This window comes from Paenibacillus wynnii, assembly GCF_030812855.1.
Lineage (GTDB): Bacteria > Bacillota > Bacilli > Paenibacillales > Paenibacillaceae > Paenibacillus_AQ > Paenibacillus_AQ wynnii_A.
This window is the reverse complement of sequence record NZ_JAUSTK010000001.1, coordinates 1-230,686: the sequence shown is the minus strand read 5'-3', so window position 1 is coordinate 230,686 and position 230,686 is coordinate 1. Positions and strand designations below refer to the sequence as shown.

Below are 230,686 nucleotides of genomic sequence, written 5' to 3'. Positions count from 1 at the left end.
GGGAGGAAGTCCCTTCTGAAATTAAAGAGACTTTTGATAAGCTCGGTATTCCGGAAGCGGAGCAGAAGTTCCTCGCCGGTGTCTCGGCTCAATACGAGTCCGAGGTTGTATACCACAGCATGCAAAAGAACCTTGAAGACCAAGGAGTTATCTTCACGGATACCGATACCGCACTACGGGAGCATCCTGAACTTTTTAGAAAGTTTTTCGGAACGATTATCCCCCCAACAGACAATAAATTTGCCGCATTGAACAGCGCTGTATGGTCAGGCGGAAGCTTCATTTATGTTCCAAAAGGTGTGAAATGCGAAGTGCCTTTGCAGGCTTACTTCCGTATTAACTCCGAGAACATGGGTCAATTCGAGCGTACCCTGATTTTGGCCGATGAGGACAGCTTCGTGCATTACGTAGAGGGTTGTACAGCACCAATCTACAGCACGAATTCCCTGCACAGCGCAGTAGTAGAAATCCTGTGTATGAAAAATGCACGTGTCCGTTATACTACCATTCAGAACTGGGCGCCAAACATCTACAACCTCGTTACCAAACGTGCGGTTGCAGAAGAAAACGCCACAATGGAATGGGTTGACGGCAACATTGGATCCAAGCTGACCATGAAATACCCTGCGGTAGTGCTCAAAGGCCGCGGAGCCAAAGGCTCTGTGCTTTCCATTGCCGTAGCCGGCAAAGGCCAGCATCAGGATGCAGGCGCCAAGATGATACACTTGGCTCCGGACACGACTTCTACAATTGTCTCGAAGTCGATCAGCAAACATGGCGGTAAGGTAACTTACCGGGGTCTTGCTTCCTTCGGCCGTCAAGCAGATGGAGCAAAGTCAAACATTAAATGCGATACACTCATTATGGATAACCAGTCCACTTCGGATACGATTCCTTATAATGAGATTATGAACGATAATATTACACTGGAACATGAAGCAACGGTCTCCAAGGTTTCCGAGGAGCAGCTGTTCTATCTCATGAGCCGAGGTCTTACAGAAGCAGAAGCAACGCAAATGATCGTAATGGGCTTCATTGAACCCTTCACCAAAGAGCTGCCGATGGAATACGCGGTAGAGATGAACCGTCTCATCAAGTTCGAGATGGAAGGTTCGATCGGTTAAATTGTTATTTATCAGGGATTCTAGATCGAAGTCTTACGGATGCTTAAGCGTCTATCCGTAAACATCAGAAATACCCCGTCGACCGCAGTTGGTCGACGGGGTATTTTATAATAAAATTTACTGATTTTTTATTATTGGGATTTGTTGATTGTAGAAAGGGTTAATAGAATGGCGTTTGTAGTTCCTCCGCTAACATTTGCAAAGGAATAAGAAGCAGTAGGTACACCTCTAAGAACAACATAGTCTCCATCCAGTATGTCTCCAGTAGACCCGTTGTATATACCAATAATTGAATCGCCATTGTCATTCAAAATATGTACGGTTGCTAGGGTGCCGAAGTCTGTTTCTTCTTCTGAAATTTGAACTACATCTCCGGATATTTCAATCATTTTTGTAAGATAAGGTGTAATATTTTTAAATAAATGACGGGAAGTTATATTAGGATCAACTTCAGCTATAGCAGCGTTTTTAGACTCTACTGTTGTAGCTGGGAAAAGCTCATTATGTTCAATGAGATATTTTTTAGTACTGTCATCTAGTTCAGCCATATCTTCTGTTATAAAAGGTACAACCGTTTCCATGACCTTAGAGGCATGTGATTTCTTTTCGAGTTCCTTTGCTTCTGCAGCCGCCTTCGCATCTGCTTCAGCCTGGGCTTTTGCTTCCGCATCTTCTTTAGCCTTTTTATCAGCTGCAGCTTTATCCTCAGCCTCTTGTTTAGCCTTTTTATCAGCCTCTTTTTTTGCCTTGGCGTCAGCGTCATCCTGAGTATCAGCATTGACTGTAGATACTTCACCAACAGCTGTAACAGCCTCATCTGAGTTATTCGCTGTTCCTGTTTCAGTGGTAGGACTAGCAGCTATAGCTATTATAAAAATAACAAAGCAGGCCACCGATGATAAAAAAAGCTTCTTCTTATTAGGCTTTTTTTTAATTAGAGATATTAAACCTAGTACTACCAAAACAATACAAGCCAAAAAACTTAATAATCCTATAGCCATCCACATATTCTAAAATCCCCCTAATTTTGATAAAATCCTACAATAGTTTATCAGATATAGGTAAATATTACTATGGTCTATCTGAGAACTTCCTACATTTGTATTTAATTAAATAACTCAATAAGTAAGAGAGGCCTCCCGAAAGCCATCTTCATGGCTTTGGAGGACCTCCCTTTTGCTTTGTGTGCTTAAATATAGAACTCTATCCATCCAGGCGGCAGCGAATTGGACTTTATTTCCTCTAACGAATCAAGCTCAATGATGACTTTCATCGGTTCTTTTCTATCTGCAACCGAAATTTGGACCTTCCTTTGGTCTTCCTGCATGCCAATAGCTGATACCACCGTACCCCGTCTTCCACCCAATCCGCTCTTATGCCCTTTGGCGATCTGGATCCTTTGTCCCGGCTTTAACTTATCATTCTTCATTAGCTCAACACTCTCCTATGAACGAATAGCTACCTTTGATTGATCACCTAATTATCAAATATTCTTTTGAAGTTCTATGTATTTATTTATGCACCGGGCGATGGGTTGGTGAACTGTTTGGAGAATTAAAGTAGGCTTCGCGGGGGAAACGGAATTCGGATACGAATTAATTCAAATATTATGAAAATAACCCTTATTCAGGGCAAAGGTGAATAAAGCAGTATATAATAGGATTAATCCCATTGTAAATTCAACAGCATTTGCGAGGAATTAGAAGCATTTTAAGATATGGGCGTCCGTTTACCTTACTAAGAACGCCGATTATTCGGTAATAAAGGGAAAAATGATCAATTCTCCCCTTTGCCGCATTAAATTATGGATGATAAACTGCTTAAAGTCACTAAAATGGAAGCGCTAATAAAAGCAATGCTTACGAAGCTAAAACTTTAATTCGTAAAGCTTTAAGGAGGAGAGAGATGGAAGTTCTCAGGCAACTGCGGGGCTTTTACCGGGAGAAGCTACATTTTTTGATTCTTTCGATATTATGCTTGGCTGCCGCAACAGCAGTGGGGTTAATCATCCCTAATTTATTAAGAAAGCTAATCGATGATGTCATTATTCCCCGTAACTTCACAGAGGTTCCGATCTTGGCTCTCAGTGTACTTGGAGTAATCTTCATTAAAGCCTGTTTACAGTTCACACATGGATTCTTTGGAGGCAGACTGGGGAATTTCCTTGCGTACCGGTTGCGCAATGCCTGTTATGAGAAGCTGCAGTTTCTGTCTTTCCGTTATTATGATACGGCTAAAACGGGGGATTTAATGTCCCGGCTAACCGGGGATCTGGAAGCCATTCGCCTGTTTATCGGGTTTGGTTTTGCTCAACTTCTTAACGTCTTTTTTATGGTGGCTTTTGGATCTATCATGATGTTCACACTCAACTGGCAGCTCACATTGGTCACTTTAATTACAATGCCTTTTCTAGCGGGGGTAGCTTTACGGTTTGAATCCAAAATCCATCCGGCTTTTCAGGAGATGCGCATGGCACTGAGTGCCCTCACCACGGCAGTTCAGGAGAACGTAACGGGTGTACGGACGGTGAAATCATTTGCCCGCGAAGATTATGAGGTAGAGAAATTCTCGCATCGAAATGAACGTTACAAGAATAATCAGATTTTTGCTGCGGAGCTGTGGAGTAAGTTTTTTCCGGTGATGGAGCTTTTGGCTTCGGTTAGCGTAGCTATTCTACTAGGTGTCGGGGGTACACTCGTCATTAATGATAAAATGTCGCTCGGGGAATTAGTGGCCTTTTTCAGTTTGATCTGGTATATTATTGGACCGGTATGGGGCTTAGGCTTCCATATTAATAACTATACACAGTCCAAGGCTTCCGGTGAACGGGTACTTGAGGTGCTTAACCAGAGGATTGATGTGGAGGATAAGGAAAGCGCACGCGAGCTAGAATCCTCTACGGTGCAAGGACATGTTGTTTTCGGTCATGTTACCTTTGCTTACGGCAATAAATTGCCTGCAGTAACGGACATACATTTTGAAGCAGCACCGGGTTCCGTTGTTGGATTCCTCGGAGGTACCGGTTCAGGTAAGTCGACGATAACGCAGCTTATGATGCGCGCCTACGACGTTAACTCAGGAAGCATAAAGCTGGATGGTGTTGATATCAGAGAATACAGTGTTCACAGTCTGCGCTCGCAAATTGCTACTGTATTTCAGGAGACCTTCCTATTCTCTTCCTCCATCCGTAACAATATATCCTATGGTCTCAAAAATGTGACGATGGAGGAAATTATCCGGGCCGCCCAGCTGGCAAAAGCACATGAGTTCATCATGGAAATGCCTCATGGCTATGATACGGTTGTAGGGGAGCGGGGAATGGGCTTGTCGGGCGGACAAAAGCAGCGTATAGCTATCGCTAGAGCACTTTTGAAGAATCCGCGGATTCTTATCCTCGATGATGCCACAAGCGCAGTAGATATGGAAACAGAGCATGAGATTCAGGCAGGTTTCCAAGAGGTCATGCGCGGCCGTACAACCCTGATTATCGCACACCGGATTTCTTCACTCCGTCATGCGGATCAAATCATTGTGCTGGATGAAGGTCGAGTGATACAACAAGGAACACATAAAGAACTTATCCGGATACCGGGCCCTTATCAGGATGTCTATCGGATCCAGTACGCTGATTATCTGGCCAGAGACACTGGATCAGAAGGGGAGTGATAGATATGAAACTTGAAGCCCAACAGGCCGGCTTAACAAGCTCTAACAAGGCTAAGGAGAAGAAGTCTCTAGAAGAGCGGTTTGTGTATAAGGATGATGACCAAATTGATAAAGCCTTTGACTGGAAGCAGTTCACAAGACTGTTTGGTTATATGAGGCCTTATGCGAAGCAAATGCTGCCACTAGTAATGATTATGATGATACTGGGGACAATCACCAAGCTTACCGTTCCTTTTTTAACGAGTCTTGCGATTGATCGTGCCATTGCTCCAAAGGTTGGGAATCCAAGTCTGGCGCTCTTATATTCACTCACTGGCGGCGTAATTGTGCTGTACATAGTCCAGTGGATTGCGGGTGTCTACCGGATTAAGTATACGAATGTAATTGGACAAAGGGTTATATATGATTTGCGCGGGGATTTATTCAAGCATATTCAGAAGCTCTCATTCAATTTTTTTGATAAAAGACCTGCTGGATCGGTACTTGTACGCGTTACTAATGATATAAACTCTCTGCAGGATTTGTTCACTAACGGTGTCGTGAATCTGATGATCGACTGTGTTCAGCTGCTTGGTATTATGATTATCCTACTGCTAATTAACTGGAAGCTGGGACTTGCAGTGATGGTTACCGTACCTATAATGTTCCTGATATCGACTAAACTGCGGCAGAAAATCCGTATTGCCTGGCAGGATGTCCGGTTAAAGAATTCACGTATTAATTCCCATTTGAATGAATCTATTCAGGGTATCCGGGTGACTCAAGCCTATACGCAAGAGCAAGAAAATATGAATTATTTTGACGTTATGAATACGGACAGCCGAAAGGCCTGGAATAAAGCCTCTGCGATGAATCAGGGATTTGGACCGATTATTGAAATAACAGGTGGGTTGGGTACCATGATCCTCTTCTGGCTGGGAGCCTATTTGATTCAGTCGGGGGAGCTCACCATCGGTGCACTTGTTGCTTTTAGTACCTATGTAAGTAATTTCTGGGATCCCATTAACCGTCTCGGACAAATGTATAATCAGCTGTTGGTGGCTATGGCCTCGTCAGAACGTATCTTTGAATATCTGGATGAGGAGCCCATGGTTCAAGATAAGCCGGATGCGAAGCCGCTGCCTAAGATTAACGGAGATATACAATTTAACAAGGTTATCTTTGAATATGAGAAAGGTAGAGCGGCCCTGAAGGGAATCGATCTGGATGTAAAAGCGGGGCAATCGATCGCCCTTGTTGGGCATACAGGCTCAGGTAAAAGCACAATCATAAATCTGATCGGCCGATTCTATGATATTACCCACGGCCAAGTAACCATTGACGGGAAAGATATCCGCGATGTTACTCTGCAAAGCCTGCGTGAGCAGATCGGAATCGTACTTCAGGATACGTTCATTTTCTCAGGAACGATCAGAGATAATATTCGCTTTGGACGGCTTAATGCCAACGACTCAGAAGTGGAAGATGCAGCCAAGGCGGTAGATGCACACGAATTTATCATGAAGCTGCCACGGGGATATGAGACCGAGGTTGAAGAACGGGGTAGCGCCTTATCCATGGGCCAGCGCCAGTTGTTATCCTTCGCTAGAGCGCTTTTGGCAGATCCGCGAATCCTTATCTTGGACGAAGCAACAGCCAGTATTGACACGGAGACTGAGCTTAAGATTCAGGATGCACTTAAAATTCTGCTCCGGGGTCGGACTTCATTCATTGTGGCTCACCGTCTCTCAACCATTAGACATGCTGATAAAATCGTTGTGCTGGATCACGGGGAAATCAAGGAAGAAGGAACCCATCGTGAACTGACTGCGCGTGACGGAGTGTATAACGGCCTAATTGAAGCTCAGTTCCGGTTTTTGTAGGGTGAATAATGAAAACCTGAAAGATAGCCACTGTTTTATGGTGATTATCTTCAGGTTTTTTTATATTTAATTTGAATTCTTATTTACGTTTAGCAGTCCTGCCTGTAAATCGAAGCTCAGTCATCAAGGCAGTGGTATCTTGCAGCCATGCGGTGTCATTTACTGCTGCAGCGAGCAAAGCCGCATTATTCAAGCAGGCCATTTCCCAGCAGTATTTGGCGTTAGCTTGCAGGCATTGCTGCAGTTCGGCATCTTCGGCTTGTGTAAGCGGGCGCTTACGACTGAGTGTATACAGCTCAGCAAGGCGTTCATGAACAGGAAGCATTATTCACTGCTCCTTTTGCTAGAATTAGAGAAATCTTGAGAATTCCCTTCTTAATGAGTGTAGCCGGAACCTGAAAAATCAAAACAGGTCACATTAAGATGTTGTAATCGTCAGTGTCGTGTACTATAATTTAATCAAAAGTTAAAGCGCTTATACTTTTGGGGGGAGGAGTTGATTTATTTGAAAGTAAATATTTTTGATGTGGCAAAGAGATCCGGCCTTTCCGTTGTAACGGTTTCAAGAGTACTCAATCATTCTACAACCGTCCGTGCCAATAACAGAGATAAAGTGCTGCAAGCCATGAAAGATTTGAATTATCAGCCCAATGCCGCCGCACGCAGTTTGGCTCTCGGACGGACAGGGATCATAGGGTTAACCGTAACCACGCTTGACGACTCCTTTCTGGATCTTGTAGTCAAGGAAGTGAATGACCGGTTGACCGAGCAGGGCTATTTCCTGGCCATTTCTGTTCATTCACCGGATGAAGAGGCTATACATAATCCCTTATTTCAGGAGGACCGGGTGGACGGACTTATTTTGCTTTCCCCGCTTCATGAAGAAGTGTACGTTCGGGAATTGGAAAATAAGAAAATCCCGTTTGTTATGCTGGATAATCAGTTGGAAAATCCCTCAGTTCCATCTGTAATCGTAGATAACAGAAAAGGCGGATACGATGCCGCCCGACATTTGATCGATCTGGGACATCAGAGAATTGCCCATATTAGCGGACCAGATGCTTTTCTTAGTAGTAGGGAAAGGGAACTTGGCTTTCGGTCGGCGCTTGAAGAATCCGGATTAGAGCCCTTTTGTATTGAACGCGGTGAGTTTACTGTTTCCTCGGGCTATGATATTGCATCGAAATGGTTACAGTCTGACAATCTTCCAACAGCAATTTTTGCAGCGGATGATCATATAGCCCTTGGAGTAATAAATGCTTTGCAAAACGCGGGCGTTCGGGTACCCCAGGATATTTCGGTGGTTGGCTATGACGATCAGCTTATAGCTTCACAGTTACACCCAAAGCTTACGACAATCCGCCAGCCGGCGGAGAAGATTGGACGGCATGGAGTGGAACTTCTGCTGAACTGGATTCTTGAATCATCGAGACCGGAAGCAACGCTCGCATCACAGTTTGAACCGGAGTTGATCATCCGCCAATCAACGGCGAGAGTAAACGGATAAGACAATTTGTTTGGAGCGGAGTGGTACCTATGAAATATTATTTAGGCGTAGATGCAGGGGGCAGTAAAACCTACGCGTTGGTCACGGATCAAAGCGGAAGGGCGCTTGGCGTGGGGATAGGCGGGAATGGAAATCATCAGACCGGTTACGACATCGCCAAACATAATATCACTACTGCAGTGGCTGAAGCATTGGTTCAGGCCGGTCTTGAGCGTTATGAAATTGAATATGCTGTTTTTGGATTGGCTGGAGCGGACAGAGAAACAGATTATAAGATTTTACGCCCTTTGATTAGTGAGATTGGGTTTCCCCGTCACGTAGTTGTATGCGATACAATGATTGCCCTGAGAGCAGGAACTTCAAGACCTTATGGTGTAGTGTTGATCTGCGGTAGCGGAACAAACAGTGCGGGAAAGAATCCACAGGGTGAATTTTATCAATGTGGCGGTTTTTCTTATCTTTTCGGCGATTTCGGCGGCGGCGGTTCCTTATCGGTAGAGGTCTTTCGTTCTGTGATACGTGCTTGGGATGGAAGAGAACAGCCTACGCTTCTCACCGAGCTTTTGCTCTCTTATCTGAACTACGATAACGTGAGCGCCATGTTCAATGATTATCTGGATCACAATAAAATCCCGCCGATAGATTCAGCTCGATTGGTATTTCAGGCAGCTAATTTGGGTGACCCTGTTGCTCGGGAGATCTTGAGGCATCAAGGACAAGAACTCGGTAAGTCTGCATGCGCCGTTATCAATCGACTCGGGATGGATAAGGAAACCTTTGATGTGGTGCTGGCAGGCAGTATAGTTACGCGTGGCGAAAGTGATATCATTCCTTCACATATTGAAAATGCCGTGCGAACAATAGCTCCAAAAGCTCGTATAGTGAAGCTGGGCATTGAGCCTGTGATCGGTGCTGTGTGGATGGCAATGGAGACAGCCGAAGGAATCATTTCACAGGATGCCTACGATAGGCTCAAGATCATTAAGGAGTTTCAGACCATTAATCTGGAGAAAAGAGGGTGAGGCATATGAAGGATGGGCTAAAGGTAGCGGTTATTGGCGGCGGTTCCTCTTATACACCGGAAATTGTGGAAGGCTTCCTGTTGAGATATGATAAGCTTCCAATTAAGGAATTATGGCTTGTGGACATTGAGGAAGGGCGGCAAAAGCTTGAAATCGTAGGTAACTTAGCTAAACGAATGATTGAGAAATCGGGTCTGCCGATACAAGTTCATTTGACACTTGACCGTAAGAAGGCGATAGAAGGTGCTCACTTTATTTCTACACAGATGCGAGTCGGGCTGCTCGAAGCCAGAAAATGGGATGAACATATTCCGAATCAGCACGGGGTCATAGGGCAGGAAACAACCGGCCCTGGCGGAATGATGAAGGCGCTAAGGACCATTCCTGCGTTACTGGATATATGTAGAGATATTGAAGCGCTTAGTCCGGATGCCTGGCTGCTCAATTTCACCAATCCAGCGGGCATGGTCACGGAAGCAATTCATAACTATTCCAGGGTAAAAAGTATAGGGTTATGTAATGCGCCAATCGGCTTGCAGAAATGGCTTACTCAGAAATATGAGACCCCTGCAAATAACATCTATACTGAGTTCGTCGGATTAAACCATCTGCACTGGGTTACTCAGGTGCTTGTAAACGGCCAAGATAAATTACCGGAGCTGTTGGATCAGCGTGAGGAGTATGCAGCCAAGAATGTTCCGCCCAGTGAATGGGATCCGGAGTTTCTTCAATCCCTGGGTGCCTTGCCATCCTACTATTTGAAGTATTTCTACATGACGGATGTGATGCTTCAGGAACAACTGGAAGCCGTCAAGAGCGGGGGTACCCGTGCTGAGGTTGTGAAACGGGTAGAGGAGGAGTTGTTTGAGCTTTACAAAGATCCCAAGCTGCTTGAAAAACCAAAACAGCTCGAGCAGCGCGGCGGGGCTTACTATTCCGAAGCAGCCGTCAACGTGATGGATTCGTTATACAACGACAAACGTGATATTCAAACGTTGAATGTTAGGAACGGTAATATTCTAGATTTTCTGCCTTCGAACGCCTGTATTGAAGTAAACTGTCTTGTAACAGGTAATGGACCTATTCCTCTGCCGGTCAGCAGGATACCTGAACATGTAAAAGGGCTAATTCATGCGGTTAAAACCTATGAACGTTTGACGATTGACGCAGCTATTCAAGGGGACAGGCGCCTGGTATTGCAAGCGTTAGTACATCATCCGCTTGTACCGTCGGTATCCGTAGCTAAGACGTTGATGAATGAGTTGCTCGAGAAAAACAAAGCGTATCTACCGGCCTTTGATAAATAACCAGTCTCTATATCGAATGATACAAACACAACCCCCCGGAGCCAAGGCGCCGAGGGGTTGTAATCGCTGATATTACTATTCCATGTATATCTCAACAATCGATATTTGACGCTCCCGGGATAAATCACAAAAGCGACTATCAATTTGAATTAAAGGACGGAATACATCCGTAGGATTATTCATGATAATGACTCCCATGTCTCCGGTACTTATTAATACTCGTTTCCCAATAAAATTGGGCATAAGATGCTGAATAAAGGCATGTACTGATTTAGCATTCAGCTTACCAAAGCTGAGTGTATGTATTTCGCGCAGCACACTTATTAGTTCTTGCTTTGACTGGTACACCCGTGGGGTGGTCATAGCACTGTATACGTCTGCTATAGCTGCAATCTGAGCGTACGGGTTAATCTCCAATTTCTTCAATTTGTCGGGATAACCTGAGCCGTCCTCTCGTTCGTGATGCTGAAGGGCAACAAGAGCTGTATTGTGGTCGTCCATAGAATTTCGAATGATCTCATAACCGTATGTAGTGTGACGTTTAACTTCATCAAATTCAGCTTCTGTAAGCTTTCCCGGTTTATTCAGCAGGTCTGAGGAAACCTGACACTTGCCAATATCAATCAAATATCCGGCGCGGCTGATCTCATAGCTCTCTTTCTTGGTATAACCCAGCCAAGAAGAAATATAATAAGAAAGCATGCCCACCTGGAGTGAGTGATTATAAGTGTAGTTATCGTCACGGTCCAGCAAAAGCAGTAGAGTAACTACGTCCTTATGTTTGTCTAGAGAGCCCAGCATAGGCTGAAGAACATCATCGACCATAGTTTTGTTAAAGCTGCCTTTGGCCAATGCCTCTAAATAAAGAGATTCAAAACCGTCAATCATTTGGTCGAAGTTTTCAGTCATTTTCTGAATGGTCTGAGGTTTACTTGAGGTAATAACAACTTCATCGCGGGCTTCGATATCGATATAATCTACACCATGCTGCATAAGCTTGGATATTTCCTCAATCCGAAGCTGTGTTCCTTTGGATAATACGTGAATTCCTCTGGAGCTAAAAGTATCTTCTCTCAGAAAATCACCATTTTTAAGATCAGTGACATGCACTCTCAAGGCCTAGGCCACCTTCTAAATCAATTTTTTTTAGCATAGCAACAAATGGTTATATTTTCAATGATTAAGAAGTCACATTTACATATTGGAAGAGCTTTCAGTATGTACTTCAGACCCCTTCCATATTTGTCCGTTTTCATTGATATCTTGTTTCCAAATAGGAACCATTTGCTTCAGCTTTTCGATCGCATATCGACTGGCTTCGTAACATGTATCCCGATGTGGAGACGAAACCGCAATAATCACACTGGCCTCTTTGAGGCCAACGAGACCCAGTCGGTGCGCAATTGCGCAACGGGCGTTCCAGCGCTCTTGAACCTCCTTGCCGATTTCCTGGAGTTTGGAGATTGCCATGGGTATGTATGCTTCATAAAAAAGAGCTGTTGTGTGTTGGTCTCCGGTCATTTCACGGGTTGTCCCCACAAAAAGCAGCGAAGCCCCATGGTTGGTATCCAGTACTTTGTTAAGTATATCTTCGGCTACAAGTGCCTGATCCGTTACCACATAAAGTCCGTCAGACGAACTTTCGTATATAGAGGAAGCTTCTCCTCCTGAAACGGGGGGAATAAGGGCGATTTCAGCTCTTTCCGGAATATCAGAATCTTCAGGAGCATACTCGTGGTCAATAGCAACTAGAGATACAGAAATTTGGGATGCCGCATCCGGATAGGAGGCAGAGAGAAGTTCTTTCAGTCTTCCGGCAGTTATAGACGTTTCTTCGACATCGAAGGAGAGGGAAGACGTACCCATAACCTCAGCCAGACCAGCAAATAAACGGATCGTAATTCGCATACTTATTCACCTCAGGGCTATTTTATAATGACTCTAATATACCATAATGAGCTTGAAAATGTTATGCTTGGCTATGAAGATATTAGTAATTGCTGCCGCGTTATGGTGTGGTTTAACAGGTGGGAGGGATAATGACGGATGAGAACCGCGCCGCAAAGGCTGACGATAATGCATACCAACGATATACATAGCCATTTTGAAATGATGAGCCCATTGGCTGCTGTGATAGCTGAGCACAGGGATTTCAGTGAGGATCCGGTCCTGCTGGTAGATATAGGGGATCATATGGATAGGGCAGCTGTTGAGACAGAAGGTACTATGGGCCAAGCTAATATCGATGTCATAAACCTGAGCGGGTATGATGCCGTAACCATCGGTAATAACGAAGGTCTTACCTTTTCTCAGGAGATGTTGGAGGCTATCTTTTCGGGCCTGCAGTGTCCAGTGGTATGCTGTAATTTTGTTGACAGTTCTACAGGACTACCACCGCTCTGGATGAAACGTCATACTATCGTGGAGAAGGACGGCATAAGAATTGGAATCACGGGAGCAACTGTAGCCTTTACCTCCTTTTATTCATTGCTTGGCTGGGAAGTTACAGAGCCTGAGCAAGCTCTTCGTGAACAGTGTCTTATTTTGGCCCCGCAAGTGGATGTGTTAATTGTACTTTCCCACCTTGGGCTTCCCGCTGATAAACATCTCGCTGAGAATTTGGAGGGTGTTCATGCAATACTTGGCGGACATACTCACCACATGCTTGAGCAGCCGCTGATAATCAACGGTACAGCTGTTTGTGGGGCAGGGAAGTTTGGGCGTTATGTAGGTAAGCTAATATTTGAACGAGGTCAAGAAGCAGAAGGCTTTAAACTGGTGAGCGGGGAATGTATTCCCGTCGACCCTTTGGTCACAGATGATCTAATCCAACCAGCGGTAGCGATTCATTTGGCGCGCGGGCAGGAAGCCTTGCGGGAGACGGTTGCGATTACAGACCGTGAGCTGCCTCTTAACCAGAATGGAGAATCTCCCTTTGGTAATTTGCTGGCTCAGGCGGTACGGCAATTTACAGGAAGTCAGCTCTCCTTGGTGAACACAGGTCAGCTTCTCGGTTCACTACCAAAGGGCGAGATTACTACAGGGCTTCTGCATGCCCTTTGCCCTTCGCCAATTAACTCTTGTGTGATGATGCTGTCGGGGAGGGATATTCGAATGGCTTTGGAGCAGAGCCTAACAGAAGTCTTCCAGAGTAAAGTTATATACGGCTACGGTTTTCGGGGAGAACAGCTTGGAACTCTAGCGGTAGATGGATTAAAAATCTTGTATAATCCCCAGAGCATGCCTTATGATAACGGTATTGCAATTTTTGTCGAAGAAGAGCCTTTGGAGGATGAACGGGAGTATAGAGTCGGAACACTGGACATGTTTACTTTCCAAATGGGCTATGAAAGTATCGCGAATGGCAGGGAAACAGTGTTCATGCTTCCTCATTTCCTAAGAGATTTGCTACGATTAGAGCTGGGACGACCAGAAAGTCTGGACGAATGTGCTGTGCTTCGCTGGGATCCTAGAGTTTTCAAATAATATTTAGCTATTGTATAGCAAATATAATGTAATATTATAGAAATTAACATTTATAGATATATACGGATCAGGAGGATTTTATGGATACAATTACAGCCATAATTTTAGCTATTGTCGAAGGTATTACCGAATTCATTCCCGTCTCTTCAACTGGACATATGATTCTTACAGCTAAATTATTAGGCTTCGCTGAACAAGAACCCATTATGAAAACTTTTGAAATCGTGATTCAATTAGGAGCTATTCTCGCTATTGCTTTGGTCTATCGCCACCGTGTCTTAAGTTTATTCGGATTAGGCCGGATTCCTTCGGATAGAGGTGGGGTAATGCCCCGGGCCCGTCTGAATCTGCTCCACATCTTTCTGGGAATTGCTCCGGCACTTGGAGTTGCATTCTTTGCCCGTGACTTTATCAAAAGCCTCTTCGGGGCTACCACCGTGCTATGGGCACTTGTAGCGGGGGGAGTTCTGATGATTATTGCCGAATGGGTTAATAAACGCAAAATCCGGATCACAGCCCATGAACTAGACGATTTGTCTTACGGACAGGCGTTGGCGATTGGACTCTATCAGATTATTTCAGTATTATGGCCTGGTTTCTCCCGTTCAGGTTCTACCATCTCAGGTGGTATGTTAAGCGGAGTCAGCTATAGAGCCTCTGCGGATTTTTCCTTCCTGATTGCAATCCCTATTATGTGCGCGGCTTCAGGTTATGAATTGCTTGATTCGTACACCTATTTTACTAGTGAGACTATCGGATATTTTGTAATTGGTTTCTTAATCTCTTTTGTTGTAGCTTATATTGTGGTAATAGTATTTATGAGATGGATTCAAAAAATTAGATTGACCCATTTCGCCATTTATCGATTTATTTTAGCAGCCGTTTTCTGGTTGTTTATTATGCGCTAAATCTATCCTGATAACACAGCACGGGTAAGGCATTTTTTTCGACACAATTGCGTGTTTTTTAGGTAACGGTATAAGTACAGTGCAGACAAAAGGTTTCAATTCAGAATAGATAATTTACCGTTAAAGGCAGGAGTGAGCTAAGGTGCGTTTAGTATCCGTGAATCAGCTTCAGGCTGGTATGAGGCTAGGTAAAAAAATTTTTAATGATGAAGGACTTACTTTGCTGGCGGAGGGAGCCGAACTTACGACTCCAATCATCAATCGGCTTGCCAAGATGGACATCGGCTATATATATATTGAGGATGCTCTAACAGATGATGTGATTATTTCCGGGATGCTGCAGGATGAAACCCGCAATCAAGCTCTTAAGGTGATCAGGAACCAATTTCAAGATATGTCAGGCGCATCAACGATTACGAAGGGCTTTTACCACCTGGACAAAAAATTTTCTAAAATTATGGATTATATTCTAGATGATATGTCTTCACAGGTAGATCCAATGATCATGCTTCTCGATATGCATACTGCTGACAATTACTTATATGTTCACTCCCTAAACGTGTGTCTATATACTTTGGTGCTTGGTATTGCTCATGGTTACAGTAAGAGCGATCTGAAAGTAATTGGTCTGGGTTCTCTGCTGCATGATATCGGGAAGACCCAAATCCCGGTTAAAATTGTGCAGAAGCCCGGTATGCTAAACGATGAAGAATTCCGCCATATGCAGGCTCATACTGAGATCGGCTATCGGATTTTAAAGGAAGAGCCCAACATTCCTTTATTGGCTGCACATTGCGCACTACAGCATCATGAACGGATTGATGGGTCCGGGTATCCTCGCGGTCTGACAGGACCGCAAATTCATGAATACGCTAAATGGCTGGGTGTTGCCGACTCCTATGATGCTATGACCTCTAACCGGATCTACAAAAAAGCGATGCTGCCTCACCAAGCAGTGGAGGCACTTTATGTAGGTTCTGGTACGCTATACGAGCAGAAGCAGCTTGAGCTATTCCGCGATCGTGTGGCGATCTACCCGCTCGGACTTACGGTTAAGCTTAGCACCGGAGAGAGCGGAGTTGTGGTCAAAATTGATCCAAGCATGCCTCATAGACCCGTTGTTCGTGTGCTGACAGGTGCCGAGGGAGAAACTGTAACTCCTTTTGAGTATGATCTCAGCAAAGCGCTCTCTGTAGTTATTTCAGATGTTGCAGATCAAAGTGAACCCGTACAAAAATAGGATGATCTTCTTAACGGATCTCCATTCTTAATGCAGCGAGGAGACGAATGAGGGGAAGCGGTCTAGTGCCGGAATCCCTGACCGTTCTCGCTGCTTTCTGTTTTTTATATTGAATAAAAGGCTGTTGGGACAGGGGTTTAAGAGCCTTTATGCAGTTTTTTTGATCTTCGTGGTATGATATAGGGTAAGAGAATGTTGATCTGGATTTATTTTAGGTTAATAAAGGAAATAAGCGTATAAGCTTTTGAAGGAGTTTTGTAAATGAATGTAAATAGACCCTCATCATTATCATTGAAGGAACTGTCGCCAAGCTATGATCCGTGGGATCCTATTACCTCTCTGCGAAGTCATGGACGGCATGTACTAACCAGTGTGGAGATGACGGTTACGAATTTATGCAATATGCGGTGTGAGCATTGTGCTGTAGGGGATAGTCTAACTCTTAAAGAAGGAGAAATGCTGCCGTTGAAGCAAATGCTGTCCCGATTGGATGAAGTAGAACATCTGCAGACCATTAGTATTACTGGCGGAGAGCCGATGTTTCGGGCTGATACGGTAGATAATGTGATTGTACCTTTGCTGAAATATGCCAAGGAGCGTGGAGTACGTTCACAGATTAATTCGAATCTCACCATGCCCTTAGCCCGTTACGAGAAGTTGCTGCCTTATCTGGACGTTATGCATATATCCTTTAACTATGTAAATGGCGATGATTTTCACGAGGTAGGCTTTGCAAACAGCGGTCATTCCGTTTCCAAACAAGCCGCTTACAAACTGTATGAAACGATGATTGAGAATTCCCGCCGGCTAAGTGAAGATGGAATGCTTATCTCCGCCGAATCAATGATCAACTATCGGACACATACTAAGCTGCCGGAGATTCATAAGCTGATCCGAGAAATGGGGGCCAAGAGGCATGAGGTGCATCCAATGTATGCTACCAGTTTTGCTTCCTCACTTCCGGTTCTTTCACTGAAAGAAATGGCGGATGCTATTCGCTCACTTCTGGATACTCGTGATGCAGAGCTCTGGATGTTATTTGGGACTTTGCCCTTCTTTGCTTGCAGTGACCTGGAGGAAGATCAAGATCTTCTGCGCAGATTACGCTCGGAGAAAAATGTTACACTTCGGAACGATCCGGATGGACGGAACCGGGTTAACGTAAATATGTTCACCGGGGATGTCTTTGTTACAGACTTCGCTGATATTGCAGCTTTTGGCAACATCGCAAACCGCAAGCTGGACGATATATTTGCAGAGTGGCAGACACAGCACCCGTTAAATCAGAAGGTTAATTGTCACTGTGATGCAGCTGGCTGCTGCGGACCTAATCTTCTGGTAGCGGATATGTATTATCCGAATGTTGATTTCAAAACAAGAAAAGCGATCACTCTGTAGAAATGGGGCGTTGTTATAGTGCATACGGAATTTGAAGTAGGGAGATTGATGCTTAATCTTTTGCTGGTTCTGGTGCTCGTTTTATTAAACGGTGTATTCGTGGCTGCGGAATTTTCACTCGTTAAAGTCAGGCAGTCACGTTTGACACAGTTGGTTAGTGAAGGCAATAGAATGGCAGGGTACGCGCTCAAGGTTAATAAAAGGCTGGATTCTTACTTGTCCGCCACTCAGTTCGGGATTACCTTAGCTTCACTTGGACTCGGTTGGGTAGGTGAACCGGCAATTTCGGAGCTGCTCGTAGAGCCGCTAATGTTCAAAATGGGTGTTACGGATCATACGTTAATTGCTACGGTGTCCGTTATTATCGGATTCTCGATTATTACTTTTTTACATATTGTGTTAGGTGAGCTGGCACCAAAGTCCTTGGCTATTCAAAGAACAGAAGGTTCTGCTTTGCTGCTGTCGGCACCTTTAATGTTCTTTTATAATCTGTTCTTGCCCGTGATCTGGGTGCTCAACGCATCTGCAAATGCTCTGCTGCGGCTAGTAGGTGTCGAGCCTGTCAGTGAAGCTGAGGCTGCTCACTCCGAAGAGGAGATCCGTATATTGATGAACCAATCCGCGAAAAGTGGAGTCCTTGATAAGGACGAGATGAAGCTGATGGATAATATTTTTGAATTCTCCGATCTGCTGGCTCGTGAAGTCATGCTCCCGCGAACAGATATGGATGTGCTGTACAGTAATTTATCGCTGGAAGACAACATGCGTATCATTACTGAAACTAAGCATTCCCGATACCCGGTTGCTTTTGAAGACAAGGATCGGATAATTGGTTTTATCCATATTACCGACCTTTTATTTGCCCCGCCAGAGCAGCAAAACGATCTCAATTCTCTGGTTCGCCCGATTTTAAATGTGCCGGAATCCATGGAAATTAGTCATGTATTAAAGCTGATGCAAAAAAATAAGTCCCAGCTTACACTCGTTGTGGATGAATATGGCGGAACAGCAGGATTACTGACAGCCGAAGAGATCCTTGAAGAAATAGTCGGTGATTTGCATGACGAATTCGAGGATGAACGGCCTAGCGTGGAGCGGAATGGGGAGCATATCTCTGTTGAAGGTCGAATGCTCATTGAAGATGTCAATGAACTTACGGGTGTAATCATCGAAGATGAAGAAGTCGATTCCATCGGCGGCTGGCTGTTCAAGGAGCTGGAGGGCAATCCTTCAAAAGGCAAACGTGTAATGATTGACGGTGTCATTTTTGAAGTGGAGGAATCTACCCGGCTGCGGATAACCAGAATAAATATTCACCGGGAGCGTCCAGCTAAGGAAGAGGATGACACTACGGATATGGATACGGCTAACGAGTAGACTCTAATGTAAATGGAAATTTAATGTGTAAATAATTGCCTTACCCTACAGAGTGTTTTTGCTCGTAGAGTAAGGTTTTTTTGTTATCTAATCCTCTACAAACTTGGGAATTAGCAGCCCAGTTGAGTATTAATCGGTGTATCCTCCGACTGGAAAGGTGTGTTGGGAGTTGAAATGTTGTAGAAAGTGCAGGAATTAGTGGGAGTCGGGTGTGTTGGGAGCTGAAATGTTGTAGAAAGTGCAGGAATTAGTGGGAATCGGGTGTGTTGGGAGCTGAAATGTTGTAGAAAGTGCAGGAATTAGTGGGAGTCGGGTGTGTTGGGAGCTGAAATGTTGTAGAAAGTGCAGGAATCGGTGGGAATCGGGTGTGTTAGGAGCTGAAATGTTGTAGAAAGTGCAGGAATTAGTGGGAAACGGGTGTGTTGGGAGCTGAAATGTTGTAGAAAGTGCAGGAATTACTGGGGGTCGGGTGTGTTAGGAGCTGAAATGTTGTAGAAAGTGCAGGAATTAGTATGAGTAGGATGTTTGGCGAGCAGGTCGTGCGGAAACGGTTGGTTATGTGCCAGCTGGAGTTTTTTTTTAGTTTCCGTCTTATTCCTTAGAATCCCGTCATAAATTAGTTACGAAGGTAAGCGCTCAAAATAGCTGTCATCTATGCAGTGAAATGAGTAAAGGAGGATGTTAACATTGGATTCTCAGGAACGAGTGTACACGCCGTATAGGGGGCCGTTTGATCCCTGTCCGCCAAAACCTTTTAAGACCTATGTCGTGCCGCCCAATCAGTACATTGGTTATCAGCCGCCGGATCTGCCGCAGTACAGTTTACCTGAGGCTTTAAAAGCGGGTACACTTTGGCCGGCACTTTTCAGTCCGTATGAATCCAAGTGCAGAGGAGGGAACTAGGTTATGGAGGCAAATCCTTGCGAGCCCCGCTATTATGAAATGCTGGAGCAATTACAAATTGTTGATTTTGCATTGGTAGAGCTGAACCTATACCTTAATACTCATCCCGGGGATTTAAGGAGTATTCAGCAGTTTAATCAACTAACCCAGGAACGTACACGTATGGCTAAGCAATTTCAGGAGCTATACGGACCGCTTCAGAATTTTGGCCGTGCTTATTCAAAATGTCCATGGGAATGGAGCCAAAGTCCTTGGCCTTGGCAGGTCTAAGAGGTAATCATATTGATGAGTTACAAGCAAGTTACTAAGGAGGGGAAGCTTCCGCATGTGGATATATGAGAAGAAGCTGCAATACCCGGTTAGGGTTAGTAAATGCGATGTCCGTATGGCCCGTTATTTGACGGAGCAATATGGAGGCGCAGACGGTGAGCTGGCAGCAGCGCTGCGCTATATGAACCAAAGGTATACTATTCCTGACAAGGTGATTGGTGTGTTAAATGATATTTCCACCGAAGAATTTGCCCACCTCGAGATGATTGCTACTATGATTTACAAGCTGACGAAGGACGCCACCATAGAGCAGCTTGAGGCCGCCGGTCTCGGTCCGAACTATGCTCAGCGCGATCATGCCCTGTTCTACCAGAATTCAGCGGGGGTTCCATGGACGGCAGCCTATATTCAGGCCAAGGGAGACCCATTGGCTGATCTTTACGAGGATATTGCTGCTGAGGAAAAAGCCCGGGCTACATACCAGTGGCTGATCGACATGACGGATGATGTGGATTTACAGGACAGTCTTAAGTTCCTGCGGGAGCGGGAGATTGTGCATGCCCTGCGGTTTAAGGAAGCGGTAGAGATTATAAAAGAGGATATGGAGTATAAGCGGGTGTACTGAAGCAGCAATGCTACAGAAGAGCGGCTCCATTCGGGGCTGCTCTTTTGCCGTTCAGGAAATAGGATGCTTAACTTTTCGAGTCTTGGTTGGATCACAAAAAAGCACACAGTGGGGTCCCAACCTCGGACTGTGTGCTTTTTTACGAGTTTATAAGGCAACGATTTTAAGCTGATTGCTAGTATTTCAAAGCAAGCCCTACGTCCACTTCGCCGCCCACAGCTTCATTTCCTTCAAAATCTGGTGTAAATCCACACCCTTAGGGGTTAAAGTATATTCTACCGTTACGGGAACCGTTGGAAAGGCATGGCGTTCAAGTACACCCTGATCTTCCAAATGACGAAGTGTATTCGTTAATGCGCGAGGACTGATGCATTTGATATTGCGTTGCAGCTCGCCAAATCGTTTGGTACCGTCGAACAGCTCTCTTAGGACCAGAAAAGCCCATTTTCCACCGAGAACATCAAGAGTTTTTTCTACATTACAGTCAATAACAACAGGGTTTTTCGGGACATAATTTCTTGACGTATTAGCTGCTTCCACAAGATCTCCTCCTGCTCTATTCCACTATACTCTTGTATAGTAAGTATATTTTATATAATATAATGAACATTTTTTCACTTCTTTAAATTATATACAAACTACTCTAGAATGAAAAGGGATCACGGTAAGAGGATAGAGTAGCTATCTAATGAGGAGGAAAAAAGAATGAAGTTTAGAAGATTAGGCCAAAGTGGAGTTAAAGTTAGTGAGATTAGTCTGGGCAGCTGGTTGACATACGGTGGTTATGTAGAAAATGAAAATGCAGTTAAGGCGATTGAAACCGCTTACGACCTAGGTATCAATTTCTTTGACACAGCAAATGTGTATGAAAAGGGTGCAGCGGAGAAGGTTTTGGGTGAGACGTTAAAAGCATACTCCCGTGAATCTTATGTACTTGCGACGAAAGTGTTCGGGGTTATGGGTGAAGGGCCTAATGACCGCGGTCTCTCCCGCAAGCATATTACGGAGCAGTGTCATGCAAGCTTGAAGCGGCTGGGTACAGAATATGTGGATATATTATACTGCCACCGTTTCGATCCAGAGACTCCTCTAGAAGAAACATTACGTGCGCTTGATGATTTGGTTCGTCAGGGCAAGGTGTTCTATATCGGTGTCAGTGAATGGACAGCTGCGCAGATGACAGAGGCATTGTCTATTGCAGACCGTTATCTGCTCGACAAGATTGTCGTGAATCAACCTATTTATAATATGTTCGAAAGATATATAGAGAAGGAAGTTATTCCTCTAGGTGAGCGCAAAGGGATAGGTCAGGTTGTATTTTCCCCACTGGCTCAGGGCTTGCTGACCGGTAAATATGCCTCAGTCACCGATGTTCCGGCGGAGAGTCGCGCGGCTAAGCTGGATTGGGTACGTAATGGAATTACGGAAGAAAAGATAGCGAAAGTACAACAGCTTGGGAAGGTTGCTTCTGAGCTTGACCTGACAGTGGGTCAGCTTGCTTTAGCCTGGATTCTTAGACAACCAAACGTCTCCAGTGCTCTGGTCGGAGCGAGTCGTCCGTCACAGGTTGAGGAGAATGTTAAAGCCTCAGGAATCGAGCTTACGGAAGAGGTTCTGAAGCAGGTTGAAGATATTTTAGTCTAATTTCATAGTAAATCGAATTTATGTACTTATAAATGGAGGAATTAGAATGGCAAAGGTTGTAATTACCGGGGGCAGCGGCATGCTCGGTAAATGGGTGGTTCGTCATTTTATAGAGCAAGGTTATGAGGTTGTTAATGTAGATACGCATAAGCCTGCCGATTCCTTAGGCCATACTCTGATCGCAGATTTAAATAACTTAGGCGAAGTATACAGTGTACTGGCAGGGGCAGATGCGGTAGTGCATTTGGCGGCCATTCCTGCTGCTCATATTAAGACGAATGAAGTCACTTTTCAGAACAATGTGATGTCGACCTATAATATTCTGGAAGCCGCGGCTGGACTTGGAATCCGTAAAGCGGTTATCGCCTCCAGTGAATCTTCCTACGGTATTGTTTTTGCGGTTAACCGTTTTGGCCCGCAGTATGTTCCTATGGACGAGGACCATCCCCAACTGCCCCAGGACAGTTATGGGTTGTCCAAAGTTGTCAATGAACTGACAGCAGATATGTTCCATCGCAGAACAGGGATGCAGATTGTCTCTCTTCGGATCGGAAATGTGATTGACCCATCGGCATATGAGCAATTTCCATCGTTCATTCATGATCCTGAACAGCGCGACCGGATACTTTGGAGTTATATTGATACACGCGATGTCGCGGAGGCCTGTCAGAAGGCGGTTGAGGCTGAAGGACTGGGTGCAGTACAGTTGAATATTGCCGCTGACGATACAAGCATGGCCGTATCAAGCCGCGCGTTGCTGGAGGCCCGTTTTCCGGAAGTGACTGAATTCCGCCAACCGCTAACCGGTTATGAAACGCTCCTCAGCAATGAGAAAGCCAAAAGCCTGCTGAATTGGCAGCCGAAGCATGCTTGGCGGGATCATGTTAAAAGTGAATAACTAATCATAAAGGGGTAGTCCAAGATGAAAGTATTATTCATTGGTGGAACAGGACTGATCAGCCAAGCTGTATCCAAGCTGGCCGTTGAACGTGGTGTGGAATTGTACTTGTTTAATAGAGGACAGCGGGATGAATTCGTACCGGAAGGGGCGAAGGTGATTCTGGGCGATATTCGTAACCAGACAGAGGCTGCCGCTGCGCTTAAGGATTATGAATTTGATGTGGTTGTGGATTGGATTGCGTTTACTCCAGACCATGTGCAGACAGATCTTGAGCTATTTGCCGAGAAAACAAAGCAGTACATCTTTATAAGCTCTGCATCTGCGTATCAGAAGCCGCTGCAGCATTACGTAGTAACGGAAGAAACACCGCTGGAGAATCCCTTCTGGCAGTATTCACGCGACAAGATCGCCTGCGAACAGCTATTGCTTACGGCTCACCGCACCACTGGGTTTCCGGTGACCATCGTCCGGCCTTCACATACCTACGGGGATACCGCAATTCCGGCTGCTCTAACCAGTTGGCAGCATCCGTGGTCGATGATAGACCGAATCCGTAAGGGACTTCCTATTGTTATCCATGGAGACGGAACTTCGCTTTGGACGTTAACACATAACTCGGATTTTGCTAAAGCCTTTGTAGGATTGCTAGGACACCCGGAATCGATTGGCGAAGCGATTCATATCACCTCTGATGAGGTATTAAGCTGGAACCAAATTTATAGTAAAATTGGAGAGGCCGCAGGTGTCGATCCTATGGTTGTGCATATTTCGACAGATTTCATCGCAGCTATTTCACCTCTGGGCACGGCAGATGGACTGATTGGTGACCAAGCTGTAAGTATCGTTTTCGACAACCGTAAAATCAAAGGTCTAGTACCGGACTATCAGGCAACGGTGCCTTTTTCCGAAGGGATTAAGCAGACCTTGGTTTGGTTTGAATCACACCCGGAACAGTGCACGACAGACCCGGAGTGGTCGGCATTATTGGATCTCCTAATTACGACTCATGGTACAGAGGCGAAGCCGCTTTCGACATTTGTCTAAATAATTAACTTATAAATATAGGCTGGGCAGGCGAATGAGCACATTCGGCCTGCCTTTTTCCTGTGCTCCATGTGAGGAATGAAACAAAGAATTTTGAATATACTCTCACTACCGAATTCCCCAAAAAAGGAGCCCTGGCCATGCCGACACATCCTTATGTTTCCCGTTTTTTTGTGAATACCGATGCAAGGCGAGAAAAGTTGATTTATCATTTGCCGGAATCCTGGTGGAGCAGACCCTATGAATACGAGTGGTGTATGAATTTCATTTCTCCCCATGATACGGTTCTCGATGCAGCCTGTGGTATTTCACATCCCTTGAAGTACTATCTTGCAGAGATCTGTGAGGAAACCTACGCCTGTGATGTGGATGAACGGATACTATCAGAAAAGGCAATCATGGATGAGATTGTTCAGGATTTTGGGGTAGAGGCAGCGAAGGAAGTCTTACATATCAGGACGGATAGGCTTCACCTGGCACACGCTAGTCTGACGGACCTCCCATATGAGGACGAAAGCTTTGATACGATATTTTGCATCTCCGTGCTTGAGCACTTATCCTCACAAGATACGATTTACGCCTTGCGTGAATTTCATAGAACATTGAATGGAGAGGGTTTGCTGGTTCTGACCTTTGAATACCCTTCAGTAAACCTTCCCTTGATGAATGAGCTTTTTCTGCAATCTGGATTTGTTTATTGGGGGGAGACAGATTTTGATCTTCCGACAGATGCGGTAAGCACCGACTTGTGGGATGGGCTCCATTGCTTCAGGGCAGTCCTAAAAAAGGTAACTCAATAAGACGATTTGAAGGAAATCAGATGTAATTATACACTTGATTTGGCTCATGAGGTCGATTTGGAGGAAATCAGTTGTATTTATACACTTGGTTTAGCTCGTGAGGTCGAATTGGAGGGAATTAGTTGCATTTATACACTTGGTTTATCTCATGAGGTCGATTTGGAGGAAATTAGTTGCATTTATACACTTGATTTATCTCATGAGGTCGATTTGGAGGAAATTAGTTGCATTTATACACTTGGTTTCGCTCATGAGGTCAATATGGAGGAAATTAGATGTATTTTAAATCTATCAAAATTTGGAGTCTTGATTTCAATAGAGTAGAATGGGAGGAATACGATTTACAAAAGGGGTAAAAGAGATTGCGAAGATTAATAGTATGTGCACTTATTCTTATTTGGATCTTTCCAGCTTCCACTTCCGTAAGTGCGGAGGAGTCACTCTCAAATCCTATTCATCTTATATTTGCCGGAGACATTCTGTTAGATGGGTTTGTCGGAGATCAGATCGATCAATTCGGGGTCAATTATCCCTTTGTGAAAGTAGCTCCCATGCTGAAAAAGGCAGATATGTCCTTTGCAAATTTGGAGACTCCTGTGTCCACTCGTGGGAATCCGTCCAGCAAATCATTTGTTTTTCGCTCAGAGCCAAAGACATTAAAAGGGTTGGTATATGCAGGAATAGATGGTGTAAGCTTGGCGAATAATCATGTCCTTGATTATGGCAGCGTGGCGATGCTGGATACCCTGATTCACCTGGATAGAAACAAAATAGGTCATACTGGAGCGGGTAAAAACAGCATGGAGGCTTTTTCCCCCTATGTTAAAACCATTCAAGGGAAAAAAATCGCTGTCCTTGGGGTAAGTCGTGTACTTTCGGATCCCTCATGGTATGCCGGCAGTAATCATGCGGGTGCAGCTTCAGCCTATACTATGGAACCGATGCTAAGCGAAATCAAGAAATCCTCCAAGGTGAATGACTTTACAGTTGTATATATCCACTGGAATGAGGAATTTAAGGACTATCCTGAGAACTATGCACGCACACTGGCTAAAAAAATCATTGATAGCGGTGCAGATATGATTGTAGGTGCCCATAGCCACTGTCTCATGGGGGTTGAATTTTACAAGCATAAGCCGATCTACTATTCATTAGGAAACTTTGTATTTAATCGGTCGACTCGCGGTGGAGATAAAACATTACAATCCATGCTGGTGAATATTGAAATTAAGGGCTCTTCAGTCACAGGCCAAATCACTCCGGTAAAAATAATAAGAGGGCAGCCTAATTTTATGGATGATCACTATAATAAAGAAACCATTAAGACCCTGAATAAGTTATCATATAATGCGAAAATAGATGCCCAGGGCGTAGTAAGTGAGGAATAATTTAGGTTTCTGATAATAGGTAAAAAAAAACTTTTTTCACTGCGGAAATCAAGCGGTCTTCCTTAGAATAAGAGGATAACAAAGTCAGGGAGGCTGATCATATGACTCAAGTGTTGTTTTCTCCGTCCAGATACATCCAGGGCGCAGGTGAAATACGAAAGCTGGGGGATTATTGTGTACAGCTAGGTGCGAAGGGAGCTTTGGCTATCGTCGATCCTTTCATTCTCACTCGATACCAGGAGGATATTGCGCATAGTTTTGCAGTTAGCTCTATTCCTCTGGTGTTGACAGAGTTTCAAGGGGAATGCAGCCGAAATCAGGTGGAGCGTATCATCCAAAGCTTCGATCCGCAAACGGTAGATGTTATTCTTGGAATAGGGGGCGGCAAAACTTTGGATACGGCTAAAGCGGTCAGTCACTTTGCTGCGCTTCCTGTAATCATCGTGCCGACTGTGGCTTCTACGGATGCCCCTTGTAGCGCTCTAGCGGTGCTGTATACAGATGATGGTGATTTCGACAGCTATCTCCCGTTATTAAGAAATCCCGATGTAGTCATTGCCGACGTTGAGTTAATTGCTAAGGCTCCCGCCAGACTGCTCGCTGCAGGGATGGGAGACGCGTTATCAACCTACTACGAAGCACGGGCCTGCCGTTCCTCAGGTGCACGGACTTACGCTGGAGGAACGGGCTCCATCGCCGCATACTCATTGGCCAAAGCTTGTCTCGAGACTATTTTGGCTGAGGGTGAGGAGGCCATGTTCGATGTTAAGCTGGGGGAAAGCTCTCCGGCGGTTGAGCATATTATTGAGGCGAATATCTACTTAAGCGGTATTGGTTTTGAAAGCGGAGGACTAGCCGCGGCCCATGCTATTCATAATGGTTTATCGCAGCTTGAGGAATGTCGGGGTATGCTTCACGGCGAGAAGGTAGCTTTCGCAACGATAGCACAGCTTATGCTGGAGCAGGTGCCTGAAAAGGAGATTGACCGAGTGATCGGCTTCTGCAGAAAGGTAGGCCTCCCAGTAACAATGAAGGAGTTGGGGCTGTCCGGGATCGAAAGAAATCGGCTGATGCTTGCGGCTGAGGCCAGCTGCAGTGAAGACAGTCCGATGCACAATATGCCATTCCCGGTAAATGCCGCTAAGGTTCTTGAGGCTATCCTAGCAGCCGATAGACGTGGTTCTTTGTATCCCACTCATTAGGTGGCTGTCTTTCTTCATATGTAAAGAGGGTATCCCGCGAGCCATTTGGCCCGAAGGATACCCTCTTTTTATTTGTTATTCTCGTCCCATAACACTCTCTATTACACCTGCACCGCATCAGCCCTTAACTGCACCAGCTACTACACCTTTAACGATGTATTTTTGCAGGAAGATAAACACTACGATGGATGGAAGTACAGCCATAACCATAGCCGTCATGGCATATTGCCAATCCGATGTATATTGCCCAACGAAGGTATAGGCAGCCAAGGTGAGGGTCTTCGTATCCGGTGAGCCGTTTACCATAAGCAGTGGAAGCAGGAAGTCATTCCAGATCCACATCACATCGATGATGACGATGGTTGTTGTTACTGATTTCAACAACGGGAAGATAACGCTGAAGAACAAGCGGAAGCCTGATGCGCCGTCTATAGTTGCGCTCTCATCAATTTCCATCGGAATGCCCTTTACGAAGCCGTGGTAGATAAATACGGCTAGAGGAGCTCCGAAGCCCCAATACAAGACTCCAAGTCCCCAGGTGCTTTCGGATAAACCAATATTCTTAGAGATTTGCAGCACGGTTAACATGATCGATTGGAAAGGAATCAGCATCGGCATGATACACAGGAAATATAGAATACCACTCCATTTTGATTTCGTCCGCGCCAGTTTGTAAGCAGCTATGGAAGAAACGAAGACGATCCCGAGCAAACCGATAGTGGTGATAACCATATTGTTCATGAACAACTTCGGATAATTGATAAACTGCCATACATAAGTATAGTTGCTGAACACCAATTGCTTTGGTAGAGCGATTACATCTGTCATGACCTCGCCAAAGCTTTTGAAGGAGTTAATAATCGTCAGGAACAGCGGATATAGAAATAGTAGGGAGAGGATAACCATAACTACTTCAATGATGATACGACTTGATTTACTTTGGGTTTTCATTATGCCTCAACCTCTCTTCTCTTAAAGATGGATAATTGAATTATGGTGACCACCAGAACCGCTAGGAACAGAATAAGTGCTTTAGCTGTACCGTAACCGTAGAGGTTGTTCTGGAAGGTATCCCGGTAAATATCATAGGCAACACTGTATGTCGTACCTCCGGGTCCACCGCCAGTCAGCGACAGAATTACATCAAATACCTTAATGGAGTTAGTCAGCGCCATGAACACGGAGATGGTGATCGATGGGGCGAGCAATGGCAATGTGATACTGAAAAATTTTCTGAAGGGGCCTGCGCCATCAACGGTTGCTGCTTCCTTAAGATCTTCCGGTACCGATTGCAGACCTGCGATATATATAACCAAGTAGAACCCGATGGATTGCCAAATCGAAACGGCAAGGATGGAGATGAATGCCAGTCCAGGTGTCCCGAGCCAGCTAAGATCGAACATCCCCCAGCCTGTACTTGCACTTAGTGAGCTAAAACCTTGCATAAAGATGAATTTCCAGATAAAACCGACAATCACAAGACTAAGAATATAGGGAACAAAGAAAGCAGCTCTTAGCCACGAAGTTGTTCTCAGCTTCATATCCAGTACGATCGCCAGCAAAATGGCTAACATGTTAACGAGAATAATGTACAGCACTGCATACTTTATGGTAAACCAAGCCGAATCTGCAAAATTGGTATCGCCCATAAATATTTGCTTAAAATTATCGAAGCCAACAAACACAGGATTCTTAGATATTCCGTTCCACTTGGTCATGGAGTAACGAATCGTCATGGCAAAAGGAATGTAGAATGCTACGGCGATACAGATGAGTACCGGCAGAGTGAAAATACCGAACTCCATCTTTTCACGCCATTTTCTGCCCAGAGTTTTTAACATGGTTGCACCTCTTCTTGTATTGGGGTAGGAGTCTTGTAATGCTTGCCACTCATAGTCATTCAGGTTAGTCTATATTGAGTATTATAGAGCAGTCCACTAGACTCAAAAATGGATTTAAGAGTACAGATAGGGGTAAAAAGGTGAACTGAATCTGATGCAGGGAGGATGACTGGCATGTTTAGAAAAATGATATTTAGACCGTTACAAAACCTGTTTGAGTCCGTGTCACGAAGGCTTGTGAACAAGCTTATTTTGTTATTCACCCTGATTATTATCCTAGTCGTGACTTCCCTGACATTTATTTCATATGGGATGCTGCAGAAGGAGTCTGTGAACAATAGTATAGCTAGTACCAGTAACAATTTATTATTAGTCGGGCGTAATCTGGAGAGCTACCTGGACGGTATTGAACAATTATCTCTGCCGCAAATTTCATATGACGAAATCATCTATGCTATTTTGCACGAATCCACAGACTATGCTTCGAAAATGTATGTACAGGATTATTTGAAGAATCTTTACTTTTCGCGTAACGATCTGGAGGCTATTTATCTGTATGTCATTAAGGAAAATAAGTACTACTCTGTAACGAAGGAGAATTACAATATTGCAGTCCGGGTTGTAGAGCATCCGCCGATTGAGAATCTAACGTGGTATCAGAAAGCACTGGAAAGTCCTAATAACCGCTCTTATCAGTCATTTGTGAAAGAAGAATCGGAACAGATGACGGGTATTGATTATCCTGTGAACAAGGAAAATAGCTTTATGGGCTATCACAGATTGTTTCGCTCTATTATTTCAAGAGAGCCGCAGGCCGTATTATCCCTTTATTTCAACTCCTCCGTGAAGGACGAGATTATGAAGGATATTCCTTTTAGCAGCGGGCAGCATCTGATGTACGTCAGTCCGGACCAGCAGCCTTTTTATGTAGATGATCCAAAGTTTTTTGCGAAAAGTGAACAAGCTGGGTTGTTAAAAAAGCTAACGGAAGTCAGCGGTCGGTTCACATGGTCGGACGACGAGCAGAAGTATTTAGTGATCTATAATAGCAGTCAAAAAGAGGGTTGGAAGCTCATCAAGCCGATTCCCTACAAAGAGATCTATGAAGCAGCTAACACCACACGGAATTTGAATTATATGATCGGTTTGATCTTCCTGATTGTCTCGGTTATTCTTGTCAGCTTCACCTCCAACAAAATTACAAAACCGCTCAAAAATCTGTCGCTGCAAATGAAACGTTTCAGTACAGGGAGCTTCGATGTGACGGCCCAGGTTGAGGGAAAAGATGAAATCGCCTATTTATCACGTCATTTTAACAAAATGGTAGAGAACACTAACGAATTGATTAATGAGCGCTACAAAATGAAAATTGTAGAAAAAAACGCTGTGTTAAAGGCGCTGGAAGCGGAGATCAATCCTCATTTTCTATACAATGCGCTTCAGGCCATTTCTACCAAAGCCTTGAAGAATAACAATGATGACATTGTAGATATGGTCGATAATCTAGCGTTGACACTGAGATATTGTATAAGCGGCAAGGACGTTGTCCATGCCAGAGAAGAGTTAAAGCATATTGAACGTTATTTAGCTCTGCAAAAAGCCCGTTTTGGAGGAAGAATGCAGGTGGTTTACGAATGGGATGATCAACTGATGGAGCTGAAAATTCCAAAGCTCTCCATACAAACGTTGGTAGAGAATTGTATAAAGCATGCGCTAGAAAAGGTGTCTTCTACGATTACAATTACAATCAAAGCACGCATGACACCAAGTTTCTTTGTGATTTCTGTGGCTGATAATGGACCCGGCTTTAGCGAAGGCAAGCTGGAGCAAGTTCTGAATACGTTGCTGATGCAGTGGGAGGACCGTGAAGAATTGGATGAGGGTGAGAATGAAAGCATCGGGCTGAAAAACTTAAATGCCCGACTTAAGCTTTTATATGGGGATGAAGCAGGGTTAGTAATACAGAGTGATGAGAACGGGACAGAGATGGACATGCTGTTGCCGAGAGGAGGTATTAAGCATGTATAAAGTTTTGATCATTGATGATGAAGAACCTTTACGTGAAGCCATTACGATCCTGGGAGATTGGCAAGGACTGGGTGTGGAACAACTGTTGGAAGCTACGAACGGTAACATGGGTCTGGAGATGCTTAGGCAGCACAAAATTGATATCGCCATTGTCGACATGAAGATGCCTGAGCTGGGCGGTTCTGAACTCTTGCAGATTGTGGAACAGGATTATCCAGATCTCTTAACAATAGTAATCAGCGGGTACAATGATTTCGAATATACCCGACAGGCGATTCGTTCTAAGGTTGTAGATTATTTGTTGAAGCCGGTTAATCGTATAGACCTAAATGCTGCTCTGCAGAAAGCTGTAGATATATTGGAGGCTAAACGTAAGAAGGAAAGCGAATTTATTAACAAAAATATTACCCTTAATATGTCACTGCCGAAGCTGAAGGAAAAAATGTACTTTTCTATCATTGAGCGAAGTTTCAAGAACCAATCCAATGAGGCTTTTCTTCCACTAATCGGTGCGGATACTGCAGGTAATTATTTTGTGGCAGGTCATTTGAGAGTCCTTAATCTGGAGCAGGTTAGAAAAGAACGTTTCTACGAAGACAGCGATTTGCTTCATTTTGCAGTAACCAATGTCATTAATGAGATCAGCGACGATCAGTTGCAGGCGTTTAGTTTCCTGAGTCCTAAAGGAGAACGTGAATATATCGCCATTTTTACGATGAAGGGCGGTTATAGAGAAGATGCGGCTTACCGAACCCTCTATCATATGAAGAAAGTAGCCTCTTCCTTGAAGGAGCTATTCGGAATTACAGTAGCTGCGGGTCTGGGCCAGCCCTACGGAGATATTATGGATATAGCTAAGTCCTATGATACCGCGAAGACAGTGTTAAATAGTGTTGATCTTCTGAAGCTTAAGGGATCTATAGTAGCGAATCTTTCGGATAAAATCATATCCAAAGACAATCCCTCCCTCACTAGCCGGATGCCTGTAATTCGTATTGCATTAGAGAGCGGAAATATGAATCACGCCAAAAGTACACTAAACGAGTTCACTAAAAAGTGGAGGGATTCAGATGGCTTCAGTATCGGTGAGGCAGACCGGACTCTACAAGAATTCATTATTTTATTGAATGATGTTGCCTCAGAATTGAATGTACCTTTGGAACGTTTACAGAATGAGGGAGAAAAGGGCCTTCGAGGCTTAGGTATCCTAGGTGATTTTGCCTCCTTTGGTCAATTTGAAGAGCTGCTGAATGAGATACTGGACCGATACAGTGCTGAGATCAGCAAGGTCCTGGCTGGGGATCGCTCCAGTGTACTAGGGAATATAAAAGATTACATTGATAATCACTATTTTGAGAATATTAAAATATCGCTGTTTACGGATAAGTATTTCCTGAGCAGAGAGTACTTAATGAAGCTGTTCAAGGGGCAATATGGTTATGGCATTCACGAGTATGTTCAAAAGGTAAGAATGGACAAAGCGAAGGATTTGCTTGGGGATCCAAACCTCAAGATTCAGGATATATCCGAGATGCTGGGATATAAGGACAAGAACTATTTCAGTAAAGCCTTTCGGAATTACTACGAGTGCTCACCTACTGAATATAGAATCGCCTTGGTGGAGGGAGAAAAGTGAAACGGTTTCATGAGAATACTTTTTTACCCTTATAAGTTCACTTATGTACATTCTTATCCTTTTTCTTTTTCTTTAGAATGACATCAAGACCACAAGATGCATAGGAAAAGGGGGCAACATCATGTTTAAAAAATTATGGACAGTATCTGCAAGTCTGCTGCTCGTAGGCGGATTACTTGCTGGCTGCGGCGGTAACAATAATGCCGTAAACAATACAGCAGGCAATACTGGTGCAGGTAACGGAAATGCAAACGCTGGCTCTGCTAAAGAGGTTAAGATTAACATGTTTACGGCTTCTCCTGAATACACAGATGCTTTTAACGCTTATATTGCTGAGTACAAGAAGGTAAAACCAAATGTAACGATCAACCTTGAAATTATGCAAGCCGATTACAATACCGTTTTGAAATCCAAAATTGCCGCTGGAAGCACACCTGATGTTTTCCAAACTACGGCTGGCGGAGATATTGATACTTTTGCTGAATATAGTGCCGATCTTACAAATGAGCCACTTGCTGCTGCAATGACGGATGCTGTTCGCTCCAACATGAGCTCAAAAGACGGCAAAGTGCTTGGTCTTCCGGTAAAAGGAAATCTATTTGTACTAATGTATAATAAAAAGCTTCTTGCTGATGCAGGGATTACTGAAGTTCCAAAGACAACTGCACAATTGGATGATGCGATTACAAAGCTCGAAGCTAAAGGAATTACGCCATTCGCCAATGCTTATAAAGAGTGGTGGGTGTGGAAACACATCTTCCAACACTTTGTTGATGCAGCTGCTATAGACGCAGGCACTGACGCCAAAACACTCGTAGCTGATTTCATTGCCGGAAAAACAACATTCAAGGATCATCCGGTACTAAATGATAACTTCTTCAAGTTCGTGGATACCACAGTTAAATACGGAACTGATAAGCCGCTTGAACGCGACAGCAATGCTGAAGTGAGCGACTTTGCACTCGGCAAGGCAGCATTCATGACAGGCAAGGGCGCTTGGGACGAAGAAGCCATTAAGAAGATTACACCGGACTTCCAGCTTGGAATTATGGGCTACCCTGTCAGCGAAAAAGCGGAACAATCCATGATCATTACAGGTGCCGATCAGGCGCTGCGCATTAACAAGGATTCCGCTGTTGCTGCAGAGACTATTGAGTTCTTCAACTGGTTGTATACTTCCGAGTACGGCAAGAACTGGTTCTCTACTGTTGCTAAGGTTATTCCGCCGATCAAAGATGCTCCACTTCCTGCTCTGGACATGCCTAAGCAAATGGAAGAGATTCTTAAAACAGAAAAATCCGGTGACCTGTCCGTTAACTATTCACTGGATACCTTCCACCAGAAGTTTGGTGAATTGATGCAAGCTTATATTGGCGGCAGCAAAACTAAAGATCAAGCGATCACCGAAATTCAAAAAGCATGGATTCAATTTGGATCTGCTGCACAGTAAGCGATAGTAAAGGTCGGGGGTATCTCCACAGTAAGCTTCATTTACTGGAGGGATGCCCCTTTCTTATTTATAATAAGTAAGCAAATACATGTATTCAAGAACGGACAGGAGGCTGGATTTGTTCATGAGTAAAATCATTGAGATAGCAGAAAATGAACTTTATCTTGTACTAGAAATTACGGATGAGAAAGACGTACGTCTGCTTCATTTCGGTGCGGAACCGCTAAGTGTAGATATCTCCGAAAAAAATAAGCCAGGCTTCCGGTTAATGGAACTGCAGCTGTCGGGTGAAGATCGCGCTGAATATCACGGCCGTACACACCGGGCCTCTTATCCCGGACTTCGCATGACCTTTGATCATTATACGGATTCTACAAATGAGCTGGGGCGTAAGCTTGAAATACATCTGGTTGACGGAATAACCGGACTTCGTGCAGTCCAGTATTTTCAGTTCTATAAAGAGATTGGAATCATGCGCTGCTGGACAGTACTTAAGAATGCAGGCGATGAAGCGGTATCTGTTGAATACGTTTCTTCATTTACCCTCACAGGGGTTGATAAAGAAGGATCAAGCGACCGAAGCGATAAGATAGAGGTGTCGTTGGCACATAGCGGTTGGCAGAGTGAGATCCAATGGTGGACCTACAGTTTGCCGGAGCTGGGTATGTCGCATCTATCAGATCGCGGTTCGAAGCGGATAGCTTGCAGTAACACGGGTTCATGGTCGGCAGCTGAGCTTATCCCTATGGCGGTTCTGCACAATAAGGAAAGCGCGACAAGTCTCTTTTGGCAGATTGAACATAATGGATCATGGCACTGGGAAATGACGGATCAATACGACCAATTGAGTCTATTGATAAGCGGACCTACCGAAAGTGATAATCATTGGTGGAAGAAACTGGAGCCGGGTGAGGAATTTACTTCTGTACCGGTGGCTGTCGGCTCAGTTCAGGGCGGATTTGAAGCAGCTATCGAGCAGCTTACTGTTTATCGCAGAACCATTCGCCGTCCCAATGAGGATAACGAGCTGCTGCGGATTATTTTCAATGATTATATGAATTGTCTGTGGGGAAGTCCCACAACGGAGAAGCTGCTGCCATTAATTGATGCCGCGGCTGATGTGGGCTGCGAATATTTCTGTATTGATGCAGGCTGGTACGCACCGGGCGAATGGTGGGATGGAGTTGGGCAGTGGCTCCCTTCAGAGGAGCGGTTTCCAGAGGGTATAAAGTACGTACTGGACTATATCCGGGAAAAAGGGTTGATTCCGGGTCTCTGGCTGGAGTTGGAGGTTATGGGTATCAATAGTCCGAAGCTTACGGAAACAGATGACAGCTGGTTCTTTATGCGGCATGGAAAAAGGATTAAGGATCGAAGCCGGTATCACCTGGATTACCGAAATCCAAAGGTCATAGAACATGCCGACGGCGTAATTAAGAGATTGGTTAAAGATTACGGCGTGGGCTATATCAAAATGGATTATAACATTAATGCGGGTATCGGTACGGAGACGGATGCGGATAGCTTTGGGGATGGATTGCTTAAGCATAACCGTGCTTATCTGGCTTGGCTCGATAGTATATTTGTACGATATCCTAACCTCGTGATTGAGAACTGTTCCAGTGGCGGAATGCGTATGGACTATGCGATGCTCAGCCGCCACAGCATTCAGTCCACGAGTGATCAGGAAGATTACGTGCAGTATGCGGCAATTGCTGCAGCCTCGCCGGCTGCCCTTACACCCGAGCAGTCGGCGGTATGGTCTTACCCGCTACGTGAAGGGGATGACGAGGAGGTTATTTTCAATATGATCAATGCGCTTTTGCTACGCGTACATCAGAGCGGGCATTTGGCGGAGCTTAGTCCACGGCGCAGGGAGTTGGTAAAGGAGGCTTTGGATTATTACAAAGTGATCCGCAGCGACATTCCGCATTCGACCCCGTTCTGGCCGCTCGGTCTTCCGAATTCACAAGCGGATTGGGTAAGCTTCGGTCTCAAGCGCGGCAACCGCCGTTATCTGGCAGTGTGGCGGATTGCGGGAGATGCCAAGTCTATCACTTTGCCCCTTGAGAGTCTGAAGGGACAGGAACCGGACATTAGCTGCGCTTATCCTCAGAAGCCGGATACGGACTGGCAATGGAGCAAGGATGAAGGGGCACTGACGGTATCCCTTCCTAGCGGTAAGATTGCCCGTCTGTTTGAGATTCGTTCATAGAACGGATACTGTAAAAAAAACATATCAAAGATAAAAATACACTAGAATTGACCTCGGAAGCTGGATTGGACGGATTCAAGTGTAGAAATACATTTGAGTAGACCACGGAAGCTGAATTGGCCGGATTCAGATGTAAAAATACATTTGAATTGACCCCGGAAGCTGAATTGGGCGGATTCAAGTGTAAAAATACATTTGAATGGACCTCGGAAGCTGAATTGGCCGGATTCAGATGTAAAAATACATTTGAATTGACCCCGGAAGCTGAATTGGGCGGATTCAGGTGTAAAAATACAATTGAATTGATCTCGGAAGCTGAATTGGCCGGATTCAAGTGTAAAAATACACTTGAATAGACCCCGGAAGCTGAATTGGCCGGATTCAAGTGTAAAAATACACTTGAATAGACCCCGGAAGCTGAATTGGGCGGATTCAGGTGTAAAAATACAATTGAATTGATCTCGGAAGCTGGATAGGACGGATTCAAGTGTAAAAATACATTTGAGTAGACCCCGGAAGCTGAATTTGGCGGATTCAAGTGTAAAAATACACTTGAATAGACCCCGGAAGCTGAATTGGGCGGATTCAAGTGTAAAAATACAATTGAATTGATCTCGGAAGCTGAATTGGCCGGATTCAAGTGTAAAAATACACTTGAATAGACCCCGGAAGCTGAATTGGGCGGATTCAAGTGTAAAAATACACTTGAATAGACCCCGGAAGCTGAATTGGCCGGATTCAGATGTAAAAATACATTTGAATAGACCGCGGAAGCTGGATAGGACGGATTCAAAGGTAAAAATACATTTGAATAGACCCCGGAAGCTGAATTGGGCGGATTCAGGTGTAGAAATACATTTGAATTGCTCCCGAAAGCTGGATTGGACGGATTCAAAGGTAAAAATACATTTGAATTGACCTAGAGCGCTCAGTATGGCCACGTAAAAAAGGGAAAAGACCTTCGCAAAATACGCGAAGGTTTTTTTACATATTTTAAACTATATAAATTGAACTTTAAAATTAGAGAAAAGGGAACGGAGTGACGAAGGGGGATTTTGGAACTGGAGGAGCGAGAGCGTTCGCCTTTGTCTGCGGATTTCTACCGCGAAGAGCGGTTTGATTCAAAGAAATCTGTATACAACAGCGGCCGGAAGTCCAAACATTCACCGCAGTGCGACCAATCCTTTATTCTAGAAATCTTAAGTTCTATCTATATAAATTAAAATTTCATGACAATCGTTGTTGTTTGTCGAAATACGCCTAAATTTTGTCGAATAATTTGTCGATATATATCAAAAGTTGTAGAAAAAAATTGACAGGAAAGAAATAGCACTTTAAAATGCAAGTAAGGCGTAATCATTACTACTACATAGAGGCTTTGTAAGCTTTTGACATGAATGATTATATAAGTGTTATTTCAGGGGAGGATGTATAATGATGAAAGCAACAGGTATTGTAAGAAAAGTTGATGAATTGGGACGTATCGTTATTCCGATCGAATTACGCAGAACGATGGGGATTGACATAAAGGATCCACTCGAAATTTTTGTGGACGGGGAAAAAATTATTCTCAGAAAATACGAACCTACTTGTGTCTTTTCCGGCAGTGCAGAAAACTTGATTAATTTCAAGGGTAAAATGATCAGCAAAGATATTCTTGAAGAACTGACTGCAAGCTTTGACAGACTGTAATAATACAAATAAAGGACTGTTCCTCCGGCAGAGAGATTTGCTGAAAGGAATAGTCTTTTTTTTTTTTTTTGAAGAGATAGAGCATATCAAAAGGGGTTGGAGTTAAATCTAACTTGTGCTGTGATGCCAATCTAGACAATGAACTATGCTTTCTATATCATAGGGCATGTAAGAACGTTATTGCCTATAGAGGGAATCCCAGCATACGATTTAGGAAGGGAAGGGTATCAGATGAGTAATGAACCACAGTTAAATAAACCGGAAGCCGTAATATTTGACATGGATGGTACATTGTTTCAAACGGAGAGCTTGCTTCTGCCTGCATATCACAAAATGTTCGACATTCTCCGTGAGGAAGGATTGTATTCAGGGCCTACCCCGCCAGAGGAAAGAATTCTGGGTAGTCTAGGTATGCTCCTAGAGCAGATTTGGAAGAACGTGATGCCTGAGGCAGATGAGGCTGTACACCGCCGTGCGGATGAACTGCTTTTGCAACTCGAAATAGAGGGACTTGAAGCAGGCGGTACAATGCTGTATCCAAAGGTTGTTGAGACATTGACAGCGCTGAAGGAGCGGGGCGTGCGTCTATTCGTAGCCAGCAACGGCTTAAAGGATTATATTCACAGCATCGTTGTAGTACATAAAATGAAAGATTTGTTCGATGGGTTGTACAGTGCAGGCGGGCAAAATACAGCAACAAAGGTTGAACTGCTGGGCTTATTGCTGAATGATCATGGAATCAGCGAAGCCTGGATGGTAGGGGACCGTTCGTCTGATGTAGAGGCCGGAAAAGGCAACGGGCAGACTGTGATAGGCTGCGCATATGCAGGTTTTGGCCGACAGGATGAATTAAAGGGCTCGGATGTTATTATTTCTTCCTTCGAAGAGTTGCTGGATTTATACGACAACGCGAAGTAAGCAGCTGGATAATAAATTTATTATATAAAAGAGCCTCATTCCTTCATACGGAGTGAGGCTTTTTGACTTAATCTTCGATTTTAACGGAAGCAGGAGGGCTGATGCCCTTATTCTTATTGATCCAAAGAGCATATTCGAGGGGTCTGAGTAATGCTTTGCGATAGGTTTCACTATCCCCGGAACGGGCAAATACCTCGCGTGCCGGTTTCGGATTCACCTCAAGTACGTATATTCGTCCTTCATGATCAATCGCGAGATCTAAAGCCAACTCACAGAGTGCACCGAAGCTATCTTCAAGAAAGGCTGCCGCCTCAAGTCCAAGCTTTTCCGATGCCTTCATAGCCTTATCAGCTTTTTCCGCACTGCCTAACCAATCGCGCAGCAGTTTCTCTGCGCGAACTGCATGACCGCCCCCATGCAGATTGGAGGTTACACTACGGGCAGCCCCGATGCGGCCTGCCATTCCGGTCATTTCCCATTTACCTTGACCGTTTTTTTGTACGAGCATGCGGTAATCATGGAAACGTCCTCCAGGCAAGCGGAGGGGAATTCCTTGTTGAACGAGAAAACGTCCGCCAATACACCATTGCCGTACAATCGAGCTCAGCCGGGAAAGCGAAACCTTACGGGGAGTGATGATACGGCGGTCCTGGCGGCGACCTTGAATATCGAACATTCCCCGGGGATCCTTAAGCTTTTCAATACGCAATATACCGCGTCCACCTGTTCCGCTCGCTGGTTTAATATAGATGACAGGACTACGTTTCAGCATCCGCAGCAGATCGTCTGAGGAGTGATAGAGCAGGGTTTCCGGCAGGTGCTGCCGAAACCGGCCTTTTTGCGAAAAGGTCTGATGAATGGTCCATTTATTGCGAAGTGGACGATTTAGAAAGGTCAAATGATTATATTTTGAACGGAAGCGGAGCAACTGCTGGAACCGGGCGCTGCGCTGAATTCGGCATCGGTCGTAGATCATTTGGGGGAAATTCCGCCATTTTCGTGACCATTTCCCTGTCTGTGGATCATAGACAAGCGCATGAATAAGCTCTTTGCTGCTGTGAACATCCATGGGTGTAAACACAAAGACATCTAGTCCTATTCGCTTACCTTGGGTGATCATCCTTTGGTACACACTTTTTTCTTCCAACTGCTTGGCTTCGTTCAAATACAATGTAAGAATACCTAAGACGGGTTCCGGCATAAGAGTTCACCTTCTTGTGAAGTAATGGGTTTATCACTCTGTGCTTCGTCATTTACTGGCAGTAGGTTGTTGCAGCCAGTACTTTGCGGTGAACGGAGCAGCAGAGTAGGCTTACCGGTGGGTCCGTTTCTTAGTGACACGGCGACAAGACCCGCGTTGAAACACATTTTAAGACTGGCTGAGTTGTCGCTTGCAACGTAACATTCCAGACTTCCCAGACGCTGTAGTTGGGCAATCAGCAAGGCAGTTCCAGTATGTTTACTTCGATGGTAAGGATGAACGGCAACAAGGCATGACTCCTTGCCATATCCCGACACAAAGCTGATGCCTGACAATTGGCGGCCATGCTGCCCTCGTACGGTCGCAACGAGCAGAGATACACCGGGAACGCGCAATTGCTCTGGTGTTAGACGGGCTAGTCTTCTGCAGCTGTCGCTTGTGATTCGCCGTTCACCGTGATGCCTTACGAATTGCACCAGACTCGCCAGTTGTCTGTTCCACGGCCCGGACTCCGCATCGTAGAGGGAGGAGATTTGCATGCAACTCACTTCCTTAATTCAGTATTTCTGACGTGTTGGTGTTTCAAATATTGACTGTACTGAAAGATTCGTTCCAGTGAAAGCTTACGTATGGCAGGCTCATCGAATTTCATAGGACGGGAGTTGGCTTCGAAAAACCATAAACCCCCGTGCTCATCTACCCCGAGATCCATGGACATTTCTCCCAAGGTGTATTCGCAAGCCCTCTCAATCTGACGAGCGATTAATAGTGCAGTAGTTGGGACACTTTTCAGAATAGCAGCTGCCCGTTCATTGCCGAATGTTCCTTCCAGCATGCTGAGAGGCTCCTCAATACTGCCGCCCCGCGGTACATGGGTGGTAATACTTTGCGCTCCGGCCAGACGCGCTCCAATCCCTGTTACTGCCCAGCTCCCCCGGCCGTTCTTTTGCAGCAGTACACGTAGATCAAATGGGCGCCCCCGGTGAGTCGTCAGCTCAATCGCCTGCTGTGCGATATACAATTCCTGAGCCTTTTCCCTGCCGATCCTTGCCCACAGCCGTTCCAATGAGGCCGCTTTATAGGTCAGATTCCTTTTGCCGCCTTGGATTTGCAGACGGTAGGGGAGAAGGGCATCGCCCAGATATTTGAGCCTCATTATGCCTTTTCCAGCCTTGCCATTCTCGGGTTTCAGATAAAGGCTGTTATGATTCTTCAGCATGGCGGCGAGAGTTCGGGAACTTTTCAGTCGTTTCGTTTGCGGCACATGCCTAGAGGTTGCGCGCGAGCCCTTGAGCCATTCGAATAAGTTCCATTTGTTAAAAAAGTACGGATTGTACAGCACAATGTCCGGATGCTCCAGACATTGTGCAATTTTTCGTGCGACCGCGGGCTTTTCTTCCAGTGAGCGGGTAGGAATCCGGTTATAAATAATTTGCGGTAAGGGGACGGGTATACTGGACCACTGCTTACCGCCAGGGGTTGGAACGTAGCCTATCACCACCCGCGATTCCAGTTTCAGATTGCGGACGGTAACTACGTAGACTAGAAACCCCAGATCCCTGCCGGTCTTGATAATATCCCGGAAGTTATTGCGGTTTCCACAAAACTTCTGTTCTTTGTCACTTGTCGTTAGAATGGCTATGACTGGTTTGTTCACGTCAGGGGTACGGATGTTCACGTCTCATCCCTCCTCCGGAATTTGCTGAGATAGAGGCAATGTTCGAGAATGTGCTCGACAGAAGCCTTGCCCTCTGCACGTAGCGAAGGGTGACGGAAGATGGATCTTCCCGGTTTCGCATTGGCTTCGAACATCCAAATATCTTCATCCTGATCGATACCGAGATCGAAGCCGATCTCACCGAGTAAATGTCTGTGCTGAATCTCCAGAGATTCTGCTAGTTTGACGGCTGTTCCTTTGGCGCGAAGCAGGACTTCGTCGGCTTTGGTACCGAATACACGTCCCAACGCTTGTTGTGGTGTCAGCAGCGAACCGCCGTTTTTAAGGTGAGTCGTCACGCTGCCGCGCCCGGCTTGCTTGGCACCTATTCCAACTACAACCCATTGATTGTTGCCGTTCTTATGCATATGGAAGCGGAAATCGATGGGGCAGCTGTCTATTTCAATCAAACGAATACCTTGCTGCACGATATAATTGTTCAAGGTCCGACCATGACGGGACCGCAGCATTCGCATTAGGCTGTCAAAACTGGCAAAGCGAAGCAGAACATTTTTACCGCTCCGGCGATAACGGGCAAAATAGCCCCTTTTCGGCAAATAGGTAAGCCGATAAATACCGTGTCCCAGACTTCCTGCTGAAGGTTTGTAATATACGAAATGATGCCGATCCAGCATATCTCTCATTTGATCCGGTGTAGGATTATTGTGCGTTTCAGGTACATATCGGTTCGCACTGCTATCGTTCTCCAGCAGCCGATAGATATCCGATTTATTAAAGAAGCTCCAGTTGAAAAAAGGGATCTTCTTGCGTGCTAACCGCTCACGCAGCTGACTTATATAAGGTGAAGTCTCCGCACGACGGCTGGGCAGTCGGTTATAGACAACATCTGGCAAAGGGATCATTTTGCGTTCGAATTTCCCGCCTTCAGTCAGAAAGTATCCGTATACCTGCTCTTGCTGCCAGTTAATGTCGCGCGGCATAAACGCGAAAATATAGCATTTATTGCTGCCTTCACGCAGGAGCTGCTTAATAAAGCCAGTGCGGGAACCGAAGGGCTGGGTGGAGGAACCAGGTCCATCTGACAGTACACCTACCAGCGGCCCGAGTTGTACTTCATCATTTTGCAGATTTCGTAAATAGATCCCCCCTGTTTTGGGTACTTTTATAGCTGTTTTCACACCTGAGGCAAGGAACATATGCTTTCCTGCACGTTTGATCGGCTTAATCAGCGCTGGAATGGTATCCCTCCCAAGCCGCAGCCTAATATTTTTCTTCCCGGTCAGCTTCAAGCTTTTCATTAGCGCACCCGAAACATACACCACTCTTTGGGGCTGCTTAGTGAAATGCAAATTGCAAAAAGTGAGACTCATTTATGAATCCTCCTTAGGAACCATTGATATCATTCTCCCGGGTGCACTGGAGTTGCCTCCAGACAATGTTGGAACACGCCGGTTGGTTAGTAGTAGATGGCGTGCATATCGTAACGGATTCTCAAGCGCGAGTCGTTCTGCCTTGTGATCGCCAGTGCGTTGGAAGACTGTGCGTCCAGGCTTGGAATTAGCCTCCAGCAGAGTAATTCTGCCGCCGCTGTCAATACCGAAATCAAGACCTAACTCCCCTAGCCTGCCGCAAGCGGCTTCTAAAAGGGGAGGCAAAATAGCGGCTTCTTCAGTAAGCTGTTCCTTAATATATTGGCCTACCGGACCGTATTCCTCCTGTAGAAAGGGTAGTACAGGTATTGCTGTTCCACCGCCATGTAGGTTAGAGGTAAGTGAACCGCGGTTACCCAGGCGAATGGCCATTCCGGTGAGTTCCCACAGGCCCCGGCCGTTTTTCTGAATCAGGACGCGAACATCAAACGGCTGTCCGATGCGATTTGTCAGTTGAAGGTAAGGTTGCATGATATAGCGGCGAGAGCCGATGAACCTGTGAATCCATTCGAAGCCGTCCTCTTGATTCAGGAAGTTGTGGTAAAACACAGCATTTTCTCCGTCCCGCCCGCGTACGCTTAATCCACCTTTTTTTTGTTTCAGGGCATGTAAGGTGCGCTTGCCATGTGTTCCCGCCGAAGGCTTCAAGAATACGCCGTATTCTCTCTCTGCTAGCATGTTGCTGAGTCGGAAGCTACTAGTATAGAGCAGGGTTTCAGGCAGTAACACCGCAGCTCTGTGGCTTCGTTTCAGTATTTCATATACCCCCCATTTATCGGGAAGTCCACGTGACCAGGATAGAGCTTGGGGGAGAGCGGCTAATGCAGCTGCGGCTTCTTTTCTTTCTTTTTGACTTCTGTAAAAGCATCGATTATAAACAATATCCGGGAGGGCGGTTTCTAACGATATCCACTCCCCGTTTCTCCAGTTCATTCCGGTTACCGTTTTACTGTCTGTATTTATTTCATCCGGGGAAAAAACAATAACCTTTAAATCATAAAGTAGGGCCACACGGCATAAATGGCTGTAAAAGCTTGACTCTGCAAAGGGGGGAGACCCACTTCTTCGGCACGTCATGATGCCAAGCAATCCCAGTGCGGCTTCAGTCATGATGTCCTCCTTATAGACCGGCCAGATAACGGCAATACAGGACCATTTGCTTGACGGACGGCCTTATTTTTTGATCATTCAGCGGAGTATTATCGTTCTTGGATGGCTTGGAGTTCACTTCGAGCAGCCAAATTCGCCCAGATTGGTCGAGCGCGAGATCAATGCCCAGTTCACCGAAATGGGCGGGAATATAGGTTTCGATACCGCGAGCGATGGCGAGAGCCGCCCGTGGAAGTCCCAGATGTACGCTTTGTTTCGCGGCAGGCGGAAGATTACTCTTACTGACTGCTTCACGGACTGTACTAAGACTGCCGCCCCGAGCCAGATTCGAGACGAAATGGTTATTTCCGGCAGTGCGGGCGACTATGGAGGTTACGCCCCATTTGCCGGTGTTATTTTTTTGTACAAGTGCCCGAAAGTCCACCGGTCGTTTCCCCAGTTCCATTAGGGGCAGGCCCTGTTGAATCTGATAGCGTGTGCTTTTCATCTTCGTAGCAAGGGACTGGAACAGCTTCGTCAGGTTAGGGTAGCTCTGCTTCCTCGTGCCGAGAGGTGTGGTGGAGAGCAGTCGAAAGCCGCCTCCTTCCTCACGGGAGATTCGCAAGATCCCCTTGCCAAGACTGCCCCGAATCGGCTTCAGGAACACCACTGGATGTTGACTGCACATCCTTTTTAATACAGCATATCCACTAAGTTGATGAGATTCGGGTAAATACCGTTGAAGTGTGGCATCTTGCCTCAGGGCATCGAATACCTCCGTTTTATCCAGAAATTTCTCATTGAAGAAATGAGTACCAAACCGCGATTTTACATCAGCCAAAAAATGCTGTACGCTAGGTTTATTCTCAACTTTTCGCGAAGTTAGCCGATTATTGATCACATCGGCAATCGGAAGGTTGAGCTTCCGCCAGCCTTCATCGTATACCCAGCCCTGGATAGAAGAGCTGCGGGATTCCATCGCTTCTGGGGTGAAGAAATATACATATGCGCCCTGTGTGCGGCAGGCATGGGTCAGTTCCCGGCAGAACATAGTAATTGGCCCAAATACCCTGTCGGGTGTATCCGAATGGTCACGGCTGACGAGAACTCCAATCAGCGGACCTAGCCGTAATGTACGGCTTCCGGAGCTGTAAGAGACGTTCAGCGTATGACGTGCTCTCCATCCCATGCGCCGTGCCAACCCTTCGCTGACACGAAGGCTGTCAGATTTGGGGGCCGAGATGACAGTAACCTCCTGCCGGAAAGAACCGAAGGCTAGCTGGATCGGTACGTGTGCCGGAATTTTGAGTCTTTTCATGGTCCGGTCTCCAAGCATTACTACATTTTCCTGCAGGATGCCCGATTGAACCGCTTGAACCGGGATCTTAAGCTTAGACATCGTGGATCTCCTTCCGGTAGGCAGCATGATGCCGGCAATTTGATAACCTTAAGGGTTACATATCATTTATCATATGGAGACATCTGACCCTTGGTGATTGACCCAGTTTCTAAAAGGGCGCTGTTATGCCTGAAATTTACTCAATGAAAAAGCTATGTTCACCAAACGTTAAGACTTGATTGATTACTTTATCTATCTACTTTTAGGAGGAATAAGCATGAATGTTTATGACAAAGCACATGAATTAGCCAAGGCCATCAAAGGCAGCAGTGAAGTTGCAGATATAACCAGTGCGATGAAGCTGGTAGAATCCGATCCGGAGAGCAAGCGTATGCTGGAAAACTTCCGTAATAGTCAAATGGAGATGCAGCAGCGGATGATGAGTGGAGAAATGCCTCCGCAAGAGGAAATGGAAAAGATGGAGAAGCTGTTCGAGGTGCTGAATCTGAATCTTGGCATTCGCCGTCTGTTCGAAGCCGAACGCCGTCTCAGTGTTGTTATTGAGGATGTGAACAAAATTATTTCCGAAAGTCTACAGCACTTGTATGGTGCTGAGGGTTAATAGTTAAGTGACCTGCTGCTGGAACAGGCAGCCACGGATCACAAACCAAAACAAGCCAGTCTCCAAATAACCGGGAAACTGGCTTGTTTTATCCTATTTTACAGCTTCGAAGTGCAAAGCTGTCACAAAAATGGGTCCCGCTGCAAGCAGCGGAGAGGACGGAACGATTGTGGAAAAGCGGAGCGTTCGCCTTTGTGTCCGGATTTTCACCGCTAAGGGGAATGAAAAAAATCTGGACACAACAGCGATTGTAACAACGTTCCGTTCGCGGAGCGTCCACTCAGAAAGCACCCTCTGTTTCAGAGTATTTTCAAAGAGTCGCCATGTACAAACCCTCTTATGAATCCTGCTTCCCCTCAACCGCGCACAGCAGTATGCCTGCGGCAAGTCCCAAACGGCGGTCAAAATGCAGCTTCGGATCATTGGAGAAATCAACGTTGATTTTGGTTACAAACGGATTGAAATTTTGCTTAAAAGTAGTTATTGTTTGTCCATCCAACTCAACATTGTAGCTTTGCGGAATCAGGTTGATAACACGCCGAAGTAGTGCCTTAAAGGTGCTATCTTCCTTGATAGTTCCAATCTCAGAATCATGTCTATCTAGAATAACCCATTCATCCTTAAGTATGGATTTGAGACCTTTACGGCGAAGGGCACCCACATGCTCACCTGTGATTGAATCATCAACATCATATGTAGCGGAAAAGTCGATTGCACTGCGGGCCTTAATTCGCACAAGCTCCTTATCCATATTCTCATCGGTGTATAAAGAAATATCCTCTTTTAATTTGAATGCTTTCATTTGAGAGTAAAGGACTAGATTTTCAGAACTATCATAAATATGAAGCTTTGCACCCAGGATGGAAAACACCTTTTTTCGGATAATATAGTGGGTATGATTAAATGCTTGAGTCACCTTGAAATCGCCTCCCTAGAATGATGTCATCATCTCACAAAAAAATTCTATTTACCATATAAAGCTTATACCATGAAGACATTGTATATTCCGAATTCCTAGCGCACTTTACGAAGACTTGTCTCATAATTTCAAAGGTGCAGTCATAGAGTAGATATATAGATTCTGCTTTATAAAGGAGCTGTCCATTTAATGAAAAAAAGAAACAAGTTCAAGCATTTCGTCTATCTTCTACTGGCGCTCGCGATGCTGCTCTACGCGCTGCCTAAGCTGTCCCTCGGAGTGGAGTCAGGTTTTGTATTCGGCTTCGGCATCGCTTGGTGTTCTTTTGCTTTTCTGGTCATAGCGGCACATTTGCATTTTATACTCGGTGTGGATGAGGAGAAAACCAAGCGATTGGAAGCCGTACGTAAGGCCAAGTTGGATCGCTGGCAAGGTAAGTGGAAGGAAGAGGGAAGCGTGACACAGCGGTCCTAAATTCTCTACCTCTCTGTTCATCGAACGATTGCGAATACCCTCAAAAGCAGTTAAGATAAGTACAGTATAGTACAGATGGGGGTATGGGGGTGTTACAGATGGAAGGGCAAGTGGATGCAATTACAAAACACGAGCAATTGCTGCAGCATATAGAAAGTTTAAAGGTAGGGACGAAGATTTCAGTCCGTAAGCTGGCCAAGGAAATGTCTGTAAGTGAAGGGACCGCCTACAGAGCAGTTAAGGAAGCAGAAAATCTGGGAATTGTCATTACAAAAGAGCGGATCGGTACCGTTCGAGTGGAGAAGAAGCCGCGGAACATTTCCGAACAGCTTACCTTTGGGGATGTCGTGGACATCGTTGAAGGGCATGTGCTGGGAGGCGTAAACGGTCTGAGCAAGCATCTCCATAAATATGTAATTGGAGCCATGAAGGTCGATGCGATGATCCGTTATATTGATGCAGACAGCCTGCTGATCGTAGGTAACCGTGATGATGTGCACTCGCTTGCGCTGGAGCAGGGAGCGGGTGTGCTTGTTACAGGCGGATTTGGGACAAGCCGTGAGGTAAAGGCGCTGGCAGATCAGTTGGATCTACCTGTGATCTCATCGCGCCATGATACTTTTACAGTGGCTTCGATGATTAATCGTGCCATTTTTGATCGGCTGATTAAGAAGAAAATAATGCTTGTTGAGGATATCGTGGAGAACAAACCGCGCTTGAATACGTTGAAAATCTCAAGTACCGTGCAAGAGCTTCGCCAGCTATCCCTGGATAGCGGGGATATGAGATTTCCCGTAACCGATGAATGGAATCGTGTAATCGGCATCGTGGGCCGTCGTGATGTAGAGTCCATGCTAGAGGAGCAGAGCATAGAAAAAGCCATGATCCGTAATCCTATTACTGCTGGGCTGCAGACCTCATTAGCTTCGGCAGCTCAGATTATGATGTGGGAAAGTATAGACTTTTTACCTATCGTTGACCGCAATCGTAAACTGGTTGGCTCTTTAACCCGTAAGGAAGTACTTCAAAGCCTGCGTGATGTACGCAACCAGCCTCAACTGGGCGAGACCTTTGACCACCTCATGTGGAACGGTTTTGCGGAGGAGCGGGACGATGAAGGAAGGCTGTTTTTTCATGGGTTCATTACACCGCAAATGGCTACCGATCTTGGAACGATCTCGGAGGGTGTGCTGTCCACGTTAATGACGCTCTCGGCGTTCAAAGCGGCAAAGGATCTTACAGGCAACGATTATGTACTGGATAATATGTCTACGTATTTCGTGCGTCCTGTGCAAATCGAGGAACCGGTTATTGTAATGCCAAGGCTCCTGGAGAGCAGCCGCCGTACTTGCAAGCTGGAGATTGAGATCACCTATATGGATACCTTGGTGGCCAAGTCCGTTATGATGCTGCAATCGATAGATCATCAATAATCGAATTTAATAAAATAGACTATTCTCGTTTTATGTTGAGGATAGTCTATTTTTAGCTTTATTTGACGGAAGAACCAGATTTCATTCGACTGTAGTAGCCATTGCTGCGCAGTCCCGAGAAAATATTGAATAGGCCTATAAGGATAAAAAGCGCTTCCACCACAATGGCAAGGGTAGAGCCGTGAAAAAGAAACATAGCCATAAGCGCAAGGTCGACCAGCATAGCACCCATCAGTACATTCATAATCGAACGCTTCTGCCCTTTAACAAGGGGATCAGTGGCTCGGCGGGAGGCAATGCTGAAGATGGCAGCATTGATGGCAAATATCGCCAGCAGGATAAACAAAAGATACTTAATAATCATGATCATGGAGGGGCCGCTCCTTATAAGATATGATGTCTATGAATAAAACCAACCTATTCATATTGTAACACGATTGCTCTCAACTGCGGCGGTAGGGATTAATTTCTACCCATATTTGCAGAACGCCCTCCATAACGAGCATGGTGCGAATCGTTACGGCATATTCCTTATCCCTCACAATGTATAGTTTACCATCCAGCAAAAGGCGGGCCATTTTACTATCGGTATCGATATCGAATACGCTGCGTCCGCGCATCGGTTCTAGGTCGGAACTCATTTCTCTGATAATTTCATTAATTGTTACGGGATCAAGGGTGGCAGTTCCTTCTTTCACTTTACCTGTTTCAGAACGGATCTTGATCTGCCGAATCACAGTGGAGGTATTATTGTATTTTTTGAGTGTCAAAATATCCTTCTCGTACTCCTCTATCTGTACGCGCAAATCCTGATTGTTCAGCCATAGCACGTTATATCCCATGTGGTAAATGGCATTGTAGACTATGGTTCCCACGACCATTCCGAGCACGAATACCGCCGAAATTTGAGAGAAGCGGCGAAAGCGTTGAAAGGGTGGCATCCTCATGATCTTACCCCCTGCCGCATACCCATTTGACGAGCTCACTACCCATGTGTGCTCCTAAAAAGGCGAATACGAGATACATAATTTGCTTGATTGCGGGGGAAAGATTTCCGCCCAGCATATTGCTCTCGATGACTCGCATAGGATCAATGGTCCCGCCGACGGCGGCGGCCAATGCCCAAATTTTGATTCGGTCAGCCACGTCGAGCATGGTTTGGGTAGGCGGCTGTAAAGAGACTACAGCACCGACTCCGCCGAGCATGGCTCCACCGAGAACGATACCGAAGGCGATGAAGAAATCGAGAACGGCTTTGCTCAAAAATAGATTCATAAAGTCATTGCTCCTTTCCGGACGCGGCTGAAGCTAGTAAGTCTGCCTGTCCCTGTGCTCTCTCTCCATTCTATGGGCGCTTCCCCCCCTAATATGATAAAATAGTTTCATCTATGCTTGAAGTTTTGAAGGAAAGGAAGTGGGATGATGAGCCCTTTCGTGCATCTGCATGTGCACAGCGAATACAGTTTACTGGATGGGGCGGCACGTATCACGGATTTAGTACGCCAGGCAGACGAATATGGCATGAAGTCGCTGGCATTAACGGATCATGGAGTGATGTACGGGGCAATCCCTTTTTATAAAGCGTGTATAGAGAAAGGCATTAAGCCGATCATCGGCTGTGAGGCCTATCTAACTGCAGGTTCAAGGCGTGAACGGGGAAGCCGCAAGGATCAACCGATCTATCATTTAATTCTTCTTGTTAAGAATGAGACAGGCTACAAGAACCTGATGAAGCTGATCTCCATCGGACATTTGGAAGGACAGCACTATAAGCCGCGGATTGATATGGAGGTTCTTGCCTCATATTCTGAGGGGATCATTTGCCTTAGTGCCTGCCTGGGCGGGGAAGTGCCACAGCATTTACTGCACGGGCGTGATGAGGAGGCGCGGAAGGCTGCGCTTCGTTACAAGGAAATCTTCGGAGATGACTTTTATCTGGAGCTGCAGGACCATGGAATACCGGAGCAAAAAAGAGTAAATCCGAAGCTGATTGCCTTGTCTGCGGAATGTGGCATCCCGCTGGTAGCAACCAATGACGTCCATTATTTGGCCAGAGAAGATGCGGAAGTACAGGATGTGCTGATCTGTATCGGAACCGGCAAGACGGTGGATGATGAGGAACGTTTCAAGATTGGGACCGACCAGTTGTTTATGAAAAGCGGACAGGAGATGGCAGCCTTATTCCCGCATGTCCCACAAGCACTTGAGAATAGTCTGATTATTGCGGAAAAGTGCAATTTGGAGCTGGAGTTTGGTAAGCATATTCTGCCAGCTTATGCTCCGCTACCGGAAGGTATGGATTCGTCCGCTTATCTGAGGGAGCTTTGCACACTTGGGCTGGAGGAACGCTACAGTGATACCCCGCGATGGGCATCGGCAGAACAAAGGGAGGACGCCAAGAAACGTCTGGCTTATGAGCTGGACGTTATAGAAAATATGGGCTTCAGCGATTATTTTCTAATTGTGTGGGACTTTATTGCCTACTGTCACCGCCAGGGTATTGCTACAGGACCCGGACGGGGCTCCTCGGCAGGAAGTCTTACCGCGTATTCACTTCGGATCACCGATGTAGATCCGCTTAAATATAATCTTTTATTCGAGCGCTTTCTCAACCCGCAGCGGATTACCATGCCCGATATCGATATCGATTTCAGTGACGAACGGCGTGAGGAAGTTATCGCGTATGTTGTTAATAAGTACGGCGATGAGCATGTGGCGCAGATTATCACGTTTGGGACCTTGGCGGCGCGGGCTGCCGTACGTGATGTTGGGCGGGCAATGAATCTGCCTTACGGGGAGGTCGATAAAGCAGCCAAGCTTATCCCGGGTCAATTGGGCATCAGTATTGCCCGTGCGCTGGAGAGCACTCCAGAACTAAAGGCCTTGTATGATGGATATCCCAAGACGAGAGCACTTCTCGACATGGCGATGAAAGTAGAAGGGATGCCTCGACACGCTTCGACACATGCTGCCGGAGTGGTGATTTCAAAAGGCCCTCTAACCGATGCAGTGCCACTGCAGGAGGGGAACGAAAGCACGGCTTTAACGCAGTATTCAATGGAGCATTTGGAAAGTGTTGGACTGCTTAAGATGGATTTTCTGGGCTTGCGTACATTATCTATTATTGAGCGGTGTATGAGCTGGATTCGTGAAATGACAGGTGAAACACCTGATTTCCGCAGGATTCCCGACAATGACACAGAAACGTATGACATGCTTGGAGCCGGGGAAACAACAGGTGTGTTCCAGTTGGAGTCCGCAGGGGTAAGACGGGTTCTAAAGGATATGAAACCCAATGTTTTTGAAGATATTATTTCTGTACTCGCATTGTACCGCCCGGGTCCGATGGAGTTTATTCCAAAATATATTCAAGGTAAACACGGTCAGGTAGAAGTGGAATATCCACATCGGGATTTGAAGCCGATCCTGTCAGATACCTATGGGATTATCGTTTATCAAGAGCAAATTATGCAAATTGCCTCCTTGATGGCGGGTTTCTCGCTCGGAGAAGCGGATTTGCTGCGCCGAGCTGTATCTAAGAAAAAACGGGAGACTCTGGATAAGGAACGAGGCCATTTTGTCGAGGGCAGCTTGAAGCAAGGATATGGAGAAAGGGATGCAAATGCCGTATATGATATGATTGTACGATTTGCTGATTATGGCTTTCCACGCGCCCATGCGGCGGCCTACGGGATTCTGTCCTTCCAAACGGCTTATCTCAAAGCCCATTATCCAGTGCAGTTTATGTCGTCTATGCTTACTGCTGTGATGGGAACTCACCGGAAGGTGGCTGAATATGTACTGGAGTGTCGACGGATGGGGATTCTTGTTCTTCCACCCGATGTTAACGAAAGCCGTGTGCTATTCACTCCGGTTACCGGTGAAGATGCGGGACATATCCGTTTCGGACTGGCTGCGGTTAAGAACGTGGGGACATTGGCCGTTGAAAATATTATGAAGGTACGGCAAGAACGGCCCTTCGACAGTCTGTTGGATTTCTGCCGCAGGGTTGATCTTCGGGTATGTAATAAGCGTGTCGTTGAATCGCTGCTCCAGTCGGGCGCCTTCGATCGTCTCCCAGGGCACCGGGCACAACTGCTGGCGATGCTAGACGAGACGGTTGATGCCGCAGTGAAATGGCGCAAGGAACGGGATGAACTGCAGATCCAGCTGTTCGACGATCTGGTAGAGACACCGAACTGGGAAATTCGCTATCCGGATATCCCGAGGTTTACGGGAGCACAGCAGCTTGAAATGGAGCGTGAGCTCTTGGGGTTGTATCTATCAGGACATCCATTGGATGATACTGCAGACCTTCTGGAAGAAATCGGGCTCCAGCGGTTGATGGATCTTGGTGAAGTCCCTGATGAGAGCCAAACGGTAACGGCGGGCATGGTGGTATCCATAAAGGAAATTACGACGAAACAAGGCAAATCTATGGCTTTTGTTGAATGGGAGGACCAGATTGAGCGCTGTGAGGTCGTACTTTTCCCCGAGGTGTGGAAACGCAGTCGAGGTCTGATCGAGAAGGGGGCGCTTTTGGCTCTGCGAGCCAAAGTACAGCAAGGGGACGAAGGTTTCAAGCTGCTGGCTGAGGAAGTGGCGCCGATCGCAGTGGATGCGCTGCACGGCCTGCTTCAGCGGCGCAGTGCAGCAGCCTCTCGGCCTTCCGCCGGGGCGCGTAATGCAGCCGGGGCCGCAGTTGGCAGTGCTGCCCGTACGGGAACACGAGACTCTGCCGTGGAGCGAACCCCGGCGTCCCGGAGTGCAGCTCCAGAAGCTTCACGTCAAGCCGGAGCGGCGCAGACGGCCCCATTGCCAATAGAGTCAACATCCCGGATCGTGAAGCCACAGGGCAGTAGTGAGCCTGCCCAACGGGCTTTCATCAAGATCACGCCGCAATCGGAGAATGCAGCTCTTTTATCCAGGCTGAAGCAGCTGCTGCAAACTCATCCTGGGTCTGTATCAACCCTGCTATTTTATGAGCGTGAGCAAAAGCTGCTAGCGCTCAGTGACAGCTACCGGATCGAGCCTTCTCAGGCCTTGTTTGCCGAAATTGAGGAGATGCTCGGTGCAGGCTCAGTGAGAATAAAATAAGAACATTTCATCTTCTTTCCGCATACATTAGGAAACCATCGGCAGCAAGTAGCGGAAAGGAGAATTATATGTCATATCAAATGGCGATAGAATTACTGGAGCGCAGAGGAGTATCAATTTCAGCCATCGCTGAGGTTGTATATATCTTGCAGTCACCCTATTACCCAAATTTAAGAGAAGAAGAATGTGTGAACAGTGTCAAAGCAGTTCTGTGCAAGAGAGAGGTACAGTACACACTAATGACGGGTATTGCACTAGATGAGCTGGCAGAGAAGGGGCTGCTGCCGCAGCCGCTGCAGGCGGTTATGGAAGCAGATGAATCCCTTTATGGAGCGGATGAGACCTTGGCGCTTGGCATAACCAATGTTTATGGGATGATTGGTCTGACAGGTTTCGGATATTTGGATAAGCTTAAGCTTGGCATTATTGGCCAATTAAATGACGATAAAAACAGCATTCATGTTTTTTTGGATGATCTCGTTGCCGGGGTGGCCGCTGCGGCTTCCGCCCGGATTGCGCACCGTCATGAAGGAGCCAAGGTATATCCTCTTCTTTAAGAAAAAGAGAAAATGTTGAAGCGAAGCTTCTCTGAGTTAAGGCTTGCCCTGGTCTTTAATCTAGCGATCTCTCCTGTTGCGGGAAAAAAGAAAACTGTGTTATCATGATTCCATTATACGGGATACGGCTGGGTATTAAGATTGGGGAGGCCTTGCAGGGCATGTGGACGGTAATCTATATCGCACCAACCGCCAGAGTGGCGGATATGATTAAGAGCAAGTTAACAGAAGAAGGATTCATGGTGAAGTGCCGTCCGATTAATATGTCCAAGCAGCAATTTGAAATACTGGTGCCTTCTGGAGAGCTTGAGGAAGTGCAGGAAGTCCTTAATCTGATTCTGCATCCCTGATTTATACAAACACGTAAGAGCAGTCATGACAGTAGCAAGCTGCATAACGCAAATAAACGGCTGAAGAGGTGCGCCCCGTGTTCAAAGATTTATTTCAGAAAAAACGAAAGTACGCGACTATTCCTTCAGAGCGTGTGGAGCGGAACGGTGGACCGTCTGATGGAGAACGCCCTAAACGGGAGATTCCTGAAGGGCTAATGAGTAAATGCAGCAAGTGCAGTACGATCCAGTACAGCAAAGAGCTGGAAAAAAACTTAAAGGTATGTCCGTCCTGTGGCCATCATATGCGTCTGAACGCTTCAGAGCGTATTGCAATAACACTAGATGGAGAGGGTTTTATCGAGTTCGACAGTGAAATGTCCTCGGTTGATCCGCTTCAATTTCCCGGCTACGCTTCCAAGCTGGAGCAGCAGTCAATTAAATCAGGTCAGACCGACGCCGTGATTACTGGTCAGGGTAGTATTGGGGGCCATTCGGTTATTGTAGCGGTTATGAATTTTGAGTTTTTCTCGGGCAGCATGGGATCGGTGGTTGGGGAGAAAATTACCCGCGCCGTTGAGGAAGCGACCGAGAAACAATTGCCGCTGCTTATTTTCTCAACCTCTGGCGGAGCCAGAATGCAGGAGAGTATCTTAAGTCTTATGCAGATGGCGAAGACAAGTGCAGCACTTGCCCGGTTTCATGAAGCGGGTGGATTGTTTATATCAATCATTACAGATCCTACTACAGGCGGCGTTTCTGCAAGCTTTGCTAGTCTGGGAGATATTATTATTGCAGAACCAGGAGCGGTATTTGGCTTTGCCGGTCGAATCGTAATCGAACAGACTATTCGTCAAAAGCTGCCGGATGACTTCCAAACAGCTGAGTTTAATCTGCAGCATGGCCTGCTTGATCTGGTTGTACACCGTAAGGAAATGCGTGCTACACTAACTAAAATTTTGGAAATGCATGACGTGAAAGGGGGATTTTAGCTTGGCAGGAGAGTTGCCTTTTGAAATGCCTCTGGTTGAATTGCGTAAAAAGATAGCCGAACTGAAGCAGTTTGGGGTAGAAAAGGAAATTGATTTCAGTGATGAGGTTGCCCGGCTGGAAGAGCGGTACAGTGTGTTGGAGGAGGAGGTCTATTCCAATATTTCTCCTTCACAGAAAATGCATCTTGCTCGTCATCAGGGTCGACCTACTTCTCTGGATCTGATAAATTTAATCTTTACTGATTTTATCGAGCTGCACGGGGACCGCATGTTTGGTGACGATCTTGCTATTGTAGGCGGTATCGGTAAGCTGAACGGTTTACCTGTTACGATTATCGGCCAGCAGCGGGGTAAGGATACGAAAGAGAATATTCTGCGTTTCTTCGGCAGTGCTCACCCTGAGGGCTTCCGTAAGGCGCTTCGTTTGATGCAGCAGGCGGACAAGTTCAAACGGCCTATAATTACACTTATTGATACAAAAGGCGCTTATCCCGGCAATACAGCCGAGGAGAGAGGCCAATCTGAGGCAATCGCCCACAATTTACGGGAAATGTCCCAGTTTGGTGTTCCAGTTATTTGTGTAGTCATCGGTGAAGGCGGCAGCGGTGGAGCTTTGGCATTGGCTGTAGGTAACCGTGTACTCATGCTGGAACATGCAATTTATTCAGTGATTTCCCCTAACGGTGCAGCATCTATTCTTTGGAAGGATGCAAGCAAGGCGGATCAGGCGGCAGAAGCGATGAAGATTACGGCGGCTGATTTGTTGGGTATGGAGGTCATCGAGGAGATTGTTCCGGAGCCTAAGGGCGGGGCACATCGTGATTATGAAGCGACGGCTGCAGCAACTAAGGATGCAATTTGGCGACATCTACAGGAACTATCTGGTCTGGATAGCGTTGCTCTAAAAGAGGACAGGTACCTTAAATTCCGTAAGATCGGATCCTTTTCGGAAGGTCAGCAGGAGATCATCTCCTCAGAATTAGCCATGGTGATCGAGGAGTAAGGAAGCTGTTATCATTTGCACTTTAAGACATAAATCTATACTAGTCCAACCTGTTTATAGGGTATTGGCCTTGTTGTCATTTTTTTTCGACAAATAACCCCGGATGTACTTCGGGGTTATTTTTATTTTTTCTGGGTTTACACAAAATTCGACTATTATTCACACGAAAAGGTCGCGAAAACATTGATTTTGTGTCCCACTTGCAGTAATATTCATTAGGGTGCAGTCAAGGAAGTATGTGACAAACTTCCTATGAGAATGCTTAATGTTATAGTAGATTTTGTAGTTGGAAAAAGTGAGACAGAGAGAACGAAAAAACGGAGGAAAACTTAATGCGCAAAAGTAAAATTGTATGTACGATTGGTCCTGCAAGTGAATCGTTGGAAAACACAAAGAAATTGATTTTGGCTGGTATGAATGTGGCTCGTCTGAACTTCTCTCATGGTGATTTCGAGGAACATGGTGCCCGGATCACAACGATCCGTCAAGCTTGCAAAGAGTTGAACAAAACAGTTGCTATCCTGCTCGATACCAAAGGACCTGAGATTCGCACAGGCAAGCTTGCTGTAGAACCTATTGAATTGGTTCAGGATGAGTACCTGACATTGACTACGGAAGAAATCCTTGGAGATCAAAACCGTATCTCGATTACTTACAGTGACCTTCCTAAAGACGTTCAAGTAGGATCCACGATCCTGATCGATGACGGCCTGATTGGTTTGACAGTTGTTGACGTTCAAGGCACAGAAATCAAAACCCGTATTGTTAACGGCGGTACGATTAAGAGCAAAAAAGGTGTTAACGTACCAGGAGTACACATCTCCTTGCCAGGTATTACGGAAAAAGACACCAACGACATTCTTTTCGGGATCGAACAGGACATCGATTTTATCGCCGCTTCCTTCGTTCGTAAAGCTAGCGACGTTCTCGAAATTCGTGCGTTGCTGGAGAAACACAATGCTGCCCACATCCAAATTATTTCCAAAATCGAAAACCAACAAGGTGTTGACAACCTTGACGAGATATTAGCGGTTTCCGATGGCCTGATGGTTGCACGTGGTGACCTCGGTGTGGAAATTCCAGCTGAAGATGTACCTTTGGCTCAAAAATTGATGATTCAAAAATGTAACATTGCCGGTAAACCAGTTATCACTGCAACTCAAATGCTGGATTCCATGCAACGTAACCCGCGTCCTACCCGCGCTGAAGCGAGTGACGTAGCTAACGCTATTTTTGACGGAACAGATGCAATCATGCTTTCCGGCGAGACAGCTGCTGGTAAGTACCCAGTGGAATCCGTTCTTACAATGTCCCGTATTGCTGAAAAAGCTGAGTCTGCTCTTAACCACCGCGAAATCTTCATGAAGCAACAAATCGCACAAGAAACAACAGTTACAGAAGCAATCAGTCAATCCGTTGCCATTTCTGCTCTGGATCTGAACGCTAAGGCTATCATTTCTTCGACTGTAACAGGCCACACCGCTCGTGTAGTTTCTAAATACCGTCCTAAATCGGCGATCATCGCGGTAACGACTCAAGAAAGAACTATGCGTCAATTGGCTTTGGTATGGGGCGTAACTCCGGTTCATGGTTTGGAAGCTTCTTCTACGGACGAGCTTCTTGAAACTGCTGTAAAAGGCGGAATTGATTCCGGCCTGGTTACAGGTGGAGATCTAGTTGTTATTACAGCGGGTATCCCGTTGGGACGTTCCGGTTCCACGAACTTGGTTAAAGTAACTCAAATTCCTAACGCTTAAATTTTTCGGGAGTATATCCCTATTTATGTTCTATCCAAAAAGCAATGGTGTGTAACTCACCCATTGCTTTTTTTTTGATGATTGATCGTTTAAGAGGATCGGGTTATGCTATTCTAGTTATTGTGTTTCTTTTGTTTTAATCGTAGAAAGAGTGGGCTTCTAGAATAAATGGGCGGGTGAACTTTAGTATTTGGCTGTTTGACAATAAAGGATGGAGGACTTAAAGCTTACATGAGAAAATTATTGAAACTGCGCGGATTTTATCTATTTCTAGGATTAGCCGGCGGTTCGTTCGGTCCTTACCTGACATCACTTCTCGTTCATAATGGATTAGACAGCAGCCAAATCGGAATGCTAATGGCAACCGGAACATTCATCGCAATCATTATTCAGCCGATGTGGGGTATTATTTCAGACCGGTATAATCAGACCCGGCTGGTGCTCATCTTAAGTGTTGCTGTTCCAGCGCTGTTAGCTGTATTTTATCGGTCTGAGTATTTCTTTGTTCTCATGCTGGTTTTCACACTATCGACAATTTTCTCATCCACACAGGCCCCTATTGCTGATTCTTACGCGATTGCAGCGGCCAAGCGGGCGGGTTCTACATATGGGAGTATCCGGCTTATGCTAAGTATTGGAGCGGCTGTGGGGAGTCTTATTGGGGCTAAATATGTATCAACATTCTCTGTATCAACAATATGGATGCCTTTTTTGCTCTTTAATACTCTAGCCGTCCTTATTGCACTGAGCTTGCCGAAACAGGCGGAAGAAAATCATATGATGAGGCAATCTTTTTCTCAAGGAGTTCGTCAGCTCATTAGGAACCGTGTGTTTTTGGCGTTCCTTGGCGGTAGCTTGCTTGTGAATCAGACCATGACGGCGTTTGGCACGTACTTTGTAGTGGCCTTTCAGTCTGTTGGTGGATCCATGCAGTATGCAGGGATTGCCTTGTTCATTGCATCCGTTACAAACGTTCCGTCCATGTTATTGGCTTCGAAGATCATTAAGAAACTGGGAAGAGAACGTACTTTACTGATTGGAGCCTTAATCTATGTTCTTCGGTGGGGGATTCAGGTTGCCTTCCCCTATCCATCTGTAATGATAGGTGTGCAGGTGCTGCATGGTTTATCTTTTGGACTTTTCTATATTTCAGCGGTGGAGTATGTTTCCCAGATAACCTCAGCGGACATGCAGGCTACAGGCCAAAGTATTTTTAATATGGTGTTTTCAGGATTTGCGGGAATTCTCGGAAATGTGCTAAATGGTTTTTTACTCAATCAGGGCGGAGTAAACGCCATGAATCTTTCCTGCGTGCTTAGTTCTGCTGTGGGTGCTGTTCTGTTAGTATATGTAGCCCGAAATACCAGCCGTAAACTACCGGTTATATCCAATGAAGTCGGCTTCTAGATATCCCTAGCCGGCTTTGATTAATCATAAAGGGGGTATATGCTCTATGGGCTCACGTAATATAAATCACACCAGCCGCTGGTATCCCACATCTTTCCGGGTTCGATATCAGGAAACGGACCAAATGGGTGTTGTGTATCATGCCAATTATTTAAACTGGTTTGAAATCGGACGCACAGAAATGCTGAGAGAGTTGGGGTTCACGTATCGTGAGATGGAGGACAGTGGAGTTTTTCTTCCCGTTACCTCGGCAGATTTGCAATTTAAAAGTCCGGCGCGATATGATGATCTTGTCGTTGTCTTTGCACGCCTAACCACCTTCGCAGCACTAAGAGTCGTTTTTGAATATGAGATTCGGCGCCTTCCGCAGGAAGGGAGCAAGATTCCAGGAGAACTATCGGGAAACGCGGAGCAGGCTCAATCACGCTATCCCAACAGTCCCTCCGGCGAATTGCTTGTGACCGGATCTACAAGCCATGTCTGGCTGAATAAGGATTGGAAGCCTACCCGACTGGACAGAGCTCTTCCTGAACTGTTTCAGGATATAACAGGAGCGCTGCGGGAAGAAGGAGGAGCAGTATGATAAGAAACAAATGGCTGTGGCCGGCTTTATTTCTGGTCCCGGCTGTGGAATTATTCGGTTTTATCCTTGTTTCCAGTTACCTCGGAGCACCCAAAACATTACTGCTCCTAGTGTTCACTTCAATCATCGGACTGCTGATGATGCGTTTCGAAGGCAAAAAGGTATTACAGGACAGTAGGCAGCAAATGCAAGAGGGCAGGGTGCCTGGACGGACTATGCTGGATGGGTTATGTGTTTTTTTCGGAGGTTTTCTATTAATCCTGCCAGGATTCGTTACCGACATTATTGGTTTTACTTTAGTTTTTCCGTTGACTCGTCCACTTTACCGAGGATTTTTACTGAAATGGATTGAAAAAAAGATGAAAAATGGTACATTTACCTTTTATCGCAGATAGAATGTACTCATCCTAGAAATGCCAAAGGGCGGGAACTGTCATTGAAGACAGCCCCGCTCTTTTTTTGTGTTGCTTATGCACCTGATTCAGATTTAATTGTATTTCATACAACTAAAGTCGCTTATGCAGCACAGAACAATTGTTTAAGTGCACTTTATACAACTATATTCCCGATAAATGGCTGGAGAGTAGGTTCACCTGCGGTTTAAGTGTATTGAGTGCAACTAAAGTCTGTTACAGCCTTCTTTTAAGTCAAATAGCTGTATATTGTGCAATTAACCTTGAAGTGTTGCATAAATCTCGCCCTCAATGCAATCTCCCGCTGACAATGTAGTTGCGCAGCCCCCGGAAGACACCTGCCCGGTTAAAGGCATCGAGTATAACCAAAATTACAGGCCCTAAAATAAGCCCTAACACCCCAAATACTTGGAGTCCGGCGAACATGCCTATCAGCATAGCCAACGGATCCAGTCCGATGCTGCTGGCTAGAACCTTAGGCTCAAGGACTTGGCGTACGATCAGGATAATCGCAAACAGAATAGACAGTCCCACGCCCAACGCCAAATTCCCCGTCACATAAGAATAAATCGCCCAAGGAAGCATTACGATGCCTACTCCTAGGTAAGGAAGCAGGTCTACAAATCCGATCATCAAGCCTATCGCTAAGGCAGACTTCACACCCAATAGCAGCAGTCCGATAATGACGATCATAGCTGTAATCGAGATGAGAATCAGTTGGGCACGCAGGTAACCCACAAGTGCTTTTCGCAGATCCTGCCAAATGTCGGAAAGAGGTCTTTTAACAGGTCCCGGAAGCCAGCTGGATAATTTATCATTATGTTTCTCCCAACTCATACTGATGAAAAAAGCTGCCAGTACAACCACTATCATAATCGTACCCAAACTAGGGAGGGAGGAGATTAAGTTAAGAAGTGTGTTAAAAAAACCAGTGACCAGCTGTGTTACCGCATAACCAACGGTCTCTGTGGTACGGCTGATATTGCTGTCGATGGTGGCATGATAATCCGGATTGTCATGGTAGAATTGGTTGATTTGATTCAGCATATTTTGGATACTCGCATTTCGGCTCCAGGATAGAAGCAACTCTCTCCATTCGTCAGTATGAAGATGAAGAGTTTGAGTTAACACAACCAGCTCCTTCACCAGCCGGGTAATCAGAGCGGTCAGTATGAGCGCTGTTCCTCCGATATAAAGGAGCAGTGATAGGAGCACAGCCAGCCAACCTGGAAGCTTAAGCTGTCGCAGAATCAGGATGAGAGGGTGCATAACATACGCAAGCAACCAGGCGAGGAGTAAGGGATATAGCAATGGCATCAATACATAGAGTGCCAGTAGAAGGCTGAGGGTAGCCACAACAACCCAAAGGCCGCGCAGCAGTCTTTTCAGCATCAAAGAATCCATGCCGAGTGCTCCTTTCGTATAAGATCAGGAAGTATGAAATTCTTGGACTTTTAGACTAGATATGCTCGTCTTATGTATATTCACTCAAAGGATATTAAGACTAGCGATTGCGAGCAGAGGGGCAATAGTGGGTGTTACTTATACACTGAAAGCGTAAACATGAAACAGGTTTTCAGAAGTTTTTTTCTATCTGACCGATAAAATCATTTGATGCGCGGTAAAGCTTCCACGTTGTTCACATAACCGTCAAAATCCGTTATGATGATTAAAGGCTCAAATCGCAAGTTAGTTGTACCCCGTGAGAAAATGTGATAGTCACTCTTTTTTATAATTGCAATATTTCAAATTGTAAATGTTTTCATTGAGTACCGAAGTTTTTTTTAAATATCCCTCTAAGCAAAGGAGAGAGTAAACTATGACAGTTACTAAAGGTCTGGAAGGTATTGTAGCAACAACTTCCTCCATCAGCTCTATTGTTGATGGTGTATTGACTTACCGCGGTTTTGATATTGATGATCTTGCGGAGAATGCCAGCTTTGAGGAAACTGCTTATTTGCTGTGGTTTGGCAGCCTGCCAACTTCAGCTGAGCTTGAAACACTAAATCGCGATCTTAGCGCGTTCGCTCCAATTCCGGAGCAGGTGATCGAACAAATGAAGTTGTACCCTAAAGATACCAATACGATGGCTGCGCTGCGGACTGCTATATCCAGCTTGGCTTTGTATGATGATGATGCTGATGATATGAGCCGTGAGGCCAATGAAATCAAAGCCGTGAAACTACAGGCTCAACTTCCTACTGTGGTTGCTGCACTGGCACGTATACGAAAGGGTCTAGAACCGGTGGCTCCAAAAGAAGGCGCTTCCATCGCCGAAAACTTCTTGTATATGTTATGGGGAAAGCAACCTGACATTGTATCGGTTAAGGCATTGGATGCTGCACTTGTGCTGCATGCTGACCATGAGCTTAATGCGTCCACATTTGCCGGACGGGTGACAGTTGCAACATTGTCTGATATTTATTCTGGTGTTACTTCAGCTATTGGTGCTCTGAAGGGACCTCTTCACGGTGGTGCAAATGAAGCCGTAATGAAGATGCTGGAGGAGATTGGATCTCTTGATGCTGTAGAACCTTTCGTCCGTGGTAAGCTGGAGCGCCGCGAGAAAATCATGGGCTTTGGACACCGCGTTTATAAGAATGGGGATCCGCGTGCAAAGCACTTGATGAAGATGTCGCTGGAACTTGGTACAATGAAAGGCGATACTACTTTGTATGAAATGTCTGTTAAGATTGAAGACCTGATCACCGGGCAAAAGGGTCTTAAGCCAAATGTGGATTTCTACTCGGCTTCCGTGTATACACAGCTGGGAATTGAACGTGAATTGTTCACACCAATCTTTGCGATTAGCCGGGTGTCAGGTTGGACAGCGCATATTTTGGAGCAGTTGGGAGACAATCGGATTATTCGTCCACGGGCAGAATACACCGGTCTTGTTGAGCAAAAATACGTTCCGATTGAGCAAAGGTAGTACGGTCTAACCAAATAGTTATCAAATATTGAAGGAGGAACACACACAAATGTTGAAATTGGAAAAATACGATCTGCCAACAGAAGGCGAACAAATTACGATCGAGGACGGTAAGCTACAGGTTCCTAATCATCCGATTATTCCTTTTATCGAGGGTGACGGCACGGGCCGCGACATTTGGAGGGCCTCCAAACGAGTGCTGGATGCGGCGGTAGCCAAAGCATATGGCGGAACTAAACAAATTGCCTGGTACGAAGTTTTTGCCGGCGAGAAAGCCTTCAATACATATGGTGAATGGCTGCCAAATGATACATTGGAGGCAATTCGTGAGTATTTTGTAGCCATTAAAGGGCCATTGACTACACCAATCGGTGGCGGTATTCGTTCCCTGAATGTGGCGCTGCGCCAAGAGCTGGATTTGTACGTTTGTCTGCGACCTGTACGTTACTTCGACGGGGTTCCTTCCCCGGTGAAACATCCGGAGCTTGTGGACATGGTTATTTTCCGTGAAAACACTGAAGATATCTATGCCGGAATCGAATATCAAGAAGGAACACCTGAAGTGAAGAAGGTTATCGAGTTCCTGCAGAATGAAATGGGTGTTAACAAAATCCGTTTCCCAGAAACCTCAGGTATTGGTATTAAGCCAGTATCCGAAGAAGGTTCGAAGCGACTTGTACGTTCTGCAGTAGAATATGCAATCAAACACGGACGCAAAAGCGTCACGCTTGTTCATAAAGGCAATATCATGAAATATACTGAAGGAGCCTTCAAGAACTGGGGCTATGAAGTTGCTGAGCAAGAGTTCGGTGACAGAGTATTCACATGGAACCAATACGATGTTATTAAGGAAAAAGAGGGTGAAGCTGCAGCCAATGCGGCCCAGAAGGAAGCCTTGGACTCCGGTAAGATCCTCATCAAGGATGCTATTGCCGATATAGCCTTACAACAGGTATTGACTCGTCCAACGGATTTTGATGTAATTGCAACGCTGAACCTTAACGGTGATTATCTGTCTGATGCGCTTGCAGCTCAAATCGGCGGAATCGGTATTGCTCCGGGAGCGAATATCAACTATATGACCGGACATGCCATTTTTGAAGCGACTCATGGTACAGCTCCTAAATACGCGGATAAAGATGTGGTGAATCCGGGTTCGGTTATTTTGTCCGGTGTTATGTTGCTTGAACACTTAGGCTGGCAGGAAGCGGCTGACCTTATCTACAAAGGGATGAGCACAGCAATTAACAATAAGACCGTAACTTATGACTTCGCCCGTCAGATGGAAGGCGCAACCGAGTTGAAATGTTCGGCATTCGCAGACGAAGTTATCAACCATCTGTAGAATTTACGCTTAACAAAACTTAAGGTTATGCTTTCGATGATACAAAACTTAAGATTATGCTTTCGAAGCTAGTTTTGTACGAAGTAATTTCGAAGAAGATTACGCTTAACAAAACTTTTAGGAGGACGTCTCGTGGCAATCAAACGTAATAAAATTACAGTCGTGGGTGCGGGTTTTACCGGTGCTACCACGGCGCTTATGCTGGCTCAGAAGGAACTTGGCAACGTTGTACTGATCGATATCCCGCAACTGGAGAATCCAACCAAAGGCAAGGCCTTGGATATGATGGAAGCGAGTCCGGTGCAAAAGTTTGACAGTACGATTACTGGAACCTCGAACTATGATGATGCCGCAGACTCTGATATCGTAATTATCACAGCTGGCGTAGCCCGCAAGCCTGGTATGAGCCGCGATGATCTGGTCAACACCAATGCTGGTATTGTTAAGTCTGTTTGTGAGAATGTTAAGCGTGTGGCACCGGAATCTATTGTTATTATTTTGAGTAATCCAGTAGATGCCATGACTTACGTTGCCTACAATACATTGGGCTTTCCTAAGAATCGTGTAATCGGTCAATCGGGTGTATTGGATACTGCCCGTTATTGTACATTTATTGCTCAAGAACTTAACGTATCCGTTGAGGATATTCGCGGCTTTGTACTTGGCGGCCATGGTGATGATATGGTTCCGTTAGTGCGTTATTCCAGCGTTGGCGGTATTCCGATTGACACTTTGATTCCGGCGGAGCGTATTGCTGAGATTGTTCAGCGTACACGAGTTGGTGGCGGTGAAATCGTAAACCTGTTGGGTAACGGCAGCGCTTATTATGCTCCGGCAGCTTCCCTGGTACAGATGACGGAAGCGATACTGAAGGATAAAAAGCGGATTATCCCGGTTATTGCCTTCTTGGAAGGTGAATATGGCTACGACGGTTTGTTTATGGGAGTTCCAACGCTACTAGGAGCAAACGGTATCGAGAAAATTTTCGAGCTTGATCTGACTGCTGAAGAGAAAGCGGCTTTGGATAAATCCGCGGATTCTGTACGTGCTGTGACTTCAGTAGTGACTGTGTAATATTAAATTCACGAAAAAATAATAGAAATATAGAGAAATCCCCATCTTATGAACTTAGAGTGGGGATTTCTTTTCTTCTCACTGCTTTATGGGTATAATAAATGCAGTTGTAATTAATATCATAGTAAAAATAGAGGAGGTATGTTATGAGTCACGTTTTCTTTTTCTTACATATGATTGGGATGCTGGCGCTGGGCTTTTATCTGGTGCTGCCTTTCATTCTGGGTCGAGTAGAGAAACTCTCAGCACCTGCTAAGGAAGGGACCCTAAGCGCTATAGGCGGTCTTAATCGCTTCGCTCAGTATGGTCTTGTGATCCAACTGATTACCGGAGGTTACCTAATGTCACAGGGCGAGTATTCTGTGGTGTGGATGATCATCGTGGTAGTGCTCTTGCTGGCTTTGTTCGCCATTGGTGGTATTATGAGCAAACCGCTGCGCCTTGCGGCAGCAGGAATTCGTGAGAATCGGGATGTATCCGCGGAAACAGGCAAAATTCGCACCTTGAGTTCAGTGTTGTCTGTTACTCTGCTGTTGATGGTGTTCTTCATGGTGTACAACCAGATTGTCTAAAGCTCCGTAAGGAATCAACAAAAACCCGCCTCCCAAAATGGAGTGCGGGTTTTTACATCTAACGCATCTTAATTGGTAACGAACTAGACTACAGCAGTTCTTCGAGTTCGAAAACCTTATTTTTTTCAAAATCATTAATGATCTGGGGTAATAAAAGCGTCTTTATTTGATCTTTGGTGCACCAGCGGTAATCCACATGCTCTCTGGATAGACGTACGGTAGTCTGATTTGTTCTGCATAAGTATGTAAGAATAACAACCTGTCTGGTCGATTCAGTCATAAAAGTAGTTGCATATAAAATAACCCCTACGGAAACGGTTAATCCAGTCTCTTCTTTAATTTCTCTAACCAGAGCAGCTTCCAATCCTTCTCCGAATTCAATCTTACCACCCGCACACTCCCAGGTGCCTGCACCGATATGGTCATTAGCAGCACGCTGTACAAGCAGTATTTTACCTCCATGCAGGATTACTCCTTTAACGGCTACAATCAGGCTCCGACCACTTGATATCATCTTGAGCGATTCCCCTCCTAAGCAAGCAAATAATTCAAATATATATCTATTATAATGGATACTCAGGCCCGTATAATCCCTTTTTCTTGTTGATTCTAAGAGTTTTTTCTAGCTATTTCCTATGAAAAGTTTAGTTTTCGCTCAGCGTGGTAATTAACATATCGTAAAGTAACGTATAAATCGAGACACTAGAGCCATGATAAGACAATCAGTGTCTATCCAATTGCACAGCGAGAGGAGAACGAGATGATGAGTACTAGTCAAACAAAGAAAACCTTACCCCCGCAGGAGCAGGACCGTCAGCCAGGATTGGAAAGCGAAATGAATCCGCACCCTAAATATGAACCGGCGAATTATAAGGCAGCAGGTAAGCTGCTAGGCAAAGCAGCACTTATAACAGGCGGCGATAGCGGGATTGGCCGAGCGGTAGCCGTTCTTTTTGCCAAAGAAGGGGCTGATGTGGTGGTTTCCTACCTTGATGAGCATGGGGATGCAGAGGAAACTAAACGTCAGATAGAACAGGAAGGCCGCAAATGCGTTCTGATCTCCGGTGACATCGGGGTTGAGGCGTTCTGTCAGGATCTTATCAACAAGACAGTAGAGGGCCTTGGTAAGCTGGATATTCTTATCAATAATGCCGCTGAGCAGCATCCACAAAAAAATATTGAGGATATTACATCGGAGCAATTAGAGCGTACGTTCCGTACGAACATCTTCTCAATGTTCTATTTAACGAAAGCCGCAATGCCACATTTAAAAAAAGGGTCTACGATCATCAACACCACATCAATTACAGCTTATAAAGGCAACCCTACCCTATTGGATTATTCATCTACCAAGGGTGCTATACTCAGCTTCACTCGTTCACTGTCCGCCAATCTGGTGGGAAAAGGCATCCGGGTAAACGCCGTAGCTCCAGGTCCGATCTGGACACCTCTCATCCCTTCTACCTTTGACGCAAAGCAGGTTAGTGAATTTGGTGCTACACAGCCGATGAAGCGTCCAGGTCAACCGGAGGAGTTGGCTCCAGCCTATGTATATCTGGCATCCGATGACTCGACTTACGTATCTGGGCAAGTTATCCATGTTAACGGCGGCGAGGTCGTTAACGGGTAGAGGTTACCTGACCCAGATCCAGATTAACCGGATCTGGGTCTTTTTTTTCAAAAAACATGAACAAATGAAGATAGGATTATCACTTTTTTCATAGTAGGTATTATATAAAAGTATATTATGTTAATATTAGATTCGTTAGTAATTACATATTGTATGGTCACTAGGGGTGCCGCAAGGCTGAGACGGACGTTATTCATGTTCGGACCCTTTGAACCTGATCTGGTTTATACCAGCGTAGGGAAGTGGAGAACGAATAACTGTAGCAGGCTTTTAATAGCCCTATTTCTATACAGATTCCGACTGCCTTCCTTCTGGGGGGCAGTTTTTTTGCGTTTCTGAATGGAATAGCTGAGCGATTAATTCAAGAATGGAGGTTAGGGATGGTGCAAGCTGAAATACATCTGATTTCGGATGGGAAACTTCCTTTATCACAATTTATTGAAATAGCAGGAGCAACACATCCGCTGTTGGATTATATCCATCTACGTGAGAAGCATCGCTCCGCCCGTGAACTTATGGCGGCGGCAGAAGAATTGCTAAGAACCGGCCTCCCTTCGGCTAAGTTAATCATTAACGACCGGATTGATGTGGCCTTAGCTGTTGGGGCTCGTGGTGTACAGCTGCCCTGGCATAGCCTTACTCCCGTTGAAGCGCGAGCGCTTGCACCCCATCTTCGTCTGGGAAGGTCGATCCACTCTCCAGAAGAGGCCGAGGAGGCAAACTCTCAGGGAGCCGACTTCTGCTTGTTTGGGCATGTATTTACCTCGACCAGTAAACCTGGACAGCCTGAAAGAGGGTTAGCTCAACTTGCTCAGACTGTGCGGATCAGTCGCATTCCTGTAATTGCCATAGGAGGAATCACCCCTGATCATGTATCCCAGATTATGAAGCAGGGAGCGGCAGGAATAGCCGTGATATCGGGTATATGCGGTTCCGAAGATCCTGTATCAGCCGTAAAGGCTTATCGTGCATCCCTTCAAGTTGCATCAAAATCCGGGCAGGTAAAGGAGGTGAGTATGCATGAATCTGCTCATTAACGGTACCGCTATGGACTATTCCGATAGCTGTAGGACATTATCGGATTTGATGAACCGTCCTGAATGGTCCGGTCGCCTAATCATAGTGGAGCTTAACGGAGAAATTGTCAGCAAAGAAAATTATGAGATCACACCTCTTGTTGAGGGAGACCGCATTGAGGTGGTTCATTTTGTCGGTGGAGGCTGAAGCTTCAAACCAATTATTTTCTAATCGTACTTCAATTCATTTCAGGGAGGTTGTCATTTATGCATGACCCATTAGTAATTGGCGGTACCGCTTTATCCAGCAGACTATTCATTGGTACCGGCAAATATAGCCGAAATACCTTAATTCCTGAGGTGATCAACCGATCCGGTTCTCAGGTTATTACAGTGGCGCTCCGCCGGGTGGATCTGACAGGTGGAGAAGAAAATATCATGAACCACATTCCTTCACATATGACGCTTCTACCCAATACCTCTGGAGCGCGTACGGCAGAAGAAGCTGTACGTATTGCCAGGCTTGCAAGAGCTGCCGGGTTAGGGAATTGGGTGAAGGTTGAAGTCATTAACGACCAGAAATACCTGCTTCCGGATAATCTGGAGACGATTCGGGCTACTGAAATTTTGGCGGCTGAAGGTTTTGTGGTACTCCCGTATATGAGTCCGGATCTGTCTGCAGCTATTCGTCTAAGAGATGCAGGCGCTGCGGCCGTGATGCCGCTCGGTGCTCCGATTGGTACGAACCGCGGCCTCAGAACCAAAGAACTGATCCGCATCCTCATCGAAGAAGTAAACCTTCCCATTATTGTTGACGCTGGTATTGGCAGACCCTCTGAAGCCGCCGAGGCGATGGAAATGGGTGCTGCAGCTGTGCTTCTGAATACGGCTATCGCTACTGCTCGTGACCCGCTGGGAATGGCCGAAGCCTTCCGCGATGCCATAAGCGCAGGCCGTAAAGCTTATTTGGCCGGTCTGGGTCCTGTTGAAGAAGTAGCAACAGCTTCTTCACCGTTGACTGGCTTTCTTAGCTAGGTTCATAGAAATTTAGAAATGAGGGATGGACGTGAGCTTTTACGAAACACTGGGGCGATTGGAACAGTATCCGTACGAACAACTCTGGAAGCAGTATACAACGAATGATGTGCTGCGGGTATTAGGCAAGGATAGTCTGGACGAGGCTGACTTATTAATACTTCTCTCTCCGGCTGCCGATCCGCTGCTGGAGAATATGGCTCAAAAAGCACAACAGCTTACCCGTTCACATTTTGGCCATGCGATGCAGCTGTTCACACCGATGTACCTGGCTGACTTTTGTGTAAATCACTGCACCTATTGCAGCTTCAGCTCGATCTACGACTTTCCGCGCAAGAAGTTGTCGTTGGATGAAGTGAGACGGGAGGCGGAGAACATTGCTGCTACAGGCCTGCGCCATATCCTGATTTTGACGGGGGAATCCCGTAAAGATAATCCTGTATCCTATATCAAGGAATGTGTAGAGGTACTGCGTGAGTACTTTACATCGATCAGCATTGAGATCAACCCTCTGGCTACCGCTGAATACCAGGAGCTGCTTAAAGCAGGTGTGGACGGCTTAACACTTTATCAGGAAGTCTATCATCAGGAGACATATAAACAACTGCATGTGAAGGGTCCCAAAAGAATTTATCGTAACCGGCTAGATGCCCCTGAACGCGGCTGCCAGGCTGGATTTCGTTCCGTTAACATAGGTGCGCTGCTGGGCATGCATGACTGGAGGCAGGAAGCATTCCTTAGCGCAATGCATGCCCGATATTTACAGGACCGTTATCCGGATTGTGAGATCAGCCTCTCAACTCCGCGATTTCGGCCTTACCTGGGAGAGTTCAACCCGGAGTGTGATGTATCGGATCGCGCGTTAGTACAGATTATATTGGCGTATCGGTTGTTTCTTCCACGTTCAGGCATAACCCTCTCTACCCGGGAGCCTGCTGTTCTCCGCGATCATTTAATTCATCTGGGTATCACCAAGATGTCTGCCGGAGTATCCACCGAAGTAGGGGGACATACACTTGAAGGCGGAACTCCGCAATTTGAAATTTCGGACAGCCGAAGTGTGCAAGAGATTACAGAAATGCTGTATGTGAACAGCTTCCAACCGGTATTTAAAGACTGGGATATACTGGTGGAGCCTGCTTCTACTCTTACTTAATAATAATCTATAACGCTGCCACCCGATCATCAATAAAGGGTGGTTTTTTATTACCTTTGCGTAACGGCAAGGTTTTGTTGTGGCGTTTTTACCTAATAGGCACTGCGTATACGATATGAAGCCGTTCATTAATTCGTTGATGCTTCGTAAGATATCCCTTGGTTTCAAATAACTTGATTAATCTAGTCTCACTGCCATCACCTGTAGGGTCTTCATCCATTATCATACAATCGGTTATACAAATCCTGCCGTGGGGCTTCAGAACCCTGCGCATTTCCTCAATGGCAAGGGCTTGCTGACTCTCAGTGAGGTGATGGAAGGCAAAGCTGGAAACAACAAAATCAAATTTATGATCCAGATAGGGAATCGCCAGGAAGTTCCCGAGTTTCGTCTCCAATGCAGGGAGTTTCAGACGGCATAACTTCAGCATTTCTTTGGATTGATCGACACCCGCCATTATGGCGCCGTGCGCGATCAGCTTTTCGGCTAAATTTCCGGTTCCGGTCCCGATATCGAGCCCTTTTTCCCCGTGAATCGGTGCCAGCCACTGGACAGTTAATGCAAGAGCAGCCCCGTAATCTTTATATTCCGAAGCTTCGTTTAGGACAATTTCATCATGAATTTCGGCCCGTGCATCAAAATCCCATTTATCCTCCCAACTGCTGCGGTGCTCCCGTAATCTTCGTGAGCCTTCGGCGAGTGTATAGATGTCATTTAGCGGGAGAACCTGCTGTTTTTTTACCATATCGATCATGTAGTCGGTTGTATCAATAATATGCTTTATCTCTACCCATTTCGTGAACAGGACAGAGCGCTGAAGCTCCAGATAGTATTGCAGTTCTTCATTATCCTGACCTTCGATGTTTTGCAGTGCTTTGCGGATATCTTCCACGGGCATACCTGCTTCACGGAGAGCAATGATGGTCTGCAGTCTCCAAATTTCTTTTTCACTAAAGTACCGATATGAATTCTCTCCCTTAGTCGGGGTGATTAAGCCCTTCTCTTCGTAAAAGCGTATCGCCCTTGCCGAAATTTTGAGTCTATCTGCGACCTCTTTGATCTTCATGCCATCTTCCTTTCCATTAAATAAGTGTAAAAGCAACCCCTTGACCTTCTCCTAACGGGAAGGTTTACCCTAGTGTATATCATATACCTAGGAGGCCCTACAATGAAAATTCTGATTAAGAACGTGTTGATTCTCACCATGAAAGAACAAGACCAAGTGCCGTTTGTTGGAGATATTCTGATTGACGGAGATCAAATCAAGGAAATTGCAGAGGGAATTATTAGTCCGGCGGATGAGATTATTGAGGGAAAGGGAATGGCTGCGATGCCGGGGTTAATCAATGCCCATCAACATACGCCCATGAGCTTGCTGCGCGGTTTCTCGGACGATTTGAAACTCATGGACTGGCTGGAGACAAAAATGTTGCCTGCAGAGGAAAGGATGACTCCCGAAGATATTTATTGGGGTGCCAAGCTGTCGATGGCCGAGATGATTCGGTCGGGTACGACCGCTTTTGCCGACATGTATATTCATATGAGCGAGATCGCTAACGCTGTACAAGAGACAGGACTTAGAGCCTCACTGACGAGGGGACTTGTCTTCATGGAAGCAGACGGGGGGCGGCGGATATCCGAGGCTCTGGATCTGATTGATCGGTGGAACGGAAGTGCAGAAGGTAGGATTACAACCATGTTGGGGCCTCACTCTCCTTACCTGTGTCCGCCAGAGCCTCTGAGAGAGGTCATCGCGCTTGCCGAGAAAAATAACATCCCCATTCATATCCACCTGGCAGAGACCAAAGAAGAGGTTGTGCAAATTCGGGATAACTATAATATGACTCCAACAGAATATTTGCTTCACAACGGGATGTTCGAGAGGAACCATGTACTGCTCGCGCACGCTGTGCACTTGAATCGCCGGGATGTGAAGCTACTGCAGGGTATGCGCGGAGGAGTCTCACATAATCCCGTAAGCAATCTGAAGTTAGGCTGTGGAATTGCACCGGTAACCGAGATGATGGAGATGGGAATTACCGTAGGGCTGGGTACAGATGGTGCCGGGAGTGCCACGACTGTTGATATGTTCGAGGAGATCAAAGCCGCAGCTTGGCTGCAAAAGGCAGATTACGGCGACCCTGCGCGACTTCCGGCGCACCAGGCCCTCTGCATGGCAACTGTGGAGAGCGCAAAGCTGCTGAATATCAGCCGCGAAACAGGAACTTTGGAGGTGGGGAAAAAAGCAGATGTAATCCTGATAGACTTGAACAAACCCCACCTGCAACCTGTTCACAACGTAATGTCTTTGTTAGCCTTTAGCGCAAATGGAGGCGATGTAGATACAACCATCGTGAATGGTAAAATTCTGATGAGGAACCGCCAGCTCTTAACCATAGATGAAGAAGAACTGTTCCGTGAGGTCACTGTACGCTCCAAAAGAATTGTCCACGGAATTTAGTTCCCGGCTGACAGCTCATCCAGGGACATTTCAAAGCTCGGAGCCATATGGGTCAGAAAATAGTCCACCTCCAGAAGCATCAATCCCCGCAGCTTGGCCTCCGTCTGAGCTTTGGCGATGGCAAATTCTCGGTTGCCTGCCGCAACCTCCCAGACACATTTCAAATAGGCGTCCAGATTATCCGCAGCCTTAACATAGGTGTACAGCAGGTTATCGGTCGGATCTGCATGGCTGCTCTCCGCGCTCATTAGGGGTGTGTAGATGGATTGCAGCTCGGCAGGAATCATAGAGGTCAGCCGTTCTGCGGCGATGGCTTCCATCTCCCGGAAGCTGGACAGCAGACGCTGATTGTTGTGCTTGACCGGAGTGGGAATATCACCGGTGAACACTTCAGCCGCATCATGAAATAGGGCAATAGTAGAAGCTCTGTCCGCATTCAGGTCTCGTTCGAAGTGAACATTTCCGATACTGCAGAGCATATGAGCAAGCAAGGCTACGTGAAAAGAGTGCTGGGCCACATTATCTGATGCCGTACTGCGCATCAGACTCCAGCGTTGAATATATTGAAGCCGATAAAGATATGCGGAAAAGTGGTAATTCATTTTTGAAGTAACCCCTTTCAGGAATGGCTCAGTATGCTATTATAATAACTACATGCAGGGCTTAGTTACAACCTGGAACGAAGAGGAGCTGAATTGAAGATGCAGCATTTTGAAGACAGTATTTATAACCTGATCGTGGAGACCTCTACTAATTTACCTGGCGATGTACGCCGAGCAGTGGCTAAAGGGCGTGCTCTGGAAGATATAGCAACCCGCTCTGGACTGGCTCTAACTACGATTGCACAGAATATCGGCATGGCAGAGCTTCAGGTGTCGCCGATATGTCAGGACACCGGTATGCTGACATTTATCATTCATACTCCTGTTGGAGTCAACCAGATTGAGATGAAAAAAGATATCTATAGTGCGATAACCCGGGCGACCAAAGACGGCAAGCTGCGTCCCAATTCTGTGGATTCTCTAACTGGTGAGAACAGCGGCAATAATCTGGGTGCAGGTACGCCGGTGATTCACTTTGAACAGTGGGAAGAACAGGGGATAGACGTTCGGCTCATTTTAAAAGGCGGTGGCTGTGAAAATAAAAATATTCAGTACAGTCTTCCGGCAGAGCTGGAAGGCTTGGGAAAAGCAGGCCGTGATTTGGATGGTATCCGTAAATGCATCCTTCATTCTGTATATCAGGCACAAGGTCAAGGCTGCAGTGCAGGATTTATTGGTGTCGGGATCGGTGGAGATCGGACGACAGGATATGAATTAGCCAAGAAACAGCTGTTCCGCAAGGTGGACGATGTGAATCCAATTGAAGATCTGCATAAACTTGAAGATTACGTAATGGAGAATGCCAACAAGCTGGGAATCGGCACGATGGGATTCGGTGGTGAAGTTACGCTGCTGGGCTGCAAGGTTGGTGTTATGAACCGACTTCCGGCTAGTTTTTTCGTATCGGTTGCTTATAATTGTTGGGCTTTCCGTCGCCAGGGTATATTGATCGATCCTTCTACCGGTACTATACAGGATTGGCTGTATGAGAGCGGAACGGGTATTTCTGTTGAAGGCGCTAAGGCACCGGCAGCCGGTGATTCACCCGCAACAACGAGTGAATCACGGGAGGTCAGGCTCACCACGCCGATCAGCGAGGAAGATATTCGTTCGCTTCGTGTAGGGGATGTTGTTATTCTGTCCGGTGAGATGCACACGGGAAGAGATGCCCTGCATAAATATTTAATGGACCATGATTCCCCGGTTGATCTGAATGGCGCGGTAATCTACCACTGCGGTCCTGTAATGCTGAAGGACGAAGAGGGCTGGCATGTAAAGGCGGCTGGACCCACAACTAGTATTCGGGAAGAGCCTTATCAAGGAGACATTCTCAAGAAATTCGGCATTCGGGCCGTAATCGGTAAAGGCGGAATGGGACCCAAGACTCTTCAAGCGCTCAAGGAGCACGGAGGAGTATACCTTAACGCTATAGGCGGCGCAGCGCAATATTATGCCGAGTGTATTAAAAAGGTGAATGCTGTTGACTTCATGGAGTTTGGGATACCTGAGGCAATGTGGCATCTGGAGGTTGACGGGTTCGCCGCTATTGTTACAATGGATGCCCATGGGAACAGCCTGCATGCCGATGTAGAGAAAGACTCCGCTACTAAGCTTACCCAGTTTAAGGAGCCTGTTTTTAAATAAGCTGTAACAAGTCATGCCCTAGGAGGGAAAAGGAGTGGCACCACATCACATTCGGAACGGCTATCATAGTGTCACACCGTATTTTATTGTCAACCATGCAGACCGGCTCATTGACTTTGTAGTGAGCTGCTTTGATGCCAGAATCATAGATATTGCCCGAAAAGAGGACGGAGTGGTCAAACATGCCGAGATACGGATCGGGGATTCAATTATTGAAATATCTGAAGCCAATGAAAAATATCCTCCAGTACAATTCGCTATTCATCTATATATCAGTAATGTGGATGAGGTATATGAAAAGTGTCTTAACGCTGGAGCGGAGAGTATTGAGGAACCTCAGGATCATGCCTACGGGGAACGGGGCGCAGGGATAAGGGATAGCCACGGAAATCAATGGTTTATCGCCACCAGCACAAGTAATTAAATAACTTCAATATGAAGAATAGGGGGAGGTCCGTTCGGACTTCTCTTTTTTGCGCTGGTATTTTGGACAGGATGGAGTTAGGATAGTGACAAGAAAATAGTGAAAATATCGAAAACAGGAAGAGGCAGAAGTCAAATGAGACCGTTTCGAGTTCGTCTTACCTTCATATTGATGTCTTTGATAGGCATTTCTATGATCGGCGCCGGGTTTACAATGGCCCATTTATTCAAGGATTCCCATATTACCGCACTGGAAGAGAACATGTCCCGGGAAATAAATGTCCTCGAGGGCACGCTTAAGTTTCAGGATATGAATGCTCCCGATGCCTATTCCTACTACACTGATCAATCCAGAAAAATAGCAAAGCTAACGGATTCACGCGTGACATTTATTACTAAAGACGGCCGTGTAATCGGGGATTCAGAGAAGGACCCGCTGCTTATGGATAATCACTCGAATCGGGAAGAGGAGATTATTGCAGCCCAAAAAGGCATAGGCAGTTCCATTCGATATAGTGACACTATGGAACGTGAAATGTTGTATGTAGCCGGGATTGTTACCTCGGATCAGGGATATGACGGGTATATAAGGCTCTCGATGGGGCTTGATGCCGTGGACGAAGGTATCAACCGGGCATGGATGATTATGGCTGGTGGTTTGGTACTGCTGTTCATTGCTGCTACCCTTGTGAGTTACAAAGTGGCCTCCAGTATGACTTCTCCTTTGGAGCAGATTACCCGGGTAGCTCGCCGGATCACGGATCTTGACTATGATGCGCGTGTGACTATGAAGCGTAAGGATGAAATCGGGCAGTTGGCTATAGCTATTAATGCGATGGCGGATAGTCTGCAGACCCAGTTAAAGACGATTCGGGATAATGAGGATCTTTTGCAAAGTGTGTTAGATAATATGACCGGCGGGATTCTTATGGTTAACGAGACGGGCCAGGTGGCCCTGTTGAACCGCGCGGCAGAAAGAATGCTGGATGTAGATAATAGTGAAATGTCCGGCCGTTCCTTCCTTGAGCTTAAGCGTCATTACGAGCTTACCCGGCTGGTTGAGGATGGAATTTCCCGCAAGGAGGCAATTCACGAGGAAAGAAGTATCTATAATCCCGGTGAACGCATAATAAGACTTGACGGTGTGCCGATGACACAGGATGGATCGTATCGCGGGATGTTGTTTCTTTTGCAGGAGGTAACGGATATTCGTCGTCTCGAAAAAATGCGCAGTGAATTTGTCGCTAATGTCTCCCATGAATTGAAGACGCCGGTAGCTGCTGTTAAAGGTTTTGCCGAAACACTACTGGGCGGAGGGGTTACTGATGAGAAAACGGCACGCTCCTTTTTGCAGATTATTTATGATGAGAATGAACGGTTGAACCGTCTGATCGGTGATATCTTGGAATTATCAAAAATTGAATCCAAACGAGCGAATCTGGTCTGTTCACCGGTGCATCTATCCACTTTCTTTGACTCTGTAATGGAGACGATGAGCAAGGTGGCTGAGAAAAAGAAGATCAGTCTTAGTACAGAGGTTCCTGAGGAGTTGTTTATTGAGGGCGATGAGGACAAGCTGCGGCAGATCTTTATGAACTTATTATCGAATGCAATCAATTATACGCATGATGGGGGCAATGTTAGAGTCTCAGCAGTTAATACACAGAAGGTAGATGGATCAGAAAGTGTCATTTTCACTGTCCGGGACACTGGAATGGGGATTCCGCGCAAGGATCTGCCGCGTATTTTTGAACGCTTTTATCGGGTGGATAAGGCACGTTCAAGAAGCTCTGGAGGGACAGGGCTAGGTCTATCCATCGTGAAGCACTTGGTAGAACTCCATCGGGGTGTTATTTCGGTAGAAAGCAATCTCGGTATTGGAACCTCATTCATATTGGAATTACCGCTGCTACAGGAAGATGAAGAGTATTGAAACTAAATCTTTTGATTTTTACACCGAGTTAACAATCCGATGATATGATAGGCTTATTGTTATTTTAATTGATTACACTATCAAAACATTAGATGACGGGGGAACCTATGGCACAACGATTGCTTGTCATTGAAGACGAACCGACGCTGGCCCGACTGCTGTCCTATAATTTAATGCAGGAAGGTTATGAGGTCACGGTAGAAGATCATGGTACGGCAGGATATGACCGCGCTACCAGAGAACCCTTTGATTTAATTGTGCTGGATCTGATGCTTCCAGGCATGAATGGTATTGATATTCTTGATAAACTACGTGGACAAGGTATCCGAACGCCAGTAATAGTGCTTACCGCCAAGAACGCGGAGGAGGATGTAGTCCGAGGGCTGAAGTCCGGCGCTGATGATTACATAACCAAGCCTTTTGGTGTTTCAGAGCTGCTCGCCCGTGTGAGTGCTGTGCTTCGGCGTATCTCGGGTCTGGCTGAAGAGGCTCCCTCAGATCAGGCAGTGTCCGCGTCTACAATTATTTTAGGGCAGCTGGAGATTTACCCTGAACGTTACGAGGTCTCATTGGGTGGACAAAGCATTAATCTTCGCCCTAAGGAATTCGAGGTTTTACTCTATTTAGCCCGTAAGCCTGGCGTCGTATTAACACGTGACGATCTCATGAATGCCGTATGGGGTTTTGACTATATCGGGGGTCAACGAACTGTGGATGTGCATGTCAGCTCACTCCGCAAGAAGCTGGAACTTGATCCCGAATATGTTCATATCGATTCGATTCGAGGCGTTGGCTATAAGCTTGTTGTTAATAAGAAGAGAGCTTCGGTCACTTAAAATGACGAATTTCTCTTCATGTACATTTTCCGAAATATCACTTTCTTACGTTCCGTTAAACTTAAGAAAACACTCCATTTACAAAGTGTTGGTATGCTTATAGGTATTGAGTACTATACATACTTGGGGGGGTTCTTTGGTGTCAGTACTGGAGCTTGTTAAGGAAACAGAGATACTGTTAGCCGAAGGTAAGAGTCACATTTCTATTGTGGATTATTGTATACAAGTGCCTTCGGTCACTGGAAATATTGAATGCAGCGAAGTGTTATCCATTTTTGGGGCTAACGAAGGAATCCCTTGCATTGTCCTTTGTGATGAAGAACAAAAACCAACTGGACTGCTGATGAGAGATGTGTTTTACCAAGCTATGGCTGGTCGATATGCGGCGGATCTATTCTACCTCCGTCCGGCAGATATTTTTGCCAATCGAGACACGCTTACTGTGGAAGGCTCTGATAAACCAGAGGATTTGATTCGCAGTGCACTGCAGCGTGAAGAGGACAAATTTTATGATTGTGTTATTGTTATCGATAACGGTAAGCTGACTGGGGTACTCACAGTCAAGGATCTGATGATTATGTCAGGACTTCTGCAGGAGCGTGCAGAGGCAGAGCGGCGACAGGCGGTGTCGGAGAGCTACGGCCACGTGTTTGATATAGAAGCAGCTCTGCAGGAAGCGGCGACTGCAGTAGAGATGTCGCAGGCTGAATGCCGGCGGATGGACCAGTGGATCGGTATAGGTTCAGATAAGTTAGGGAATGTGAAGGAGTCATATATTCGGGTTGATGAGCGTATGCGTGAGCAACAATTACAGGTTACACAATTGCTGGAGGATGTAGCGCATATTTCTTCATTAACTCGTGAGATTAGTGGGATTGCAGAGAAAAGCGGATTGCTGGCTATGAATGCCTCCATCGAAGCTGCACATGCCGGAGAGCATGGGCGGGGGTTTCAGGTGGTAGCGGGTGAGGTGCGTTTACTTGCTCTGCAGACGCGGCAATTATCCGCTGATATTACGGCTTTGCTAGGTCACATTGGTAGCCTTGCGGGAAAGACGGCAGATCTCACTTCAGCCGGTGTGCATGAGATTTATGGCAGCTCCGCTGATGTAGAGGAGGCAGGAACATTGTTCGGTAGCCTGCAGGCCGCAGTAATTAACGTCGAGAAAGCCGGTAAAATGGCTTATCATCTGACCAGTCAGAGTGCCAATCAGGCCTCTGGCATTAAGAGTAAACTGCATACTATGAGCGGCGGGACCGAATTTCAATGACGTCTACCTATAAGTTGCCTGCATGAATTTTACAATGCGTTTACATTTCTCGCCAACTGTATTTACACTAAAAGCTTATCATTGGGAACGAAGATGATGAGAAGGAGACACAACCACAAATGAAATCCATCATTGACATAGAGAAACTTGATCTCTACTATGAGTCGTTCCACGCATTGAAGAGCGTTGATTTGCAAATTCCGGAGAAAGAGGTTACCGCTTTTATCGGGCCTTCCGGATGTGGGAAATCCACCTTGTTGCGCACACTAAATCGGATGAATGATATGATTCCGGGAACACGTATCGAAGGAACAGTCAACATTAGCGGTAAAAATATTTACGGGGATGAGGTCGAGGTAGAAAGCCTGCGTAAGCAAGTAGGCATGGTGTTTCAACAACCCAATCCTTTTCCAAAATCCATCTATGACAATGTAGCCTATGGCCCACGCCTGCACGGGGTTCGTTCGAAGAGTGAACTTGACGAGCTGGTTGAGCAAAGTTTACGGCAGTCCGCGCTATGGGAGGAAGTAAAGGACTTCTTGAAAAAGTCTGCACTTAGCTTATCCGGTGGACAGCAACAGCGTCTTTGTATTGCCAGAGCACTCGCTGTTCAGCCTGACATTTTGCTTATGGATGAGGCTACCTCTGCGCTCGACCCGGTATCCACACTTAAAATCGAAGAATTGGTTCAGGAATTGAAAAGCAAATATACTATTGTTATGGTTACCCATAACATGCACCAGGCTGCACGAGTATCGGGCCGCACGGTATTTTTCCTGAATGGTGTAATTGTGGAAGCGGCAGATACAGAAGTGTTGTTCTCCAACCCCAAGGATTCACGTACCGAAGATTATATTTCAGGACGTTTCGGGTAAAGTGAGAATTAACCAAATGATTTGAGGAGGATCGCTCTATTTATGATTCGCAGAAAAGAATTCGATAAAGATCTCGAAGAGCTGCGCTCTCTTTTGCAGCAGATGGGTGAACATGTGACAGACGCCTTGGAAGGCGCTGTGCTGTCCCTTCAAAGTCTTGATACTACACGTGCACAGGAAATTGTAAAAGCAGACATTCGTCTAAATGCGATGGAAGAGAGAATCATGGAAATTGGCTCACGATTAATCGTAACTCAACAACCAGTTGCGAAGGATTTACGCCGGATTCTAGTAGCTTTCAAAATATCGAGCGATCTGGAACGTATGGGGGATCTGGCACTTGATGTAGCAAAAGTAACGTTGCGCATCCAAGGTCAGGAATTGATTAAACCGCTTGTTGATATTCCGCGTATGGCTGAAATCGTTAAAGGGATGACTACAGAAGCTATTCAATCCTATTTAGATGAGAATACTGATCTGGCTTACAAAATGGCGCAGGATGATGATCAGGTCGACCATTTGTACAGTGCGATGATCAATGAACTGTATACTTACATGGTGGCGAAGCCGGAATCGGTATCTCAGGCGATGCTGCTTACACTCGTTGGTCGGTATATTGAGCGTATTGCTGATCATGCGACCAATATTGGTGAGAGTGTAGTTTACCTCGTAACTGGGAAACGACCGGATTTGAATCAGTAAGAAGGTATAATAGAAGAAAGATACCAAACGCCGACACGATGCCGGCGTTTTTTTCGTGTACTGGGCAGCATACACCTGATAGAGGGAAGTCTTAAACCGTCAGGTTCTATTTTAACGGGAGCATATGTTAAGATGTAAGGAGTAAGCAGGATAAAGGCGAGGTGCTAACATGGACAAGTTGATACTCATAGATGGCAATAATATTATTTACAGGGCTTTCTTCGCGATGCCGCCGTTAACGAATACAGCAGGGAAGCCGACTAATGCGGTATATGGATTTACAACGATGCTGCTGCGTTTGATTGAGGAGCAGAAGCCAACGCATATGATCGTTGCTTTTGACGCGGGCAAGGTGACTTTCCGTCATGAAGGCTATCAGGATTATAAAGGGGGCAGGGAAAAAACTCCGCCGGAGCTGTCGGAGCAATTCCCGATGCTTAAGGAGCTGCTGCGCGATCTGGGTGTGCCTCAGTTTGAGATCGGCAGCTACGAGGCAGACGATATAATCGGTACCATTTCTCGTGAAGCGGATGAGCAAGGCCGCCAAGTCATGATTGTGTCAGGGGACAAGGACATGCTGCAGCTGGCTTCAGAGCATACAACCATTGCTTTAATCCGCAAAGGTGTAACTGAAGTAGAACTCTATGGTCCTGAGCAAATTCGCGAGAAGTATAACCTGACACCTGAACAAATTATTGACCTCAAGGGCCTTATGGGAGATGCAAGTGATAATATTCCCGGAGTGCCCGGTGTGGGTGAGAAGACGGCGTTGAAGCTGCTTCACCAATTCGGATCTGTTGAGGGTGTTCTTGCCGGAACCGGAGAACTTAAGGGTAAGATGAAAGAGAAGCTGGAAGCCCATGCGGAAGACGCCGTAATGAGTAAGAAGCTGGCAACGATTCACCGTGAAGTTCCGCTGGAGCACACGTGGGAGGATATGGTCTTTACAGGATTGAATAAGGATACAGCCGGCCCTGCGCTGGCAAAGCTTGAATTCAAATCCCTGTTGGAACGTCTTTCCTTAAGTGCTAATGGGCCTGCTGGGACAGGTGCAGATGGCGACTCCACACCAGAAGCGGAACTGGACATTACTATAATAGATGAAGGAAACCTGGACGAGCTCCTAACGAAGCTGCCGGGAATCTCTGCACTTCATGTAGAGACTAACGGGGAAAATCCGCATCGGTCTGAAGTCATTGGACTGGCGCTGTCTTCTGAGGACCGGCATTACTTTGTACCGATTTCATTGCTGAAAAGTCCGGCTGCAGATCAACTGCGGGCTTGGCTAAGTAACGAGGCTACACCGAAGAGCGGTTATGATCTGCACCGTGCTGATCTGGCTCTTCATTGGCAGGGAATTCCTTTTGCCGGAGCAGCCCATGATGTTCAGCTGGCCGCCTATCTGCTGGATCCTACAGAGGCTAATCAAAATCTGAACGACCTTACGGCAAAATACGGATTACCCCATCTGTCGGCTGATGAGGATGTCTTTGGAAAGGGTGCCAAGTACAAGATCCCCGAATTAGAAGTTCTTGGGACTCACGTAGCCCGCAAGAGCGCGACCGTACTCGGAATTGTTCAAAAACAGCAGCAGGAACTGATAGATACCGCAATGAAAGGTCTGTTCGAGGATTTAGAAATGCCGTTATCGCGTATACTTGCAGATATGGAAAAGCAAGGTATCGCTGCCAATAAAGAAGACTTGATGGAGCTAGGCAAAGAGTTCGAATGGCAAATTTCAAAGCTGGTCACTGAAATTTATGAGATCTGTGGAACGGAGTTTAATTTGAACTCACCGAAGCAGCTTGGAGAAATTTTGTTTGTGAAGTTGGGCTTGCCTGTCGTCAAGAAGACAAAAACAGGTTATTCCACAGATGCTGAGGTCCTTGAGAAGCTAGCCCCTTATCATGATGTGGTACGCCTGATATTGCAGTACCGTACAATTGCCAAGCTTCAATCTACGTATGTGGAAGGATTGCTTAAAGAAATTTCTCCGGTTACCGGAAAAGTGCATACTTTTTATCGGCAGACTATTGCAGCTACAGGACGGCTGAGCAGCCAATTCCCCAACCTGCAGAATATTCCGATTCGGCTGGAGGAAGGCCGCAAAATCCGCAAGGTATTTGTCCCTTCCGAACCTGGTTGGTCGATTCTGGCCGCCGATTATTCACAAATCGAGCTGCGTGTGCTGGCCCATATTTCGGATGATGAACGTCTGAAGGAAGCCTTCCTGCAGGATATGGATATTCACACTAAGACAGCTATGGATGTTTTTGGTGTGACAGCAGAGCAAGTAGACAGTAATATGCGCCGTTCTGCCAAGGCGGTTAACTTCGGAATTGTCTATGGAATCAGTGATTATGGATTATCGCAGAATTTGAATATTACACGTAAGGAAGCGTCTCATTTTATAGAGCAATACTTTGAAGTGTTCCAAGGTGTACGTCGGTACATGGATGATATTGTGGTGGAGGCGAAGAAGAAGGGTTATGTAACTACATTGCTGGAACGCCGCCGTTATCTCCCTGATATTAACGCCAGCAACTTTAATGTGCGCTCATTTGCTGAACGCACAGCGATGAACACGCCGATCCAAGGGACGGCCGCGGATATTATCAAACTGGCGATGGTGCATATGGATAAGGCACTTTTCGAACGACAGCTTAAGTCGCGGATGCTGCTGCAGGTTCACGATGAATTGGTCTTCGAAGTCCCGGCCGATGAGCTGGAACTTATGAAGACTCTTTTGCCGGAAGTCATGGAGGGAGCACTGAAGCTTTCCGTTCCACTCAAGGCAGAGGTAAGTTATGGCAGCAACTGGTATGAAGCGAAATAGACTCCCGCGTATTATCCATATCCGTTATAATGGAGTAGAGGTGAAGACATCATGCCGGAATTGCCGGAAGTAGAGACCGTAAGAAGAACCTTAAATGCTCTCATTAAAGGCAAGCAGATCGAACATGTAACCGTCCGGTTGGCTCGGATTATTCAGCGACCGGATGATATTCAGGCCTTTGCCCACCTGTTGGCAGGTCATAGCATTATAGATGTACAGCGGAGAGGTAAGTTCTTACGCATTGTGTTGGACGGGCTGGTGCTTGTATCCCATCTACGGATGGAGGGGCGCTACGGCTTATATAGCAGTAATGATCCTTTGGATAAGCATACGCATGTGATCTTTCATTTTACGGACGGTAGCGAACTCCGTTACAATGATGTGCGCCAGTTTGGTACGATGCACTTGTTCCAGCAGGATGAAGATCTATCGCTTCCACCACTGAACAAGCTTGGTCAAGAGCCGCTGGATCCCTCTTTTACATTGGAAAGATTCAAGGGGATTGTAGCGGGTAAAAGTACAAAAATAAAATCTCTGCTACTCAATCAGGAATATGTGGTTGGCATTGGTAATATCTATGTAGATGAGTCGCTCCACCGGGCAGGTATTCATCCGGAGGATAGTGCCAAATCTTTAAGCGACGAGCAATTGGATAAGCTGTATCAAGCGATTGTTGCTACTTTAACAGAAGCTGTTAATGCCGGAGGTTCCTCCATCAAGTCGTACGTGAACGGTCAAGGGGAGAGCGGAACGTATCAGCAGCAGCTGATAATCTATGGGCGCAAGAACGAGCCCTGTTCCTCTTGCGGCACCATGATCGAGAAAACAGTAGTGGGAGGGCGCGGTACGCATTATTGTCCAAACTGTCAGCGTCCTAGTGAAACTTAGATTTATTTCCTTACAAGTTCCTTACAAGTGTCCATGCAGCTGCAAAAGGTTGGCACCCTCTGCCTGTACCGCCCATATACTGGGTGAAGAATGCTGAATAAGCGAACGGTTGCTGTCGGATCTTCCGCCAGTCTCCGGTTCTTCACGGGAGGGATTGCGGGTGCTCAGCCCACTTTTTTCACTACTGTTGCTGGCTTTTGCTTTGAGTTTAGATGGTTTTGGTGTCGGGATTACATATGGTTTGCGCAAAATGAAAATCCCGCTGCTATCGATTCTCATCATTTCGCTCTGTTCGGGCGTGGTTATTTGTGTCTCAATGCAGGTGGGCGTCCTCTTGGCTCGTGTAGTCTCTGCAAATGCAGCTTCGGTGGTCGGAGCTGTTATTCTTGTCCTCATGGGCTGTTGGTCGCTGGTGCAAATGCTGATGCAGAAGGACGATGATCGTGGAGTTGTCAACGCTAAGCCTCTGGATCTTATAGTGAAGATAGATAAGCCGGAAGTTTTTTCACTCGAGCTGCGCCATTTGGGGATCGTAATCCAAATCTTACGTACCCCGTCCTCAGCGGATATGGACGATTCCGGCAGTATTTCATCCGTCGAAGCGATGATACTCGGTATTGCTCTTTCTCTGGATGCCTTTGGTGCGGGTCTTGGGGCAGCTCTGCTCGGTTTTCAGCCGGTATGGACATCACTCGTCATAGCCATGTTCAGCGGAATCTTTCTGGTCATGGGAATGAAAACGGGGTTTCGATTCTCAGGAAGCTATTGGATGAAACGTGCGGCGGTATTACCTGCTTTAATGTTAATTTTAATGGGAATAATGAAGCTGTTATGAGGTGAAAAACATGATTATGGGCTTAACTGGAGGCATCGCCTCCGGAAAAAGCACAGTATCCGCGCTATTTGTGAACAAGGGAGCAAAGCTGGTTGACGCAGATGTCATTGCCAGAGAGGTTATGCTCCCCGGACATCAAGTGCTGGCGGCCACTGTTCGTCATTTTGGACAAGACATCCTTTTTCCGGATGGAACGTTGAATCGAGCGAAGCTGGGTGAAATAGTCTTTCGAGACCCGGAGGCTATACAAACTCTTAACGATCTGACGCACCCGGCTATTCGGCAGGAGATCCGCAGTCGTATGCAGGAAATGGATACACTGGAGCCGGAACGATTAATTATTGTAGATATTCCTTTGCTGTTTGAGTCAAATCTACAGGGGATGTTTGAGGAGATCGTGGTTGTGTACGTACCGCGTGAGGTACAGTTAGCCCGTTTAATGGAGCGTAACAATTGGTCAAGAGAGCAGGCAGAGGATCGGTTGAATGCCCAAATGGACATTGAATTAAAACGTAGTAAAGCTAGTTATGTCATCGACAACAGCGGGAATCTGGCCCATACTGAAATGCAGGTTGAAAAACTTTGGGACAGGCTGGGTTTATTATGAAGTATCTGCGTAAAAAAAGAGTATTGCTGCTCTTGTTCATTGGATTCACGGCAATTCTATTCCTAAGTACGAACTGGATGTCCTGGTTTTATCCGATTCATTATAAGGATGAAATTCGTAAACACAGCCAAACTTATAACATAGATCCCTTTCTTGTTGCTGCCATTATTCGTGTAGAGACTAATTATAAGACCGGACGGGAATCCAAAAAAGGAGCCTTGGGTCTAATGCAGCTTATGCCGGATACCGCCAATTGGGCAATTGAAAAGGCCAAGCTTCCTGATGTCTCACTAGAGCGCTTGAAGCAGGAGCCTTCTGCGAATATTGAGCTTGGGACTTGGTATCTACGATCTCTTTCCCGACAGTTTGAGGGTAACCGTATAGCTGTGATAGCCGCCTATAATGCCGGCCCTGGCAATGTGCAGCGTTGGTTGCAGCAGGGAGCCTGGGACGGAACTGAGGAAGCAGTTAAGAGCATACCAATCGGCGAGACGCGTCATTATGTACAGCGGGTTATCTATTATTATGAGCAGTACACGGAAATTTACAGCTATTTCTAAGCTTAAGCTTTAGTAAAAAGAAGCATTAAACAGCCCGGAAGCTGTTCAATACTTCTTTAGGCAAGCTATGGAGACAGGTTTATTGGAATTGACCTGCCAGTTGTTGTTCAGCCAGGGTTACAAGACGTTTAGTGATGTAACCACCGATCGAACCGTTTTCATAAGATGTTTTATTGCCTTGGTAACCATCAGGGGAAAGTGTGATACCTAGTTCTTGGGCAACTTCAAATTTAAGTTGTTCCAAAGCTGCGCTTGATCTTGGCGCTACCAGGTTGTTGGAGCTTCTGTTTTGGCTCATTGCTGTTCACCTCCTATCGGTTGGTAACTGTATTATGTGCTGGACTTGTTATATTCATAACTATAATGAAACGGTGATTTATGGAAAAAAGAATGTACATGTCTAAAAGCCGGATATCCGTGGAACGGACAGCGAATCATTTTGCAAAAAGGAAGTGAGTTAACTTATGAAATGCCCATACTGTGATCATACAAATACAAAAGTATTGGACTCTCGACCAGCTAACGAGAATAAGTCCATCCGCCGCAGGCGTGAATGTGAAGGGTGCAGCAAGCGTTTTACAACGTTCGAGATGATTGAAGAGACCCCGCTGATCGTCATTAAGAAGGATGGAAGCCGTGAGGAATTCAGCCGCGATAAAATACTGCGAGGTCTGATTCGTGCTTGTGAGAAGCGTCCTGTATCGGTAGAACAGCTGGAAATGATCGTATCTGAGGTTGAGAAGTCTCTGCGCGGCATCGCTGTAGCCGAAGTGGACAGCCAACAGATTGGTGAATTAGTGATGGAACAACTCTACCCGGTTGATGAAGTTGCTTACGTACGCTTCGCATCCGTATACCGTCAGTTCAAAGACATCAACATGTTTATGAAGGAATTGAAGGGATTGCTATCTAAGAGTACATCCGAAATGGGCGGGTTATAAAATGCGGCGATTTCTAATATATAAAAAAAGTGTTGACACAGACACTGATTTTTTATATTATATAGAAGTCGCCTACGGAGCTTGAGCTTAGCAGAGTGGCTGGGCTTACCGCTCAAACGGAACGTTTTTAACCCGCATTCGGGGCCTTAGCTCAGCTGGGAGAGCGCATCGCTGGCAGCGATGAGGTCAGGGGTTCGATCCCCCTAGGCTCCACCAAATTTCATATTATGGACTCTTAGCTCAGCTGGTAGAGCAGTTGACTCTTAATCAATTGGTCCAGGGTTCGAATCCCTGAGAGTCCATCACAGAAAAAACGGCAGAAATGCCGTTTTTTTGCTTTGTGCCGAACCATGGGATCTGGCGGGTGGGGAGGCAGACCTGTCTAAAACTCCAAACTGCAGAGCGGTAAACCCCGATCCCCGAAAGCTCAACGACTAACCCAAGCTCCAAATTTCAGCTTCCGCGACTAGCCTTCGGTTTCCTAATTCTTGCACAAGACTGCTACGGACCGCACAGCACTTATTTTCTCAAATTGGCACATTTAGCCGGGCTTACGGACCGTATTGCAGTTATTCCTCTCCATCAGGCATTTTTCAGACAAATATCAGCAAATAGCTGCATCTGAGTCCGTAAGATAGACGTAAACGGGGTTTTGGAGGAAATAAAGGCTCCTCGGTCCGTAGCGGTTCACCCGACTCTTCCACCATTACGATGGCTACAAGAATTTCAGGAATCCAATCCAATTCGGTGGTTAATTAATCCACTAGATTTCTAGTTATACTCTCAGCTGGTACGTACGATTGCGCTGCTGTCCGCCGCTTGTTATATCCAGTAACTGTAGTTGAACCAATTCGTGTAGGATTCGTCTGGCGTGTCTATCTGTAACTTTGGATGCTGCGCAAGTTCCGATGGTGTAAACGTCCTAAGCAGACGTCTTGCGAAACGCAGTGACTCAGCCTCCAGCCAAGTTAATGTGGAAGAAACATCTGTCGCGATGAATTTGCCTATAAAAGATAGCACCAACTGCTGGCATTGCTTGGGCTCTTCCACAATCGAAGGATAAGCGATCGGGAGAAAGGTCCAGCCATCCAGGGCAAGCAAGCAATGCCGGCGGCATAGATCCTTGAACCGCCCCGCCTAACATCCAAATCTCTGGCATGCGGTCCATAGTCTTATATCTCAATTCCGCCTTTCACCCCTCCGGGCACATAAGCCAAATCCGGATAGCAGTAACCGTTATTGAAATCGCGAACCTCCTATTCAGAATACATTTAGTCCAAATTTTCGATTGACGGAAACCAGACTTTAGCATTCCTCATATTGCTGCTCAAATCGCGGCATCGCTATTCTCCTCCATAACTAAAACCTAGACTAATTTGGCTCTTTCTCAAAATCAGTGCTAGACTTTCCGTTTGCTTCACTGTACCGGGGACGATTTCGATCTAACTTCGCCTGATGCTCACCGGGTTTGGGGAATTACGCCTTACAGTAGCCGATTCGGGGTTGCGGACCAGTCCTTCGGCGAATTAGAGGGGAAAATGCCCGCTAATACCGACCGAAACGACTTTATTTTGAGATGAAAGGGAAAATATCCCTCTAATCCTTAGCCATGCTGCCCCAACGAGGTAAATCCTCAAAATTAGCGGGCGAAATCCCTTCTAAATTACCCAAACGGGGTGCCGGGCACAGAAATACAGGGGGAAAATCCCTCTATTAGGATATAACGGCTTTCTGTCCTTCCCGTCACCTGTCAAGCACTGATTTTGGTGTTGAGCCACTAATTTATCGCACAAAAAAACCTCTCCAATACAATGACCTCCTGAAATAACTCAGATGGATATTGCATTTAAATGAATTCAATTCTTTAATCCAGAGTGTAAGCTTATTGATTTTTTTAGGGCAGAAAGAATTCAAGATAGACTGCTGTACATAGAAGTGTACGGCATTTATGACGATCGACACTTATCATATGACAGTCTTTATTTATATATTTACTTTACTTTCGATAATGACTAAGCTTTAGAAGGAGTGGGGAGATTGCATCACGAATTGGAAATCAAGCAATACAGTGTTGGTACAATATTAGGGTTATGGGCTTTGGTAGCATTGCCGATGTTCCTCTTTCGATTCGTGTTATTACCGGTTCTGGTGCCAATCGTCAAATTCCATCCGGGTATTCTCTATTGGATTCTTATGATTGTTGGTATGATCTGGCAGTTTGTACTATCTGTAATCCTTTTGAAGAAAGAATTGGGCAAATGGAGCTGGGTGGCACTAAAGGAAAGACTGTGGTTGAATCATCCGGTTCATCCGAAAACGGGTAAGGTCTTTAGATTGGCTTATTCGTTCACGATTCCGATCATAATGTACGCTTTTTTCTTTGAAAGCTCAGGTTTGTTCTCGTTTATAGAAGAAGCGATCAACCGGGTATTCCCGGTTATGGCTCCCAAGGATTATACCCTGATAGAAAGTCTGGCGGTCCCTGAATTTGTCGGCGATTGGTATTTGCTCGGTATTGCGTTGGTTAGTTGTTTGTTTAATTATATACTGGGGGAAGAGTTGTTTTTTCGCGGCATTTTGTTACCGAAGATGAAGGGGGCTTTTGGAAAATGGGATTGGGCTGTAAACGGGGTTTTGTTCGCGGCGTATCACCTTCATAAGATATCGGAAATTCCATTGTTTATCGTTGGTTCGATTTTTTATGGGTTTTTAAATGCCAAATACCGCAGCTTCTGGCCGGCTATCCTCATTCATGGGGTGGAAGCCATTCCATTGCTTATAGGTGTTACTGCCGTCATTTTAGGTTATTTATAATGATTCATTTTTAAGAGATGAGTGATCTCATGAATATTTCAGCGGTTCATACACTAAGCAATACGAAAGTATCGAGAATTTTTTTCTATGGGTTGGCTTTCGCATATGTGGTCCTGCTATTGCTTTATGTTGTTTTATCTCAATATAATGGCTTTGTAGTAGTTGCGATCCTGATCGGGCTCTATTTCTTAAGGCACTCAAAATATGTGTTGTACCATCCCAAGTATCATCCCATTGCAGCTGTCTCCCCGATTGCCGAAATCGTTCTTCTGTTTCTATTATTCCTGCGTAGCGGCACGGAAATTGAGAGTATCGTATTTGTCCTCTTTGTTGCGGATCTTCTCTTGCACTACAAGTCGTGGTACGCTTTACCTTTTGCCTACGGCGGATTTTTAACCTATCTCATTTTGTGGCAAGCCGACGGAAAAGATATGTGGTTAAATGTTTTCGATATTTTAAGCTATACATGCCTGGTTATTCCGATTTGGAGCACCAAGCTGCTGCTCAATCAAAGGGACATCAACCAGAGATTAAATGAAGCTTTGATTCAGGAAGCTAGAACGAGGGAAGAGTTGGCGGTATTTAAGGAGAGAACCCGTATTGCGGAAGAAGTTCATGATACGGTGGGACATACGTTAACGACAGCAATCGTTGCTCTTGAGGGGGCCCAACTTCTCTTTGATAAAAAGCCGGAGGAAGCTCGTCGAAAGATAATCGTTGCTCGCGAACAGATGAAACACGGACTCGGCAACATCCGTCAGGTCGTCAAAACCTTGAAAACAACACACGGAACGGTAAGCGGGTTGGATCTTAAGGATGGAATACAGAAGATCATGGCCGACACGACCAAGCAGACGGGTGTTCATTTTATTTTTCATTATGCGGCGGCTATACGTCTCATCTCCCTTCAGGAGTATGTCATAATCAACTCTATCAAAGAATCGATCACCAATGCGCTAAGACATGGCAATGCAAGTATGATTGAAATATCAGTTCTGGAGCAGCAAGATACGATTCATATTACGGTAAAGGACAATGGAAGAGGCTGTGATTCGGTCAATTATGGCTTTGGACTGAAATCGATGCAGGAAAGAATAGAGGCTATCGGAGGTCAGTTGGATGTACAGGGTGAGCCAGTGAATGGGTTTGCACTTTATATCTGGATGCCTGTTGCAAAGGGGGATGGTTAAATGGGTGGCGATCGCAAAATCAGCGTCATGCTTGTGGATGATCAGAAAATTATGTTGGAAGGTCTTGAAACATTGATTACGGTAAGATCGGAAATGGAGATCGCTCAGACCGCTCAGTCCGGCGAAGAAGCGATTGAACGGCTTCGCTCGGTTGTTCCTGATGTCATCCTAATGGACATCCGGATGCCGGGTATGGGCGGGGTAAAGGCTACCGAAATCATAAAGGAACTCTATCCTCATGTGATCATCATTATCTTAACAACATTTGACGATGATGCCTATATCATCGAGGCCTTAAGCAATGGAGCTTCTGGTTATTTGCTTAAAGATATTGATGGGGAGAAGCTTGTTCAATCCATCTATGAAGCACTATCCGGCAATTTGCTGCTGACCGGCAAAGTGGCGCACAAGCTTGCCCTTAATATCCGTAACAAGAACAGCCGGTTTGAACAAGCAGGCGAAGAGCTTGAGCTAACGTCTAGAGAACTTGATCTTGCGAGGCTGATAGTGGAGGGCTACAACTCAAAGGAAATTGCCGAAAAACTATTTTTGACACAGGGAACGGTTAAGAACTATTTAAGTGACATTTATGCTAAGATCGGTACCAATGACCGGGCGAAGGCGGTCTTGTTATTAAAGAAGTATTTCTCCATATAAGAACAGTGATATACGTTTTTTGGAGCAGTGTAATCGACAATTGCGCCAGAGCGCATCGCTGGCAGCATTGCGCTCTGGGGTTCGAATACCTGAGAGTCCATCAAATAAGAAGAGACGGCATCTCTGCCGTCTCTTCTTATTTTCGTTACAGTAACACAATCTGGCACGAATCAAACCGCTATCCGGACACACCTGCTGCATTTTCGTAAATATTCATAACCACCTGCTGAATCGGCAGTTCCTTAACCGAAATGTCGGAGAACCGGTGCTTCATGGAGATATCTTCGATGAAATCGCTGATCGAAATGTGAGCTGTATCCACTTCAAGCGTAATTTGAAAGTCTGACGGCCGCTCTATTACCTTGGTGTAGGCATTGTCGAAGACGGCCTTGTGCGCAGACTTTACAAAAGTAAAACTGACCTGTTTCTTCTCCCCCAAAAAAAGCTTCAGCCGCTGAAGCGAATCATCAAAAACCTTGTCCCCATGGTTAATGACAATGACCCGGTGAGCAAGCTCCTCCACATCCTCAAGATCATGGGTGGTCAGAATACACGTCATATTCTGCTTTTTATTCATCTGGTGGATGAATTCGCGGATTTTGACCTTGGCGATCACATCAAGCCCGATGGTTGGCTCATCCAGAAACAAAATGTCCGGCCGGTGCAGCATAGCCATGACGAATTCGCATTTCATGCGTTCGCCAAGGGACAGCACTCGTGTGGGCTTTTCGATCACATGCGCAATATCCAGCAACTCCGTCAGCTCTTCCAGACGGCTTTTGAAATCCGGATTGGCGATCCCGTAGATTGCCTTGTTCATGTTGAAGCTGTCGATAGGCGGAATATCCCAGATCAGTTGGGATTTCTGACCGAATACGGCTCCGATTTTGCCGACATAGCGCTTTCTGTCCCGGGCAGGCGAATAACCAAGAACTTGAATTTCCCCGCTTGTGGGATACAGCGCGCCGCAGAGCATTTTGATTGCCGTTGATTTCCCCGCCCCATTGGGACCTAGAATGCCGCAGATTTCCCCCTGCTCAATGGCAAAGCTGATATCGTGGACCGCGTGGACCACGACTTCTTCGCGCTGGAAGAAGCTCTTGAAGGTCTGCCCCATACCTGCGCCACGCTTATAGGTTTTATATGTTTTGGTCAAATGACTCACATCAATAACCGGCATCATCCGCCTACCCCCTCGTACAATCTGATCATATGCCGGTAAATCCATACTCCTACCGCCAGAAATAAAAAGCAGGGCAGAACAGCCGCGTAATCGCTGGCATGCACCCGGCCGAGAAGAGCGGACGCAGGGAGGAAGCCAACCATTCCCACAGGAATTATCATCGTGGCCACAGCCTGCACAGCCTTCGGAAATATGGGCAGCGGATATTTTCCGATGTGAAGCACACTGTCAGCAAGTTCGGAAATTCTCGAGTTGCCCACCCATTTGAAGGACATAGCGGCCATCATCAGAGATAAACCGGCCAGTACAGCCGTCCCTACGGCAAACAACCCGGCAAACTGCAGCCAGTTCAAGGCTGGAATGGTCCCTACATGTACAGCAGAGAAGATGAAGAGCGATACCCCGCCCAGAAACAAGCCGATACTATCGGTTGAAAATGTAGTGGCTACAATAAAAAATAGCGGATTCAGCGGTTTGAGCAGAACGACTTCGAAGCTTCCTTCACGCACATGCGACATTGTGGTCCAGAGGACACCGCCGAAAATAACACTCGAAAGCCCGCTCGACATGGTGAACACAGACTGGATCAGCAGCACCTCATACAAGCTCCAGCCGGGAAAACTGGTGCCCGCCCGGTAAATAAGCAGGGTGACCAGCGGAAAAAGAATGTTGCCGACGAGCGTGATCAGACTGCTGATAATAAAATTCATCCGATAGGCTGCAGCCGACTGTACAGCGGAATACATGCACTGCTTATAAACTTCCAGGTACCGTTTCATGTGACAAACTATCCTTTCATGGGGGCATTCATGCGCCGACAGCGGTGAACTGCTTCATGGCCAGGCGGCGTACGAGCTCGTTCAATCCGAATGTAACCAATACCGCTACCGCTTGCATGCCTACAGCTTGCTGAATGGACAGCTCGAGGCCTCCAAGTGAATAATGCCCGGTGAACACCATTGCCGGCAGATAGGCCATGTACTGAAACGGCAGGAAGAACTGGAGTACTTGCAGCCAGTGCGGAAAGAAGTCAAGCGGAATGAGCGCACCTGAAAATATACCCGACACCAGCATAAACGCGCTTCGTATTCCGCCCGATTGGACTAGCCAAAAGGAAGTCAGGCCAATTGTGTAGTTCACATAAAAGTTCATCAGAAAGGCAAGAACCACAGACAGGATGGTCCATGGAAAGCTTGCCGGCCGCATGTCGACGCCAAAAATAAAGATAAAGATCAGCAGGCAGGGCAAAAATTCAAACAGGAAGCCGAGAGACCGGTGGCCGATTTTCTGGAACAAGGCGAAGGAACGGTGATGAATCGGACGCAGATGGAAGGTGAGAAATTTACCGGTGCGCACAAGCATGGATAAGTTCCAATCGGCAAAATCCATAATCAGATAACCGAGAAGCGCAGTAGCACCGAAGTAGCGGATCATTTGGGGAAGGCCAATACCGCCGAGAGAAGCGTGATCTCCGTATACCGCCGTCCAGATAAAATATTGCACCATAAAATATACAGGCCCGACGATAATGGACACCATGGAATGCGTGCGGTAGGCACTCCACTCTTTGTAGGTCACATCCGCCACCGTCCGGCAAATCAGCCAATTGTGTTTCAAGCGGTTCATTAGATCAGTCCTGACCAGATGATATTGGTGACATTAAAGAGCCCCTCCGCGTACCAATTATCACCGGTAAAAGGCACAAACCATACTGCGGCGAGCTGCTCTGTAGGGTCAATGGCCATGCAGCAAGCTCCTGCACCTTCATGTAAATAGCTGGTCGTAGAGTAAAGGAAGGCGGGACCTCTTCTCATATCCAGACCAATGCCATAGCTCCGGTCGCTGTTATTGGCACCCCAACAGTAATCGGGCACTCCATACAAGGTGCGGGTCGTGATTTTCTCGACTGCTTTGCGGCCGACAATCCGGGTATCGCCCAGCGTTCCCATACCCAGGAGCATGTTAGCGAAACGGATGAGGTCGGCAGGTGTAGAGATTAGTCCTCCACCGGTACTGGAAACCATATTCCACAGCTGTTCCTCTTGAGAGATTTCGGGCTGAGTACCGTTAATCAGATCGTTCAGCCGCTTTTCATGTCTCTCTTTTCTTATAATGGCGCGTCTGGCTAGCTCCGGAGTCAGTTCCCAAACGGTATCCTTCATGCCAAGAGGCTTCAGGATTTGCTCTTCTATGTACTGTTCAGCGGTTATGCCTGTCACTTTCTTGATGATTTCTCCGAGCATGCAGAAGCCGAATGAGCAGTACTGCCATTCCTCGCCGACTTTTTTATTGACCCCGCAGCTTAGCGCGGCTGTGATCCAGTCCAGATCACCACTCTCAGGGTTATACTTTTCGAAATATTCACCGATTAATTGCCAATAAGATTTATGATAGGGAATGCTCTCCGCACAGTCGGGAAACATGCCCGAGGTATGGGTCAGAAGGCTGTATATATCGATTTTGTTAAATGGGTCCACATTAAACGGCTCTAGTATAGCGCCGACTGGGATGTCAAACCGGAGAATACCGTCCTCAACAAGCTTGGCGACCGCTACTGAGGTAACGGCTTTGGTAATGGACGCGATATTATGAACGGTTGTCGGTAAAAGCGGGTCTGCCCTATCTTCCCGGAAAGAAAGCGGTCCGATAGCACCGTGCATGAATGTCTTTCCATACCTAGAAACGCAGTAAGATGCGGCCTGGACCTTTTTTTGATCGATCAGGGTCTGGAAATGGGCATTCAAAACCTCGATTCTTGAAGTGTCATAACCGACCTCTGCCGGTGAACAGTCGGTAACTCCTGGAGTATGCAGCATAAGATATATGCCTCCTTATATATATTTACGCCATGCAAGGGTAACCACTCTATCTAAGCGCTTTCAAAATGACTCGCTTATTCGTGCCGTCTTACATGGCAATTGCTACCGGCACGAATACGTTAAGTATATTTCCAAAGAATGGATGTTGCAACGGCGAGTTTGTTTTATAACCAAACTTGCCCGAGTGATGTGCTGTGTAAGAAGCAGGACGAAGAAATGTACTCTCGTGCTCAAAGCAGGTGTAACTCCGGAATTTATCTGTCCAGCCTGTAACGTAACCTTGGTAAAAAAAGAAAGCCAGCGGACAAATACCGCTGGCTAGAGTGATTATTCACCCATCAGGTGATAACACATAGGCATTCATGATTTTATCGGGGAGATATATTACATGTTTGCAGAGTAAATCTCCGTTTAGTGCGGATTCGAGAACATCACCGTTAAGCTTATTTTGCGTTCATCCGTTTCTTTTACATATTCAGCGATGTTGTGAGGAAAAGGCGTTATATGCAGTTCTGCTCCTTTATGCACGCATGGAGTATTCCGGGCTGGGCAGTGCCCCTGACCTCATCGCTGGCAGCGATGAGGTCAGGGTTCGATCCCCCTAGGCTCCACCAAATTTCATATATGGACTCTTAGCTCAGCTGGTAGAGCAGTTGACTCTTAATCAATTGGTCCAGGGTTCGAATCCTTGAGAGTCCATCACAGAAAAAACGGCAGAAATGCCGTTTTTTTGGTGCGCCCAGCATGGGCGCTATCTCAAGGTTAAAGTCCCGAATGGCGAAGGCAGTAGTAGTCATTAGCTTAAGACAAGGGTGTTCACCGCGAGGTGGAATCTGAAGGAAGCCAGCGGCAAATCTCCGGTCTGAGGAACACGAACTTCATATAAGGCTAGCATACGTTGGATGAGGTAGCCAAACAAACCAAAGCCCATACTGCCAAAGGCGTACGAGAGTAAATGAAGCAGATAGATGGAGAGGAAGATAGCGTTCTTACCTGGGGAGATCTGTACGGAACGTGGAACAACTTCCGTAACCTTACTTGTGAAAGTAAGCTGAACGTACAGAAGTCAGCAGACGCCATAGTACGCTTCGTGTTGCAACACGGGCGGAAGGGCTGAACATGAAATAGGCATTTGTGCATCCTGGCGTTCAAGATGAGTAATGAATGCAGAAAAAAAATCCGAAAGGATCTGACCGAAGAAGGAAGCGGTGAATCCGCAGGGGACTACGGGCAGGGCAGAATTCATCTCTGGCACAAGAGGAAAGTACAAGTCACGTAAAGAGAGGTAAAAAAATGTTGGAGCAGTTGCTGTCACGGGAAAACCTTCTGCAAGCGTTAAATCGTGTCGAAGCCAATAAAGGAAGCCATGGCGTAGATGGCATGTCCGTAAAATCCTTACGAAAACACATCGTACAAAACTGGAAAACCCTACGGCAAGCGATAGAAGAAGGAACCTATGAGCCGAGCCCCGTACGTCGGGTCGAAATCCCGAAACCGAATGGCGGAGGCGTCAGGAAGTTAGGAATCCCTACCGTGACAGACCGAATGCTGCAGCAAGCAATCGCTCAGATGTTAACCCCATTGTTCGATCCACAGTTTTCCGAGCACAGTTATGGGTTTCGTCCCAAAAGGCGGGGACATGATGCCGTGAGGGAAGCGACAGAATTCATGAAAGAAGGATATCGATTCGTAGTCGATCTGGACTTGGAGAAAATCTTTGATCGCGTCAACCATGACCGTCTAATGATGAGGATTGCGGAGAAAGTGAAGGACAAGAACGTTCTTCTACTTATTCGCAAATACCTCCAGTCGGGCGTGATGGAAAACGGGTTAGTAAAGCCGACACTTGAAGGCGCGCCACAAGGCGGTCCTCTGAGACCATTATTATCTAACATCGTCTTGGACGAGTTGGACAAAGAACTAGAGAGACGTGGACACCGATTCGTCCGCTATGCGGACGACTGTAAAATCTACGTGAAAACGCCAAGAGCAGGCGAGCGAGTCAAGGCATCCGTCACCCGATTCATCGAGACGAGGCTAAAACTGAAGGTGAACCAAGCGAAGAGCGCGGTAGACCGTCCATGGAAACGGAAGTTTTTAGGGTTTAGTTTTAGCATAGACAATGAGCCGAAAGTGAGAATTGCAAAGCAGTCCTTACAGAAAGCGAAGGTCAGAATTCGAGAGATAACCTCCCGAAAGAAGCCGATGAGGATGGAAGAGCGAATGAAGGAACTAAACCACTATCTTATGGGATGGTGTGGGTACTTCTCGCTGGCGGATACGCCAAGTATCTTTCGGGACATGGACAAGTGGATACGAAGAAGGCTTAGAATGTGCCTATGGAAGCAATGGAAGAACCCAAGAACCAAAGTCAAAAGGCTAATATCCTTGGGTATGCCCAAGGATAAAGCCTATGAGTGGGGGAATACCCGAAAAGGGTACTGGCGAATAGCAGGAAGTCCGATTTTGCAGCGTGCATTGAATAACCAATACTGGGAATCCAAGGGACTCAAGAGCTTGCTGGACAGATACAACTCCTTACGGAATATTTCATGAACCGCCGTATACCGAACGGTACGTACGGTGGTGTGAGAGGTCGGGGGCTTACCGCCCCCTCCTACTCGATTTGTTTATGGAATTGCAATGAGAGGGCGGAGCGTAGGAGAAATAGCAAACTTAGAAGTCCAAGGCTATCTGAATTATTGACGTACCTGCTAATGTAATCACATACCTTGTAAGACATTACTGAAGCTGTACAGAGTCTGTCAGACTGGCGTTGAAGATTTTTACTGTACCCAATTCTGATCTGTATCGTATTTGGCTTAATCACTAGGAGTGGTGGGGAATTTGAATTCCTGAATTGTCCTGAATTGCTCTGAGTTGCTCTGAGTTGCTCAATATGAACACTACGGACTGTACAGCGCTTATTTTAGTTATTTGGTTCATTTAGCAATGCATGCGGACTGTAGAGCTCTTATTGGTTCTTCACCAGGCATAATCGGGCTGGAATTGAGTAAATAGTTGCATCTGTGTCCGTAAGATCAGCGAAATCATTGAATTTCTGGAAATAAGGTCTCTGTGGTCCGTTCAAACTTATCTGACTCAACTTCAACAGTAAGCATACAGTTAATTCACTTAATTAACTGTATGCTTTATCCACTGTATATTTTGCTATATCCTAAGCTGTTATGTTTGGTTAAGATTTGCCCTCCTACGATATCCAATAACTGTTGATTAACTAACTCATGCAAAATACGTCTGGCGTGTTATATCGGTAGCCGCCCAAAGAAATTCAACCTAAACCTTTGCCAAGCAACTCCTTTCGCCTGGGGTTGCTCTCATTCTCCAGTTTGCTTTTTAACCATTCCATGTACTGCTGCTCAAATCGCGTCATCAAATGCTCCTGCTTAAATATCGAGCGTTATTTTACCCCACAAAAAAACCGCTAAAATACAATGCCCTTCTGAAATCAATTCAGATGGATATTGCATTTAAGCGGCGTGTGCTTCAAAACCTATGTTTCTTATTATATCGCGAACTAAAAAGTGAATTCAATTCATTATTCAAAGTGTAACTCATTGAGGTGTGAGAAAGAAATATGCAAGAAATTAGAAAGCAGCTAGATAAAATTAAAGTTGGAAGCTATTACTATCAAATTAAGCGCTATGATTTGGAAACAACGAACTGGCGATCAAAGACAAAGTTTGCTTGTATACGGCATAGGCTGATTGTACATCTCCCAGGTGTCCACCCATGTAAAGATGAATGACGCCATGGAGCGAGGCCCAGCATACACGGACAACGGATTCGGTGTCATACTGGCTGGGAATGAGTCCTTGCTTCTGCGCATTGCTAATCACGGTTAATAATTGACTCATGGCCGTTACGGTACCTCGCATGCTTTCCTCGTCCGGTTTGAAATCTGCGAAAGCGCCTCCGAACATCAGCTTATAATAGCTGGAGTAACGCTGCCCGAATTGCCAATAGGTTTCGCCTAAATTCAGCAAATACTGTGCCGGATCAGCAGCTTGCGGCGTCCTCTCGAATTCGTTAGCGAGGAGCTTGCAACCGTCCAGATACAACAGCTGGGCCAAGCCCTCTTTATTGACAAACAAGCTGTAAATGATTTTTGTCGAGCAATTCATTTTTTGGGATACTTTGCGCACCGTAACGGCTTCCGGGCCCTCTTCCTGCAAGAGTGTTGCTGCAGCATCAACAACGAGCTTGCGGAGATTTTCAGTATTTTGCAAGCGAGCTTCTTGGTAGGTTTTCAACTTTCGTGTGTTCGTATAGGAGGAGGCATCTTGGTCGCTCATAATCATCCACCTTCGGTTATCGTGTTTTCTTCAGGAAACAAAGTTTCCGACTCTCTTAGCAGGAATTGTATACAGTTGTCCTTCACTTGTCAATAAAACGATGGAGGCTCAAAGATCATATTGACTTTCTAAAATGGAGTGGATACAATGAGACCAATAGGAAACACCGTTACCGTAATGCGCGGTAATTCTTAACTTTCATGAGAATAGAAAATTACTTCTGAGCAATGGTAACGGTGTTTCTATAATATAACATAGTATCTAAAAGGAGAGTAGCACTATGAAAAATAAGGGGAAATGGGCGCTCGTCACGGGAGCTTCTTCCGGTATTGGAGAGCAATTCGCGAGACAACTGGCCAAACAAGGCAGCCATCTGGTACTCGTCGCCCGATCGGAGAGCAAGCTTGAGAGCCTGGCATCAGAGCTCAGAAAGATGCATGGCATCAAAGCTGAGGTTATCTCTATGGATCTTTCGAAAGAGGGTGCGCCCAGCGAGTTATATCAGAAATGTCGACTTTTGAAAGTGGATATCGAACTGCTGGTCAACAATGCAGGCTTCGCTACACATGGTTTGTTTGAAGAAGTGTCAGGTGAGCGTCAACATGAAGAGGTTATGCTCAATGTCGCCGCTGTTGTAGATATGACCCACTTGTTCTTGCCGGATATGTTGCGCAGAAGCTCAGGTGCAGTTATCAATGTTGCCTCAACTGCCGGATTTCAACCACTTCCCTATATGGCCGTATATGGGGCAACGAAAGCTTTCATCCTGTCGTTTACTCAAGCGTTATGGTTTGAAAACCGCACCCGCGGCATAAAATTCTTTGCACTTTGTCCCGGTTCGACGGACACCAGTTTCTTTAATGTCGTAGGAGCTGAAGAAGCTTCCGTCGGAAAGAAAGACACGCCAGAAAGAGTCGTGGAGGTTGCACTTCGCGCGCTGAAGGAAGGGAAAGTGTATGTCGTTCCGGGTGTACAGAATTATCTAGGGGCGCAGTTATCGCGTTTCATTACACGAAAGCAAGGTCTTCGGCTTGTTGGAAGCATGCTTCGTCCGCGCGAAGGATACAGCAGCAATAATAAGAATCCGGGTAATCAATCTGATCTTGCAGGGAGGACAATTCAATGAAAACTATACAACTGAAAAACGGCTTCGGCTTTGAGGAATTAACCATGGCGGAACTCGATATACCAACGCCAGGCCCTAAGGAAGTGCTGATCCGCATGAGGGCAGCTTCTCTCAATTACCGGGATCTAGTGGTCCTCAGCGGATTAATGCCGATCGAAGTCAAATTCCCCTTCATTCCATTATCAGACGGAGCGGGAGAAATTGTAGCTGTTGGCCAAGGAGTAACAAGGTTTCAGGTCGGACACCGAGTAGCGGGTAATTTTCAACAGCGCTTCATTGGCGGCAACCCAAGACCAGGGGTGTTAGAAGAAAGTCTGGGAGGTCCGTTGAACGGAGTAGCTGCCGAGTATGTCGTTCTACATGAAGACGGAGTCGTCCCTATTCCCGATCACCTCACTTATGAGGAGGCCTCCACCCTGCCGATTGCGGCATTAACCGCATGGAGCATGCTAATCGAATACGGTGGTTTGCAAGCGGGTGATACCGTACTGCTGCAAGGAACAGGCGGTGTCTCCATCTTCGGGCTTCAATTCTCACTTATGGCCGGAGCACGAGTCATCATCACTTCGAGCAGCAACGACAAGCTGGAACGAGCAAAAGCTCTTGGTGCATGGCAAACGATCAACTATTCGGAAAATCCCGATTGGGATAAGGCAGCGTTAGAGTTGACTGGCGGCGTCGACCATGTTCTGGATGTTGGAGGAGCGGCAACGATAGGGAAATCCATAAATGCACTTCGCACTGGAGGGACCGTGAGTATGGTCGGGTTCTTATCGGGCTTGACCATTCCGGAATACGATGTCTCCAGCATCTTGCAGAAAGCCGCAACGGTTCGCGGCAGTCAAGTCGGCAACCGGGATCACTTTGAAAAGATGAATCGAGCGATTGCCCATCATCGTTTACATCCCGTCATCGACCGTGTATTCCCTCTAGATCGAATTGGAGAAGCATTCGCGCTCTTGGCTGAAGGAAAGCAATATTTTGGTAAAATCGTAGTCCAAATCTAAAATCTCTCAAAAATGACATAGGAGGCGCTCTAATGCCCAATAAAGCAGTTAGCTCCGTTAAATCTACTGAAGGCGTGAATCGTCCTAAACGCTCACTGCGTGCTAGGATATGCAGATGGGGTCTATCACTGCTCGCGGTGCTCGTTCTAGGATTACTCGTTTTCTTGCTTTTGCCTTCACCAATCAAACCGGCAAAATGGTCCGCACCGACGGCTCCCTCTTTTGAGGAAGCGGGTCCGTGGAAACAGAACAACAAACTCAGCTCGGCTCAGCTTGTTACTGATGCCCCTCAATTCCCGGAATTCATTACATTCGATAAAGAAGGCCAGCTATATACAGGAGATTCAGACGGGAAAATTTACAAGGTTCCTTTCGATGCAGAGGGCAATCCGCAAAAAGCCCAACTGTTTGCAGACACCAAAGGAACGCCTAATGGGCTTATATTTGATGCCAAAGGCGATTTGATCGTTACGGATGTCAAGAGGGGACTGCTGTCTATAAACCCATCCGGGAGCATAGAGGTATTGGCCGATCAAGTGGACGGCAAGCCGATCTATTTAGCTAATGAGCTTGATATTGCCAAGGACGGCTCCATTTATTTCTCCGATACTTCGAATTATGGTAGCGTGACCTTCAAAGAAATTGCCGAGAACAAGCCGCATGGACGTTTGCTGAAGTACGATCCAATGACCAAGAAGACGACCGTCCTGTTAGAAGGCCTCTATTTTGCAAACGGGGTTGCCTTGTCCGCGGATGAAGATTTTGTGCTTGTGGCGGAATCGTATCATTATCAGTTGACCAGATACTGGCTCAAAGGACCGAAGAAGGGTACATCTGATATTTTCGCAGACAATCTCGCAGGCTTTCCAGACAACATTACGCGTGATGACCAAGGTCATTTCTGGGTCGGTATCTTTACGACTCGCCTTTCTTTTGTAGATCAGATGCATAGCAACCCTTGGTTGGCCAGTACCATGGCCAAAGTGCCGCAGTCGCTGCTTAGCGGCGCAAGCGCACCGGCGAAGCATGGGCTTGCTGCGGAGTTCAGTCCGCAGGGAGAACTTATCGGAAGCTGGCATGATCCGGAAGGCAAACTGTATGGCGTAACTACGGCTGCAAGCCATAACGGATATTTATATATAGGAACGGCACCTGGAGGCAGCAAGGGCGTTCATCGCGTGCTTTTAACAAAATAAGGTTGGAATCTGGGAGGGTGCGAAATGAATCTGGATGATTTGGAGCTATCTTGGAATGAGAAGGAGAGTCTGACCGGAAAAGTGGCCATGGTGACAGGCGCTAGCAGCGGAATCGGGGCATCAATCGCCAGGAAACTGGTAAAGCGCGGCGCCCATGTGACTGTAGTGGCACGTCGACGGGATCGATTGGATGAGCTGGTTCAGGAATTGCATAAAGAGGGATTGTACGAGGTTATGGCGGTACCTGCTGATATTCAAAAGGCTGAAGAAGTACAGCATGTGGTTAATGAAACAATTAACCGCTGGGGCCGTCTTGATATTATAGTCGCCAATGCCGGATTCGGGTATCGAAGTCCTTTGGTAGAAGTGGATCTGGAAAGATGGGAGGAGCTGTACAGGACGAATGTACACGGTCTAATGTTGACGCTGCACTACGGGCTTCCGCCAATGCTGGGTCAGGGCAAGGGAGATGTCATCATCATCTCCTCCATTGCCGGCAAGGAAGTGATTGCCGGAGGAGGTCCATACAGCGCTACCAAATACGGCGTAAACGCCATAGCGTCTGCATTACGTTTGGAGACAATCGATCAGGGGATTCGCGTTACGACGATTCAGCCCGGGGCGGTGGCAACGGAATTTTCTCAGGTGGCCGGGTATTCCGAGGATGAAATTCGCGCGTTTGCTTCGAAAGTCCTGCCGTTACATCCCGATGATGTTGCAGAGGCTGCACTTTATGCATTGGAGCAGCCTGAGCATGTCAGCATTCCGGAACTAACCATCATGCCTTCAAGGCAAGCCCAGCGGTTCAAATAAAACGACGTCCAAATAGTAATAAAAGATCCTTCCCAGATTTGGGAACGGATCTTTTGTTTTTCCTAGGGCAAGAGCGAACCCCTTTAGCTGTTGCCCTCCTAACAATATTCAATAACTGCTGATTAACTAACTCATGGAGAATACGTCCCATCCCCCGTTTGATAAGCTGCATATGAAAGTCGCTATTGATACCGGGCGGACGAATTGGACAATTAGAACAAGCAAAGACTTAGGACAGTGAAACCAACCACCCCGCCAGAGCGCATCGCTGGCAGCGATGAGGTCAGGGGTTCGATCCCCCTAGGCTCCATAAAGAAAAAAGCCTTTAAACACAAGGATTTCCGAGTGTTTGAAGGCTTTTTTGCATGTTGAAATAATGCCCACATTTGTACGTGATCACACATTTGGTCGAACTAAGCATTTTTTATGGGAATTTGACTAAACTTCGAGTATTTTGGAGTGATTTATTGAGCATGCAAAATCCCGATTGCTGACAAAGCAGTTTTGTCTTGAGACTGATTGCTGAGGGACGATTACTTGGATTAAGCGAAGAGCATCTCACCATATTGCTTAGCGGTCTCTTTATGAACAGATGGTAAAACGTGGGAGTAGGTGTCTAGAGTCACTCGAATATCAGAGTGCCCAAGAATTTCCTTTACCACTTTGGGGTTTATATTTCTGGCAAGCATAAGTGTTGCTTTACAGTATGTCTAAGGTCATGAAAACGGATTTTAGGTACAACGGCTTTTTCCATCAGTTTATAAAAAGTGCGGAGCAAATTGCGAGGATTAATCGGGGTTCCATACTGGGTGCAAATTACTAAATCGTTGTCTTGATAATGAGAGCCAGCGAAAAGCTTCTGCTTTTTGACTTTCTTACGTTGCTCCTTCAAACTATCCAATGTTTTCTCTATTAACGAAATCGTTCGGGTACTGGATTTCGTTTTTGTATCTTGGTATATATGCTTACCATCGTGGCTTAACGTCTGACGAATATGCAAAACGCAATTTTCAAAGTCGATATCGCGCCAGCGAACGGCCAATATTTCCGATTGCCGCGCACCCGTTGTTAAGGCCAACAGAAAGGCAATATGTAGATCACTTTTGTCGCAAAGTTTAAGGAAACGGACAGTCTCTTCCAGATTCCAAACTGACATTTCCTTACGTGGCACTTTTGGAGCCTCCGCATCTGCCGCAGGATTGTAAGAGAGATACCTTCTCTTTACCGCTGTTTTGAACGAGCTTTTGACGATCTTGTGTATGTCCTGAATGGTTCGCTCGGCTAGACCGCTTTCTTTAGAAAGATGCGAGTAGAACTTTTCAATCATTTGGGTTGTGATTTTTCCCATTTCATGGTTATGAAAATATGGGGTAATATGCTTTTTAATATTAAGAGTATATAACTCTATTCTTTTTTAACAGAAAATATTTATGGAAGATTTTATTTTTTGTAAGCCCATTTGTTTGCCTTATACTAACTTCTATAGGTGTTTTAAAAAACTCTTGGCTTTTAACAAAACCTGGAGAATTTTGGGGTTGGGCAGTTTTTATAATCTCGATGATTGAGACTACATTGATATTAGTTTTTTATATTTATTATGATTGTGTGAGAGGGATAAGATATCTTCAATCCGATAATCCTTGGTCAAAGTTAGATGAAAAATACTATATTTCCTTTCAGTTATTAATGCTTTGTATTTTTTTGACTCTACCTAACGCAATGTTTTCGATGCCTATAGTTTATGGTCTATTATCGTTCAGGTCAATTCAAGTCTGCAAGTGTACGATTTTCTGTTCTATGCCTTTTCGATTAACTATTCTCTTCCTTTAACAGGTTTATTTCTAGAGTTTCAGCATAATGTTAATAGTTTGGGGATTTTGAGAATCTTGCAAATATTTCATATATTCACTTCTAAATTAATTGATATTGTAATGATAGGTTTTATTATAGCGAAATTAAACAATTTGATTTTAAGGGAAAATCACACTTCAAGTCAAAGCCATACACGTAGACGTAGAATGACTTGAAATATCATAATCCTTCAAAAATAGTATAGTAGTGAAAATGATGTATCAAAATGGTAATTGGAGAAGATACAGCCGAAGTGATGAGACTGATATATGACTGACTTGGGTGGAGCAGGAGGGTTACGGTCAACGGTGTTGATGTGTATTTCGACAATGTTGGAGGCGATGTAACTGATGCGTGATGAGTTTGCTAAACGACTTTGTAAGAATTCCGCTCTGCGGTGCAATCTCGTTTTATTACATGATTAAGCTTCGTTCTTAGCGACTATTCCGACCGTCTAGATGAAGGAGCTCAGCAACACGACAGATGGCTGTCGGAAGATAAACTGAAATACGAGGAGACGATAATAGAAGGATTTGATCGAACTCGGGAGCTGGGAGCATCAAGAATAACGGTAGCGGCATGAGTAAGGAGAAGCTGGATGAGCTTTGGCACAAGATAGGGGATCAGAGGGAACAAGGGACTGGGCAGTCCAACAGCTTTTCTGGCATTGGCGTTATTAATGTGTTCAACGGCTCAGGCTTATTTATGGTGTAAGTTTCACCTCCGATATTCAGAGAAACGAGGAATCTTAAGACAGACTCTAAAAGACTACTTTCATAGATCCATGGAGATGCATGGTCATCATTCAATTCTGTAGTTGCGGAGGCATAGACGCATCACATGATCTTTGGACGATTTGCGAGGGACGAAAAGCGAAATTCTGGGGATAACCGATACATTCGATTTTCTGGGGTTAAACATGTGTGTGGAATGGGACATAAAGGCGAGTTTGCGCTCATACGGATTCCTAACGTAAAGAGTTTTTTGAGGACCTGATATGTGAGGAATGGTGAAATTTAGTAGTTCTGGAGAATTTGATAATACGGTTGGAGACTGCAAAAAAACGAAGGGAAATACCCGCGCTTCAGCCGGATGTGAAGTGAGCCTAATTGCTTAGCTTAGATTTTTATATTTTATTTATGTCAACTATTCTAGGATGAATGATGTTATAATTCTTAACAAATTCTTTGCTCGTTCATAGGACATCAGAAATCGAACACGGAGGAATGGGTATGAGCAGGCTGCTTCATCGGTTATCCTTCAGACAACGGATATGGTACTCTTTCGTAACGCTGATGACTGTGGCTATTGCCGCGACCGGATGGATTTCGTATACCATCTCCTCGCGGGTCGTTGAACAGAATGCGCTACAGCTGCGCCAGGATACGATCAACAAGTCGGCCCAAGTACTTGACGAGAAGCTGAAGAAGATCGTCCTGTCGATCTTGTCGCTCAAGATGAGCGACGCTTATCAAGGCATCCTTCGAGATGTATCCTCGAATGATTCGAGCCGCTACTATGCCCGCCTCACAGCCCTCCAGCCAATTCTGGCGCAACTCAAGTTCAACGACACCTTCATTCAGTCCATCGTTCTAACGACGCCGATCGGCGATTTTTATCCCACCAATTATACGCGGCTTAGCCAATACTCTTTCTATGAATCCGATATGTACAAGCAGATCCAGGCGAGCAATCGCGCAATCTGGGTGGCAGGGCATGAAGACCGATTCTTCTACGGCAATGAGCAGGTGATCTCTTTAGTGCTGGACGGCTCCGGTTCCTCTCCGCTGTATGACGTGTACATTGTGGTCAATATCAAGGTGAAGGATTTGCAGAATTTGATCGTCAGCGAGATTAGCCGATCAACGGGATTCTCTTTGATCGATGAGAGGGGCAATTCAGTATTGGGCAGTGCTTCATCCGTATCGGGTTACATAGGGAGCACCTCGGAATTTCTTGCCCAGTTCGGTGCCGACAGGCAGGGCAACTTCATCAGCGAATTGAACGATGATGAGTATATGGTGAATTACGCCCGGCTGGAGATGGGGAAGAACTGGCTACTATACGATATACAGTCGAAGCGGGAGGTGCTGAAGCAGGTTGAAGCGATCAAGTGGACGACGCTTCTCCTCATCATAGGCTCCATGATTCTCGTATTTCTAACTTCAAATGTAATTACCAAGCTCCTGTTGCGTCCGCTCGGCCGACTGCAGAAGCTGATGGCGCGGGTGGAGAACAACGATCTGAATGCAAGGTTTCACAGTGAATACAGGGATGAGGTGTCGCAGGTGGGCATGCGTTTCAACTTCATGCTGGATGAGATTAAGAAACTGATCAAGGAGGTTAAGGATGGCGAGGAGGAGAAGCGCAGGACAGAGATCAAGGCCTTGTCGGCCCAGATGGAGCCGCATTTCCTGTACAACACGCTAAATACGATCTACTGCAAGTCAATTCTCGGAGATAACGATGATGTGAATGAGATGATTCTGGCGTTGTCCTCGATGTTCCAACTTGGACTCAGCCAGGGCCGGGATATTGTGCGAATAGAGGAAGAATTGTCCCATGTCCGTTACTATCTGATGCTGCAGCAACAATGCTACGAGGGCCGCTTTGACTTCCAGATTGCCGTGGAGGATGAGTCCATCCTGTCGTACTGCATCCCGAAGCTGATGCTGCAGCCACTAGTGGAGAATGCGATTCTGCACGGCTTTCGTGATATCGAGGAGGGAGGATTCATTCTGATCGAGTTAAGCCGTGCTGGTGACGGAGATATGCTGCGCATTGTGGTAGAGGATAATGGCATTGGCATGAATTCGGAGGGACAGCGGCCATTGCTGCCAGAGCCGTCGATGTCTCATAAGGGGTACGCACTTCGTAACATCAGGGACAGGCTTCGGCTGTATTACGGACAGGCTGCGTCTGTTCGATTCGCCGGCAAGCCGGGTCAGGGCTGCAGAGTGGAATTAATGATCTCAATGCGCAAGGAGGAGATGACAGATGGCTACACTGGATCGGACGATGCCCGCGTTGTATGAGCTATGTGTGATTGATGACATCCGAAGTACCGTGGAAGTAATCACCACCAAGATCCCGTGGGAGAACTACAGCATCACGGTCGCAGGCACTGCGAAGAACGGGGAAGAAGGCATCCGGCTCATCGAACAGACCCATCCGGATATTATCGTTACCGATATCCGGATGCCCAAAATGGACGGCCTGGAGATGACGCGCAGGATTCTGGAGATTCATCCGCATTGCAAGATTATCATTCTGAGCGCCTATACGGACTTTGAATATGCCAAGCAGGCCATTCGTCTTGGGGCTTTTGACTTCGTGAAGAAACCCTTCTCCATTCAGGATATTACCAAGGCTGTGCTCGACGCCAAGGAAGTGCTTGAGCGTGAGAATGAACGGAAGCTGCAGATTCAGCATATGGAACGAAAGGTGGATGAGAGCCTGCCGCTGCTCCGTCAGGAATATATGGGCAGATTGCTCAGGCATGAGACGAAGCCGGAGGATGCCAAGCGGTATTGGGAGGAAATGCAGGGGGGAGACAAGCCGGAACGGCTCGCTGTTTTCCTGATCGAGATTGACAGCTTCCAGTACCTGTCACAGCCAATCCACGATATTGAACTGGCCCGGTATACGCTGCAGCAGATTTTCAAGGATACCATCGGCCAGGCGAATCGAGGGCTTGTCTGCCGGGATGGTCCGAACTCCTACGCAGGTATCATTGGCTGCGGGGAGCTGAGTGAGACAAGGCGGCTTGCCGAGGAATGCTGCGCCAACATCGCGTCCGGCACCGAGTTCTCAGTTTCGGTCGGCATCGGAAAGGCTGTCAGCGAGCTTCATGAGCTTCCTCAGTCCTACAAGTCGGCAATGAAGGCGTTGGCCAGCCATATTCATGAGGAAGGGAATGCAGTCTTTGATGATCTGAATCCCCCGCAGGAGGAGGAGTTTTACCCGCGATACGCGGTAGAACTGGAGCGCGAGCTGCTTCTTGCATTACGATCGGGAAGCATAGAGCAGTCTTCGAATGCACTGGATCTCATCTTTAATGATATGCACCGTATTTACCCGCTGCCGGATCCCCTTTATCTCCGCAGCTTGTATTTCGAACTGGCGTTTGTCGTTCTGCGTGCCTTGTATGAATGGGTACCGGAAGCAGTCATGCTGCCTTTTCATCAGGCGATTCGAGGCCGGGACGGCCAGGGAGAGTTCACCATTAAGTATTTTCAACAGCTGATCAAGGACATGTGCAGCGCCGGCTGCGACTGGATTGAACGGGAGCGGATGAGCGATGCCGAGAGACTGATCTATCGGGCGACGGAGTATATCCGGGCCCATCTGCATCTGGACCTCACGGTCGAGCATTGCGCAAGGCAGATGAATCTGAGCGGGGGCTACTTCGCCAGCCAGTTCAAAAAGCACTCCGGAGTGACCTTCAACCAATTTGTGACGAATGAGCGGATTGAGCGGGCCAAGCTGCTGCTGATCGAGAATTACCAGGTACAGGAAATCGCCCAGTCGCTCGGCTATGAGCACAGGCGTTACTTTAGCGATGTATTCAAACGAGTGACGGGGCAGACCCCCTCCGAATTTAGGGATGCTTACATGGGACAGAGATAAAAGGGCGGATTTCTGCCCTTTATCTTTGTTTTGCCCCATGTTGAGCGTCCCTATATTTATTTACAATAATAGCAGACGCCTAGAAGTCACATAAGGGTGCAAGTATAAGGACATCAAAACAGGAGGTTATCTCACATGAAGAAGAGTATGGCAGTTTCCCTGGGGTTGGTATTGTCGGTGGGCCTCACCGCCTGTAGCAGCAACGCTTCGAATGGATCAAGTACAGATCAGTTATCCCAGAGCACGGGGGCTGGAGCCCAGGAGAAGACAAAGATTTCGTATTGGACAATTGATCGTCATGACTCGGATTATATCAAGCAAGTGATCGACGAATTCAACGCCACCAATACGGACAATATCGAAGTGGAGTATGTGGTGAAAGCGGATGATTACGCGCAAGCGCTCGATTTATCCTTTGCAGCCAATCAGGCTCCCGATGTATTCCGGGTCAAAGAAGGCACGATTCAGACGTATTACAAAAAAGGCTATATGGCTCCGATCGACGAGTATTTGACAGATGCACAAAAGCAGGAGTTCATGGTCATGCCCAACTTGAACCAATTTGACGGCAAGATGTACAGCCTGCCCAACTATGGCAGCACAATGCGGCTTATTTATAACAAGGATCTCTTTGACAAGGCGGGCATCCAGAACCCGCCGACATCGCTAGCGGAGATGGTGGAGGACGCCAAGCTGCTGACGGAAGCCGGGAAGGACATCGGCGCTTACGGTTTTGCACTGCCTTTCAAGAGTCCGAACAGTGCCTGGGACCGTTCGGCGAGAGTGATCGCGGAATTGAGCGGCTACGGTGGTTTTGGCTTCGACTTCAAGACAGCCCAATACGATTTCACCGGCTTTAAGGAAATCGCCAAGGCCTTCAAGCAGATGTATGATGACGGAAGCGCCCTTCCGGGGATGGAGGCGCTGGATATTGACCCGCTGCGTGCGCAATTTGCCGAAGGCAAGATCGGCATGTATATGTCCTACTCCTCCGAACCTGGCGTGTACAAGAGTCAATTCCCGGCCAAGATCAATTGGGCGGCAGCACCTGTACCGACAATTGACGGCACGGTGAAAGGGGCCTCGGGTTTCCTGGGCGGACAGTGGCTGGCGATCAGCGCCAATTCCGACAAGAAAGACGCTGCCTGGAAGTTTATCAATTATATGTACGGTGACCAAATTCTGCAGGATTATCATGAACAGGGTTATGGTATCTCGATGGTGTCCCAAATTATTGCCAAGGCGAAGCAGCCGGATATCAACGGTATTGAGGGCTTCTTGCCCAACAAGGATGACGGTGTATGGCCGATCAAGCCAACAGTGAATGTAGAGGGAGCCGGTTATCAGGAGACGTTCTTTAAGTACATGCTGCAGGGCGGCGATCTGGACAAGGAAGTTGAAGATTTGAATACACGTTACAATGCAGCGTTCGCCAAAGCGATTGAGACCGGGGATGTGGAGATTGAAGCTGATCCGGGCTTTGATCCGACGAAACTGGGCGGAGCATTCGCTCAATAATGATACGGGGCCGGTCAGGAAGCAACTGCCGGCTCCGATTCTTTCAAAGCTAGGTGCAAGGCTAAAAATAACTCGCGTTAGGAGGAAAAGCTTATGAGAAATCTGAAGCAGAAGCTTCCGGGTTTCTGGTTCTCGCTGCCCAGTCTGGTGCTTACGCTGATATTTAGCGTGTATCCAATTGGCTGGGCTATGCGATATATGTTTTACGATTATAAAGGTTACGGTACGGAGCGTTTCGTCGGACTCGACAACTTCGTCCGGCTGTTGTCGGACGAGGCGTATTGGAATTCAGTCGTCAATACGTTCGTCTATGCGGGCGGCAAACTGGCGATTACTCTGCCGCTCTCGCTGATCCTGGCGGTTATTTTGAACCGGGGGATTCGCGGTAAAGGCTTTCTGCGGGGGGTTTATTTTTTGCCCACCATCATAAGTGCTTCGGTTATGTCTGTCGTATTTTTTACTGTATTCAACTCGTATAATGGTGTGCTCAATCAATTACTCGTTCGTTACGGAATTGTGGAGCGAAATGTCGATTGGCTCGGCGTGGATAAAGCCATGCTGACCGTGATCCTGATTGCGGCCTGGGGCGCGATAGGCAACTATATGCTGCTGCTGATCGCCGGGCTGCAGAGCATCCCGGATGACATATATGAGAGCGCATCGCTGGATGGCGCGAACGCCTGGCAGAAGTTTATCTATGTGACGATTCCGATGCTGGGTCCGGTGCTTCAGATGGTCATTATGCTTGCCATCATCAACTCTTTGAAGGGCTATGAGAGCATTATGGTGCTGACAGAAGGCGGCCCGATCGGAAAGACCGAGGTTATGTTCATGTATGTCTATAAGCTCTTTTTCCCGATCTCCACGTCGAGCAACTCGATGGAGCAGCAGCTTGGTTACGGAAGCGCGGTTGGCTTCGTTACAGCTATTATCGTCGGTGTAGTAACGCTGTTCTACTTCAGGTTATCGAAACGCTTGAATCAAGTCCATTAATGTATTTAGCTGCTCGCTGCTACAACAGTGCGCGGCGAAACTGGAGGTATACAGATGACTACTAAAACCATAAAGCTACGACAAGCGAAGACGTCTGCCGTGACTTCCCGTTCCCTGGTCTCGATGCTGACCAAAGTCGCGTTATGGGGGTTCCTGGTGATCATGGCAGTATTGATTCTATTTCCAATCGTGATTGCTTTCCTCGGGTCGTTCAAATCGAATGCGGAATTAACTGCCGGTTCGACCTTTTTGCCGAAGGTGTGGCACCCATCAAACTATGCGGATGTCTGGAAGCTGGCGAACTTCTCCAGATATACCTGGAACAGTGTGTTCGTTTCGGTCTTTGCGACGGCGGGCACCCTCCTTATCGCTTCGATATCGGCCTATGCGGTGGACCGGATGGATTTCCTCGGCAAAAAGTTCTACGTGGGTCTCCAGGCTTCCACGATGTTCATTTCCATCGGCGCCGTGGTGCTGCGTCCGCAGTTCGAGCTCATGGTGGGCTTGAATTTACAAACATCGCTGTGGGCGGTAATCATTATCCTTGTCAGCGGGCACGCTTCAACCTACTTTATCCTTGTCAGCTTCATGCGGGGAATTCCGAGGGAACTGGATGAGGCGGCCATGATTGACGGCTGTTCCAGGCTGTGGATTTATTCGCGGATCGTCCTGCCATTGCTCGCTCCGGGCCTTGGGGTAGCCGGTTTGTTCGCCTTCCGGCATGCCTGGAACGAGTATATCCTGCCGCTCGTCTTCACGATGAGCCAACCGAATCTTCAGGTGCTCACTGTCGGTCTGGCCAGCCTGCGTTATGGAATATCCGCCGCCTCCCAGACCCATTACATGATGGGAGGGGCCGTTCTGTCCATGCTGCCCATGCTGGTTGCTTATGTGGTGGCGAACAAGTCGTTCATGCAGATGACGGCCGGCTCGATTAAGGGCTAAGGGACTAATGGAGAACACGATGAATCAAATTCGGTTGGATCAGCTCTCGCGGAACGCAGCGGATCCAGCCTACCGGGACGCGGTGGAACAGCTTGGAGCACGAGCAGAGGAGGCCAGTCTGATCCACTATCAGATAGGCGCTGGCGAACGAGGGCAATGGTCTCATTATTACTACTGCCCACTTGATGGAACGCAGCTTGGCTTTGATTGGTCTCTTCCGAACGCCCATAAGTGCCCTGCCTGCGGCACAGTATGGCAGGGTGAACCTTATGATGGCGCGTGGGTCACGCTGGCGAACACCAAGATCGGCAGGATGCTGCGGGATGTAGCGCTACACAGCCAGATTCATGGTGACGATGCCGCGTTCGGCCAGGTCAGGGAGGTTCTTCTGCGGTATGCCCGATACTATACGGGATACGAGATTCATGGGAACATCCCCTATAATGGCCCCGGCAAGCTGTTCTCGCAGACACTCGATGAGGCGCATTGGATCATTGATCTAAGCTACGCCTACGCGTTCATTCAAAACAAGCTGGAGCCTGAGGACCGTGAGGCCATCCGGCAGGGGCTGCTGCGGCCATGCGTCGAATTTCTCACTATGTACAGGGAGCGGCAAATTCACAATCATGCGGTTCTGATTACCTCGGCAATCGGCATTGTGGGATTTCTGCTGGGAGATGAGGCGCTTCTGCACAGCGTATTGCACAATCCTTTCGGCCTGTATGATCAGTTGGCTTACGGTGTGCTGGAGGACGGTCTGTGGTATGAGGGGAATTTTCACTATCATTATTACGCCTTCGACTCGCTGCTGAAATATGCCATTCTGGTCGAAGGCACTCAGTGGGAGCTGCGTACACACCCCGCAATAAAGCGTTTGTTCGATTTTCCGCTGGGGTATCTGCTTCCGGACGGCACACTGCCCAATATTAACGATGCCAGCTCTGGCAAAAGATTGGCTGATCTCGCTCCCTATTACGAGGTAGCCTATGCATGGTATGGATCTGAACGTTACGCTGAGCTGCTGCGGCTTGCCTATTGTTATGATGCGACAATTGGGCCGCAAAACCTTTCATTCGCCGCAGCCCGGCGCGATTCGTTCGAAGCGCTGGCGTTCGGCCAGCCGCTGATGGGGGCGACGCGCAGGGGCGATCTGGCACAGATGCTTGTATCCGACAGGTCGTCGGCGGCCAGCGGTTTGACGAAACTTGTAAACCGCAAAGGCTGGCATTTACTAGTCAAGCACAGCACATTCGGTGGTGAACATGACCATATGGACCGTCTCGGACTATCGTTCGGTGCCGGCCGGGTGCCGCTATTCGTCGATCCGGGGACGACAGCCTACGGGGTGCCTGCTCACTACGGCTGGTTCAAACATACTTACGCGCATAATACGGTGGCGCTGAACGGTCAGGATCAGCCTCCGGCTGACGGAGAATGGGTTCAATACCGCCGGGAATCCTGGGGGAGCCTCGTGGAGAGCCGGGTAAGTTGGATCGGCGAGCCTGTACATTACCAAATGAAGGGCTTCATCTCGCTTCCCGAAGAAATGTGCACGTGGGATGATGCGGCCTATCGCGGCACCTGCATCCGGCGGATCAATATCCTTACGGAAGAGACTCTGCTGGATATCGTGAAAGTCAGCGTTCCCGCAAGCCGGGACATTGACCTGCTGTACCATATCAGTGGGACTCTGGAGGCGTCTCGTGCACAGTGGCGAGCTTGGCCTGGCCGGCTCTGCGCATTGTCGCCCGAATGGACGCATGACGTGCAGCGCGGAGGCCGCTATTCGGAAACGTCGTATCGTTGGAAGGCTGGAGACGGAGTGCTGCTCCAGGCGAGCTGGTGCTCGGAGGCGGTGGAACCATTCCTGGCCCGGACGCTCGATATTCCAATGAGCGGCAGCCGCCGGACGCTCTGCCAGCGGGTGCAGAGCGGCGGTAGGCGGGAAATCGTATTTGTGAATGCTTTTAGCTATTATGCGGCTGACGAATCAGATCTATCTTTCAAGGACGAGGGCTTCGGGAGGATGGAGAGGTTGTCCTTGGAGGTGAACGACTGCAGCGCAGGAGAATTTCAGATTCGATTAGGTACGAAGGGGAAGGAACTGTTATGGCGGCTGCTGTGGTCCGACCAGGCGTCAGTTATTGAGCTTACGAATTAGGAGAATGGGACATAAGTTACTTGATCTCCGGCCTTCTGGGCGGAGTCATGAAAGGATGAATTCTACATGATCACTGAACCAAATCGGGAGCTGCCGGACAAACAGCGAATCAAGATCGCCATCGAAGACGCTGTCGCCAAAGTGAAAGCGAATTTGCAGCGGCATGGTGGAGATTTTCCCCATATCGGAATGGGAAGGAACAAGGAGTATGACTGGGGTTCGAGTGAGGACTGGATCGAAGGCTTCTACACCGGGCTTGTGTGGCTCTGTTATGAGTATGACGGCGATTCTTTCTTCAGGCAGCAAGCCGAGTTGCAGGTGAACGATTTTGCTGCACGTCTTGAGGCGAAGGTGATGCTGGATCATCATGACATTGGCTTCCTGTATGGCCCGTCCGCTTTTGCCGGCTGGGTGGTTACAGGGAATGAGGGTTTCAAGTTGCTGGCCCTGCGCGCGGCGGATCATCTGCTCGGCAGATGGCGGGAGGCGGCAGGCGTCATTCAGGCGTGGGGGCCAGAGGGTGATCCTGAGAATGGCGGACGGATCATCATCGATTGTCTGATGAACCTGCCCTTACTATATTGGGCGGGGGCCGTGACAGGGGATGACAAGTATGGGGCGATTGCAAAGGCGCATGCGGAAAAGGCCCGCCGTTTTCTCATCAGAGGGGATGATTCGTCGTACCATACGTTCTATTTCGACCCCCAGGACGGAGGGGCTATTCGTGGGGGAACCCACCAGGGTTTCCGGGACGGATCGACGTGGACGCGGGGCCAGGCATGGGGTATTTACGGCTTCGCTCTTTCCTACCGCTACACCGGCCAACAAGATTTTCTCGAAACGTCGAAGCGAATGGCCCGCTATTTTATCGAACGTATCCCCGAAGACGGAGTGGTCTATTGGGATTTCGATGTCCCCGTAGACCAGGATACCATCCGTGACAGTTCCGCCTCAGCCATCGCGGCATGCGGCATGCTGGAGCTGCTGTCCCATCTCGAGCCGGATGACGAGCTGCGGCAGCAGCTGCAAGCCGCTCTATCGCGGACCATGGAAGCTCTGACAGGAGCGTTCTCGACTATAGGACAGCCGGAGGCGGAAGGACTGATCGACCATGGCTCCTATTATGTGAGAGGCGAACTGGGGCTCGACGGATACATGGTCTGGGGCGACTATTATTATCTGGAAGCGCTGATGCGGATCTGGAATGGTGTGCCGGGCTACTGGTATGAACGTCCACATGTGGACAAGGCTCCGGTTCTGTAACCTGAGAGCGAGCTATGCCAGGGCCGTAGCCTTGGCAGACTAAACGTATTACGGTGATTGAGAATTCGAAAACTGGGAGGCTGATGTAAGGTGAGAAAAACGATTTCATATGTGAGCTTGTTTGTTCTTATTTTTTCGTTGTTCGGTACAATGGGAAGCGCTGTGCCCCGAGTGATGGCCGCTGATGAATTCGATACGCTCAGAGAAAAGTGGAAGACTGTTCTCACGGGCGGTTCGTCTGCAGACATCGAGGACCCCGACATTGCCAATCAGATTGCACTCACCGTTAGCGTGGTACAAAATGACGAAGGAACCGGCTTCTGGGATACGCTTCAAACGGGCTCGAACCAGACGAGCTGCGGCTGTCTATGGACGGATCTGACCAGCACAACGGTCTCCGCGGAAATCGTCTATCAATATAACCGGATCCGGTCGATGGCGCTGGCCTATGCGACAGTCGGCAGCAGTGATCCGAACTCACCGGCCTACAATCCGCTCTATGGGAACACCGCGCTGCGCGACGATATCGTCGGAGCCTTGGACTGGATGTACGCGAACCGTTACAACCCCGATAAAACCATCTACAATAACTGGTATCACTGGGAGCTATCCGGTCCAAGGGGGCTGCTGGATGCTGTCGTGCTGATGTATGACGACTTAACCGCAACTCAAATTACCAACTATATGAATGCAATCAACAAGTTCACCCCCGATCCGAACCGGGCTCCCCAGAACAGCGCTACCGCTACCGGGGCAAATCGTGTGGAGAAAAGCTGGGTGGTTACGCTTCGCGGCATCCTGATTAAAGACAGCGCGGCGGTCGCGCTTGGCAGAGACGGTCTCAGCGACGCTACAACGCTCTCAACCTCCACAAGTGGAGTGAATAACGTATTTTCCTATGTGAGTACAGGAGACGGTATGCATACAGACGGCTCGTTCATTCAGCATACCAAGCATCCTTACTTCGGCAATTATGGGACAACATACTTACAGTACATTGTCAATCTCGTCTACCTGCTGAATGGCTCCACTTGGGAAATAACAGACCCGGAAAGCAACAATCTGTATGATTGGGTATATGACACCTATGAACCGGCGATCTACAACGGCTCGCTGATGTCGATGCTTCGCGGGCGCACCATCGCTTACTCCACCGCGGATGATCACTACTATGGCTTTGCTGCAACGCAATCGATCCTTCTATTAAGCACCTTTGCGCCCGCATCCAATGCTAACGATTATCGAAGTATGGTTAAGGAATGGGTTACGAAGGATACGTACCGGAGCTTTATCGGCGGAGGCAATTCGATTTTCTACATCAACCTGGCCAAAGAGCTGATAAGTGATACATCTACTGCAGCCAGGGGAGAACTCATCGGGAATATTGCCTTCCCTGAGTCTGACCGGTTCGTACAGCTTCGTCCGGGCTTTGGCTTTGGACTGGCGATGTCCTCCAGCCGGATCGCCCGGTACGAGTCGATCAACGGGGATAATCTGCATGGCTGGCATATGGGCGACGGCATGACCTATCTCTACAATCAGGATCTCAGTCAGTACGACGATAACTACTGGCCTACGGTCAATCCGTACCGGCTGGCAGGCACGACCGTGGATACAGGAACGCTCTCCAATGCGGTCGGACAGAGCGCTACGACATCAATGAATTGGGTGGGCGGAGCGAGCGATGGAACGTATGGCACTGCGGGCATGCAGCTCGATCCATACGGTGGAACGCTGACCGGCAAGAAGTCCTGGTTCATGTTCGACGATGAGATTGTCGCCTTGGGAGCAGGAATCACGAGCACTTCGGGCCGTACGATTGAGACGATTGTCGATAACCGCAAGCTGAACGGGACAGGAAGCAATGCCTTCGAGGTCAATGGAACGGCGCAGTCCACCTCGCTTACACAAGGAACCCAGAGTTATACCGGGGTGAACTGGATGCACCTTGCAGGCAATACAGCCAGCGGATCGGACGTAGGGTATTATTTCCCCGAAGCGCCGACATTGCAGACCCTCCGTGAGAGCCGCACCGGCAAGTGGACGGATATCCACTCCAGCTCGCTGGTGACCGATACGAAGACTAACCGGTTCCAGACAATATGGTTCGATCACGGGACCGCATCCGGCGCAGCGGGCTATCAGTATGCGCTGCTTCCCAACTTCAGCGCAGCCCAGACGGCGGATTACGCAGCTAATCCGGGGTATACCGTGCTGGAGAATTCGACAGAGGCACAAGCAGTGAAAGAGAACCATCTGAATCTGACAGCGGTGAACTTCTGGAATTCGGCGAGCAAAACCGTCGGCGGCATTACCAGCAACAGCAAAGCCTCCGTTCTACTGAAGCTGTCTGAAACAGAAACGGAGGTGACGGTGTCCGATCCTACGCAGGCCAATACCGGCAGCATCCAGCTGGAGATCAACAGCAGTGCTTCGGGTGTACTCTCGGCCGATCCAGGAATTACCGTCACTCAATTGAGCCCAACGATTAAGCTCTCGGTTAACGTGAATGGCAAGAAGGGCAGTTCCCTGCGTGTGAAGTTTGACCTGACGCCCGCGGCGCCAGTGATTAGCACCCTGTCTGGCGGGAAGGGGCAGGCGACCCTGAGCTGGACACCTGTCAGCGGAGCGAGCGGATATCGCATTAAATACGGCACCGCTCCGGGAGTCTACTCCTCTACGCTGGATGTTGGAACAGCCACAACAGGCACCGTAACGGGTCTGTTGAACAGCACGAACTATTATTATGTCGTTGCCGCATATAATGCAGCGGGAGAGGGCGAGCCGTCGGCAGCTGTACATCTGTTAAGTGCTTTACCCGCTGCGGATGCGTACGTACGGGACGGCACGTATGCCTCTACCAATTACGGTACAGCGAATTCCCTGGTAATCAAGAACAGCTCCAGCGGATATACGCGCACATCGTATTTACGCTTCGATTTGTCCACTTTCAGCTCTCCAGTCTCGGAGGCCAAGATCAGGCTGGTGCCGACTTACGTTGGGGCGGCAAGCAACGTAAATGCTATAGCTGTAGCCACTGGAGATTGGACGGAGACGGGCATTGTCTGGAACAATAAGCCTGCTGCAGGCACCGTAATTGACGAATGGACCGGAATGGCTGTGGGGGTTCCAGTGGAAATTGACGTGACTGCGCAAGTAAATGCCGCTATCACGTCTGGCGGCTCGTTGTCGATCACGGTATACGCTCCTTCCAATACAGGAAGCAACGGGGACGTAATTTATGGCTCCAAGGAACAGACATTGGCTTCTGCCAGCCCTGTATTGGATATCAATCAATAAGTAGGGATACCGCAAGAGGCAAAGAACCGACCAAGCCTTAGATGAAGCCATTAAACGGAACGTGTGAATGGGAGGAGGTGTATACATGGCTAAGGATTATACCGTTTGGGAACAAGCCGAGCCTGGAGTGAAGCGTCGAATTTTCAAGCCGGGCCAATCGCTGATGATGATGGAAGTGCATTTTGAAAAAGGCTCGAAAGGTTACGAGCATTCCCATCCCCACGAGCAAATGACGTACTGTTTGAGAGGAAGCTTCGAGTTTCGGATTAACGGGGAAAACTATTTGCTTCGCCAAGGCGAAACTCTCGTCATACCGGGTGGAGCGGTCCACGGTACGATCGCCCTGGAAGTAGGGGCGTTGCTTGATACCTTTACGCCGCTTCGGGAGGATCTTTTGAGCACACGCTAATCCATGAGGCCCGGCTCTATAAAATCCCCGGAAGTATAGCACACCCCTTGAGAATAACATTGGGATAAGCCTTCGGGGTTTAACCGATGAAGTTACAAGGGGTGTTTTTTTAAAATATAAGGATTCATATGCTTTGCGCCATAAACCATCCTTCTGGGTTGCTCAGTTTGTCCAGCGGAGCACAGCAGTCTGTGGGTCTGTGTGTTTGGACACTGGGGCTGATGCCCAATCCTGCTTAGTTAGCCTTACCAGTAACAGTCGATTGGTTTGTATTAATTGATGCAAGCTATCCGGCTTGGCAAAATTGTTATGGCTGATCTTGATGGGCAGCAAACCCGGACAAATTGAAGCTTTTTCAAAGTAAACCGGTTCCGCATGAACATCCTCCTAGGCTCCATAACTAAAAAATCCGCTAGAACAAGGTTTCTAAGAGTCTGGCGGATTTTTGTATGTTCATATGATGATAGTATTGACTTCCACTTATTATGGCGCCATTTATCGCCCTTGTTGCATCCTTTTATTGTTCCAGGTAACCGGCTTGCTTGGTGGAGCTTATTTCGATGATTGGCACACATCTCTACAGGATTATTTACTCCAATACAACGCTTTGATGAAAGGCGGTCAATTTATTAACATGAGTATTATTGAATCGGTGTTAACAATTCATCTTCTGGTGTATGAGCAGTAACTAATACTTCGGTTCTATTATCTTCAACCTTTAATCCAAAAAGCATATCGCCATACTGTTGTGCCGTTTCCCAGTATATCTTTAACAATCTTAGGATTTATATTACTGCTAAGCATCAAAGTAGCAACTGTATGCCGTAAATCATGAAACCTATTTTGGGTACTTCGGCTTTCTTCATAAGGTCGTAAAATGATCGGAGTAAATTACGGGGATTGACTGGAGTGCCAATTTTGGTGCAGACAACTAAATCGTGATCTTGATATATGAACTTCCTGGGTATCCATAGAGACGATTTTAGGAAGTTGTAACTCTGGTAATCCGAGCAGTTCGTTGAAACCATTTATTTCAGTTTTGAGCCATTTAACCCTCTCCCTTGCCAGTCAGCGGTCATCTTTACTCCCACTTTGAATGGCACATCAGTTTTATACCCATTGTCCGTATATAAATTCTATTGCCAAATTTGCGGAGAATATACGCGAACAAGGGAAGGGCGATTTTTCGTTGGGGAAAATATTCATGCATCCCCCGTTTGATAAGCTGAATATGAAAGTAGTTATGGATAACCGGGCGGACGAATCGAAATGAATCATTTGCAAAAGCTCTGCACCACTCGAAATAATGACTTAGATCATAATAAAACAAAAGTAACCAGGAGCATCACAGACCTGAACGGTGCTGATGTTAATCGCTCAAATTATCTAGTTTTGGAAGTTCTTATTCTTCTCCAACCGTGCCTAAAGATAGGGATTTTGAGTAAAAAGTTGCATCTGAGCCCTCAAGCTTGGCGAAACATTATGTTTTTCTGCAAATAAGGGCTCCATTAAGGCAGCTATATAATCCAATTGTTTATTTTAAAAACTACCCGAAAGAAATGTACACCAAATAAAAAAAGTTCACGATAAAGCCTCGTGGACTTTTTTTATTTGGTGGATTACCTATGGGTGCTGCAGATGACAAAACGAGAAAAAACGAACGTTTATACATTCCGGATTGAGTTTATACACTATTTTATTTATAAATGTTAATTAACCTCACAAATAAATATTGAATTATTCGTCTATATGGGGTAAGTTAGTGAAAAGGAATAATCATGTTAGTTTATATGACATTAATTTTAGGACTTATTTATATACTAGAGTGTCTAATTTGCAAAATGTTAACTATTTAGAAGTGTGAATGTGATGAAGAAGAAGCTGGTTTTGATAGGTAACGGTATGGCGGGTGTGAATTGTATCGAGCAGATTTTGAAACTGGACCAGAACCGGTATGACATTACCATCTTCGGAAGTGAACCTCATCCGAACTATAATCGAATCTTGTTGTCGTCTGTTCTGGCAGGCGATGCGGATATGAATGATTTTGTTATCAATAGTTAGGATTGGTACAAAGAAAACAACATTGTCCTCCACGCAGGGCATACGGTAAAAGCTATAGACACCGCACGCAAAGTCGTCAGTAGCGAGAGCGGCATTCATGCATCTTACGATGAATTAATTATAGCAACTGGCTCGTTGCCCTTCATGCTTCCCCTCCCAGGTGCGAATAAGGAAGGCGTCATCGCATTCCGGGACATTAAAGATTGCGAAACGATGATGGAAACTGCCAAAATACACAAAAAAGCGGTTGTTATCGGCGGCGGATTGCTGGGGTTAGAGGCAGCACGGGGACTCCTGAATTTGAATATGGAAGTGTCCGTCGTTCATATCAACAAGCATCTGATGGACAGACAGCTGGACGATACGGCAGCAATCATGCTGCAAAGGGAGCTTCAGCAGCAGGGAATGAAATTTCTATTCGGTAAAAATACAGAAAAGGTAATAGGAAAAGCGCGGGTAACAGGTGTTCGATTTACGGACGGTTCCGAAGAGTCCGCCGATCTGGTTGTCATGGCAGTCGGCATTAAGCCTAATGTGGCAGTGGCTAAGAAAAGCGGAATTGAAATTAATCGAGGCATTATGATTAACGATTTTATGGAAACCAACATTCCAGGGGTTTACTCGGTTGGCGAATGCGCGGAGCACCGCGGAATTGCTTACGGGATTGTCGCACCTCTATACGAACAAGGCGCCGTTCTTGCCAAGAGATTAGTGGGATCGGAAACGGATGGCTATCACGGATTCGTCGTTTCTACGAAACTAAAGGTTTCGGGTGTAGATGTTTTCTCGGCGGGACAGTTCAGCGATGAGATCGATACCCGGGCCGTTCGTGTATAAGATGAATTCGGCGGCGTATATAAGAAAGTCGTCATTCGGCAAGGGAAGGTTTTTGGCGCCGTCTTGTTCGGTGATATAAGTGATGGCTCTCGGTTGTTCTCCATGATCCGAAACGGTGATGATGTTACTAGAAAAGAGATTGAAGTGCTGCTCGGCTCAGGCGGATCGGTCGCTTCCGGCGCTGATAGGGTTGCCGCGATGAGTGACGATGAGATTATTTGCGGATGCAACGGTGTTTCCAAAAGGACCATTGTGGATGCGATCAATGAAAAAGGGTGCACGAGCGTCAATGATATAAAAGCATGCACGAAAGCTTCCGCTTCCTGCGGCGGCTGTAAACCGCTTGTTGCGGATGTGCTAACCTATGTGCTTGGCGCGGATGGTGTGAAGACTGTCAAGGAAGGTATTTGCGGTTGTACGACGCTGAGCCGTGATGAAGTGGTTGATGGTATCGGATATTGAGAGTAAGCGTTCAAGGGTAATCTTCATCGAAGATGTGGAAATTGCATTGTTCAAGCTTTCGAACGGTGAAATAAAAGCGATTGAAAATAAATGTCCGCATAAAGGCGGCAAGCTTTCTGAAGGAATCGTATGCGATCATCACGTTTTTTGTCCGCTGCATGATTGGAAAATCGATTTGAAGGACGGACAGGTACAAGATCCGGACGAAGGCTGTGTGGTTTCCTTACGAGTTGAAGCAAACCCTGAAAGCGGAGATTTAATTCTATATATGGAAGATGAAGCTTATAAAGCATCCTAAGAGGGAAATTGGGGAGAAACGGACAAATGCTAATGAATCAAACAAAAGCACTTTTATATTCAACTGTCGCGATGACTGTATCATTCATGATCTGGTCCGTGTTTCCGCCCATTGCGGGACAGATCCAGGAGCTTTTTAACCTTAGTACACTTGAGAAGAGCATTCTGATTGCAACTCCTGTTCTGCTCGGATCGATTATGCGGATCCCAATGGGCATTCTAACCGACCGTTATGGCGGCAGGAAAGTGTTCACTTTGACCATGCTGTTCTTGATTCTGCCGATGGTTGCAGCAGGATTCGCTGATTCTTATGTTTGGATGTTGGTCTGCGCCTTATTTATCGGTATGGCAGGCACCACGTTTGCCATCTCTTTAACTTTTGTATCCAGATGGTACCCGCCACAAAGACAGGGATTTATATTGGGCATTGCCGGTCTTGGTAATTTAGGCGGCGCCGGAGCGAATTTTCTGATTCCTTCCATATCAACCACGTACGGCATTTCTTGGGTATTCTTTAGCTTTGCAATTGTGATAGCGGTTGTGGCAGTGGTGTTTTATAACTTTACTCAGGACCCTCCGAAGCCGGCTGAGCCGAAAACGATGAAACAATCACTGTCTGTGTTGAAGGAAAAGGCGACTTGGCACTTGTCCATTTTTTATTTTCTGACCTTTGGCGGTTTTGTTGCTTTCAGTGTTTATCTGCCGACTTTTCTTAAAGATCTGTTTCAGCTTAGCGTTTTCGATGCGGGGCTTAGAACGGCGGGTTTTGTTTTGGCCGCTACTTTAATTCGGCCGATGGGCGGATATTTAGCGGACCGGTACGGCAGTAAGAATGTATTAACGGTTGTCTTTCTCGGGGTACTAGCTGCTGCGCTTGTCTTGTCCATAACGCTTAATCATTTCATCTATTTCAGCTTTTTCTGTTTGTTCATATCCTTGCTGCTTGGTTTAGGTAACGGGGCCGTGTTCAAAATGGTGCCTGAAGTATCTTCTGGCAATACAGGAGCGGTTACAGGGATTGTTGGTGCTGCAGGAGGCATTGGCGGATTTTTTCCGCCAATTGTACTCGGTATCATCAAAGACACGACAGGCGAATACAATTTGGGATTTGTATTGATGGTGATATTTGCCTTGGCGTGTTTGATTCTCAATTACTCTGTCCTGAGGCCCAAGCAAAGAGTAATTCAGAAGAACATGAAGCATACAGCATAGACGCCTGGAGTCGGCAGTTCATGTGGGAATTACCGGAGTTTCCCTCGAGGCGGTGACAGCTGTTTACACTTGAATGGAGGTTTAAAGATGGCAAAAAGAAAGTTAGTTGTGATCGGAAACGGTATGGCGGGCGTACGCTGCGTCGAAGAAATACTAAATATCGATCGGGATGCTTTTGAAATTACTATATTCGGCAAAGAGCCCCATCCCAACTATAACCGCATATTGTTATCGAAGGTGCTTCAGGGTGATACGACCATTCAAGATATCACGATCAATGACTGGCAATGGTATGAAGACAATCAAATCCAACTGTTCACGAATGAAATGGTTACCAATGTAGATGTTGAAGGTAAGAGGGTTGTTACTGAATCTGGGAAGAGCGTCGTTTACGACGTGCTTATCTTCGCTACGGGTTCATTGCCGTTTATGCTGTCTTTGCCGGGTGCGAATAAACAGGGTGTTACAGCCTTTCGGGATATTCGCGATTGCGAAACGATGGTGGAAGCCTCCAAAAGCTATGAGAAGGCAGTCGTTATCGGCGGAGGATTACTTGGGCTCGAGGCGGCTCGGGGCTTGTTGAATCTCGGTATGAAGGTAGATGTCGTTCATATTTTTGACAGTATTATGGAAAGACAACTTGACCGAACGGCTGCCAAAATGCTTCAGACGGAGCTGGAAAAACAAGGAATGCGCTTTTTACTGGAGAAACAATCGGAAGAGATTCTCGGACGGAAACGCGTGGCAGAGCTGAAGTTCAAAGATGGCTCCAGAACGGATGCCGATCTGTTAGTCATGGCAGTAGGCGTCAGACCTAACGTACAGTTGGCTAAGGAGGGTGAGATCGAAACAAACCGCGCTATAGTCGTTAACGATTATATGCAGACGAGTGTACCCGATGTATACGCGGTAGGAGAATGCGCGGAACATCGCGGTGTTGTATATGGTTTGGTGGCACCGCTCTATGAGCAAGGGAAGGTACTCGCGAAAACGCTATGCGGTGTGGAAAATGAAGGCTATCATGGTTCGGTGCTGGCGACTCAGCTGAAAGTTTCGGGCGTGGACGTATTCTCTGCAGGTGAATTTACGGATAGCGATGACGTAAAGTCGTTGAAATGGATTGACGGTATCCGCAGTACGTACAAGAAAATTGTTATACGTGATAACAAAATTGTCGGTGCGGTTCTGTTTGGCGACATTAGCGAGGGTACGAAGCTTCTGGGTATGATCAAGCAGCAGACGGATATCTCCGTTTATGAGAAGGAAATGAATGGTGCCGGAGCACGCGGCCAGGAATCGGGGGACATAATCGCGAACATGCCCGATAAGGAATTGGTGTGCGCTTGCAACGGGGTTACCAAAGGGACAATCATGCAGGCCATTCAAGAACATGGCTTACAAACGGTCGATGAAGTAAAAAAATGCACGAAAGCATCGAGTTCTTGCGGCAGTTGCAAAACGATGGTCAGCAGCATCTTGGATTATGTTCACCTTCATGGTTTTGATCAGTCTGTGGAGAAAGAAACCGTCTGTGCCTGCACAACTTTTAGCCATGATGAGCTTATGTTGGAGATTCAGAACCGCCGTTTTGCCGATACGGCCGAAATCATGTCCGCATTGGATTGGCAAACGGAAACAGGTTGTGTAATATGCCGTCCTGCGCTGCATTATTATTTAGGCGTTCATAGCTCAACAGGGCTACATGTGAATGAGGAATTGCCGATAGGCATTCTGGCCGATGGCACCTATGCGGTTATGCCCAAAATGTATGGCGGTGTAACAACCCCGGAACAGCTGCGGCTAATTGCGGACATTGTTGAGAAACATGGGATTCCGCTCATGAAGCTGCTGGAAGGACCACAGCTTGGTCTTCTCGGTATTGCTGCTTCGGACGTAAAGGCCGTTATGTCTGATCTGAATATGCCGATCAGCGGACCGGTATACGGGAAGACAGTGAGTACGATTGGAACATGCAGCGGTATAAGATATTCCGTAGATGCGATGCAGGACTCCATCGGACTTGGTGTTACCTTGGAGAAGAAGCTGGAGCGGCTGCAAATGCCTCAAGAAATTAAGATTGGGGTATCCGCCAGCCCGCACAACCGTGCAGGATCACTTACGAAGGATATTGGAATCGTGGGTGTGCCGGGCGGATGGGAGATGTATGTAGGCGGCAACGGCGAACGGCATGTGAAACCAGGTCAACTATTATATACGGCCGAAACGAATGAGGAGCTTCTGACACTTGTGGCTGCCTTCCTGCAATATTACAGGGAGACAGGGCATTTTGCAGAGCGGGTGTCGCAATGGATAGAACGGATGGGTCTGCTGCAAATCAGGGAAGCATTATTTGATCCGTATCTCTTACAATTATTGGGAAGCCGCATGGAGAAGGCGCTTTTAGATTCGCCAGAGCAAGTAAATAAGCAGCCGACAGCTGCAGTGACAAGGTGATCAGATGAAACCATTTACGGTACTGACTAATAAAGTGGAATTCGAAGCTTCTGCGGGACAAGAGCATGTTATGGATACTCAGTGTCCCTTTTGTAGTGTGCAATGTAAAATGCAGGTTGTGGAGCATCTTGGTGAGGAGCGGAACACCTATACCGTTCTTCCAAAGTCCAACGCGGCTTCGGAAGGCCGGTTGTGTATCAAAGGGATGAACGCCTATCAGCATGCCCTCAGCAGCGATCGTCTCACCTATCCTATGGCCAAAGTGGATGGAGCATTTGTGCGAATCAGCTGGGAGGAAGCCTACCGGCTGATTCAATCCAATTTCACTCAAATCAGACAGCAGTTCGGAAACGACGCGATTGGCGTATATGGTGGGGGATCTCTGACCAATGAATCCGCGTATTTGCTTGGGAAATTTGCACGGGTCGCGCTGCAAACCAAATATATTGATTACAATGGTCGGTTTTGTATGTCCGCGGCTGCGTCGGCCGGCAATAAGGCATTCGGTATTGACCGCGGCTTGACCAACCAGCTGTCCGAAATTCCGATGGCAAAGTGTATCCTATTGGCGGGAACAAATATTGCGGAATGCCAGCCGACGCTCATGCCTTATTTTACAAGGGCGAAGGAGAACGGAGCTTTCATCATAGCTATTGATCCTAGAAATACGGGGACTACTGAGATGGCGGATTTGCATTTAAAGGTAAAGCCGGGGATGGACGCCGCTTTAGTCAACGGCATGTTGAAAGTGTTGGTGGATGAAGCTTATGTGGACGAAACGTTTGCGGGGGAACGTACCAACGGGTTTCATGAGCTTAAGGAGCATCTTGCGACGGTTGACTTGAACAATATCGCGGAAATTACAGGCGTTCCGTTAGCGCAAATTCGCCAAGCCGCAGAAGCATTCGGCAAAGCAGCAACCGGTATGGTATTTACAGCAAGGGGCGTGGAGCAGCAGACGGATGGGTATATGGCCGTGCGAAACTTCCTTAATATGGTGCTGATTACCGGAAAGATAGGGAAAGAAGGCTGCGGTTACGGCGCGATTACTGGCCAAGGTAACGGTCAAGGGGGCAGAGAGCACGGACAAAAAGCCGATCAGCTTCCGGGATACCGTTCGATTGAAAATCCGGTTGATCGTGCCTATATCGCAAAGGTATGGGGTGTGAAGCCTGACGAATTGCCCGGAAAAGGCGTCTCCGCCTATGAAATGATGGAGAAAGTCCATGAAGAGGAGATTCGTGCGCTGTTTGTTATGGGCTCTAATCCGCTCGTGTCCAATCCTAATGCCAACTTTGTGGAAGAGGGCCTGAGTAAGCTGCAGTTCCTTGTGGTAGCCGACATGTTCCTCTCTGAAACAGCACGGATGGCTGATTTAATTTTGCCTACTTCCTCTTATTTAGAGAATGAAGGCACATTAACCAATCTGGAAGGCCGTGTTTTGTTGAGAGAAGCGAGTCGGGCTGTTACAGGTGAAGTGAAGCATGATTGGGAAATATTGTGCGGTATTGCCGGTACTCTTGGAAGAGAGTCTTATTTCTCCTACACGGCTACGGAGCAAATTTTTGAGGAGCTTCGTATTGCTAGCCGCGGAGGGCTGGCTGATTATTATGGTATCACCTATGATCGGCTACGGCGGGATGAAGGGGTGTATTGGCCTTGTCCAAGCCTGGAACACCCTGGAGAAAAGCGATTATTCGAGAAGGAGTTTGCGCATCCGGGCGGTAAGGCAGAACTGATTGCGGTGGATAATCATTTCCCTGAAGAGCAGGTAAGCGGCGAGTTTCCGCTATACTTGACAACCGGTCGCGTACTCTCACATTATTTGACAGGTGTGCAAACCAGAAGAAGTCATACGCTGGCGGCACGCAGCTTTGAATCCTTTATGGAAATTCACCCGAAGACGGCACAAAAGTACCTGATCGAGGATGACTCATTAATACGGCTGGAATCGAAACGGGGAAGTATCGTAGTCCGCAGCAGGCTGACGAGGGAGATTCGCGAGGATACGGTGTTTGTTCCTATGCATTGGGGCGGTATTCAGAATGTGAACAAAATTACGAATCAAGCGCTGGATCCGACGTGTAGAATGCCTGGCTTTAAAGTATGTGCTGTTAACGCAAGGCCGCTTGTGGAATCCATGTAGACTTAGAAACCAACAGTGGATGTGAAAATATCCAAAGGGGCTGTCCCATAAGTAAATTTTCTACGAGCAGAGATAGACCCTCTTGATTTTCAAAACCGAAAAAGGTCAACAAAGCAGCGATTCTCCTGTTAATGGAGGATCGCTGTTCTGCGTTTTTGGTCATTTGCAGCTTGCTTCAGTAGATTGTGGGCAAGGGAAAGCCACCCGACCTCAAGCGTCACTTTTTCCATGCCGCGAAGCAGAAACCGCCGGAAGCCCCGGTTGTTCTTCAGTTGTCCAAACACACTTTCCGGTTCTGTCATTCGACGTACGGCCAAAACGTAGCCTTCCTCGCTTTGCAAGATTGCCCGAGCCAGTTTCTGGTACCGCAGTCGTTCCAGACTGACAACCACTTCCCGATTTCCTGCTGCCTTGGTACAGCGTTCCTTCAGCGGGCAACTGTCGCAACTTGAGCTGCGGTAATGACGTCTTCCAATTTCATATCCACTCTCCAAGAGTTCCTTGCTTTCTTTGCGGAAATGCAACGTTTGTCCGGCGGGGCACATCCACGTATCCATGGCTTCGTCATATGTCCAGTTCTCAATCTTTCCGATATTCTCTTTCCATGCTTTGCTCTTTTCTTTATGGTAGCTGCCGTATTTCACTACCGCCTGAATTTCTTCTTTTTCCAGATGCGGCTGTAAACAACGGGTATCTGTAGGTCTTGGGTGTAGACTGTAGGTCAAAATAAACTGGTTTCGGTTCCGATCTGTACATTGTAACCCGGTTTGAGTTGACCATTGCGCATGTGGTCTTCCTTCATCCGCATGAAGGTCGCATCCCGGTCGGTCTTGCTGAAGCTGTTCCGGTCGCCAAGCAGCATTTGGTACTGCTCGTACTTCAACTGCCTGGGCAGCAAATCCTTACGAAGCTTCCGAACGGCTTTTTTCAGAGGCTTGTCTTTGGGTTTCACCAATAGCTGAGCTTCAAGCTTCTGCACTGCTTGTTCGAGTTTCTGGCTGCTCCACTCGGAAGACTCCCCGAGTTCAAGGAGGTCTTTTCCGGGGTACTCGCGTTCTTCTTCATCCTCTGCCACCTCGATGTTAGCAAACAGGGCATGTACCTTCTCCTGCAATTTTAATTTGTGTTTGCTGACCGCTTTGCCCCACACAAAGGTGTAGCGATTGGCATTCGCCTCGATTTTGGTTCAGTCCACAAAGTAATGCTCCAGCGAAACGTATTTTTCGTCAGCCAAAAACTGAAGCACGGCGGTAAATACCGTTTCGAGGACGTCCTTCATTCGCTGAGAACGGAAGCGACTAAGAGTGCGGAAGTCGGGTCGCTGCCGTCCGGCCAGCCACATGAAGGGAATATTCTCCCGTACCGCTTTGGCGATTTGCCGAGACGAATAAATTCGCTGGGTGTACGCGTAGATAATGACTTTGGTGAGCATTTTGGGGTGGTAGCTGTCGCGGCACTTCCATTTTACCAAAGAAAGGTTTCTTTTTTTTTGATTTTAGAAGGTTTGTAGAAACTTTTTCTGCTCAAAGCAGCGGAGAGGACGGACTGATTGCGGAAAAGCGGTAGCGGTCGCCTTGCTCTCCGGATTTTTACCGCTAAGTGAAATAAATAAAATCTGGAGAGCACAGCGATTGGAGCAACGGTCCGTTCGTGGAGCGTCCACACCAAGTGCACAAGTCAATCCGACTCAAAAACAGCGGGGCCGTCCCAAGTAGCCTTTTCATGGCTTATGGGACAGCCCCTTTTTGTGCAAATTGATGTCCTTATTAGGAGTAACACTTTTTATTATTGAGTAATTTGTAGTTATGTATTCATACGGACTCTTTACAACTCTGAAATCGGATAGTATAGATTGCACTCGCAATAACGCTTATTACACTTGGCATAATTGATAAGCTCGAAACTGAATTTATTCTTCAATTCAAATTGAACGGTGGGCATCCACGTTTCGAAGATGTGCTTCCAGATGACGATTAAGGACTTGGAGGTGAGCTCTTCGGGACGATGGGGGCCCATATAAGTAAAAACACCATATTTGTGAGGCGTAATATGCTTTACATTCATATCCGGCGGTATGATGCTGCTCTGATTAATTTGTACAGATGGCTGATATAACGTATAACCCCGGAAGGGGTTCGGAACGGTGGTGTACCCGATATAAATGTCTTTATCTACCGGGTTGATAATTTTTGGACGAGAGTTATAGAAGAAATCTACGCCATACCGGTTAGCGGTCTGATTCACCAGGTTATCATTCACATCTACACGATACTCTAGACCGGCAATTGAAAATGAAGGCAATATACTGGTGGAACGGAAAAATACGAGACCCTCTCCAGACCGGTGCAAGAAATCTGCATTAAATCGGTCCAGGATTTGCAGAGGAGTGGGATTGCGCCGCCATCTGGTCGGACTGATGTTGAATTCTTCTTTAAAAACTCTGTTATAGGTCCGTTCGCAGCCGAAGGAGTATTTGGAAGAAATGAATTCAATACTGTTTCGTTCATGGATTAAATCTCCCAGAGACTGGGTAATGCGCCTTCTGCGGACATACTCCATTAGGCCTGTAGAAGTGGCCCCCTTCCAGATACGGAGTAAATGAAATTTGGAGATATTCACGTGGCCCGAAATACAGTCGAGATTCAAATCCTCTAACAAATGGCTTTCGATATATTCCGTTGTTTGGTTAATCGTTTCCAGGAGATGAAGATCCATATCCGCTCCTAACACAGCAATTTTTGTCCGGTTCTGCCAATTGCAGTATAGTATAATTTTCCCATAAGCGGCAATGACAAAATGATTAACTTTTATATTATGAAGGTAGGGTGAGAGCGACGGGTATGGATGATACAACGCAAGCAGAGTTGAAAGCACGCTATATTGCCGCACAGGACAGCTTTATCGATAAGGTCAGGAAAGATCCGAATGTCATTGCCATTATTATCAGCGGAAGTCTGGCTTATGATGTGATCTGGGAAAAAAGCGATATTGATATGACTATGATTATCCGCGACCAGCCCCTTGCGACTACGACATATTGTATCGTGGAAGACGGGATCCTTATCAATGTTTATCTAATGGTACGTAGCGTATTTAAGAGAGGACTGGAGAGGGCAATCGGCGGGTCTTTTGACCAATCCTACTTCTCAAAGGGCATCATGGTCTATTCCACAGATGACAGCTTAATCGAATATTTTGAGGATCTGAAGAAGGTGGGCCTCGATGATATTGCAGTAACGGCACTCCACATTGCCAATCAGCTTGTGTTTCTGCGCGAAAAATCTCAAAAATGGCTGACAGTAAGAAAGGACCTTCTATATGCGCAATATTTTCTATTAAAGGCTGCAGAAACGGTTGCCCACATGGAACTCTGCATACAGGGCGAAGCGATATCCAGAGAAGCCATCCAAAGAACGCTTATACTGAATCCAGATGCCATATTCCCCTTTTATCAGGATCCGATGTCCCATCATATGAGTGTGGAGGAAATTGAGAACGGGATTGAGAGGATTGGAAAGATTCTGCAGCTATATCTTCCTATCTATTCAAAGCCGGTCATTGAGTTTATGAGCGATCAGGAGATTAAGACCGTTACGCTAATCAATAAGCATTTTCACATGCACAGTGACGGCTTAATTGGTATTATGGACTATTTGGTGGAGAATGGTGTCATAGATAAAGTATCTCAGACGATTCGGATTACACCCAAAAGCAAGCCGGCAGTTGAAGAAATAGGTTATTTGTATATTCCATAAATGTGGAGTGCAGAAAGGAGCTTGATCATGTCTATAAGAACGACAATCGAGATATCTGGCGCTAAGCAAAATAATCTGAAGAACATTTCCGTTGAAATCCCGCGGGACAAGTTAACGGTCATCACGGGGGTGTCCGGTTCCGGAAAGTCATCACTGGCATTTGATGTTATCTATGGGGAGGGGCAAAGACGATTTCTAGATTCAATTTCTACCTTTGCGAAGAGCCGTATCAGCCAACTCAAAAAAGCGAAGGTCGACTATGTGCGTGGGCTGTCCCCTGTGATTGCTATCGAGCAGAAAAAAGGTAATAATAATCCGCGTTCAACTGTAGGCACGGTTACGGACATTAACGATTATTTACGTCTGCTGTATTCCACAGCCGGTGTAGGCAAATGTTCAGAATGCAGCCATTCCCTTAAACAGCTATCCGCTGCCCAGATCGCCGAACGTATATCATCGTTGCCGTTCGGGACGGTTGTAGAACTCCGGGCTCCTGTCTATAAAATATACGGGGAGGATTACAACTTTACTTTTCAGCAGCTGCGGGAGAAGGGTTATAAGAACCTGCTCGTAGACGGTGAACCTTTTTCTCTGGCCGAAAAAAGAGAGCTGGACGAAACTCAGCAGTACCACATTGAGATGATCATCGACCGCTTCACACTTAAGAACAATACCTATATTCAGCTTACCAAATCCATAGAAGCAGCAATGCTGGCTCTGGAAGAGGATATTATGATTAAGGTTGAGGTTGCCGGAGGCACGGATGTTTCTTTCTATCAAGATTTTGGATGCCCGGAGCATCATTTCTTCTTGTGTGACATGCAGCCCTTCCATTTCTCATTCAACTCACCAGCAAGTGCCTGCCATACCTGCTTGGGTGTTGGGATGTCTTATGTGGTGGAGCCCAGCTTCCTAGTGGTTGCACCAGAGAAAAGCATTAATAAAGGAGCGCTCAAAAGCACCGTCTTCAATCCTTCGGGTAAGGATAGCTACCGTTCCGTGTTAATGTACAGCTTGTCCCAAAAGTATAATTTCAGCTTGGAAACCCCCTTTAGTGATCTTCCCAATTCTATTCATGACATTCTTTTTTACGGAACAAAAGGCGAGGTTCTTCCCATGCTTCAACCTCCCAATTCAACCAAGAAGAACTGGATGATCGGGCGGGATCGGCCGTTCTGGGGTTTCGTTCATGAAATGGAAAGCTGGTACAAACATTACATACGGAAGTCCTCCACTACAGAAGCTTTCGAACCAACTTTTATCAAGGACTGCATGATCGAGAAAATCTGTCCTGAATGTAATGGAGCAAGACTCAAGAAGCAAAGGCTCCAGGTTACATTGGGAGGGGAGAATATAGACCAGCTATGCAGAAAACAGCTGCCTGAGCTGCTTGATTCGCTTGCATCCTTGTCTTTCAAAGAAGAAATTCAGGATGTAGCTTTCTCCATCATTCAAGAGATTCAGACGAGAATTTCCCTTTTAATTGATATCGGACTTCATTATATTAGTCTATGTCGTAGGAGTGATAGTATATCGGGCGGCGAGATGCAGCGAATCAAAATGTCCACCCAGATCAGCAGTGAGTTGATGGGGATGTTGTACGTCATGGATGAACCGAGTATAGGACTTCATCCCCGGGATTCAAGCAGGGTTATTGATACGATGAAGAAGCTCCGTGATATCGGCAATACCGTGATCGTCGTTGAGCATGATATGGATACGATCCGGTGCGCTGATCATATTATTGAAATCGGTCCGGGTCCGGGTATTCACGGGGGCAATATTGTTGCATGTGGTAGTTTAGAAGATATTATGAATGAGTCCGAATCCGTTACGGGTCAATATTTATCCGGGAAAGCTCAAATTCCTGTTCCTAAGAAGCGGAGGAATTTGGGGGATGACTTTTTAAGCGTTCAGGGAGCTAGGGAGAACAACCTAAAGAACGTGGATCTGGATATTCCATTAGGAGTGTTTCTCTGTATTACCGGGGTATCCGGTTCAGGAAAAAGCTCATTGATTAACGAAATCCTCTTTAAACAGTTGAAAATTAACATGACTTCCGCCCGGATTGTTGCCGGGGAACATGATTTTCTCTTTGGTGCAGGTCTGCTGAACAATGTCATTAATATCGATCAGGCACCGATCGGAAGGAATAGTAAATCTAATCCGGCAACCTACATTGGGCTCTATGATAAAATCCGCAACCTGTTTGCCATGCAGCCGGAGGCGATCGACCGGGGTTACCAAGCCATTGATTTCAGCTTAACCCACGCGGGAGGTACACGCTGTGAACAATGTGCAGGAGATGGGGTCATCGTGACCAACCTGCAGTTTATGGCGGATATCGAATCCCTATGTCCCGTGTGTAAAGGGATGCGGTTCTCAGAAGAAGGCCTTGAAATTAAAGTTCAGGGGAGAAGCATCGCTGAGGTGCTGGAAATGACGGTGGAAGAAGCCGGTGATTTCTTCAGTCACCACAAGTACCTTAAGCATAAACTTGAGATTATGGATGAACTGGGACTCGGCTATATGCGGTTAGGTCAAAGCTCGACCACGCTGTCTGGTGGAGAGGCGCAAAGAGTGAAGCTTGCCTATGAGCTGTCCAAGATAAAGAAGGGAGCTCACAACCTGTATATCCTTGATGAGCCAACTACGGGACTGCATCTATCTGATATCCAAAAGCTACTGCTTTCACTTAACAAGCTGGTGGATAAAGGGCATACTGTCATCGTCGTCGAGCATCACCTGGATATCATGAAGTCCGCCGATTATATTATCGACATGGGACCGGAAGGCGGCCATCAGGGCGGGTACGTCGTTGCCGAAGGAACACCGGAGCAGATTGCCAAAGTGGAAGCATCCCATACCGGTAGGTTTCTGCGTACGGTTCTATAAACGATGAACTCTGGAATTCGAACAGATAGTCCTGAGAGTCCATCTTAAAAAAACGGCAGAAATGCCGTTTTTTTGGTGCAGACCTTAACTGTGGAAGAAACATAAGTTTAAGCAAATTAACGGTATTCCATTGAATTCCCCCTCATTCCTGCTTATAATATAAACGATAAAATACAGAAAAAAAGGTGTCTATAAATGAGCATATTAAATGTTGAAGCATTAAGTCATGGCTTTGGAGATCGTGCGATCTTCAAGGATGTTTCATTCCGCTTGCTCAAGGGCGAGCATATCGGATTGATCGGCGCGAACGGCGAAGGTAAATCCACGTTTATGAACATTGTTACAGGCAAACTGCAGCCCGACGAAGGTAGAGTAGAATGGTCCAAGCGGGTACGTGTCGGTTACCTTGATCAGCATGCAGTACTGACCCAGGGGTTAACGATTCAGGATGTATTACGGGGTGCATTCCAATACTTGTTCGATCTTGAACAAGAAATGAACGATATGTACGGCCGGATGGGTGATGTTTCCCCGGAAGAGCTGGAGAAAATGCTTGAAGAAGTGGGTACGATCCAGGACACCCTGACGAATCAGGATTTCTATATGATCGATGCGAAGGTACAAGAGACTGCGCGCGGATTGGGAATTACGGACATAGGATTGGACCGCGATGTATCCGAGCTTAGCGGGGGCCAGCGCACGAAGATTTTGCTGGCTAAACTGCTGCTGGAGAAACCAGACATCCTGCTCCTCGATGAGCCTACGAACTATTTGGACGAGCAGCATATTGAATGGCTGAAGCGTTATCTTCAGGAGTATGAGAATGCGTTTATCCTTATCTCACATGACATTCCGTTCCTGAACAACGTAATCAACCTGATTTACCATATGGAAAACCTGAAGCTGTCCCGTTATGTGGGCGATTATAGCCAATTCCAGCAGGTCTATGAAATGCGCAAGCAGCAGCTTGAATCAGCCTTTAATCGTCAGCAGCAGGAAATTGCCGAGTTGAAGGACTTTGTTGCCCGTAATAAGGCCAGTGTGGCTACCCGCAATATGGCGATGTCCAGACAGAAGAAGCTCGACAAGATGGAAATCATCGAAATGTCAAAAGAGAAACCTAAGCCACAGTTTAATTTCAAAGATGGCAAAACGGCAGGCAAAGTTATTTTTGAAGCCAAGGGACTCGTTATCGGATATGAAGAACCTCTGTCCCGGCCTCTGGATTTACTGATGGAACGTGGTCAAAGAGTAGCACTTGTCGGTGCGAACGGTATCGGGAAGACGACCTTACTGCGTAGTATTCTGGGCGAAATACCGGCATTGTCCGGGTCGGTAGAGCTTGGATACAACCAAGAGATCGGTTATTTCGAACAGGAATCGAAGGAAGGAAAGAACAACACCTGTATAGAAGAAATATGGGATACGTTCCCTTCCATGTCTCAATTCGAAGTACGTGCGGCACTGGCGAAATGCGGACTCACCACAAAGCACATAGAGAGTAAAATTTCGGTTCTTAGCGGTGGAGAGAAAGCCAAGGTACGCCTGTGCAAGCTCATTAACCGGGAGACAAATATTCTTGTGTTGGATGAGCCTACGAACCATTTGGATGTCGATGCGAAGGAAGAGCTCAAGCGGGCTTTGAAAGCATACAAAGGAAGCATACTGCTTATTTCCCACGAACCTGAGTTTTATCGTGATATCGCCACAGATATTTGGAATTGCGAATCATGGACGACGAAAATATTCTAATAAACGTTATACTAGAGTAAAGAAACAGGAAAGGACCGTTCGGATATTTTACCGGATGGTCCTTTTCTAATGTTCATTTAAACATGGATTGCTTAGCCAATGAATTGAATTGAAACGAACTAATCGAACTGAATGTCCGGCTGAACCGCTGCGGACTGTAAAGCTCTTATTTTTGCTAATGGACTCATTAGAGAAACCATACGGACCTGAGAGCTCTTATTGCATCTCAAACGTCTATATTTGGAGTGGTTTTAGTGAATAGCTGCATCTGAGTCCGTATGGATAATGAAACCTAAAGTTTTGCTGAAATAAGGCTTCTAGTGTCCGTATAAACTGAAACTGACTAAATATCAGCTGTGGAACTCAGCTGTGGAACTCAGCTGTGGAACATGACAGTTTCTAAGTTTGTTTGTATCGGTAAAGCACCAGCATAGCACCAGATAGCACCAGTAAATAACCAAGCACCACTACCATCACAGCTTGCGCTCTTAAGGTTAAGCTTCCATCTTCTGGGCCGTGTAGAGCCGGTAATAGAGGCCCCGGTGTCCCATAAGCTCTTCATGTGATCCACTTTCCACAATGCCTTTGTTCGACACATACATGATACGGTCACAGTTTTTTACGGTAGAGAGCCGATGCGCGATAATGAACGAGGTTCGCCCCTTGAGCAATTCATTTAGGCCTTTCTGGAGTAAACGTTCGGTCTTTGCATCGATAGATGAAGTGGCTTCATCCAGAATGAGAATGCGCGGATCAGCCAGCAGAGTCCTTCCGAATGAAATGAGCTGCCGTTGGCCCTGGGAAAGCTTGGAACCGCGCTCGTTGACCTCCGTCAGGTAGCCCTGGTCAAATTCACGTATGAAATCGTCAGCGCAGACCGCTTTCGCGGCGGCGATTACTTCTTCCTCGGTGGCATCCAGTCGTCCGTAACGAATATTGTCCAGAATGGTACCGGAGAATATGAAACTGTCCTGCAGCATGATCCCCATTTGGCTCCGAAGGGATTTCAGTGTGATCTGTGAGATATCCTGTCCGTCAATAAGAATCCTGCCGCCGGTAAGGTTATAAAAACGCGAGATCAGATTGACGACTGTTGTTTTGCCTGCGCCTGTCGGTCCGACTAGGGCAATACTTTCTCCTGCTTTGACATCAAAGGAGATATTCTCCAATATATTCAACCCTGGATCATAGGCGAAGGTCACGTTATCGAAAGTGACTTTGCCTTGAACGGGCAGAAGTTCCTCCGCATCCGGAATATCGCTGACAGTAACCGGCTCATCCAGCGTTTCGAAGATACGTTCAAGATAGGCAACGGCGTTAATAAAGTTGTTGTACAGGTTAGAGAGATTCAAAATCGGCTGCCAAAAGCGGAAGGCGTAACTGCTCATCGCCAGAATGACACCCAGTGTCGCGTCCTTGGGGTCCAGTGTCAATAAGCCCACAAGTAAGATCAATGCCGTAACGATGGTAGATAAGTTATCGACCGTAAAAGGGATAAGCATATTGTAATTTAGAGCCCGTAACCACTCCTTGCGGAAATTACCGGCAAGACGGGTAAAGGTTCCCTCATTGTGCTCTTCACGGGAGAAGATTTGCGTCACGCCAATGCCGCTAATGCTTTCCTGCAAATAGGCATTCAGATTGGAGCTCTTGTTGGACACCGCCTGCCATGCCCGACGTTGTCGTGTCTTGATGAGCAGCATGATGCCTAAGAAAATCGGCAGTCCTGCAAGGATGACGAATGAAAGCCGTACATCCAAGGCGAACATGAAAACGGCGATAAAGATTAAATTTACGATTTCCAGAATGAAGTTGATAATGCCGTTAGATAACACATCCGAAACCGAATTGACGTAATTCACGACCCGTATCAGAATCTTGCCCTGCGGGCGGTCGTCATAATATTTAAAGGGCAGTTCCTGTAAATGCTTGAACAAATCCGTGCGAATGTCAAAAATAATGTCCTGCCCGACGCTTGTCATAATGCGTGAACGGATGGTAGCAAGAATAACGCTGACCACGATGGTCAGAAGCATCAGCAATGACCAGCCGAGTAGGGGAAGTTTAGCCTTCGCGGGAATGGTCACGTCGATCACATGCTGCATGATAAGCGGTGCGGATAGCGCAATGGCTGCCGAAAGAGCACTGAGCACAAATGCAACAATCATGGGTGTTTTCTTCCGTCTAATGTAAACCATCGCACGCCGGAAGTGTCTGATATCAAAAGGGGACTCTAGGTTCTCGTCGACGTCGAATTTATTTCTAGCCATTCGCGATCACCTGCCTTTCAATGCCCTCGTTCTGCAGCATAAACACCTCGTAGTAATAGCCTCGCTTTGCCAACAGTTCGGCATGGGTACCTTCTTCAATCAACCGACCGCCATCCAAGATGAGAATACGGTCGGCCTCCGCTGTGGTGGATACCCGCTGCGCGATAATGAGCTTCGTACAGGGATAATCCAGCTCGCGCAGACTCCGCTGTATATGCTCCTCAGTCTCAAGATCGACGGCAGAGGTCGTGTCATCCAGAATTAGGATAGGACGGCGGACCGCCAAGGCACGAGCTAATGCAATGCGCTGCTTTTGTCCTCCTGACAGGCCGACTCCGCGTTCTCCGACAACCGTATCATAACCCTCGGGCATCCGGGAGATGAAATCGTGTGCGGCCGCGAGCTCGGCATATTCCATGGCCTCTTCCTCCGGAAGATCGGGGTCGCCATAGGCGATGTTACCATCGATGGTATCGGAGAACAAAAGCACGTCTTGGGTCGCCATTCCGATGTTGCCACGGAGTTCATCTAGCTCCAGTTCACGAACATCAACGCCGTCTACTAGCACACGTCCACCGGATATATCATAGAAACGGGGGATCAGATTAATGAGTGTCGTTTTGCCTGATCCTGTAGGCCCCATAATTGCAATAGTTTCCCCAGGTTCAACCGTAAAGCTGACATCGTCTAACACCGTTGCGCTGTCATATTTAAAACGGACATGATCAAACGTAATGCGCCCTTCATAACGGCGTTTGGTAATGACCTTATGCTCGTTAACAATACCGGGTTTGGCATAATAGATTTCGACAATTTTGGTCAGGCTGGCAAAAAAACGCTGGATGTCGTTGATAATAATGCCGATGTTGCGCATGGGGTTTGATACGGCCCAGATCAATGAAGAGAAGGCGGCGAACTCGCCAAAGGTGATCCGGTCATTCATAAGGAACAGCCCGCCGGCCAACAGCAGGATGACATTGAATCCCTGCGCGAAGGTTTCCAGATAAGGAAAGTAATCGAGCCATACGAGGGCAGCCTTCTTATTCGCAGTAGAATAGTTGACGTTCTTTTCTGTGAATTTCTCGATCTCGTACTCTTCGCGGGCGAAAGCTTTAACCACACGGTTTCCTGAAATATTCTCCTGAGTAGTCGTGTTGAGCTGTGACAGACGCTCACGTAGATCCACGTACATAGGGCGGACGTGTTTGGCAAATATGTAGGCTACGATAAAAATCAACGGTGACAAGGTAAGCATCCACAGCGTCAGTTCGGTATCAATGGTAAAAAAATAGATAACGGCAGCTGCGAAAATCGTTAAGGATTCGATGATCGTTTTGAAAATCCACGCCATGGAGTGCCGAACCATGTCCAGATCGCCTGTCATCTTGGTCATAAGATCGCCGGTACGGTTATGATCGTAATATTCCCTGTCCTGTCCCTGAATCTTGTTGTAGAGATAAATGCGGATACGGTACAGCATGTTTTGCGAGGAGCGCTCATACTGCATGGTAGTCACATAAGCCAGACCCGTGCGTAGCAGGGAAAAGCCGATCATACCGAGGCAGAGTGCGATCAAGAGCCCCCGTTCTTGTGTCAAATTCTGCGAGGCATTGTCACCGGCTATAAACGTATCGACAATGCGCTGACTGATGTACGGATTCACAATCGTAAGACTTGAGCCCACCACAGAGAGACAGAGAGCCAGTATATAACGCGTCCTGTTTCCCTTCAGATTCTGCCATAGCCATTTGAGTTCGAACATCTGATCACCTGTTTCTGTTCTGTTTGTTCTTCACTCTTCTATTAAAGAATGAATAAATCAACGTGATTATAACATTAACAAGCGGCCAGCATCGGTTACTGTATTATTTTCTTGTTACAATCGATTGAACTTTTGTTAGGTCGATTTTGTTAGTATGCGAAGGACCGTTAAACGCCGTACCATAGAGCTTTAGTTTTTGAAATCTGAAGTTCTACATGAAGGGTTGCGGACTGTAAAGCAGCTATTTTAACTATTCAGGCCCTTTTGATTCTTATGTGGACTGTAGAGCTCTTATTTACTCCATTTGGACTAAAATATGTGGAGTATTAGGGAAATAGCTGCATCTGAGTCCGTAAGCAAGGCTAATAACAGGTTTTTCTGCAAATAAGGGCTTCTCAGTCCGCTACATAGAATGACTCCGTTATACAAGTGGATTCCAACGTGACAACAATGTAACAATCCCCCTCCTGCTTATCACCTGAATCGAACGACGGTGCTTGATCCAAACCATACAATTAGTATGTTGGAACTGCCCGTTCAATCTGAATTGGGTTAATCCCAAATATAAGGAAAGCAAGGAGAGGATTGTAGTTGAACACAAATATGAAACAAACCCGTCGCACGTTCGGTTTGCTAACCGTACTGCTGACGCTGACTCTAGCCGTTGAAACAAGCGTGTACGCGCAGCTGCAGCCTGGAGTTGACTCGATTGCCTCAGTCAAACAGCAAGACTCATTAGGTAGCTCCGCCACGAGAGATTTTACAAGTGGACCGAGTGATGCCAAGGAAGTTGAGGCGTTTCTCGATGCTTTTTTTGCCCAAGATGCCATTAAGCAAAAAGCAGGGGCCGCTGTGGTCTCCGTAGTTCAGGACGGGAAAGTGCTCGTATCCAAAGGCTTCGGTATAACTGACCCAATGTCGAAGTCGCCAATAGACACAAAACGAGCTACCTTCCGTATCGGCTCCGTTTCCAAAGTATTCACGGCTGCTGCCATTATGCAGCTTGTCGATCAAGGGAAGATTTCACTTCAGGACAACATTGAGAAATACCTGGACGGTTACAAAGTCACCAATCCCTTCGATGCACCGGTAACGGTAGAGAATCTATTGACGCATACGACAGGTTTTGAAGTGCGGGAACCTACTGACGCCAGTTATTTGATGGATGCCTCCCAGAAGCTGATTTCGTTAAAGGAGAGTATCTTTGATGTATTCCCCCCGGTTGTTCGTGAGCCGGGAACGTCATATATGTACGATAATTTCGCTTCGAGGCTGCAAGGATACATTGTTCAGCAGGTAAGCGGAGAACCCTTCGGGAGTTATGTGCAAAAGCACCTGTTTGGGCCACTGGGTATGACTTCAAGCAGCTTTAGCATGACAAAGGATTTGGTTGGACGGCTCCAGCCTTCTTACGATCCGGCAGGCAACGCTATTCCAGTGTATGGTTTTTCTCCAAGTGAATGGCCAGAGGGCAGCATGGTATCCACTGCCTCCGATATGGCGCTATTTATGACAGCCTTCCTGAATGATGGCCGGGCGGCGGACTGCACTGTTATCCTGTCACCTAAATCGGTGAAGGCAATGTCGGCTTACCAGATGGTCATACATCCGGACTTGCCGGATACGACCTACGGATTTGAATCACCTGTTATTCCCTCCAAATCAAACGGGGAAATCGTGATCTCCAAAGCCGGTGACATACTTGGCTATAGTTCGTTGCTCTGGCTTCTGCCCGACCGCAAAACGGGTGTCTTTGTTTCTTACAATACGAATCAGGATTTACGAAACGACCTGTATACCGCATTTATGGATCATTATTATGCGAGTGGCAAATCACCGTATGAAACAAAAGGGTTTAAGGTACAGACCGAGGACATCCTCGCCAAGTTTGAAGGGTTATACTCTGACTTGCGGATTAAATTGCTGACTAAAGTCGAAGTGACAGGAGACGGAACCCTGATGGTAAGCGACCTTTTCAGCCGACACCAGTTGAAGCAGATCGACGACTTGCTGTTCGTTGATGATGAAGGAAATCCACTTGCATTCAAGATGGATGCCGACGGTCGTGTCGTCTATATGAAATACTCCAATTTATACAGCTATGCAACTAAATTACCGGAGAATCCGGCGGTTTTCCCAGATGTATCGGCCAATCATCCTTATGCCAGTTACATTCTCAGCCTGAAGTCGCTCGGCTACTTAACGGATGATCTGTCACAGCCGTTTCAACCGCTGCAAACAGTCACCCGAGGAGCATTCATTCATGCTTTTAACGCCATTTGGAGCATTCCCGAATCCTCAAACCCGTTCTCATTCTCGGACATTGAAAACTCTCTGTATCGAAGGGATATTCAAGCCGCTGTCGAGGCCGGAATGCTGAATGGAACAGGAAACGGTTTGTTCGATCCGGACCGTCCAATACTTCGCGAAGAAGCAGCCGCCATCGTTTTCCGCTTACTGACTGAAACGGGAATCAGAATACCTGAACCCGCGGCTAAGCTCGCGCCTGGAACGTCGAAATGGGCTATCGAAGCCGTCAGTAATGCAGTGACCTGGAAGCTGCATGGACCGGAGGTGACCGAATCGAACGGTAAGTTCGACTACGGTTCTCAGAGGGCGTTGAACAAGCAGGAGTTGGCGGCTTTACTTTTCACGATGCTGCTACCTGAATAAGATCATTAGGGAGGGGGCGATTTATATGCCTTCCTTTTTGTATGGAACCCCACAATGTTATGATGGAGGAGCTATTGCGGAAAGGGATTGGTTTTAATGGATTTTAATATTTTTATTATCGAAGATGATGATGCCATTTTTCGTTCATTGAAGGAAAGATTGGAGCACTGGTCATTTCACGTCACGGGACCGGAACGATTTGATGATGTGATGAACACCTATATTAAAGTACAGCCTCAATTGGTCATCATTGATATCCAGCTCCCGATGTATGACGGTTTCCACTGGTGCCGGGAGATTCGCGCGGTTTCGAAAGTGCCGATTCTATTTCTGTCCTCGCGTGATCATCCTCTGGATATGGTAATGGCGATGAATATGGGGGCGGACGATTATATTCAAAAGCCTTTTCATATGGACGTGCTGTTGGCGCAAATACAGGCGATTCTCCGCCGCACTTATGCTTACAGTGAGGAAGCGGATGATCTCATCGAATGGAATGGTACTATAATTGATATGAAGCGCGGTCTGATCCGTAAGGATGGACAGGATGTGCTTTTGACCAAGAACGAATTTTTTATTCTTGTTGTGCTAGTCAAGGAGAGGGATAAAGTGATATCACGCCAGGATCTGATCCGCAAGCTGTGGGATGATGAACAATTCGTCAACGACAATACGCTGACAGCGAATATAACCCGGCTGCGTCAAAAGCTGGCCATTATTCATCTGGAAGAAGCCATTGTAACAAAGAAGGGGCTTGGTTATATGGCGGCTACTTTATGAGGGGGAACGACTTGTTGCTCCGATATCTGTATGACAGGAAAAGCTGGATTGTTTTCTTTCTGCTTTCATTATTGTTTGTGGATTTACTGATTTGGATCGACAATGGTGTTGCCATCCGAGGTGACTCGATGCTTTATTTAAATATGCTGCTAATTCTGGCTATGGTAGCTTTCCTAGGATGGCGTTTTCGCAAAGAAATGAAGTATGCGCGAGCACTGGCGCAACTGGCTAAAGAGATCAACGAAGATTGGGTTGAAACATTGCCGTCAGCTTATTTTTATCAGGAGGAAGCCACAAATCAGCTCTTGCAGGCAGCGAACCACTGGTACGGGCATAAACTTTCGGACAGTAATGCTGCCAGGTCTTTGGAGCAGGATTATGTTGCTGCCTGGGTGCATGAAGTAAAGGCGCCGCTGACCGCAATGAAATTGGCAATTGATGCTAACAGAAGCAATCAATTAATACGCAATATTGAATCGGAATGGCTGCGAATCCATTTACTCATTGATCAGCAGTTATACATTTCACGGTTACCCTCGCTTGAGGCTGATTATGTGCTGGAACAGACAGGGATTCAGCGGCTTGCTGCCCTGGAAGTACGAGAGTTGGCCTCCTGGTGTGTGGAAAAGAATATAGCTGTCGAGTTTGAAGGGGAAGAGACTTTAGTGAGGACGGACCGCAAATGGTGCCGTTTTATTATCAGGCAATTAATGACGAATGCGGTCAAATATAGCCCGGAGGGCGGAACGATCCTTTTGTCGACAACAGTCACACCTGATGGGCATGTCAGGTTGACGATAAGAGATGAAGGGCCGGGCATCGCATCGCATGACTTACCGCGTATTTTCGATAAAGGATTTACCGGGGGGAACGGAAGATTGCACAATGCGGCAACCGGACTGGGGCTCTATTTAGCTAAAACGGTTGCAGCCAAAATCGGGATTTCGTTAACGGTACAGTCGGAGTTGGTGGCAGGAACCGCCATGCAGATGACTTTTACGGTTAGCAATGCATTCGAATCTGTCCGGACATGAATATGATAACAATGTCACTTAGAACCTCCTGTTTGTCATCTGATACGGGCGACGGGCACGGCCTGTTTCTCTAAAATGAAAGTTATAATCAGAGTTGGAGGCTATGAAGATGAATCAAAATACTATGCAAAAAACCGTGCTGCATGCGCAGCAAGTCCGTAAATCATTTGGTGTTAGAGGTAATGTTCAGCAGGTGCTGAGGGGCATCGACCTTCGAGTAGTGGAAGGGGAATTTGTAGGTATAATGGGGCCGTCCGGGTCGGGGAAATCGACTTTGCTTAATGTCTTGGCGACCATTGATAAAGCGACGGAAGGGAAAATATTCGTTGGAGATATGGACATCTCGAACATGAAAAATGCCGAACTGTCTGACTTCCGGCGCAAGAAACTCGGCTTCATCTTTCAGGATTATAATTTGCTGGACACGTTGACGGTAAAAGAAAATATCCTTCTGCCCATCTCGCTCGGCAAGATGAAGAAAGCGGCGGCAGAGGCTGAGTTTCAGGCCATTGCTGCTGATCTTGGCATCGGTGAAATTGCCCATAAATACCCGCATGAGATTTCCGGAGGTCAGCGGCAACGAACATCTGCTGCACGTGCGTTGATCCATCGGCCCTCTATCGTATATGCGGATGAGCCCACAGGCGCACTGGATTCGAAGGCGGCCTCCGCTTTACTTGGAATGATAGAAGAGCTTAATCGGCAGCGCAACATTACGATTATGATGGTGACCCATGATCCGGTAGCTTCGAGCTATTGCAGCCGTGTCGTATTTTTGAAAGACGGAATGCTTTATTCTGAAGTGTATCGCGGGAGCAAGACGCGGCAAGCTTTCTTCAAAGATATATTGAATGTGCAGGCCGTACTTGGGGGTGATCACGTTGACTCTGTTTGAGTTGGTTATCCGCAGTATGCGAAAAAATACCAAACATTATTACCTGTATTATTTTGCACTTATTTTCAGTACAAGCCTTTATTTCATATTTGCTACATTGCAAAATGATTCATCGGTCATAACAGCGTCAATCGGGAATATTCAATTCTCTTCTATGTTTAACGCTGCCGGGATTTTGGTGCTCGTGATTGTGGTCGTATTTATGATTTACGCGAACAGCATCTTTCTTAATCGGCGCAGTAAGGAAATCGGGCTGTATCAACTGGTGGGTCTGACGCACAGCACGGTAGCGCGGTTGCTCATTACCGAGAATGCCCTGCTTGGCATGGGGGCGCTCCTGATCGGAGTCGGCGGCGGCGCGCTCGTGTCGCGGCTTTTTGTGCTTATTCTGATGAAACTAATCGGTATAGAAAACCCAGTGACGCTCTCGTTCTCCGGTACAGCCGCCTTGCAGACCATCATCGTATTTTCTGTAATCATAGGCCTTACATTGGTACAAATGCTGTTCAAAGTTTACCATACGACCCTGCTCGACCTGTTCACAGCAAACAGGCAAGGTGATCATCCGAAGCAGCCGAAGACAGTTCTGTCCGCTTTAATGGGGTTGGTCGGTATAGTACTGATCGCGTTTGGCTATATACTGTCCGCCCACACGCTCGGCCCCAATCTGTTCCTACAGCTGGCAACCATTCTCGGTTCAACCATTCTCGGAACCTATCTGCTGTTTCGTGTGACAATCGGTTGGCTGTTTTTCCGGATTCGGAAGGGCAAGGGTGGACAGCTGGGGCTGAAAAATAGTTTGTCGCTGGCCCCGATCATGCATCGCATGAAAGGCAATGCGAACTCGCTCACACTGATTACCATTCTGTCTGCGATGACACTGACGATGGTGGCTATCTCTTATTCACTATACTATTCGGCTGAGAGTGAGTCCCGGGGAATGCTGCCCTACGATTTCATCTTCGAAAATAATGAGCAGGATGCGAAATCATTCCGTGCTGAGCTGGATAAGGCCGGATTTACGTTTGTAAATAGGCCGGTTGAGGCCATCCGGCTGCAAGGGGCGATCGGCCAGAATGAGGAGGGGAGCAACCTTCTGTTACTCGGGGCAGAGCAATTGCAGGCGAATGGAAGAGATATTGTCGTGCCGGGTCAGGGAGAAGCTGTATGGTACACTGGCCTTAGAAAGGCCTTAAGCAAAGAGCTGGACACGGTTGCTTTTCCACAAGCTGTTGATTTTGACGCAAATGGAGTTCAAGTGAAATTAAATATAACCCGTGAGGTAGATCGTTATGCCATGAATTACAGCATATACGGACGTCAGCTGATTGTGCCGACGGCAACGATAAGAGCTATTCGTGAGCAGATGCCTGCCTCCCCCGAATATGAAGCCATCCACATCGACACCTACAAAATTGCAGATAAGAATGAACGTGAAGCGGCATCCGGCATTTATGCGAAGGTTGTCAAGGGAAATAAGCTCAGTCCTGACTTTGATACATTTTATAAAGCATCGCTCCGAAAATTCGGGCTGATCATTTTCATAGCCGGTTTTCTCGGTCTTATCTTCTTGATTTCCACGGGCAGTATTCTGTACTTCAAGCAGATGACAGAGGCGGAGCAGGAGAGGAAAAGCTTTACGATTCTGCGGCAACTCGGATTCGGGGAGCGTGAGATTATGGGCGGCATTATTCGTAAGCAGATGTTTGTATTTGCGATTCCGCTGGGGATCGGGCTTATGCATTCCATGTTTGCTGTAAAAGCGGCTTCCAAGCTGGCCTTGTCTGACCTCACCTTTCCTACAGCAATTTCCATGTCTGTATACACGCTCATCTATTTTGTATTCGCTATTCTCACCCTTGTTTATTATCGCCGTATTGTGAGGGCTGCACTTTAAGGGTTTGGTTATTTGTACGGTTCCTGTTCAGACTATATAAGCCTTTGTGGGATAACCCAACTGTCCTACAGTTTGCATCCCGGGAGTCTATACTAGGTGATTTTCAGCGGTGTCGTATCGTACAAGAGCTCTAAATTTTGTATAACATAAAGTATGCGGACTGTAGTGCAGCTATTTTGGCCGATAAGCCCATTTTGACACATATACGGACTGTAGAGCTCTTATTGTACTTCAATTGAGCATAATTAGAGATATTTAGGGGGAATAGCTGAATCTGAGTCCGTTTGGTAGGCAAAAGACAATGCTCCTCTCCAAATAAGGGCTTTTCAGTCCACTTCATTGCGCCGGTGATCAACATCTCATATGACTGTCCAGCATCTAATTTATTAAGTGGAAGGAAAGTCATTAAAATATTCACTATGAACAAGGTAAATCCAAATACCATATTTTGAAATAGGTACAAATTTTAGGTGGAAATTAGAATTGAAACCGGTTTATAATATATTCATAAATATTGGATGCGCTTTCAATTGGTGCAGCTGAAATGAACTGGATGTAGTGGGCGTTTCCACGGCTAGCGGGGCAAAAATGCAGTAATGGACCAATTACACGGCCAATAATCAAAAATTTAAGAGTGGTTATTTACCAAAGTTAATTGAGGTCTAATAAGATATTAAAATCAAAATTTTCTTAATACCGCGCCTTGTTTATGGTAATGAAATTGTAACGGGGTGCAGTATTTATTGGAATAAAACCACTTCACTTAGGAGTGGTTTTTTGGTTTGTGATATTTTAATAGATAAATTCAGATCAGAGTATTTTAAGTGAATTATGAATTCGTTTTATACTAAATAAACCCATAATTATTGTATAATTGATATAATATCCTGTAATATAGCAATTGTAACAAAATGTTCAAAAATAGGTCTGAATTATGCTTTTGGGTACTAAGTCCCTTTGATTTGATACTGAAAAGGCCTATTTATATGGGATTTCACTGATCCAATCTTTCTTGCAAGTATTTTCAATACTAATGCATTAGTAAGCGACAAGATATTACATAAGCCACCAAGCTTATTAATACATAAAGTAATTTTAAATTGTGAATTGGAGTGACGGTTTATGAAAGTGAATTCAGCATATGTAGGTGCATACATGGATGCTATAACGTTTGAAGCTCTGTGGAAAAGGCTTTCTAAAGAAAAACAAGAACGATTAAAGAAATTCAAAAGACAACAGGATATTGTTCGATCTTTAGTTGCTGATCTACTTGCTAGAACGATGTGTGCTGAAGCTTTGTCCTGCAGTATGGAGGACGTTGAATTTGAATACAATGAGTTTGGTAAACCGTTAGTTTCTGGAGATACACCCTGTTACTTTAATGTTTCTCATTCAGGTGATTGGGTAGTTTGCGCAGTTGATAGTGATGCGATAGGTATTGATATAGAACAAAAAAGTGATATAGACCTAGAAATAGCCAGAAGATTCTTTACTAGTCAGGAATATAGGTACATTTTTGGGGGAGATCCTATAACCCGTAAGGATAGATTTTATGAGATTTGGACTTTTAAAGAGAGTTATATTAAGGCAGTTGGAAAAGGACTAAGCATCCCGCTTCAGTCATTCGAGGTCCAGATAGAGAAGCAAGAGTACGGAGAATCATTACTCGCTAGGATAGACAGGAACTCTAGTAGTGATAATGTATGGTTTTTGAAACAGTTCAATATGAATGCCGACTACAAGGTGGCTATTTGTGCAAAAGAACGACTATTTACCCAAACCATCCATAACATAGACATAAATCGACTTTCTTTATAAAAAACAATTCGGTGAGCGCTAAATTACACGAATGCTGTCACTAATTCTGAATAGCTCTATTTTCATGTAAATAACCGGGAAAAATCAATAAATTTCATAGATTGACAAATATGGCCACCGATAATACAATCTACTCGTTAGTAAATTAATGTAAATTAAACAAAAGAATTCTTTATAAGGAAATATATAAATTTTAAAACACCCCGAAGTGAACAGCATAAACTCTAACCCGAATCTTTTTATTATCTGCATAAAACTCCACATAGAAACTCACATAAAATACTCACACAAATACTCTACATAGAAGTTAGTCGATGTATATTAATGAATCATCGCTTTTTTTCGAGAAGTAAAAGGGTTGAAAGGTAATGCCTACTGCGAAAGGGGAGGGTTTATCAAAAGGTGGGGTGTTGAAGAAATGCAATAGTAATAAAATTCACTTATAAACTTAGGAGGAATTTATGTGTGGTTTTTAGCGCTGTGGTTGTTAGGTATTATTTCAGGTCTAGTACATTTGTATACCCTAGGGTTTCCTAACAATGTAAGTGACATAAGTACGATCCTGCTGCTTCATCAGTTTGTGGTCACTTTCGGATTGGTAGGCGTAATTGGTTACGTAGTTAATATTGCGAGGGCTGATGAAACAGCGAAGATGTTAGGTTGGCCGGGTGGACCGTTTCAGGTTAAATATGGTTTCTCTCAAGTGGGTTTAGGTGTAATGGGGATTTTGGCCATTTGGTTCCAAGGTACCTTTTGGGTCGGTGTTCTCGTAACCATGTACATCTATGGACTAAGTGGTCTATGGTCTCATACTCATGTGATGATTAAGAATAAAAAGCTCGATGCTGATAGTATAAGCAATCTTATCATGGACGTTGTTTACCAGACATTTATCACAGTGTTGTCGATATTAGCAGGGGGAATCTGGGTTCTGGGATAAAAACTCGAGGAGGTAGGATTGTGATAACAAAAAGAGTAGAATTATCGGAAACTCAGAAAGGTATTTACTTTGATTGCCAAATCGATAACCCTATATCCTATAATATATCGGCAACTTTATTGATTGAGGGCTTACAGGAGAAACACTTTGAGTCGGCTTTAAAATTAGTAATTGGAGAACAAGAAGCCTTACGAAGCAGTCTTGAAATGGTGGATGACTTGCCGGTTTTGGCTATTCATGACCGAATTCCTTATGTATTAGTAAAAGAAGATTTTTCAGATCATGTCGAGCTGAGGGATGAATTATTAAGAGGAATAACTAAGGAAGAATGCAATACGGCATTTGATTTTAGCAAAGCTCCTTTATTTCGCACCAGGTTAATCCAATTGGAGGAGCATAAATATCTATTTCTGATCTGCATCCACCATATTATTTCGGATGGTTTATCCTTGGAGATCTTCAAGACGAAATTACTTGATTATTATTCCTGCCTGGTGAACAAGAAACCAATGGCCTTGAAACAGGATACTGGATTCTCTGAATTTATTGAGCGGGAAAATAGTAAACTCTTAAATGGAAAGTATAGTAAACAAAAAGAGTATTGGTCCGAAAAAATGAGAGGCTCCGAACCGCTGGCCCTGCAACCGGATTATTCAGTTAGACACAAGGATCAAGGCATCGGTAAGGAAAAACGTTTCGAAATACCTTCCGAGATGATTAAAGCCGTTCATCAGCTGTCCATGGATCAAGAAGTGACGGATTTTATGTTCTTTATGGCAGCTTTTACCGTACTTATGAATCAATATACGCGAAATGATGATATCATCTTCTCTTCCCCCTTTTCCTATCGTCCTAGCTTTGATCTGGAAGAAACCATGGGTTGTTTTGTCCATATGTTACCTATGCGTTTCAACATTGAGAGTGATGGACGCTTCACTTCTATTCTGCAGCAGGTTTCCCAAGAATTAATTCAAGTATATAGAAACATTGGATACCCTAATAATTTGATTGTACGAGACAGCCAATTGGTACCTATGCCCGGCTCGCCTTCGATTTTTGATGTGTCTTTTGTCTACGATATTTATGAAGAAACAGAAGATAGCCAGCTTAAAATAGAAGTTCTGGATCAGGATATCGTAACTTTTCCAGGTAGCTTAATGGTCGTTTTAAACAAAACTCCGAATCAGGACTTGATTAAAATCCAATACAAGTCTGGAATCTTTTCGGATGAAATGATAGAGCTGCTGGGACTTAGATTTCTGAAGCTCCTTGAAGTAGTAATACAAAATGTTGAAATTCCAATCGGACAGATTGATTTGTTGTTAGAGAATGAAAAGAAATGTATATTACAAGATTTCAATGCCACTTCGTATTTCCCCTACCAGCCACAGCATATTATGGATGTGCTCCATTCTAAGGTTATCAAGCATCCTGACCATATCGCACTGATCGAAGGGGAGAAACAAGAAACCTATGCTTCCGTGAACGCCAAAGCCAATCAGTTAGCCCGAAAAATTGCGGGAAGAAAAAGAAAAGCCAATGAAGCGATAGGCGTACAGTTGCACCGTTCGATGAATTTGGTAATTAGTCTATTGGCGATCCTCAAAGCAGGTTGTGCGTATGTGCCTATAGATCCCGCTTATCCCGCAGCAAGAAAAGAGTATATTTTTGAAGATGCGGATATTAAGCTTCTTATAACTTCGTCAGAATGTGAGTTTAAGGAAGACTGGAATATAGATTTTCTTAGTATTGATGATCCTGAAACCTATAGTGGAGATTATAGTAATCTCGCAGAGGAACTGGATCCCTTCAGTTTGGCTTACATTATGTACACATCCGGTTCAACCGGCAAACCTAAGGGAGTCATGGTAGAAAATCATAGTGTAGTGAATACATTAATGGATTTGGAAAGACGTTTCCCTCTAGGAAAGGATGATGTGTATCTCCTCAAAACATCCTTTACATTCGATGTGTCTGCGACAGAGTTCTTTGGATGGTTTATGGGGGAAGGCGCATTATTGGTATTAGAGCCGGATGGGGAGAAAAATCCTCAATTCATTTTAAATGAAATCAGCAAACATGCTGTAACCCATATTAATTTTGTTCCAACGATGTTTAGGCTCTTCTTGGAGTTATTTGATATGAACTCTAATCTGGCAAAGTTAAATCCACTTCGATGGATATTTGTCGGCGGAGAAGCCGTAACACCGGATATTTTGCAGAAATTTAATGCGCTCCAGACAAATATCAGCTTGGAAAATGTATATGGACCTACAGAATGTACCATTTGGGTTTCTCACTATTCTCTCAAAAATTACAATGGAGCAGCAAATGTCCCTATTGGCCAGCCGCTTAATGAGTCTCGTTGGTACGTAGTTGGGAACAATGAACATTTGCAGCCGGTTGGTATTCCAGGAGAACTTTGTTTGAGCGGTGTGGGATTAGCCCGGGGATATCTGAACATGACTGCATTGACGGAAGAAAAATTTGTGCCAAATCCTTTTTTTGAGGAAGGTATAGATCCTGAATGCTATCGATATATGTATCGCACCGGAGACCTTGTACGCTGGCTTCCCAGCGGGACTATTGAGTATTTAGGACGAATTGATTTCCAGGTAAAGGTACGGGGAGTTCGTCTGGAAGTTGGGGAAATTGAAAATGCGTTGTCTGAGTGCGAGGGAATTGTTCAAGCCGTAGTAGTTGTGAAGAAACAAGAGGGGAAACCGGGTGTTCTCTGTGCCTATTATCTGTCGGAGAATGAAATCCCTGTCTCAGAGCTTAAAGATCACTTATCGAATTCATTGCCTGCATATATGATCCCCTCATTCTTCGTTCATAAAACAGAGTTACCTCATAATAATAGCGGAAAAATTGATAGGAATGCACTTATTGCAGACTTGGCTTTTATTAAAGAAACATCCATAGAATATGTATCTCCTGGAACAGAGTTAGAGAGTCAGATTGCATCCGTCTGGCAAGAGGTGCTGTCTGTTCCCCTAGTTGGGTTAGATGATAATTTCTTTGAAATCGGCGGGAATTCCTTATCACTGATCCAGGTTCACAATAAACTTAGAAAATTGGTTAATCTTGAATTTACGATCACTCTATTCTTCCAGGCACCGACTGTCCGTTTACTTGCAGAGCACTTTTCTAAAACTGAGACAGAAGTAATTGGCAATAGAGAAGCCTATTTTAAAAGAAACCAAAAAATCGTCCGCCAAGATATAGCGATTATTGGGATGTCAGTGCATGTTCCTGGAGCTGAGAATGTTTTTGATTTTTGGGATAATCTGAAGAACGAAAAAGAAAGTATCCACTTTTATCAAGACGATGAATTGAAGGAACTGGGCATTGACTCTGATCTTTTGAATTCGGCCAATTATGTGAAGGCAAAAGGTAGGCTTCAAGGCGTGGATTATTTTGATCCCCAATTTTTCGGCTACACACCGGGGGAAGTTCGGATGATGTCACCCCAATTACGGCTGCTCTACCAAGGTACATGGGAAGCACTCGAAGATGCCGGTTATTTCCCCAACTCTGATTCCTCCAAAATCGGCATGTTTATGGGAGGTTCCGATGATTTTGAGTGGTACAAGCATGTGCTGTTTGGCGACACTGATTTCAGCAATAAATATCAGGCTTTTACGCTCAGCACCAATCACTTTTTAGCAAGCAGAGTCTCTTATAAATTGGATATTAAAGGGCCTGTATTCTCCGCACTTACGGGATGCTCAACCACATTGGTTACACCGCACTTGGCCTGCCAATCCTTGATTTTAGGGGAATGTGATCTGGCTGTAGCAGGCGGCATTACGATCGAACTTCCCAATGATGGCGGCTACCTGTATGAAGACGGCATGATGTTCTCACCGGATGGACATTGCCGGCCGTTTGATGCCCAAGCTCAAGGTACCGTTTTCTCTAATGGTATGGGGCTTGTTGTATTAAAAAGATTGGATGAAGCCTTGGAAGACGGTGACCAAATCTATGCCGTTATTAAAGGTTCTGCTATTAACAATGATGGCAATCAAAAAGTAGGTTTTCTGGCACCGAGTGTGACCGGTCAAACCGAGGTAATTCAAGAGGCCTATCGTGTCGCTGGAATCGATCCGGAGACCGTTAGCTATGTTGAAGCCCATGGAACGGGGACATTGCTCGGGGACCCGATAGAGGTTGAATCCTTATCGAAGGCTTTTGCTTCTGACAAGAAACAATTCTGTGTCTTAGGCTCTGTCAAAGGAAATGTCGGACATACGGATACGGCAGCCGGTGTGGTAGGCCTTGCGAAAGTAGCCCTTAGTCTAAAGCATAAATATATTCCGGGAACCGTGAACTATCAAGATCCGAATCCGAAAATCGATTTTAAAAACACTCCTTTTATGGTTAAAGAACATGGAACGGAATGGGGGAAGGAGCCCTTAACAAAAGGCTTGTTACGTGCCGGTATCAACTCTTTCGGTGTCGGTGGAACCAATGCTCATATGGTATTGGAGGAGCCCCCGGTGACTAGTGATAGTAGTCCTGATGAACAAGTGAATGTTCTTCCGTTCTCTGCCAAAAGCGCTGAGGCATTAAGGGAAACTTCAAAAAAGGTAGTAGAGTATCTGCTTGAGAATCCGGGTACCCGTCTGACTGATGCAGCTTGGACGTTGCAAGTGGGCAGAATGCCATTCCCTTATCGGAGCACATTGGTTATTAATGAATCGTTCCGGAATGAGCCGGAGAGAATGCTTAAGAATCTAAATGAAACTGCCTTATATGAAGTGAAAGCTTCAAATAGAAAGGTGTACTTTATGTTCCCTGGTCAGGGGAGCCAATATCAGGGAATGGGTCGTGACCTTTATCATTCAGCGGATCGAAGTGCGATGTCCAAGATATTCAAACGTCATATCGATCAAGTATTTGATCTGTTGAAAGAAGAGGAACGTGCGGAGTTTAAAGAGTTAATCTACGGGGATCAGCACCCCCATAAAATTAATCAAACCGAATACAGCCAATTCGCATTGTTTGCTACCAGTTATGCATTAGCCAAGACATTAATGGAGTTAGGGATCCAGCCTGCTGGGATGATTGGTCATAGTATCGGGGAGGTTACTGCAGCTGCGGTTGCCGGTGTGTTTGCTTTGAAGGATGCAGTTGAAATCGTTAGGATTCGCGGTCAGGTTATGCAAAAGCAGGAGCCCGGAGTAATGCTGGCTGTCATGGCTGATGCCGGGGAAGTGGAGAAGGAGCTTGAACCGAATGTCTGGCTGGCTTTGGAGAATACGACCCGCAGTTGTGTTGTTGGAGGAAGCGAACAGGCGATTGTTCATTTTGAACGGAAGTTAGAGAAGCTTGGCTTGAAATTTGTAAGAGTCAAGACCTCTCATGCCTTCCACACACCTATGATGGAACAAGCAGCCCAAGAATTTCAGCAAATCCTTGCCCAATATACGATGAACGAACCTCTAATACCGATCGTTTCCAATACAAGGGGAACCTGGGTTCAGGAAAAGGACATGACAAATCCTGAATATTGGTCCAAACATATTTTAAAAACGGTCAAGTTCTCTAAAAATTTGTCTGAAATACTCAAAAATAAAGATGATGTTTTTATTGAGGTAGGGGCAGGGCGGACATTAAGCACGTTTGCCAGACAACATGAATCCAGAGCGGACGGGCAGCACTTTATTAATCTGATTCGTCATCCGCAAGAAATTGAAAATGATGTGGAATATACAAATAAAAAATTCGGAGAGATTTGGTGTGCAGGTATCCAAGTGGATTGGGTTGCCTTAAAGGGCTCCTCTGTCCGTAAGCGCCTCTCTCTGCCGACTTATGTATTTGATAAAGTCCACTTTCCAATTCATATCCAGACGGACTCTTCGCAAAAATCGGCATTCAACGGACTCGACACCTCAGAGACAAAGCTTTCAATTCCCTTGAGATCCGTCGCTTTCCAGAGTAAGGGCGGCCTGGAGAGTACGGTTATTGATGCATACAAAACGGTTTTCGGGTTCGATACCATTAGTGTCGATCAGAACTTTTTTACACTGGGTGGAGATTCCCTTAAGGCGGTAAGTCTATCTTCTGCTATCAAAAATGTATTGGGCATAAAAGTGGAGATCGCCGACTTGTTCAAATATCCGTCTCCCGGCGCTTTAGCATCCTTTTTAAGTGAAACAGAAGTTAGTAAATCTAATGAAATGAGCATTAGAACTGCACCGAAAATGGACGGGTATACCCTGTCATCGGCTCAAAGCCGGATGTTTGCACTTTCATTATTGGATAAAGACAATGTCGCCTATAATCTTCCTTCAGCCACAATGATCAGAGGTCCGTTGGATAAAGGACGAGTAGAGCAGGCCTTGGATAAATTAATACAGCGGCATGAGTCTTTAAGAACTACGTTCAGAATCAGAGACAATCAACCTGTACAGATCATTCATTCAACGGCGAGAGCTCCGATTACCTATTCGGATAAGACCGTCTCCAGTCATGAGGATATCCGTCATCTTATCTATGAATTTATTAAACCTTTTGATCTCGAAAAAGCTCCATTGTTTAGAGTTGAACTCATCAACACCGGTGTGGACAACTACTTGCTTCTCTTCGATCTCCATCACATTATTGCGGACGGCACTTCTGTGGAAATAATAACTAGAGACTTTAATGAGCTATATTTCGGGGAACTCGCTCCTGCGAAGATTCAATACAAGGACTTTGCTGTATGGCAGAGGGACTACCTGAAGTCGCAAGAAATTGAGGAACAAAAGGAGTTTTGGCTCCAACAACTTGGTGATCATTTGCCTGTCCTGGAATTGCCAATAGACTTTAAGCGACCTCCTGTGAAGGATTTTGCAGGCAGCAGGATTTATTTCGACCTGGATAGACAATTAACATCTAAACTCGTAGATTTGGCTCAAACCTCAGAAGCCACGCTCTTTATGATTATGTTAAGTGCTTGGAATATCCTTTTAGCCAGATACTCGGGTCAAGAAGACATCATTGTAGGGACTCCGGTGGCAGGCAGAACTCAGGAGGAGATAGAAGAAACTGTAGGTATGTTTGTTAACATGCTGGCAATGAGAAACCATCCGGAGAACGGCAAGAGATTTATAGATTTCTTAAATGAGGTGAAAGAGAATTCCCTCAAGGCTTTTGAGAACCAAAATTATCAATTTGATGAGTTGGTTGAACAGTTGAATCTCAAACGGGAATTAAGCCGTAACCCACTATTTGATGTTTGCTTCGATTTTCAGAACATGGAAGTTTATGATTTGGAAATTAACGGCATCCGGTTCACGCCTTATTCCTTCGAGACGAATTCTGCTGCCTACGACCTTGTTCTGACTTGCCAGGAAAACAAGAAAGATCAGGTTATAACAGGATTTTTTGAATACTCAACGGGTTTATTTAAAAAAGAAACTGTGGAACGGATGGCTCGGCACTTCCGGGAAATCCTGATCCATATCACGCAAGAGAAAGATGTCCGAATTTCCGATATCGGCCTTCTTCCTCAAGCAGAGAAACAATTCATTCTGAAACAATTCAATAATACTACCCTTAAGTTTAATGAAAATTTGCTCATCCAGGAGATGTTCGAGCACAATGTGCAGGCTTTCCCTGATAAAACGGCATTAATTGTATCAAGCGGCAAGAAACTGACTTATCGGGAGTTAAATGATCAATCCAATGCGCTGGCTTGGCGCTTAATTGAATTGGGTATTCACAAAGATTCTCTTGTCGGAATAATGCCCCGCAGAGATGAGTATCTGTTAATTTCTATACTTGGCGTATTAAAGGCAGGGGGAGCGTATGTCCCTATTGATCCAGGATTCCCTGAAGAGAGAATTGCCTATATGCTGTCGGAATGCGAAATTAGCACATTAATTTGCTCCCGTGAATACCGGGATCTGATTCATTTTGAAGGTACAATAATTGATTGTAAGTCTCTGGATACTAATTCGAACTTGTATAGTAATCCCTCGCAAAGGGGAATAAAGAACAGCTTGGCTTGTGTCATATTCACTTCCGGTTCAACAGGGAGACCTAAGGGAGTACTGATTAACCAAGAATCTATCGTTAATTTCATTCATGATATAAAGAACAGAGAGATTTTTCGGAATCACGATGACAGAATGATCAGCGTCACCACACTGTCTTTCGATATTTTTGGATTTGAATCTCTTGTTCCGTTATGCACAGGTCATTCTGTTTATTTGGCTGACGAAATTGAACAGCTGGACCCGTCCTTGGCCAACCAAAAGATCATTGAACACAAAGTCACTCATATCTTAAGTACCGTCTCCCGGATTAAAGCTTTTGTCGAGAACCCTGATTTTGATCAGGCTTTGAAACAGCTGAAATGCATCTTAAGCGGTGGTGAAAATTACCCGGTGCAATTGCTGCAAGATCTGCAAAAGAGATCCCAAGCAAGATTCTTTAATATGTACGGTCCGACGGAAACAACGATTTGGTCAACGACAAAGGAACTAACTCATTCCAGTACGATAAACATCGGACAGCCTATTGCCAATACTCAAGCCTACATTATGAATACAGTCGGCAAACTGCAGCCTATCGGTGTCTATGGAGAGCTATACATTGCAGGTCACGGCCTTGCCCGTGGTTATCTAAATAATCCGGAGGAAACGAAGGATAAATTTATTGAGGTCTCTGATCTTCCAGGAATCCTTCTTTATAAAACAGGTGATCGGGCCAGACTTCTTGACAATGGTGAAATAGAACTCTTAGGCAGACTGGACTCTCAGATTAAGATCCGCGGCTACAGAATCGAATTAACTGAAATTGAGAAAATGGTTTTGAGTCATGAGAATATTCGTCAAGCCGTACTGACCGTAATAGACGACAAAAGGAATAACAAACAGCTTGTATTGCATTATTGCACCAAAAGAGAGGTAGAGCTCTCCAGCGAAGATAGCACATGGCTGAAAGGTTGGCTGAGGGAATGTCTGCCTCATTATATGGTTCCTTCTTACTTCATACATTTAGATGAAATGCCTGTCCTGCCTAATGGAAAAATAAACAGAAATGCTCTGATTCTTCCGCAAGAAGAAAGTAGACCAACGGAGGTGCAAGTAACACCGCCTTCATCAGAACTGGAAAGAGCATTACTGGAGGCTTGGAAAGAAGTACTGAATGTTGAGCGCCTCAGTGTTCGAGATAACTTTTTCGACGTAGGTGGAAACTCTCTGGGATTAATATTAATAAATAATAAATTGAACTCGCTTATTGGAAGGTCAATTCCTTTAATGCAGCTATTCCAGCACCCAACCATTGAATCTTTGGTTAAGAGTCTGGGTGTTCCAGTAGTTCAATCCAGTGAGGTTAGGCTGCCGAAACTTTCTTCGAACTCTGAACCGGATTCAACGGACATAGCTGTCATAGGGATGTCCTGTAAATTCCCCGGGGCGGATGATTTGGATTCATTTTGGAGAAATATTGTCTCCGGGAAGGAATCCATCACCTACTTTGATCATGAAGAATTGTTGGAATCCGGAGTTGACCCTGAGTTGTTATCGAATCCGAATTATGTAAGGGCTAAAGGTTTTCTAGAGGGAATTGAGTACTTTGATTCTGAATTCTTTGATTATCCTTATCAGGAATCCAATATGATGGACCCCCAAATCCGAATTCTTCATCAATGCGTCTGGGAGGCTCTGGAACATGCGGGCTATAATTCTTCAGCCTATAAAGGAAGAGTAGGATTATTCGCCGGTAGTGGTTCCAGCTTGCCTTGGATGACCCGGTTTTTAGGGAATCAGAATGATTTTTTAAGTGCTTTTGAAGCCTTGACCTTAAACGAAAAGGATTATCTGACAACAAGAGTGTCCTATAAGCTTAATTTGAAGGGACCTAGCTTTAATATTCAAACGGCTTGCTCCACATCCTTGGTAGCTATTCATCAGGCTGTCCAGTCATTAATTAGTGGGGAATCCGATATGGCCATAGCCGGTGGAGTATCTATTTCTTATCCGCGAAAAGAAGGGTATCTCTGGCATGAAGGCATGATTTTATCCAAAGATGGTCATTGCAGACCTTTCGCCGAAGATTCCTCTGGAACAGTATCAGGTAATGGCTGCGGAATTGTTTTGCTAAAACCGCTTGCCGCTGCAGTAAGGGACGGAGACAAAGTCTATGCCGTAATTAAAGGATCTGCCATTAATAATGATGGAATTGAGAAAATCGGGTATACAGCACCAAGTGTCGCCGGACAAGCCTATGTAATTGATGCTTCTCTTAAAAAAGCAGGCGTGTCTCCAGAGGAGATCAACTATCTCGAAGCTCATGGAACTGGAACTAAATTAGGTGATCCTATTGAGATTGAAGCACTCAAGCAGTCATGGAATACCGACAAAAAAGGATATTGCGCCATAGGATCTGTTAAGGCCAATATTGGTCACTTGGATGCTGCGGCAGGTGTAGCCGGTTTTATTAAGACCGTGTTGACTCTGTACCACAGAACGATTCCTCCTCTTATTAATTATAATGAGGCCAATCCAATGATTGATTTTGACAACAGCCCGTTCTATATCAATACAGAAGCGAAGCATGTCACAGATACTCATACAACCCTAAGAGCGGGAGTGAGCTCTTTTGGTATAGGGGGAACCAATGTTCACGTTATTTTGGAACAACCGCCTATGGAGCAGCAAATGAGCATTTTACCAGATACAGTACATGTGCTGCCATTCTCCGCAAGAAGCCTAACAGCACTAGCCAATACTTCGGAAGCTGTACTGAGCTATTTGGAGAATACCGCGGGTTTTAATCTTTCAGATGTAGCATGGACCTTACAGGATGGACGTAAATCATTCGAATATAGAAAAGTATTAGTAGTGAACAGCTCATCAATTAAAAAGCAGGAAAACAATATAACCGAATTCTTGAATCATCCCGGGCAGAAAATACCGGACATAAAAAAATCTGTAATTTTCATGTTTTCGGGCGAGGAAAGCTACTATCAAGGGATGGCCCACGGCCTATATTTCTCAGATCATAGAAGCAGAATTTCAGAGGTGTTTGGAAGTTATATGGACCATGTTCTATCATTCCTGCAAGAAGATGAACGTGTGAATTCCCTAAGAATATGGTCCGGCAGTACAGATCAAACGGAGATCAATCCAACGGGATATAATCAACTCCTTACGTTTACGATAGGTTACTCACTAGGGAAAACTCTGATTCAGACAGGTGTAGTTCCTAATGGAGTGATGGGTCAAAATATCGGAGAAATATGCGCACTCACTGTTGCTGGAGTTCTGGAACTGGAAGATGCTATTGATCTGGTAAGAAAATACAACGGATGGCTGCAACACGAGGAGACAGGTTCATTAATTGCTGCTATAGCAGAAGGTAATGTGGAAGCAAGTGAAAGATCAACTTTTATATCATGTCTAGAAAATATTCAATACAATCTGAATCAGCCTTGGGTGCAGTTGCTGTCAAAGGAAGATGGAAGCCTAGAGAAGGCATTAGCAGAAAAGAACTCTTTATTTCTAGAAGTAGGTGCTGGTAATGGGTTGCAAGCGTTACTTACACAACATTGGGATGAGGAAGTTGTACATCTGATTCGCCACTTCGATGAAGAGCAGGATGATTTGGTATATCTTAATCAAATACTCGGACAACTCTGGTGTAAGGGTGTTGATCTGGATTGGACTAGATTAAAGGGAGAATCCGTCAGAAAACGTGTTCCTTTACCTACCTATGTTTTTGATAAGAAATTTCATGAGAATGATGTTTCTTTATACAATTTTGCAAGCCGGGCACAGGATAGCAGTACTTCCGGGGCACAAGTGGAAGCGGATTGTTCAGAGAAGAACCCTGAAGAAAGGGTCACTAATCTGTTATCTGGTATCTGGCGAGAAATATTGGGCTGTGATGAGGTTCGTTCCGAGGATGACTTCTTCGTGCTTGGCGGACACTCTCTGAAAGCCATTTCCTTAGCTGCACAAATTCAAAAGAGTTTCGCTGTTGAAATGCCCTTAACAGTAATATTTGCCCGCCCTGTTTTTAATCAAATGGTAGATTGGTTATTGTCCAACGGTCATAAACAAGCAGTACGCAGCATTCTACCCGTTCAGAAGAGAAATCAATATGAAGTCTCATCGGCGCAAAAGCGAATGTACGTGGTCAATGAAATGATCGGTAATGCTGTCCCTTATAATCTTGCTTCCATCTATCTTGTACATGGTTTAGTTGATCGAGAAAAGTTTGTGAAGGTTATTGACGAGTTAGTACACAGACATGAATCGTTAAGAACTAGATTCCAGATGATTGAGGGAGAAGTCGTACAAATTATCGAGGAGAATGTTGCGTCCATCGTCGAATTCGGGACTGCCGCTGAGGATCAGATTGAAGCTGAAGTCCAAAGTAATATTAGACCCTTCGATTTGTCCAAAGCACCTTTATTGAGAATGAAGTTAATAACCATCCATTCAGAAAAGCATGTGCTCTTCATTGATATGCATCATATTATCTCTGACCAAAGTTCTATTGCGATCTTGTTGCAGGAATTTGCTGTCTTATATCGTGGAGAAAAGTTAAATCCGCTTGACCTTCAATATAAGGATTTCGCAGCTTGGCAGAATGAAATATTCAAGAGTAAAGAAATCGAAAAACAAATAGCGTACTGGAAGGATGAATTTACCGGGGAGATTCCAAAGCTTAACATGCTGACAGACTTTAGAAGACCCCGTATCCAGACATTCGAAGGAGATCGTGTTCCACTCGAAATGGGTGTAGAGCTCAGTGCCAAAATGAACATCTTAGGGAGAGAATATGGTTTAACTCCGTACATGGTTCTTATGTCCGCTCTGAAGTTAGTCTTGTGGAAGTATACAGGACAAAATGATCTGGTTGTAGGGACAGGTATTGCGGGACGACGCCATGCGGATCTTGATTCCATAGTGGGAATGTTTGTGAACACGCTGGCAATAAGATCACAAACCAGTGAAGCATTAACCGTTTCTGATTATCTGCAGTATATGAAAGAAAAAATGATCAAGGCCTACGAAAATCAGGACTGTCAATATGAGATGTTAGTTGAAATGCTGGAGCTTGAGAAAGATATGGCCAGAAACCCGCTTTTTGATGTGGTGATTAACTACATTAATATGGGGACGGAAGAACTGGCTATAGGAGATTTGGAACTTTCACCTTGGCCGACGGCGAAGATCGATTGCAAATTTGATATTACATGGACCATTCAGGATAAGGATGGTAGTTATTACTCGGATATTGAGTATAACACCGCTCTCTTCACACGTGAGAGCATCGAGTCTTTCGGGAATAGACTATTGCACATGTTGAGACTCATTACAGCTGAACCTGAACGTAAGCTGGGAGAGCTCTCCATCATGACTCCCGATGAGGAAAAGTGGCTATTGGATTTAAACCAGACTGCAACAGCCTTTCCAAGAGACAAAACTATTATTCAACTTTTTGAAGAACAAGTACAACAAAACGGTCATCGAACAGCTATCATCTGGGAGAGCGAAGAAATTAGCTATATGGATTTGAATAATAGAGCCAACAGACTCGCAGAGCAGATTGCTATGCACAATGTAAGATGCGGCGATAAAATTGCGATTTTACTTGAACGGGGTCCATTGCAGATTGTAAGTATTCTGGGGATACAGAAATCCGGTTGTGTCTATGTGCCGATCGATCCTGAATACCCGGAGAACCGTATCAATTTCATTCTAGAGGATAGCGGTTCTTGCTTGTTGCTAACTCAATCAGAGCTTCTATCGGATATAACTCATGGGATTTCTGCACTTTTAGTGGATATGGAGCCGGACTTGCTGAAATCTAGTGAAGATTTACCGATAACAATGAATCGTCCTTTCCCAACTGTTCGTGCTGAAGATCCAGCTTATATTATGTACACTTCAGGATCGACAGGCACGCCAAAGGGAACTCTCATTAGTCATCGGAATGTAATACGTGTAGCCAAGGAAACCAATTTTATTACGATTGAACCAACGGACAGGCTCTTACAATTATCTAATTATGTATTTGACGGATCGGTATTTGATATCTTTGGTGCCCTGCTTAACGGAGCTAGTCTAGTAATGATCGCTAAGCAAGCTGCTATTGAAATCGCCCAATTGTCTGAGTTCATTGAAGAGCAAGGAATTTCGGTGTTCTTTGTTACAACGGCTCTGTTCAATATGCTGGTGGATGGGGACCTCACCTGTCTTAAAAATGTTCGTAAGATTGTTTTTGGCGGGGAGGCGGCTTCTCTCATCCATGCACGGAAATCCTTGGAAGCACTGGGTCCGAACAAGATCATTAACGGTTATGGGCCAACGGAATCAACGTTCTTTGCAACTTACTACCCTATTAACAAAATAGAGGACAATGAACAATCTGTACCTATTGGTACAGCCCTGTCCAATACAACACTCTATATTCTTGATTCACAAGGTCGGCCTGTCCCATCTAATGTTCCTGGTGAGCTATATATTGGAGGCGACGGGGTAGGCATAGGCTACCTGAACAGAGATGAACTAACGCGTGAGAAATTCATAGAGAACCCATTTGACAGCTCTGAAAAGCTCTATCGCACTGGAGATTTGGTATGGCGTATGCCTTCGGGTGATATCGGATTTATTGGCCGTCAGGATTTCCAAATCAAAATCAGAGGTTTTAGAGTGGAGTTAGGTGAAATTGAAGCTCAAATTAAAGATCTCTCGGGTGTTCAGGATGTAATTGTTGTATCGCAAACGGATAAGTCAGGTAGTCTCTATATTGCTGCTTACTATACTGTTGAGGGACTAACTCACCTCGAACCAGAGCTGATTAGAGAGCTTCTTCTGAACAAGATGCCGGATTATATGATTCCTTCACGGATGATGAAGTTGGATATCTTCCCACTGACGCTAAATGGAAAAATTGATCGCAAGGCTCTGCCGGTTATTGAAGAACACAAAGATCAATTATCCAGCTATATTGCACCTGGAAATGAACTTGAACAGATGATTCTTACAAAAATGCAGGACATTCTCGACAACAGCACCATTGGGATAAAAGATGACTTTTTTAGATTTGGCGGGCAATCCATCAAGGCCATTGCGTTGGTTCAGTCCTTATCGAAGGCAGGTATCCCTGTAAAGGTAAATGAGGTCTTCCAGTATCCTACGGTTGAAGGGCTGGCAGCTCTACCCGAGGTCAGAAAAGTATTTGGATTGGATGCGAAACGCAAGTCAACCGCACCAGAACAAGAAATAAACCTGAATGCTGTAGCTCTTCATAAAAATCAAATAGATAGTCTCGTAGCTCATGTCCGAAATACTTGTTCTATGATCTCAACTATGATTGCTTCTGCGAACCGGTCGGGCGAATTCCCACTCTCTCCCGTTCAGTTCGCTCATGCTTCACTCGGGTCAAGTGTAAGCGGGTTTACCACCCGGATCATCGGGGAGTTGGATGAGCGGAATATACGCGAGATATTTATGAACACCATTCACGACAATCAGCTGCTTCATTGCGTGATCAACAAAGATCAGGCACTGGTATGGAGCGAGTGTGACATCTCGGATCTTCAATCGTTAATTCAGCAGAACATTCCGTACTTAGACTTACGGGAGTATACAGCTCATACCAAAGAACAAATTGCAAATCAGCTGTGCTCAAGATTGTTATTATCGGACTATCTGTTAGGTGAATTACCTTGGAGACTTTGCTGCCTCCGCTTAAGTCAGGATACCCACTATGTAATCTGGGGTTTTGATCATACGGCCTTTGACGGGATGAGCGCCGAGGTGATTCGTCATCAGCTGGAACAGGCGGTTTATGATGCACTGAATGGAGCTGAAGGTGCTCCGACTGAGTCTCCTGGAGGAATGTTTCCGCAAAAATATCAAGATTACGTAGCACTGCTGGCAACAGGACCCCAAGGAATCGGTGAACAAGAAATCATTGACCGTTTTTCCTTGGAACTCTGGAATGAAAGCAATCAAATGCTGATGGAAAAGCTGGATCAAATCCTGAATCGATGCGATAAAGAAATTCAGTTGCATATCCCGTTAAAGGATACCGATATTCAAGCCCAGTGGTGGAAAGCTTTTGATTTCATTGTAAATTTACTCAGCGAATACACGGGGATTCCAGAAACTCCGATAGCGATTGTTAATTACGGCAGAAGCTACTATAACCAAGATTTTTATAACTGTGTCGGTGAGTTTCTGGATATCATTCCTTTGGTTGTAAGGGGAAGTAAGCCAGAGTTACATCCGATGGAACTTATAAAGCATTGTCAGCTTCATTCGATTAACTTTCTATCTTTATTATTTGATCCTGATTTGTCCAAGAAGTTCTCTAAGATAGCTGACCTCTTAAATCCGGCTTATCAAGTATTGGAGGAGCCAAAACCATTTGTTCTATTCAATTTCCAGGGATTTGTATCTAAAGAAGAACAGGAAGCCTTTAGTAATCCACCAGGGGTTGAGGATCAGAACAAGCTGGCAAAAGTATTAGTCACTGTTAATTATGATGAGGAGAATTTAAGAATTATTCTAGAAAGCTCAATGGGTTTTAATTTGGATAAGCTTAGTGAAATCATGGAGACAAAATTAGATCAATATCCAAATGTATTCGTTAATTATGGATTAATGGAGGCCGGAAATGTCTAAGAAAGCGATCCAGCATGGCAAGCCGATTGAACTTCCGAAAGAGTATGATACTTTAGCTGGAATGATGATGGCTACCGTTGAGAATTATCCGCTTAAAGGTATTACGTATGTGGACGCCTCTGGAAAAGAAGACTTTGAATCTTATCCGGCATTAGTTGAAAATGCACGTAAATATCTTAAAGTTCTCTATCGCAAGGGACTGAAGTCTGGGGATATCGTAATCCTGGAAATCGACAACTCCAAAGATTTTTATCGGACATTTTGGGCTTGTATTTTCGGAGGGATCATCGCTGCACCAGTGAGTCAGCCGACCTCATGGGAACCCCAATCAACGGGATTGTTGAAGTTCACCAAGATATGGGAAGTGTTAAATAAACCTGTAGTAGTAGTGGAAGAACAGCTTCGGGCCAGGTATCAAGCTTTACAGGAGGTTTCTCCCTATGAAGAGCTTCGGTTCATCTCATTATATGAATTAAGTGCAAATACAGATGAAATGGAAGACATTCATTGGAACCAATCGGAGGATCTTGTATTCTTACAGTTCTCCTCAGGGAGTACAGGAATCCCCAAAGGCGTGCAGCTTACGAACAAAAATATAATTACGAACACTGTTTCCTGTAAAAACGGGCTTGGTACACAGGCCGATGAGGTTGCTTTCACTTGGCTGCCTCACACCCATGATATGGGCCTGTTTGGACAGCATTTAACCCCGGTAATGAGTGGAAGTGACATTATGGTGTTCTCACCGTATACCTTTATTCGCTCGCCGTATATTTTTCTAAAAAAGATTACCGAACACAAAGGGAAATGGTTCTGTTGCACGAACTTCGGATACGACTGGATGGTGCAGAAAGTACCTGACTCCAAATTATCAACGCTGGATTTGTCTTCTTTAAGATTAACGTTAAATGGAGCCGAACCGATATCCGCAACGGTGATCCGAAATTTCACTGAGAAATTTTCAAAGTGTGGATTTAAACCTAATATGATGTTCCCTGCTTACGGTATGGCAGAGGCGACAGTCGGTGTTTCGATGCCCCAAATCGGAGGTTTGCCTAGAATAGAAAGAATCTACCGTTCCAAATTGACGAATGAGAACCTGGCTGTTCCAGTACAAGAAGCTGACGACGAAGACTGTGTTGAATTTGTACATGAGGGATACGCAGCGGATGGAATCAGTATCCGAATTGCAGATGAACAAGGGAATACCCTCAATGAGCACATGATCGGTGAAATTCAGATCAAAGGCGATTCCGTTACTTCAGGTTATTACAATCTTGAGCATGTAACCAAGGATCTGTTCATTGACGGGTGGCTGCATACAGGCGATCTTGGGTTTATGGTCGATAACGGTTTGATCGTAAGCGGCAGAATTAAAGATATTATCTTTGTCCGGGGTCAGAATTTCTTTGCCCATGATTTAGAGGAAGTTATATATGGTCTTGGAACAATACCTCGGGGCAATATTATGCTGGTTGGACATTTTAATAGTAGAACACAACAGGAAGAGTTGCTTGTCTTCGTCAAGCACAAATCAGATGTAGAGAAGTTCTTGCCTATTCGTCAAAGCATCATCGACCGACTGCAGGAATCTTTAGGGATAGAGATCACCCATGTTATCCCTATCAAACTAATACCCAAAACCACAAGCGGGAAGCTGCAACGGTTCCAATTACGAAAAGGCTTCGAAAATGGAGATTTCAACGATGTTATTAATGAGATTCAAATGAATCTGGCAGATAGCAGACACAAGGAGAGACTCATCAATCTTCCTCAGAGTGAGTTAGAGATATTCCTTCACAACACCTGGTCTGAAGTATTGAGTATTCCTACGCATAGAATTTCTATTGATGATACCTTTTTATCTCTAGGTGGAAATTCCATTCGGGCATACCAATTACTAGACCTGATAGGCAAACATTTTGATAAGGAGATCGGATCTGAGGTCTTAGTCTTTTGTAAGACGATTAGAGAAATTGCCGACTACCTCCAAGCTATGCCGTCTAAGAGTGAAGAATCTTCTAGGGGCTGGAAGACGGATAATCAACTGGATATTCATAAGGCCGTTGCGATTACCGGATTGGCTCTGAGACTTCCAAATGCTAAGAATCAGGAGGAATTCTGGGACAATCTAGCTTCGAAAAAGGACAGCGTCTCTAAGATCAGCTCTAAACGAAGAGCACAGGCAGGTAAGCCGGAATGGGATGATTGGCTGGGGGAGCTTGAGGAAGCAGACAAGTTTGATAATGATTTTTTCGAAATCTCTGCAGAAGAAGCCATGTTTATGGATCCGCAGCAAAGACTCCTTTTAGAAGTTTCTTACGAAGCGCTAGAAGATGCGGGTGTCATTGCGGGTTCGGAAGATAAGAAACGTAATATTGGTGTATACGTTGGAATCAGCCCGAGTACGTATTACCAGCTTGTAGTTGATCATATCGAAAAGAATGGACTGGATCACATTCATCCAAACGCTATGGTTGGCAATATGTCCAATATTGGCGCAGCCTTGATCTCACATTTGTATAATTTCACAGGACCCGCACTAGCCATTGATACAGCATGTTCATCATTCTTGGTTGCCCTACATTACGCTGTGTCTGCGATCAGACAGAACCATATTTCCGGGGCAGTGGTTGGCGGAGCAAATGTTGTGTCAACTTCTATCGTTCATTCCTTATCGCGAAAAGCGGGAATTTGCTCTTCCACTAATCATACTAAAGTATTCGATAAGGATGCTGATGGATCGGTCTTAGGAGAAGGTGCTGTCGTTGTCTATCTGGAACCCCTTACCCAAGCTGTAAAGACAAATAAAAATATCTACGGAGTCATCCGTGGAACTGCAATTAATAATGATGGATATTCACTGGGCATTATGGCACCTAATCCTAAGGGACAATATCAGGTACTGGCGGATGCCTATGCAGATGCCAATCTCTCGCCCAATGAAATCAGCTATATTGAAGCCCATGGATCAGGCACGACCATAGGTGATCCTATTGAGATTAGTGCCTTAACGAAATTATTCTCAAAACCTGAACCGGGTGATCAACCCCATATTGGAATCGGATCTGTAAAAACCAATATTGGCCATCTCTTCCCGGCATCCAGTGGAGCGAGTCTTGCGAAGGTGTTACTAAGTATGAAGAACCAAAAATTAGCACCTAGTCTGCATATGGAGGATGTAAATCCTGCCTTGCAGCTGGAGAAAACACCCCTTTATGTTGTTAAGGATTTGAAGAATTGGTCCCCTAAAGATGAGCAGACCCGGAAAGCGGGAATAAGTTCATTTGGATTAGGAGGAACGAATGCTCATATCGTATTGGAGGAATGGAATAAAAGTGAGGCGGTTCCCAAAGAACAACGCTTGCATCTTTTAACCTTGTCGGCCAAAACAGAAAAAGCACTGGAGAGCATGATCAGCCGCACTGAAATGTTACTGGAAGATTCGCCGGATATGGATATTAATAATTTATGTTTCACTCGTAATCGATATAGAAAACATTACAGCTATCGTGCCGCATGCCTGATTTCAGCCGTTGAGGACACAAATAAATTAACTCAGATAGGTAAAGGACAATTTCTAAAAAAGCGTTCAGCCAAAGTAAATGTTATCCTTGGGGATTTGAAAAGTAGTACTGGTGGGGAGAACAGCGTATTTAAACGGGAAGCGGATGCTGCATACCAGAAATACGCTTTGGAGGTTAGCAGTACGAAAGTGAACGCGGTTGTGAACGACAATCAAAATACGGATGAATGGATACATTTAGCCTACTGGCATTCATTTATATCAGAACTGCAACTAACCGGTGTAAATATTACCGAGATGAGTGGTATAGGTACAGGACAAGTACTTGCTGATTTATTGAATGAAAAAAGTGGTGAGAAGAACAAATCAGCTAAGACCAATACGGCGGATATTGTACTCGGTCTGGGTATAACGGAGGAACATTTGCTGAGTATTTTACCTGGTGAACTCAAAAGCAAAGTGAAAACAGTATGTTTGCAGCCTGAAGGGGAGACCTCCTTTGAACGTAATTTGGTATCAGTCATAGGGGAACTGTACGCCACGGGTGCCGATTTCGACTGGGAATATATTCACCCTGATGGATCGGGTCAAATGATTCACTTACCGACCTACCCATTTGAACAGAATGCCTATTGGATCAATGAATTGAGAGGAGAATGATTATGAATAGAGACGAAATTGTGGAGCTCATGAAGACAGAAATTGCTGCTATCCTAGGTCAAGAACCTGATGATATCGATGAGAATGTGAATTTTTTGAAAATCGGTGTCTCATCTATTCAGGCTTTGAAAATTATCAACCGGGCCAGAAAAAAACTGGATATAGACATCAGCCCTGTTGCCTTGTTCGAATACAAAACAATATCTGAATTTGCAGGCTACCTTAGCGAATGTCTAAATGAGAAGGTGCTCTGATGAACGAAGAGACACAGCAAGCAATTATTGCGGAAGCGGAGTCTTTTGTACATGCAGAAATTCGTCCATATGTGAATCAGTTTGAAGAACAGGGAGGTATCCCTCGTGAACTGATTGCGAAAATGGCCTCCAAGGGGTATTTAGCAGCATCTCTTCCCAAAGAATATGGGGGCTTGGGACTGGATCCGGTCTACTATGGCTTATTTACCGAAGTTTTTGGTAAGGCATGTACAGCTACAAGAAGTTTGATTACTGTGCATACTTCCCTTGTAAGTGAGACCTTACTACGATTTGGTTCAGAGGAGCAAAAAGAGTCGTGGCTACCGCGACTAGCCAGCGGTGAAGTCATATCTGCTTTTGGATTATCGGAGCCGGATATAGGATCGGATGCAAAAAGCATCAAGACAGCTTGGCACGAAGAGGATGATTATTATGTTCTCGATGGTACTAAGAAATGGATCACTTTCGGGGATATAGCGGATGTTTTTATTATTATTGCCTCCAATAACGGTAAGAGTACAGCATTCTTAGTCGAGAGATCATTTCCCGGTGTTCAGACGAAACGAATCGAAGGTTTGCTGGCTGCACGCGCAACCTATCTTGCAGAGATTCGCCTTGAGAACGTCAAGGTTCCTAAGAGTAATGTGCTCGGGAAATTGAATTTCGCGTTCGAGTATGTGGTCTCCGCTGCACTTGACCAAGGTCGTTACAGCATAGCTTGGGCGGGATTGGGAATTGCGCAGGAAGCATTGGATGCTATGGTTACTTACTCCCGCAGCCGTACACAATTCGAGCAAAAAATAAGTAGCTTCCAGCTGATCAGAGGAATGATCGGAGATGCTGTAACCAAGTTACATGCTGCGAGGGCGCTCTGCTTAAGAGCCGGTGAATTACGCAAGCAAAAACATTCAGATGCTTCTATTGAAACAACGATTTCTAAATATTTCACATCTAAAGTAGCAGTGGAGGTTACCAATGATGCCCTGCAGATCCACGGTGCAAATGGATTCACCAATCAATATCCGGTGGAAAGATTGTATCGGGAAGCCAAGGTACTAGAGATTATTGAAGGATCGTCTCAGATGCAACAGGAAATTATTTCTCATTACGGATTGAAACAGTATAACAAGAGGAGTAGAAAGAGATGAGATTTGCGGTGTTATTCCCGGGGCAAGGCAGTCAGTACATTGGCATGTGCAAAGATCTGATTGAAAAGTTCCCTGTAGCGGCTGAGGTATTTGAAGAGGCAAACAGCAGCTTGAATTTTGATATTCGTTCGTTAATCTTGAATGGACGTCTGGAAGAACTAACACGTTCAGAAAATGCTCAACCGGCGGTTGTCACCGCAAGCTATGCTTTATTTCGAGTCTTCAAAGATCAATTTGGACTAACACCTTATTGCAGTGCCGGTCATAGTTTAGGTGAGATTTCAGCGCTTATCGCTGCTGGGGCATTGTCCTTTTCTGAGGGTGTCTCCTACGCCAGACAAAGGGGCGCGATCATGCATCGTGCTCTTGAAGAAAAAAAGGGGAGAGCCGGTATTGTGGTCGATCTAAATGTTGAAGTTCTGAACAACATCATTGAGTCCATTCAGGTGAATGATTATGTGGCTATATCAGGGTATAATTCCCCCAAACAATTTATTGTTGCAGGTTATCCAAGTGCGCTTCGCTCTTTAGAAAAGGAAGTAGATAAAGTTGGAGGGCAATTTATTCCTTTTCGAATGATGCCTATGAAAGCAGATGCCCCTTATCACACTGCCTTGATGACCTATCTAAAACCTGAGTTGGAAGAAGCCTTGCTCAACCTCAAGTTCGAACCGACATGCTTTGATCTATGGTCCACTGTAACTGGCAAAATCATTGAACCGGCAGATTGCATTCCAAGCATCCTCGGCAACCAATTAGTCTTGCCTGTTCAGTGGAATCAGGTCCTCTCAAGCATGCGAGATTCAGGGGTGGACTTATTCATAGATATCGGGCCGCAGCCAATTACTAGGAACCTTATGAAAGAGAATCCAGAGCTGCCGGTCTGCTTAGCCTTTGATGATGAAGAAGACCGGAAGAAACTCTATGGAATGTTGAATATGGAGGTGATCCTGTGATAACAAAAACCAGTATGAAAGATTACAATCACCGAGTGAAGGGGCTACTGCCAGGAGGTGTGCACTATAACTTCCATCTCCCATGGGAAGAGACCCCCATTCATTTTTTGAAAGCAAATGATAGCCGGGTTTGGGATATGAATGGTGAAGAATACCTGGATTTGTATGCTAGATTCGGTGCGCTGATCGTTGGTCACGGAAATAAGGAATACAATGAGAGCCTTAAAGAAACTATTGATAGAGTTCTCTCGGTGAGTCACTGTGATATGGATGCCGAAGCCTTGGAATTAATCGCAAAATATATCCCTTCTGCTGAAATGATTCGCTTTGGACTATCGGGAACTGAAATTGTGCAAAATGCTCTTCGGTTAGCGAGGGCTTGGACCGGTAAAAACCGTTTTGTCAGATTTGAAGGTCATTATCACGGAAATGCAGACAATATTATGGGTGGGCGGGTTCCAAGAACCGGAGAACCGGTACCTTCGGATTATTTCGGGGATTTAAAAGGTACAGCTGGACGAGCCAAGGATTCACTTGAAAGCCAGTCCTATCTATTACCTTGGAATGATGCCGACCTCTTGGAAGAACTATTTATCAATAACGGGGATGATATCGCAGCAGTGATTACTGAACCGGTTTGTGTAAATGGTGGAGGGGTTATGCCTGCTCCCGGGTATCTGAAAAAAATGAGAGAACTGTGTGATAAATATAATGTTGTACTCATTTTTGATGAGATCATCACCGGGTTTCGAATGGGATTAGGCGGGGCGCAGGAAGAATTCGATGTGATTCCAGACTTGACCACACTGGGGAAAGCAATTGCTGGGGGCGGGGTTCCTGTCTCAGCACTGGTCGGTAAAAAAGAGATCATGCAGTTATTGGTAGACAAGAAAGTGATACATGCGGGAACCTTTAACGGCTACCCCTTAGGCACAGCTGCAGTTAAAACGACTCTTGAAATTCTAAGCAGAAATAATGGATTAGCTATGACACAAATGAACACAAAAATGTCTATGATTCACGACATTTTAAAAACTGAGGCTGAAGCAGTAGGGCTTCCGCTTGTGATTCAAGGCCCGCCTGCTTGCGCATCTTATCATTGCTGCAATGACATTCTTCAAACCACTGCAGATTACACCTTTGAAATCATGTCGCTAGATATTATTCTGCATAATAACCTATCTAAGAACGGTATTCTTGTCTCATCCATCTCCCGGTTATATCCCAATATTTCACTTAACATGAATGATATATATTGGTTCCGTGAGAGAGTGGGCAAGGCATTGTTGGATACAAAAGAAATATATGATGAGCTTATTTAACCCATAGAATCATCAGAATGGAGAAAATTGCAGATGCAAAACCAAACAATTGCTATTATTGGCGCTGGAGTCATGGGATGTGCCACTGCACTGGAAGCATCACGACATGGGTATGATGTCATTCTGAAGGATATATCTGCTGCCGCTCTGGAAAAGGCCCCCAAAATAATCAAACAGGAATATCGTTCAGCTTGTCTATTCAATAAGGAGTACTCCGCAGTGAATTTGGATACGATTCTCAGTCGGATTACATTTCAAGATGATTATTTGAACATTGAGAAAGCCGAAATTGTTATCGAAAATATTAGTGAAAATCTGCACGAAAAGACTTCAGAATATAAGAGATTAGCTGAAGTGTGCAAGAAGGATACGCTTTTTGCACTTAACACAAGCTGCATATCTATTACAAAACTGGCCTCATTTCTACCGGATCCTACAAAAGTGATCGGTATTCATCTGATGAATCCGGTGCCTCTTAAGGAAATGGTCGAAGTAGTGAGAGGTTATCATACCTCTGATCAAACTAAGGAAGAAGTGGTCTCTTTCTTAAGGAGCTTGGAAAAAAGCGCTATTGTCATTGGTGATTTGCCGGGGTTTGTATCTAATCGCCTTTCGCATCTGTTCATGAATGAGGCTGCCTTTATCGTCCAGGATGGAATTGCTACAGCTGAACAAGTAGATAACATTATCAAACAAGGCTTCAATCATAAAATGGGACCTCTGGAAACGGCCGATTTAATAGGACTTGATACGGTTGTCCATTCCCTGGATGTTCTGTATAACAGCTATCACGATCCTAAGTATAGATGCTGTCCATTATTGCAAAAAATGGTGGACGCAGGTCAGTGGGGGCGGAAAAGCAGAAAAGGCTTCTATGAATATTAATGCAGAGAGGACATGTATATGGATGAGAATAAGGAGATTAAATGTGTAGTTTGGGATTTAGATAACACGGTATGGGATGGCGTCCTCATAGAATCCAATGATGTGCAGCTCAAACCGGAAATAGTCGAGATCATCAGAACACTGGATGAGAGGGGAATCCTTAACTCCATTTCGAGTAAAAATGACTATGATCTAGCTATGGCAAAGCTTGAGGGATTTGGGTTGAATGATTACTTTCTGTATCCAGAAATTCATTGGAATGCGAAGTCTTTTGCCTTGGAACAAATTCAGAAGAATATAAACTTTGGGATGGATGCCATTCTTTTTGTGGATGATCAAGAATTCGAATTGGAGGAGGTGAAAAATGTTCATCCCTTGGTAAATTGCCTTAATTCAAGCGAATACCTGACACTCTTAACGAACCCTCGGTTAAGTCCAAGATTTATAACTGTGGATTCGGCCCGTAGGCGAAAAATGTATCAAGATGACTATAAGAGGAAACAAGCAGAAAGTGAATACAAAGGACCCTCAGACGCTTTTTTGGCATCACTCAACATGAAATTCTCCATCTACCCTGCTGAATTAGATGATTTGAAACGGTCTGAAGAACTTACTATAAGAACAAATCAGTTGAATGCCACAGGTAAAACGTTTAGTTACGATGAATTAAATGCGTTGAGGTTATCTGATGATCATCAGCTGCTTGTCTGCGAATTGGAAGACAAATATGGAACCTATGGGAAAATCGGATTGGCCCTAATCCATATGGGAGAAGAATATTGGAGACTTGAGATGATGCTGATGTCATGCAGGGTTATTTCAAGGGGAGTGGGTACCGTTCTACTCACTCATATTATGAAACAAGCTAAGAAGCAAAACAAAATCTTACTGGCGGATTTTCGGGATACCGGACGTAATCGGATGATGAATGTAAGCTTCCGATTTGCCGGGTTTCGAGAAAAAACCTCAGATGAGAATGGGAATGTTGTGTTTGAGCATGATCTGAACAACATCATGAATTTTCCTGACTATATAGAACTCTTCATCAATGAATAAATTTTATTTTCCAAGGAGGATTTTATGAATTATCGAGACGAAATTAGAACATTTATTGGTGAAAACTTATCCATTGATAATGACGAGGTTGTGTTTTCAGACGATGATAATTATTTTGAACTCAGATTCGTGAATTCCCTTTTTGCCATGAGATTAGTAGATTTTGTGGAATCAAGGTTTGGGGTTGAGATTGAAAATGAGGAACTGGATCTCAAGAACTTCAGCACGGTAAATAATCTTACAGCTTTGATGAATAAGAAACTATTAATAAAGGAGAATTAGTCGATGAAAAGTAATAATAAGTATCTCTATTTATATTTGGGCATTTCTTTTGCCGTATGTTGGGGAATTGCCATTTCCTTTATTCTCTTTGAAGATTTCCTTGTTCCACTCACCGGAGAACTTACATTAATGCATCCGTTGGCTATTATTGCTTTGTATTCACCTTCAATTGCCGGAATTATTACATATTATGTTATGGGTGGGACCGAAGCTTTAAAAGGACTATTCTCCAAACTCATTCCGAGAAAGCAAGATTTGGTCTGGTTTCCTATTATTTTAGGAATTTTTATACTCTTTGGTTTGACGATGCATTTTGGTTCCTTGCTCTTTGGATTACCAGTCCCGGATATCACCTTCACTGTTCCAGAAATGTTTATAGCGGCGTTGGTGAATTTCATTAAAGAAACAGGGTTGATCGGTGGAGTTTTCGGATGGATCGGATTTTTATTACCGTTCTTGCAAGGGAAATTTAAGAATAACATTACAAGTGCGTTGCTAACCGGCTTTTTATTTGGACTGTGGGTGCTCCCGGGTTACATTATTTCTTCGTTCGGAACATCGACATCCTACTTATTTTATGTTGCTCAACTGATGGTTTTTGTTGTCTTCCAAAGCTACATTTTCAACGCCACCAAAGGGAACCTTCTATTCTACCTATTTGCCTTCTGGCTTGCTGCGACAGGTAGCCAAATCCAACTGTATTTCTTCAATCCAGATGTACAAAAGCTGCAAATCTCCTACTTTATTATTGCGGCCGTTGTAATACACTTTGTATTTAAGAAAAAGAACATCGCTCAGCCTTTGCAGGTTTTTCCGGATTTTATAAAAGCCTAATTTACCCAATCTGAGTATACAGGAGGTCCTATGGAAACCGAAATATTTCAACAATTGAAACCGGGAGCAGGGAAGTGGCAGATGATCTGCTTCCCTTACCTGGGGGGTTATGCGAATTCCTATCTAGACTTGGCGAATGCTTTGGATGAGGAGTTTGAAGTCTGGTCGTTAAATCCGCCGGGTCATGGTTTAAGCACAAGTGAACCTGTACAGCATATTGGAACTCTTTTGGATATGTATTACAAGGAACTGCAAGCCATAATCAAACCTCACAGTGTTTTTTTAGGTCATAGCATGGGGGGGATTATCGCCTATTTTTTAGCGCAGCGTCTGCTGAATTCCGGTGATTATACATCAAATTCTCTCCAGTTGGTATTATCCGCTTGCAATACGCCTTGTGAATTTAAGGGGACAAATTATTTTAACTTGTCAAACGATAAGCTTATTGATCACCTTATTTCTTATGATGGAATTCCGGAGGAACTTATTCATGAGAGAAGCTTGCTAGAATATTTTCTTCCGGTTATACGCGCCGATTTCAGAGTATTGGAGACGTCTTCGATCCTTGATTTTAAACCATTAGATATCCCTGTCTCCTTTCTCTGGGGTGAAAATGACAAAGTAGTTCCCATGGAATCGGTAATCCAGTGGATGAAGTATTTTAGTAATGAAATCAAGGTAGTCCCTATTGAAGGCGGGTCCCATATGTTTATTTCCGCTAAGGCAAAGGTTGTTGCAGAACATCTTGGTGATATTTTACTTCGACAGACTGTATAAATTGGAACGATTGAAAGGAGTAATGGTAACCGGATGTTATTAAACATGTTGAAAAAAGATTTCTCCAGAAAAAAGAGCATAACGATTGCACTGTTTATTTTTATTTTGTTATCAGCGTTACTTGTCTCGGCGGGTTCAAGCATGATCATGGAATTATCCAATTCTTTGAATAACCTATTTACTGCATCGAAAGCTCCGCATTTCGTTCAGATGCATTCCGGAGAATTAAATCAATCGGAAATTGATGACTGGACTTCAAAGAATGACCTTGTGAAAGCTCAGCAGACTGTAGAAATGATTAATATAGACGGATCGAATCTATATTTGGGTAACGATGCTGAGTCAGAGAAGAACAGTATTATGGATCTTGATTTTGTCCGGCAGAACACGTCATTCGATTTGCTGCTTAATCTGGAAAGCCAAGTCATCCAACTCTCCCGAGGTGAAATTGCTGTACCTATTTACTATAAGCAGCAGAAAAATATGAATATCGGAGACAAAGTCAAAATTACCACGCCATCCTTTAATATGGAATTCACAGTGGTCGATTTTGTCCGTGACGTTCAGATGAATCCTTCTATTATTCATTCCAAGCGATTTGTAGTACATAAAGGCGATTTCGAAAGGCTTAAGAGTAATCTCGGTGAAATTGAATACCTGGTTGAATTTCAATTAAATGATTTCAGCAAGCTTAGCGAGTTCAGCAATGCGTACCAATCCTCTAACTTGCCTAAGAAGGGGCCGTCCGTTGACTACAGTTTGTTCAAGACTTTAAATTCAATTACTGATGGTGTAGTAGCGGCGGTTGTTATCTTTGTGAGTATTCTTCTGAATGTCATAGCCATCCTTTGCATCAGGTTTACGATATTGGCAACGATCGAAGAAGATTACAGAGAAATTGGAGTCATGAAGGCGATAGGAATCAGTCAGAGTTATATTAAAAAAATGTACCTGACAAAATATGTTGTTATGGCAGCTGCAGCATCTATAATCGGATTCCTGGCCTCCATATTCCTAAACCGTTTGTTCACCGCTAATATTATGCTTTATATAGGCACAGCGCCGAAGAGTGTTTTACAACATCTGATATCCTTTATTGCTGTAGTCTTGATTTTTTTAATGGTGGTCTTATTCTGCAGCTTAGTACTCAGAAGGTTCAAAAAGATCTCTACAATAGAAGCTTTGCGTTCCGGAAATATCGGTGATGCAAAGGTCAGGACAGATTCTCTGCCTCTACACAAAAGTAAATTCTTTAATATTCCTATCTTCCTTGGGGTTAAGGATGTCTTTCAACGATTTAAGATGTTTAGATTGTTATTGATTGTCTTCTTAGTAAGTTCATTTATCATCATCATTCCGGTGAATTTCCTGAACACGATTCAGTCTCCGAGTTTCATCTCCTATATGGGGATAGGGCAAAGTGATATACGGATCGATTTGCGTCTGACAGATAATATCGTTGAAAGATATGAGGAAATGAATTCTTATATTAAGAACGATAAAGATGTTGAGAAATTTTCTCCACTGGTAACCAGTCAGTTTAAGATGATAAATAACGACGGTGCTCTAGAGAACATCAGTATCGAAACCGGAGATTTTTCTATTTTCCCCTTAGATTATGTAAATGGGAATGCTCCGACAAGCGACAATGAAATTGCTCTCTCTTATGCCAACAGCAAAGACATGGGGAAGAATGTGGGCGATCAGCTTCAACTAGTAGTCGACGGAACAGAAAAAAATATGGTAGTTAGCGGTATTTACCAAGACGTGACCAACGGGGGCCGAACAGCCAAAGCACTTATGCCCTTCAATGCGGATGCTGTACTTTGGTATGTAGTCAGTCTAGATGTATCCGATCATACCGATATCAAAGGGAAAATAGCTGAATATGAGGAAGCATTTTATCCGGCAAAGGTCACTCATCTTCAGGGGTATTTAGACCAAACCCTAGGGAATACCATTGATCAGCTTAAACTAATCACTATTCTGGCTATTTTGATCGCTATCTTTGTATCCATCCTAATAACATCCTTGTTCTTAAAAATGTTGGTTGCCAAAGATTACGCTCAAATTGCTATCCTGAAAAGTATTGGATTTACGCTAAGGGATATCCGAATAAAATATGTAACCATGGCGCTATTGGTACTCAATATCGGGATCATCCTGGGCACGATTGTTTCAAACACGATTGGGCAGAAAATTGTAAGTATAATTCTTTCCTTTTTTGGCGCTTCTCAAATTAAATTCGTTATTGATCCAGTTCAAGCCTATATTCTTTGCCCGCTTGTCTTAATGTTTGTTGTGACGATTACAACATTAATCAGCATCATTTCGATCAAAAAATCCAGCATTTCTGAGATGATTGTAGAATAGGGAGGAAATCAATGAATAATATATTAGAGTCAAAGGAACTGAATAAAACATATATTGTGAATAATAAAACTCAGCATAACATTCTTAAAAATGTGAACCTGCAAATTAAAAAGGGTGAATTCGTTTCTGTGATGGGTCCCTCAGGTTCAGGAAAATCAACATTGCTCTACAATATTAGCGGAATGGATAATGTGACTTCAGGAAGTGTTTTCTTTAATGGTCATGAAATCTCTGCTCTTTCTGAGAATGAATTGGCTAAATTACGTCTGAATAAAATGGGGTTTATTTTTCAGCACATTCATCTGTTAAAAAATCTAAGCATCTTTGACAATATCATCCTGTCGGCATATATGGCGAAGGTCAGCAGTCGGGAAAAAATCAATCAAAGAGCGCTACGCTTAATGAAGCAGACTGGAATTTCAGAACTTGCTAATAATGATATTACCCAAGCTTCCGGTGGACAGCTTCAGCGTGTAGCTATTTGCAGAGCGCTCATTAATAATCCGGATATTGTGTTTGGTGATGAACCTACGGGTGCCTTGAATTCCAAGTCGGCTACTGAAATCATGGAAATTCTGGCAGATATCAACCACGCGGGAACAACGATTATGATTGTGACTCATGATGTTAAAGTTGCTGCAAAAACAGAACGTGTTCTCTTCATGCTGGACGGCAATATCATTGCCGAGCAACAGTTGGGGAAATACTCCAAAGAGAAAAATGATATTAAAGCGAGAGAAAATAAACTTTCGAGATGGCTAATGGAAATGGGCTTCTAAATTATTTTGACCGTTGTAGACCGGGGGTCGGTCTACAACGGTGGGGGTATGCTGATGAGGGTTCTAAAAAGGCCGGAAGAACGTAGAAGTGAAATCCTGGATGCTGCTGAGGTTCTCTTTGGCACTAAGGGCTATTCAAAAACTACAGTAAATGACATTCTGCGAAGGATTGGAATCGCCAAAGGTACCTTTTACTACTATTTTCAATCCAAAGAAGAAGTCATGGACGCAATAGTAATGCGTTTTATGAACATGGGGTTGGCCGCTGCAAAAGGGATCGCCGCCAACCCAAAACTTAATTCCCATGAAAAAATTTATCAAATCATAATGGCGCAAAATCAGGACAGCAGTCGAAAGGACCAAATTATTGAACAGCTGCACCGGGTAGATAATGCCGAGATGCATCAGAAAAGTCTAGTTCAAACCATCTTGTTACTGACTCCCATTCTGGCTGATGTTGTTGAACAAGGAATAAAGGAGGGAATATTTAATACACCGGCGCCAAAGGAAGTGGTTGAGTTTTTATTAGTATCTTCTCAATTTTTGCTGGATACGGGTCTATTCCAATGGGAGCCTGCGGAAATTATCAAAAAGGCAAAGGCTTTTGCTTATATTATCGAAACTACGTTAGGGGCTGAAAAGGGGAGCTTCAGCTATATACCCAGAATGTATGAGCAGATGCTGAGATTACAAAAGGAATAATCTGAGCGGAACGGATGTGAGAAACCAATGGAAGTTGTAAATAATAAATCATTTAATAAGTTTCTTATTGTGTGGATGGGTCAGATGATATCATCTATCGGGGTGGGGTTGACAGCTTTTTCTCTGGGGGTTTATGCCTTTGAGAAGACAAATACGGCTACTAGTGCTGCTTTAATTACCCTATTCTCATTTCTGCCCTCCATTTTATTAAGACCTGTTGGCGGGGTGTTGGCAGATCGATATGATCGACGGGTTATGATGATTTTAGGAGATCTGGGTTCTGCTCTGGGGCTTGTATTCATTTTATTTGTAATGTTGACCGGGGATGTTCAGCTCTGGCAGATATATGTTGGAGTTACGATCAGCTCCATCTTTGCTGCCCTACAAAGTCCGGCTTACAAAGCTTCGGCTACTGACTTATTAACGGATGAGCAATTTTCAAAGGGAAGCGGTTTGGTCCAATTGGCCGAATCAGCCAAATTCCTATTCTCGCCAATCATAGCCGGATTCCTACTCAGTATTACGAAGATAGAGAACATTCTAATTATTGATATCTCTACATTTGCGGTTGCTATACTTGCAGTTTTGTTTGTTAAAAAGAATTTACAGACCGTATCCAAAGAATCTGAAAATCAAAATTTCCTAACGGATTTAAAAGAGGGTTGGAATGCGATTTCGTCTAGTAAGGGGATCCTGCTTCTCGTAACTATTATTTCAATTGTTACTTTTTATCTCGGCTTTTTGCAGACTCTGATCGGACCGATGATACTGTCGTTTTCCGATGCGAGAACACTTGGAACCTTTCAGTCCGTGAGTGCGGTAGGGATGATAATTAGCAGTCTAGTTATCGGCATATTCAGTGTTAGCAAGAAGTATTCCCGCATGTTGGTATGGGGTATGGTTTTCGCCGGATTATCCTTTTCGTTATTGGGACTAACCACCAACCTTTATTTTATAATAGGGGCTGGATTCTTATTCCTCTCAGCACTGCCATTCATCAATACCAGTGCTGATGTGTTAGTACGGCAGAATATCTCTAATGAAAAACAAGGCAGGGTATGGGGCATCATCGGGATACTCTCACAGCTAGGTTTTGTTGTCGCATACAGTCTAGCGGGTTTCCTGGCAGACCATGTATTTAATCCTCTATTAGAAGAAGGGGGACTTCTTGCCCCCAGCATCGGAGAAATTATCGGCACAGGTCCCGGTAGAGGAATTGGACTATTATTTATTATTGCCGGGGTTTTAGTGATGGTATTGGCTGGTATTACCTCTAGGTTCGAATCCATAAAAAGTTTGGAGAATAGCAGTAGACTTACTCAATCTGAGTAATCTGACTTCCAGTCGCGACATTTACGAGTCGAAGGTTGAACGCGATCTTAATTATCATCTTTAAGGTTTGGGCTATTGAAAGCTACCGCCTCAGGCAAAGGAACGAAGCTGGCCACTTTTGCTGCCCGTTGTATCGAAAATCTTAAATCAGCCCCTGAAGCGGGGCTAATTTATTTTTTATGGGGAAGAACGCCATGTATGCCGTGGATCATAACCAAGGGTCTTCCGGGCCTTATCTATTGCCAGTAGAATCTCATGCCCTTGTACAGGTCTCTTTAAAGATACATTTGGGGGAAATTTAATAACTAAATCTTGACTAAGATCAGGCATAATTGTGAAATTCTATATAAGCTTCTGCAAGGGAGCAGCACCTATCGAATCGAAGAGGCAATCTGTCGGGAAATCAAACTGATAGATATCTTGGGCTTTTTTGTGCATTCGAATGACGCATTGTATCGGCAGAAAAATAGCCGTTCCCCGGTTAAGTTCCGGGAAACGGCTGTAGTGTTGACTAAAAGCTTAATGATTTAGTCCAATAATCTTCTCGTAGATTTTCAAGTAACGCTCAGCCATCTTTTCTTTCGTAAATCGACTAGCGACATATTGACGTAGCTGTTCAGGATGGACTGATGCATCGCCCATAACCTTCTCCGCCATAGCCTCTACGCTTTCACACAAGAATTGTGGAAATCCGGACAATACTTCCGGGACAGCCCCTCTCGGGAATGCGGCAACAGGCGTACCACAGGCCATCGCTTCGACCATCACGAGTCCAAATTGCTCTTCGCAAGCCGTTGGAAACATGAGCCACTTGGCATGACGCAGTAAATCTTGTTTTGCTTTTCCATGAACTTCACTGACATATTCGATGTTAGGACTGTTATTAATTCGAGGAAGGATCTGCTTAAACAGATCTCCGTCCCAGGCGGGACCTGCTATTATCGTTCTTATACCTGTCATTTCGGCCACATCAATCGCAGTATGCACGCCTTTTTCCCAATCAATTCGTCCTAGGAACAGCAAATAATCTTTTTTGTACGCACTATATTTATACTCGTCAAGGTCGATTCCATTGTGTACATAATATCCTTTATGGCGGTAAGGAGACTGTTTTAGCTTCGTACGACTCACATATACTGGATGCTTTACTGGGACATCAAGCGACCATTCCGTGTGAATCGTTGAGACCGTTGGAATGTGAAGGTCTTCCTTTCCAAACAGGAGATCATGTGTGTGGTCGTGTATGATATCGGTATTGTCGGGTATCGTATCAAGAACGAAATCCTTGATGCTGTCAGTCTTATACCGATGTCCATACGGAATGACGACAGCACGGCTTCGGCTCCCTGCCAGAGCATATACATAGACCTCATGTCCCATATCCACAAGCGCATCCGATAAATTGTAAACGACCCTTTCGAGACCTCCGCTGCCTGGAAGAGGAATGATGTTAGGAGCGATCTGAACAATGATCACCGTAGATCACCTCTGCTTGATAATCGTGTATGGGAGCTTAAGATTCCCACGGGTCAACCCCGAATTAATCGCTCGTTCACTATGAAGGGCATCAATTGTTCAATGACATACATTTGGCTTTTATAGTGCTGCAATAATTGGAGTTTCTTTTGCAATATATGAAATGGAAGCGAATCATTCCCTGTATCGAATACATATAAACAATCTAAATTCATGCTGTGCAAAATACGGGATAGCGACTGATGCTGGCTATGCCCGTATTCCCCTTGCAGATTATGAGTGACCACTTTATTGAAATGGCCGGTATTCAGCAGGTTTCTTAATGCATCTTTCACTTCTTCTTCATCAAAATCTCCGCCATATTCGTCCGGGAAATCCCATATTTCGCACCTGGCATCTACGAACTTCATCGCTGTTCGAAATTCCCGGGAACGAGTCTCGTTGCTTCCGTTAGTCAAGCAAATGACTTTCCATCCTGACTCCTCTATTAAAGCCCCGCCTCCAAATATGCTTTCATCGTCAGGATGAGCGACTACCATGAGCTTATCTGCAGTCGATTTGGAGAACATCATTCCACCTCATAGGGGGCATAACGATCTTTTAGAATGTTTGCATATACGTTCATCAACATGTCTGTAGTGCGGGTGAAGTTGAATTGTTCCTTCACCAGATTTCGGTTTACCCAGCCTGTTTCCATCTTTTCTTGAACCGGCATATCCACCGCTCGCTTTATATCAGCTTTTAACTTATCTACTGTCCAGATTTCATCGGCATGATGATCACCGAACCATGTCTCCCATGCGGATCGATAATTTCCTGGATGAACCAGTCCAACAAAACCTTTCACACCAACAGCGACCACTGGACGACAGCAGGCCAGAGCCTCAACAGCAGTTCTCCCGGTGCCAACAAAGACATCGCAGATGGAATAATAGGAAGACATATTGAGAGTATTCCCTAGCAAATGAATGAATTTTCCTTTCATTTCTTTGTGAATTACATCAACAAGCGATTTAATATTCTCACTATGCCGACCTTCACCAGTCACGAGGATATTTAGGTTAGGGTAGTGTTCGGCCTTTAACTGTCTGCATGCTTCTATGACGTCTCTGCAAATATCCGCTTTTTCCCAAGACAATCTTCCGGCGTACATAATAACGGGCGTACCTTTTGGAAACCCAAGTTCTTCGCGTAAGTCACTCTGAATAATCGAGCGGTAATTGAACTGTACGGTATCAATTCCGTTAGGAATCAATTGGACAGGCAGCCCCTTTACAGGTAATTGTTTTACGATGGAAGGGCTCACGCAGACGATCGCCGCGCTGCTTTTTATCAGCTCGATTTCATCGATTGTAAACGGAAGTAACATGTGGAGCGTCCATATGCGAGGGATACACAATTGATCTGCGGCTTTTGCTGCGAAAGAACCTGAAGGGATTTGATGAATATGAACAGCTGTAATGCCTTCCGTATTCATGATTTGTTTTAACTGGGAGATGATCTTCTGCTCATCAGCATCATTACTTATATGTTCGTTCGTGACGAAATTAATCTCATATACGGGACAGCCTAATGCGGCGAAGGCATCACACATTTCTCCCCGTTTTCCAGCTACAACGACGTGAACACCGTTTCTAAGCAATTCTCGTGCGCATGTCAACACATGTGTTTCAGTTCCGCCGATATTAAATTGGTCTATGACCATTAAAATACGTAAATCTCTAACTGAATATCGACGTTCAATGCTGTGATTGGATACTTCTTTATTAAGCCAGACCACTTGCTTGGGCGGTTGAGCGTTCACGACGTATTGTACAAGCGGCTTTTTGCTGTATATACGTTTCTTAACCATGGGTTTCTTGCTGCGAACCTCTGCCTTTTTTCTCAATTCTAATTCAACTCCTTATTCTGAATAAAATTCACGGGAACGCTGGTCCGGATGAGAGCGGTAATAATATAGGGTCTCACGCAGGTTTTCGACTCTAATACCGTTAGAAACGCACTTGGCAATAAACTCATAGTCTTCGGCCCCATTAATGTTCCGAGTAAGCCCTCCCAGGCGATCGAATACACTGCCTCGAAACAGAATCGTAGGATGAGAGACGCAGTGCTCTCCTATCGCATATCTCATGGGGATATCCTCACCATAACTTAGCCAATTCGACGGGGTTTGTTGCAGGATGTCGCTATCTTCAAAAGCCATATAATTCGTGCCGACCATACTAATCTGCGGGTGATTCATCAGAAACTCGACCTGTTTACTAATCCTTTCTGGATGAGAGTAGTCATCCGCATCGTGAATTGCGATATATTCTCCGTGCGCCATAAACAGCCCCGTTGTTAGAGAACCGGAAAATCCTACATTACGAGGCAACTGAAGCAGTGTAAAACGGGGGAATCGCCGGCGAGCCTGCCACAATTGGATACGATCGACAGAATTGTCCGTGGATGCATCATCCACAACAATGATTTCTGTGCTTGGGTAGATTTGGTCGTATAAATGATCCAGACAGTCCTCAATGTAAGATTCTGCGTTAAAGCACGGGATCACGATACTTACAAGCTGGTCAATTCGTGCAAGCGACACAATCACCCCCCTCCCTTCCAATACATCTTTTTCTTTTCACCATATGATCTAAAATACAGGGTTGCTTGGGATATACGTATATTTTTCACTAAAGTTAATGGGGAAATATGTAACTACCCAATCAAAATTCAGGATTAGCAATAGAATAAAAGCGGTACAACATAAGGAAGGTGATTAAATGTGACAGAAAGCAGTGATTATACTGAATATACGGACTATTCAACGTATTCTGAGTACACGGACCATCCACGTCAAAAAATCTGTTTTGCCATATTGGTGCACAATCGCAGAGAGGTTATCTTCGATTTATTAGACAATATCCGCTGTTACTGTCCTAACAGTTCTGTCGTCTTGTATAACGGAGGAGATGATCCAGAATTATGCAAAGGTCTGGGATATCCGGTATGCCCGACCAGCAGAAAATTATATTACGGGGTAACCGCAATATATATGGTTGAAGTCATGGAATGGCTCGAGGACATTAACTATGCCTACGATGTTCTGATCAATCTAGATTCGGATGTTTTATTTGCTAGAGAAGGCTTTGAGCAGTACATTCTTACCGAAATGAAAGACAAGGATTATTTGGGCGTCGATACAAAAATACCAGATGATGATTTTTATTGCCTAGTACAACTTAGGCAGGAAATCAACCGTTGGATACCCCTGCTCGGGAACGAACCTTATAGGGAGTCCTTTAACGTAGGGCAGGTATACAGCAGGAAATTGGTCCTTCGTTTATTACATGATGACCTGTATGAATTGTTAAAGAGTAACCTCCGCGATACAAGGGCCTTCGGAGTGGATGAGCTTGTCTTTGCCACGATAGTTGAACGGCTGGGCTATAAATTGCATGCTTACCGGGAGGATGTCTCATCAACCATTCGTTATCGGCCGCACTTTCCACTCGATGAAATGATCAGTCTTATGAATTTCCAACCAGAATGCGCTCTTATTCATCCGGTCTATCGGAACCTTAAGGATGAAACAAGAAGCTTTGCCCGTGAGGTTATGAAACGGAAAATCCAGCTAGATCCCGACTATCAAGAACGATTTATGGAAGAATATCTCGGCGAAATGCCCTATCTCATTCGTAGAAGCAAATATAATGGCGCAAAAATAGAGTGGCTTGCCGCCTCAGAGGAAAGTGGACTGCTGTACTGGAGGGAAAATCAATCAGGAAGAACTAGAGATGTCTTGTTTGGCCCATATGCATTTGGAAGTGGAAAAATCAAGGGATTAACAGCACTAGAGAGCAGATTCGGCAATCTTGAAGCGGTATGTCGAAGCGATAACAGGCTTGTGCATTATTGGAGAGATGAGGATAGCGGTGAATGGTTCCAATCGGAAGCATTTGCGGAAGGTGTCACGGGAATGCCCGCTTTACTGGAGAGCAGCTACGGTAATTTCGAGGTGGTTACCCCGATGAAGGAGGGGGGCCTTGGTCATTGGTGGAGAAACAACGACGCTCCCGAGCACCCTTGGTTTGGCCCGGAAGTATTCGGCACAGAGAAATATGATGAAGTAATTTTAATAGAGAATGATGAGTTGCATTTGACAGCCATTGCATGTAAGGATGGCAAGTATCAATACTACGTTAGGGACGACCACAATAGCTGGGAGTGGTATGGACCTTACGATTAAGAGGTTGGGGACCGATGAACATCCTGGCTGTGCAATACATTAGACCCATGGAACAAGGATGGTCACTCCCGCATCTGTTCAAATGCGAGGATGGTCAAACTTATGTTGTTAAATTCATTAATAATCAATCCGGTTCTGGTATATTGGCCAACGAGCTGATCGCATATCGTCTAGGGAATTTGCTTGGATTGCCGATTGCCCCCTATCGCATTATCCAGATAACAAGAGATCTAGTAGATATGTTCCCTGTGCTCAAAAGCTTGGATATCCCTGCAGGCTTGCATCTAGGCAGTTTATATTTCGAGCAAGGGACGACCTCGTTTGAGGAAGTCAATTTGGCATTATGCAAAAATCTATATCATGCAGCTGGGATGATAGTATTTGATCATTGGATCAATAATTGGGACCGGCATATCGCAGAGTCCAATCTATTATATCTACCGGACCAGCGAAAAATTCTAATGATAGATCATTCGGATGCTTTTTTTGGCCCAGATTGGGACAAAGAAGAATGTATGGACGATGTGAATAGAATGGATATATTCTGGGGGCCCTTATATGAAATGTTTGTTCCTTATATTGATAGTCCGGACCCGTTCGGCCATTATGTTTCATTAGTCGAAAGGGTTAGTGAAAAAGCGGTCATTGAAGCGGTAAAGGGGCTTCCTAGACAGTGGAAGATCTCCCGGGAAGATGTGACTGGTTTGATTGATTTTTTACTGTGCAGGAGAAAGCTCGTTCGGGGTGCTTTGGAGGAAGTAAGGGACAATTTTCCGATCTGGACGCAGGAGGATCACGATTAATATATGTTAATTAACTAGAATATCAGCCGTTACATTTCCTTGGTCCGAGCATTTAATAGTAGCAGGATGAATTAACACATCCAATATATGATAAAAGGAGTGCTTATAAATGAAATTCGATCACAAGGAACAGAAACATGTCACTTTAACTACAGGTCCTGTTTATGTACCGCCCTTTAACATTATTGTTCCTAACGACAAACTTATCATTACTCTGAAAAATCCGACTGACAAAAAGCTGGAAGCGCAAGTGACCCTCGGCCTATGTCCTTCGCCTAACACTTACCCTTCAGTAGCAGGTGTAAACTACAGTAATGGTAATTCTGTACAAAAATTTGAAGTTATGGAGAATGAAATTCATCTTGGTTGGTTCAAGGTGGATCCGATGTCGTGCCTGCGTATTGAAAAAACATTTGATAACTATCAACTATCTGATTCTGTTATCCGTTTGACGGCAACCGGCGATTTTAAAATCTGTGAAGACAGCTGCGAGCCGATCTGCGGATTGCTGGAAATTTCCAGTGTTGTTGGTTTTTCGGGCAACTGGTCTGGTGCATTCTTAACAGCAATACCTGCAGAACTGGTTACCCTGTATCGAGTATATTACGGATACTCCGGTGTGTTGGGTACAGATCCGCAAGCAAGTGTACTCTATGCTGATTGGGTATTTTGTGACAATCACTGTCCTTGTGATTCCGGTTCCCACTCGGATTCTTGCTCTTCATCTAGCGACGACGACCACTAATTTAGGCAGCCGGCCCCTTCCGACCCGGAAGAGGCCGTTTTTTTTGTAAGGCAATCTGGTGTAACGAACGGACTTCCATTTTAGCCTGACGAGGTGATTCTTTATGTTTCACCAGTTGCTGCAAACCGCTTCAACACAATATGGAATTGCATTCTACGAATTTGAAATTCTTCATAAAACGGGGCGAACGCTGGTCCTGGCTGTGAAATCACTACAGGGTGAATACGTTCTGAAAAGTATTTTTACCAGTGAAAAACGCCTTCAGTTTATATTGGAAGCAGAATACTTCCTGCGATTGCAGGGGATTCACATACCCGAGATCTTTCCTACTCTCAAGGGTACGCCATATTTTCTGTGGGAAGGCGACCGTTATGTTCTCCAAGAAAAATTGCAAGGGACTTCGTTTCCTCCAACAACAATAGAAGTAGTGACTCGGAGGGCAGCCCTTCTTGGAAAAATGCATTCCTCATCGCTAGGCTTCCTTTCGAAACATGGACCATACGCTTCTGAGGAAAGGCTGTGGCTCAGCAATTATCTTAGGGAACTATCTTCTATGAAGCATTGGGCGAACTGGTATGAGAACTCCAGAGCATCTAAAAAAAAGATGATCCTGTCCTATATCGATTTTTTTCAGCAATCAGGACAGGAGTTGGTTGAACGACTTGAGCGGCATGCCTTTTTTAAAAGCTGGGTCGACGCTCCTCTCCAACAGCATTTTTTGTGTCATGGCGACTTTCATAGCGACAATATCCTGACGGTGGGATCAAGTCTCTATGTTATCGACTTTGAATTCATTCGATATGACTATCCCTCCAAAGATGTAGGCCGTTTTCTGCAAGGGATGATGAATCGGCGAAAAGGTTGGGATCCGGTCTGGTTTGGTCATCTTCTGAATTCTTACCTCCGGGAAAATCCGTTGAACGACATCCAATTGGAGCTTATGTATTTCGACTTAGCTTTTCCTCATAGCTTTTCCCGCTTTTTAGATAAAGGTGGATATAGAAATATGTCTGTGGATGATGTGACAGCTTATTTACAAAGAGAGTATGACAAAACCGTTTATTTCCTGCAACAAACCAAATGATAGTAGCGTTGACCTATATCTCTTGATGTAGTCATTCTAGAATTTCATACGACGTCAGACCTGCTGTTAACAGTGTCTGGAGTCGTTTTTTTATATACAAGCGAATATTAGTGAATGTACATCATATCGTGTCCATAACCTCAAAAATTCGATAATATCGGCGAGGACATGGAGGATCTGATCTCCATTAGTACGATTGGACTCATTAAGGCGATTGATAGCTACCATATATCGGAATCTCGAAATTCCGGATGATCGGGAGAAAGAAGTTGTTGTTGGGCGGTGGTTTTAGTGATGGTATTGGCTGGTATTACCTCTAGGTTCGAATCCATAAAAAGTTTGGAGAATAGCAGTAGACTTACTCAAACTGAGAAGATGCTGTTCTTTTATGATTAATCCGGCTAAAATTCTTCAAGTTGTCAAAAGTATTATATTTTTATTTATAATATCTAATAAGGCATATCCGCCAATCACCTTTTTGCTTCTTATTAAGACAGAAAGCGAGCCTTCTCACGGGCTGCAAACATGTTGTCCATGAGTCTAGTCCTGGATAATCACTCTTTATCGATAAGTTGCATGATTTTATGATCTTCTTCGGCAAATTATTTACGACATTTTACACCCATTCCAATTTAACCCATTAAATAGTAGTATGTTAAAGCATACATACGAAATATAGGAGGGCTGAATGAGTGAGTCTTATTTTACAATCGGCTGATATGGAAAAACTTGAGTGTTTTTCAAAGGCTATGCAGGCTTATAACGACGAGGCGAATAAAGTATGCAAGGGTTTGGTCACGGTGTGTAAAAAAACAGAGACGGATTATGAATGGGAAATAACCTACTATGGTAAGAGTGTATTTATCAGTTCAGATGAAATTTTAAAAATATTAAATCAAAATAATGATACGAATTACAAAGAAAAATTTAAAGAGCTTGTAGCGTGGAAACTGAGAGCTGTCTAGACTAAGAAAAGTTGGTTGGATGTGAGTCCGCCAACTTTTTTTATTTGTACAGTGGGTAAAGAAGGATATATTTATGGCTTGAATTGGCTCACAAATTGAGATAGATTCGTTAAATATTGATCATCAAACATTGTTTTTGGGGAAAATAAGGCCGTCAGGTAGATTCTGATTTCAGATGTAGCAAGCTCTTTTTTTAACATGGAATGATCGGCATTGGGCAAGAGGGATACAGAGAGTAAATTAGAGGGTATTTGTTGGCGGTATATAAGTTCAGTATCCTTGACATCAACATGAATATCTTGCCCTCCCAGAACCAAGTGAACAGGGGACTTAAAGAAGGTCAACTCCGCAGTAGCATCTGATTGGAAATTCTTGGATATAAACTCCCACCTATCGCTGGGAATTATGTCTCCCCTGTGAGTCATATTCAGGTAATCCGTATAGGACGATTGTTCTCTTAGGATATTCAGAACTTGTTCGTTGTAATGTTCTTCCTCCATAATCTCCTGTACGGAGTAACCTTCATTTTCCATCTGCCTTTTTGTATTATATCTACCTTGAGAAATCCAATTTATTGCAGGGGATACTAAGATACTGAAGGCGATATCCTGTTCTTGTCTAACGATCTTTGGTATCACCCAACCCGCTTGACTTGCTCCCCACAAGCCGATTCTTGTGTCATCTATCATCGATAAAGATTGAGCCCAGTGAATAGCGTAGATGGCTTCCTGTGCACGATCCTCCATACTTTGCTCTAGCCAGTTCCCTGGAGAACCGTTAACTCCCGGTTTATTGAGTGACAATGATGCGTAACCGACAGAAGCGAACTTCTCCCATAAAGGCTTATATCCGCCATCGTAGGAGTCATTAATGGGGCCATCCCCATGAACAAAGACGACTAGCCCAACGTTTCCTGAGTGATTTTCCGGCAGCACTAACGTTCCCGTTAGTAGTCCTTGGGGCGTTTTGATTTCTATTTTTTTCTCAGTCATTTGATATGAGTTTTGATTCAATATGAAGAGAACCAAGGCAACGAATATAGCCGCTGATATCCCGATAGTTAGTTTGATAGATCTTCTCATCATTTCACTCCTAAGGATTGAGTAATGCTTTCCCTTTCCATGCCATCAAATGCCAAACAGGGGTTTGAAATAAACAATGTCTTATCAGATTATAGTTAGTCCTTTCGATACCAAATTCCAATTTCTCATATAAGTGAATGGCCTGTTCGTTCTTTCGGGCTACATGAAGAGATAATTTGTTGAATTCAGAGCAATGGGCATATTGTTGTGCCCAGGTTAACAGTTGTCCGCCAATTCCTTGATTGCGATGGCTTGAGTGAACAGCCAAATGCTCAATATAACATTCGTTTGCTTGGGGCTGATACTCTAAAAAGTGCGTCCCGGCTATCAATTTACATACGTTGTAGGTTCCGAACTGCTTGAAGAGTGGTTTGAAGCGAATTTGCCTATCCCCATTACTAGGAGAGCGGGTTCTTCTCCATTTCAGGCTAAGAGTACCGACCACTTTCCCGTGTTCCTTGGCCACTACTTGTATTGAAGATAGATCATTAGAATCATAAATCCAAATGCTCTCCAATAGCTTGATCAGTTGATGTTTATCCAGATTGACTAGTGCTCGGAACTTACTTTGAAATGAATCTGCTATAAGTTCACATACTGATTCATGATCTTCATCTTGGCGAGTAATCACTTCAATCCGATTTATGCTCATCTAGCACCTCCCTAAATTTAACTGATTCTAACTTGTATTTCATAATGTAGTTTGTGGTTATTGAACATGGAAAGGTAAGATTTCTCTAAAAGGATAATTTGCCCCGGCTCCATATCCTGATGTTGCTTTAGATAGTATTCAAGTAGCCGGAATTCATCCTCTATATCTTGCTCTGAAGATACGAGAAGATGTTTATAGAGATAATTGCCTTTCTCTAAGAGGATGTCGGAAGGAGCGATAACCTCATAACAAAGGTTTATCTGAGTGGAATCATATACATAGTGCAGATCAGCTTCAAATAAATCGGGCAGCTTCGGCTTATTTTCATATAGGTTTCTAGCATTGAGGTTATGCTGTATTTCATATCTAATCCACTGTTTCAAATGTCTGTCTTCCATAAGTTTGATTTGATAATGATTCTCCGGAGAAGTAAACTCAGCATGCTCCTTTACTATCTTTTGAATGAATTGCTGGAGCATAATCAGTTGATCCATCTCAGATTGAACCTTCTTCAAGGAATTGCTCAGAAGCTGATGATAATCATCGGGAGTGAAGGAGGCCATACATTCTTTAATCTCAATAACAGGGACGTTCAGTTTACGGAGCAGTAAAATATGGGACAACTGATAAATCTCAGGAATGCCATACATTCGGTACTTATTGGAGTCGGTGTAAGCTGGAAACAGAATTTCCTTCTCTTCAAAATAACGTATTTGATGCACAGAAACATTCAGCAGTGTCGACAACTCGCTTATGGTAATGAACTCTTTCAATTCGCTACTCCTTATCTATATATTATTTGATATCCCAACTATAAACCTTAGGTCTGACCTAAGGTCAAGGAAAGAATTATGTAGTGTATTATTCATGCAAAAAAAGCCCCACCAAAGTTCGGTGGAACCATTAGGGAGCCTCTATTTCATGGATGGATTATTCCGCAGGCGGAATCTGAGCTAGTGTAGATTTCTTTTTAGCCAGTTCTTTAGAGAGTTCACGTTGCAGATAGCTGAATTTTTTGATGTCTTCTTTCAATTTGCTAATTCGACTCATTTTACTGCTTAAATCACTGGCAGAAGAGCTTAGTTTACAGTCTTTCTCCAATTGATTTATTTTAAGAAGAGCTTTGTCTTTTTTCTTCTTTTGCTCCAATATTTTCGATTCAATATCAGCGATTTCTTGATTTAACCGACTAAAGACAGATTTAGTGAAACTAATAGCCATTTTGAATACACCTCTAACTTCTTACTAAGTATTGTACAACTCAGATATTATTCTACTATATGCTTCTCTTTTATGCGAGAAACCCGCCATAATACCGAGACCAGCAAAGAAATAAATAAATATGTTGCCGACCACTTATATTTATGGTAAATTTATGTTGCCGGCAACCAATGTGAGCGAGATAAGACAGTCCGAGGGAGAAGTTGAGATTATCCATGAACCAGCAAAACGGAGGCACACCAACAGAAACAAAGGAAGAAGAATTTAGTGCAGTTGATCGATACCCAGCCAGCTTCGCTATATTTGCTTTAGCACGGTCACACCGGGGATTAGCTACCCAGTTGTTACGTGAGGTTGGTTTGTTCGCCGGGCAGGAAATTATGCTTTTGCAATTATGGGATAAGGATAACCAACCGCAGCACTGTTTAGGTCGAACTCTTCGGCTGGATCACTCCACCGTTGCCAAGACCGTTCGGCGCCTGGAAGAGTCCGGTTGGGTTACCCGAAGTCGTTCGAAAGAAGACGGACGCGTCACCCTTGTGTCGCTTACGCAGGCGGGTCGTGATCTGGAGAGTAAAGTCGTAGAAGTATGGAGTACGTTAGAAGATATTACAGTACAAGACCTTTCGGAGCAGGAAAAAGAACTGTTCGTAAAACTGTCGTTAAAAATCGCATCTACCATTGATAAGTTATAAGGGATCTGCAGACTATTATGAATAGAAAAGGTGGGAAACCCTATGTCCAGATTAACAATGCAAGCCGTTCAAGTTCATGAATATGGCGGTGCCGAAAGGTTGACGTTGGAGGAAGTTGTACGTCCGCAACCGCAGGCCGGTGAAATATTGGTTCGGATCCTTTTCGCGGCGGCAATCCCATTAGATTGGAAGATTCGTAACGGGTGGCTGAAAAATGTTTTCCCAATTACATTTCCGTATATTCCGGGCTCTTCCGTATCCGGTATTGTTGAATCTGTGGGTGAGGGTGTAATTGCCTTTCAAGCAGGTGACCGTGTATTTGGAAGTGTAAAAGGGGCCTATGCTGAATACGGCATTGCTGCGGTTCATGAGCTGGTTTCCATGCCCGATTCTCTTTCATTTGAAGACGCGGCAACGATCCGGGCAGGAGCAGATACGGCTTGGAAAGCCTTGTTCACCGAAGGTGAATTGGAAACCGGACAAAAGGTGCTTATTCATGCGGCAGCCGGCGGTGTCGGACAATTTGCTGTTCAATTAGCCAAGCGTAAGGGAGCCACTGTCATCGCAACTGCATCAACGGGTAACATTGAATTTGTAAAGTCATTGGGCGCGGATATTGTGATTGATTACACTACAACTCCATTTGAGGACGTTGCGAAGGACGTTGACTTGATTGTCGATTCTGTTGGCGGAGACACTGAGGCGAGATCGTGGGCTCTTTTGAAAAAGGGAGGTATCTTGGTTTCCCTGACTCAGGCACCCTCCCAAGAATCGGCGAAGCAGTACGGCGTATCAGCTAAATTCAACACGAAATTTCCTACCTATGAGAACCTTCAGGAAATTGCTCAACTCATTGCAGATAGAGAAATTCTCGCAAAGATCGATCACATTTATCCGATTCGTGAGGTCCAAGCAGCCCATAAGCAAAGCGAAAGCAGACACGGCCAAGGAAGAATTTTATTAGATCTGAATTCGAAGGAATAAGGTGTTATTAAATCCTTTAAGGCCTCCATATATAGTGAAAAAACGGCATAGAGCCGTTTTTTTTGTTTGCAATGATGACTAGTTAGGACTGACTACTAAGCTAAGTCTCTCTATAATATTTGCGGTAAATGGCAGGCGTAATTTCTTCGATTTTTTTGAAGGTTTTTATAAAATAACCCGGTTCATTAAAGCCAAGTTCATCACTAATCTGAGAAACGGGCATATCCGTTACTTCTAACAGCTGTTTTGCCCAATTAACCTTAAGCTTTGCCAAATAACTGGTAAAGTTTTCTCCCGTTTCTTTCGCAAACAGTCTGCTGAAATAGCTGGGACTGATATGACACAGTTCAGCCATATGAGTTAATGATATGTTTTCGCTTTTATGGTTATAAATATATTCAAAGGCGGGCTTAAAAATCGGATTTGTACAGATACTTGTATCATTTGATGTGTTTTTTAGATAGGCATCCGCGATCGCGTTAGTCATTTCTTTTTTTACGGATTCAATATTTTTAATGGTATAGCCGGGCAGGATCGTTGAAATATTCATGGTCTCATCATTTCCAGAAGCTTTCTCGAACATCTCCACCAGCAGATTTTTATTGAGTGCTTCTTCGATAATATAGTTGCATAAGAGAAATAGCATGTTGGATATTTTAACGACTTCTTCATAGGTCATGGTTGGAATATTATCATAGTGTTCCTTCAAATGATTCTCTTTAAGAAGATGTAACGATTTATTCTTCGAAGTGACAATTTGCTCCAGATCATGCCCGTTTTCAGGGTCTGACAGCTTAACTTGTCCTGCCATGACAGCACCAAGGTATTTATCATCGACAGTGATTGGAATGGCAATATCCACGATATTGAAATGGCACAGATACACGTAAGGAGCGTTTAATCGAACGGCTTCAAGTCCGCCGCGTGAATCACATTTTTGACAATAGGGCAGCAGCTCAGGATCCTTCCGCACATTTTGACAGAACGATTGACAGCTGCTGTGACTGGTTACGGGTATGCCTTTATAATCAACAGTTAAAATAGCCAGTTTAGTAACTGTAGCCAACGAGTCTTGAAGACGCTTCCACTTCTTAAGATCCAAAATTTTGTTAATACGTAAGGACTCATGAATCAAAATATTACACCTCCAAAGCCGGGCTTATAACAATAGGATACCATTGTTTGAGTCTAGTGCAAATAATTACGATTGAGAATTATAATTATTAGTTATGAACTTCCACTATCAAGAGTAAAAACCTGCTATATACTCTAATTAATTAAATAAAGTATTAAATTTGTTCTAAAACAGGAGGAGATCAGAATTATGAGAAAAGCATTCATTAGTCCAACTAAATATGTTCAAGGGGAAGACGAATTATTGAACCTTGGGTATTTTGTAAATTCTTTTGGTTCATCTGCCTTATTAATAGCCCATCCAGAAGATGTGAAGCGGGTAAAGGATAAGCTTGAGGCTACGGCTGCAAAGTTTAATATAACTTTTGTTGAAAGCGGTTTTAAGGGAGAATGCTCCCGGCAGGAAGTAGCCAGATTGCAGGAAATTGCTGCTGAAAAAGGCTGTACCTGCACAATCGGACTTGGCGGAGGAAAAGCCATTGATGCGGCGAAATGTGTGGCACAAGGAGAAGCTTTGATTATTTGTCCTACCATTGCTGCCACAGATGCACCGACAAGCCATTCTGCCGTGCTGTACACACCGGATGGAGCTTTTGATGATTATGCCTATTTCAAGCAAAGCCCAAGTGTTGTTCTGGTTGATACGACGGTTATTGCGAATGCACCTACACGTTTTCTTGTGGCAGGTATGGGGGATGCTTTGTCTACCTATTTTGAGGCAAGAGCGACATCCAAGTCTTATTCCAGAGTCAATGCCAGCCTCCCAATGGGCACAAGAGAAGGGTATTGCTCACCGGCAGTAGGAACCAATGCAGCGCTTGCACTGGCAACTTTATGTTATGAAATGCTGCTTAAGGACGGAGCGAAAGCGAAGATCGCAAGTGATTGCAATATGGTTACACAGGCGCTCGAGAATATAGTAGAGACGAATATTTTATTATCGGGTCTTGGTTTCGAAAGCGCGGGCTTGGGCGGGGCTCATGCGATTCACGATGGCTTAACGATTCTGGAAGGAACACATTCCTTTTATCACGGTGAAAAGGTTGCCTTTGGTACACTTGCCCAATTAGTACTTGAGAATGCTCCAACTGAGGAATTGCACCAAGTATTGGATTTTTGCCTAGAGGTAGGATTACCGGTGTGTTTAGCTGATATCGGCGTAGATCATATTACTACAGAGGAATTGCTGCAAGTCGCTGAAAAGGCCTGCATTCCTGAAGAATCGATTCATTCTATGCCGTTCCCTATCACAGTAAAGGAAGTTGCAGCAGCGATTGCTACGGCAGACAGAATCGGCCAAGACTATAAAGCACGCCGGGAGGCCCAGTAAATGAAGAAAATCATCAATCAAACGGAGAACATTGTCATAGAAATGTGCAACGGAATAGCTATGGCACATCCGGAGCTTGAGTTTGTGAAGAAGTATAAAATTATCAAGAAAAAAGAAATCAACGAGAACAAAGTCAGCTTAATTAGTGGGGGCGGCAGCGGCCATGAGCCTGCACATGCAGGTTATATTGGTAAAGGCATGCTTGACGCAGCGGTATGCGGAGATATTTTCGCTTCTCCGTCGCAAATTCAGGTGTATCAGGCGATTAAAGCAACCGCTAGTAAAAAGGGTACCTTAATGATCATTAAGAATTACAGCGGGGACATGATGAACTTCAAGAATGCTGCTTATTTAGCAGAAGAAGATGGAATTCAAGTGGATTATGTTCGAGTGGATGATGATATTTCGGTGCAAGACAGTTTATATACGGTAGGACGCCGGGGAGTTGCAGGTACCGTACTGGTGCATAAAATTGCCGGAGCGGCTGCAGAAGAGGGACGGAGTTTAGAGGAAGTAAAGTCCGCTGCGGAGAAAGCGGCAGCAAACGTACGCAGTATTGGTTTTGGATTAACCTCTTGTACGGTTCCTGCTAAAGGAACACCAACCTTCGACATTGCTGAAGATGAAATGGAATATGGCGTAGGTATTCACGGGGAGCCGGGGATTCGACGCGAAAAGGTTGGCACAGCCGACAGCATGGCGGAGCGAATGGTTGAAGCGCTGCTGAAGGATCTAAAGTTGGATAACGATAGCCCCTCAGAGATTGTCTTGTTGATTAACGGATTTGGGGGAACCCCGTTATTAGAGCTGTATCTTTTAAATAATTCGGTTATGCGGGAATTAGCCGGGAAGAACAACATTAAGATTTGTAAAACCTTTGTTGGAAACTATATGACAAGTATTGATATGGCCGGAGCCTCTGTAACCATTATGAAATTGGACGAGGAACTCAAAATGCTTTTATTCAAGGAAAGTGACACCCCTGCTTTCAAGGTTTCGGGTCCTACGGAAAGTGTTGAGTATGTAGATATCACTCAGGACAAGACCACCGATGCAGAGGTTTCCTTCGAGACAGAGACCCCTGAAGAGTACTCCATAATGAAAGGCGATACCTTTACATTGGATAATTTCGTTTATTTGGTAGATAAGATGAGCGAAATTATTATCAGCAATGAAATACCATTCTGTGAACTGGACTCCCATGCTGGTGATGGAGACTTTGGGATGAGCGTGGCTAAAGGCTTTCGGCAGTTAAAGCGAGATTGGCATCACATTTTGACAGACAGCAAGACAGATATCGGAACGTTCTTGAATGCTTGTTCACTGGTTATCATGGAATATTGCGGCGGGGCTTCCGGGCCGATTTGGGGTTCTGCGTTCCGCTCAGCGGCTAAGGCTGCGGGTGCTAGAAATGAACTGAGTATTGCTGAGTTCGCTGATATGCTGCAGGCTGCTGTACAAGGTATACAAACCACCGGTGAACGTACCTTTGGCAGAGGAGCAGTAGTAGGTGATAAAACCTTAATTGATGCTCTTGTACCTTGTGCCGATTCCTGGTCGAAGAGCGCTGTGGAGGGAGATACTTTCAAGTCCGCCTTTGCGAAAGGTGCAGAAGCAGCCATAGAAGGCGCCAAAAAGACAGAAGATATCGTAGCCCGTATGGGACGCGCAGGAACTGTCGGAGATAGAAGTCTTGGTTATCCGGATGCTGGAGCTTATTCACTGGGCGTTATTTTCAAGGAGCTGTCGGATCAAATGAAATAGAATACACCTGGGAACACCAATTGAAAATAATAGAGGCTGTCCACATAGCTTAACAGCTGGTGGGCAGCCTTATTTCATATTAGAAACCGCAACTCAGGGTGGCAGGATAATAGAGCGTGGCATCGAATCGCATGATTTGGTTTCCTTATCACATACCGCAAACCACATACCGCATAGCACATTACCTTTATTTTCTCCTAATTAGTGCCATGCGGACTGTGGATTCGCTATTTGTGAAGATATGACCATTTGTTAAAGTATATGGACACCACAGTCACTATTTGACTCAAAAGGCACTATAAACAAGGTTAACGGAACCAATAGCGTCATTACAGTCCGCATGCATTTTGATAATGGTTGATTTCAGTAAATAGAGGCTTCTCTGTCCATATGAATAATAGGTTATTTACCTAAATTCTCTGTCTGCGCATTAGAACTCGCACTAAAACATTTCACGTCTAACCATCACACGTCTGGAAGTATCTACATTCTGAGGATAAACGTTCGATTCCTCTTTTGGCCGCTAGTAGTATCCAAGATATGCAGCTCAACCAGATTATGCAATATGCGTCTAGCTTGCCGGCTACTTACCTTGAGATGGTCAGCTACCTCTGAAGGGGTTAATGGTCGTATGAGGCGGCGTGCTAACCGAACAGTTTCTGCTTCTAAACAAGATAGGCTAGAGGATACATCAGAGGCGATGAACTTTCCGATGAACGCTAGTACCAGCTGTTGACATTGCTTTGGCTCATCAGTGATGGAGGGGTAAGCAATAGGAAGAAATGTCCATCCATCTAGGGATAATAAGCAATGATGAGGGCCGAATCCCTGAATTTCTATTCCACCTTTAGAACCGCTAGGCATATAAGCCAAATCCAGATACCGGTAACCATTATTGAAGTCTCGGACCTCCCATTCAGGATACAGATCATTAAAATTGCCGATCGCAGGAAACCAAACGGACCGGAGAAACTCAACTGTTCCATGCCCCAGTCCTATGAAGAAGCTCTAATCTTCGGGAACTCTTCTCCATATCAATATTTAATTGTAACCATTCCTCATATTGTTGCTCAAATCTACCCATCGGTCTCGATCTCCTTAAGTATTGAACATATCCGGATTCTTTTGAACAAAGAAAAAACCGCTCCAATACAAGTTCATCCTGAGTATTCATTGGGATGAATTTGTATTAAAGCGGCGTGTACTTCACGACCTAAATCCGTAATTATATCGCGAACATAACAAATCAACAAATGATAAATCGAAGAGATGAATAAATACACGGGAGATTAAAGCTACGGGATATTACCTATTGGGAGATAGAACACACTAATTAGCCGCACATGCGGACTGTAGATCCGCTATTTCTACAAATATGGTCTTGTGGGAAAGTATGCGGACACCACGGCCACTATCACACTATAATTATAAACCACGGTATTCGAACCATTAGTGTCCTTACAGTCCGCATACATTTTGATAATTGTTGATTTCAGTAAATAGAGGCTTCTCTGTCCGTAAAACTGTTCAGTCCACCAAAATACGCTCTCCATCAAAATACGCTCTCCATCAATGTCCGCTCTCCAACAATATCCCTCTAAGCTTGATGGGGGACAATAAATGCAATCACAAAAATGCCCGAGTGTTTGAGAGCATTTTTAACTTTTTGTCGTGACTTTTTCAATTAAAAGGTTTACAATGGTAAGCTTCCTGACTATACTCAACCATATAATTAGGAAAAATAAACCAGAATAAAGGTAACATGAATAAAAGAGAAGGAGAGTTGAAATTTTGGAATCTCAACAGAAGGCTGCTAATCCGCCAAAGCTTTTAACAAATCGGTTTATCCAGACGATTATATTATCAAACGTTCTCCTACAGATCGGAATCTGGGTACGTAATTTCGCAATACTTCTCTACGTGGCTGATAAAACCGGTAATGATCCGTATGCCATTTCGCTTATCAGCGTCGCTGAATTTGCTCCAATTTTCGTGTTTTCTTTTATTGGAGGAACATTCGCAGATCGCTGGTTACCGAAAAGAACGATGATCTGGTGCGACTTATTGTCAGCCGTATCGGTATTCGTTGTATTGCTTACGATTCATTATGGATCTTGGCATTCCGTGTATTTTGTCACCTTTATATCGGCTATTCTTTCGCAGTTCTCACAGCCATCCGGTATGCGACTTTTTAAGCAGCATGTGCCTGAAGACCAACTGCAGCAGGGAATGGCACTATTCCAGTCACTGATGGCGATATTCATGGTTCTTGGGCCAATGCTCGGTACACTTGCATATAGCAACTTGGGACTTGAAGCTTCTATTGCGGTTATGGGTGTTGTGTTCCTACTGTCAGCTACTGTATTGTTTCGTCTTCCTAAGGATAAAGTTAATGAGCAACCAAAACCGGTAAAAGGCCAGTTCGTGAAGGAACTGAGAGAAGGCTTTCGATATGTTTGGCAAAGCCAGGTGCTTCGGATGCTTGGAGCCGCATTTATACTAGCTGGTCTTGCCGTGGGACTCTCGCAAGCGCTCGGACTGTTCATTGTAACGGAACGGCTTGGCAAACCAGAGGAATTTCTACAATACATGCTTATGGTTAACGGTGTAGCTATGCTCGTTGGGGGCGGTATCGTTGCAGTATTCTCCAAACGTGTTCCTCCGCAGATGTTACTTAGTCTGGGAATGCTTATAGGAGCCATTTGTACAGTCATCGTTGGGTACTCGACCAATGTAACAGTTACTCTAGCCACACAATTTATTAATGGACTCGCCTTCCCTTGCATTCATATCGGGATCAGTACGATGATACTAAAATGGTCACATGAATCCATAGTGGGTCGGGTAAATGGGGTCCTTAACCCGATGTTCACAGGTATGATGGTCATCTCGATGTCTTTAGCAGGCAGACTTAAAGGGGAGTATCCTCTGGTATCTATATATACAGGAGCAGGCTTCTTATTCTTTTTTGGCGCCATGGTTTTAATTCCAATCATGAGACAAAAGGCACCGGACACCTTAAAGGTTTCGCAAATGATTAATGAATCCTAGAAAGAAGAGATTTTACAAATCGGAATATAAGTTTATGGAAAGGGGCCATCAGTGGTCCCTTTTTTTTGTCGTAGGAAGTTTTGAACTATTTCATAAATCTGGACCATTTGGAACATTATAAACCTAAGTGGTTGAAGGGGGGGGGCGGACGGCATGGGACAAAAGATTTTCCCTGATCTGAAAAGAAATGAAGAACAGCTGCGGCTGATTTATGACAAATGCTCAGATGTTGTTTTTCGGCAATTCACGATCCAAGGCACGATACCCATGCTACTCATCTATATCGATGGGCTGTCAGATAAGACCGCAATTGAGAAACAAGTGATCGCCCCCTTGATGTGGGAGGAAAACAACCCCTCTCTTCAGCTTCAACAACTCGTTGAGCAAACGATTGATGTGTCCCAGGTGGAGGAATGCTGTGACTTCCCTAGAGTTACCGAACTTTTGTCATCTGGGTCCGTGGTTCTTCTACGAGATTCGGAAAGTGTAGCTGTGTCCTTGCACGAACAGCAGTTATTCTGCTTCCTTTATTTATTGTTCCGCTGTTTTTGCTGCTGCTGCTCATTCCTGACCTTGACCCCGGAAATTTGTTTCCCGTTATGAGCCACGGCTTTGTTCCTGTTATGAAAGGAGCGATAGTCCCTCAAGCCTGGTTTTGCCAAATTTATTATATAACTTTCTTTTTGCCTTGTTTAACGAATCGAAAGAAAGGAGGGAAAAGTGGATTGATCGTGTTGGGTTCAGTCGTTCTGAGCCTAACTTATATAAATCTATTGATATTATTTTTATTAGGACCTTACGATGTAAGCAACAAATATTATCCGATATTGGTGGCATTTCGTTACATTGGCAGGAACCAATTTTTTGAGAATCTCGAAGCGTTGCTGCTTGCAATGTGGGTTATAGGCAACTTTGTTAAAATTGGGACGATGTATTATTCCTCTGTTTTGGCTATCGCCCAATTTGCCAAATTGTCTGAATACCGTATCATTACGCTTCCAGTAGGTCTATTGATTCTCATACTAAGCGTATGGGATATCCCCGGGGGTATTCAATTGGGCTATCAGTTAAGGGTTGTAGCGCCTTTCGAAGTGTATTCAACTTATTTCTTACTTCCTTTATTGCTGTTAATCATATGGATGCTAAAGCCCAAACCTAAGAAGGTTTGAGCCTTATCCTCAAACTTTAGGGTGACGTTTGTTTCCTTGCAAGAATCGTACATTGATCTCGCCACTCCCCCCAGTGTTAGGCCCTAGCTTTAATCGGAATGTGTTACGTTTCAGTTTCTCCTTAACCTGCTTCGGTGAAAGCGACGGATTGCACTGAAGTAACTGAGCCGCCGCCCCGGAGACAATAGGTGTGGACATGCTAGTCCCTGATAGCACAAAGTATTTTTTGCCGATTCTCAAAAAAGGGAATTCACGATCCAACTGAGAACAGGGGGCCCTAAGAGAGATGATTGTCTCACCTGGAGCGACGATGTCCGGTTTGATCCGTCCGTCAAGGGTTGGTCCACGACTGGAAAACGATGTGATACGATCATCCGCTTGCACTAGGGTGCGTCTATCATCCACGGCACCAATAGTAATAGCCAAGGGACTATTTCCTGGGGACTCAATCGTACGGCGCCCTGGTCCGCTGTTTCCGGCTGCAACAACCACAATAAGACCTGCCTTGACAGCTTTTTCTACCGCTTGGCAGAGCGGATCATCCTTGCAGGGGGAAGTCATTGGACCCCCGAACGACATCGAAAGAATGCGCAGCTTTAACCGCTTCCGATTAGAGATACACCATTCGATTCCCTTAATGATTGTGGAGTCAAATCCATTCCCATCTTTATCTAATACTTTTACACCTACGATCCCCGCTTTTGGAGCAGGACCTTTGTATTTCCCTTTGCTCACCCATCCATTTCCTGCCGCATCCCCTGCAACATGTGTCCCATGGCCGTTGTCATCGTAGGGCCGTTTCTTGTGGTTAACCCAATCTTTAAAAGCAACAATCCGGTTAACAGGTCGGGTCAGATCTGGATGCGGGTACACTCCGGTATCGATAATGGCGATGTTGATCCCTTTTCCAGTAAGTCCTTTTTTCTTTTGAACAACTGTAGAACCTATAGAAGGTGTCGCTATATATAGCGATGTTTTTTTGATTCCGTCTAAGTATATTTTCTTAACCCCATCCCAGCTGCACATTCGCTTCAGACAGTGAACCGAAACTTTTGACGACACTGAATTAAGGAGGGGGAGACGCTGAATAACCGGGCAGGCGTGGTGACCTAGGTGCCTTTGTAAGGAATGTAAACAGGCCGGAGTCAGCTTATCCTGGAATTGAATAATGATTGGGATTTCAGCCGGTTTACGGCCGCGGACTATCGATTGTCGAATCTTTTTTCGTAATGGCTGATTGAATTTATCGGAATTTTTATGTAGCCAAATCTGTCCGTTCATCGTTGTGGATCACCTCTCAAGTGCATTGTATGCACTACTGATCCAGCGGGTACTACCTATTAATCTAGAAGTATTACCAAGGGGATACTCTTTTTTTGTATAATTACACTGGAGCTATCACTTAAGGGGGCCGAATAATGACGACACTTATTAATGATGTTTTAATTAAATTAATGGAACCCGTTGGCCCATTAGCAACTACGGTAGATGGTCTGATATCAGGAGACCTCTCCTCCGAAGTCAAGGGGATTATAACGGCATTCATGGCGACACAGGACGTAATTGAACAGGCGATTGCTCTTGGTGCGAACCTGCTTATCACTCATGAAGGAACATTTTACAGCCACCAGGACATTAAGGACACTTTGTTAGATGATCCGGTATATCAGGTAAAGCAGAAGCTTATTGACGAGTCTGGAATTGCTATCTACCGCTTTCATGATCATATGCATCGTTATCAGCCAGACGGCATTATGGCAGGACTGATCAAGGAATTAGGCTGGGAACCGTATGTAAATGAACATCAACCGGCTGCAACAATGGTAACCATTCCAGCTATGACTGTTAAGGAGATTGGCGAGTACATAAAGCAGAAGCTGGGGATTTCCTTTGTCCGTATTATTGGAGACTTGTCCATGACATGTACGCACATTGGATTGTTGGCCGGGTATAGAGGTGGAGGCACCCTGTGTATCCCACTTTTTGAAAAAGAGAATCTGGACTTGATCATCTCAGGTGAAGGACCCGAGTGGGAGACTCCGGAATATGTAAGGGATGCATACCATCAAGGTAAACAGAAGGCATTAATTATTCTAGGCCATGCCCAAAGCGAAGAACCCGGCATGAAGCATCTAGCCAAGTATCTCGAAGCTAGTTTTCCTATGATTCCAGTTCATTTTGTCTCGGGAAAGCATTCCTTCCATTTGGTTTGAGACTTTATTTCAATGTATACTTGTGAATAGTTGGACAAATTCAAAGCATGGGAAGGCGAGGGGAAATAATGAACTACAGAACGCTTGGCAAAACGGGGTTGAAAATATCAGAGGTCGGCTTCGGAGCTTGGGGGATCGGCAAAACAGCATGGATAGGAGCAGATGATCAGGAATCCTTGAAAGCGCTTGACCGCTCCATAGAGCTGGGACTGAATTTTATTGATACCGCGATTGGATACGGGGATGGGCACAGTGAGAGGCTTGTTGGAGAAATCGCTCGGAAACATGCTGGGAAAATTTATGTAGCTTCCAAAATTCCCCCGAAAAACGGTCAGTGGCCTGCCCGTGCCGGTGTAACTGCTGAAGAGGCGTTTACTGCGGAACATGTGATTGCTAGTACCGAGCAGAGCTTACGGAATCTAGGCTTGGAGACGATAGATATTCAGCAGTTCCATGTCTGGTCAGATGAATGGGTAGGTAAAGGAGATTGGCTGGAAGGTGTTCAGAAGCTGAAAGAACAGGGAAAGATCCGCTTTTTCGGCGTCTCTATAAATGACCACCAGCCGAATAATGCAATCAAGCTAATTGAATCCGGTCTCGTGGATACGGTGCAGGTCATTTATAATATTTTTGAACAAAGTCCAGAAGATATGCTGCTCCCAGCTTGTATAAAACATGATATTGGGGTCATCGTCCGCGTTGCTTTGGATGAAGGGGGATTGACAGGTAAAATCACGGCGGAAACTGAATTTGATAAAAGTGACTTCCGTAATCACTATTTCAAGAATGACCGCAAGCGGGAAGTGTACGATCGGGTTCAGCAAATCGCTGCTGATTTAAACATTTCTGTGGATGATATGGCTGAAAAGGCGCTGCGCTATGTACTTAGTCACCCTGCAGTTTCGACAGTTATACCAGGCATGCGTTCTATTACTAACGTGGAACGTAACATGAAGGTGGGAGACGGTTTGGGGCTTTCTCAAGACCAGCTTGCCAAGCTGAAGGCCCACCGTTGGATTCGTAATTTTTATCAATAATGTAAGATGTTCGATTTCGCCGAAATTGAATTCATAACTAAAAAAAGACTGCTAAGCACAAGGGGTACCCAAGTGTTTAGCAGTTTTTTGTACGAAGAATTGGATTATGGCCGTACTACTGTTATTCTGGTAATCGCAGTGTTCCTTCAAGCGTCACATGCGCGACTCCTCCAACTTTGATTATGGCATTAAATTCCGTTGGTATAATAGTGATGAAGAGTTTCCCCGGCCGCCCGATGGCATCTCCCTGACCAACCGTCAAATGATGGGTTTCTTCTGCATTTATAATACCCTCCAGTGCTAGATAACCGGCCAAAGCGCCATTTGCCGCTCCGGTGACAGGATCTTCGGCAATGCCGACAGCCGGAGCAAAATCTCTGGTGTACAGATCGAACCCGGGTTTTGCGTCGAATGTGAAAAGATGTGTAGTGCTGATATTATGTTTTTTATTCAAGGAAGCTAATGGTTCCATCTTAGGCTTGGCGGCGTCGATTGCAGCATGTGTTTTGACTGGAATAATAAGATGCCAATTCCCTGTACTGGCAAGCTTAATGGGAAATCGATCATCTAATTGATCTGGTTCAATACCGACCAACGAGGCGATTACCAGCGGGTCAAGCTGAATATCCTGAACTTGGGGCGAAACCTGTGTCATAGTTACCCTGCTAATGCTTCTGTCCTTGTAATCCCACTGAACGGGTATAAGCCCAATGTTGGTTTCAAAGACGACCTGATTTGCTTTTTCAGCCCATCCATACTCAGTTGCAAGCAACCAGGCAGAACCCACAGTAGCGTGGCCGCAGAAATTGATCTCCTCCTGAGGAGTGAAATAACGAACGCGGAAGTCTGCTTTCGGATCTGTAGCCGGGAATAAAAAGGCTGACTCCGGCAAATTCAACTCGTTGGCAATCTGCTGCATTTGAGTTAATGTTAATTCATTGGCATCAGGTACCACGCCAGCAGGATTGCCCTCGAACGGATTTTGGGTAAAAGCATCGACATGATAAACGCTTATCTTTTTCATTAGAATCACTCGCTCCTTCGTTTACTGTTTGTTACATCATAAAGGGAGATTAATTCTACGTAAAATGATTATTTACCATCGGACGGCTTGGAGATCAAACAGCTTTTTCGGGACCCATTGGTTGTTGTTCTGCCAGCGGCCCATCCACTTGGGAAAGAAAAGTATATCTCAATCGGGCAGTTGGAGCAGGAGCCGTTTCTGTTGCTGAAATCCGGATGCGAAAGTCTTGTGATCAACGCGTTTCAGGAGAATGAGCTAAGTATGAATACGCAGTTAGAGATTGCGGACAATTCAACGTTGATCTCAATGGTAGAGGCAGGAATTGGGGTGACGATTGTGCCTTCAATGATATTGCCGTCTACGCCCGTAAATGTGGTAGTTAAACCATTGATCCCTAGCCTAGTTCGCGAAGTGGGTTTGGTAGTACGCTCACAGCAATTGCTCAGCCCTATCGTAACAGCTTTTATCGAGGAGGCCCAAAACGGGCTGGAGGAATTTATGAAATGAGGAATAGGACTAATGGTTGATTTTGAGTGGTATAGAAGTTTCTGCGCGATATATAAGCATAACTCTGTTTCTGAAGCTGCAAAAACCCGTATGATGACACAACCGGCAATGAGTCAACATTTATCCTCTCTGGAAGCTGAGGTTGGGGAAGCTTTGTTTTTCAGAATTTCAAGAAAAATGATTCCAACGGAACGGGGCAAGGAATTATATTCACAGCTCGCTCCTCTAATCGAGTCTCTGGAAGAAACAACGACGGGGTTTAAATCTACGTCTACGCCTACGCTTGCAGTAATAAAAATTGGAGCAGCACATGAGTTTTATAGTGAAAAAATACTCCCTCAGCTTCATAAATACAATACATGCACCATTTCACATTTTGGAACCGCTGATCAATTGTTAGAATTATTGAAAAAAGATAAATTAGATATTGTGATTACATCACAGAAGGTTCAAACTCCAGGAATTGAGTATCTGAAATTAATGGATGAAAAATTTGTGGTTGTTGCCCCTAAAGATTATCAAATATTGGATACAGATAACCTAGTACTAATGGAAGAATGGCTATCTTCTCAAAACTGGCTTAGTTATGGGTTGGATCTGCCGATTATAAGAAGAATTTGGAGAGAACACTTTAAGAAACGCCCTGTAATTCGACCCGTACATATCATTCCTAATTTACATATGATTCTTAAGGCGATCGAAAACGGTGCGGGACTAAGTGTAATACCTACTTATATATTAAAAAATTCGGCAAACGAAAGTAAAACAAAAGTTATCTTTGAACATTTAAAAGTAAAAAATGAGTTATTTATCGCCTATAAACTGAAACATAAACATCTGCCTCAGATCCATGAGATTATGACTTCAATACGTGGTGAGGAATAGGGTCAGCCAGTAAATATTACGGTTGATCCTTTTTTTATTGATATCTATAAATATATTTATTAATAATACACTATTTCATAATTTGTTTTATACTAGCCCGGAAACTAGAATAAGGAGGTAACCAAAATAATAGGAGGCTATAAACAATGACGAAAAAAGTGTTGATTGTTGTTACTAATCATACAGAAATTCATGAAGGCAAAACGACTGGAATTTGGCTTTCTGAATTTGCAGAAGCTTATATGGGATTTACAAGTAAAGGGTACACGGTTTCAGTAGCAAGTCCTCTAGGAGGAAAAGGTCCAGTTGATCCTGGGAGTGTAGATAGCAACACACCGGCAGAAATTTTAGATACCAAAAAATATTTAGAGAACACTATAAAACTTGATGAAGTGTCACATGAAGAATTCGATGCCATTTTTTTGCCGGGTGGGCACGGAACAATGTATGATCTTCCGAATAGCCAGACTCTTCAGAAACTACTGCGTGATTTTTATGAAAGCAACAAGATTGTAGCCGCCGTTTGTCACGGACCAGCAGGGTTAGTGGGTGCTACATTATCGAATGGACAACCGCTTGTCGCCGGTAAACGTGTTAGTGCCTTTACAGATAGAGAAGAGGCAGAAACAACGTTGGATAAACATCTTCCTTTCTTACTTGAAAGCAAACTTCGTGATTTGGGAACTATATTTGTGGCAGCCCCTAATTGGACTTCTCATTATGAGGTAGACGGCAACTTGATTACAGGGCAGAATCCTCAGTCAACTCTCGCTGTTACAAAAGCTGTAATTGAGCAGCTGGGGTAATTAGCTTCCAACAGTCGTGTGCGAGCCGTACATGCAAGGAATTTACTCGGTTGGGCTCCGAAAGAAGAATCGATGCTCAGTTGGATTAAGAATATCTTGAAATAAAGCTGAACCCTGCTAGACACTTCATAAAGTGTTTGGCGGGGTTTTTCTTTTTCGGAATAGTAGGAAAATGCATAACGGTAGCAGCTGTACTATTGATCACCATACCATTATGGGATACGATTCATTAAGAAACTGCGGAGCTGCTAATTGATATTTAACTCGGCTGAAGCCGCGAATAGAGAGGAAATAGATATGACTACTAAGCTGTATTACGATTCTGCATATATAACTGAATGGCAAACGGACATCATCCAAACGCTGGAAAGAGAAGATGGGATTTATGTCATCCTGAAGGAGACTGCTTTTTATCCGCACGGAGGCGGGCAGCCTTGTGATGAGGGATATATTGATGGAATTCCGGTCCTTGATGTGATCAGTGAAGAAGATGAGGTACTACATAAGCTGGAACGACTTCCCGAGAATACTAAGGTGAATGGTCAGATTCATTGGAACAAAAGGTTCGACCATATGCAGCAGCATAGCGGACAGCATCTGCTCTCTGCAGTGTGCCGCAATCTTTATCAGGCTATGACGGTAAGCTTTCATTTGGGTACGGATTATTGCACCATCGATGTGGATCAGCCGGAATTAACACCCAATCAATTAGCTTCCATCGAAAATGAAGTAAACCGCCAAATTTATCTGAATCGCAGTATTGTCAGCTATTTTGTTACGGGGGAAGAAATAGCTCAATTGCAACTTGTTAAACAGCCGAAGGTGACGGAGAATATTCGGATTGTAGAAATTAAGGATGTGGAATATAACGCATGCGGGGGCACACATGTCTCATCAACTGGTGAAATCGGCATGATTAAGCTGCTGAAGGCGGAAAAGCAGAAGGGAAACGTACGGATTTATTTCAAATGCGGATATCGTGCCTTGGAGGAATTTAATAGTAGCCTGAAGATTCTGAGTACCTTGTCCACTAAATTTAATACAGGTAAAGATGAAATTATCGACCGGATTGAGAAGTGGGAGGTTGAGCAGAAACAGATTCAGGTTGAGCTGGCCTCGCTGAAAGAACAGAACGATGCATATGTCGCTCAGGATCTGTTATCTAATCATGAAGGTCATTTAATCTCACATATTTTTGAGGAGAAGTCCCTTAAGGATTTACAGAATCTTGCAAACAAGCTGACTGCAGAAAATGATATTTCCGTGCTGCTCGCGACTTCTGCGGAGAACAAGGTTGTATTTGCTTATAGTGGCGGATCTGAACTTTCCTGTGGCTCGTTCTTCAAAGCTAATCTGGGTTCATTTAACGGAAAAGGCGGAGGCAGTGATAAACAAGCACAAGCAGGATTCCCGAACTGGGAGGATGCTTTAGCTTTCTATGAATTTACAAGGACAAAATTTAATTGATTTGTCAATATCATGTGAGCTTAGTATGACATATGTTAGTTACTATGAACAAACAAAAAACAGAAATTTAGAAATAATGACAATAAACATGACATAAGCTTCTAAAAGCTAGATCCAACAAGATATAATAGGGCCATTAGCTGATTAGAATTATATATCTTAAAGATGTCACCGAAAGGTATGAGGATGATGAGCCTAGAAGCCTTAAACGAACGAGTAAAAGCTGATCTTTCCTATCTGGCGTTTGGAGGTACAGATTGGGTGCTTCCACGATACCCTTCTGAAGGGCATGTCTATGATGTTGTTATTGTCGGAGGAGGCCAGAGCGGACTAGGGGCAGCCTTCGGACTTTTACGTGAGCGGATATCTAATATTCTTGTCATTGACGAGAACAGTGAAGGTTTGGAAGGGCCATGGGAAACGTATGCTCGAATGGTGACGCTGCGAACGCCAAAGCATTTGACCTCCATTGATCTTGGGATTCCATCTCTTACGTTCCGTTCATGGTGGGAAGCACAGGTCGGATCACAAGGTTGGGAAGAGCTAGACAAAATCCCGCGGAGCGATTGGATGAACTATTTACGCTGGTATCGGCGGATTCTGGGTCTACCTGTACTCAATGAAGTGAAGCTGAAACTAATCGAGCCTATGGAAAAAGGGATTCATCGGCTTCATCTTGAAGGGGCAGGAGCACCGCCTACTAACATGCTGCTGGCACGTAAGGTGGTTCTGGCTACCGGGATTCAGGGAGGCGGTGAATGGCATGTGCCGCCAATGATTGCCGAGAAACTACCCAATTATCTCTTTGCCCATACCTCCGAGGTTATTGATTTTGAAGCACTAAAAGGCAAAAGAATTGCTATTCTGGGGGGCGGGGCATCGGCCTTTGATAATGCCAATTACGCATTGTCTGCAGGTGTCGCTGAAGCCCATATCTTTGTCCGCCGGGAGAAGCTGCCAAGCGTTAATCCGATTCGCCAGATGGAAGGTTCGGGTATGATTGAACGTTTTCATGTACTTTCAGATGCGGATAAATATGCTGTAATTTCCCATTTCTTTAACTACAATCAGCCTCCTACTAATGATACCTTTGAGCGAGCAGCGGCATGGCCCGGATTTCAGCTACACCTTGGTGCACCATGGCTTGATGTGGAGGCAGCAGGCAAGGAAGCGATGGTGACTACGCCTCAGGGGATATTCACCTTCGACTTCCTGATTATCAGCACCGGTCTTCTCAGCGATCCGGCGTTACGTCCAGAACTCCGCAATGTCGCAAGCCATATTGCTCGTTGGAGAGACTGCTACAAAGCTCCGGCTGAAGTGGCCAATCCACTGCTTGATGCGCATCCTTACCTCAGCCCAGGGTTTGCTGTTATAAGTCGGGATGAAGAGGGAAGAAAGCTCCTGCATGGGTTATATGTATTTAATTATTCAGCCTTAGCCAGCTGTGGTCTTTCGGCATCTGCGATTTCGGGCATGAAAAATGCTATACCCAAGCTAGTTACTTCAGTGGCCGATCAGCTTTTCATCGACGACCGTGAAGAAATCTTGAATAACTTCTTTACTTATAATGAAGATGAGTTTGTTGGTGAATGGCCGAAAAAAGGTTGAGTAGTAAGCCCCGAACGTACTATGGAACAGGGCTTCACAAAAAACCCTTCTTGAGAACTCAAGGAGGGTTTTTTGTGTTTTGGGATTTAGACCTCACCAATGTATCAAGGATGTTTTTTGAAAAAAATCAAGCGGCAACTAGGAAAATGGTGGATTTGAGGGTATCCCATTCATCTTTTTGGCAACGTACCAAGCATCCATGTGCTGGCAGATCATAACACCGTAGACGCGCATGGTCCACATCATCGTGGAACTCCGATTTATGCTGTGCTTAGCGGCTTTCCCCCGTTCACCACATCCGCCACCTTTTTTCCAATTCGGTATGCGGCTGAAATAAAAAATCCCCCTACGAAAGTAGGAGGAAGTTACATCTGATGGAATGAGGAAACCCTTGGCCCATCTGCCTCGGCGAATGCCGAGAGGCTATTTAATGTAATAGGGAGGGTCAAGATCGTTTCGTTATTATGCGGGACGATCTTTTTTTTTGTTTTTTTACTTGTGAATAGAAGTAAAGGAGATAGACGCTTTCGTAAGTGCCGATTATACTGAGAAGCGTCAGATGCGTACGAAAGTGATTGGTAACGGTTTACAGGCGGAGATTTGAGAGATTTTTGTGAGAGCAGACTAGTAGAATAGTAGAATTATTCGCTATGAGAGGAGCCTGAAAGTTGAGAACGATGAAATACCGTGGAATTGTCGGGATAGGGTTGTTTTTTATCCTTGCCGTTTCCCTGTTAGTGAGCATATATTCTCCGACGATTCAAGATCAGGATACCCCAGTGGCGAAGCGAGGAGTACTGGATTTATCGAGATGGGACTTTGAAAAGCAGGGGATAGTTGATCTAGATGGAGAATGGGAGTTTTATGAAGACGAATTACTGAATCCCTCCGAGATTCAGCAGAGAATAGATGAGAAATCTACATTTCTAACTGTCCCAGGCACCTGGAAGGGCAAAGTTATAGAGGGGGGGATGGACCGTAAAGGTGCTGGCACCTATCGGCTTAAAGTACTAGTCCAAGATACTGATGAGGTTCTTGGTTTGAAAATAAGGAGTATCCGCATGTCCCAAAGGTTTTTTATCAATGGTAAGCAGGAAGGGGAGGGCGGGATTCCTTCCATGGCTAGCGAGTCATTTAAGCCGGGTAATACGCCTTATACCGTTTTTTTTCATTCCAATGCCAAAGAGATCGAAATTGTAATACAAGTATCCAACTACAACTTTGTTACTGGGGGAATCGTGAATTCTATTCCTCTGGGTGTGCATGCGGATATTACAATAGAGAACAGTATTCAGATCGGGACCGACATTGGAATTATTCTGATACTGGGTATGTTTGGAGCTTACCATCTCAGTTTCTATTTCGTTGGGCGTAGAGAAAAGGCGTATTTGCTCAGTGGTTTATATTTGCTTATTCTCTCATTGAATAATTCTCTATACGGAGAGAAGGTATTTCAGCAGTTACTACCCAGTTTCCCATTTGAAAAAACGTACAAGATGCTGGAAATAAGCCAGTTTATCGGTGCGATTATCATTATTATGTTTTACTGCTCGGTCGAATCCCGGTTGATGTCAAGTAAGAAGATGAGGATAGTTTTGTCTCCATTTATCTTTTACCTTGTATCGGTTTTGGTTCTGCCCTATGGTGTACATATTCGGATGAAGTATTTTTTTGTAATGTATCTCGGAATCGTCATGCTCGTGATCATTTTTAGAATGATCTATTTGTATATTCGCAATCAGAGCCAAACTACGGATCGAAAAGAATTGTTCCTGTTCATTGGCGGAGCGATTTCGTTGCTGATTTTTTTCTTAGACGTAAGTCTTTATTCTGAGAATATTATACAAACCGATTTGGTGGGTAAATGCGGAGTAATTGGTTTTATTGTTTTCTTCAATATAATGCTAGCTGTACGATTCTCAAACACTTATGACAAGACGGAAATTCTGTCCCGTAAGCTGCTAATCTCGAATCAACTTAAAGATGAATTTCTGATGAGTACCTCTCATGAGATCAAAACGCCGCTGCATGGGATTATGAATATGACTTCCTTTTTATTGGAAGACGGAGAAGAGAATCTATATCCGACACAGAAACAGAATCTTTGGTTAATTAAGGATACTTCCACAAAGCTGTCCATGCTAATTCAGGATTTGATTGATGTCAGTCTTTTGAAGCATGGAGAATTACGTCTGCAGCAGAATGTGGTTGATCTAAGGGTAGCTTCGCAAATTGTATTTGACGTGCTGCAGTTTGAGCTTGCAGGAAAATCCGTCCAATTAGATAACCAGGTGGAGCCCAATGTTTGGGTTCTGGCAGATGATAGTCGATTACGACAGGTGATGTACAATTTAGTTCACAATGCGATCAAGCATACTGATAAAGGATACATAAAGATAAAGGCTAGTGTGGCAGGGAATACAGTGTCTATCACTGTAGAGGATACAGGGACTGGGATATCACCGGATAAGCATACAGCAATATTTGAATATTTTGAGCAGGTAGACAAACCTCTTCCGCAAGATGGTTACACAGGAATGGGAGTTGGCTTATACATTAGCCGGAAGCTAGTCGAACGGATGGGTGGTGAGATTCGGGTGGATTGGTCCGAGATCGGTCAAGGAACACAAATGATCTTTACATTGCCCAAAATTGAGCGGATACCCGGCTACCACGAAGTGGCAGCAGCGGGGGGAATGGAGCAACACGCGCATTTTGACCATACATCGCTTGATATTGTGGATCAGTCTGGGTATACAATTCTGATTGTGGATGACGAAGCCTCTAATATCCATATTCTGCTGAACATTCTAAGACGACATCACTACAATGTAATTACGGCGTTTTCAGCTAATGAAGCGATGGATAAAATGAAGCAATATCCAAATGTGGATCTAGTGATTTTGGATGTCATGATGCCGGCAATCTCAGGAATTGAGCTGTGCCGCACGCTGCGGATGCACTACTCCATTCTGGATTTACCGATTCTGTTCGCTACAGTAAAGGATGCATCACCTGATATTGCGCTTGGCTTTAGGGCTGGGGCGAATGATTATATAACCAAGCCATTTGATGGAGAGACGCTGATTGCTAGAATTCAAACGTTGATTGCGATGAAAACATCGATACAGGAAGCTATACGAAACGAGTATGCTTTTCATCAGGCACAGATTAAGCCACATTTTCTGTATAACGCGCTGAGCAGTGTGATCTCTTTTTGTTATACTGATGGTGAGAAAGCGGCTTATTTATTATCCATGCTTAGTCGATATATTCGTTATATTCTCGATATGGACCGTTCCACTTTAGTCGTGCCCCTGCACCGGGAGATAGAGCTGATTCAAGCCTACGTGGAGATTGAAAAGGCTCGTTTTGGAGAGAGATTCGATTTTATTTTCCATATGGATGAAGATCTTGGTTCCGTTGAAATCCCTTCCTTATGCATTCAGCCTTTTGTCGAAAATGCGATTAGACATGGACTGTTCGAGAAGGAAGGGCAAGGTAGAGTATCTCTCACGGTTCATGCAGGAGGAAACTACATGAAAGTTATCATCGAAGATGATGGTGTCGGTATTCCGGATGATCTGTTGTATCAATTAACCGGAGGCGAGCAGATGGATGGCAGTATCGGCATCCATAACATTCGCAAACGCCTAGGTGCCATACCTGGAGCGACCTTAACCATTCATTCCGATCTCGGATATGGGACAAAGGTGACGATGTATTTACCAGTAGTTTCAGGTGTTCTAAGAAGTAGTGAAGAAAGTTCTCACGGATGAAGTGGTTTTAGCGCAGTATAATGGAGGGAGAAATACGATGTTTCGTGTAGTTATTGTTGAAGATGAAAAGCCGATTCTTGATTTAATGAAGGTGCTGATCGGTCGCAATTCTGATTACAGAATAATGGGAGCCTTCACCAATCCGCTGGATGCGCTGGAGTGCATGCCTGAGCTTAAGCCGGACGTCGTGTTTATAGATGTTGAGATGCCAAAGATGAACGGACTTGAACTTGCAAGCAGAATTCAGCAGCTATTGCATCAGCCGGAAATTGTATTTACAACGGCCTACAAGAGTTATGCACTGGAAGCCTTTGAGGTGAATGCACTTGACTATATTCTCAAACCTATTACACCTGAAGCCATAAAACGGGTCACGGAACGTCTTGTTAAACGACAGGGAAAGACCGTTACACTTGATCAAAAGAAGAAGGGACTAACTATTCGCTGTTTCGGTGGGTTTGAAGTTCGAGATTCAGAAGGCAAGCCTATTCACTTTCGAACACGCAGGGCTGAAGAATTGTTCGCTTATTTCCTGTGTAATCCGGGTCGTTATATTAGCAAGTGGAAAGTGACAGATTTATTGTGGCCGGATATGCAGGAAGAGAGAGGGTCCTCCAATTTATATAATACAATTTACCTCTTGAAGAAAATGCTGAAGGAAAAAGGATTCGGCATGGAAATTCGCAAAATGAATGATGGATATATACTAGAAATTGGAAATGAAGTTTATGATGCACTTGAGTATCAAAAATTTCGTTTAGAAATGGTTGAAGGAAAGCAAGACATTGAGCAAATGGAGCGACTCTGTTCCTTGTATCAGGGTCCACTGCTGGATGGGAAGCCATATTTATGGAAGATTTCACTGGAGGAAGCCTACAGCAAGGATTATACGACCTGGACTCGTATGTTACTCGACAATGATTGTGCCTTTCAGAACTGGCATAAAGCGGAGCAGCGACTAGAAAAGTTCTTAAGCTTGTATCCACTGCATGAGGGGATGAATCAGCAGATGATTGATATTTATGCCAAACTCGGAAATAAGGAGATGATCGCTCGACTTTATGAGAAATTCGAAACGGCTTATCGTTCGGATCTGGGAATGGTGCCATCATCGGAGTTTAAAGACCGTGTAGCTGCATATCTAGTATAAATTGAAAAGTCAGCAAAAAAGTGGAACAGGGGGAGAAATCTCTCTGTTTTTGTTTTTTTCGGCATTCCCCGACAATTTGTGAGAAATTGTTGAACTTTGGTTGATATCATTTCCGTAAACATGAAGTAATAAATTACATAGGAAAGAAGTTGAGAGTGTGCTGCGATTAGTCAGGTCTAAGAAAGCAATTAGCATTCTATTATTGGTATTACTGGTCAACATATGCTCGTCTCTATTTATTAGAGGGGGAGAATTGGCTTATGCAGACACTGCTGATACGGATACGGTCTCGGTATTCCAAAAGGCGTATGTTACAAGTTTTATAAGTGGTGTAGTAGATGTAGTAGATTTGAAGAATCTTACGGTGGAAAAGGCAAAGATTAAAGTGGGAAATCAGCCAAACAGCGCCGCCATTAATCCCAATAAGACGCAGGTCTTCGTAACCAATAGAGGAGATGGGACAGTATCTGTTATTGATCCATTGACAGATACTGTGATCTCAACGATTAAAGTGGGGGATTGGCCTCATGGCGTTGCATTTAACGCTGACGGTAGTAAAGCCTATGTGGCAAACTACTCAAGTAACTCACTATCAGTGATCAATACAGTTACTCTTACAGTGATTAATACAATTGATGTAAGTGATCTCCCAGTTGCAATGGTTGTGAGTGGAGATAAACTGTATTTATCCCACAATGGTGGGGGTACTGTTTCTGTAATTGACATTAATAGTGATACTGTAATCTCTGGGATTTCGGTAGATAATTCAACCTACGGACTTTCACTTAATTCCGATGGTTCAAAGATCTACGTAGCAACCAGTGGGAACAATTCTATTAGTGTGATTGATACAGCAACTAATAAAGTGGAAGTGAGTATTCCTTTAGGCACCACTCCTTTCTCAACCGAAGTGAGCCCTGACGGAAGTAAGGTTTATGTAGCTAACTCCTTTAGTAATTCAGTTTCTGTTATCAATACGGCAACGAATAAGGTGGAAACATCTATTCCTGTGGGTAACAGACCATATGTAATTGGACTTTCCAAAGATGGAAGTCAAGCATATACCGTAAATTATTCCAGCAATAATATGAGTGTAATCGACACAAATAATAATACGGTAATACAAACGATACCACTCAGTGCAGGTCCTTTTATGGTAGGTACCTTCATGGTTCCTGTAGCTGTAGCTGTTAATACAGATCAGGGGAACACGGATGCTGAAGCGCCAACAGTATCGACTTATGCCCCTGAGAAGAGTGCTCAGAATGTGAAGGTCAATACGGACCTTACGTTAACTTTTAATGAGAAGGTAAATGCCGTTTCTGGAAAATCTATTACGATCTGGAAACCGCAAGTAGCGTCAACCGCTAGTGGATTGGAATTTCCAGAATTGATTACAAGTTCAATCAAAGTAGAGACAATCGCCGCTGATGATACGAGTAAAGTGACGATTTCGGACAATATAGTAAAGATCAATCCGGCTACTGACCTGGATTACAAGACGAATTATTTCGTGAAGATAGATTCATCCGCATTTAAGGATGCGGCAGGCAATAGCTACGAAGGGCTGGATGGAGAGATAGAGATTCTTGATGGCCTGGTAAATGTGCCTGATAGCTCGTCGGATGCTGAAGTATGGAATTTCAAAACGTCAGCAGCGTCGGATGCCACCGGACCCGTGGTGACGGAATTCTCACCTGCTAAAAAAGAAATTAACGTAGCAAAAGATGCGAATTTAACACTTACATTCAATGAGAATGTACGAATGGGAACGGTTAAATATATAAGTATCATGGAACCGGGGATAACCATTTCAGATGGATTTTCTAACCATTACACAGACCCAGTAGAGTTCGAAAGAATTGCCGTGAGTGATACGAAAAAAGTGACGATTTCAGGTAATAAAGTCACTATCAATCCGGCTAAAGTTCTGGAGAACAATAAATATTATTATGTTAATATGGACAGCGGTTCGTTCCAAGATATCTATAATAATGACTACCTAGGTCAACTCTCAAATGTTCGATATTTTAACACTGTATTAACGGAGTATGTTGTAGGTTCATGGTATTTTAAAACCGGAGCTCCAGCAGATACTATAGCGCCAACTACAGTAGGGTTAGCTCCCGTGAACAATGCCAAGGATGTTGCAGTTGATACGAACCTTGAACTGACATTCAGCGAGAATATTAAGGCAACTGGTAAAACAATCACGATCCTGAATAAGACAGACAACAGTATCGTGGAGACGATTACAGCAAGTGATGCTACGAAAGTTACGGTATCAGGCAATAAGGCAACCCTTAAGCTCGCTTCGAATCTGGCGAATGGAAAAGGTTACTACGTACAAATTGAGGCCGGAGCGTTTCAGGATATCGCAGGTAATAACTATACGGGTATCGGTGACAAGACATCGTGGAACTTTACAACAGTGGCTTTAGATGAGACTGCTCCAAAAGTGACGGCTCTGGCACCTGCTATTAATGCAACAAAAGTACCTCTTAACACGGATCTTACAGTGACGTTCAGCGAGGAAGTTAAGGCGGTTCAAGGGGAATATAAATATTATATTAGAATCATGTCACCGGGAAGTTCTATTTATTCTGAGGAATATGGTGAATTTAATCCTCCCCAAGAGATAGAAGTGATTGAAATTGATGATCCTAATAAAGTAACAATCACGGGGAACGTAGTGACGATTAAACAGACCAAGCTGGGTTATGGTCAAGAATATTATGTAACCATTGATGAGGGTGCTCTGGAAGACGTGGCAGGTAACCGCTATGAAGGTCTGTACGGCTTTGCGGAATATCAACAGTTCTCAGGTTCACCTGGGATAATCAAGAATGTAACGGAAAACACATGGATCTTTGAAATGATAGCTAAACCGGACACCACGCCGCCATTTGTAAAGACGTTTACACCTGTCGATAACGCGTCAGATGTTGCGGTAGATACGAGCCTTGGGTTGACGTTCAGCGAAAAGGTAGCTCCAGTCGCGGGCAAAAATATCACGATCCGCAAAATGTCTGATGATAGTGTAGTTGAAACTATTGCCGCCAACGATGCGACAAAGGTAACCATATCGGAAGGAAAAGCAACCCTAAAGTTATCATCCAGCTTGGCAGACGGAACAGGCTATTACGTGCTGATCGAAGCGAGCGCTTTTAAAGATGAAGCTAGCAACTTGTTTGCAGGCATCAGCTCCAAAACAGTATGGAACTTTACAACAGCTGCGGTTATCGCAAAAGGACCTACTGTAACATCACTATCTCCTGCAGATGAAGCAACAAATGTTGGTGTTGACTCCAATCTAAAACTGACATTTAGTGAAAATGTACAAGGAGTAACAGGCAAAAAGGTTGTGCTTAAAAAAGAGCTTGATAACAGCGTTGCCTATACATTCGATATAGGAGATATAACGAGTGTAAACGTATCTGGCACAACAGTGACGATAAATCCTTACTTGATGCTGTCAGATCATGACAGAAAATATTTGGATTATAATACGAAATACTATGTGCAAGTTGAAGCCGGAGCACTGATAGATGCGAAAGGTAACGCATTTGCAGGTATTGCAGATAAGACAACTTGGAACTTCACGACGGGATTAGCTCCAGAGAAGACGGATCTTACGGTTACTGCTTACTCGCCTACAAAAGGGGCTATGAATGTAGTAGCGGATACAAATCTGAAGCTGACATTCAGCTCAGCCGTTCAGGATGTGTGGGGTAAGAAAATTGAGATTCGAAAGAAGTCCGATAACAGCATCGTGTATAGCTTTGAAACGGGTTCTTCTGAAATTGGCATATCAGGTAACACCGTAACGTTTACTCCAATGATTGCAACACCTGGTAATGGTGTGAAAGTGGGGTATTTACAGCCGAGTACAGAATATTACGTGCTTGTTGCTGCTGGATCATTTAAGGATGCTGCCGGTAATAACTACGCAGGGATTACGGATAAAGCAACTTGGACTTTTACAACAGAATCGGATACGGACGGAGATGGTATTCCAGATAGTTTAGATCCAGACGACGATAACGATGGACTGACGGATGAGCAAGAAATTGTGCTGGGCACAGATCCGAAGAAACCAGATACAGATCATGACGGAATCAACGACAAGGACGATCCATTCCCGACTGATGCAACGAAACCGGGAACAGTCGGTGGCGAATTGGATACGGAGGGAGATGGTATTCCAGA

The 230,686-nt window shown here is 45.2% G+C and carries 176 protein-coding genes, 3 tRNA genes, 7 pseudogenes and 1 riboswitch (1 of these 187 cut by a window edge); of the genes and pseudogenes, 139 read left to right on the top strand and 47 right to left on the bottom strand.

The genetic code is table 11. The annotated features are described in order from the left end of the window. On the top strand, positions 1-1,124 hold the 3' portion of the coding sequence (gene sufB / locus J2T20_RS00935; protein ID WP_307584681.1) for a Fe-S cluster assembly protein SufB. It extends 274 nt beyond the left edge of the window; 1,124 of the gene's 1,398 nt are visible here — the last part of the coding sequence; the start codon falls outside the window, past its left edge; its stop codon occupies positions 1,122-1,124. A 131-nt stretch (positions 1,125-1,255) separates the two neighbouring features. Here sufB and J2T20_RS00930 read toward each other — a convergent pair whose 3' ends face one another. Both J2T20_RS00930 and J2T20_RS00925 read right to left on the bottom strand, forming a co-directional pair. After that, the gene (locus tag J2T20_RS00930) at positions 1,256-2,131 is read right to left on the bottom strand and encodes a hypothetical protein (protein ID WP_307584679.1); all 876 of its coding nucleotides are present in this window, start codon (positions 2,129-2,131) and stop codon (positions 1,256-1,258) included. Between the two features lie 182 nt (positions 2,132-2,313). Beyond that, positions 2,314-2,553, bottom strand: coding sequence for a hypothetical protein (locus J2T20_RS00925; RefSeq protein ID WP_307584677.1), 240 nt, complete (start codon positions 2,551-2,553; stop codon positions 2,314-2,316). 476 nt (positions 2,554-3,029) lie between these two features. Here J2T20_RS00925 and J2T20_RS00920 point away from each other — a divergent pair, with 476 nt between their 5' ends. Next, entirely contained in the window at positions 3,030-4,790 is a 1,761-nt protein-coding gene (locus J2T20_RS00920; RefSeq protein ID WP_307584675.1) for an ABC transporter ATP-binding protein, read from the top strand. Between the two features lie 5 nt (positions 4,791-4,795). Beyond that, positions 4,796-6,652 carry an ABC transporter ATP-binding protein gene (locus J2T20_RS00915; RefSeq protein ID WP_307584673.1) on the top strand — a complete coding sequence of 619 codons (1,857 nt, stop codon included), beginning with the start codon at positions 4,796-4,798 and terminating at the stop codon, positions 6,650-6,652. A gap of 79 nt (positions 6,653-6,731) precedes the next feature. On the opposite strand, the gene J2T20_RS00910 is transcribed toward J2T20_RS00915, so the two are convergent. Next, positions 6,732-6,977: a DUF7667 family protein gene (locus J2T20_RS00910; RefSeq protein WP_307584671.1), complete on the bottom strand. Its 246-nt coding sequence runs from the start codon at positions 6,975-6,977 to the stop codon at positions 6,732-6,734. A 180-nt stretch (positions 6,978-7,157) separates the two neighbouring features. Here J2T20_RS00910 and J2T20_RS00905 point away from each other — a divergent pair, with 180 nt between their 5' ends. The 3 genes from J2T20_RS00905 to J2T20_RS00895 are packed head-to-tail and all read left to right on the top strand — an operon-like array spanning position 7,158 to position 10,488. Then, positions 7,158-8,159, top strand: coding sequence for a LacI family DNA-binding transcriptional regulator (locus J2T20_RS00905; protein ID WP_307584669.1), 1,002 nt, complete (start codon positions 7,158-7,160; stop codon positions 8,157-8,159). A gap of 29 nt (positions 8,160-8,188) precedes the next feature. Further along, positions 8,189-9,181, top strand: a complete 993-nt coding sequence (locus J2T20_RS00900; protein ID WP_307584667.1) for an N-acetylglucosamine kinase — start codon at positions 8,189-8,191, stop codon at positions 9,179-9,181. Positions 9,182-9,186: 5 nt separating this feature from the next. Further along, positions 9,187-10,488, top strand: coding sequence for a 6-phospho-beta-glucosidase (locus tag J2T20_RS00895; RefSeq protein ID WP_307584665.1), 1,302 nt, complete (start codon positions 9,187-9,189; stop codon positions 10,486-10,488). Between the two features lie 75 nt (positions 10,489-10,563). Here J2T20_RS00895 and J2T20_RS00890 read toward each other — a convergent pair whose 3' ends face one another. Both J2T20_RS00890 and J2T20_RS00885 read right to left on the bottom strand, forming a co-directional pair. Further along, positions 10,564-11,604 (bottom strand): HD-GYP domain-containing protein, encoded by a 1,041-nt coding sequence (locus J2T20_RS00890; RefSeq protein ID WP_307584663.1) that lies wholly within the window; start codon positions 11,602-11,604, stop codon positions 10,564-10,566. A 78-nt stretch (positions 11,605-11,682) separates the two neighbouring features. Next, on the bottom strand, positions 11,683-12,396 hold the full coding sequence (locus J2T20_RS00885; protein ID WP_307584661.1) for a molybdenum cofactor biosynthesis protein: 714 nt from the start codon (positions 12,394-12,396) through the stop codon (positions 11,683-11,685). 138 nt (positions 12,397-12,534) lie between these two features. Between J2T20_RS00885 and J2T20_RS00880 the strand changes: the two genes are divergently transcribed. From J2T20_RS00880 to J2T20_RS00845, 8 genes are all read left to right on the top strand, one after another. After that, on the top strand, positions 12,535-13,974 hold the full coding sequence (locus J2T20_RS00880; RefSeq protein WP_307584660.1) for a bifunctional metallophosphatase/5'-nucleotidase: 1,440 nt from the start codon (positions 12,535-12,537) through the stop codon (positions 13,972-13,974). 80 nt (positions 13,975-14,054) lie between these two features. Next, positions 14,055-14,882, top strand: a complete 828-nt coding sequence (locus J2T20_RS00875) for an undecaprenyl-diphosphate phosphatase (RefSeq protein WP_307584658.1) — start codon at positions 14,055-14,057, stop codon at positions 14,880-14,882. A 142-nt stretch (positions 14,883-15,024) separates the two neighbouring features. Continuing rightward, positions 15,025-16,122 carry an HD-GYP domain-containing protein gene (locus tag J2T20_RS00870; RefSeq protein ID WP_307584656.1) on the top strand — a complete coding sequence of 366 codons (1,098 nt, stop codon included), beginning with the start codon at positions 15,025-15,027 and terminating at the stop codon, positions 16,120-16,122. Between the two features lie 261 nt (positions 16,123-16,383). Continuing rightward, positions 16,384-17,520 carry a radical SAM/CxCxxxxC motif protein YfkAB gene (gene yfkAB, locus J2T20_RS00865; protein ID WP_307584654.1) on the top strand — a complete coding sequence of 379 codons (1,137 nt, stop codon included), beginning with the start codon at positions 16,384-16,386 and terminating at the stop codon, positions 17,518-17,520. A 48-nt stretch (positions 17,521-17,568) separates the two neighbouring features. Continuing rightward, a complete protein-coding gene (locus tag J2T20_RS00860) occupies positions 17,569-18,897 on the top strand; it encodes a hemolysin family protein (RefSeq protein ID WP_307585086.1) in 1,329 nt (442 codons plus the stop codon). A gap of 687 nt (positions 18,898-19,584) precedes the next feature. Continuing rightward, positions 19,585-19,800: a spore coat associated protein CotJA gene (locus tag J2T20_RS00855; RefSeq protein WP_373457736.1), complete on the top strand. Its 216-nt coding sequence runs from the start codon at positions 19,585-19,587 to the stop codon at positions 19,798-19,800. Positions 19,801-19,803: 3 nt separating this feature from the next. After that, on the top strand, positions 19,804-20,070 hold the full coding sequence (locus J2T20_RS00850; protein WP_036648408.1) for a spore coat protein CotJB: 267 nt from the start codon (positions 19,804-19,806) through the stop codon (positions 20,068-20,070). A 55-nt stretch (positions 20,071-20,125) separates the two neighbouring features. Next, entirely contained in the window at positions 20,126-20,695 is a 570-nt protein-coding gene (locus J2T20_RS00845; RefSeq protein WP_307584649.1) for a manganese catalase family protein, read from the top strand. 195 nt (positions 20,696-20,890) lie between these two features. On the opposite strand, the gene J2T20_RS00840 is transcribed toward J2T20_RS00845, so the two are convergent. Further along, the gene (locus J2T20_RS00840; protein WP_307584648.1) at positions 20,891-21,235 is read right to left on the bottom strand and encodes a winged helix-turn-helix transcriptional regulator; all 345 of its coding nucleotides are present in this window, start codon (positions 21,233-21,235) and stop codon (positions 20,891-20,893) included. A 165-nt stretch (positions 21,236-21,400) separates the two neighbouring features. Here J2T20_RS00840 and J2T20_RS00835 point away from each other — a divergent pair, with 165 nt between their 5' ends. The 6 genes from J2T20_RS00835 to J2T20_RS00810 all read left to right on the top strand — a co-directional run bounded on the left by J2T20_RS00835 (position 21,401) and on the right by J2T20_RS00810 (position 27,674). After that, entirely contained in the window at positions 21,401-22,339 is a 939-nt protein-coding gene (locus tag J2T20_RS00835) for an aldo/keto reductase family protein (RefSeq protein WP_307584646.1), read from the top strand. 46 nt (positions 22,340-22,385) lie between these two features. Beyond that, positions 22,386-23,237 carry an NAD-dependent epimerase/dehydratase family protein gene (locus J2T20_RS00830; protein ID WP_307584643.1) on the top strand — a complete coding sequence of 284 codons (852 nt, stop codon included), beginning with the start codon at positions 22,386-22,388 and terminating at the stop codon, positions 23,235-23,237. A 24-nt stretch (positions 23,238-23,261) separates the two neighbouring features. Next, the gene (locus J2T20_RS00825; protein ID WP_307584641.1) at positions 23,262-24,284 is read left to right on the top strand and encodes an SDR family oxidoreductase; all 1,023 of its coding nucleotides are present in this window, start codon (positions 23,262-23,264) and stop codon (positions 24,282-24,284) included. 140 nt (positions 24,285-24,424) lie between these two features. Continuing rightward, the gene (locus J2T20_RS00820) at positions 24,425-25,084 is read left to right on the top strand and encodes a class I SAM-dependent methyltransferase (protein ID WP_307584639.1); all 660 of its coding nucleotides are present in this window, start codon (positions 24,425-24,427) and stop codon (positions 25,082-25,084) included. A gap of 362 nt (positions 25,085-25,446) precedes the next feature. Then, positions 25,447-26,472, top strand: coding sequence for a CapA family protein (locus J2T20_RS00815; protein ID WP_307584637.1), 1,026 nt, complete (start codon positions 25,447-25,449; stop codon positions 26,470-26,472). Between the two features lie 101 nt (positions 26,473-26,573). After that, entirely contained in the window at positions 26,574-27,674 is a 1,101-nt protein-coding gene (locus tag J2T20_RS00810) for a glycerol dehydrogenase (RefSeq protein WP_307584635.1), read from the top strand. Positions 27,675-27,791: 117 nt separating this feature from the next. Here J2T20_RS00810 and J2T20_RS00805 read toward each other — a convergent pair whose 3' ends face one another. Together J2T20_RS00805 and J2T20_RS00800 are read right to left on the bottom strand one after the other, a co-directional pair. After that, positions 27,792-28,625 (bottom strand): carbohydrate ABC transporter permease, encoded by an 834-nt coding sequence (locus tag J2T20_RS00805; RefSeq protein ID WP_307584633.1) that lies wholly within the window; start codon positions 28,623-28,625, stop codon positions 27,792-27,794. Then, the gene (locus J2T20_RS00800; protein ID WP_307584631.1) at positions 28,625-29,515 is read right to left on the bottom strand and encodes a carbohydrate ABC transporter permease; all 891 of its coding nucleotides are present in this window, start codon (positions 29,513-29,515) and stop codon (positions 28,625-28,627) included. The genes J2T20_RS00805 and J2T20_RS00800 overlap by 1 nt, the downstream gene beginning before the upstream one ends. A gap of 174 nt (positions 29,516-29,689) precedes the next feature. Here J2T20_RS00800 and J2T20_RS00795 point away from each other — a divergent pair, with 174 nt between their 5' ends. The 4 genes from J2T20_RS00795 (at position 29,690) to J2T20_RS00780 (ending at position 36,844) form a co-directional block, all read left to right on the top strand. Continuing rightward, positions 29,690-31,543, top strand: coding sequence for a sensor histidine kinase (locus J2T20_RS00795; protein ID WP_307584629.1), 1,854 nt, complete (start codon positions 29,690-29,692; stop codon positions 31,541-31,543). Then, entirely contained in the window at positions 31,536-33,179 is a 1,644-nt protein-coding gene (locus J2T20_RS00790) for a response regulator (protein ID WP_307584627.1), read from the top strand. Before J2T20_RS00795 ends, J2T20_RS00790 begins: the two co-directional genes overlap by 8 nt. Positions 33,180-33,300: 121 nt before the next feature. Then, the gene (locus J2T20_RS00785; protein WP_307584626.1) at positions 33,301-34,629 is read left to right on the top strand and encodes an extracellular solute-binding protein; all 1,329 of its coding nucleotides are present in this window, start codon (positions 33,301-33,303) and stop codon (positions 34,627-34,629) included. Between the two features lie 124 nt (positions 34,630-34,753). Beyond that, on the top strand, positions 34,754-36,844 hold the full coding sequence (locus J2T20_RS00780; protein ID WP_307584625.1) for an alpha-galactosidase: 2,091 nt from the start codon (positions 34,754-34,756) through the stop codon (positions 36,842-36,844). A gap of 41 nt (positions 36,845-36,885) precedes the next feature. On the opposite strand, the gene J2T20_RS00775 is transcribed toward J2T20_RS00780, so the two are convergent. Further along, on the bottom strand, positions 36,886-37,785 hold the full coding sequence (locus J2T20_RS00775) for a hypothetical protein (protein WP_307584623.1): 900 nt from the start codon (positions 37,783-37,785) through the stop codon (positions 36,886-36,888). A 493-nt stretch (positions 37,786-38,278) separates the two neighbouring features. On the opposite strand from J2T20_RS00775, the gene J2T20_RS00770 reads away from it, so the two are divergent. Both J2T20_RS00770 and J2T20_RS00765 read left to right on the top strand, forming a co-directional pair. Then, positions 38,279-38,536: an AbrB/MazE/SpoVT family DNA-binding domain-containing protein gene (locus tag J2T20_RS00770; protein WP_036653928.1), complete on the top strand. Its 258-nt coding sequence runs from the start codon at positions 38,279-38,281 to the stop codon at positions 38,534-38,536. A gap of 231 nt (positions 38,537-38,767) precedes the next feature. Further along, positions 38,768-39,454 (top strand): HAD family hydrolase, encoded by a 687-nt coding sequence (locus J2T20_RS00765; protein WP_307584620.1) that lies wholly within the window; start codon positions 38,768-38,770, stop codon positions 39,452-39,454. Positions 39,455-39,521: 67 nt separating this feature from the next. On the opposite strand, the gene J2T20_RS00760 is transcribed toward J2T20_RS00765, so the two are convergent. Genes J2T20_RS00760 through J2T20_RS00735 form a run of 6 tightly spaced genes read right to left on the bottom strand, consistent with a single transcriptional unit; the run spans position 39,522 to position 46,251 of the window. Then, entirely contained in the window at positions 39,522-40,655 is a 1,134-nt protein-coding gene (locus J2T20_RS00760; protein ID WP_307584619.1) for a YheC/YheD family endospore coat-associated protein, read from the bottom strand. After that, positions 40,637-41,194 carry an N-acetyltransferase gene (locus J2T20_RS00755; protein WP_307584617.1) on the bottom strand — a complete coding sequence of 186 codons (558 nt, stop codon included), beginning with the start codon at positions 41,192-41,194 and terminating at the stop codon, positions 40,637-40,639. Before J2T20_RS00755 ends, J2T20_RS00760 begins: the two co-directional genes overlap by 19 nt. A 5-nt stretch (positions 41,195-41,199) precedes the next feature. After that, positions 41,200-42,333: a YheC/YheD family endospore coat-associated protein gene (locus J2T20_RS00750; RefSeq protein ID WP_307584615.1), complete on the bottom strand. Its 1,134-nt coding sequence runs from the start codon at positions 42,331-42,333 to the stop codon at positions 41,200-41,202. After that, complete coding sequence (locus J2T20_RS00745) at positions 42,330-43,703, bottom strand: YheC/YheD family endospore coat-associated protein (protein ID WP_307584613.1); 1,374 nt, start codon at positions 43,701-43,703, stop codon at positions 42,330-42,332. The genes J2T20_RS00750 and J2T20_RS00745 overlap by 4 nt, the downstream gene beginning before the upstream one ends. Next, positions 43,704-44,873 carry a YheC/YheD family endospore coat-associated protein gene (locus J2T20_RS00740; RefSeq protein WP_307584611.1) on the bottom strand — a complete coding sequence of 390 codons (1,170 nt, stop codon included), beginning with the start codon at positions 44,871-44,873 and terminating at the stop codon, positions 43,704-43,706. A gap of 10 nt (positions 44,874-44,883) precedes the next feature. Beyond that, entirely contained in the window at positions 44,884-46,251 is a 1,368-nt protein-coding gene (locus tag J2T20_RS00735) for a YheC/YheD family endospore coat-associated protein (protein ID WP_307584609.1), read from the bottom strand. A gap of 217 nt (positions 46,252-46,468) precedes the next feature. Between J2T20_RS00735 and J2T20_RS00730 the strand changes: the two genes are divergently transcribed. After that, complete coding sequence (locus J2T20_RS00730; RefSeq protein ID WP_307584607.1) at positions 46,469-46,813, top strand: YlbF family regulator; 345 nt, start codon at positions 46,469-46,471, stop codon at positions 46,811-46,813. 337 nt (positions 46,814-47,150) lie between these two features. Here J2T20_RS00730 and J2T20_RS00725 read toward each other — a convergent pair whose 3' ends face one another. Beyond that, on the bottom strand, positions 47,151-47,729 hold the full coding sequence (locus J2T20_RS00725) for a hypothetical protein (protein ID WP_307584605.1): 579 nt from the start codon (positions 47,727-47,729) through the stop codon (positions 47,151-47,153). A 192-nt stretch (positions 47,730-47,921) separates the two neighbouring features. Here J2T20_RS00725 and J2T20_RS00720 point away from each other — a divergent pair, with 192 nt between their 5' ends. After that, on the top strand, positions 47,922-48,206 hold the full coding sequence (locus J2T20_RS00720; protein ID WP_307584603.1) for a hypothetical protein: 285 nt from the start codon (positions 47,922-47,924) through the stop codon (positions 48,204-48,206). A gap of 98 nt (positions 48,207-48,304) precedes the next feature. Continuing rightward, positions 48,305-49,639: a DRTGG domain-containing protein gene (locus J2T20_RS00715; protein WP_307584602.1), complete on the top strand. Its 1,335-nt coding sequence runs from the start codon at positions 48,305-48,307 to the stop codon at positions 49,637-49,639. Positions 49,640-49,697: 58 nt separating this feature from the next. Here J2T20_RS00715 and J2T20_RS00710 read toward each other — a convergent pair whose 3' ends face one another. The 3 genes from J2T20_RS00710 to J2T20_RS00700 form a co-directional block, all read right to left on the bottom strand. Next, positions 49,698-50,009, bottom strand: coding sequence for a YtpI family protein (locus J2T20_RS00710; RefSeq protein ID WP_307584600.1), 312 nt, complete (start codon positions 50,007-50,009; stop codon positions 49,698-49,700). Positions 50,010-50,082: 73 nt separating this feature from the next. Continuing rightward, positions 50,083-50,586 (bottom strand): hypothetical protein, encoded by a 504-nt coding sequence (locus J2T20_RS00705; RefSeq protein WP_307584599.1) that lies wholly within the window; start codon positions 50,584-50,586, stop codon positions 50,083-50,085. Between the two features lie 4 nt (positions 50,587-50,590). Next, positions 50,591-50,914: a YtrH family sporulation protein gene (locus tag J2T20_RS00700; RefSeq protein ID WP_307584597.1), complete on the bottom strand. Its 324-nt coding sequence runs from the start codon at positions 50,912-50,914 to the stop codon at positions 50,591-50,593. A 147-nt stretch (positions 50,915-51,061) separates the two neighbouring features. On the opposite strand from J2T20_RS00700, the gene J2T20_RS00695 reads away from it, so the two are divergent. The 9 genes from J2T20_RS00695 to J2T20_RS00655 all read left to right on the top strand — a co-directional run bounded on the left by J2T20_RS00695 (position 51,062) and on the right by J2T20_RS00655 (position 61,759). Beyond that, complete coding sequence (locus J2T20_RS00695; RefSeq protein WP_307585084.1) at positions 51,062-54,736, top strand: DNA polymerase III subunit alpha; 3,675 nt, start codon at positions 51,062-51,064, stop codon at positions 54,734-54,736. Positions 54,737-54,804: 68 nt separating this feature from the next. Further along, positions 54,805-55,293, top strand: a complete 489-nt coding sequence (locus J2T20_RS00690) for a phosphatidylglycerophosphatase A family protein (RefSeq protein ID WP_307584595.1) — start codon at positions 54,805-54,807, stop codon at positions 55,291-55,293. A gap of 161 nt (positions 55,294-55,454) precedes the next feature. After that, the gene (locus tag J2T20_RS00685) at positions 55,455-55,643 is read left to right on the top strand and encodes a glutamate decarboxylase (RefSeq protein ID WP_307584593.1); all 189 of its coding nucleotides are present in this window, start codon (positions 55,455-55,457) and stop codon (positions 55,641-55,643) included. Positions 55,644-55,720: 77 nt separating this feature from the next. Beyond that, positions 55,721-56,614: an acetyl-CoA carboxylase, carboxyltransferase subunit beta gene (gene accD, locus J2T20_RS00680; protein ID WP_307584592.1), complete on the top strand. Its 894-nt coding sequence runs from the start codon at positions 55,721-55,723 to the stop codon at positions 56,612-56,614. 1 nt (position 56,615) lies between these two features. Further along, on the top strand, positions 56,616-57,617 hold the full coding sequence (locus J2T20_RS00675) for an acetyl-CoA carboxylase carboxyltransferase subunit alpha (protein ID WP_307584591.1): 1,002 nt from the start codon (positions 56,616-56,618) through the stop codon (positions 57,615-57,617). A 332-nt stretch (positions 57,618-57,949) separates the two neighbouring features. Next, entirely contained in the window at positions 57,950-59,374 is a 1,425-nt protein-coding gene (pyk, locus tag J2T20_RS00670) for a pyruvate kinase (protein ID WP_307584589.1), read from the top strand. A 231-nt stretch (positions 59,375-59,605) separates the two neighbouring features. Further along, on the top strand, positions 59,606-60,781 hold the full coding sequence (locus J2T20_RS00665; protein ID WP_307584588.1) for an MFS transporter: 1,176 nt from the start codon (positions 59,606-59,608) through the stop codon (positions 60,779-60,781). A gap of 46 nt (positions 60,782-60,827) precedes the next feature. Further along, positions 60,828-61,364: an acyl-CoA thioesterase gene (locus tag J2T20_RS00660; protein ID WP_307584586.1), complete on the top strand. Its 537-nt coding sequence runs from the start codon at positions 60,828-60,830 to the stop codon at positions 61,362-61,364. After that, positions 61,361-61,759, top strand: a complete 399-nt coding sequence (locus tag J2T20_RS00655) for an FxsA family protein (protein ID WP_307584584.1) — start codon at positions 61,361-61,363, stop codon at positions 61,757-61,759. Before J2T20_RS00660 ends, J2T20_RS00655 begins: the two co-directional genes overlap by 4 nt. 306 nt (positions 61,760-62,065) lie before the next feature. Here J2T20_RS00655 and ytvI read toward each other — a convergent pair whose 3' ends face one another. Further along, positions 62,066-63,181, bottom strand: a complete 1,116-nt coding sequence (gene ytvI, locus J2T20_RS00650) for a sporulation integral membrane protein YtvI (RefSeq protein WP_307584581.1) — start codon at positions 63,179-63,181, stop codon at positions 62,066-62,068. Between the two features lie 415 nt (positions 63,182-63,596). Here ytvI and J2T20_RS00645 point away from each other — a divergent pair, with 415 nt between their 5' ends. The 4 genes from J2T20_RS00645 (at position 63,597) to J2T20_RS00630 (ending at position 67,700) form a co-directional block, all read left to right on the top strand. Further along, the gene (locus J2T20_RS00645) at positions 63,597-64,709 is read left to right on the top strand and encodes a citrate/2-methylcitrate synthase (RefSeq protein ID WP_307584579.1); all 1,113 of its coding nucleotides are present in this window, start codon (positions 63,597-63,599) and stop codon (positions 64,707-64,709) included. A 49-nt stretch (positions 64,710-64,758) separates the two neighbouring features. Then, positions 64,759-66,054 carry an NADP-dependent isocitrate dehydrogenase gene (icd, locus tag J2T20_RS00640; protein ID WP_307584578.1) on the top strand — a complete coding sequence of 432 codons (1,296 nt, stop codon included), beginning with the start codon at positions 64,759-64,761 and terminating at the stop codon, positions 66,052-66,054. 132 nt (positions 66,055-66,186) lie between these two features. Continuing rightward, complete coding sequence (gene mdh / locus J2T20_RS00635) at positions 66,187-67,128, top strand: malate dehydrogenase (RefSeq protein ID WP_307584576.1); 942 nt, start codon at positions 66,187-66,189, stop codon at positions 67,126-67,128. Between the two features lie 146 nt (positions 67,129-67,274). Continuing rightward, complete coding sequence (locus J2T20_RS00630; RefSeq protein WP_307584574.1) at positions 67,275-67,700, top strand: hypothetical protein; 426 nt, start codon at positions 67,275-67,277, stop codon at positions 67,698-67,700. Between the two features lie 88 nt (positions 67,701-67,788). Here the strand turns inward: J2T20_RS00630 and J2T20_RS00625 are convergent, their stop codons facing one another. Beyond that, positions 67,789-68,214, bottom strand: a complete 426-nt coding sequence (locus J2T20_RS00625; RefSeq protein ID WP_307584573.1) for an NUDIX hydrolase — start codon at positions 68,212-68,214, stop codon at positions 67,789-67,791. A gap of 249 nt (positions 68,215-68,463) precedes the next feature. On the opposite strand from J2T20_RS00625, the gene J2T20_RS00620 reads away from it, so the two are divergent. The 5 genes from J2T20_RS00620 (at position 68,464) to thiH (ending at position 72,537) form a co-directional block, all read left to right on the top strand. After that, on the top strand, positions 68,464-69,330 hold the full coding sequence (locus tag J2T20_RS00620) for an SDR family oxidoreductase (protein WP_307585082.1): 867 nt from the start codon (positions 68,464-68,466) through the stop codon (positions 69,328-69,330). A gap of 152 nt (positions 69,331-69,482) precedes the next feature. After that, a riboswitch (TPP riboswitch) is annotated at positions 69,483-69,588 on the top strand. A 122-nt stretch (positions 69,589-69,710) separates the two neighbouring features. Then, positions 69,711-70,367, top strand: a complete 657-nt coding sequence (locus tag J2T20_RS00615) for a thiamine phosphate synthase (protein ID WP_307584572.1) — start codon at positions 69,711-69,713, stop codon at positions 70,365-70,367. Beyond that, positions 70,351-70,554 carry a sulfur carrier protein ThiS gene (gene thiS, locus J2T20_RS00610; RefSeq protein WP_307584570.1) on the top strand — a complete coding sequence of 68 codons (204 nt, stop codon included), beginning with the start codon at positions 70,351-70,353 and terminating at the stop codon, positions 70,552-70,554. The genes J2T20_RS00615 and thiS overlap by 17 nt, the downstream gene beginning before the upstream one ends. Positions 70,555-70,613: 59 nt before the next feature. After that, positions 70,614-71,381 carry a thiazole synthase gene (locus J2T20_RS00605; RefSeq protein ID WP_307584568.1) on the top strand — a complete coding sequence of 256 codons (768 nt, stop codon included), beginning with the start codon at positions 70,614-70,616 and terminating at the stop codon, positions 71,379-71,381. A gap of 31 nt (positions 71,382-71,412) precedes the next feature. Then, positions 71,413-72,537 carry a 2-iminoacetate synthase ThiH gene (gene thiH, locus J2T20_RS00600; protein ID WP_307584566.1) on the top strand — a complete coding sequence of 375 codons (1,125 nt, stop codon included), beginning with the start codon at positions 71,413-71,415 and terminating at the stop codon, positions 72,535-72,537. 88 nt (positions 72,538-72,625) lie between these two features. On the opposite strand, the gene J2T20_RS00595 is transcribed toward thiH, so the two are convergent. Continuing rightward, positions 72,626-73,603 (bottom strand): MerR family transcriptional regulator, encoded by a 978-nt coding sequence (locus J2T20_RS00595; RefSeq protein WP_307584565.1) that lies wholly within the window; start codon positions 73,601-73,603, stop codon positions 72,626-72,628. Between the two features lie 102 nt (positions 73,604-73,705). Between J2T20_RS00595 and J2T20_RS00590 the strand changes: the two genes are divergently transcribed. After that, positions 73,706-74,998, top strand: a complete 1,293-nt coding sequence (locus J2T20_RS00590) for an amidohydrolase (RefSeq protein ID WP_307584564.1) — start codon at positions 73,706-73,708, stop codon at positions 74,996-74,998. On the opposite strand, the gene yfbR is transcribed toward J2T20_RS00590, so the two are convergent. Next, entirely contained in the window at positions 74,995-75,600 is a 606-nt protein-coding gene (yfbR, locus tag J2T20_RS00585) for a 5'-deoxynucleotidase (protein ID WP_307584563.1), read from the bottom strand. The two genes, J2T20_RS00590 and yfbR, sit on opposite strands and share 4 nt — an antisense overlap. A 99-nt stretch (positions 75,601-75,699) precedes the next feature. On the opposite strand from yfbR, the gene J2T20_RS00580 reads away from it, so the two are divergent. The 12 genes from J2T20_RS00580 (at position 75,700) to J2T20_RS00525 (ending at position 89,009) form a co-directional block, all read left to right on the top strand. Further along, positions 75,700-77,244 carry a fumarate hydratase gene (locus J2T20_RS00580; protein ID WP_307584561.1) on the top strand — a complete coding sequence of 515 codons (1,545 nt, stop codon included), beginning with the start codon at positions 75,700-75,702 and terminating at the stop codon, positions 77,242-77,244. Between the two features lie 34 nt (positions 77,245-77,278). Further along, positions 77,279-77,668, top strand: a complete 390-nt coding sequence (locus J2T20_RS00575) for a VOC family protein (protein WP_307584559.1) — start codon at positions 77,279-77,281, stop codon at positions 77,666-77,668. A 135-nt stretch (positions 77,669-77,803) separates the two neighbouring features. Next, positions 77,804-79,600, top strand: a complete 1,797-nt coding sequence (gene pnpS, locus J2T20_RS00570) for a two-component system histidine kinase PnpS (protein ID WP_307584556.1) — start codon at positions 77,804-77,806, stop codon at positions 79,598-79,600. Positions 79,601-79,707: 107 nt separating this feature from the next. Beyond that, the gene (locus tag J2T20_RS00565) at positions 79,708-80,436 is read left to right on the top strand and encodes a response regulator transcription factor (RefSeq protein WP_307584554.1); all 729 of its coding nucleotides are present in this window, start codon (positions 79,708-79,710) and stop codon (positions 80,434-80,436) included. A gap of 139 nt (positions 80,437-80,575) precedes the next feature. Continuing rightward, positions 80,576-81,706, top strand: coding sequence for a methyl-accepting chemotaxis protein (locus tag J2T20_RS00560; protein ID WP_307584553.1), 1,131 nt, complete (start codon positions 80,576-80,578; stop codon positions 81,704-81,706). Between the two features lie 119 nt (positions 81,707-81,825). Then, on the top strand, positions 81,826-82,581 hold the full coding sequence (gene pstB, locus J2T20_RS00555) for a phosphate ABC transporter ATP-binding protein PstB (RefSeq protein WP_307584552.1): 756 nt from the start codon (positions 81,826-81,828) through the stop codon (positions 82,579-82,581). Positions 82,582-82,623: 42 nt separating this feature from the next. Continuing rightward, positions 82,624-83,283 carry a phosphate signaling complex protein PhoU gene (gene phoU, locus J2T20_RS00550; protein ID WP_307584550.1) on the top strand — a complete coding sequence of 220 codons (660 nt, stop codon included), beginning with the start codon at positions 82,624-82,626 and terminating at the stop codon, positions 83,281-83,283. Positions 83,284-83,452: 169 nt separating this feature from the next. Then, a complete protein-coding gene (polA, locus tag J2T20_RS00545) occupies positions 83,453-86,119 on the top strand; it encodes a DNA polymerase I (RefSeq protein WP_307584549.1) in 2,667 nt (888 codons plus the stop codon). A 51-nt stretch (positions 86,120-86,170) separates the two neighbouring features. Then, entirely contained in the window at positions 86,171-87,007 is an 837-nt protein-coding gene (gene mutM / locus J2T20_RS00540) for a DNA-formamidopyrimidine glycosylase (RefSeq protein WP_307584547.1), read from the top strand. Positions 87,008-87,167: 160 nt separating this feature from the next. Continuing rightward, positions 87,168-87,842, top strand: coding sequence for a sporulation membrane protein YtaF (gene ytaF / locus J2T20_RS00535; RefSeq protein WP_307584544.1), 675 nt, complete (start codon positions 87,168-87,170; stop codon positions 87,840-87,842). Positions 87,843-87,852: 10 nt separating this feature from the next. Further along, positions 87,853-88,449 carry a dephospho-CoA kinase gene (gene coaE, locus J2T20_RS00530; RefSeq protein WP_307584542.1) on the top strand — a complete coding sequence of 199 codons (597 nt, stop codon included), beginning with the start codon at positions 87,853-87,855 and terminating at the stop codon, positions 88,447-88,449. Next, complete coding sequence (locus J2T20_RS00525; protein WP_307584540.1) at positions 88,446-89,009, top strand: lytic transglycosylase domain-containing protein; 564 nt, start codon at positions 88,446-88,448, stop codon at positions 89,007-89,009. Before coaE ends, J2T20_RS00525 begins: the two co-directional genes overlap by 4 nt. Before the next feature lie 79 nt (positions 89,010-89,088). On the opposite strand, the gene J2T20_RS00520 is transcribed toward J2T20_RS00525, so the two are convergent. Then, positions 89,089-89,307 (bottom strand): alpha/beta-type small acid-soluble spore protein, encoded by a 219-nt coding sequence (locus J2T20_RS00520; protein ID WP_307584538.1) that lies wholly within the window; start codon positions 89,305-89,307, stop codon positions 89,089-89,091. Positions 89,308-89,473: 166 nt separating this feature from the next. Between J2T20_RS00520 and nrdR the strand changes: the two genes are divergently transcribed. The 3 genes from nrdR (at position 89,474) to J2T20_RS00505 (ending at position 90,252) form a co-directional block, all read left to right on the top strand. Beyond that, the gene (nrdR, locus tag J2T20_RS00515; RefSeq protein ID WP_307584536.1) at positions 89,474-89,950 is read left to right on the top strand and encodes a transcriptional regulator NrdR; all 477 of its coding nucleotides are present in this window, start codon (positions 89,474-89,476) and stop codon (positions 89,948-89,950) included. Positions 89,951-90,090: 140 nt separating this feature from the next. Next, positions 90,091-90,166 (top strand) — tRNA-Ala (locus J2T20_RS00510). Positions 90,167-90,179: 13 nt separating this feature from the next. Next, a tRNA-Lys gene (locus J2T20_RS00505) sits at positions 90,180-90,252 on the top strand. 473 nt (positions 90,253-90,725) lie between these two features. Here J2T20_RS00505 and J2T20_RS00500 read toward each other — a convergent pair. Next, a pseudogene (locus tag J2T20_RS00500) lies at positions 90,726-91,254 on the bottom strand (transcriptional regulator); the annotation flags it as partial. A gap of 733 nt (positions 91,255-91,987) precedes the next feature. Here J2T20_RS00500 and J2T20_RS00495 point away from each other — a divergent pair. From J2T20_RS00495 to J2T20_RS00485, 3 genes are read left to right on the top strand one after another with little or no spacing between them, the layout of a single operon-like run. Further along, the gene (locus J2T20_RS00495) at positions 91,988-92,764 is read left to right on the top strand and encodes a CPBP family intramembrane glutamic endopeptidase (protein WP_307584535.1); all 777 of its coding nucleotides are present in this window, start codon (positions 91,988-91,990) and stop codon (positions 92,762-92,764) included. A 29-nt stretch (positions 92,765-92,793) separates the two neighbouring features. Further along, positions 92,794-93,954 carry a sensor histidine kinase gene (locus J2T20_RS00490; RefSeq protein WP_307584533.1) on the top strand — a complete coding sequence of 387 codons (1,161 nt, stop codon included), beginning with the start codon at positions 92,794-92,796 and terminating at the stop codon, positions 93,952-93,954. Continuing rightward, positions 93,955-94,611, top strand: coding sequence for a response regulator transcription factor (locus J2T20_RS00485; RefSeq protein ID WP_307584531.1), 657 nt, complete (start codon positions 93,955-93,957; stop codon positions 94,609-94,611). 178 nt (positions 94,612-94,789) lie between these two features. Here J2T20_RS00485 and J2T20_RS00480 read toward each other — a convergent pair whose 3' ends face one another. Genes J2T20_RS00480 through J2T20_RS00465 form a run of 4 tightly spaced genes read right to left on the bottom strand, consistent with a single transcriptional unit; the run spans position 94,790 to position 98,610 of the window. Further along, positions 94,790-95,794 carry an ABC transporter ATP-binding protein gene (locus J2T20_RS00480; protein ID WP_307584529.1) on the bottom strand — a complete coding sequence of 335 codons (1,005 nt, stop codon included), beginning with the start codon at positions 95,792-95,794 and terminating at the stop codon, positions 94,790-94,792. Further along, positions 95,791-96,573: an ABC transporter permease gene (locus J2T20_RS00475; protein ID WP_307584528.1), complete on the bottom strand. Its 783-nt coding sequence runs from the start codon at positions 96,571-96,573 to the stop codon at positions 95,791-95,793. Before J2T20_RS00475 ends, J2T20_RS00480 begins: the two co-directional genes overlap by 4 nt. Before the next feature lie 28 nt (positions 96,574-96,601). Next, complete coding sequence (locus tag J2T20_RS00470) at positions 96,602-97,420, bottom strand: ABC transporter permease (protein WP_307584527.1); 819 nt, start codon at positions 97,418-97,420, stop codon at positions 96,602-96,604. Then, a complete protein-coding gene (locus tag J2T20_RS00465) occupies positions 97,420-98,610 on the bottom strand; it encodes a serine hydrolase domain-containing protein (RefSeq protein ID WP_307584525.1) in 1,191 nt (396 codons plus the stop codon). Before J2T20_RS00465 ends, J2T20_RS00470 begins: the two co-directional genes overlap by 1 nt. 629 nt (positions 98,611-99,239) lie before the next feature. On the opposite strand from J2T20_RS00465, the gene J2T20_RS00460 reads away from it, so the two are divergent. The 3 genes from J2T20_RS00460 to ltrA all read left to right on the top strand — a co-directional run bounded on the left by J2T20_RS00460 (position 99,240) and on the right by ltrA (position 101,169). Further along, positions 99,240-99,312: transfer RNA gene (locus tag J2T20_RS00460), tRNA-Lys, on the top strand. Positions 99,313-99,568: 256 nt separating this feature from the next. Then, entirely contained in the window at positions 99,569-99,730 is a 162-nt protein-coding gene (locus tag J2T20_RS00455) for a hypothetical protein (protein WP_307584523.1), read from the top strand. Between the two features lie 176 nt (positions 99,731-99,906). Next, entirely contained in the window at positions 99,907-101,169 is a 1,263-nt protein-coding gene (ltrA, locus tag J2T20_RS00450) for a group II intron reverse transcriptase/maturase (RefSeq protein ID WP_307584521.1), read from the top strand. Between the two features lie 1,100 nt (positions 101,170-102,269). Here ltrA and J2T20_RS00445 read toward each other — a convergent pair. Further along, complete coding sequence (locus tag J2T20_RS00445) at positions 102,270-102,929, bottom strand: TetR/AcrR family transcriptional regulator (protein WP_307584519.1); 660 nt, start codon at positions 102,927-102,929, stop codon at positions 102,270-102,272. A 280-nt stretch (positions 102,930-103,209) separates the two neighbouring features. Between J2T20_RS00445 and J2T20_RS00440 the strand changes: the two genes are divergently transcribed. The 4 genes from J2T20_RS00440 to J2T20_RS00425 are packed head-to-tail and all read left to right on the top strand — an operon-like array spanning position 103,210 to position 107,071. Continuing rightward, the gene (locus J2T20_RS00440; RefSeq protein WP_307584517.1) at positions 103,210-104,055 is read left to right on the top strand and encodes an SDR family NAD(P)-dependent oxidoreductase; all 846 of its coding nucleotides are present in this window, start codon (positions 103,210-103,212) and stop codon (positions 104,053-104,055) included. Beyond that, positions 104,052-105,062: a zinc-dependent alcohol dehydrogenase family protein gene (locus tag J2T20_RS00435; protein ID WP_307584515.1), complete on the top strand. Its 1,011-nt coding sequence runs from the start codon at positions 104,052-104,054 to the stop codon at positions 105,060-105,062. The genes J2T20_RS00440 and J2T20_RS00435 overlap by 4 nt, the downstream gene beginning before the upstream one ends. 32 nt (positions 105,063-105,094) lie before the next feature. Next, a complete protein-coding gene (locus J2T20_RS00430) occupies positions 105,095-106,258 on the top strand; it encodes an SMP-30/gluconolactonase/LRE family protein (RefSeq protein ID WP_307584513.1) in 1,164 nt (387 codons plus the stop codon). A gap of 24 nt (positions 106,259-106,282) precedes the next feature. Continuing rightward, positions 106,283-107,071, top strand: coding sequence for an SDR family oxidoreductase (locus tag J2T20_RS00425; protein WP_307584511.1), 789 nt, complete (start codon positions 106,283-106,285; stop codon positions 107,069-107,071). Between the two features lie 670 nt (positions 107,072-107,741). Here the strand turns inward: J2T20_RS00425 and J2T20_RS00420 are convergent. Beyond that, positions 107,742-108,458: a site-specific integrase gene (locus J2T20_RS00420; protein ID WP_307585081.1), complete on the bottom strand. Its 717-nt coding sequence runs from the start codon at positions 108,456-108,458 to the stop codon at positions 107,742-107,744. A gap of 768 nt (positions 108,459-109,226) precedes the next feature. Between J2T20_RS00420 and J2T20_RS25685 the strand changes: the two are divergent. The 18 genes and pseudogenes from J2T20_RS25685 to nasC all read left to right on the top strand — a co-directional run. Further along, positions 109,227-109,336, top strand: a pseudogene (locus J2T20_RS25685) (NADP-dependent oxidoreductase); the annotation flags it as partial. 13 nt (positions 109,337-109,349) lie between these two features. Beyond that, positions 109,350-109,460, top strand: a pseudogene (locus J2T20_RS25680) (NADP-dependent oxidoreductase); the annotation flags it as partial. A 41-nt stretch (positions 109,461-109,501) separates the two neighbouring features. Next, a complete protein-coding gene (locus J2T20_RS00410; protein ID WP_307584510.1) occupies positions 109,502-109,636 on the top strand; it encodes a hypothetical protein in 135 nt (44 codons plus the stop codon). A 518-nt stretch (positions 109,637-110,154) separates the two neighbouring features. After that, positions 110,155-111,957 (top strand): cache domain-containing sensor histidine kinase, encoded by a 1,803-nt coding sequence (locus J2T20_RS00405; protein ID WP_307584508.1) that lies wholly within the window; start codon positions 110,155-110,157, stop codon positions 111,955-111,957. Beyond that, positions 111,920-113,551 carry a response regulator gene (locus tag J2T20_RS00400; RefSeq protein ID WP_307584506.1) on the top strand — a complete coding sequence of 544 codons (1,632 nt, stop codon included), beginning with the start codon at positions 111,920-111,922 and terminating at the stop codon, positions 113,549-113,551. The genes J2T20_RS00405 and J2T20_RS00400 overlap by 38 nt, the downstream gene beginning before the upstream one ends. Positions 113,552-113,686: 135 nt before the next feature. Then, positions 113,687-115,069, top strand: a complete 1,383-nt coding sequence (locus tag J2T20_RS00395; RefSeq protein WP_307584504.1) for an ABC transporter substrate-binding protein — start codon at positions 113,687-113,689, stop codon at positions 115,067-115,069. A gap of 93 nt (positions 115,070-115,162) precedes the next feature. Further along, a complete protein-coding gene (locus J2T20_RS00390) occupies positions 115,163-116,062 on the top strand; it encodes a carbohydrate ABC transporter permease (protein WP_307584502.1) in 900 nt (299 codons plus the stop codon). Positions 116,063-116,185: 123 nt separating this feature from the next. Beyond that, positions 116,186-117,007: a carbohydrate ABC transporter permease gene (locus J2T20_RS00385; RefSeq protein WP_307585079.1), complete on the top strand. Its 822-nt coding sequence runs from the start codon at positions 116,186-116,188 to the stop codon at positions 117,005-117,007. Positions 117,008-117,026: 19 nt separating this feature from the next. Continuing rightward, the gene (locus J2T20_RS00380; RefSeq protein ID WP_307584500.1) at positions 117,027-119,168 is read left to right on the top strand and encodes a heparinase II/III domain-containing protein; all 2,142 of its coding nucleotides are present in this window, start codon (positions 117,027-117,029) and stop codon (positions 119,166-119,168) included. A 66-nt stretch (positions 119,169-119,234) separates the two neighbouring features. Further along, on the top strand, positions 119,235-120,431 hold the full coding sequence (locus J2T20_RS00375; RefSeq protein WP_307584498.1) for a glycoside hydrolase family 88 protein: 1,197 nt from the start codon (positions 119,235-119,237) through the stop codon (positions 120,429-120,431). Positions 120,432-120,521: 90 nt separating this feature from the next. Continuing rightward, positions 120,522-123,731, top strand: a complete 3,210-nt coding sequence (locus J2T20_RS00370; RefSeq protein WP_307584496.1) for a polysaccharide lyase family 8 super-sandwich domain-containing protein — start codon at positions 120,522-120,524, stop codon at positions 123,729-123,731. A gap of 85 nt (positions 123,732-123,816) precedes the next feature. Next, positions 123,817-124,140: a cupin domain-containing protein gene (locus J2T20_RS00365; protein ID WP_307584494.1), complete on the top strand. Its 324-nt coding sequence runs from the start codon at positions 123,817-123,819 to the stop codon at positions 124,138-124,140. Positions 124,141-124,597: 457 nt separating this feature from the next. Beyond that, positions 124,598-124,828 carry a hypothetical protein gene (locus J2T20_RS00360; protein WP_307584492.1) on the top strand — a complete coding sequence of 77 codons (231 nt, stop codon included), beginning with the start codon at positions 124,598-124,600 and terminating at the stop codon, positions 124,826-124,828. A 1,181-nt stretch (positions 124,829-126,009) separates the two neighbouring features. Further along, a pseudogene (gene nirB / locus J2T20_RS00355) lies at positions 126,010-127,494 on the top strand (nitrite reductase large subunit NirB); the annotation flags it as partial. Next, positions 127,475-127,801 (top strand): nitrite reductase small subunit NirD, encoded by a 327-nt coding sequence (gene nirD, locus J2T20_RS00350; protein ID WP_307584490.1) that lies wholly within the window; start codon positions 127,475-127,477, stop codon positions 127,799-127,801. The pseudogene nirB (J2T20_RS00355) and the gene nirD, both read left to right, overlap by 20 nt. A 32-nt stretch (positions 127,802-127,833) precedes the next feature. Continuing rightward, positions 127,834-129,012 carry an MFS transporter gene (locus tag J2T20_RS00345; protein WP_307585078.1) on the top strand — a complete coding sequence of 393 codons (1,179 nt, stop codon included), beginning with the start codon at positions 127,834-127,836 and terminating at the stop codon, positions 129,010-129,012. An 87-nt stretch (positions 129,013-129,099) separates the two neighbouring features. Continuing rightward, positions 129,100-131,466 (top strand): nitrite reductase large subunit NirB, encoded by a 2,367-nt coding sequence (gene nirB / locus J2T20_RS00340; RefSeq protein WP_307584489.1) that lies wholly within the window; start codon positions 129,100-129,102, stop codon positions 131,464-131,466. Between the two features lie 4 nt (positions 131,467-131,470). Continuing rightward, positions 131,471-133,612, top strand: a complete 2,142-nt coding sequence (nasC, locus tag J2T20_RS00335; RefSeq protein ID WP_373457735.1) for an assimilatory nitrate reductase catalytic subunit NasC — start codon at positions 131,471-131,473, stop codon at positions 133,610-133,612. A 128-nt stretch (positions 133,613-133,740) separates the two neighbouring features. Here nasC and J2T20_RS25900 read toward each other — a convergent pair. Beyond that, positions 133,741-135,065, bottom strand: a pseudogene (locus J2T20_RS25900) (transposase); the annotation flags it as partial. 371 nt (positions 135,066-135,436) lie between these two features. Beyond that, on the bottom strand, positions 135,437-136,327 hold the full coding sequence (locus J2T20_RS00315) for an effector binding domain-containing protein (protein ID WP_307584482.1): 891 nt from the start codon (positions 136,325-136,327) through the stop codon (positions 135,437-135,439). Between the two features lie 125 nt (positions 136,328-136,452). Between J2T20_RS00315 and J2T20_RS00310 the strand changes: the two genes are divergently transcribed. The 3 genes from J2T20_RS00310 to J2T20_RS00300 all read left to right on the top strand — a co-directional run bounded on the left by J2T20_RS00310 (position 136,453) and on the right by J2T20_RS00300 (position 142,014). After that, on the top strand, positions 136,453-137,367 hold the full coding sequence (locus J2T20_RS00310; RefSeq protein WP_307584480.1) for a nucleotidyltransferase: 915 nt from the start codon (positions 136,453-136,455) through the stop codon (positions 137,365-137,367). A gap of 27 nt (positions 137,368-137,394) precedes the next feature. Further along, entirely contained in the window at positions 137,395-140,262 is a 2,868-nt protein-coding gene (uvrA, locus tag J2T20_RS00305) for an excinuclease ABC subunit UvrA (RefSeq protein ID WP_307584479.1), read from the top strand. A 195-nt stretch (positions 140,263-140,457) separates the two neighbouring features. Beyond that, a complete protein-coding gene (locus J2T20_RS00300) occupies positions 140,458-142,014 on the top strand; it encodes an ABC-F family ATP-binding cassette domain-containing protein (protein WP_307584476.1) in 1,557 nt (518 codons plus the stop codon). A 494-nt stretch (positions 142,015-142,508) separates the two neighbouring features. Here J2T20_RS00300 and J2T20_RS00295 read toward each other — a convergent pair whose 3' ends face one another. Together J2T20_RS00295 and J2T20_RS00290 are read right to left on the bottom strand one after the other, a co-directional pair. Further along, the gene (locus J2T20_RS00295) at positions 142,509-144,284 is read right to left on the bottom strand and encodes an ABC transporter ATP-binding protein (RefSeq protein ID WP_307584474.1); all 1,776 of its coding nucleotides are present in this window, start codon (positions 144,282-144,284) and stop codon (positions 142,509-142,511) included. Next, positions 144,277-146,046: an ABC transporter ATP-binding protein gene (locus tag J2T20_RS00290; protein ID WP_307584472.1), complete on the bottom strand. Its 1,770-nt coding sequence runs from the start codon at positions 146,044-146,046 to the stop codon at positions 144,277-144,279. The genes J2T20_RS00295 and J2T20_RS00290 overlap by 8 nt, the downstream gene beginning before the upstream one ends. Positions 146,047-146,637: 591 nt before the next feature. On the opposite strand from J2T20_RS00290, the gene J2T20_RS00285 reads away from it, so the two are divergent. The 22 genes from J2T20_RS00285 to J2T20_RS00180 all read left to right on the top strand — a co-directional run bounded on the left by J2T20_RS00285 (position 146,638) and on the right by J2T20_RS00180 (position 189,612). After that, entirely contained in the window at positions 146,638-148,719 is a 2,082-nt protein-coding gene (locus J2T20_RS00285; RefSeq protein ID WP_307584471.1) for a serine hydrolase, read from the top strand. Between the two features lie 96 nt (positions 148,720-148,815). Then, on the top strand, positions 148,816-149,499 hold the full coding sequence (locus J2T20_RS00280) for a response regulator transcription factor (protein ID WP_307584470.1): 684 nt from the start codon (positions 148,816-148,818) through the stop codon (positions 149,497-149,499). Positions 149,500-149,513: 14 nt separating this feature from the next. Next, positions 149,514-150,533, top strand: coding sequence for a sensor histidine kinase (locus J2T20_RS00275; RefSeq protein ID WP_307584468.1), 1,020 nt, complete (start codon positions 149,514-149,516; stop codon positions 150,531-150,533). Between the two features lie 109 nt (positions 150,534-150,642). Next, positions 150,643-151,428, top strand: coding sequence for an ABC transporter ATP-binding protein (locus tag J2T20_RS00270; protein ID WP_373457734.1), 786 nt, complete (start codon positions 150,643-150,645; stop codon positions 151,426-151,428). Then, a complete protein-coding gene (locus J2T20_RS00265) occupies positions 151,406-153,325 on the top strand; it encodes an FtsX-like permease family protein (protein ID WP_307585074.1) in 1,920 nt (639 codons plus the stop codon). The genes J2T20_RS00270 and J2T20_RS00265 overlap by 23 nt, the downstream gene beginning before the upstream one ends. Positions 153,326-154,447: 1,122 nt before the next feature. Then, entirely contained in the window at positions 154,448-155,143 is a 696-nt protein-coding gene (locus J2T20_RS00260; RefSeq protein WP_307584464.1) for a 4'-phosphopantetheinyl transferase family protein, read from the top strand. A 463-nt stretch (positions 155,144-155,606) separates the two neighbouring features. After that, complete coding sequence (locus tag J2T20_RS00255; RefSeq protein WP_307584463.1) at positions 155,607-156,083, top strand: DUF6790 family protein; 477 nt, start codon at positions 155,607-155,609, stop codon at positions 156,081-156,083. 20 nt (positions 156,084-156,103) lie between these two features. Continuing rightward, positions 156,104-172,726, top strand: a complete 16,623-nt coding sequence (locus tag J2T20_RS00250; RefSeq protein WP_307584461.1) for a non-ribosomal peptide synthetase/type I polyketide synthase — start codon at positions 156,104-156,106, stop codon at positions 172,724-172,726. Next, entirely contained in the window at positions 172,719-176,912 is a 4,194-nt protein-coding gene (locus J2T20_RS00245) for a beta-ketoacyl synthase N-terminal-like domain-containing protein (protein ID WP_307584460.1), read from the top strand. Before J2T20_RS00250 ends, J2T20_RS00245 begins: the two co-directional genes overlap by 8 nt. 2 nt (positions 176,913-176,914) lie before the next feature. Further along, a complete protein-coding gene (locus tag J2T20_RS00240; protein WP_307584458.1) occupies positions 176,915-177,166 on the top strand; it encodes an acyl carrier protein in 252 nt (83 codons plus the stop codon). Then, a complete protein-coding gene (locus J2T20_RS00235; RefSeq protein ID WP_307584457.1) occupies positions 177,166-178,314 on the top strand; it encodes an acyl-CoA dehydrogenase family protein in 1,149 nt (382 codons plus the stop codon). Before J2T20_RS00240 ends, J2T20_RS00235 begins: the two co-directional genes overlap by 1 nt. Further along, the gene (locus J2T20_RS00230; protein ID WP_307584455.1) at positions 178,311-179,270 is read left to right on the top strand and encodes an ACP S-malonyltransferase; all 960 of its coding nucleotides are present in this window, start codon (positions 178,311-178,313) and stop codon (positions 179,268-179,270) included. The genes J2T20_RS00235 and J2T20_RS00230 overlap by 4 nt, the downstream gene beginning before the upstream one ends. Beyond that, a complete protein-coding gene (locus tag J2T20_RS00225; RefSeq protein WP_307584453.1) occupies positions 179,267-180,592 on the top strand; it encodes an aspartate aminotransferase family protein in 1,326 nt (441 codons plus the stop codon). The genes J2T20_RS00230 and J2T20_RS00225 overlap by 4 nt, the downstream gene beginning before the upstream one ends. A 33-nt stretch (positions 180,593-180,625) precedes the next feature. Continuing rightward, entirely contained in the window at positions 180,626-181,477 is an 852-nt protein-coding gene (locus J2T20_RS00220; protein ID WP_307584451.1) for a 3-hydroxyacyl-CoA dehydrogenase family protein, read from the top strand. A gap of 18 nt (positions 181,478-181,495) precedes the next feature. Continuing rightward, on the top strand, positions 181,496-182,533 hold the full coding sequence (locus J2T20_RS00215; protein ID WP_307584449.1) for an HAD-IIIC family phosphatase: 1,038 nt from the start codon (positions 181,496-181,498) through the stop codon (positions 182,531-182,533). A gap of 24 nt (positions 182,534-182,557) precedes the next feature. Next, positions 182,558-182,815, top strand: a complete 258-nt coding sequence (locus J2T20_RS00210) for an acyl carrier protein (RefSeq protein WP_307584447.1) — start codon at positions 182,558-182,560, stop codon at positions 182,813-182,815. 3 nt (positions 182,816-182,818) lie between these two features. Continuing rightward, on the top strand, positions 182,819-183,649 hold the full coding sequence (locus tag J2T20_RS00205) for a hypothetical protein (protein WP_307584445.1): 831 nt from the start codon (positions 182,819-182,821) through the stop codon (positions 183,647-183,649). 30 nt (positions 183,650-183,679) lie between these two features. Continuing rightward, positions 183,680-184,426: a thioesterase II family protein gene (locus J2T20_RS00200; RefSeq protein ID WP_307584443.1), complete on the top strand. Its 747-nt coding sequence runs from the start codon at positions 183,680-183,682 to the stop codon at positions 184,424-184,426. Positions 184,427-184,459: 33 nt separating this feature from the next. Beyond that, positions 184,460-186,799, top strand: coding sequence for an ABC transporter permease (locus tag J2T20_RS00195; protein WP_307584441.1), 2,340 nt, complete (start codon positions 184,460-184,462; stop codon positions 186,797-186,799). An 11-nt stretch (positions 186,800-186,810) separates the two neighbouring features. Beyond that, positions 186,811-187,578: an ABC transporter ATP-binding protein gene (locus tag J2T20_RS00190; protein ID WP_307584439.1), complete on the top strand. Its 768-nt coding sequence runs from the start codon at positions 186,811-186,813 to the stop codon at positions 187,576-187,578. A gap of 54 nt (positions 187,579-187,632) precedes the next feature. Next, the gene (locus J2T20_RS00185; protein WP_307584438.1) at positions 187,633-188,280 is read left to right on the top strand and encodes a TetR/AcrR family transcriptional regulator; all 648 of its coding nucleotides are present in this window, start codon (positions 187,633-187,635) and stop codon (positions 188,278-188,280) included. Positions 188,281-188,307: 27 nt separating this feature from the next. Further along, positions 188,308-189,612, top strand: coding sequence for an MFS transporter (locus J2T20_RS00180; RefSeq protein ID WP_307584436.1), 1,305 nt, complete (start codon positions 188,308-188,310; stop codon positions 189,610-189,612). Positions 189,613-190,131: 519 nt separating this feature from the next. Here J2T20_RS00180 and J2T20_RS00175 read toward each other — a convergent pair. The 4 genes from J2T20_RS00175 to J2T20_RS00160 are packed head-to-tail and all read right to left on the bottom strand — an operon-like array spanning position 190,132 to position 193,675. Beyond that, positions 190,132-191,088 (bottom strand): glycosyltransferase, encoded by a 957-nt coding sequence (locus J2T20_RS00175; protein WP_307584434.1) that lies wholly within the window; start codon positions 191,086-191,088, stop codon positions 190,132-190,134. 53 nt (positions 191,089-191,141) lie between these two features. Next, positions 191,142-191,660, bottom strand: coding sequence for a PIG-L deacetylase family protein (locus J2T20_RS00170; protein WP_307584432.1), 519 nt, complete (start codon positions 191,658-191,660; stop codon positions 191,142-191,144). After that, positions 191,657-192,976 carry a glycosyltransferase gene (locus J2T20_RS00165; RefSeq protein WP_307584429.1) on the bottom strand — a complete coding sequence of 440 codons (1,320 nt, stop codon included), beginning with the start codon at positions 192,974-192,976 and terminating at the stop codon, positions 191,657-191,659. Before J2T20_RS00165 ends, J2T20_RS00170 begins: the two co-directional genes overlap by 4 nt. Before the next feature lie 15 nt (positions 192,977-192,991). Next, a complete protein-coding gene (locus tag J2T20_RS00160) occupies positions 192,992-193,675 on the bottom strand; it encodes a glycosyltransferase family 2 protein (protein ID WP_307584427.1) in 684 nt (227 codons plus the stop codon). A gap of 180 nt (positions 193,676-193,855) precedes the next feature. Here J2T20_RS00160 and J2T20_RS00155 point away from each other — a divergent pair, with 180 nt between their 5' ends. The 6 genes and pseudogenes from J2T20_RS00155 to J2T20_RS00130 all read left to right on the top strand — a co-directional run bounded on the left by J2T20_RS00155 (position 193,856) and on the right by J2T20_RS00130 (position 198,916). After that, entirely contained in the window at positions 193,856-195,319 is a 1,464-nt protein-coding gene (locus tag J2T20_RS00155; RefSeq protein WP_307584425.1) for a hypothetical protein, read from the top strand. Positions 195,320-195,333: 14 nt separating this feature from the next. Further along, positions 195,334-196,122, top strand: coding sequence for a HipA family kinase (locus J2T20_RS00150; RefSeq protein ID WP_307584423.1), 789 nt, complete (start codon positions 195,334-195,336; stop codon positions 196,120-196,122). Positions 196,123-196,231: 109 nt separating this feature from the next. Continuing rightward, positions 196,232-196,867, top strand: a complete 636-nt coding sequence (locus tag J2T20_RS00145) for a hypothetical protein (RefSeq protein WP_307584421.1) — start codon at positions 196,232-196,234, stop codon at positions 196,865-196,867. Positions 196,868-196,970: 103 nt separating this feature from the next. After that, positions 196,971-197,951 carry a phosphotransferase gene (locus tag J2T20_RS00140; RefSeq protein ID WP_307584419.1) on the top strand — a complete coding sequence of 327 codons (981 nt, stop codon included), beginning with the start codon at positions 196,971-196,973 and terminating at the stop codon, positions 197,949-197,951. A gap of 141 nt (positions 197,952-198,092) precedes the next feature. Beyond that, positions 198,093-198,176 (top strand): annotated as a pseudogene (locus tag J2T20_RS00135) (RNA polymerase subunit sigma-70); the annotation flags it as partial. 467 nt (positions 198,177-198,643) lie between these two features. Beyond that, on the top strand, positions 198,644-198,916 hold the full coding sequence (locus J2T20_RS00130; RefSeq protein ID WP_307584417.1) for a hypothetical protein: 273 nt from the start codon (positions 198,644-198,646) through the stop codon (positions 198,914-198,916). A 71-nt stretch (positions 198,917-198,987) separates the two neighbouring features. On the opposite strand, the gene J2T20_RS00125 is transcribed toward J2T20_RS00130, so the two are convergent. From J2T20_RS00125 to J2T20_RS00110, 4 genes are all read right to left on the bottom strand, one after another. Beyond that, positions 198,988-199,998, bottom strand: a complete 1,011-nt coding sequence (locus J2T20_RS00125; RefSeq protein ID WP_307585073.1) for an alpha/beta hydrolase family protein — start codon at positions 199,996-199,998, stop codon at positions 198,988-198,990. Between the two features lie 10 nt (positions 199,999-200,008). Further along, entirely contained in the window at positions 200,009-200,650 is a 642-nt protein-coding gene (locus tag J2T20_RS00120; protein ID WP_307584415.1) for a GNAT family N-acetyltransferase, read from the bottom strand. 17 nt (positions 200,651-200,667) lie between these two features. Then, complete coding sequence (locus tag J2T20_RS00115) at positions 200,668-201,423, bottom strand: MerR family transcriptional regulator (RefSeq protein ID WP_307584413.1); 756 nt, start codon at positions 201,421-201,423, stop codon at positions 200,668-200,670. A 157-nt stretch (positions 201,424-201,580) separates the two neighbouring features. Then, positions 201,581-201,871, bottom strand: coding sequence for a hypothetical protein (locus J2T20_RS00110; RefSeq protein ID WP_307584411.1), 291 nt, complete (start codon positions 201,869-201,871; stop codon positions 201,581-201,583). A gap of 215 nt (positions 201,872-202,086) precedes the next feature. On the opposite strand from J2T20_RS00110, the gene J2T20_RS00105 reads away from it, so the two are divergent. Both J2T20_RS00105 and J2T20_RS00100 read left to right on the top strand, forming a co-directional pair. Next, a complete protein-coding gene (locus J2T20_RS00105) occupies positions 202,087-202,566 on the top strand; it encodes a MarR family winged helix-turn-helix transcriptional regulator (protein WP_307584409.1) in 480 nt (159 codons plus the stop codon). A gap of 42 nt (positions 202,567-202,608) precedes the next feature. Beyond that, on the top strand, positions 202,609-203,550 hold the full coding sequence (locus J2T20_RS00100) for an NADP-dependent oxidoreductase (protein ID WP_307584408.1): 942 nt from the start codon (positions 202,609-202,611) through the stop codon (positions 203,548-203,550). Positions 203,551-203,650: 100 nt separating this feature from the next. On the opposite strand, the gene J2T20_RS00095 is transcribed toward J2T20_RS00100, so the two are convergent. Continuing rightward, positions 203,651-204,685, bottom strand: a complete 1,035-nt coding sequence (locus tag J2T20_RS00095) for a PocR ligand-binding domain-containing protein (RefSeq protein ID WP_307584407.1) — start codon at positions 204,683-204,685, stop codon at positions 203,651-203,653. A gap of 189 nt (positions 204,686-204,874) precedes the next feature. Between J2T20_RS00095 and J2T20_RS00090 the strand changes: the two genes are divergently transcribed. Together J2T20_RS00090 and dhaK are read left to right on the top strand one after the other, a co-directional pair. Continuing rightward, positions 204,875-206,014, top strand: coding sequence for a glycerol dehydrogenase (locus J2T20_RS00090; RefSeq protein ID WP_307584406.1), 1,140 nt, complete (start codon positions 204,875-204,877; stop codon positions 206,012-206,014). Then, entirely contained in the window at positions 206,015-207,778 is a 1,764-nt protein-coding gene (dhaK, locus tag J2T20_RS00085; protein ID WP_307584405.1) for a dihydroxyacetone kinase subunit DhaK, read from the top strand. It abuts the gene before it with no gap. Between the two features lie 483 nt (positions 207,779-208,261). Here dhaK and J2T20_RS00080 read toward each other — a convergent pair. After that, positions 208,262-208,862: pseudogene (locus J2T20_RS00080) on the bottom strand (transcriptional regulator). 707 nt (positions 208,863-209,569) lie between these two features. Between J2T20_RS00080 and J2T20_RS00075 the strand changes: the two are divergent. The 3 genes from J2T20_RS00075 to J2T20_RS00065 all read left to right on the top strand — a co-directional run bounded on the left by J2T20_RS00075 (position 209,570) and on the right by J2T20_RS00065 (position 211,998). Next, positions 209,570-210,829: an MFS transporter gene (locus tag J2T20_RS00075; protein WP_307584403.1), complete on the top strand. Its 1,260-nt coding sequence runs from the start codon at positions 209,570-209,572 to the stop codon at positions 210,827-210,829. Between the two features lie 153 nt (positions 210,830-210,982). Further along, complete coding sequence (locus J2T20_RS00070) at positions 210,983-211,432, top strand: spore germination protein (RefSeq protein WP_307584401.1); 450 nt, start codon at positions 210,983-210,985, stop codon at positions 211,430-211,432. Continuing rightward, on the top strand, positions 211,378-211,998 hold the full coding sequence (locus J2T20_RS00065; RefSeq protein ID WP_307584399.1) for a GerAB/ArcD/ProY family transporter: 621 nt from the start codon (positions 211,378-211,380) through the stop codon (positions 211,996-211,998). The genes J2T20_RS00070 and J2T20_RS00065 overlap by 55 nt, the downstream gene beginning before the upstream one ends. 9 nt (positions 211,999-212,007) lie before the next feature. Here the strand turns inward: J2T20_RS00065 and J2T20_RS00060 are convergent, their stop codons facing one another. Next, positions 212,008-213,279, bottom strand: a complete 1,272-nt coding sequence (locus tag J2T20_RS00060) for a S8 family peptidase (RefSeq protein ID WP_307584397.1) — start codon at positions 213,277-213,279, stop codon at positions 212,008-212,010. Between the two features lie 137 nt (positions 213,280-213,416). On the opposite strand from J2T20_RS00060, the gene J2T20_RS00055 reads away from it, so the two are divergent. Next, the gene (locus tag J2T20_RS00055; RefSeq protein WP_307584395.1) at positions 213,417-214,211 is read left to right on the top strand and encodes a Nif3-like dinuclear metal center hexameric protein; all 795 of its coding nucleotides are present in this window, start codon (positions 213,417-213,419) and stop codon (positions 214,209-214,211) included. Positions 214,212-214,279: 68 nt separating this feature from the next. Continuing rightward, entirely contained in the window at positions 214,280-215,248 is a 969-nt protein-coding gene (locus J2T20_RS00050) for an aldo/keto reductase (RefSeq protein ID WP_307584392.1), read from the top strand. Positions 215,249-215,369: 121 nt separating this feature from the next. Here J2T20_RS00050 and J2T20_RS00045 read toward each other — a convergent pair whose 3' ends face one another. Next, on the bottom strand, positions 215,370-216,272 hold the full coding sequence (locus J2T20_RS00045) for a PhzF family phenazine biosynthesis protein (protein WP_307584390.1): 903 nt from the start codon (positions 216,270-216,272) through the stop codon (positions 215,370-215,372). Between the two features lie 87 nt (positions 216,273-216,359). Between J2T20_RS00045 and J2T20_RS00040 the strand changes: the two genes are divergently transcribed. The 8 genes from J2T20_RS00040 to J2T20_RS00005 form a co-directional block, all read left to right on the top strand. Next, positions 216,360-216,779, top strand: a complete 420-nt coding sequence (locus tag J2T20_RS00040) for a LysR family transcriptional regulator substrate-binding protein (RefSeq protein WP_307584388.1) — start codon at positions 216,360-216,362, stop codon at positions 216,777-216,779. 12 nt (positions 216,780-216,791) lie between these two features. Then, entirely contained in the window at positions 216,792-217,664 is an 873-nt protein-coding gene (locus J2T20_RS00035; protein WP_307584386.1) for a LysR family transcriptional regulator, read from the top strand. 146 nt (positions 217,665-217,810) lie between these two features. Beyond that, on the top strand, positions 217,811-218,470 hold the full coding sequence (locus tag J2T20_RS00030; protein ID WP_307584384.1) for a type 1 glutamine amidotransferase domain-containing protein: 660 nt from the start codon (positions 217,811-217,813) through the stop codon (positions 218,468-218,470). Positions 218,471-218,767: 297 nt separating this feature from the next. Further along, on the top strand, positions 218,768-219,937 hold the full coding sequence (locus J2T20_RS00025) for an alanyl-tRNA editing protein (RefSeq protein ID WP_307584382.1): 1,170 nt from the start codon (positions 218,768-218,770) through the stop codon (positions 219,935-219,937). A 189-nt stretch (positions 219,938-220,126) separates the two neighbouring features. Next, a complete protein-coding gene (locus tag J2T20_RS00020) occupies positions 220,127-221,548 on the top strand; it encodes an FAD/NAD(P)-binding protein (protein WP_307585070.1) in 1,422 nt (473 codons plus the stop codon). A gap of 677 nt (positions 221,549-222,225) precedes the next feature. Then, on the top strand, positions 222,226-225,327 hold the full coding sequence (locus tag J2T20_RS00015; RefSeq protein ID WP_307585068.1) for a sensor histidine kinase: 3,102 nt from the start codon (positions 222,226-222,228) through the stop codon (positions 225,325-225,327). A 37-nt stretch (positions 225,328-225,364) separates the two neighbouring features. Then, a complete protein-coding gene (locus J2T20_RS00010) occupies positions 225,365-226,477 on the top strand; it encodes a response regulator (RefSeq protein ID WP_307584381.1) in 1,113 nt (370 codons plus the stop codon). A 253-nt stretch (positions 226,478-226,730) separates the two neighbouring features. Beyond that, positions 226,731-230,686: Ig-like domain-containing protein (locus J2T20_RS00005; RefSeq protein ID WP_307584379.1), on the top strand; the 3,956-nt coding region annotated here is incomplete at its 3' end.

Bases quoted from the DNA above. Each gene is read 5' to 3' on its own strand.
- J2T20_RS00930 (WP_307584679.1), bottom strand. From the start codon at position 2,131: ATGTGGATGGCTATAGGATTATTAAGTTTTTTGGCTTGTATTGTTTTG.
- J2T20_RS00925 (WP_307584677.1), bottom strand. From the start codon at position 2,553: ATGAAGAATGATAAGTTAAAGCCGGGACAAAGGATCCAGATCGCCAAA.
- J2T20_RS00920 (WP_307584675.1), top strand. From the start codon at position 3,030: ATGGAAGTTCTCAGGCAACTGCGGGGCTTTTACCGGGAGAAGCTACAT.
- J2T20_RS00915 (WP_307584673.1), top strand. From the start codon at position 4,796: ATGAAACTTGAAGCCCAACAGGCCGGCTTAACAAGCTCTAACAAGGCT.
- J2T20_RS00910 (WP_307584671.1), bottom strand. From the start codon at position 6,977: ATGCTTCCTGTTCATGAACGCCTTGCTGAGCTGTATACACTCAGTCGT.
- J2T20_RS00900 (WP_307584667.1), top strand. From the start codon at position 8,189: ATGAAATATTATTTAGGCGTAGATGCAGGGGGCAGTAAAACCTACGCG.
- J2T20_RS00895 (WP_307584665.1), top strand. From the start codon at position 9,187: ATGAAGGATGGGCTAAAGGTAGCGGTTATTGGCGGCGGTTCCTCTTAT.
- J2T20_RS00885 (WP_307584661.1), bottom strand. From the start codon at position 12,396: ATGCGAATTACGATCCGTTTATTTGCTGGTCTGGCTGAGGTTATGGGT.
- J2T20_RS00880 (WP_307584660.1), top strand. From the start codon at position 12,535: ATGAGAACCGCGCCGCAAAGGCTGACGATAATGCATACCAACGATATA.
- J2T20_RS00875 (WP_307584658.1), top strand. From the start codon at position 14,055: ATGGATACAATTACAGCCATAATTTTAGCTATTGTCGAAGGTATTACC.
- yfkAB (WP_307584654.1), top strand. From the start codon at position 16,384: ATGAATGTAAATAGACCCTCATCATTATCATTGAAGGAACTGTCGCCA.
- J2T20_RS00860 (WP_307585086.1), top strand. From the start codon at position 17,569: ATGCTTAATCTTTTGCTGGTTCTGGTGCTCGTTTTATTAAACGGTGTA.
- J2T20_RS00850 (WP_036648408.1), top strand. From the start codon at position 19,804: ATGGAGGCAAATCCTTGCGAGCCCCGCTATTATGAAATGCTGGAGCAA.
- J2T20_RS00845 (WP_307584649.1), top strand. From the start codon at position 20,126: ATGTGGATATATGAGAAGAAGCTGCAATACCCGGTTAGGGTTAGTAAA.
- J2T20_RS00835 (WP_307584646.1), top strand. From the start codon at position 21,401: ATGAAGTTTAGAAGATTAGGCCAAAGTGGAGTTAAAGTTAGTGAGATT.
- J2T20_RS00830 (WP_307584643.1), top strand. From the start codon at position 22,386: ATGGCAAAGGTTGTAATTACCGGGGGCAGCGGCATGCTCGGTAAATGG.
- J2T20_RS00825 (WP_307584641.1), top strand. From the start codon at position 23,262: ATGAAAGTATTATTCATTGGTGGAACAGGACTGATCAGCCAAGCTGTA.
- J2T20_RS00820 (WP_307584639.1), top strand. From the start codon at position 24,425: ATGCCGACACATCCTTATGTTTCCCGTTTTTTTGTGAATACCGATGCA.
- J2T20_RS00810 (WP_307584635.1), top strand. From the start codon at position 26,574: ATGACTCAAGTGTTGTTTTCTCCGTCCAGATACATCCAGGGCGCAGGT.
- J2T20_RS00805 (WP_307584633.1), bottom strand. From the start codon at position 28,625: ATGAAAACCCAAAGTAAATCAAGTCGTATCATCATTGAAGTAGTTATG.
- J2T20_RS00800 (WP_307584631.1), bottom strand. From the start codon at position 29,515: ATGTTAAAAACTCTGGGCAGAAAATGGCGTGAAAAGATGGAGTTCGGT.
- J2T20_RS00795 (WP_307584629.1), top strand. From the start codon at position 29,690: ATGTTTAGAAAAATGATATTTAGACCGTTACAAAACCTGTTTGAGTCC.
- J2T20_RS00790 (WP_307584627.1), top strand. From the start codon at position 31,536: ATGTATAAAGTTTTGATCATTGATGATGAAGAACCTTTACGTGAAGCC.
- J2T20_RS00785 (WP_307584626.1), top strand. From the start codon at position 33,301: ATGTTTAAAAAATTATGGACAGTATCTGCAAGTCTGCTGCTCGTAGGC.
- J2T20_RS00780 (WP_307584625.1), top strand. From the start codon at position 34,754: ATGAGTAAAATCATTGAGATAGCAGAAAATGAACTTTATCTTGTACTA.
- J2T20_RS00770 (WP_036653928.1), top strand. From the start codon at position 38,279: ATGATGAAAGCAACAGGTATTGTAAGAAAAGTTGATGAATTGGGACGT.
- J2T20_RS00765 (WP_307584620.1), top strand. From the start codon at position 38,768: ATGAGTAATGAACCACAGTTAAATAAACCGGAAGCCGTAATATTTGAC.
- J2T20_RS00760 (WP_307584619.1), bottom strand. From the start codon at position 40,655: ATGCCGGAACCCGTCTTAGGTATTCTTACATTGTATTTGAACGAAGCC.
- J2T20_RS00755 (WP_307584617.1), bottom strand. From the start codon at position 41,194: ATGCAAATCTCCTCCCTCTACGATGCGGAGTCCGGGCCGTGGAACAGA.
- J2T20_RS00745 (WP_307584613.1), bottom strand. From the start codon at position 43,703: ATGAGTCTCACTTTTTGCAATTTGCATTTCACTAAGCAGCCCCAAAGA.
- J2T20_RS00740 (WP_307584611.1), bottom strand. From the start codon at position 44,873: ATGACTGAAGCCGCACTGGGATTGCTTGGCATCATGACGTGCCGAAGA.
- J2T20_RS00735 (WP_307584609.1), bottom strand. From the start codon at position 46,251: ATGTCTAAGCTTAAGATCCCGGTTCAAGCGGTTCAATCGGGCATCCTG.
- J2T20_RS00730 (WP_307584607.1), top strand. From the start codon at position 46,469: ATGAATGTTTATGACAAAGCACATGAATTAGCCAAGGCCATCAAAGGC.
- J2T20_RS00720 (WP_307584603.1), top strand. From the start codon at position 47,922: ATGAAAAAAAGAAACAAGTTCAAGCATTTCGTCTATCTTCTACTGGCG.
- J2T20_RS00715 (WP_307584602.1), top strand. From the start codon at position 48,305: ATGGAAGGGCAAGTGGATGCAATTACAAAACACGAGCAATTGCTGCAG.
- J2T20_RS00710 (WP_307584600.1), bottom strand. From the start codon at position 50,009: ATGATCATGATTATTAAGTATCTTTTGTTTATCCTGCTGGCGATATTT.
- J2T20_RS00705 (WP_307584599.1), bottom strand. From the start codon at position 50,586: ATGAGGATGCCACCCTTTCAACGCTTTCGCCGCTTCTCTCAAATTTCG.
- J2T20_RS00700 (WP_307584597.1), bottom strand. From the start codon at position 50,914: ATGAATCTATTTTTGAGCAAAGCCGTTCTCGATTTCTTCATCGCCTTC.
- J2T20_RS00695 (WP_307585084.1), top strand. From the start codon at position 51,062: ATGAGCCCTTTCGTGCATCTGCATGTGCACAGCGAATACAGTTTACTG.
- J2T20_RS00690 (WP_307584595.1), top strand. From the start codon at position 54,805: ATGTCATATCAAATGGCGATAGAATTACTGGAGCGCAGAGGAGTATCA.
- J2T20_RS00685 (WP_307584593.1), top strand. From the start codon at position 55,455: ATGTGGACGGTAATCTATATCGCACCAACCGCCAGAGTGGCGGATATG.
- pyk (WP_307584589.1), top strand. From the start codon at position 57,950: ATGCGCAAAAGTAAAATTGTATGTACGATTGGTCCTGCAAGTGAATCG.
- J2T20_RS00665 (WP_307584588.1), top strand. From the start codon at position 59,606: ATGAGAAAATTATTGAAACTGCGCGGATTTTATCTATTTCTAGGATTA.
- J2T20_RS00660 (WP_307584586.1), top strand. From the start codon at position 60,828: ATGGGCTCACGTAATATAAATCACACCAGCCGCTGGTATCCCACATCT.
- J2T20_RS00655 (WP_307584584.1), top strand. From the start codon at position 61,361: ATGATAAGAAACAAATGGCTGTGGCCGGCTTTATTTCTGGTCCCGGCT.
- ytvI (WP_307584581.1), bottom strand. From the start codon at position 63,181: ATGGATTCTTTGATGCTGAAAAGACTGCTGCGCGGCCTTTGGGTTGTT.
- J2T20_RS00645 (WP_307584579.1), top strand. From the start codon at position 63,597: ATGACAGTTACTAAAGGTCTGGAAGGTATTGTAGCAACAACTTCCTCC.
- icd (WP_307584578.1), top strand. From the start codon at position 64,759: ATGTTGAAATTGGAAAAATACGATCTGCCAACAGAAGGCGAACAAATT.
- J2T20_RS00630 (WP_307584574.1), top strand. From the start codon at position 67,275: ATGAGTCACGTTTTCTTTTTCTTACATATGATTGGGATGCTGGCGCTG.
- J2T20_RS00625 (WP_307584573.1), bottom strand. From the start codon at position 68,214: ATGATATCAAGTGGTCGGAGCCTGATTGTAGCCGTTAAAGGAGTAATC.
- J2T20_RS00620 (WP_307585082.1), top strand. From the start codon at position 68,464: ATGAGTACTAGTCAAACAAAGAAAACCTTACCCCCGCAGGAGCAGGAC.
- J2T20_RS00615 (WP_307584572.1), top strand. From the start codon at position 69,711: ATGGTGCAAGCTGAAATACATCTGATTTCGGATGGGAAACTTCCTTTA.
- thiS (WP_307584570.1), top strand. From the start codon at position 70,351: ATGAATCTGCTCATTAACGGTACCGCTATGGACTATTCCGATAGCTGT.
- J2T20_RS00605 (WP_307584568.1), top strand. From the start codon at position 70,614: ATGCATGACCCATTAGTAATTGGCGGTACCGCTTTATCCAGCAGACTA.
- J2T20_RS00595 (WP_307584565.1), bottom strand. From the start codon at position 73,603: ATGAAGATCAAAGAGGTCGCAGATAGACTCAAAATTTCGGCAAGGGCG.
- J2T20_RS00590 (WP_307584564.1), top strand. From the start codon at position 73,706: ATGAAAATTCTGATTAAGAACGTGTTGATTCTCACCATGAAAGAACAA.
- yfbR (WP_307584563.1), bottom strand. From the start codon at position 75,600: ATGAATTACCACTTTTCCGCATATCTTTATCGGCTTCAATATATTCAA.
- J2T20_RS00580 (WP_307584561.1), top strand. From the start codon at position 75,700: ATGCAGCATTTTGAAGACAGTATTTATAACCTGATCGTGGAGACCTCT.
- pnpS (WP_307584556.1), top strand. From the start codon at position 77,804: ATGAGACCGTTTCGAGTTCGTCTTACCTTCATATTGATGTCTTTGATA.
- J2T20_RS00565 (WP_307584554.1), top strand. From the start codon at position 79,708: ATGGCACAACGATTGCTTGTCATTGAAGACGAACCGACGCTGGCCCGA.
- pstB (WP_307584552.1), top strand. From the start codon at position 81,826: ATGAAATCCATCATTGACATAGAGAAACTTGATCTCTACTATGAGTCG.
- phoU (WP_307584550.1), top strand. From the start codon at position 82,624: ATGATTCGCAGAAAAGAATTCGATAAAGATCTCGAAGAGCTGCGCTCT.
- polA (WP_307584549.1), top strand. From the start codon at position 83,453: ATGGACAAGTTGATACTCATAGATGGCAATAATATTATTTACAGGGCT.
- mutM (WP_307584547.1), top strand. From the start codon at position 86,171: ATGCCGGAATTGCCGGAAGTAGAGACCGTAAGAAGAACCTTAAATGCT.
- coaE (WP_307584542.1), top strand. From the start codon at position 87,853: ATGATTATGGGCTTAACTGGAGGCATCGCCTCCGGAAAAAGCACAGTA.
- J2T20_RS00525 (WP_307584540.1), top strand. From the start codon at position 88,446: ATGAAGTATCTGCGTAAAAAAAGAGTATTGCTGCTCTTGTTCATTGGA.
- J2T20_RS00520 (WP_307584538.1), bottom strand. From the start codon at position 89,307: ATGAGCCAAAACAGAAGCTCCAACAACCTGGTAGCGCCAAGATCAAGC.
- nrdR (WP_307584536.1), top strand. From the start codon at position 89,474: ATGAAATGCCCATACTGTGATCATACAAATACAAAAGTATTGGACTCT.
- J2T20_RS00490 (WP_307584533.1), top strand. From the start codon at position 92,794: ATGAATATTTCAGCGGTTCATACACTAAGCAATACGAAAGTATCGAGA.
- J2T20_RS00485 (WP_307584531.1), top strand. From the start codon at position 93,955: ATGGGTGGCGATCGCAAAATCAGCGTCATGCTTGTGGATGATCAGAAA.
- J2T20_RS00480 (WP_307584529.1), bottom strand. From the start codon at position 95,794: ATGATGCCGGTTATTGATGTGAGTCATTTGACCAAAACATATAAAACC.
- J2T20_RS00475 (WP_307584528.1), bottom strand. From the start codon at position 96,573: ATGAAACGGTACCTGGAAGTTTATAAGCAGTGCATGTATTCCGCTGTA.
- J2T20_RS00470 (WP_307584527.1), bottom strand. From the start codon at position 97,420: ATGAACCGCTTGAAACACAATTGGCTGATTTGCCGGACGGTGGCGGAT.
- J2T20_RS00465 (WP_307584525.1), bottom strand. From the start codon at position 98,610: ATGCTGCATACTCCAGGAGTTACCGACTGTTCACCGGCAGAGGTCGGT.
- J2T20_RS00455 (WP_307584523.1), top strand. From the start codon at position 99,569: ATGAAGCAGATAGATGGAGAGGAAGATAGCGTTCTTACCTGGGGAGAT.
- ltrA (WP_307584521.1), top strand. From the start codon at position 99,907: ATGTTGGAGCAGTTGCTGTCACGGGAAAACCTTCTGCAAGCGTTAAAT.
- J2T20_RS00445 (WP_307584519.1), bottom strand. From the start codon at position 102,929: ATGAGCGACCAAGATGCCTCCTCCTATACGAACACACGAAAGTTGAAA.
- J2T20_RS00440 (WP_307584517.1), top strand. From the start codon at position 103,210: ATGAAAAATAAGGGGAAATGGGCGCTCGTCACGGGAGCTTCTTCCGGT.
- J2T20_RS00435 (WP_307584515.1), top strand. From the start codon at position 104,052: ATGAAAACTATACAACTGAAAAACGGCTTCGGCTTTGAGGAATTAACC.
- J2T20_RS00430 (WP_307584513.1), top strand. From the start codon at position 105,095: ATGCCCAATAAAGCAGTTAGCTCCGTTAAATCTACTGAAGGCGTGAAT.
- J2T20_RS00425 (WP_307584511.1), top strand. From the start codon at position 106,283: ATGAATCTGGATGATTTGGAGCTATCTTGGAATGAGAAGGAGAGTCTG.
- J2T20_RS00410 (WP_307584510.1), top strand. From the start codon at position 109,502: ATGAGTAAGGAGAAGCTGGATGAGCTTTGGCACAAGATAGGGGATCAG.
- J2T20_RS00405 (WP_307584508.1), top strand. From the start codon at position 110,155: ATGAGCAGGCTGCTTCATCGGTTATCCTTCAGACAACGGATATGGTAC.
- J2T20_RS00400 (WP_307584506.1), top strand. From the start codon at position 111,920: ATGGCTACACTGGATCGGACGATGCCCGCGTTGTATGAGCTATGTGTG.
- J2T20_RS00395 (WP_307584504.1), top strand. From the start codon at position 113,687: ATGAAGAAGAGTATGGCAGTTTCCCTGGGGTTGGTATTGTCGGTGGGC.
- J2T20_RS00390 (WP_307584502.1), top strand. From the start codon at position 115,163: ATGAGAAATCTGAAGCAGAAGCTTCCGGGTTTCTGGTTCTCGCTGCCC.
- J2T20_RS00385 (WP_307585079.1), top strand. From the start codon at position 116,186: ATGCTGACCAAAGTCGCGTTATGGGGGTTCCTGGTGATCATGGCAGTA.
- J2T20_RS00380 (WP_307584500.1), top strand. From the start codon at position 117,027: ATGAATCAAATTCGGTTGGATCAGCTCTCGCGGAACGCAGCGGATCCA.
- J2T20_RS00375 (WP_307584498.1), top strand. From the start codon at position 119,235: ATGATCACTGAACCAAATCGGGAGCTGCCGGACAAACAGCGAATCAAG.
- J2T20_RS00365 (WP_307584494.1), top strand. From the start codon at position 123,817: ATGGCTAAGGATTATACCGTTTGGGAACAAGCCGAGCCTGGAGTGAAG.
- J2T20_RS00360 (WP_307584492.1), top strand. From the start codon at position 124,598: ATGATGATAGTATTGACTTCCACTTATTATGGCGCCATTTATCGCCCT.
- nirD (WP_307584490.1), top strand. From the start codon at position 127,475: ATGAAGTGGTTGATGGTATCGGATATTGAGAGTAAGCGTTCAAGGGTA.
- J2T20_RS00345 (WP_307585078.1), top strand. From the start codon at position 127,834: ATGAATCAAACAAAAGCACTTTTATATTCAACTGTCGCGATGACTGTA.
- nirB (WP_307584489.1), top strand. From the start codon at position 129,100: ATGGCAAAAAGAAAGTTAGTTGTGATCGGAAACGGTATGGCGGGCGTA.
- nasC (WP_373457735.1), top strand. From the start codon at position 131,471: ATGAAACCATTTACGGTACTGACTAATAAAGTGGAATTCGAAGCTTCT.
- J2T20_RS00315 (WP_307584482.1), bottom strand. From the start codon at position 136,327: ATGGATCTTCATCTCCTGGAAACGATTAACCAAACAACGGAATATATC.
- J2T20_RS00310 (WP_307584480.1), top strand. From the start codon at position 136,453: ATGGATGATACAACGCAAGCAGAGTTGAAAGCACGCTATATTGCCGCA.
- uvrA (WP_307584479.1), top strand. From the start codon at position 137,395: ATGTCTATAAGAACGACAATCGAGATATCTGGCGCTAAGCAAAATAAT.
- J2T20_RS00300 (WP_307584476.1), top strand. From the start codon at position 140,458: ATGAGCATATTAAATGTTGAAGCATTAAGTCATGGCTTTGGAGATCGT.
- J2T20_RS00295 (WP_307584474.1), bottom strand. From the start codon at position 144,284: ATGGCTAGAAATAAATTCGACGTCGACGAGAACCTAGAGTCCCCTTTT.
- J2T20_RS00290 (WP_307584472.1), bottom strand. From the start codon at position 146,046: ATGTTCGAACTCAAATGGCTATGGCAGAATCTGAAGGGAAACAGGACG.
- J2T20_RS00280 (WP_307584470.1), top strand. From the start codon at position 148,816: ATGGATTTTAATATTTTTATTATCGAAGATGATGATGCCATTTTTCGT.
- J2T20_RS00270 (WP_373457734.1), top strand. From the start codon at position 150,643: ATGAATCAAAATACTATGCAAAAAACCGTGCTGCATGCGCAGCAAGTC.
- J2T20_RS00260 (WP_307584464.1), top strand. From the start codon at position 154,448: ATGAAAGTGAATTCAGCATATGTAGGTGCATACATGGATGCTATAACG.
- J2T20_RS00245 (WP_307584460.1), top strand. From the start codon at position 172,719: ATGTCTAAGAAAGCGATCCAGCATGGCAAGCCGATTGAACTTCCGAAA.
- J2T20_RS00240 (WP_307584458.1), top strand. From the start codon at position 176,915: ATGAATAGAGACGAAATTGTGGAGCTCATGAAGACAGAAATTGCTGCT.
- J2T20_RS00235 (WP_307584457.1), top strand. From the start codon at position 177,166: ATGAACGAAGAGACACAGCAAGCAATTATTGCGGAAGCGGAGTCTTTT.
- J2T20_RS00230 (WP_307584455.1), top strand. From the start codon at position 178,311: ATGAGATTTGCGGTGTTATTCCCGGGGCAAGGCAGTCAGTACATTGGC.
- J2T20_RS00220 (WP_307584451.1), top strand. From the start codon at position 180,626: ATGCAAAACCAAACAATTGCTATTATTGGCGCTGGAGTCATGGGATGT.
- J2T20_RS00215 (WP_307584449.1), top strand. From the start codon at position 181,496: ATGGATGAGAATAAGGAGATTAAATGTGTAGTTTGGGATTTAGATAAC.
- J2T20_RS00210 (WP_307584447.1), top strand. From the start codon at position 182,558: ATGAATTATCGAGACGAAATTAGAACATTTATTGGTGAAAACTTATCC.
- J2T20_RS00205 (WP_307584445.1), top strand. From the start codon at position 182,819: ATGAAAAGTAATAATAAGTATCTCTATTTATATTTGGGCATTTCTTTT.
- J2T20_RS00200 (WP_307584443.1), top strand. From the start codon at position 183,680: ATGGAAACCGAAATATTTCAACAATTGAAACCGGGAGCAGGGAAGTGG.
- J2T20_RS00195 (WP_307584441.1), top strand. From the start codon at position 184,460: ATGTTATTAAACATGTTGAAAAAAGATTTCTCCAGAAAAAAGAGCATA.
- J2T20_RS00190 (WP_307584439.1), top strand. From the start codon at position 186,811: ATGAATAATATATTAGAGTCAAAGGAACTGAATAAAACATATATTGTG.
- J2T20_RS00185 (WP_307584438.1), top strand. From the start codon at position 187,633: ATGAGGGTTCTAAAAAGGCCGGAAGAACGTAGAAGTGAAATCCTGGAT.
- J2T20_RS00180 (WP_307584436.1), top strand. From the start codon at position 188,308: ATGGAAGTTGTAAATAATAAATCATTTAATAAGTTTCTTATTGTGTGG.
- J2T20_RS00170 (WP_307584432.1), bottom strand. From the start codon at position 191,660: ATGATGTTCTCCAAATCGACTGCAGATAAGCTCATGGTAGTCGCTCAT.
- J2T20_RS00150 (WP_307584423.1), top strand. From the start codon at position 195,334: ATGAACATCCTGGCTGTGCAATACATTAGACCCATGGAACAAGGATGG.
- J2T20_RS00145 (WP_307584421.1), top strand. From the start codon at position 196,232: ATGAAATTCGATCACAAGGAACAGAAACATGTCACTTTAACTACAGGT.
- J2T20_RS00140 (WP_307584419.1), top strand. From the start codon at position 196,971: ATGTTTCACCAGTTGCTGCAAACCGCTTCAACACAATATGGAATTGCA.
- J2T20_RS00125 (WP_307585073.1), bottom strand. From the start codon at position 199,998: ATGAGAAGATCTATCAAACTAACTATCGGGATATCAGCGGCTATATTC.
- J2T20_RS00120 (WP_307584415.1), bottom strand. From the start codon at position 200,650: ATGAGCATAAATCGGATTGAAGTGATTACTCGCCAAGATGAAGATCAT.
- J2T20_RS00110 (WP_307584411.1), bottom strand. From the start codon at position 201,871: ATGGCTATTAGTTTCACTAAATCTGTCTTTAGTCGGTTAAATCAAGAA.
- J2T20_RS00105 (WP_307584409.1), top strand. From the start codon at position 202,087: ATGAACCAGCAAAACGGAGGCACACCAACAGAAACAAAGGAAGAAGAA.
- J2T20_RS00100 (WP_307584408.1), top strand. From the start codon at position 202,609: ATGTCCAGATTAACAATGCAAGCCGTTCAAGTTCATGAATATGGCGGT.
- J2T20_RS00090 (WP_307584406.1), top strand. From the start codon at position 204,875: ATGAGAAAAGCATTCATTAGTCCAACTAAATATGTTCAAGGGGAAGAC.
- dhaK (WP_307584405.1), top strand. From the start codon at position 206,015: ATGAAGAAAATCATCAATCAAACGGAGAACATTGTCATAGAAATGTGC.
- J2T20_RS00070 (WP_307584401.1), top strand. From the start codon at position 210,983: ATGGGACAAAAGATTTTCCCTGATCTGAAAAGAAATGAAGAACAGCTG.
- J2T20_RS00060 (WP_307584397.1), bottom strand. From the start codon at position 213,279: ATGAACGGACAGATTTGGCTACATAAAAATTCCGATAAATTCAATCAG.
- J2T20_RS00055 (WP_307584395.1), top strand. From the start codon at position 213,417: ATGACGACACTTATTAATGATGTTTTAATTAAATTAATGGAACCCGTT.
- J2T20_RS00050 (WP_307584392.1), top strand. From the start codon at position 214,280: ATGAACTACAGAACGCTTGGCAAAACGGGGTTGAAAATATCAGAGGTC.
- J2T20_RS00045 (WP_307584390.1), bottom strand. From the start codon at position 216,272: ATGAAAAAGATAAGCGTTTATCATGTCGATGCTTTTACCCAAAATCCG.
- J2T20_RS00035 (WP_307584386.1), top strand. From the start codon at position 216,792: ATGGTTGATTTTGAGTGGTATAGAAGTTTCTGCGCGATATATAAGCAT.
- J2T20_RS00030 (WP_307584384.1), top strand. From the start codon at position 217,811: ATGACGAAAAAAGTGTTGATTGTTGTTACTAATCATACAGAAATTCAT.
- J2T20_RS00025 (WP_307584382.1), top strand. From the start codon at position 218,768: ATGACTACTAAGCTGTATTACGATTCTGCATATATAACTGAATGGCAA.
- J2T20_RS00020 (WP_307585070.1), top strand. From the start codon at position 220,127: ATGAGCCTAGAAGCCTTAAACGAACGAGTAAAAGCTGATCTTTCCTAT.
- J2T20_RS00015 (WP_307585068.1), top strand. From the start codon at position 222,226: ATGAAATACCGTGGAATTGTCGGGATAGGGTTGTTTTTTATCCTTGCC.
- J2T20_RS00010 (WP_307584381.1), top strand. From the start codon at position 225,365: ATGTTTCGTGTAGTTATTGTTGAAGATGAAAAGCCGATTCTTGATTTA.